The sequence below is a fragment of the Clostridium sp. HCS.1 genome (genome assembly GCF_047900555.1).
Classification (GTDB): Bacteria; Bacillota; Clostridia; order Clostridiales; family Clostridiaceae; genus Clostridium.
In genome coordinates this window covers 769,043-999,728 of sequence record NZ_CP170704.1, presented here as the reverse complement: position 1 = coordinate 999,728, position 230,686 = coordinate 769,043, and the positions used below count along the sequence as shown (strand labels likewise).

Sequence of the window (230,686 nt, the reverse complement as noted above, 5' to 3'; positions counted from 1 at the left end):
ATAAGAAATTGATGCTCCAACTATATCTACTGCTCCAGTTTCTATAAACTTAGGAAAGTTTAATGGAACTGACCCAAATATCATTGGTGCTACTCCCAAGAAAAGCATTATTACTCCAAAGGTTATAATTTGCTTTGAAACTGGAGATGTCTTTTTAGCTCTTCTAATTATTACTAAGTCAACTAATACTCCACTAAAAAATGCTGCTACCATACCTACTAAAGCTGCTGACCAAGCTGGTAGTCCCAATTTCATTGATGCAAATGTAGCAACAAAGGCATTAAACATTCCTATTGACCCTTGAGCAAAATTTGTGGTTCTAGATGTTCTAAAAATAATTATTATTCCTAAAGCCGCTAAGGCATAAACACTTCCTGTTTCTAAACTGCTAAATAGTATTTGAAAAAATGTATCCATTGATTAACACTCTCCCCATTTTATTACGTTAGCAGACCATACATATCCTATTCCTGCAGCTATCATTAAGACTACAGAACCATCCTTTACCTTTCCTGATTCTAATGCAAGTTTTAGTGAAAGTATTTGGTCTATTTGTCCCATATGACCATAATCTGATAAATAAATTGATTGTTCTTCTGTTAATCCCAATTCCTTTAACATATAATCATGCATAGATTTTTTAAAATGTAATACTGCTAAGTAATCAATATCTCCTCTCTTTAATCCTGATTTATCTAAAGATTTATCAATACACTCAAACCAATTAGGCATGGATATAGAGTTTAATCCATCCTTCATATGTTTGGCATTCATAAGTCTTAATGATTTATATCCTTCTTCAATATTATCTTTATTAAAAGGATTCATAATTCCACCTATTTCAACTCCTGCATCTCTAGCGAAATCTCCGTCTGCCTTTATATGAGATCCTAAAACCAGATTTTTATTTATATTTTTCTTTAAAATTATTGCTCCACCACCAGCAGAAAGGTTGTACATCATTGACATATTAGAATCCTTATAATCTACAAAGTCTCCATTTCTATATCCGCCAACTATCATAATTGTATTAATATCTTCATCTGCCAATAACATGTCCTTTGCCATTTTTATTGCTGATACTGTAGTACAGCATCTATTTTGTACATCTATTCCCCAAGCATTGGTAGCTCCAATTTTCCCTTGAATATACAAAGCTGATGTAGTTAGTGGATATTCCTTCCACTCTTCACCCATACATAGAATTACATCTATTTCTTCTGGTTTCAAATCAGCATCTTTTAATGCCTCTAAAGCTGCACGCACTCCCATTTCTTGAGTTCCGTCATCATCTCCAGGTATTGTCTTTTCTACTATTCCTAATTTCTTTATTACTGCTTCTTGGCTCCAAACTCCATTTGTAGCCTCTGATATTTCTTTTGCTGTCATTTTATTATTAGGAATATATAATCCTAATCCAGCCACTCCAACATTAACCATATGAACTACCTCCTAAATCCTTCAAGTATGTAAGTGTTTACTTTCATTTAGATTGTAATCCTTTTCTGTAAATAATGTCAATACAGCTTTTAGTATTTACTAAAATATTCTGAAAACGATACTTTTCATTAGAATTTTTTAACAAACTACTAAATTTATATATATAACTTTTCTAACCTATAATATTTTTTTATAAATTGAATAATTAATTATTTAATATGCACATAAAGGAATGCTTCAATTTTATCTTTATCATTGTTACATCCCTTTATTATTTCTATAAGAATTTATTTATTTCATCAAGAAGCTTGTCCATACAATCTATCATAGGTGAATGACCAGAGTTTGTAAGTATAACTATTTTTGAGTTCTTTAAGAATCTATTAGTATCCTCTGCCATACTCATAGGAACTACATAATCTCTATCACCTTGCAAAATTAATACTGGAGCTTCTATTAAATCACATCTATTGCTACCATCATTTACTCCATTGCTCTCATTACTCATATTAAAGGTAGCTAAAGCATAATCTACGTCTACTAAATTTCTTTGAGTTAACATATCTTCTAAATATTCTTCATATAAACTCTCTTTAGGTTTATTATGTGTATAAATTGCTGCATTCCATAACATTCTATAAAACTCTTTATTTTTGCTTGCTAAAGCATCTAAAACAGGTTTTACTTGTACTGGATCTTTTGCAATTTCTTCTTTTGTTTTTAATAATTCATTAGTAGGCATTCCATTCTCATCTTTCTTAGGAATAGGATATCCCTTAATTCCTACTGATTCTAATAAAATTACCTTTTCTATTTTCTCCTTAATATTTGCAGCTAATTCTAATGCTACTCCTCCACCAGTAGACCATCCTATAACTGAACATTTATCGATATTTAATTTCCATAGAAACTCTTCTATATCTTTTGCAAAATCATTTAATGAATTAATTGGATTATTGTATGTTGAACCACCAAATCCTCTCATATCCACAGCTATAATTCTATATTTATCACCTAGCCTTTCCACAAGTATGTCCCAATGTTTTGAAGATGACATATTACCATGTATAAGAAGCAATATCTTTTCTCCTACTCCTTCTTCTCTATATGCTAATGTTTCTCCATTAGATAATATAACCTTCTGTAAATTATTAAAATTACTCATATAATCCCTCCACTTGAAAGTAATCGCTTACATTATATAGTATTATATTATTATATCCAGTCAGAATATTCAATCTATTTTTATAAAAAATTAAAATATAATTTATAGTCTATTATTAATTAATAAATTAAAGAGAGACTATAATAAGCCTCTCTTTAAAAATATATAATCTATTTTTTTGTTTAATATATTATTCCAAATTCCTTTGCTTGAATATATAATTCTTCTCTAAACTTTGGATGAGCTATATTAATTAATCTTTCTACTCTTTCTGCAATGGTTGTCCCTCTAAGTTCAGCAACTCCATATTCAGTTACAACCATATCTACATCATTTCTTGATAAGCTTACAGCTGCCCCTTGCTTTAAAAATGGTACAATTTTAGAAATTTCTTCTTTTTCACCAGTTTCTTTATTTCTAACCATAGCAGTTGAATATAGAGCTATAAATGAACGTCCATTCTTAGACATTTGAGCTCCTACAGCAGTATCAGATTGTCCACCTGTGGCACTAAATTGCATTGGCCCAATTGATTCTGATGCACATTGACCTGTTAAATCTACTTCTATAGAAGTATTTATTGAAACCATATTATCATTTTGTGCAATTACATATGGATCATTTGTCCAGAATCCATCCATCATCATTACTGAAGGGTTATCGTCTAGGAAATCATAAAGTTCTCTTGTTCCTAAAGCAAAGCCTGTAACATGTTTTCCGTAATTAAAATTCTTTTTCTTTCCTGTTACAACTCCTGCCTTTATTAACTTCATTATTCCAGTAGTAAACATTTCTGTGTGAACTCCTAAATCCTTTTTATCCATTAATGAAGCTGCAACAGCATTAGGAATACCACCTATTCCAAGTTGAATACAATCTCCATCATTAATTCTTTCTGCTATTAATTTCCCTATTACTAAATCTTTTTCATTAGGTTCAACTTCTGGTAGCATTGGAGGTTGATAATCAGTTTCTATTACATAATCAACATCACTTATATGAATTTCTACATCTCCAAAGGTTCTTGGATAATTCTTATTTATTTCTAGTATTACTAAATCAGCATCTTTTAAAATTCTTTTTTCATAAATATTACTTAAAGATAAAGATAAATATCCATGCTTATCTGGAGGGGTAGCTGTTCCCATGTAAATATTAGTTTTTTTATGGAATTGTCTCTTAAAGGCTGTTAAATGTAAATGGTTTGGTATAAGTGATATATTACCATTCTTTTGTGCTTTTCTCATAGGTCCTGTATAAAACCATCCATCCATTCTAAAAGAGTCCTTATAAGCTGGATTCATAAAATATTCAGCCGGTTCTTGTGGTAAACAAGTTGTCACTGTAACATCTTTCACTCTATCTGCTATCTTATGTAAATTTCTTGAAATTTCTTTTGCTTCTGCTGCACCTAGTCCTGTAACTATTACATCTCCACTTTTAATTAAATTCAAAGCTTCCTCAACTGTAATATATTTCCCTTTAGATACATTTTCTTCTCTCATGTTAATCCTCCTCAATTTTATACGCTCTAAAGCCTTATAAACTATCATTTTTATATAATTTCTACTCTAATAATGTTTAGTAAAAATGTCATTTCTACACATAATATATACTTTCATAGTAAACCTTTCCATTTTGCTTGTCAATAGAAGTTATTAAGTTTTATTAATTTCTAAATAATATTAATTATTATTTAGAGCAATTAATATTTTAAATTTGATTTTGTTAACAATATGAAGTTTATTCATTTATTATTTCTTTTATTATTAATTTAAATTTTAACATCATCATTTTTAGCAAATTAATAATAAAAAGTGTATCTACTATTTTATTATTTTTAGAATAAATCTAAATATAATAAAATTAATAAATACACTTCAAACATATATAGAAATTACTACTATTCTAATCTTTACTTTTCAATATAATTTATAACATGTTTAATTATCATATTTATACTGCCATCACCGTTTCTTTGAATTTCAAATCTAGTTCCATCGTGGTAGGCTTCTTCATTAATATACAAATCAATATCCTTATCTATTTTTAATCTAACTCTTTTTAATTTCTTCTCAACCCATTGTTTATCTATTGCTATTTCTTCTTCGAGACCATGACTTTTTACAAAGGTAGCAAAGTCATTTTTAATTTGAGGTTCTTCTTTAAAAAGTTCATTAGATAAATCCTCTATATTAATCTTATCTTCTTCCTTTAACTTTGCTTTAACTGCTGTTCTTATTCTCTCTGCCTTATCAGCATCTTCAACAATATTGCTTCTGGTCCAATTTTCAGCAGCCTTTAAAAATGTCTTTGTCATATCTCTCTCATTATTTATAATTGAGCATCCAAGGAAATTACTTATAAAATAATTAGCTCCATATTCATCTTCATCTTTACTTTTTCTTTGTTTATCAATAACCATAAGATTATAGTCTTGATTTTCTCTAATAGGCTTTATAAATGCAGCTTTTTGTATTCTTTGACTGCTTGCTGGAAGTCCTGCTGCTTGTGGGACTATATCTATTCCTATTTTATTTTCTATAAACTCAACTTTATGAGTGAAGTTTTTTACATAATCCATCTTTAATATTCCTATCATTGGACCTTGATCAGTAACTAATGATACTATTATTAAGTCACAGGATGGAATATTAGTATTACCCTTCATTATAATAAATAACTGTCTTGCAAGCTCCTTAGATAGTGAAACCAAGTCTTTATCTATTCCATTTAAATAATCTTGAACTACTTCTTTTACTATATTTCTTTCAGGATTAAATATAGCATACTTTAATTCTTCATCCTTAAAGCATTTTTCTAAATGTCTATGTAGGAATGTATATGTATCTTCATTTAACTCAAGACTATACTCATTTAATACAGGCTCATCAGTATTTGAATCTACAATATGAATTACTGCCTCTTGTATATTAATATCACTTATATATTCCATATTTTTTGGACCATTATAAAATAGTTAATAAATTCTTTAACAGTCCAAATTCACCACCTTTACCTTTTGTTCATATTATTATGTCTAATTTATTTTAAATCTTCAATTACATCTATTACTTCTTTTAAATTATTTAATTTTCTATAAGCTAACTCTTCTATTTCCTTTTCCGGTTCCTTCATATCTGGAATTATTATAACTTTGAATTTTCCTCTACTTGCAGCAATAACACCAGCTTCTGAATCTTCAAGAACTATGCAATTTCTTGGATTTACTTCTAATTTTTTAGCAACATTTAAAAAAACTTCTGGATTAGGTTTTGATTTTTTAACTTCATCGCCACATAATACATAATCAAAATATTGTAATATATTTGCTTTTTCTAAGTGGCCTAATGCAATTTCTCTGTTTGATGATGTTGCAACTGCTTTCTTAATATTGTTATTAGTTAAATATTCTAATAATTCATCTAATCCTTGTTTTTTTTCTGCTCCATCTATTAATAAATCAAGATTAATTTTTCTTTTTTCCATCATATATTCATCTACATCTACTCTATCTCCATACTCTGAAATTAATGTATTTCTACAACTTTCATAATTAGTTCCAAGTAATTTATGAAATGTCTTTAATTCAAAATTAATATTAAATTTCTTTCCAGCTTCTATCCATGATGAATAAGATAGCTTTTCTGTATCAAATATTAGTCCATCCATATCAAATATAACTAATTCAACTTTATCCATTTTTCCTCCTATGTAACTTTTCTATTTATATATTATAATATAAATTTATAAAAAAAATAAGATTTATATCTCTTTTTGATATAAATCCTATTATATTAATTTAATTATGCATTCTTAACATCTACGTCCTTAATTACAAAGTAAGTAATAATAAATCCAGCTATATAAGAAACTAATAGACCTATAAAGTAATTAACCATACTTCCTGGTTGCATTATTGGAATAGCTACTAATCCAGATGGACCCCAAGCTGTAGCTAGTACATGTGTAAGCATTACATAAGCTCCACCAAATCCTGCTCCAAGTCCAGCAGTAATGAATGGTTTAAACATTGGAAGAGTAACTCCATATATTAATGGCTCTCCAACTCCTAAGAATCCTGCAGGTAATGCACCTGTAATAACCTTTTGTAATCTGATATTCTTAACTTTTCTAGCTATAAAGTAAATTGCTATTGCAGCACCAACTTGTCCAGCTCCAGCCATTGCAAGTACTGGGAATAATGAAACTCCACCCATAGCTTCTAATTGAACAGCATAAATTGGAATTAATCCATGATGTAATCCAAATAAAACCATTGGTAAGAATAATGCTGATAAAAGGAATCCGCTTATTACACTAACAACTGGATTTGAAGAATTAATAATTACGCTTAAAGCAGCTACTAATTTATCAGATATAAATCCAGCTAAAGGCATTATTACAAATACGAATAATATTCCTGTTATTAATAATGTTAGTAATGGAGTTAATATTAAGTCTAAAACATCTGGCACTCTCTTACGAATTGCTTTTTCAATCTTAGCAAGTATATATACGCCAAAAATTACACCTATAATACCACCTTTTCCTGTTGTTAAAATAGATTTTAGTGGAAATTCTTCATTATATAATCCCATCATAGTAGATAAAGCTACTATATTAGCACTAATTGAAATAGCTCCAACCATACCACCTAGTGCTTCTGTTGCACCAAATTGTTTTGCTGAGTTAATACCAGTATAAATAGCAAAGTATGATAAGAATCCACCACCTATTAATGCAAACATTAATTGTGTAGCTTTCCAGAATCCTTCTGCTGGTAATGTTCCTTGTCCTTGTAATGTAGAAATTAAACTTCCTAATCCATTAAATATACCAGCTGCAATAATTGCAGGTATTAAAGGAATAAATATATTAGCAATTGTATTTACTAACTTTTTAAAATTATTTTGTTTTTGATTTTCTTTTATTGCTTGTTTATTATCTTTCCAGTTTTCAGTTGCTACTCCATCACTAGGTAGTCCTAATTCTTGAACACATATATCTGTAACTTTTTTAGCCTTACCAGGTCCTAATACTACTTGCAAGTAGTTGTTAGATTCAACAACACCTAGTACACCATCAGTATTTTTTATTTCTTCAACTTTTACTAAACTATTATCCTTTATAGTAAGTCTAAGTCTAGTCATACAGTTAGCAGCCTTAACAACATTCTCTTTACCACCAACTAAATTAACAATAATCTTAGCTAATTCTAAATTTGTCATAAAATCTCCTACTTTCCTTTATTATTTTGAAATGAATTTAATTTTATTCCTATTACCCATTTCCTATTGTGAAGTATCTTTAAAACCCTTTTCACAATTCCTTGAAAATACTAATATGATAGCTATAATTTATTTATAATACACTTTTTTTCTTATTATCATATCTACTTAGCTGTAAATATAATTAATATCTGTTGTATCATTATTAACATTATTATTTAAATATTGTAAATAGTAATAATGTTATTTTTACTTTAGAATTATAATTTTTATTTTCACACCTCCTTTATTATATATTGCTCTATAAGCTATATAAATTTAGGCAATGCTCCTAAAGTGTAATTTATATAAGTGATTCCCTACCTGAAATTTATATTATTTTATATATTTATATATAATTATTTAGATATAGAAAATATATTCCCTATCTCTAGTAATAAAATAAATATATAAATGCCTTTTTCATTATAATAACATATTATTGAAATATCATTTCACTTTTTAGCTAAATTTATTACTTTTGTATTAAAGCACAAAATTTTCATTATATTTTATATATTTTATATATTTGTATTGATTTTATTTATAAATTGTTATTTGAATTTATATTTTATTATATAAATATAGTAAATATCACATAATTTTTATATATTGGCAACTAATTTCTAATTTTATTGTTTAAATTAAAGTTATTTTGAGTTATAATATTAACGATGAGTTCAACTTTTTAGTTGTAACTTTTTATACAGTTAGCTACATAGCTTAATTGTAATAAAATATATAGTATGGAGGTTTTATACCATGTTAGTTTCAGCAAAAGAAATGTTAAACAAGGCTAAAGCGGGAAAATACGCTGTAGGTCAATTCAATATCAACAACTTAGAATGGACTAAGGCAATATTATTAACTGCTCAAGAAAATAATTCACCAGTTATATTAGGAGTTTCAGAAGGAGCTGCTAAATATATGTGTGGTTTCAAGACAGTAGTTGGAATGGTAAACGGAATGATGGAAGAATTAAACATCACTGTACCAGTTGCAATTCACTTAGACCACGGTAGCTATGAAGGTGCTTTAAAAGCTATGGAAGCTGGTTTCTCATCAATAATGTTTGATGGATCTCACTATCCAATAGATGAAAATATAGCTAAAACTAAGGAAATGGTTAGATTAACTTCAGAAAAAGGATTATCTTTAGAAGCTGAAGTTGGTTCAATCGGTGGAGAAGAAGACGGAGTTGTTGGTGCTGGAGAAATCGCAGATGCAGCTGAATGTAAAGCAATTGCTGACTTAGGAGTTACTATGTTAGCTGCTGGTATTGGTAACATCCACGGAGTATATCCATCAAACTGGAAGGGTTTAAGCTTTGATGCTTTAGAAGCTATAAGCAAAGTAACTAACAATGTTCCACTAGTATTACACGGTGGTACTGGAATTCCAGAAGATATGATAAAGAAAGCTATTTCTTTAGGAGTTTCTAAAATCAATGTTAACACTGAATGTCAATTAGCATTTGCTGAAGGTACTAGAAAGTACATCGAAGCAGGAAAAGACTTACAAGGAAAAGGCTTTGACCCAAGAAAGCTTTTAGCTCCAGGATTTGAAGCTATTAAAGCTACAGTTAAAGAAAAAATGGAATTATTCGGATCAATCAATAAAGCATAATTCCATTAATATAAAGGAGTGCCACAGAAATGTGGTACTCCTTTATTTTTTAATTTAAACTAAAAGTTTTAGCTTAAACTAATATTTAAATTATTTATCCTAAAGCTACATCTAAAGCCATCATAACAATAAATCCTAAGATAAGTCCTAATGTAGTTAACTTCTTATTTTGTATTGAAGCCTCTGGCAATAGTTCTGCACCTACTACAGCTATCATTGCTCCTGCTGAAAATGATAATAAAAATGGAAGTAAACTTCTTACGGATAAAGCTGCAATAACTCCTATAACTCCTGAAATAGGCTCTACAAGTCCTGAGGCTTGCCCATAAAGAAAACTTTTTGTTCTTGATAATCCTTCACTTCTTAAGGGTAATGAAACTGCTGCTCCTTCAGGGAAGTTTTGAAGGCCTATTCCTAAAGCAAGTGTAAGAGCTGCTGCAATACTAGTTCCTGGTATTCCTGCTGCTACTCCCCCAAAAGCCACACCTACAGCTAATCCTTCTGGGATATTATGAAGAGTTACAGCTAAAACCAAAAGAATGCTTTTTCTATATTTAGCTGCTTTTGAAATATTCTCATCCTCTTTATTTAATATAACTCCATAAGAATAAGTATCCATTAACTTATCCGCAAAAATTAAAAATGCACCTCCTAAAAAAAATCCTATTGAAGGAATAACAAATCCCGAATATCCAAGTTCTTCCGAAAGTTCAATGGCTGGACTTAAAAGAGACCAAAAGCTAGCTGCAACCATTACTCCAGCACCAAAACCTAACATTGTGTTTAAAATTCTCTTATCAAATTTCTTAAAGAAAAATACTACTCCAGCTCCTAAAGCAGTTACTGACCAAGTAAATAAAGTTGCAAGTAACCCTTGAAAAATTGGGTTTAACCCTATAAACCATTCCATATTATATCCTCCTTAGTATTTATATAAAATCCTTAATTATAATTTACTAAGAAGAATATATTTTTGTTACAACTAATACTACTAATGTAAAAAATTTGCCGAATTTTAATTTAAATATTTTATAGTCCCTTGCCTTCTCCCTTAGATAATCCTCTTTCCTCTAACAATTCATAAATGGTCTTTGATGTAGTATCCTCTATTGTATATCCTAATATACTTAATATTTCTTTAAGTCTCTCTTCTGAATAAGTTTCAATTTCTAAATAAGGAAAAGGACAAAAGCTCTTATCATTAATATCTATTTCAACTAAAGAATCCTTTATTTTATAGCTTTCTCTATATTTTTTTATTGATTGCTTTAAAGATAAGCCTAAAGAAGTAAATATTTTACTTGCAGCTTCCTTATCTTCCACTATGGTTTCATTTTCCTCCATTTCCTTGAAGGTACCTTGACTTAACATTTTCTTTGTAGTCATATACACTACTTCTTTATTATTAAGTTTATCATCTGTAATTCTTATTCTTGCATATCCTTTTGCATTTAAAAGTCTATTATCTTCAAAATCATATATATTATTTATTTGATATTCTTCCTTTACCTTTTCTGCTCCAATATTATTTAAAATTCCTCTAATTTTATCAACATCTATATCAACTACTCTTGTTTCTAATTCTTTCATAATATCACTCCTTAAAATTTATATGAATTATTATAACACATATACTATTTTAATATATCTTACTAATATAATTTAGATCTCTCTATTTTTTACCTAAATACATTATTTTACTAAAAACCTAAAATTTATAAACCTTTCTTCGATATAATAATTAAGGAGTTTAATAAAGAATTTGTTTTCTTACTTAATATAAATATATTTAGGGGTAAATTTTATGAATAATAAAAAAGAAATTATAGATATAATAAATTTAAAAGCTGGTATGATAACTTCTAATGATATTGTTTTTAATGGAACTGTATTAGTTGGAAAGGGTATTAAATTAACAGAGCAGATGTTAGATAAACTTAAATCTCTTTATGCCTTTGATAAAGTTGAGGTACTTAGTAATGAAGAAGTTTCTAAAGAAGTTATTGCTATAGAAGAAGCTAAGACTACTTTAATAAATGTATCAAATAGTGTTGAATATATATTTACTAACTCTACTAATCTTAAATCATCAAATACAAATGAAATAAATGAATATGCTAAAAAGCTTCTAAGCCAAATTAAAGTAAATAATAATATAATAAAAAGTATAATTCTTAATGGTAGTGGAGAAGATTCCATTTATATGCATTCAGTAAATGTGGCTGTTTTAAGCTATTTACTCGGCAAATGGGCTAACATATCAGAAAGTAAATTACATGCTTTAATATATGCCTCTCTTCTTCATGACTTTGGTAAAACCAAAATTGATAAAAAAATAATTGATAAACCTACAAAGCTTACTAAAGCAGAATACGAAATAATAAAAACTCATCCTATTCTTGCTTATAATGATATAAAAGATATTCCCTTTATAAGTCAATCTGTTTTATATGGGGTATTAATGCATCATGAAAGATGTGATGGTAGCGGTTACCCCCTAAAGTTAACTGGTGATCAAATCCATAAATTTGCTAAGATAATAGCAATTGCAGATACCTTTGATGCCATTAATTCTAATAGAGCTTATAAGAAAAGGAAAAAACCTCTTCAATCTTTAAAAACAATAAAAGAAGAAAGCCTAACAAAATTAGATTATTCCTTATGTAATACCTTCTTAAAGGGTTTAGAAAGTTATTATATTGGCCAAAATGCCTTATTAAGCAATAATGCACAGTGTAAAATCATACAAATGAATCTTAATGACTTAGAATCACCTTTAGTATTTTCTAATAATGAATTTATAGATTTAAGTAAATCTAGAGATTTATCTATAATTGAGTTATTAAATAATTGATAAATAAAAAAGGACATAGATATTATATTCTTTGTGACCTTTTAGGCTACAAGTGACCAGAATATAATATCTATCTCCTCATATACTGAAGGAAAGAAGTTTCTTCCTTAATTCTACATTTTACATTATTCATTTTTCATTATGCGAAATCGCCTATAGTTTTTCTCTTCTTTTACTTGATTTAATAAATAAGTTCTTTAATTCCTCTTCATCTTCATTTACTATAGAACTTTTTATTTTATTTAGTTCCAATAAGAAGTTATCTATTGATTCTAATAAATTCTTCTTATTTCCAAAGAACAGTTCACTCCATAAATCTTCATTAATATTAGCAATTCTAGTTAAGTCTCTATAGCTATCTCCTATAAAACTTCCAGTGTCTCTTCCCTCTTCATCGCTATTAATTAATGCCACAGCAATAGCATGAGGTAACTGACTTGTAAATGCAATCATCTTATCATGATATTCTGGATTTATTCTCTTTATCTTTTTAAAACCCATATCATAAATAATATTTTCTAAGAGCTTTATATTTTCTTCCTTATTTCTATCCGTTACAGTTATTAAATAATTTGCGCCTTTAAAAACCTCTTTTGATGCATAATCTATTCCTTTTTTCTCCCTACCAGCCATAGGATGACCAAAAATAAAATCTATTCCTTCTGGCAATATAGCTAGTATATCATCAACAAAATGCTCCTTTATTCCTGTAGCATCAGTTATTATAGTACCTTTTTTTAAATAATTCCTATTCTCATGAATGAAGTTTTTAACTAACCTGGGGTAAAGAGAAATAATAATTAAATCAGCTTCTCCTATTATTTCCTTACTATCTACATAACCTTCTTTAATCAGCCCAAGTTCCTTAGCTTTTCTTAAAGTTTCTAAATTACTATCTATTCCATAGACATCCTCATAACCTGCTGCTTTAAGCGCCATAGCATAACTACCACCAATGACACCAAGCCCTACTATTAAAATATTCATAAATACCCCCAAACTTGAAATTTGAAAAATGAAAGAATTAATAATGAAATAATTATGGAGATAATTCAGACAAGCTGAATTATAAAACTTTTAAATTACGAAGTAATTTACTCATTCATTTTTTCATTCTTTCATTCTTTAATTACTATAGTTTCTTTCCTTCCATTTCAGCTAAAATCCTTACTTTATCCATGATTTTCTTAAAGGATTCTGGTTTTATTGATTGTTGTCCATCGCTTAATGCGCATTGTGGATTGTTGTGAACTTCTATCATAAGTCCATCTGCTCCTGCACTTATTGCTGCCTTTGCAAGTGGTTCAACAAGGTACCAGTATCCTGCTGCATGACTTGGATCTACTATTACCGGTAAATGTGATCTTCTCTTTATAACTGGTATTGCACTTAAATCTAATGTATTTCTTGTGTAGGTTTCAAAGGTTCTTATACCTCTTTCACAAAGTATTACATTATCATTTCCTGCAGCCATTATATATTCTGCTGACATAAGCCATTCTTCAATGGTTGCTGATAAACCTCTCTTTAATAATATAGTCTTATTAGTTTTACCTAATTGTTTTAATAAATCAAAGTTTTGCATATTTCTAGCACCAACTTGAATTACATCAACATCTCTTTCAAAAACATCTATATAATCAGTTGACATTATTTCCGTTACTATTGGCAATCCTGTTGCTTCCCTTGCCTTTTTAAGAAGCTCTAATCCCTCTAATTCTAGACCTTGGAAACTATATGGAGAAGTTCTTGGCTTAAATGCACCACCTCTTAAAAAATTAGCACCTGATTCCTTAACGCTTTTAGCTATTTCTATTATTTGATCCTCACTTTCAACAGAGCAAGGTCCAGCTATAACAGCTAAATTATCTCCTCCAATTAAACTACCTCTTACATCAATCACTGTATCCTCCGGTTTAAATAACCTATTAGCCTTCTTATAAGGCTCTTCAACTTTTAAAACTTTATCTACCCCAGAAAATCTTAAAAGCTTATCTGAATCTATTGCTCTAGTTTCACCAACTACGCCTATTATACAAAAGGTTTCACCTTGAGATAAGTGAATACCTAATCCTTTACTCTCTAATTCTCCCTTAACCTTCAATACTTCATCTTCACTACAATTTGGATTCATTACAATAATCATTTTTTCTATCCCTCCATACTACATTTAAATTAAGAATGAAGAATGAATAATGAATAATTATTGATATAACTCAGCATAGCTGAGTTATGAAATTTATAAATTCCCATGGAATTTAACATTCACTTTTACTTCTTCACTATTAATTTTCTTCATTTTTTTCATTCTTTCATTTTTCTAAACTCCGAAGGAGTTTATTCCTTAATTCTTCATTCTAAATTCTTCATTTTTCATTTTTAAGGCTTCCATAGCCATTACATAACCAAATTCTTTAAACCCACAAATTTGACCAATACATGCTGGTGCTATAACTGATTTATGCCTAAATTCTTCTCTTCCGTGTATATTTGATAAATGGACTTCTACTGTATTAATATTTACAGCTTTAATTGCATCTAATATAGCATAGCTATAATGAGTAAATGCTCCTGGATTTATTATTATTCCATCATACTTTTCATAATAAGCATTATGAATTTCATTAATTATTTCACCTTCAATATTGCTTTGAAATAATTTTATGTCTATGTTTCTTTTTTGTCCTTCTTCCTTAATATAATTGCAAATGTCTTTAAAATCTCTAGTTCCGTATATTCCTTTTTCTCTTATTCCAACCATATTTAAATTAGGACCGTTAATAACTAATATCTTCATATATTCCCCCCTTTACTTATTACTATTTATTGCTAGTATTATATAATCTATTACTGTTTCTATATCTTTATTATTACTAATTCTATATTGAGAATAATCCTTATATAAATTATATCTTTCTGAATATAGGTTGTAAAGTTTACTTCTGCCATCCTTTAATAATGGTCTTGAGTTAGTATCTACATCTTTTATAATATCTTCTATAGGTCTATCTATAAAAATAATAATTCCATTTTCTTTAAAATAATCTATATTTTCTTTTCTTTTAACTACTCCACCACCACTAGATATAACTATATTTTCCTTTATAATGCTTAATTCTTTGCAAGCCCTTGTTTCAAAATCCCTAAAGTAATCCTCACTTTTTTCAAATAATTCTTTAACTGTGCTTTTAGATATATCTTCGATATAGCTATCCATATCGCAAAACTTATATCCAAGTTCCTTTGAAAGTCTTTTCCCTATAGTAGTTTTCCCACATCCGGGCATTCCAATTAATAAAATTATATTCCTCTTCATACTAATCACCTAAAATCAAAGGAATTTTCTATTTATCTTATTATATATTTCTTCAATAACATATTCATTTATATCAGTATCTTGCCATATTTCTTGTGCTTTAGCTGCCTGCCCAATAAGCATGTAAAGGCCTCCAACATTTATTTTATTTAATTCTTTTCCATAAGATAAAAACTTAGTTTCCATAGGATTGTATATTAGATCCACTAAAACATCAAAATTATTAATTACTTCTTTAGATACTGGTGATTCTCCTATATTAGGGTACATTCCTACTGGTGTAGAATTAATTAAAATATCTCCTTTTAGTGATTTCAGTTCTTCATAGCTAATTAACTTTACATTTTCAAGTAAAAAGTCATCTTTTTTTGGATTTCTACTTACTATGTAAACCTCTTTTGCATTATTATCTATTAAATAATGTAATACAGCTCTTGAAGCCCCTCCATTACCTAGTATTACCACTACTTTATCATTAACTTCTATATTGTTAACCTTTAGCATATATCCAAATCCAAAATAATCCGTATTATATCCATATAATTTTCCTTCATTTAAATATATAGTATTAATTGCCCCTATTTTTTTAGCTTCATCAGATATGAAGTCAACATATTTTATTATATCCTTTTTATAAGGAATAGTTACATTACAGCCCTTTATTTTCAAAAGCTTTAAAGCTTCTATAAAGTCCTTTAGCCTATCTTTATTAACTTCAAATAACTTATATCCACCAGCTATATTTATTTGTCTTAATATTTCACTATGAATTTCTGGTGATATGCTATGAGAAAGTTTTTCTCCTAAAAGTCCATAAAACTCCATATATTACTTGCCCCCTTAAAAATATTACATATATTATATCACAAATGTTATATATTATTATCTTTTATTATTTGTGGCTTCTCAAGCTAGAAGTATTCATAATATGACATTTCTTTATTTCTATGTTAATATTAATTAAAATGTATAGCTTGAAAAATAATATATTTATTATGGAGGTAATAATGGCTAAAGATCAAAAAACTAAAGTTAATTTTAATTATGAAAATGTAGAAAAGAAAGATAAAAACTTTATGTATCAAAACCTTGAAAGAAGTAATTGCTATAATTGCAATTTTTCTGGTTCAAATTTTGACTATGTAAATTTTAGAGGTGCACATTTTAAATCCTGTAGCTTTTTAAAGTGTAGTTTTAAATTTGCAGAATTTATAGGTAGTAACTTTAAGAAAAGTAATTTTAAAAATGCTAAATTTGAAAATACTATTTTTGATTCAGTAAGATTAGATAATGTAGACTTTAAAGGTGCTAACTTTGTAAACACTATTTTTGTTGCAACTGATTTAACTAATGTTAAAAATTTAAATATAAATGATAAAGAAATAAGAATCTACCATGAAATGCCAAAGCTAGATATAAGTGAAGAACTTAAAAATGCTACTTTAAATGCCTTAAATAATAAATATGTAAAAAGTTCAAGAGTTTTAGATACCAGAGATGGAAGCATAAACCTATTAAGCATTATGATCCTTTTAGAAAATTTCAATGAAGAGGATTTAATTAAAGGATTAAACTTATTAGCTAATGAATTAGACAAAGATTTTTATACTTTAAGCTACTTAATAAAATATATTAAAACTAGTTTAGTATCTTAATCTTATATAATTAAATGAAGGTAGCAAAAGCAATTATTATATAATTAACTTAAGCTACCTTCTATCTATTAAATTTGGGATTTGCCTTCTTGCCTCCTTCCCTGTAGTTGAACGTGGTAATCCTAACTTATCTCCTCCTTTCATTTTATTGAATTTAGGATAGTTTCTCATACCTCCTTTCGTCATTCAATCTAAAGCCTTCTTTATTATAAAAATACACCTCCTCTTCCTTATAATTATTATAAATTGCAACTATAGAAGCTGCATTATAATCTGCTGCATACTTTTTAGCTTCAATCATTAGCTGATGGCCTACGCCAAGTCCCCTATACTTTTCCTCAACCATGATTTCTTTAATAGCTAAATTACTTTTGTAGCTTGTATCATTTAAAATTGTGAAATTTATATATCCTATAATTTCATCATTTAATTGAGCTACAATAATCTTAGAATTTTCATCTTCTATTATGGATTTAATGCTCGAATAATCTAAGTCCTCACTTAGCCTAACTATATCATTATAATCCTTAGAGTTCACATTCCTAACATCAAAACCAACCATAAGTATACCTCCCCTAAGTAAACCTTTTCAAGACCCCCATCTTTTATCAAAGATTCACTTTCTTCAAATTGACTATTTTCAGAAAATTCACAATATTTATTTATATTTTTATTATACACCTACTTTTTTATAATTTCCACTATTTTTATAAAAAAAAGCCGAAAAATATATAATGCTAGCTGTTCCGTCGCATACGCTCCAAGTCACACTAGCATTATATATTTTTCTTTCTAAAAGTTAATATATAAGGTAAAAAAGTAACAATCATATGATTGTTACCTTAATATCATTATATTACCAAGTACGAGATTTCATTTCTTTGAATTGTCCTACAGTAGACACATGAGAATTCAATCCACCATCTACTGTAACAACTTGTCCTGTAAAGTATTCACTTTCATCAGATGCTAAGTACAAGCAAATATTAGCAATATCTTCAGGGCTACCATAACGGTTAATCATAATGTTGTTTAAGAAGATATCTTTTAAAACTTTTGTTACATAGTCAGCATTTTCTGGTGTTACTATTAACCCTGGACGAACACAGTTACAACGAATATTTTCTTTACCATATTGTAATGCAGTTGATTTAGTCAACATATCTACACCAGCTTTAGCAGAAGCATAAGCAGTTGATCCAAGGTCTCCACCACATGAAGCCATTGAACCAATATTAATGATAGAACCTCCTTTATTTTCCTTCATATATGGTAAAACACATTTTGTTGCATAGAAAGTTCCTCGAATATCACTTTGGAAAATATTATCCCACATTTCCAATGTTAATTCATCCACACGTCCATCCTTTAAACAAACATTAGCAGCATTATTAACTAAAACATCAATCTTTCCATATTTTTCGAAAGTATATTTAAATAAAGCATCAATACTTTCAGTTTTTGTAATATCCATAAAATAATAAGATGCTTCTCCACCATCTTGAACAATACTATCAACTACAGCTTGACCTTTAGATTCACGACGTCCACAGATAACAACTTTAGCTCCTTCTTTTGCAAATAATTTAGCAATTCCAACTCCAATTCCACTAGTAGAACCTGTTACAATTGCCACTTTTCCTTTTAATCTTTCCATTATATATTCCTCCTTGTATAATCTAGTTGTAATATTTGATAGCAAACCATTTGTAATTCTAACGAACATTACACCTCTAATTAATCTTAATTTTCTTATTTATTATTCTACCTACGCCCCCTTGGGAATATGCATTTCATACTTAAAATAGTTTTTTATTTAAATTCCAAAAGGTATCTAAGAAAATTTAATATAGTTAAGTTTTCTCAGAAAAAAGTTCTTAATATTTTTATTTTGAAAAATCTCATTAGAGAATACTATAAACTTACAGATACATGCTCTACTTTTAAAAAGAAAATGATATTATCCTCCTTCCTCTAGGCAGTTTGTTTGTTAAAATATCTACTTATTTAGCGTTAATAAAGGCTTTTTAATTAGAAATAAATAACTTATTAAATAAAATCAACACCTGAATCTAATCATCTGAGTTTTCTGAATCTATTAAAAAAATATTAAAAAATATTGAATTAATAGATTCAATTCTAGTATATGAGGTATACCATCTATTGATTTAATAGTTGAAATAGGTGCTATTAATGGCTCTGTTACTCAGTCTGGTAACATGCTCTTTTTAAAAATTAATATTTTTAGAAATTTATTTAACTATTATTAGCTAGTCTTAATGGATATTTATTCCTGTAAGAATATGTTAATACAAATTGGTAAAATTATCAATAGATATAACCATTACTTTTATAAAATTTGTGAATTTTTTCTCAACTCTTATGGTTATATAATACTATTTTTCCCAAAGGCTTGATAAAGCATTTTTTTGTGGATTTTCTTTGAATTTTATATTTATAAATCATTGGAGTCTGAAATCAAGGACATGTATCTTATATAATAAAAATACTAGTTACTTAGGAGGATTTACTTATTAATGAAAATGTGAAAGAATATATAGATAAATATTCTAATGATATTAAAGAACTATATATTAAATTAAGAGCAATAATTTATGATAGTGTTAATCTAGAAATTAAAGAAAAACTATAGGCAAAATTGCCGAGCTATTATGTTGGAAATAATTTTGTGCGTTTAATTCCTTTTAAAGATCATATTAAGGTAAATAATAAAAATCCAGCAATTAATTTATGATATGCTCCCTTTATAGTAGACAGTTAAAATAATAAAACTGTTATTACTATGAAGGGAGTATTTTTTATGGGAAGAAAATCAAAAATATCAGTTGAAATTAAATTAGAAACTCTTGATGATTATATTAATGGTAATAAAACTATGTCACAAATATGCGCTGCTCTACAAATAAATCCAAGCTCAGTTGAAGATTGGTTACGTAAATACAAAACATTTGGGAAAGAAGGATTGATTACCGAATCTCATAACACAAAGTATTCATCTAAAATTAAAGTACAAGCGGTAAATGATTACCTTAACGGTAAGGGTTCTTTAAGCGATATATGTGTACTATACAAAATATCAAGTCGTAGTATTCTTAGAAGATGGATTAAGCAGTATAATGATCATAATATAGTTAAATTTAAAAAGACTAAAGGAGCTACTATTATGACAAAAGGAAGAAAAACTACTTATGAAGAAAGAGTTGATATTGTTTCATTTTGTATTGCTAACGCTAACGACTATAACTTAACTTCTAATAAATATGATGTTTCCTATCAGCAAGTTTATACTTGGATGAAGAAGTATAAAAAAGATGGATATAACGCCCTAGTCGATAGACGGGGTAGACATAAAAGAATTGAAGAGTTAAGTGAATCTGATAAAACTACTGCACATTTAAAACTTCTAAAAGCAGAAAATAAGCGTTTAAAAATGGAAAATGATTTCTTAAAAAAATTGAAGGAGATAGAAAGGAGGTAGATAAATACACTATTTCGTCAAAAAATAAGTATCTAGCAATAAAAGAGTTACATGAATTAGGATACTCAATATCAGGCTTATGTAAATGTGCGAAAATCGGACGAGCATCTTATTATAAATGGTTAAATCATTCAGAAACTTTTAGAGATAAAGAAAATAAAATTATCTTAGATGAAGTTTCTAAACTTTATTCAGAAGTAAATGGAATTTATGGCTATCGCCGTATAACGTTAAATATTAATCGAATATTAAATTCACAATATAATCATAAACGTATATATAGGCTTATGAGATCTATAAATCTTACGGCTGTTATTAGAAAGAAAAAGAAAAAATATATTAAAAGCACTCCTCAAATTACAGCTGAAAATATATTAAATAGAGAGTTTACATCAAATAAGCCAAATGAAAAATGGTTAACTGATGTTACCGAATTTAAATTAACTAATGGAAACAAGGCTTATTTAAGTGCAATACTGGATCTCGGTGATAACAGTATTATTTCTTATGTATTAGGTAAGTCTAACAATAATAAGTTAGTATTCGATACCTTAGATAAAGCTATTATTAGTAATCCGAACGCAACGCCACTATTCCATAGTGATCGAGGTTTTCAATATACAAGTAAAATCTTTAAAAATAAACTCAATGCTATTAATGCAATACAAAGTATGTCTAGAGTAGGTCGTTGTATAGACAACGGGCCGATGGAAAGCTTTTGGGGTACACTGAAGTCTGAAATGTATTACCTAAGGAAGTTTAATACCTATGAAGAACTTAATCAAGCTATTGATGAATACATGGAATTTTATAATACAAAAAGGTTGCAGAAAAAACTAAAAGGTATGGCTCCTATTGAATATAGAAGCCACACCTTAGCAGCATAATTTTTTATTATTTACCCTGTCTACTTGACAGGGGGCAGTTCATTATTACCGGATTTTTGTTATTAATTATTTGAATTTATATAGTTTCCTATTATTTTAAAGTAGCCACTATTTTTTTCTATAAGCTCTAGAGCATTTTTAACTAAGCTATCATTTAAGTTTCCTTCAAAATCTACATAAAGTAAATACTTCCAGGACTCATGTTTATTAGGTCTTGATTCTATCTTAATCATATTAATGTTATTTTCTGCGAAGTGTCTTAATAACTTGTATAATGTACCTGCCTTATCTTCTAGAGAAAATACCACACTAATTTTATTGCTAGTATCATCATATTTTAATTCTTTACCTATAATTATGAACTTAGTGTGATTATCTTTTTTATCATTGACATTATCTTTTAATATGCTTAAGCCATAAATTTTAGCTGCTCTTTTACTTCCAATAGCTGCTTTTTTCTTATCCTTTAAATCTGAAACTAACTTAGCACTTATTGCTGTATTATGATAGGGAATTAATTTAATATTATGGTATCTACTTAAAAATCCCTTACTTTGTTCAAAGCCTTGGGGATGAGAATATATTTCTTCAATATCATCTAAGTTAGCACCTTCTATTCCCATAAGATTTTGATCTATTTTTATACACTCTTCACCAACTATATAAAAATTATATTTAACTAAAAGATCATATACTTCAGTAATTGCTCCAGTATATGAATTTTCAATAGGAAGTATTGCATATTGTATTTCATTTTTTTCTAATGCATTAAAAACATCCTTAAAGCTCTCATAATTTTTAATGCTATCATAGGAATTAAAATATTTTCTTAATGCCTCTTCACTAAAGGAACCTTCAACACCTTGATAGCCTATTTTAACATTATCTTCAATTGTATTTACTTTTAAGTTATCCTTATTCTTTTCCATTAAATCTGCTTGCAAGGACCTACTAAGTTCCATAATTTTTTCAAAATAGATTCTAGTGATTTCACTATATTCTTTATTACTTAGAAGATTAATATTCTTTTCTATTACTTCCTCTTCCCTTTTAGCATTGAATATTGGAAGATTTCTTTCCTTTTTATATTCTCCTACCTTAATGGCAACATTCATTCTTTTTTCAAATAAAGCTATTAATTCTTTATCTATAGAATCAATTTCTCTTCTATAGTCTTCTAAGTTCCCCATTAGTATCTCCCCTTTATTAAATCTAGTATACCTATTGCAGCAACTGCTTCTATTACAGGTACTGCCCTTTGTACTATACAAGGGTCATGTCTTCCTTCTATTCTAAATTTAACATCCTTTTTATTATTTATATCAACAGTATTTTGCTCTTTTAATATAGATGCAGTTGGTTTTACTGCTACTTTAAATAATATAGGCATTCCATTGCTTATTCCACCTAAGATACCACCATTATTATTAGTTCTAGTTTTCACTAAATCTCCATCATAATAATACTCGTCATTTGCTTCTGAACCAAAGAGTTTAGTCATATCAAAGCCTCTTCCAAACTCTATTCCTTTTATTGCTGGTACAGAAAACATAAGATGAGCTAATGTTGATTCTATTGAATCAAAAAATGGATTACCTACCCCAGCTTTTATTCCAACTACAGCACATTCTATAGTTCCCCCTACTGAATCTCCATCATACTTTGCTTGCATAATCCTATGTTTAATCTTTTCTTCTAAGGAATCATTTATTAATGGTAATTCCTTATTTCTTAAATTTAATAACTCCATAGGAGAAATATTTGTAGGGTTAAAGCTATCATCTTCTATTTCCTTTATAGATGCTATATGAGCACCTATAACTATTCCTTTATCTTCTAAAATTTGCTTACATATAGCCCCTGCAAATACTAAAGGTGCAGTTAGTCTTCCTGAAAAATGACCACCACCTCTATAGTCATTAAAGCCTGAATATCTTTCAAAACCACTATAATCTGCATGACCAGGTCTTAAGAAATCCTTAGTTTTTGAATAATCCTTTGATCTAGTATCTCCATTTCTTATAATGGCACAAAGTGGTGTCCCAGTAGTTTTTCCTTCAAAATATCCACTTAATATTTCTGGTAAATCGGCTTCCTTTCTTGATGTAGATAATTGGTTTTTCCCTGGTGCTCTTCTTCCCATTTCAAATAGCACCTTATCCATATCAATTTCAAAGCCTGATGGAAGTCCATCTATATTAACTCCAATTGCAGCTCCATGAGACTCACCAAAAATAGATATTTTTATATCATTTCCAAAGACTCCACTCATTTATAGCCCCTCCTAACATTTTGTAATCCTCAAAAAATCTTGGGTAAGATTTTGCTACACAATCGTAGTCTGTCATAATTATAGGCTTTTTACACCTAGTTGCTGCTATTGCTAAAGTCATGGCTATTCTATGATCCTTCCAGCTCCATACTTCTACTCCGCCTTCTAGTTCTTCAACACCATATATTACTAGCCCCTCTTCTTTTTCTTCGATTCTAGCACCAAGCTTATTAAGCTCAGTTGCTACGGCCTTTAATCTGTCACATTCTTTAATTCTTAGCCTTCCAGCATTAATAATTTCTGTTTTCCCTTTTGATAATGCCGCTACTAAAGAAATTACAGGTATTATATCAGGACATTGTGACCCATCTATTATTGTAGAAACTAAATCTCCATCTACATGACAACTTAAATTATCACTAAAATTAAATTTAGCTCCCATTCTTTCTAAAATTTCTATTACCTCTTTATCTCCTTGAAGTGAGTCCTTTCTTAAATCTTGAACTTCAACTTCAGAGCCTAAGGCATCTGCACATAAATAAAATGCTCCTTGAGAATAATCTCCTTCAACTTTATAATTTCTAGAAACATAGCCCTGATTTCCTTTAATTACAAATTCTCTGTAATTATTATTCTCAATAGAAATACCAAAGTCTCTCATACAATCTAATGTTAAATCTATATAGCCCTTAGACTCTAGCTCTGTAGAAAGTATTATCTTTGAATCTTCCTTTAATAAAGGTAAAGTAAATAAAAGCCCTGTTATAAATTGAGAACTAATATTTCCTGGTAAAGTAAATTCGCCACTAACTAATTTTCCCTTAACCATTAAACTTAATCTACCATCAACTGTATTATAACTAATTCCTTGTTCCTTAAATATATCATAATAAGTATCTAATGGCCTTTTACCCAAATTGCCTCTTCCAACAAATTTAGTAATACCATCAAATAAAAGAGATACAGGAACTAAAAATCTAAGTGTAGAACCTGATTCATTACAATCTATAGTTCTAACTGAATTTCTCTTAACATCTTTATTAAAGGCCCCTGTAATAGTTAATTTATCCCCATCTTTTTCAATAACTGCCCCTAAAGATATCATTCCATCTATAGTTGCATTAATATCATCAGAGTAATCTATATTTTCTATTATAGAAACTCCACTGGCTAAAGCAGCACAAATTATAGCCCTATGAGCCATGCTTTTAGAAGGTGGAACCTTAACTAATCCCTTTAACTTACTATTATTAAGCTTTATTTCTTGCATAAAAACCCCCTTATTAAAATGTAGAATGTAGAATTATTGATGTAATTTGTTCCAAATTACTATTTTTTTATTATAATGAAAAAATTAAGGAATGAAGAAATACTTCTTCACTCTTACTTCTTACTTATAAACTATCTCTTTGTACTATTTTGCTTTCTCCAATTTTGTTTAGAAATATTAAATTTAGTTTGTTATTTATATTCTTTTTATCTAATGAAATTGTTTCTTTTATTTCATTAAGATTAATCTCTAGTTTATAAGGAAGATTATACTTAATTAATATATTCTTAATTATATCTGCTGTTCCTTTTTCTGTTTCAAAAGATGCTTCACTTATTTTTGTAATTTCATACATTCCTATAGCTACAGCTTCTCCATGAGTATATTTATTATATTTATAATATTTCTCAATGGCATGCCCTATTGTATGACCAAAGTTTAAAAGCATTCTTTCGCCAGTATCTTTTTCATCTTTTTCCACAACTTCTTTTTTTATTTTGCAACAGTTGTGAATAATATACTCAATATTGTTCATAACTTCTTCTTTATCTTTATATTTCATTAACTTATCAAAGAATTCTTTATCTTTTATGCATCCATATTTTATTACTTCTGCCATACCATCATTAAATACTCTGTCACTTAGAGATTTTAAAACCTCTGGATCTATTATGACTTTTTTAGGATGATAAAAACTACCTACAAGATTTTTACCTCTATCTAAATCTATACCTACTTTTCCACCTACACTACTATCTACTTGTGCCAATAATGTTGTAGGAACCTGTATAAATGAAATTCCTCTAAGATATGTAGATGCCACAAAACCACCTAAATCTCCAATTACTCCACCACCTAAAGTTATAATTAAATCACTTCTTGTAAGCTTAAAATTTAAAAGCTCATCATAAATCTTTGGTAAAGTAAAAAAACTCTTAGTTTCCTCTCCAGCTTCAAGAACTAGCTTCTTAGTATCATATCCAAAATCAGATAATTCCTTAAAAACCCTGTCTCCATAAAACTTATCAACATTTTTATCCGTTAATACAAATATCTTTTTACCCTTAAATACTTCAGATATTTCCTTACTTAAATTATTAAGCAAACCCTTTTGTATAATTATATCATAACTACTGTGAGATAAATCTACAGTTAACTTCATGTAAACACAGCCTCCTTTTAATGCATAATTAATAATGCATAATGCATAATTGTGGAAATAATTCAGACAAGCTGAATTATGAAATATTATAAATTCCTAAAGAATTTATTCCTTAATTATTTCATTCTTTCATTTCGATTTTGCGGATGCAAAAGAGAAACTTCATTCTTTCATTTTCCAAAACTCTATAAGAGTTTTCACCTTAATTATGCATTGTGCATTACGCATTATGCATTATTAAAGTTCTTTTCCTACTGCTGCCGCAATTGCTTTTAGTTCTTGAACTAGTGATTCATAATGGTCTGGTCTAATAGATTGTGGTCCATCGCAAAGTGCTTTTTCTGGATTGTTATGAACTTCTATTATTAATCCATCTGCTCCTACTGCTATTGCTGCTTTTGCTAGTGGAGATATCATAAATCTCTTTCCTGTAGCATGGCTAGGATCTACTATTATAGGTAAATGACTTAATTTCTTAACAGCTGGTATTGCACTTAAATCAAGGGTATTTCTTGTGTAAGTCTCAAAGGTTCTTATTCCTCTCTCACAAAGAATTACATTTTCATTTCCACCTGCCATTATATATTCTGCTGACATAAGCCATTCTTCTATTGTAGCTGATAATCCTCTTTTTAATAGTATAGGCTTTCTTGTTCTTCCTAGTTCATTTAATAAGTCAAAGTTTTGCATATTTCTTGCACCAACTTGAATAACATCAACATCTCTTTCAAATATTTCAACATCATATGGTGACATTATTTCTGTCACTATAGGTAATCCTGTTTTTTCTCTAGCTATTTTTAAAAGCTCAAGTCCATCATGCTTTAAGCCTTGGAAACTATATGGTGAAGTTCTTGGCTTAAATGCACCACCTCTTAAGAAATTTGCCCCTAATTTCTTAACTGATTCTGCTATATAAGTTAATTGCTCTTCACTTTCAACTGAACACGGTCCAGCTATCATAGCTATTTTATTTCCACCAATTTCACTATCCCCAACTTTTATTATACTATCATCTGGATGGAATAATCTATTTGCTTTTTTAAAAGGTTCTTGAACATGCATAACCTTTTCTACTATATCATTAGCTTCTATTTTTAATGGATCTATTTTACTTGTATCTCCTACAAGTCCTAATATAATTAAATCAGATCCAATTACAGGATTAACCTTTACCCCCTCTTTCTCTAATTCTTCTGTTAGCTTTTTAATTTCTAATTCATTTGTTTTTGGTTTTAAAATTATTACCATGAATAATGCCCCCTTTTATTATTAAATATTTTTTATTTTATTTGTATAAAAAAGAGAACTCCTAGGAGTTCTCTTGTAATAACCATATATTCATAAAACAAAATATATAAATTTATGTTAAAAACTCACTTTGAAAAGAATTATTTTTTTGTAAACAAAATAGCCAGCGCTAAAGAAAAAGCCCCAGAACATAAAGTAAAAAAAGTTATTAAAATTTACTATTTTGTTTATAATTCCTTTCATAAAGTCCTCCATAAATCTAAATTTCTTTACCTAATTATACCAAAGCAAAATAGATTGTCAATATAATTGTGAATATTTTCATTTTTTAATAACATATATTAGAAAAAATTAATAATTCGTGAATATGCTGATAATATTATAGTATTGGAGCTATAAGTCTAATTAATGCCTCTTTAATTCTTATATATCTTCCTCTAGTATCATACTCTTCAAGAATAACTTGTTTACTATCCTTAATATCATTTGCAAATATTTCTTCCTGTTCTTTGGTAAAATCGCTATCAAAAATTATTGCATTAATCTCAAAATTAAGTTGAAAACTTCTAATATCTAAATTTGCAGTTCCAATACTAGCAACCTTTCCATCTGCAGTAATAGTTTTAGAATGAATAAATCCCTTTTGATACTTATAAATCCTAACACCAGATTCCATAAGTTCTCCCATATTAGCACTTAATATCCATTCCATAAAGAAGTGATCTGGTTTACCTGGAACCATAATTCTTACATCTACTCCTGATAAAGCTGCTATTTTTAATGCTTCTTTAATTGGCTCGTCAGGAACTAGATATGGTGTTTGTATGTAAATTCTTTCCTTTGCATTATTAATTATTTTCATATATGCATTCTTTATAAATTCCTCTTTATGGTCAGGCCCAGAAGAAATTATTTGAATTCCTATATTTCCATACTCTTCTTGATCTATGAAATAGTCATCATAATTTTTCAGCTCACCTTCTGATGCATAATCCCAATCTAAAATAAACCTTTTATTTAATTCGTTAACTGCCTCTCCTTGAATTCTAATATGAGTGTCTCTCCAATACTCAAATTGCTTTCCTTTATTTATGTACTCATCTCCAACATTAAATCCACCAACATATCCAACTTTTCCATCTATAACAACTATTTTTCTATGATTTCTAAAATTCACACGTGTATTAATATAAGGTAGAAATCCTGGGAAAAACAAATAAAATTTAATGCCAAGGCTTCTTATATATTTTACTTTATTACCTCTTAAACTTTTAGATCCCATTCCATCTACTAAAAGTCTAACTTCAACACCTTCTTCAACCTTTTTCTTAAGTTCATTAATTATAGTTTTACCTAAACCATCCATTCTAAATATGTAATATTCTATATGTATAAACTTTTCTGCAGATCTAATATCTTTTATTAAAGCTTTGAATTTTTCTTCACCATCTATAAAAGTATCAACCTTATTTCCACAGGTATATAATACCCCAGAATTATTATAATTCATTCTAATAAGGTCCATAAATTCTTCAGCTATATTACTATTTTCTTTTTCTTTTTTAAATTTTTCTAATAATTCCTTTACCTTTCTTTCATCTGTTACTTTCTTTTCCCTAAATATTTTTTGTCTACTTAAATTTTGGCCAAATAATAAATATATTATAAATCCAATACCAGGAAGAACTAAAAGAATTATTAACCATGCCCATGTGGTATTTGGCTCTTTTCTTTCAATAAATATTAGTGAAAGTGCAAATAAAATGTTAATTAAATAGGATACAAATAATATAATAGATACATTCATTAACCTCACCTCAATTCTTCATAGAAATATTATTTTTCATTTCATTAAATTATAATCTATTTTTATAAATATTTAAACTTAGTTGCCTGTTTTAATATACATTTATTTAAGAAATCTTTTTATATAATTATTTTACACATTAAGATACTACATTGAAAAGCTAATCTATAAATGGTAAAATAAATCTATAAATATGTAGAAATATTACTTATGGGGGGGTATTGATATGTCTAAAGATGGTGGCAATGGATTATCTTTTTGGGGAATGGTAGGTGCAGTATTAGTTGCACTTATAATCTTTTCTTTTTTCTAAGAAAAAAAATTTAATAATAATATTCATTACTATTTTACTATATTTGATTAATGAAGAATTTAAAGGGCAAATACCAAATGAAGCTATTAAATGGTTTATGTCTTCTTATTTTAATGACATAATAGGCGGTATGACATTTACCGCATATACTAATATCATCTTAAGTTTTCGTAATATTGTACTGTCTAAATTATGGCAGATAGAATTATTAATGCTTTCTTGCGGAATCTTCTGGGAATTTATCACACCTTTATATCGAATAGATACCGTATCAGATATATGGGACATTTTTGCATATATGTTAGGTGGTCTATTATATTGGGTACTTATCATAAAAGATGAATATTAAGAATTCTAAATAAAGGATTATATGATTTTAGATACAAAAAAAGAAACTACAATTGAGTTTTTAAACCTAAGTAGTTTCTTTTGTTTATATATTTATGCTTTATAAATTTCTATCTTATTGGAAATATCTATCTAATAATCCTTTGAATGCTTGACCGTGTCTAGCTTCATCTTTACACATTTCATGAACTGTGTCATGAATAGCATCTAAGTTTAATTCCTTAGCTAATTTAGCTAAATCCATTTTTCCTTGGCAAGCACCATGTTCTGCATCAACTCTTGCTTGTAGGTTAGCCTTTGTATCAGCTACTACTACTTCTCCTATAAGTTCAGCGAATTTTGCAGCATGTTCTGCTTCTTCGAAAGCTATTCTCTTATATGCTTCTGCAACTTCTGGGAATCCTTCTCTATCAGCTTGTCTTGACATTGCTAAGTACATTCCTACTTCTGTACATTCTCCCATGAAGTTAGCTTGTAATCCTTCCATAATTCTTGGATCTACATCCTTTGCAACTCCAACTCTGTGTTCATCAGCCCATTTTAAATCTCCAGTTTGTTCTATGAACTTATCTGCTCCTGCTTTACATATTGGGCATTCTGCTGGTGCAGCTTCACCTTCATATACATATCCACATATTGTACAAACAAATTTTTTCATAATTAAACTCCTCCTATATTATAATTTCCACATTTAATTTATTTCTGCTTTCATCTCTCGACATAGATTATTATATAATAATTATTATTAGTTGTAAATAGTAAAATTAAATATTTTTTTATAAATTTTAATTTCTTTTACTTATTATAAATAAAAAAAGGAAATTCATTAGTTTTTTGAATTTCCTTTTATTATATTTAATTATTCTCTATTTAATTACTTAATATTTAAGGCAGTTTCCATATCTGAAATAATAGTATCTATTGCCATTATTCCACTTCCACCAACATACCAAGCTTGTGGATTTACATATATAATATGTCCATTTTCATATGCTTTAGTTGTCTTTATTAATTCATTTTCTACAGTTTCTTTAACTGATGCTTGTGCTCCAGTTATAGCTCCTCTATCTAAAACAAATAAATAATCTGGGTTCTTTTCTTTTAAGTATTCAAATGAAATATTTTGTCCATGAGTTGATGCTTCTATTTGTGTATCAGCTGGAGTAAATCCAAACTTGCTATAAACCATATCATATCTTGAACCTTCACCATAAACTGATAAAGAACCTTCATTAAACATTGTCATTAATGCTGTTGCATTGTTTTCTTTAACCTTTGCATTTACTGCTTCTAATCTCTTGTTTATGCTTTCTAATTCTTTAGTTACGCCTTCTTCATTATTAAATACTTTTCCTAATGCCTTAGCATTATTTTCAACTGAAGTAAATATATCGCTATTAGCTGTACCTAAGTATAATACTGGAGCGATTTTCTTTAAATCTTCATAAAATGATTCTTGTCTTCCTTCTATTATAATTAAATCTGGTTCAACTTCATTTATTTTTTCTAAATCAAATTCCTTTAAAGATCCTAAATCAACATATTTATCATCTTTATACTTTTCTAAATATGATGGTAAAGAAGATTTTGGTAGCGCTACTGGCTCAACACCTAATTTTGTCATTATATCTAATGAACCTAAGTCTAATACTACAACATTTTTAGGATTAACTGGTACTTCAACTTCACCCTTTTGATCTGTAACAACTACTGTTTTATTTTCTTCCTTTGCTGCTTCTTCTGTATTTGCTGTACTACATCCTACTACTCCAACTAGTAATAGCATAACCATACTCAATAGACCTAAAAATCTTTTTTTCATTTATAATTCCTCCATTTTATATAAATATTATTTTTCAACTTCTTATACTATTTAAAAATAAATACATATTTTTTGGTTGTTAACTTCTCTAATATTGAAATTCATATCATAAAGACAACTTAAATTATTTTCCGTTATCATATCTTCAGTTGTTGTATGTTTTACTAATTTTCCATCCTTTAATGCTACTATATTATCTGAATAGCAGGATGCAAAATTAATATCGTGAATTACTATAATTATTGTTTTCCCAAAATCATTAACCATTTGCCTTAGCATCCTCATCATTTCTGCTGAATGCTTCATATCTAAATTATTTAATGGCTCATCTAAAAGTATATAATCTGTATCTTGGGCTAATATCATTGCTATATATGCTCTTTGTTTTTGTCCACCAGATAATTCATCAAGATATTTATCTTGAATATCCGTAAGCTGCATATAATTTAAAGCATCCTCTACAAATTTCTCATCTTCTTTTTTTAATTTACCTTCACAATATGGGAATCTTCCAAAGGAAACTAATTCCCTTATAGTTAATCTTATATTTAAAGTATTACTTTGCTTTAATATTGAAAGCTTTTTAGATAGCTCTTTTGAATTCCATTCTTTTATTTCTTTACCATCCACAAAAACTTCTCCTGAATCAGCATCTAAAAGCCTTGATATTATAGATAATACTGTACTTTTACCTGCTCCATTTGGGCCTATAAAAGAAGTAATTTTTCCTTCTTCTATATTAAAAGATACATCATCTACAACTTTTTTACTTCCATAGCTTTTATTAATATTTTTTACTTCTATCATAGCTTACTCTCCTTTAATAATAGATTTATAAAGTAAATTCCACCAATAAAGTTAATTATTATACTTATAGTTGTTGTAAAATTAAATACTCTTTCCACTAAGAATTGTCCTCCAACTAAAGCAATAATACTTATAAGAGTTCCAACTATAAGAAGTTCTGAATGTTTATAGGTTTTTGTTATTTCATAAGTTAAGTTAACAACTATTATTCCTAAGAAGGTTATTGGACCTACTAAAGCTGTTGACAAAGAAACTAGTATTGCAACAAAAACAAGTATTTTTTTACTAAATTTATCGTAATTTACCCCTAGGTTGATAGCTTGTTCTCTTCCTAATGACATAACATCTAATTTATGAAAATCCTTATATAATATAATTGCCATTATAATTAATATAATTACTGAAACTAATAATATCTTTGTATTAACTAAACTAAAGGAAGCAAATAACTTTGCTTGAAGAGCATCAAATTCATTTGGATCTATAATTACTTGCATAAAAGATGATAAACTTCTAAATAAAATACCAACTACTGTTCCTACTAATAATAAAAAGAATATGTTGTTTTTGCTCTTTTTTAAAACAACTTTAAAAAGTATCATTGCTAAAATAACCATTAAGGTTCCTGATAATAAAAAGTTTATGGTTTTGTTTACCATAATTATTGAAGTTGATCCAAATAGAAATACTACTATGGTTTGTACTAAACCATATAAAGAATCTAAACCTATAATACTTGGTGTAATAATTCTATTGTTAGTTATAGTTTGGAATAATATTGATGCTACAGATATTGTGGCACCTGCTATTAATATTCCAAGAACCTTAGGAATTCTAATAGATAAATTAAATCTATAATTTTTAGCTGTTAATCCCCATACAACAAATAAAACTAAAAATGTTATTGCAACTATAGATAATATAATTATTTTTTTCTTATTATTTTGCATTATTTATTCCTCCTAAATATTAAATAAAGGAATATTACAGCTCCAATAACTCCAATAGTTAAATCTATAGGTATTTCATAAGGGGCAATTATTAGACGACTTATAATATCGCATCCCAATACAAAACTTGCTCCAAGAAGTGCAACTATTGGCATATTGTTCTTTAAGTTGTCCCCTTTCCATATAGAAACTATATTAGGTATTATTAGTCCTACAAAAGGAATGCTACCTACAGTAATTACAACTAATGATGAAATTATAGCTACTATTACAACTCCTAGATTAGTTACTCTCTTATAATTTAGTCCAAGGCTTACTGACATTTCTTCTCCCATACCAGCTAAGGTAAATTTATGTACATATGAAAATGCTATAATTAATAGCGGAATGCTTAAATATAGTATTTCATAATTTCCCTTTAATACCGTTGAAAAATTTCCTTGCAAAAATGCACCCATACTTTGATTTAAATTGTACTTATATGCAAAAAAATCTGTTATTGATCCTATTACATTTCCTAACATAATACCAACTAATGGTATAAAAATAACATTTTTTATTTTTATCTTCTTCAAAATAGTCATGAAAATAAATGTTCCTGCTAATGAAAATACAAAAGACAGCATCATTTTTTGAAATATATTAGCTGATGAAAATATAATTAAAGAAAATAAAACTCCTAATTTTGCTGAGTCTACAGTTGCCGCTGTACTAGGTGAAATAAATTTGTTATTACTTATTTGTTGCATAATAACACCACTTATACTCATTCCCATACCTGCAACTAATATACTTAGCAACCGAGGAAACCTACTTATCATAAGAACTTCTATATCTGAAGAACTTAAATTCAATATGTTTATATTAGACACTCCAATAAAGATGGATATTACTGATAAGATAATAGTAATAGCCAATAAAGATTTTTTAGTCATATACTCACTCCCGTTATTTGATAATCTATATCAACTGAATCTAATTATAGTTGATAAAGATTATCATTGTCAATATTTTTATATATAATTTCTTTATAAATATGTATTTATTAATTTACTCTTGTTAAAACCTCTTAAAATAGTTTTTAACTCTTAGTTCTTACTTCATCTTTTTACCAATAAATTCATTTATACAGTTAAGTATCTTATGTGGTAAAGAAAACGAAATTCCTATATTAATTTCTAGTTTAAACTTTAATGGTAGAATAAATTGGTAAAATACTCACACTTATGATAAAATGTTTATATAAAATACATAAAAATATAAAAGGGGTGTTTGTATGAATAAAACTAAATTAAAAAGAACTAGTAACTTAGCTGTAGTTTTAAGAAATAAGGGTGTTATGCTCCACTTATTTGAAGATAGTGACTATTTAATGGAAGAAAATTCTAACTTACCTCTAACTAATTATAATTCAGATTTAACTCATCTAGAAGATAGTGACTATGATATTGTTAAAATTTATAAAATAAATACAGATAAGTTATCCGTATTAAATGATTTGTACTTCTCTAGAATTGATGAAGAGGATGGCTCTTTAATATGGGAAAGAGAAGATAATTAAAAGTTAATTTTAAAGCTAAGATTATTTTATAATCTTAGCCTTTTTTTATATTTTTAATTTAGTTATATTAATTTAATCTCTATATTTTTTAACTTCTCTCTTTACTAAAACTAGAAGGTTATTTAATTCATTTATTTCTCCATCTTCAACTAACTTATTTAATGAACTTTCAAATCTATTTGCTTCTTGAGTTTTTCCAAAGGATTTTAAAGTTAAAATATTATTCATTATATTAGTAATGATATCTGATTTAATTTCAAATAATCTTTGAGCATCCTTTATTTCATCTTTAATATCTAACATAAGTTCATCCAATTCAAAGGCTGCATCTGCTGCTCTTTTCAATTTATCTCTTACTACATCTGGCAACTGCTTTTTATATTTATAATTTAAGGAGTGTTCAATTGTAGCCCAGAAATTCATTGCTAAAGTTCTTATTTGAAACTCAGCTAGTATTTCCTTTTGTCCATCTGCCATATTAACTGGGTATTTTATTACCATGTGGTAACTTCTATAACCACTTTCTTTTACGCCTCTAACATAGTCCTTTTCATAAAGGATTTGCATATCCTTTCTTCTTCTTATTATTTCAACTACATTATCTATATCATCTACAAATTGACACATTATTCTTATTCCAGCTATATCTTCAATTTCATATTGAAGTCTATCTACTGGAATTTCAAATTTATTAGCTTTCTCCAATAAACTTGAAAGTTCTTTCACTCTTCCAGTTACAAACTCAATTGGTGAGTACTCACTTCTTTTTCTATATTCTTTTCTTATACTCTTGAGCTTAACTTTTAATTCTTCAACTGCCTGCTCATAAGGCATGAAAAAACTCTTCCAATCATTTATCGCCATATTTTATCACCCTTTTCAAACTTCACCTTAATTATTATATCAAAAAACTTAATATGTGTAATCAAAATCTTATTTCTCTAAATTAATTATTTCATCTACACTTTTTACTAAATTATGCTATAATTAGATAGTATTAGTAACAAGAGGTGATAACCTATGACAACGCTATTAGAAAATACTAATGTTAAAGATTTACCTGTTGAAACCGAAAGAAATAATATACATATAAATAACTTATTTTTTAAAGATATAGTATGCCCAGTATGCGAAAAAAAATTTAAAACCTTATCTGTTAAGGTAACTGCTCCTAGAGTAAAGTCTAGAGATTCAGATCTATTTATCCGATACTTAGTTGAGAATCCTTATTTCTATGAAGTATGGATATGCCCTACCTGTGGGTACTCTTCTTTAAAAGTAGATTTTCATAATATTAGAAAATACCAAATAGAATTAGTAAAATCAAAAATTACATCTAAATGGGTTAATAGAGATTATCCAATTCCATTTAATGAAAAGGTAGCCATAGAAAGATATAAACTAGCTTTATTAAATGCTGTAGTAATTGAAGGGAAAGAAAGTACTAAAGCAATGATATGCTTAAAAATAGCTTGGATGTATAGATTATTATCAGATGAAACTAATGAAAAAGTTTATTTAAATCAAGCTTTACTTTCTTTTAACGATACATATATAAACGAAAAGCTACCTGTTTATGGATTAGATAGATTTTCTATTATGTTTCTAATAGGAGAAATAAATAGAAGAATAAATGAGGAAAAAACAGCCTTTAGATGGTTTTCAGAAGTCATTACATCTATAGGTGCACCACAAAAAATTAAAGAAATGGCTCGAGATGGAAAGGATAAAATTAGGAGGTTGTAAAATGGGGTTATTTTCTAAGAAAAAAGCTACTAAATTAGTGAAAGACAACAATGAAATCAATGATTCAATGGTAACTGAGGAGATTAAAGAAAGAGAAGATGTCGCTGAAAAATTTAGAAGAGAAATGTTTAATTTAGGGGAAAATAGTTCTAGAATATCTGGTGCTATTACTGATGTTAATAATTCATTATCATCATTAACTAATGCTTCATTAACTCAAGCTGAAGAAATAAATAATGCAAGAACTATTTTAGAAAGCTTTAATACACGTATGGAACAATTAGCTTATAATATAACTAATGTTCAAATAACAGTTCTAGATACAGATAAGGTGGCTGATGAAGGTTTAAATACTTTTACTGATTTAGATAGTTCATTAAATTCCTTACAAGAAGCTTTTAAAACTGTTAGTTCTACTGTAAATTCTCTAGTTTCAAAATTAGAATCTGTAAATACTATTACTGATTCTATTAGCCAAATTGCATCTCAAACAAACTTGCTATCTTTAAATGCAGCAATTGAAGCAGCAAGAGCTGGAGAAGCTGGAAAAGGTTTTTCTGTAGTTGCTGGAGAAGTTAGAAAGCTTGCTGAGAATTCTAAACAAGCTGTAGAAAGTATAACTAATATATTAGATGATATTAAGAGTGATATTATAAATGCATCTAAAGCTATGGAAAATGGCGGAATTGCCGTTGATAATCAACAAAAAACTTTACAAAGTACTAAAGGTAGTTTTACTAATATAAAATCTTCAATTAGTGAATCTGTTAAGGAAATTGATAGCTGTATAGAAAATCTAACTGCTGCTTCCACAGAAAAAGATAATGTTTTATCTATAATGGATAATGTTAGTACTATTTCTCAAGAGCATTCAGCCCTTTCAGAAGAAATTGCTGCTAATATGGACTTACAAACTAGAAGCCTTGAAGAATTAGATAACAATATTTCAGCTATTAATAATGAATATGTTAAATATGAACAAACTAAAATGCAAAATTAAGTAAATTACTTTCATCTTAATAAAAAGCTATTATTAAATATAAAATTAATACTTAAAAATATAGAATCAATGAATAAAGAGGTTGCCTTGGGACAACCTCTTTATTCATTATTATCTATTCTCTTTACTCTTCCCTATTATCTATTGCTTAGATAAATAGGTTTATATTTGAATCATCTGCTTGACCTAGGTAATATCCAACGCCAGCATAAGTTATTCCATCTATTAATTCTTCTTTTTTAATTCCCATTACATCCATTGACATTGTGCAGGCTACTATTTCTACTCCACTTGCAATAGCCGCTTCAATAAGCTCTTCTAAAGATTGAATATTTTTATTCTTCATGACACCTCTAATCATTTTAGCACCCATGCCACCCATATTCATTCTTGAAAGGCCTAACTTCTTGCTTCCTCTTGGCATCATCATTCCAAAGGCTTTTTCTATTATATTCTTAGGGGTTTTAACTTTTTCTGGTTTTCTAAGTACATTTAATCCCCAGAAGGTAAAGAACATTGTAACATGTTTACCCATAGTAGCTGCTCCATTTGCAATAATAAATGATGCTATAGCTTTATCTAAATCACCACTAAATACTACCATAGTTTGGCCATCTTTAACTGGTGCTAAGGTTGCTCCCTTTCCAAGATCTTTAGATATTTTATTTTGTAATTCATTTTCATTTAATAATTGATTTGAACACTTCATAAGTGTAGCTTCAATTATACCTTTATTTTTTTCTATATTTACTAATCTATTATTTGTTTTGTCTGCCCATGCTTGTATATCTCTATAGAATCCTGGATCTGAAGCTTTAACTTTTAATACTTCTCCATCAAACATAGTGTCCATTGTCATTTTAACTTGCATTAATGGTCCTGGACATGAAAGGCCTGTTGCATTTAATTCTCTAACTTTATCTAAAGCAACTTCTTGCATTACTAAATCTTCTTCTCTTTCATTAAACTCTATAGTCTTCGCTTTATAATCAAAGTTTGAATAAGTTTTGTATCCACCATTTAAGTTTCTAACATTAAATCCATGGGATGTTAATAATCTTGATGCAATATATCCTCTAAGACCAACAGCACAATATACTAATATTTCTTTATTTTTATCTAACTTATCTAAATTACTTCTTAAATCATTAAGTGGTATATTTATAGAATTCTTTATATTTCCAAGTTCCACTTCTTCCTTATCTCTAACATCTAATAATATTTGTTTATTACTATCAAAATTATTTAATTCATCTATGTTTATCAACTTAACTAAGCCTTGTCTTTGGTTTTCTGCCATAAATCCAGCCATATTTGCTGGTGATTTTGCTGATAAAAATGGTGGTGCATAAGCTAAATCTAATTCTGCTAAATCTTCCATTCTTCCACCAAACTTTATAGAAGTAGCAATTACATCTATAAATTTGTCTACGCCTTCGTATCCTAATACTTGTGCTCCTAATATTTTTCCTTCTTTATCGTAAATAACTTTAATAGTTAGTGGAATTGCATTAGGATAATATCCTGCATGGCTCATAGGATGTAAATAAACTTTATCATATTCTATTCCATATCTATTTAAGGTTCTTTCATTATTACCTGTTGAAGCAGCTGCCATATCAAATACTTTAATTATTGAAGTTCCAAGAGTTCCTTTGTAAACACTATCTAGACCTGCAATATTATCTGCAATAATTCTTCCATGCTTATTAGCTGGTCCTGCAAGGGGAATAAATGTTTCTTTCCCATTTACATAGTCTTTAACAACTACAGCATCTCCTCCTGCATATATTCCTTCTATACTAGTTTCCATATGATCATTTACTACTATATGTCCTCTTTCACCAAGTTTTATTCCAGTATCCTTTATAAATCTTGTGTCAGGCATTACCCCTATAGCTGAAATAACCATATCAACTTTAATAACTCTTTTATCATCTAAAACTACATTTATTGAATTTCCTTCTTCTGAAAAAGCTACAACTTTATTATTTAAAATAATACTTACTTCATTGTCATTTAACTCTTTTTCAATTATATTAGAAAAATCTGAATCAAAAGGTGCTAAAATGTGTGGAGCAGCTTCGATTAAAGTTACATTAATATCTTTTTCCTTTAAATTTTCTGCCATTTCAATACCTATAAATCCACCACCTATAACCACTGCTGATTTTGTAGTGTTTTGATCTACATATGATTTTATCTTATCTATATCTGAAACATTTCTAACAGTAAATATTTTATTACTATCTATTCCTGGTAAATTTGGTGATATTGGTTTTGCACCAGGTGCTAATACTAAATAATCATAGCTTTCATCGTATATACTATTTTTATTTTTTACTTTTACTGATTTATTTTGGGGATTTACTTCTATTACTTCACTATTTATTCTTACATCTATATTAAATCTATCCTTCATTTTTTCAGGTGTTTGAAGTAAAAGTGCTTCTCTATCTTGGATTACATCCCCTACATAATAAGGTAATCCACAGTTTGCAAAGGAAATATATTCTCCTCTTTCAAAGATTACTATATCTATATCTTCTCTTAACCTTCTAAGCCTAGCTGCAGCTGAAGCACCAGCAGCAACTCCTCCAACTATCAATACTTTTTGTTTCATTATTAATCCTCCTGGCATTTATTTATTTATTAATTATCATCTATCAATATATTACTATATTATAATTTATAGATATATATGTGATAAAAAATACTCCGAAAAGGAGTGTTTTTTTATTTTATTCTTTATCTAATAAGGCCTGTATTATCTTTTCAACTCTTTTATCTACAACTTCATATACTATTTCTAAGCCGTTTCTTTCACCCTTAATAATTCCTATGCTCTTAAGCTTTTGTAAGTGTTGAGAAATGGTTGATTGAGGCATTCCTAAGCAATTATGCATATTAGTCACATTACAACTTCCCTTTTCTAAAAGATTTCTCACTATACAAAGTCTTACTGGATGGGCCAAAACCTTCAAAAATTCTGCAACATCCTCATATTGCTTATAATTGTTATCCACAATACCACCCCATTAATTTATTTCCAATTTTTCTTAGATTGTTATTTTAATATCAATAATATCACTATATTCAAATTTTAAGATATTGTTACGGATTTGTCAAGCTAAATTAATAAATCCAGTTTTTTATTTTTATTTTACCTCTTCCAAGTTCTAAGACTCCTCTTTTTTCAAGTCCTTTTAAGCTTCTACTTACTACTTCTCTTGATGAGCCAATATCAGCTGCTATTTTTTCATGAGTTGTATATATAATTTTAGCACCATGATTATCTAGAAGTTTTAAATTAAAATAGTCTATAATTCTATTTTCAATACTAGTAAAAGTTACTTTTTCAAAGCCTTCTACTACATTTTCAAATTTATTATATAAATTTCTAAACATGTACTTTAAAAAACTATTATTATTTATTAAATATCTTTTAAATAAGTCCATTGGCAAAATCGCTATAACTGCATTTTCTTCAACATCTGCAAAAGAAACTTCATCTGAATCAGTTAGTGCACATAAAACTGTATTAAAGCAACTATCTCCTTTTCCTATTCTATAAAGAGTTACTTCTTTTCCATCATCACCTATTTTATATATTCTAAGTCGTCCTTCTAAAATAAATGAAAATCCTATGCAGCTAACTTTATTACTAAATACATTTTCCCCTACTTCATAATTACTTACTAAAACTCTCTTTAATATAATGTCTAAAACTTCACTATCTAAATCCATTAAAAAAGGATAGTATTTTAATAATTCATCTTTTAAATCCATTTTTCCCCCTTATAAACAAAAAAAAATAAAGCTACTATAATTGTAGCTTTACTTCTTATTTTATTCAACTTATTAAATAATTTTGATAAAATCAATTATAAATTTAACAATGAATCTATTCTAATCTTATCAAATCCAACTACTATACTACCATTGATATCTATAACTGGTACTCCCATTTGACCACTTTTATTTACCATTTCTATAGCTGCAGCTCTATTTAATCCTACGTTTACTTCTTCATAATTAACATTCTTACTTGTTAAGTAATTTTTTACCTTTGTACACCATGGACATGTGTTTGTTGTATATACTTTTATATTATTCATTTTAATTCCCCCGATTCATAAATTCTTTTTTATGATATAAGTATATTCCAACAATAATATTTTGAATGTAACAAAGTCACAAAAGATTATTTATTTAATAATTGCTCTTCTTCAAGTCTTCTTATTATTTTTTCATCTTTTTTTATTGTTTTAATTCTAAATATAAAGTAATAGAACTTAAATAATATAACTACTATTATAACTGCCTTCATAAATAGGCTATCTATCAAAATTAATGGAAACATAAGCATAAAATCTGCAAAGGCTAGAATACACACCTTTTCTTTTAGTGTCATTGCTCTTTCCTTCACAAAAGAATCTAAATGCTTCTTATATAGCTTTGTATTAATAAACCAATTATTAAATCTTTCAGATCCTCTTGCAAAACAATATGAAGCTAAAAGTAAGAATGGAGTAGTTGGTAATATAGGAAGTATAACACCTATTGCTCCTAAAATTACTGAAATAAGACCTATTGTTATATACAAATATTTTTTTATAGATTTCATTTTAAATCTCCTTTTTATTCAAAATTATTTTGCTAATTTTCTCCACATATTATTGAAATCATTTCTAGTATTAATAAGTCATATGTCTAAATAACTCTATTGGATTATATATAAGTAATCTTGGTCCAGAAAACCTCATAACCTTCTTAATTTTTTCTCTCATGTCTTTTTTATAGCAATGTATTGGACACTTTCCACAAGTTGTTTTTTCCTCTCCAAACTTGCAAAAGCTTAGTCTTTTATGAGCATACTCTAATAGTTCAGTACACTCTTCACATAACTCCTTGTCCTTATTCTTATGCTTTTTCTTACAATAAATCCTTATCATAAGTTCAATAGTTCTTTTTTCCCTATCTATTTTAGACATATAAAAACCTCCCCAGATTTTGATAATCATTATCATTAAATTTTCTAAATAAAGAGGATTTTCATCCTCCTTATCTTCTTATACTATTTTCTTATTTTCTAATTTATAAACTTTATCACATATTGCAGTTGTAGATTTTCTATGTGAAATAAGAATTATAGTTTTATCCTTACAATTTTCATTTATTGACTTTAATATTTCCCCTTCATTTAAAGCATCTAAATTACTTGTAGGTTCATCTAAAATAAGAACATCACTATCCTTTAAAAATGCTCTAGCCAGTCCAATTCTTTGCTTCTCCCCAGAAGAAAGATTTCCACCAAGTTCCCCAACTTTAGTATCATATCCCTTAGGAAGTGTTAATATAAAGTCATGAATAGATGCCTTTTTAGATGCTTCTATAACATCTTCTTCACTTGCATCCTTATTACCTATCTTTATATTATCTCTTATTGATTCATTAAATAAATAAGTTTCTTGGCTTACTAGTCTTTGTGAATTTCTTAATGATTTTGTATTTACGTCTTTAATATCTATATTGTCTAATTTAATATCCCCTGAATTAACATCCCAAAATCTCATTATTAGCTTAATAAATGTACTCTTACCTATTCCACTTTCTCCTATTAAGGCTATTTTTTCGCCTTTTTTAATATTTAAGCTTGTATTCTTAAATATTTTTTCTTTTCTTGTTGGATAAGTGAAGGTTACATCATTATAAGCTATCTCATTGCAAACTATATTATTTTTACCTACTACCTCTTCTACATGTGGAACTTCATCTATTAATTCAAATATTCTTTCTGCACAAGCAAAGGTTTGTAATAATGTATTTGAAAGATTACTTAAAGCAACTACTGGCCCAAAGGAAGATGCCACTACTACTATGGCAACTATAGCAGCTGTAAAAGTAATTTCTCCTGATAAAAATTTACTCATTCCTAATAGGACAAATGTTAAAATTGCTATCATTATTGTAATATCAGTTGTAGCTCTAATAATTCCTTCATGTTCCTTTATCTTATCTAAACTCTTATTAAGTCTAATGGAATTCTTATTGATATTATTTAATCTTTCTTCTCCATTTTTGTATAATAATACTTCTTTTAATCCTCTTAATGAATCTAAAACATAGTTATTACTTTCCCCGAAGATATTTCTATAGTTTACTCCCGCTTCTTTTGCAAAGCTTGAAGATACATAAGGGATTACGAAACCTACTACTATGAAGAAGGCTGCAGCTATAACCCCAAAGGCTGGATTAATTAAGTATAATATTATTGATATTATACTATTTGTAATAATTGCTATAGATATTGGTGCTATTGTATGAGCATAAAATACTTCTAACAGTTCAATATCTGATGTAATTAAAGCAATTAAATTTCCTTTTTCCTTACCCTCTAATTTCGCTGGTGCAAGTTTTCTTAAAACAGTAAATATCTTATCTCTTAAGATATATAAAATCTTAAAAGCTATATAATGCCCTGATAACTGTTCGCCATATCTTAAAAATCCTCTTAATACTGCCGATACAACCATTACTATTAAAGCACCTTTAAAAGTTATAAATGTTATATCATCAATATAAGTTCCTAATGCAATTGCTCCAAAGGCTGCTATTGAAATGGCAGCTAAAAAACCTAATACTCCCATAAAAATTGTAATTAACATTATAGGTGCAAGTGGCTTTAATTCCACTATTAATCTCTTCATTATTTGGAAGCCTGATCTTCTTTTCATATTAACAAACCTCCCTAATTTCTTCTAATTCATTTTGCTTATTTACCATGTTATTATAATATCCCTTAAGATTCATTAACTCATTATGAGTTCCTTCTTCTACAAGTTCTCCCTTATTCATAACATATATTTTTTTAGCTTCTTTAACATTAGCTAATCTATGAGATATTACTAATATAGTTTTATCCTTAGAAAGATCATATATTGCTTCCCAAATAGCTTCTTCACTTTCAACATCAATATTTGAAGTAGCTTCATCAAATATTATCATCTTTCTATCTGCAAGTATTGCCCTAGCTAAAGCTAATCTTTGTTTTTGTCCACCAGATAAAGCACTACCACCTTCACCAACATTAGTGTTTAGCTTATCCTTAAGTCCTTCTACAAACTCATATAATCTTGCTGTCTTTAAGGCTTTTTCTATTTCTTCTTCTGTAGCATCATTTTTTCCTACTAAAAGATTGTCTAATATACTTCCATTAAAGATATAACTATTTGTTGAAATCAATCCTATATTTTCATAAATAAGATTAGTGTCAATCTTTTCAATATCAAAAGAATTTAATAAAACCTGTCCCTTATTAACTTTATAGTTATTTAAAATTACTGAAGCTACAGTACTTTTACCTGAACCACTTTCCCCTACTATTGCTACTATTCCCTGTGGTGTAATATCCATATTAATATTCTTTAATACATTTCTATCTCCATCGTAACTAAAAGTAACATCCTTAAGTCTTACATTTATATCTTCTTTAATTTCTTTTACTTTATTATCAACATCTTTTTCTCTTTCTTCAGCATCTAAAATACCAAATATTCTATCTGAAGCTGCTATTCCATTCATTGCTATATGGAAGTAAGAACCTAGAAGCCTTAAAGGTATAAAGAATTCTGAAGATAAAAGTATTATTATAAGTAGGCTTCCTGGTAATAGCTCTCCGTTCTTAAATTGCATTAAGGCTACTATTGTTCCTGCTGCTGCTCCACCAAAAGCAACTAAATCCATGATTGTAATAGAATTTAACTGCATGCTTAGAACCTTCATAGTTATTTTTCTAAACTTCTCTGCTTCTACATTCATTTTTTCATGTCTTTCTTCGTCCATATCAAAAACTTTTAAAGTTGTAAGTCCTTGAAGATTTTCTAAAAAGCTTCCACCTAAATCTGAATAGCTCTTCCAATAATCCTTTAAGATTCTTTTAGCAATTTTCATTATTGCAATTATGGATATTGGAATAAGAGGTACACAAAGTATAAATACTAAGGCTGCCTTAAATGATATAAAGCTCATAAAAACAAACAAAGTAACTGGTACTAATAAAGAATAAAAGAATTGTGGTAAATATTTTCCGAAGTATATTTCCAATTGTTCGACACCTTCTACCATTACTTGAACTATTGAAGATGTACTTTCAACTCCACTATATCCCGTTCCTAATTTAAGTAATTTCTTATATACAAGCTCCCTTAAAGTAGTTCTCGCTTCTGATGAAGCTAAATTAGAAAACTTAGCATATAATATATTAGAAATAAATCTTGTAATTAAAAGTAATAAAATTATTATTCCTGGTTTTAAGATAGATTCCATAGTTATCTGACTTAGTCCACCTATGTAAATCTTATTAACAAATCCTCCAATCAGTATAATAGTTACAATATTACATATGATTGCTATCCAATTTGCAAGTATGGTAAGTCCTATGTATTTTTTTGATTCACTACATAAACTTATAAGCCTTTTATTAATCATCATAATTGTTTCCCCCAGCCTATTTTCTATTGATATTAATTTTCATATGATAAATGATAGTGATAGTATACATTAATTGATAATCCATTTCAATACATTAAATTAAATTAATTAAATTATTAACAAAAAATTTAACTATATATGTCTATTATTTAATTCTTATTATTTAAAATTTATATATCCATATATTAAAACTATTTTTATTCTTATATTTAACTTACCTACTCATATCTCTCAAACTATAAGTATCTGTTTTAGAAAAATGTTGTTATTCACTATATAATTGAATAAAATAATTTACTGTTGTCAAAAATTCAAAAGAAATATATCAATTTTTTATTGAAAGGACTCTACTTATGTATTTTAATGAATTACAAGAACTTGATAGTAATCCAGTAGAAGAAAAATTAAATATAGTAAATAAATACAACAGCAAATTAGCAGTTATTGACCTTTTAAAGAATCGAGAAATTTTATGTTGTCCTCATTGTAGCTGCAAAAAAATTATAAAGTTTGGTAAATATAATGGGCTTCAAAGATATAAATGTTCAAATTATAACTGTAAAAAAACTTTTTCTCCAAAAACTAAAACATTATTTAGTTATTCAAAAAAATCTGCTGATCTATGGATTAAATATTTTATTTTATTAAATAATGGAAAATCCCTTAGAGAATGCTCTGCTATTCTTAATATAAATTTAGCAACCTCTTTTTTCTGGCGTCATAAAATACTAATTACTCAAAATAAAAATTACTATAATATTTTAAAAAATTATGTAGAAGTAAGTAAAGTTATGATGTTAGAAAATTTTAAAGGTGATAGAAATGCTGAAAATTATAGAAGAGGAAAAGTTTTTATAGCTTGTGCAATGGATAGTAATAAAACTTTATTATCAAAGGTTATTAGTAGATATAGTATTTCTCTTAATTCTATAAGCAGTAACTTTTCTTATAATATTGATGAAAATGCTATTTTATCATCTTACAATGATAGATATTTTGATATATATACTAAAAGACATAACTCAAAACTTCTACCTGCTAAAGATAAAAGACTATCTCTTATTATTAAGGAATTAGAGTCAAATGATCTTTCTGATAAGAATAATGTATATAGAAAAGATATAGAAAATTTAAACTCTTCTTTGCCTAAAAATTGCTTGTTTATTCATAGTTTTTCATTAAATATAAGAAGATGGCTATTTAGATTTAGGGGAGTTGCAACTAAATATCTAGAAAATTATTTAAATTGGCACATTCTTGATTTTAGTAATAAATATAAAACTTTTACTTTAAACCAAATAAATTTATTCAAAAACTTCTTAAAAGAATCTTCATATATTAGAATAAAGGATTTTCAAACTTACAAATTAATGTTTCTTCATACAACTTAGCATAAAGATATTTCCATATATAAACATCTTTATAATCAATAAAGTTATTATATGGAAAAAATTAAGTTATCTTATACTTTTATGCCTTTAATATATTAACAACATTTTTCTAAAACACAGTCATATAGGTTTACAACATATATGTGTATAGTTATAAAGCTTTTTTATATAAATAAAAAACTCAGCTAATGCTGAGTTTTAAAAGAATTCCTAATTAAAATTAATTTATTGCTGTACTGCTTCTTTAGCCCCTTCCTTATTAAAATACTTAACTAAAAGTAATATTCCTAAGGATAGTATTGCTAAGAATATTAAAAATTGTATTGTATATGAAAGAGTCATACCACCAGTTACTAGAGTTGCTATGAACTTAAATAAGTATGCAACAACCCAAGCTAGTACAAATTGGTATATAACTGATATATACATCATCTTGCTTCCATATTCTTTCTTCATAACGCTTATTACTGCAAAGCATGGTGTATATAATGAAACAAATACTAGAAAACTTAAGGCTGTTATTGAAGTAAACATAGTTGGTAAAACTACTGCTAAATCTCCATATACTATTTCCATTGTTCCAATTATTACTTCCTTTGCTGCAAGGCCAGTAAGGATTGATACTCCCGCTTCCCAGCCACCAAAACCTAATGGCTTAAATATAGGTGATAAAAGTCCTCCGAATTTTGCTAAGAAACTAGTATTTATTTCTTCTGTAAATCCATTCATATTGAAATATGTTAAGAACCAAACTACTATTGATACTGCAAATATTAGTGTTCCTGCTCTTATTATAAATCCTTTAGATTTATCCCAAGCATTAATAATTATATTCTTAAAGCTTGGTAATTTATATTCTGGAAGTTCCAATATAAATGGTTGTTCATCTTTTTTAAATAATGTATTTTTAAATAATAATCCAACTAAAATAGCTACAACAATTCCTAATAGATAAAGTCCCATTACTACAAGTTCTTGATTGGATACGAAAAATATTGAGGCAAATAAAGCATACACTGGTAATCTAGCCCCACAAGTTACAAGTGGTGCTAATAATGCTGTCATCTTTCTATCTTTTTCACTTTCTAAAGTTCTAGTTGCCATTATTGCTGGTGCTGAACATCCAAATCCCATTATCATTGGGATAAATGCCTTACCAGATAAACCGATTCTTCTCATTATCCTATCCATAAGGAAGGCTATTCTTGACATATATCCACAATCTTCAAGGAATGATATTCCTATGAAAAGTGAAAATACTATTGGGAAGAAAACTATAACTCCTCCAACTCCAGCTACTATTCCATCAACTATTAGAGATTTAAACCATGGTGATGAATTTACAACTAAACCTTCCACAATTGGTGTAAAGGTATCTGCCACAAAAGCATCTAAAGCATCTGCTAGAGGTTGTCCGAACCAATTGAAGGTGAATTTAAATATTATAAAAAGTGCAATTAAAAATACTGGATATGCCAATATTGGGTTTAATACTACCTTATCTATTTTTTCTCCTATGTAATTTGTTTTTCCATCACCTTTAGAAGCTTCTTTTATTAAATTAGCTATATAAGAATAAGCTTCATTCTCATCATTGAAATTCATATTATAATTTGGAGCAATTTTTATTGATTTATCTATGTCTTCTACTATATTCTCTAATCCTTTTTTATTTTTAGCTGATATTGCTAAAATTGATACTCCTAGTTTTTTTCCTAGAATTTCTGTATCTATGTTAAGACCTCTTTTAGTAGCTATATCCATCATATTTAATAGTACTAAAATAGGTTTATTAAATTGCATTAATTGTGTTGTAAGATATAAGTTTCTTTCTAAGTTTGTAGCGTCTACTACATTTATTATTAAATCAACTTCTTCATTTTCTAAATATGATCTTGATACTTTTTCTTCATTTGAATATGTGTCCATTGCATAAATGCCAGGTAAATCTACAACTTTTATATCTTTATTTATAAATCCGTACTTTTTGTCTATAGTTACTCCTGGCCAATTTCCAACATATTGCTTTGATCCAGTTAATGCATTAAATACTGTGGTTTTTCCTGTATTAGGGTTACCTACTAATGCTACATTTATCATATTCCCACTCCTTAAACATTTAAATATATGTTTTTTGCATCATTTTTTCTAATAGCTAAATCAAAACCTCTAAATGATATTAATATCGGATCACCTAATGGTGCTATTAATTTGACCTTTACTTGTGTCCCCTTTACACACCCCAGTGCCTTAAGTCTTTTAGCTAATTTAGGGTCTCCTTCTATATCTCTTACAGTTCCAGTTTGACCTACCTTCATATTGAATATTGTCATACATCTTCCCCCTATATGTTCTTTCTATTTACAATTATAGTTAATTGAAATTGATTGTCAATAACTCTCGATAAATTTTTTCGTTGTTTTGTGAATTTTTTAGCAATCATAAAGGAACTGTTAAAAAAACAGTTCCTTTAATTAATATTTATATTCCAAGAATCTCACAAATTACTGATAAAACAGATGAATTTATAATCCAAAAAATAAAAATTAGGAATGTAGGTACATTATCAATATTTACATCAAATATGGTAAATATTACAGCTATAAGCACAAGCCCTAAAATAGTACTTAGAATAGCCCCAAATGTTGATATTCCTTTCTTTATTGGTGCTTTGGGGTAATTATTATTACTATCTTTAGTAATATTATTATATATTGAGTACTCAATGAAGTCGTCTTTGATGTCCTTTTTTCCATCTTTATTCCAATCATGTAGTGCCATAAAATCCCCTCCAATCCAACTTATATAAAAATTATTTATTAATTTTAGTGTAATCACCTAGTTTTTTAGTGTCAATTTTCATAAATGCAAAAAAATTAAGTTTGCACCTTATATTTAGATGCAAACTTAATTTATATTTTATTCTTACAATAATATTATAATATTCTTATTGGATCAAAATTTAAGTAATCACAGGATGTAATAATATAATTTACCCCTTCATATTCTCCATTAAATGCAGATCCTAAAGCTGGACCATGAAGATGTCCATAAATCACTTTTTCTACACCATATTCCTTAAATATTTCAGTAAAGGCTGAAGCTTCTATTTTTTCATTAATAGGAGGATAATGAATCATTACTATGAATTTTTCAAATCCTGCTTCTTTTGCCTTATCTAAAGATAATCTAAGCCTAATTATTTCTCTATTAAATATCTTTCTATCTTTTTCTGTAAATCTATCGCTACCTTCTAGTATCCATCCTCTAGATCCACAAATAGCATAATCTTCATATGTATAAAAATTATTTTGAAGAAATTTAGTATTATCATACATACTATTTAGCTTGGAAATTCCGCTCCACCAATAATCATGATTTCCCTTTGATATTATTTTTTTTCCTGGTAAATCATTTATCCAATCTAAATCTGCTTTACTATCACTAGACTTCATAGACCAAGATATATCTCCTGCTATAAGAACAGTATCTTCTTCTTTTATTTTACTAATCCAGTTTTCCTTGATCTTTTCATCATGCTTAATCCATTTCTCTCCAAATATGTCCATTGGTTTATCTGTTGTAAAAGCAAGATGAAGATCTGAAATAGCGTATAAAGCCATTTAATCTACTCACCTTTCTACTATTCTATCTAAATCTGTTACATAAGCAATTATATGTGCTACTGCTTCATAAAGGTCTGTTGGTATATTTTCTCCAATATCAACATTACAAAGCAACTCTGTCAATTCCTTATTATACACTATTGGGACATCATTTTCTTCTGCTTTTTCTATTATTTTATCTGCTATATAACCCATACCACTAGCAGTTACAATAGGTGCTACTATATTTTCTTCATATTTTAAGGCTGCGGCTTTTTTCCTTCCATTCATATACCTTTTCCTCCTGGTATAAACTTATACCCTCCTATCTATAGCAGTTCCAGAATCAGGATTGAAGAATGCTCTACATGTAGCTAGAGATACTTCCTCTTCCTTTTTAGATACATTAATATCAACTAAAAATCCCATAGATTCAATATTATAAACTAATTTATTTTTCGCCATATCTATTATTTTAACATATCTGTCTTCACATTTTAAATCAACATTTATTTTTTTATCTAAAACCTTCATATATCCATCTACTATACCTAAGTTTTTAGTATCTATAGTAATTACCATCTTTATATTAGTACTATCAATTTTCTTGCTATCTTTTCTCTTATCCTTTACTATTATTTTGCATGGATATTCTGTTTCTCTTATGTTAATTGGAACATCTGCATAATAATATTCAGAGCTTATCTTATTAAATACCTTTATTTCATTTATATTATTTTTTATTATATCTAATATTTTTTCTGGAACACTTCCTTCATTTTTTAATGCTGTAATTAAATCCTTAATTATTTCTTTGCTTGTTTCTCCTGCTTTATTAATAGAATTTTTTACAATATCCTTTGTAGATAAATTTATATCATTATTAGCTTTAGTTTCTATATTATTAATATTATCACTATTCTTTATCTTTTCAGATTCTAAAGAGGTTGATATTACATTTCCTTGCATTGGTTTTTCTTTATCAATAATTTCTTGATATTTTAAGTTTATCCCGTCTTTTAATTTTGTAAACTCTTCTTCAGTTAATGTTATACCTTTTCCCATAGTTCTTGATAATAAAGTTTCTACTTCTTCCTTAGTAAATTCTAAGGATTCTGTAATACCAAGCTCTAAATTACTACTTTTATTTATATAATCACTAAAATTATCCTGTGGAGAAGCTTCTCCTATATCTCTATATTCTAATATTACTGATTTTAAATTATCTATAAATTCCTCTGGCTTTAAAGTATTAATAAAATTAAAGCTTTTATCAAATTCACTACTAGTAAATTCTTGTCTTCTATTTATTAATATATCTTTTAAAGCAACGTTAATATAATCCTCTGTTTGCCCAGATATAGATTTCAATAAAGAAAGTAAACTTATTTTTGGATTAGAGCCTTCTGTTTTTTGATAAGCATCATTACCTATTTTATTATTAATATTATTATCTTGAGTTCTTTTGACATCTTGATTTTCAGTATTTCTTTCAATAACTATTTCTTTATTAGCAATCTTAGTATCTATATTTCCCTTTAAGGAACTATTATCTTTAGAAACATTATTTATAGTATTATTTTCTACTCCCTCTTTAACTTCTGGTAAAGATACACTAATATTATCTAATATTCTTGAAATATTATTTTCATTTTTAAATATAGCCTTATATCCACTTATATTTTCTTTATTTAAATCTATATTATTCTCAAATAACAACAAAATATCTGACTTTGATAATGATTTTAGTTCATTAAAAAATTCCATTAATGTAGTTTTTATTTTATTTCCCTCTACACTATTTTCATCTATATTATTACTTAGTAAATATTTAGATATAAATTCATTACCTTCCTTTGGATTTTCTTGTAACTTTTCTAAAAACTGAATTAATCCTTTTACTTCTTTAATATTTTCCTTTGTAAGAGGAATATTAAATTTCATCATATCCTTAAGTAAATTAATATCTTCATTACTTAAGCCTTCCTTAAGGATTATTTCATTAAATTCTCCTTGTGAAAGTTTAGCTTCCTTTCCACTTGAAGCTACAATCTTAAGCTTTAATTTACCATCTTCAAAGCCATCTACTTGGAATCTATGAAAGCCATTCCCTAAAGAATCTAAATCTCCTTCTATTTCAGCCTGAAATTCCCAACCATCTATTAATTTTATAGTAGCTTCATCACTACCTTCTTTTTTTATTATTTTTCCAGAAAACTTTTCACCAATGTCGAAGGTAAGTTTACTGGATATTTTTTTATTATTTACATTGTAGCTATTCCCTATATTAAATATCCCTGGCATATTACCACCCCGTATACCTTTCTAATTATTTATAATATCGAGTACATTCAAAGTTTTCTTGATAGAAAGGACTTTGGAAATAACTTGGAAACATCATTATTATCTTTAGAAATTTCTTCAGAGTATTATTAAATTATAGAAATAAGGGAGGATCTGAAAATGAAAAAAGGACTTATTCATAATTTATTATTTATATTTATTATTTCTACTTCATTAACACTTATATCCTGTAATAATAGTTCTAAAAAAATTACTTTAAGTGAAAATACTGAAGGAGAAATTTCTTTAGAAGAAAGTGAAATTATAAAAGCTATAACTACTGGTGAAAAACTTTTAGATGAAAATAATTTTCTAGAAAGCAAGGAATATTTTAACAAAGCCATTTCCTTAGAAAAAGAAAATAAAGACACCTATTTAAGAATAAAGGATAAATACCTTTCTATAAACAAGGCTGATGAAGCTTATACCATTATTAAAACTGCAATTTCAAATAATGTTGATATTGAAAATATGAAATTACTACTAAAGGAAATATCATCTAAATTTGAAGTTATTAAAATATTAAATTCTGTTTATCAAAATAGCAGTTATACCTTACCAAAAGAAGTAAATATAAATGTTTATGATACTTCACTATCTATTCCTGTTACTTGGAATAATGAAAATGTAGATACTAATAATATAGGTACTTTTACCTACGAAGGGTATAACGATGAATACGGAAGAAAAATAATAGTAGAATTAACTGTTATGGAAAATCTTTATGATAAGGAGGCAGGTTGTATAAAAAAAGTATATTCTTCAAATGGTAAAACCTATATAGATGTTGATTTAATTGAACTTTATATAGGATTTAAAGAAGCTGTTGCAGAAGCAATTAAAGATAATAAAGCTGCCGTTAATGAAAAAGGAGAATACTTTCTTCCAGATCCTATATATATAAGAAATAACTATACTAAATTAACAACTTACGAAGTTTCCAATAACTGTATTATACAATTATTACCTAGAGATTTCTCAAAATTAGGATATGATCCAGAATCAAGCCTTAATTTTTCTCCACCTAATCCTGTTTCATTTCATGACTTTGAAAAATTTATTACTGAAAGCAATAAAATCTTTTTAGAAGCAAATTCAGAAAATGAAGTTAAAACAATAACTGATAGAGAAACAATGTGCTGGATTGAATTAAAAAATGGTGTAGTAACTTCAATTTATAGGCAACATACACCTTAAATTATAATAATTAATAACTTTATTAAAAGGAGAGACAATAATGAAAAAAACAATTAAATTAGAACTTATATTTTTTATTTTTATTATAACAATATCACTAATCTCCTGTGTTGACTCAACAAAGAAGGTTACAGTATCAAATAATACTAAAGAGGAAATCTTAGTAGAAGAAAATATATCTAAAGAGCTTATTATTAATGGAAAAAAACTTCTTGCAGATGGAAAATATGATGAAGCTATGGCTAACTATAATAAGGCAATAGAATTAGATAAAGCAAACAAAGATCTATATTTAGAAATCAAAGATATTTTTTTAGAAGCTAATAGACTTGATGATGCTTACTTTGTCACCAAAGAAGCTATCTCTAATAATGTAGATGTTGATACTATGAAACAAATAGCAAAGGATATATCTGAAAAACTTGAAGTTATAAAAATTAATGATAAAGTTGAACAAGATTTAGAATACTACCTTCCTAAAAACGTAAATACAACTATAAATGGAAAACCTATTTCTCTACCAATAAACTGGGACAATTCTAAAGTAGACACAAGTACACCAGGAACCTTTGAATATTATGGATATAACGAAGAATATGGTAGAAAAGTTCAAGTTAATTTGACAGTAACAGAAGTTATTTATGATAAACAAATAGGATCAATTAAAGATATCTATACTATTGATGGTAAAACTTATATAGATGTTGATTTAGTTGAATGGTATTTTGGACGTGAGGAAGCTCTCGCTGAAGCTATTAAAGATAATAATGCTGGTATAAATGAAAAAGGAAAATACTTTCTTCCAAATCCTTATTATATAAGAAATAACTTTAGTAAGATAACAACCTATGAAGTGTCAAATGACTGTAGTTTCCAATTATTATATCATGACTTTGTTGAGGTTTTAGGCTTAAATCCTAATTATCCAGGTAATTCTGCTATAAATATAATGGCTTCATTTGATGACTTTAGAAATTATATTGATTTAAGAAATCCTATGGATATAGGTGATTTAAGTATTAACAATGATAAGCCAATAACTCATAGAGAAACCTTATGTTGGATTGAATTAAAAAATAATGTAGCCTATTCTATCTATAGACAATATACTCCTTAAATTTTAAATAGTAACATTAAAGAAAACATTTTCTTTAATGTTACTATAATTTATTTATTTTTTGTATGTAATTAGTAAATTTTTCTTATAATTAATATATACTAATTTGAAGGGATGATTATATGAGTAATGAAATACTTATTGTTGAAGATGATAAATCTATTAATGACATATTATTTTATGCCTTAAAATCAGAAGGATATAAACCTTATAGTAGCTTTTCTTTAAAGGAAGCAAGAGATTCTATTAATATAAATTTACCTAATTTGATTTTATTAGATTTAAATTTACCAGATGGAAATGGCTTTGATTTATGTAAGGAAATTAATTCTAAGTATTCTATTCCTATAATTATCCTTACTGCTAAAAATGATGTTGTAGATAAGGTTTTAGGCTTAGAATTAGGCGCTGACGATTATATAACTAAGCCCTTTCATATTAAGGAAGTATTAAGTAGAGTTAAGGCTGTACTTAGAAGAATAGAAAAATCCTCTTCCAATTATAATGCCGACTTTGTAGAAATAAATTCAAATATTAAAATTAACTTTAAAAACAGGACAGTTTTAAAAAATGATACTATGGTGCAACTAAAGCCTAAAGAATATGAGCTTTTAGAATTCTTTGTCCAAAATAAAAATAAGGTCTTTTCAAGAGAACAATTAATAGATAACATTTGGGAATTTTCTTATGATGGTGATATTAGAACTATAGATATTCATATTAGGCGACTTAGAAGTAAATTGGACATCCCTAATGAACCTTCTATAATAGAAACTGTCTTTTCTGTTGGATATGTTATGAGGTAAAATATGAAGATTAAGTATAAATTTACTTTAATTATAACTATCACTATGATACTTCTAGGAGTCTCTTTAAATATTGCTGTTAGAAAAATATTAAAATCAAATATGGAAACTTCAATTACAAACTCTCTAAAAGAAGTTATGAAAAGTAGTAGAGAATCAATAAAATATACTTTGTCTGTAAGGGATTATATTTTTAAGGACAAAGCCTTGCTTCAAGAAGGAAATTATCTAATTGAATATATATCTTTAAATTATGAAAGCAAACTTGAAATTTCAGATGTAAATGGTGAATTAATTGCTACAAATATAGAGGAAAAACCAGTTGAATTTACAAATAACCTGCCTGAAGTTAAAGATGGTAAAACTATAGTTAATATAAAATATGATAACAATACTCTTACTGGGATTCTTTCTTATCCAATAATAATCAACAAATCATACATTGGAATAATGAACTTAACTAAAGATTACACAAATTTACTAATTGACTATGAAAAAGCTACTAATATTTTAACTTTAATTGAAACTGCTCTAATAATCTTTATATTCGGTATTTCCTATAGACTAACTAATAAAATTGTAACCCCAATTGAAAAGTTAACTTCTGCTTCAAAAAAACTAGGTGAAGGTAATTATGATATTGATATAAATATAGAAGGAAATGACGAAATATCTATTCTTTCAAATGAGTTTATTAATATGAAATCAAAAATACAAGAACAAATCTTAGATATAGAAAACGAAAAGGACAAGGTTGAAAAACTCGCCTTAAGTAGAAAGATATTTTTTGATACTGTTACCCACGAACTAAAAACCCCACTAACTTCAATTATAGGGTATTCAGAAATGATTTTAGAAAATGTTGTCGATGATGAAGAATTTAAATTACGCGCCATAGGTAGAATTCATTCAGAAAGTGAAAGATTAAATACCTTAGTTCTAGAAATAATAAAAATTTCAAAGGGCTTATCCTCTATAAATGATATATATGAAGATGTGGAAATTTCTGAAGTAATAAATCAAACAATTTCTGACCTTTCTATAAAAGCAGAAAAATATAACCTTTCTATATCTTCAAATATAGAAAAGGCAATTTTAAATATTAAATTAAATAAAATAAAGGAAGTCTTAATTAACGTTATAGATAATGCTATAAAATACTCTGCACAGGAATCTATAATTCATATAAATTCTTATAAAAGCAATGATACTTATAATATAGAAGTTATTAATTTTAGTGAAACACCTATACAAAAAGATATTTATACCCATATATTTCAACCATTTATAAAATCAAATAATCCTAATGATGAATACAGTACAGGCCTAGGCTTATTCCTATGTAATGAAATAATAAAAGATCATAATGGAACCATAACCATAGAAAATGGACCTGAAATAAAAGTAAAAATCACATTACCAAAAAGGAGCTGCTGAATAGAGCAGTTCCTTTTTGGTAATGTAGAATTTAGAATGTAAAATGTAGAATTAATGAAGTGATTTGTTCCAAATCACAATAAATATATAATTTTTAGAAACTCCCTCGGAGTTTCCTCCTTAATTCTACATTCTTCATTTTACATTTTTCATTGTGCCATAGCACACTAATGCTATTCTACTACTATCTTATTATAGTTTTTCTTTCCTCTTTTTAATAATGCTGAGCCATCTTCTAAATCTGATTCTTCTAAAGTTCTTGTAACTTCAGTAACTTTTTCTCCATTTAAGGATAATCCACCTTGTTGAATTAATCTTCTTCCTTCAGCCTTAGATGGAACTATTTTATTTTCAGCCATTATATCTAAAAGAGTAGCTCCTAATTTTTCTTTAGAAATAGTTACAGTTGGAACATTGCTCATATCAACTCCACCTGAGAATAAGGCTTCTGCAGCAGTTTTTGCTTTCATTGCTTCTTCTTCTCCGTGGACAAGCTTAGTAACTTCAAAAGCTAATCTCTTCTTAGCTTCGTTAATTGCTGCTCCTTCAACTGCACATATATCTCTTATTTCATCCATAGGTACAAATGTTAATAACGCTAGGCACTTTTCTACATCTGCATCGTCAACATTTCTCCAGTATTGATAGAAATCAAATGGTGAAGTCTTTTCTGCATCAAGCCATAATGCTCCTCCAACAGTTTTCCCCATCTTTTGACCTTGGCTATTAGTTAAAAGTGTGCAAGTCATAGCCATAGCTTGACCTTGAGCCTTTCTTCTAACTAATTCAACACCTGCAATCATATTTGACCATTGGTCATCTCCACCTAGTTCCATTTTACAACCGTATTTTTGATTTAATACGTAGAAATCATATCCTTGCATTAACATATAGTTAAATTCTAAGAAAGAAAGTCCCTTTTCTAATCTTTGCTTGAAGCATTCTGCAGTTAACATTCTATTTACTGAGAAATGTACTCCTACTTCTCTAAGAAAATCTACATAATTTAAATTTAGTAGCCAATCTGCATTGTTTACTAAAATTGCCTTATCATCTGAAAAGTCTATAAATCTTTCCATTTGCTTCTTTATTGAATTAACATTATGTTCTATTTGCTCCTTAGTAAGCATTGTTCTCATATCAGTTTTTCCAGATGGGTCTCCTACCATTGCAGTTCCACCACCAAGAAGAGCAATTGGTCTATGTCCTGCCTTTTGCATATGAGCCATAAACATCATTGCAATAAAATGTCCAACATGTAAACTATCTGCTGTTGGATCAAATCCTATATAAAAAGTTATTTTCTCCTTTTCTAGCAATTCTCTTGTTTCATCTTCATGAGTAAATTGCTTTATGTATCCACGATCTAATAACTCGTCTAAAACATTAGCCATTCTACGTATCCTCCTCTTATTTTTACTTATTATAGTATATCTTTTTATTATAATAATATCAATTAGTGAAAGCATTTTTTAAGCTAAAAAAGAAAAGCCCTTGTTAATGCTATCGCCAAAAGCTTTTCTTTTTTTAATATTTTCCTTAGGGAAATTTCACAATTAACTATCTCATTTTATTATTTTATTATTAACTTACTTTTTATCTATAAATTTATAAATTATTTACGCTCCGTAAGGTTACGTTTAATTATTTTCTCACCTAATTAACATTAATACTTTGTATACAAAGTATCTTTATGCTACATATTCCTTAATAAAGTCTGGAAGTTCTTCTAAGCATTCGCAATTTAAGTTTATAAAAATATTCAAGTTGTACTTTTGAGAGAATTCCTTTAGCTTTTTAAACAAATTAATTGATTCAGATATATTCTTGTTAACAATATTTGATAAAGCATCAACATAAACGTTTTCAACATCATAATTTTGGGATACCACACCACAAATAAGACCATAAAAACTTTCGCAATCTAACACACCTAACTCATTAGTATCTACAAACCTAATCTTTCCCTTTAACTGTAACATTCTTCTTGCGTCATCATCGATATAAACAGAATCTCCTTTGGCCATTAATGAACGTTCATTTGCAAGCTCAATTAATTTTTTTGATTTACCTGCACCTCTTTTTGAACAAAAAATTTGAATCATTGGAATCCACTCCTTTAATAGATTTTTTATATCTTATTTTATATATATTCTTTATTAATGGTTTTATTTACACTAAAATCATTAATAAAATAAAAAGATAGAGAAACATTTTGCTCCCTATCTCTATTACCAAAAAAAATGTGAACTCATAACTTTATTCTTACCTGCATGCTTAGCTTTGTAAAGAAATTTATCTGCACAATTTATTACAGCCTCTAGAGTATCACCGTCATAGGGATAAAAGCCTAGGCCAAAACTTGCTGTTATATTCTTCTTTATTTTTCCTTCTGAAATATAATTTTTAGATAGAGCTGCTCTAATAGAGTTTATCCTAGAATATATATCATTAATATCATCAGTACAGTCTATATATAAGATTATTTCCTCTCCACCATATCTAGCTATTATATCTTTTTCTTTTAACATGCCTTTTATTAAATTCGTAGTATCTACTAAAACTTTATCACCAAATTGATGACCTAAAGTATCATTGATTTTCTTAAAATCATCAAAATCTATCATTACTATTGCATATTCTTTTACATCTTTATTATTTACTCTCTCATTTACGATTTGATAAAAAGTTTTTCTATTATATATTCCAATTAAAGCATCGCACTTAGCTGATTTTTCAATCTTTCTATATAAAATTGAATTTTCTATTGCTATAGCTATTTGACTTGCTATAGAGTTTAAGAAAATTTCATGAAATTCAGTAAAGAAATTATAATGAGTATGATCAACTACAATATAACCTATAACTTTTTCTTCCACTTTAATTGGTATTCCAATTCTTGAATGAATATAAGTCCCATTATTATCATCCCAAGTTATTGCTATCTTAGAATTTAAAATAAAAGTTTTATGGTTATTCATATATTTTATACATTCTTCACTAAGTTTTATACTTTCTTCTGTTCCATTAGTAGCCTTTATAATAAACTCTTCATTTTCATTTAGATAAATACTACATTGAGTAACTCCTATAATCCCTATTATCATATCATTAATCATAGGTATTATAGCTTTATTACTTAAATTTGAATTTATATAATTACTTATTAATATTACATTTGAAAGCATATCTAAATTTTTTTCGTATTGTACATTTATAGTGCTTAACTCTTGTATCTTATCTTCAGCGATTTTCTGATAGCTTTCGTAATCTGACTTGATTTGCTGATACTTGACTTTATAATCGTCCATACTCCCTCCCCATTTTTACGTATAGTATGAATCGAATTCAGAGAACCTATATAAATTAATCTTACTTTATTTTCCTTTTAATATCAATAGATTTTTACTTTATTTGTTAATCATATAAATTATTATGTATATTTTACAAACTATCTTTTACTATTCCAGTTCCTTCAATAATTAACTCAACATTTACTTCTAAATCTGTTATACTAATAGGATTCTCAATGGTTTCCTTTGGATAATTAATATTTAAAAGCCTTGCTATATCAAAGACATCTATTCCTTGTTCTTTATACTTTTTAAAGGAATTTTTAAGATAGGCCTCAATTTCCTTTTCCTTTGATGCTTTTATATAATCTAATAGTTCTTTATCCACTATAGCTCTTCCTTGAATTTCTGCAATGGAAGCTCTAAGCTTTAAATTCTTAATTAATTTTATTCTTGAATTATCATAAGTTAAGCTACTATTAGTAGTATTGCCCAAAATTTCTAAAGTTATAAACCCTTTTTCATCTTGTGGATTAGAAATTTCTAAAGTTCCCTTATTAACCTTATTAGTTAAAAGATTGTAACTCATAGCTTCCCTAGAATCTATTTTATCTACTAATTTTCCATCCTTTATTACAGCTCCACCACCAATTTCTATTTTCTTATCTAAAGCATCTTCTTTAATTTCAACACTTCCTATTACATAAGTGTTATTAGATTCTTTTTGATTGCTAAGATAATCATTGATATTAGCTCTCATAGCCCTTGGATTTCTAGTATTCTTATGAACTAATTCTTCAAGATAAAGTCCTAAATACTCTTCATCACTAGAGGTTATTTTTAATAAATCATCTACTTCACCAAAGTATACAAATAAATCTGGTTTTATTTGAAATTCCTGATTATTATTTATTAAATCTGTGTATTTATTTATTCCTTCTTTAGCTGCTCTTTCTGTAAATATATAGGCTCTATTTTGAGAGTAATTCAGTTCATAACTAGAGGCTAAATTAACGTCTCTTAATGCTTCTAATGTTGTTTTCCCCATTCCCTTATATATTATTCTTTTTCCCTTATCTGAACTTTCATTTGTACTTCTATATGGTTTAACACAATCTACATAAACCACTGATCTTCCAAAATCATCTGTATCAAAAATAATACTGGTGGAAAAACTCACTTTGTTTATATCTTTATAATCAAAACATCCTACTAATATTAAAGGAAGAAATGCTACTGAAAGAAATTTAATAAAAATCTTAGCCTTCATTTTTTATCTCCCCTTTTTATAAAGTCTTTTGATATTCTCCTTAATGAACCTCTTAATATTACATCCTTAAATTTATATTCACTTATACTTCCAATTGGAAATAAGAATTGATATCCTACTGAATCTAATTCTGATAATTGTATTACAAGCAGTATAGATCCTGATAAAAATCCTGGAATTCCAAAGGCAGCTGCAAAACACACTAATACTAATGCCCAAAAGGATAATGCTCCATAAAGCTTTGGTATTAAGAAATATGATAATGTGCTTAAAGCTACTACTATAATAGTAATTCTTGAAGCTATTCCTGCACTTACAGCAGCATCCCCTAATATAAGGGCTGAAACTATACTCATTGCGCCACCTATGGGCTGTGGTAATCTTAGTCCCGCTTCTTTTATAAATTGGAAGGCAAGCATCATTAAAATTACTTCTATAACGGTTGGAAATGGTACACCAGCTCTAGAAACTGCTAACCTAAACATAAATAAAGATGGTATCATTGAAAAATGATATGTTATTATTGCTACATATAATGCAGGTACCATAGTTGCAGTAAAAAAAGCTATCCATCTTAATATCCTATTAAAGTTACTATAATATTTATTAAGATAATAATCGTCTGGCATTTGGAAATTTTCCAAGAAAAAATAAGGTACTGTAATTACAAAGGGAGTTCCATCTACTATTACTCCAACTCTTCCTTCTAATAGCTTTGCACAAATTTCATCTGGCTTTTCAGTATATCCTACTGTATCAAAAAAACTATTTTTACTTTTAAGAGCATCTTCTATGTAATTAGTATCTAATATAAATCGTAAATCTAAATTATTCACTTGATTTTTTACTTTGTCTATTAAGTCCTTAGGAGCTATTCCATCTAAATAACATACAGCAATAGCTGTTTGAGACTTTTCTCCCACTACTAGAGCTTCAAATTTTAAGTCTGGATTTTTTATTCGCCTTCTTATTAATGCTACATTATTAACTATTAATTCATTAAAACCTTCTCTAGGTCCTTTAAGAACTGATTCTGTTTCAGGAGTACCAACTCCCCTTACTGGAAAGCCTTTAGCTTCTACATACATTATTTCTTTGTATTTTTCAAAAACAACTGCTGGATCCCCTGATAATACATGCATTATAGCATCATCTGCATCCTTAGCTATTCCTGCAGCATTTATATCTAAAGCATTCTCAATAACTTGCTGTAATGATATAAATTCACCACTTTTAGGCGGCAAATCTCCAAAGCCTCTAAGTGGGGATACAACATACTCACTTATCATTTCAGCATTACATAAGTCATCAATAAATACTATAGTTGCCTTGCCTAATACAGTCTTTACTGGTCTATATTTAACATCAAAGGAGTTTTTTAATTTCTCCTTTATATATTCTAAATTATTCATATACATCACCTATTTGTATTATTTGTTCTAAAGAATTTTAATATACACCAAGGGAGGAATTACTTTAAACTTTTAAATTATTTTTCATATTTATTCATATATTTAGAAGTTTTAGCTAATACTTTCTATAGGAAGATAAATATTATATTTCTTGTTCCGTCGCTTCGCTCCAAGTCACCGAAATATAATATTTATCTTCCTACAAACTAAAGGAAATAATTCCTCATTTTATTCGGAATTATAAAAAAGTGTGTTTGTTAATTTTTTAGTTTTTAATTACTATAATTGAAAGGGTTTTATTATGAACAAAATTTCTAGTAAACATTTTATATTATTTATCATTGGGGTATCTATAATTTCTATTAAGACTTATATGTCAGTATTTATAGATATAGGGGGAAGAGATACATGGCTGGCTTCCTTAATAGCTGGAATAATTTTTATCGCATTGTTACTTTTCATAGTTAATATTTATAAAAATACGGATTCTTCTGATATAAATGAGATTTTTCTTAAAGCACTTCCAAAGCCTTTAGGAGTATTCTTTCTATTTATATTTATATTAGCGTTATTTATAAATTCTATTGAATCAGCAGCTGTTGAAGCTAATGTACTTCATACAACTTTATTTATTGATACCCCAGTTTGGTATGCATTAATATTTTTTATAGTACCTTCACTATTTATTTTTAATAAAAAGGTTCGTACAATACTAATTTTTATATTAATAAATGTTTTTGTACTTATATTAAATGGAGTTGCATTTTTTATACTTTCACAAATGTATAAGGATATAAACCACTTACTACCAGTCCTTGGCAATGGATTATCTACCAAGTTCTTTACTACGATTTTGTTAATTTTAGGAAGCTTATCTTCCTTTATGATAGTAACTCCTTTTATAAAATTTATTGATAAAGGTGAGCATATTGTTAAACATAGCTTTTATTCTGGGCTAATTGTTATTGCCTTTGTAGTAATTTCTTTTGTAGGTGCAATAACTGCTTTTGGTCCATATAGAGCTGCAAATATTTTTTATCCTGAATTTGTATTAAGCCAAAGAATAGAAGTAGCTGGATTTTTAGAATTTGGAGAATTATTTTTTATAGTTCAAACAGTTATTGGATTTTTCCTGAAATATCTTTTATCTAGTTATAGCATATTATTAATATTAGAAAGAGTATTTAAAAATAAGCCGTTAATTATAGGAATTTATACTTTCCTAACTTATGTTTTATCAAATTTCTTAGGTATGAATAATTTTTACCTATATAAAATATTAAAATACATACAGGTTGTAAATTTAATAGCCTTTGTACTACTTCCTATAATAGTATTTACAGTGTATTATTTAAGATTTAATAAGAAAAAAATCCATAATAATTCATCAAGATAATATTTAAGGATTATTTAGAATATTTTAAATATTTAAAAATATTCTTTATATTTTTTGAAATATTCCTTGCAATATTTTCCCATTATGCTATAATATAGTTGAATATTTAAATGATTAGGAAAAATTCGATACATCTGTCCCCTTAAAGTTCATATATGTCCTTAAGGAAGATATTATCAATTTATACCTATGAATTTTAAGGAGGAAATTATAAATGGAAGATAAGAAAATAATATGTAAAGATTGTGGAAAGGAATTTGTTTTCACAGTTGGAGAACAAGAATTCTACAAGGAAAAAGGATTCGATAACGAACCTGTAAGATGCCCAGATTGTAGAAGAGCTAGAAAAGCACAAAACAACAGAAGATAGTTTCTGTTTTTAAGTAAAGGTTATATCAAGATTTCTTGATATAACCTTTATTGCTTTTATGTATTATTCTTTAAAATTAGGACAAAATACTCTAAAGAAGAATTATACATAGGAGAAATTAAAATGCAATTTACAAAATTATTTTTTACATTAATGGTTTTACTATCAATAATTTTTTTAATATTTAAATTTTCATTTTGGGCAATAAGTCTAATAATACTATTATCCACTATATTTCTAGTAATAGATTTTTTTCACCTTAAAGTCTAAGGTGAAATTTAAGTATATAAATACAATCATTATTTATTTTGTATTAATTCTTCTCCATTATATAGCTTCTTAATTTCTCCCTCTCTATACATCCACTCTTGGCATAAATCAAAATCTTCTTTTTTATATTCTCCATTGATTTCAAAAGTAAAGCTTCTAAAGCCTTCTGCTATTGCCTTAGGAAATCCACAGTAGCCCATAAAATAATTAACCTTTTCTTCTCCAGTAGAATTATTAAATATTTCTGCTGCTTCATTTAATGCTCTATGAAAATTTCTAACTCCTTCAGGATTCTCATTATAAAAATCTTCATCAAAGCACCACATAACTAGATTTTTATCACTATTTCTTGAATTCCAAATTACTTTTCCACCATTATTAACTACTTTAGAAACAAAGGGTTCTATTGCAACTAAAGCATCAATTTCTCCCTTATTTAAGGCTTCAATCCTCTCATTTGTATTGTTAATCCAAAGAATTTTAGGATTTCTTATAATGTCCTTCAAATCATTTTCTAAAAACAATCTAAAAAGTCCACTTCTATTAACACCAACCCTTATTCCTTCTAAACTTTTAGGTAAATCTCTGCCACCAACTAAGTTTATAGTTCTTGTTAAATTTGATGTAATAACAGCTCTTTTACCCTTTTCAAGCATATAAAAGAAGAAGGTTGTATCTCCCATCATAGCATCCGATCTACCTTCTAAAAATTCTATATTTCCATTAAATAAGAAGTCTTCATCTAAATATAAATTCATATCTATATTATATTTTTTAAATACTCCTAGTTTATCAGCTAATATTGAAGTTAAACTTAATGGGTTTTTCTTTATTAAATTCAAATTTATCCTTACCATAAATCATCCTCCTGCATACTTACAGTCATTAAATTATATTGTTCTTAAAGGTTGTAACATATTATGCGTAAGACGACTTGGATCTTGCGAGGTCGGCTTAGCATAATATGTTACAACCTGCTCTATACAATATATATTAAAAATTCTAAAGACATAATAAAGTGAAAGCTATATATAAGAAGTAATGGTCTAGGTCCCCACTCTTTCCCCATTTCCTTGTATACTTCCTTTATTTTATAATAATCCTTATACCATTTAAGGTATCCATAATAATAAAATATAAGTAACCCTGATATAAATATTATTAAGGTTATTTTTGAAGTTAAAAATAATATTATCCAAGCTAATACCATAATTATTCCTTCTGGTATTATTAGCTTTATAGAATTTCTAAAGCCTATAACATGTGGCAAGGTAACTCTTATACCCTTGTCCTTTTCATAATCAGAAGTATTATTTGTAGACATTAAAAATACTGTCATTATCATAGCTATAAGAGAATATAAAAATATTTCAATACTTACTTTACCTTGCTGTACATAAGCAGATACAAAGGAGCTTATACCCCCTGCAAATATTCCAGATACTAATTCCCCTACTGGATAAATTATATAAGGTTTTGGTCCTAGAGAATAAGTTATTGCAGCTAAGGCACTTATTATTCCTATAATTAAAATATTAATATTCTTAGTTATTAAAACTACTAAAAGCCCAGAACCTCCGCCTAAGGCTAACATAAAGATTAAGGCTATTACTGCATCTAAAAATTTTGCATCTCCCCTAACTAAACCTTCACTTCCTAGGTGTCCTGTAAAGGTATCTTCATTTTCTTCATTCTTTAAAAATGCTCTTATTTCATTTGCTATATTAGCAACTATATTTAAGCTAAAGCCAGCAATAAACATTAAAATTAAAGGTATTATCTTTATATCCTTTGCTAAATAAGCTCCAAACAATCCACCACTTAAAGCTGGAAGTCCTGTGGCAAAGCCAGTTCTAATCTCCATAACTGTATAAATACGTTTAAAAAAATTATTTTTCATTACCTAATGCTCCCTGATGTAATTCCTTGATAAATATGTTTTTGTAAAAATATAAAAAATAATATCATTGGTATTATGCTTATTACGATTCCAGCACAAATTACCTGCCACTGTGTAGATGCTGGTCCTATGAAATTAAATAAACTAGTTGAAATAGTATTTAACCCTTCACCAGGCATATATAAAAATGGCACATAAAAGTCATTGTATATTGAAATTATTTTAAGCATAATAGCAGTTGCCGTTGCAGGCTTAAGTAAAGGAAATATAACCTTTCTATATATTTGGAAATATCCTGCTCCTTCTAACATTGCTGCCTTGTCTAAGTCTCTTGGAACCTTTTCTAAAGCTTGTATATAAATATAAACCATTAAAACATCTGCACCTAAATATATAATTATTGGAGCAAGTCTAGTATTATATATACCTATAGCGTCTACTATTTTAAAGGTTGCAACTTGAGACATTTCCATAGGTACTATTGATACAAGTAAATACATAAATAAAATTACTTTTTTAAACTTAAATTCAAATCTACTTATAACAAAAGCCACCATTGAGCCTAAAATTACACTACCTATTGCTCCAAAGAATATTAATATAAAGGTATTAATAAATCCCATAAGCATTTTCCCATTTACAAAAGCCTTTATATAATTTTCAAAATAAGTAAAACTATTTGGAGGAGTAATTCCACTAGTTCTTGTAAATTCATCGTAAGTTTTAAAGGATCCAAAAATAACAGTTATTAAAGGTAAAAATACTACTATTGTCCAACCTATTAAAGCAGTATATTTTAATATTTTTGCTATTATAGACTTAATATTCATCTTCATCATTACTATATACCTTCTTTTGAATAATTGTAGCTATTATAATTACTATTGAAATTATTACTGCCATAGCAGCTGCAAGTCCTATTTTCTTTTGCTCAAAGGCTGTTTTAAGGGTTTGTAATAAAAATGTGCTAGTTCCATTAGAACCATTAGTCATTATCATAGGTATTTCAAAAACAGATATAGCACCTATAATAAGCAGAAGAAAATTTATTTTAATTATTGTGTGTATATTAGGTAATATTACATATCTAACCTTTTGGATAACAGAGGCTCCTTCTATTTCTGCAGCCTTTATATATTCCCTAGGTATAGATTGAATTGCTCCAAAATACATAATAAAGCTTCTGCCTGTAAACCTCCAAAGAGATATACTTGCTAAAGTGTAATTAACAATTCTAGGATCCCCTAACCAATAATGTACAAACTCTCCAAAACCTAAGGCTCCAAGTGCTGCATCAAAGGTTCCCCCTGGCTCAAAAAACACTCTAAACATCATTGATATAGCAACTCCGCTTATAAGAGTTGGAAAAACAAAGCTTGCTTTAAAAAACCCTTTAAATTTTACCTTTGATGATAGCATAATAGCAAAAATCATAGCTATTATTATTTGAAGTATTCCAGATAAAAAGTAATATAAACTATTTTTAAATACTTGAAAATAAGTTGGGTTTGTTAGTACCTTTATATAATTATCAAAGCCAATAAACTCTTTAGTGCTTGATATTCCATTCCAAGATGTAAAACTATATATAACTATTTCAATTATAGGTAAAAATCCAAATAAAAATAATAATAAAATAGGAAAAAAAAGAAAGAGAAAAATAATTTGTCTTTCTTTTTTTATGAAATTTACATTATTCATTTGCCTTTACTGCAGTTTCCCACTTAGATTCTAAAGAATTTACATAATCAGTATAACTTTCATTTTGATTTGGATATAAACCTATATTAATAACCTTTTGAAGTACATCAGTTAATCTTCCAACACCTACTTCATTAGCAATTGCAGCATACTTAGCATCAATTTCTGGAGTTTCTGTAGCTGATGTTAAAACTATATTATTCTTTTCAAAAATCTCTTTTTGTTCAGCATTTAAATCTTCTTTACTTGGTGACATTCCACCTAAGTCCTCTGCATATCCACTTTGAGCTGAAATAAAGAATTCTAAAAATGCCTTAGCTGTTGCTTTATTTTCACTATTTTTATTTATTCCAATTACTGATGGTGCACCAAAGGCAATACTTGTTTGACCATTAAACTTAACAGGTAATGAAGCAATGCTTATTTTACTATCATTTGAAGTAAGACCTTGAATCATCTTTGCATCTTGAGAGCCCTTCATTATCATAGCTACTTGTCCATCTGCAAGCATTTGTAATGACTTATTAAAGTCTCCTGTTATAGGATCTGGTTCAGTAAGCCCATTTGAAGATAACTCATAGAATAAATCCATTATTTCACGTATTGGTTGACCTTCTTTAAATGCAGTTCCTGCCTTTAACATTTCTGATCTATATTGTTCTCCACCATAAGAAGTTAATGTTCCTCCCCAAGTTCCTAATGTCTTATTGTAATTTGTATAGAAAGGAATAGCATCAGTATTTTCTTTTATCTTCTTGCAAGCCTCTACAAACTCTTCTGTAGAAGTTGGAATTTCTTCTACTCCAGCTTTCTTTAAAACTTCTTCATTATAAATAATTCCTAAGCTATTTAAAGCAACTGGTAATCCATATGCAATATCATTATAATCTGCTTCTGTAACATCAATATACTTTTCTTCAAGTTCAGAAACACTTCCTAAGGCTTCAAAATAATTTTCATATTCTTCAGGAGTTCCATTCATAGTAAATGGTATAAATAAAACATCACCATAATCCTTAGTATTCATTCTAGTTGATATATACTTGTCATAATCTGAAGATGATTCCCATACTATATCTTCAACATTTGGATATAGCTTTTTAAAATCTTCCTCTATTTTTGCAAATAATTCATCTGCATCTGTTCTAGATGTAACAACTTTTATTGTTCCCCCAATTTCATCAGTTTTCTTTTCTTCTTTACTTTTACATCCAACCATAAGGATTGGTAACATTAATAAGCTTGCTATTATCTTCTTTGCCTTCATTTTAATTGCTCCTTATATTTTGTTTTGTTAATATATCAAAAACATTAGCTTTACTAAAATTAAAACCAATATTAATTCTATCCCCTATTTTTATATTATTTACCTTATAATCCTTTAAAGTAACCTTAATATCATTATGTCTAAGATAATAAATTGTTTCACTTCCAAGATACTCGATTTTTTCTACAGTTCCTTGAAAATATTCTTCATTAGGATTATCTACCTTAATAGTATCTTCAGATCTTATGCCAATTATATATTTTCCTTTATTTAAATCATTGAACTCCTTAGGTTTACTAAATTTAATTGAGTCTCCTATAATTATATGATCTTCATCTATAATTACATCTATTAAATTAATTTGAGGTCTACCAATAAAAGTTGCTACAAATATATTACTAGGGTTATTATATATTTCGAAAGGACTTCCTATTTGCTGAACTTCTCCATTATTTAATATAACTATCTTATCAGCCATAGATAAGGCCTCCACTTGATCATGAGTAACATATATAGTGGTTGCATTTAATTCATTATGCAAATTTCTAATTTCATTTGAAGTAGAATTCCTAAGCTTAGCATCTAAATTAGATAAAGGTTCGTCCATTAAAAAGCACTTAGGATTCCTAACCATAGCCCTAGCTAAAGCTATTCTTTGCCTTTGTCCACCTGATAAATTCTTAGGCTTAGACTTTAAGCACTCCTGAAGCTTTAATATATTAGCGGCCCACATTACTTTTCTATGAATTTCCTTTTTATTTTCCTTCCTTATCTTCATTCCAAAAGCAATATTTTCATAAGCAGTTAAGTGTGGATACAAAGCATAGTTTTGAAAAACCATAGAAACATCCCTATTCTTAGGCTCTATATCATTAATTACTTTACCATCTACTATTATTTTCCCTTCAGTTATATCCTCAAAGCCACAGATTAAATCCAAAAGAGTTGATTTACCACTTCCACTAGGCCCAAGTATTACTACAAATTCACCCTTTTCAATTTTAAAATCTGTATTTTTAAGTGCATACTTATCAGCATTCTTATACTTCTTAGATAAATTATGGAACTCTATATAACTAATATTAATCACCTCCATATAAGTCAATAAATATAAATATTTACAATTGCTATATTAGTATATATCTATTTAGATTGATAAATCAATAACAAAGTTGGATTTTACTATGCAAAATTTAAAATGAAAAAATGAAGAAATTAAAGAATGAAATAATTGTAGAGATAATTCAGACAAGCTGAATTATGAAAATTATAAATTCTCAAGGAATTTAATCCTTAATTCTTTCATTTTCTCATGCCAATTTTGCTTCAGCAAAAAGGCTCTTCATTATTTCATTTTTGTTTTGTATTACGCATTTTGCGTAAGCAATAAGCTATTTCATTTTTTCATCTCGATTTTGCGAATGCAAAAGAGAAGCTTCATTCTTTCATTTTAAAAAACTCTGAAGGAGTTTTCACCTAAATTCTACATTTTACATTCTACATTCTTCATTATATAAGATTGCTTTGCAATCTTATAATTGACATGGTCTTTTCCCATCCCTATAATTAATATATAGTTAATGGTTACGTTATGTAGTAATTAATGTGCACAAATGAAAGGAGTGCTTTAATTGGAAAATAATATAGAGAAAAAGAAGGTTATTTTTAGTGGAATTCAACCTTCTGGTCAATTAACTTTAGGAAATTACCTAGGGGCTATTAAAAATTGGGTTAAACTACAAGATGAATTTGATTGTTATTTTTGTGTAGTTGATTTACATGCAATTACAGTTAGACAGGAACCAAAGGATTTAAGACAAAGAACTTTAGAAGTTCTTGCAATATATATTGCTGCAGGCATTGATCCTAAGAAGAATACTTTATTTATACAATCTCATGTACCAGCTCATAGTGAAGCAGCTTGGCTTTTAACTTGTAACACTTACATGGGTGAATTAGGAAGAATGACTCAATACAAAGATAAATCTCAAAAGTATGGTGATTCCATAGGGGCCGGACTATTTACTTATCCAGTTTTAATGGCAGCTGATATCCTTTTATATAATGCAGATTTAGTACCTGTTGGTCAAGATCAAAAGCAGCATTTAGAATTAGCTAGAGATATAGCAAATAGATTTAATAATGTATATAGCCCAACATTTAAGATACCTGATCCATATATTCCAAAGATAGGGGCAAAGGTTATGAGCCTTCAAGAACCTACTAAGAAGATGTCTAAGTCAGATGATAATCCAAATGCTTATATATTAATTATGGATCCACCTGAAGTAATTAGAAAAAAGGTAGCTCGTGCTGTAACTGATAGCATTGGAGTTGTTAATTATACTGATGAGCAACCAGGAGTTAAAAACCTATTAGATATATTAATTGCAATTAAGAAAACTACTGCTGAAGAGCTAGTTGAATATTATAAAGGAAAAGGATATGCTGATTTAAAGAAAGATGTAGCTGATGCTATTGTTTCTGAATTGGAGCCAATTCAAAATAAGGTTAATGAAATCCTTAAGGATAAGAAAGCTTTAGAGGAAATATATAAGCTAGGTGCTGAAAAGGCTAGCTATGTTTCAATGAAGACTCTTAGAAAAATGCAAAAGAAAATTGGATTTATTCCAAGGTAATAAAGACTCCTTTTAAAAGGAGTTCTTTATTTTTCATAAATTAATATTAAGAAAATGAGGTTAAAAGTTATGAAAGCATATAAAGTAGTATTAAATAGTCTGATTTTATTATTTATAGTTTTGTATCCACTATTACCTAGTTATGGTTCTATAAATTCCGATTTAATTTTATACTTACTATTTATTGTTCAAGTATTTGGACTACTCCTTTTTAAAAATGAAAGAAAAAATTTTATACAAACCTTATATTTATTATTTAAAGATAAAATTTTTATATCCTTAGCTTTGTTAAATCTAGTTATGTATATGTCAACTATAGTAGCCGAAGATAAAAGAATTGCCTTAATTGGAAGTATTAGATTTTCTATGTATATTTTTATTTATTATTCCATAGCTTACAAATTAAAAATTAAAGAAAAGTTTAATGCAATTATGATTTCCTTTCTAGGTGTTGCATCTCTTTCAGGAGTTATAAGTATTATTCAATTAATTAATTTAAAATTATCACATATTCAATTAAGCGATGAACATAGAATATCATCTTTTCTAGAAAACCCAAATAATTTAGGTGCTTATACAGTTTTATCAATTTTTATAGCATTACTATTATTCTTTAACGAAAATGAAAAGAAAAAGAAAATAATACTTTTATCTTCATTAATACTACTTACTATAAATATTGTCTTATCTCAATCAAGAAATGCATTATTAGCTTTATTTATAGGTGCTTTATTAATCGCAGTAATATATGATAAAAGAGCTTTAATTCTTTCTATAGTCCTTCCTATAATAATGTTTATTATTCCAGAAAGTCGTTATAGAATATTAGATATATTAAATCCTGATCAAAATAGTAGTAGGATTAAAATTTGGAAATCTGCTGAACTTATGATTAAAGACAATCCTTTATTTGGTATAGGTTATGATAATTTTGCTGTGAAATATCCTAACTATGTATATCATAATCCAGATATAGTAATCCATGGTAGCTATAAAGCAGAACATCCTCATAATATTTTTTTAAAGATGCAAAGTGAGTTAGGTATATTAGGAACAATCCTCTTTGTGTTATTTCTTTTATTCACTTTATTTACATTATATAAATATGTCAAATCTACTACTGATTTAAAAACTAAAGCTTTGTTAATTGGGATAACAATCTCATTTATTACTTTTCAATTTATGAATTTAGTAGATTGCTATTATTCTTCATTAAAAATAATAATAACTATGATAGTAATACTTTCTATATCAACTCTGGTATCTAAAAAATATTAAAAAATGGAGCTGTCACATTAGCGGGTAATAAAATCTGCTAGCGATAGCTCTTCTTCTATATTTAAAAGAGATTCTTTCAATTTCTCAGAATAAAATTATCACATATCTAAAAAAAGCATTTTAATACTCCTAAGAAAAAAGGTTTTTAAAAGCTTAATTATGAAGTTTTCTTTAGCACATAAATCTTCTGAAATTCATGTTTTGTTTCACTTGCGCAAAGGAACCTTCTACTTGAATATTTCTATTTATTCAATATGAAAAGAAAGTTTTAGCTGATAAACCTTTTGTTTTAAAGTGTAATTTTTTCGTAATATTTTTTATAGGCACAAAAAATATTTTCTCATAAATCCTAGACTTTTAAAGTCTGGGATTTATTTGTTTTCCCCCAAAAAGGAGCTGTGCACTAATTTTTAATACGACAGCTCCATTTTTTATTTATTTTTCCAATTCCTATTTGTTAAGTATTCCATAAATGGTTCTCTTAAATCATCTCTTTTTAGTGCAAATTCTACAGTTGCTTGTAAGAAACCTAGTTTATCTCCTACATCATATCTTCTCCCCTCAAAGTTGTATGCATACATAGCTTCATTTTCTATTAAAGTTTGAAGAGCATCAGTAAGCTGTATTTCTCCACCTTTACCTGGTTCTGTATTTTGTAATATATCAAATATTTGAGGAGTAATTATATATCTACCTAATATAGCAACATTACTTGGTGCCTCTTCTACTGATGGTTTTTCAACTAATTTTTTAACCTTATAAACTCTATCTTCAATATGAATTCCATCTACTATTCCATATTTATTTACATCTTCATGCTTAACAGTTTGAACGCCTAAGATTGTTGTCTTATATTCCTTATAACAATCCATTAATTGTTTAAGGCAAGGAACTTCTGAATCAACAACATCATCTCCAAGTAAAACAGCAAATGGTTCATTTCCAACAAAGGCTCTAGCACATAATATAGCATGCCCTAATCCTTTAGGCTCCTTTTGTCTTATATAATGAATATCAACCATATCTGATATATTTCTTACCATTTCTAAAAGATCATCTTTATGATTCTTCTCAAGTTCCATTTCAAGCTCTACAGATTTATCAAAATGATCCTCTATACATTTTTTATTTCTTCCTGTGATTATTAATATTTCTTCAATTCCTGAAGCAACTGCTTCTTCAATTATATATTGAATTGTAGGCTTATCAACTATAGGAAGCATTTCCTTTGGTTGAGCCTTTGTTGCTGGTAAAAATCTAGTACCAAGGCCAGCTGCTGGTATAATGGCTTTTCTGACTTTCATATCTATCCCTCACATCTATATATATATATTTTACATAATATAACATATCTATATTATCATATTAAAATAAATAGTTCAATTCACCTTTAGTAAATTGAACTATTTTATAAATTTTGAACATTTATCTATCTAATGCTTTTTATAAATTCAATAAATTTATCATGGTTTATTGCAAAATTTCCAGAAACCTTATCTCCATCATTTAAATTCTTAGTTACAACTGAGCCTAGACTTATACTAACATTATTACCTAAAATAAGTGCATTAGATATAGTTGCACCTAATCCTACCCAAGAATCATCACCTAATACTGTTCTTCCTCCAAAGGTAGATCTTGAAGCAATTAAACATCTATTACCTATTTTTACTCCATGCTCTATGTGCACCAAATTATCTAGCTTAGAGTAATCTCCTATAATGGTATTATCCCAAGTATAAAGGGCTTTATCTATACAAGAATTATATTGGATTTCAACATTATTTCCAATAATTACTCCACCACAATGATTTACATTCATTATTATTCCATCAACTCTCTTATATTCAAAGCCTTCTCCACCTAATATAACACCAGCTCTTATAATACTGTTATCTCCAATTACAGTATTTTCTCTAATTACTGCAAAATCTTCTATAATAACATTATTACCAATTACAACATTGCTTTCACTTATTGATGATAACTTGCTTATCTTACATCCTTCACCAATTATAGTATTAAAGTCTTTTCTCTTATATCCTTCTTTAGTAGATAATATATTATGTAACTTAAAATAATCCATCCTTGGGTTATCTGAAATAATAATACCATATCTACTTTTAAGCTTTTCACCTAACTCTTTAGTTGTAATTAAAGCACTTATCTTATTACTTAAACTTTTAATATATTTTTCACTTTCAATAAAGGTGAGAATTTTTTCATCACAATCTGCAACTGCAAGACCTAAACTAGTAAATTCTCCATCTTTTAATAAAGATAATCCATTTAATAAACTTACAACTTCCTTTAATAACATAAGAGGCCTCCTAAAATAATTAATAAATATATTATATCAGCTTTTCCAAATATTTTTTAATATATTATTCCATTGAAGGTTTTCTAACATTATGATAATATATTTCAGTATTATTAAATATTTAAATAAAAATTTATATATTTTTTTACTAAATTTTAAATAATCTTGTAAATTACGGAGGATAAAGAATGAATAAAAGCACAAAAGATTCTATCATAGTAGGTTTTGCTCTATTTTCAATGTTTTTTGGAGCTGGAAATCTAATTTTCCCTGCATTCTTAGGAAATACAATAGGAGATCAATACCTTTTAGGTATTATAGGATTTATCTTAACTGGAGTAGGATTACCACTTTTAGCAATAATGGCTTGTTCTAAAGGAGATGGAAGCTTTAAGTCTATTGCAAATAATGTAAGTCCAAAGTTTGCTATTATTTTTACAGCTATATTATTTATAGCAATTGGACCTATGCTTGCAATTCCTAGAACTGCTGCAACTACTTTTGAATTAACAATAAACCCATTTTTCAGTAATGTATCTCCTTTTATTGCAATGACTATATATTTCCTAATTAATTTATATTTTGTTTTAGGAAAAACTTCAATAATTGATACTATTGGAAAATACTTAACACCTTCACTAATGATACTATTATTTATTTTAATAGTTAAAGGCTTAGTTATGCCTATTGGTAATGTTGTAGAAACTAATGCAATTAATGTTTTCCCTAATTCTTTACTAGAGGGATATCAAACAATGGATGCTATAGCTGCCCTTTTATTTGCTGGAATGATAACAAGCTCTTTAAAATCTAAGGGCTATAAAGATAAGGAAATGCCTACAATGATTATGAAATCAAGTTTAGTTGCTATATTAGGACTTGCTTTTGTATATGGTGGATTAACTTACATAGGTGCGCAAACAATTGGACTAGCTTCACCTGAAATAAGTAAAACTAGTTTATTAATATTAATTTCTAAAAGTATTTTAGGAAATATGGGACCAGTTATTATAGGTATAGCAATGGGACTAGCTTGCTTAACTACTTCTATAGGCTTAATAACTTCAGGTGCAAATTTCTTTGAGAGAATATCAAAGGGTAAATTATCCTTTAAGCTTAATGCAATATTAATATCAATTGTAAGCTTAGGAATTGCTACTCTTGGTGTTGACAATATAGTGGTTTTATCAGTTCCAATTTTGAATATACTTTATCCTGTTTCAATTACTCTTATAGGAACTGCACTTTTATCTAAATATATTAACAACAATAAAGCAGTTAAAGTTGGTGTTTATACATCATTAGTATTTGGTATTTTATTTGCTATTCCTGGAATAAACTTAAACTTTATTCCTTTAGCTGAATTTGGTTTTGGTTGGTTTATTCCAACAGTACTTGCTATAGTATTTAGCTATATTATATTTACAATTACAGATAAGGAAGAGCAAGAACCAGAATTTGAGTAACAAGTAATAGAGGTTTAAGTGCAAGTTTAAATTATATATTATGTATTGACTCTTATATTCCTCTTTTAATTACTATTCTAACTTAAAATTACATATAGATAACCAAAGTGGCTGTCGCACAATGTAAAATGAATAATGAAAAATGTAAAATTAAAGAAGAAACTCCCTTAGGAGTTTCTAAAATATATATCTTTTTAGTAATTCCTTTGGAATTACATCAATAATTCTACATTTTACATTCTACATTTTTAATTTAGGAGCTGCTGCGACAGCTCCTTTAATATTATTTATATTAATGAAGATTAGAAGCTTAACATAAAGTGCTAAGGAAAACTAAGAACTCTTTAATTAATACATTTAGTCTTGTCCTTAAGTTTATTTGATGTTGTGTTATATATTACTTTCCTACTTATCTATTACTTCTTAGCTATTAATTCTTCACTTCTAATAGTATACATCCTTCTTTACTTTTTTAAAGTTTCTAAATATATAATATGTTGCTATACTTACTGCAATTATTATTATCACTTTTAAAATGGCTATCTCATAAACTCCTAAGTTATTTTTAAAATATATCTCATCTATGAGAGCACTTATATATGGTGCACTTAACACTCCACCTAAAGTCATCATAATAAATTTTGCCATTTTTTTAGGAAAGCTTAAAATTATTCCTTCATTCATATTTTCCACTAGCATTTTATTTGTTAATATTTTAGAGATAAAAATTAGTAGAATCCCAATTATTATAAAAATAATTGACATAAATATAATCTGTAAAGCTGTTACAGTATTTCCTATGCTTATACCACCTATATATTCAATTAATCCATTATAAACATATCTTAACCCTCTCCATTGGCCATAAGAATAATAGCTAAGCAGTGGATCAAAGTTAATTAATAAGAAAATTAAATATATAAAAGAAATAACTCCTGCTGCAATTAAATAATAAAGATTTGAAAAAATACTATCTAATACCGCTATAACTCCTATGATTATAGATGATAAACTAATTATTCTTATAACATCTAACAACACCATTATATAAAAATCATTTATATATATTAAAATATCTTGATACTGAATATAATTTTTAATAATTATAGATAAATACATTCCAATAAATATTAGAACTGAAATTACCATTATAATAAGCTCTCTTTTTCTAATATCTATTCTTGAAAATGGTCCTGCTAAAAAAGTACACCACTTTTTTCTTTTGAAAATACCAACTGTTATCATATATACAATTCCAATATAAGCAATTAATAGCAGTACTCCTTCAACAGAAAAAATAAATTTACTATCTGTTTGGTTGTACAAATAGCTACTTATTTGAAAACTAAAGTAATTATTACTTAATATTAAAAACAATATAAAAGTTGATATATACACCATACATAATGGAAGAAAGATATTAGCATCTCCTTGATAAAATAAATTATTATTTAAATATTTCTTCATTGCTAACCTTCCCTTCTATCCTATTTATAAACACCTCTTCTAAACTTAAATCTATTTCTTCTATAAATAAAGGGTTAAACTTCTTAACATAATCTATAAACTTCTCTTCATTATCTTCTATTACTATTGTAAATACCCTTCCAACTTGAGAAATATTAAATATTCCCGGGAAATATAAATCTTCTTCATATACAGGCATATCAAAGGCAATTTGTATCTTCTTAATATTTTTCTTTATATTATCTAAGGTATTATGATACTCAACCTTTCCCTCATTTAATATTAATACATCATCACAAACTCTTTCTAACTCTGTTAAGTTATGTGAACTAATAATAACAGATTTATTACCACTTGATACTTCCTCCATTATTATCTTCAGAACCTTTTCTTTTAATATTGGATCTAAACCTGAAGTTGGTTCATCTAAAACTAATAATTCAGCATTTAAAGAAAAAGCTATCATCAAATTTACCCTCATCTTCATACCCTTAGATAACTGTAAAAATCTTTTATTAAGAGGAATCTTAAATATCTTATTTATACTATAAAATCTTTCTTCATTAAAATCAGGATATAATCCCTTATAAAACTTAACTATTTCTCTTAATGTAATTAAATAAAAGCTACTATGTTCATCTGGCACAAAGGCTATTTTCTTCTTAACATTTGGATTATCATATATTTCTTCACCATCATAAAGTGCTATTCCTGATGTTCCTTTATAAATTCCAACAATACCTTTTATTAAAGAAGTTTTACCTACTCCACTAGGCCCTACTATACCTAATACCTTTCCCTTATCTAAAGAAAAGTTTATATTATCTAATATATTAAACTCTCCATAACTAAAAGAGTAATCTTTTAACTCCAACATTATATTTCACCCCTTATATGCCTATATTCCTTACTTAATAATGAAATTAAGTCCTTTTCTCCTAAGCCTAAGTAATTTGCTTCTAAAATAATTTTCTTAAAATCAGCAACTATATTATCTAACTTTTCCTTGGAAATACTTGCACTATAATCCCTAGCTATAAAAGTACCTTTTCCTCTTATAACTTCAACTATATTCTCTTTTTCAAGCTCAATATAAGCCTTACTAACAGTATTGGGATTTATAGTTAAAACTGTAGATAACTCCCTAACTGAAGGTAATTTATCTCCTGCTTTAAAGACTCCTTTAAGTATAAGTTCCTTAATTTCAAATATGACTTGCTCATAAATTGGAGTACTAAGCCTGGCATCTATTTTTAACATAACCTCACCTCAACTTTAGGCTACTGATAACTTACTGAATAATAATCAACTACAAATCCTTCACCTTCGTTTATAACTATTAAATATATACTTAATGGCTCTCCTTCTAAACCATCAGTATTCTTAATAGTCCCGTCTTCATTAATAGAACTTTTATCAATATGACTATTGTATACACCATAGCCATCTAATCTATATACCCTTGGATTCTCATCTCTTTTATAATTAGATATCTGCTTAAAGGAATATTCATAATTCTCCTTTAAATATGTAAGAGAATTATAATCTACTTCCTGCATTTCATAACTATATAGCACAGGTACTTGTCCTAATATAGATTTATATGACATAAAAGTTCCAGTATATAATCTGTATCTCTTAGATATACTTTCTAAGAATTCTCTTGGTAGAATTTCATAATAACCATTCTTTTCCTTTACAGTTTCATAACTATTTATATATCCTATAAAATTAACTATTGCCTCTTCAGGCTTTTTAAAGTTTTCTTTTTTTTCATATAACTTTTCCCTCTTGCCAAAGGCTGATACTATAAAAAAAGCTAAAATAACAGCACCAACAGCTAAAAATGTTGATTTCTTCATACCTATTCCTCCTGAAGAATAAAATAAAAAATACTAAGTGTACTAATATAAGTAGTACACTTAGTATTATATGGAATTAATTGTATTTATTCAATTAATATTTTCTTAATAAATATTTAGTTAATCTTAAATTTTCTTAACTTATTTCTTCATATCTGAGCTTGAAAAATTATTAAATGGGAAATTTACTGGCATTCCAGTTTTTCTTGACTTATATGCTGCTAAAATAATAGATAAAGGAACAATTGCATCTTCACCGCTTACATATGGCTTTCTATCATCATTTATAGCTTCTATAACATCTCTAAATAAAGGAGTATGTCCTTTTCCATAAACACTATCTATTTCGACTTGTAAATCCTTCTTAACAGCTTCTTCGTCTGCTCCTTCAAATCTCCAAGTCTTAAGTTCATTAACAGCAAGACCACCTATTACTACAGTTCCATCAGTTCCAAATATACTTAAAGTTTCCTCTAAGTTCTTTGGATATACTACTGCACTTCCTTCAACTATACCAATAGCTCCATTTTTAAATCTAATTACTATGGCTCCAAAGTCTTCTCCTTCAATTGGATTTCTAAAAGTATCAGCCTCTGCATATACTCTTTCAACTTCAGAACCTATCATCCATTGTAATAAGTCTATATTATGAATACATTGATTCATTAAGGTACCACCATCTAAATCCCAAGTACCTCTCCATGGAGCTTGCTTATAATAATTATCGTCTCTTCTCCATAGAATTCTAGCAGTTCCATTCATTATTCTTCCGAACTTATCAGCTTCAACTGCTTCTCTTAGCTTTTGAACTGGTTTATTAAATCTATTTTGATGTGCTACAGATAATTTAACATTATTTTCTTTTGCAACTTTAATCATTTCATTAGCATCATCAATTGACATAGCCATAGGTTTTTCAACTATTACATGTTTTCCTTTGTTCATACAATAAATTGCAATTTCAGCATGATATCCACTTTCAGTGGCAATGGTTACAACATCTATATCTTCCTTTTCAAGCATTTCCTTATAGTCTTCATAGACTCCAACCTTTATAGAAGAATCATTCATTTTTTCAACATATTCTTTAGCCTTAGCTTCCGCTAATTCTAATTTCACATCACATGTAGCCACTAAATTAGCTAAATCCTTATTTTCACATAATCCTTCTACATGTTTGTATGATATTCTTCCACAACCAATAATTGCAAAATTGAGTTTTTTCATATTAATCACCTTCAATTATTTATTTAAAACATTTTAATAATGTTTTAAATATTATTTTTATATCTAAAAATATATTGTTTTTATTTATATACTTCAAATTTAATTGAAGTTTATGTTTCATAATTGTATTAATATAGTAGTCTTCAGGATTTTCTACTGTCCCTAGTATTTCATTTTCATCGCTGTATTCTATTGAAGCGAAATCCGTTATTCCTGGCTTTACATTAAGTACTTTTCTTTCATTTTCATCATAAAGACCAACATACCTTGGGACTTCAGGTCTAGGTCCTACTAAACTCATATCACCTTTTAAAACATTAAATAACTGTGGTAATTCATCCAATTTATACTTTCTTAAAGTTCCACCAACTTTAGTTATTCTAGAATCTTTACCTACAGTAATCTGTTTTCCTAACTTTTCCGCATCTACTACCATTGTTCTATATTTAAGAATTTCAAACTCTTTTCCATACTTCCCCACTCTTTTTTGCTTAAAAAAAACAGGTCCTCTAGAATCTAGTTTAATTAATATAGAAATGATAATAAAAACTGGAGTCAATATTATACAACCTATTAAGGACGCTGTAAAATCAAATATCCTCTTAATAATTTCATTAAACATCTTAATCTTCCTTTAAAACTTATTAACTAAAAATATATAATTTAAGTCAAGCTATCAAATACATCTGCTAATTGCTTAGTTAAGTTTCTTCTATCAAACTGTGAACATTTTTTAATACTGTCAGTATTTACATCAATAGAATTTTTATATTTTTTATATTCTTTTACTATAAAATATTCTATTTTGTCTATATCATTATGATTAACAGCCAAACCAATATTATTTTCATTTATTAATTTTGCAGCAACACCATCCTCAGGCATTATTCCCAAAATTGGTCTTTCAGCTAATATGTAATCAAAAATTTTACCTGTAAAAACCCCTTTACTCTCCTCAATATCAGGCAATATAATTAAATTAATATTTGAATTAGCCATAATATTTAGTATATCTTTATGTTCTACATAAGAGTTAATATTTATATTATTAGCAACTTTTGAACTACCTATCATTGATTTTAAATCATCTGATACATATCCTGTAAATTCTACAAGTAAATCTTCACATATTTCAGGATTTTTATTTGAAATATTTTCCAAAGCTAATATTAAACTCTTTGGTGTTCTAGATGAATCCAACAGACCTGCATAGCTAATTTTAAATTTTTTATTATTACTTATTGTAATAGAATCCTTATCCCCACCATCAAATCCATTAGTAATTGTAATGAATTTTTCTTTAAATTGTGGATATCTTTTCTGATACATATTGGTAATTGGCTCTGTAACATTTATAACTACGTCTGCTAATGTAACAACCTCTAGCTCCATCTCTTTTTCTTTTTGAATTCTTTCATTGCTATATCTACTCATTATAGAATCATTACCAATCCATGGATCTCTAAAATCAGCAACCCATGGTTTGTTAGTTCTTTTCTTTATTTCCATAGCAATTAAATGATCCGTATATGGAGCAGAAGTAGAATAAATAACATCTATAGTATTTTCTTTTAATATTCTACTCTTTATGTCTTTAATTGCATGTTTATACCATCTAATTTTAGTGTCAGGAATATAATAATTAAATTCTAGATATCTAAAAACTTTATCTTTTATAGTTTCATAATCTTCATATTTAACATTAATCTTTTCTTTATTATCATCAGAATGTCCATCATTTTTAATAAATGGAGTTTTTAACTTAACAAGTAAATTATTTGCTTTCTCAACAATATCTCTTAACCAAAGCATTTCTCCTGAATTAGATCTATATACCTTTACTTCCTTAGGAATTTCTTTCAACATACCATAATCATATGCAAAATTATGACCATCTTTTACTGTAGCTACTATAGGGTTATATCCATTTATAGGTAAATATTTTACATACTTCAAACTTCTTTGTACTCCACTACCACCTATAGGTGGAAAGTGATAGGCAATAAATAATACATTTTTCTTCATATAAATACCTCGCAATTTATATAAAAATATTTTTTCTAATATTAAAACTAAATTAAATTATACTACAAATAAATGTTTATTGTCTATATAAACTAAGTATTCTATCTTTATATTAACTGTGTTAATATAATATTAGTTCAAATATATGCTAATTCAATTAGGAGGATTAAAATGAAAATCTTAACAATTATTGGTGCTAGACCTCAGTTTATTAAAGCTGCTGCCGTTTCAAATAAGCTTAGAAAAAAACATAATGAAATATTAGTACATACTGGACAGCACTATGATTCAAATATGTCTGATATATTTTTTGAGGAATTAGAAATTCCTAAACCTGATTATAATCTTGAAATTGGCTCTGGTAACCATGGATATCAAACTGGTAAAATGCTAATTTCTATTGAAGAAATTTGTCTTAAGGAAAAACCAGATATGATATTAGTATATGGAGATACTAATTCCACTTTGGCTGGTGCTTTAGTAGGAAGCAAATTATTAATACCAGTTGCCCATATTGAAGCGGGACTTAGAAGCTTTAACAAAAATATGCCTGAAGAACAAAATAGAATATTGACTGATCATATATCTAAATATTTATTTGTTCCATCAAATACTGCTGTAGATAACTTGAAAAATGAAGGTATTATTAATGGTGTATATAATACAGGTGATGTTATGTTTGATGCAATTAACCTATTCAAAGAAAAAGCAGAAACTAAATCTAATATACTTTCTGAATTAGGATTAAATTCTAAAAATTATATTTTATCAACAATTCATAGAGCCGAAAATACAAATGATGTTAATAGACTTTCAAATATAATAAAAGCATTAAATGAATCTAATGAAAATATTATTCTTCCATTACATCCAAGGACAAAGAAATTTATACAAGATTACAACCTTAAAATATCTGATAAAATTATGATTATTGAACCTGTAGGCTATTTAGATATGATAAAACTAATGAATAATGCTAAAAAAATAGTTACAGATAGTGGTGGAATTCAAAAAGAAGCCTATTTCTTAGAAATTCCTTGCATAACTATGAGAGATGAAACTGAATGGATTGAAACCGTTGAAAATGGTTGGAATATATTGGTTGGTAGCGATATTGAAAAAATTAAGGATGCTATAAATAATTTTTCTCCTAAAAATAAACCAATAATGGTCTTTGGTAGTGGAAATGCCGCTGATATAATAACTAATATAATATCAAAATAAAAACACAGCTGTATCTAAAAACATTTTTAGATACAGCCTACTTCTATTTTAATATCTTATTGTAGGAATTCATAACCATATTCATATTATCTTCCCATATAGCTCTTTCCTCAATAATTTTTTTATTAATCTTTCTTGAAGACTTTATAAGTTCTTTATCCTCAATAGTTCTTATCATAAGCTCACTTAATTCTTTAACATCAAATTTGCGTAATATAAGACCATTTACTCCATCTTCTATCCACTCTCTGTTAGCGGGCAAATCAGACACTATAGGAAAACTTCCACAAATCATGCTTTCTAAAAGAGTTACAGATGTAGAATCTGAAGTAGGTATTGATACAAATGTTAATCCATCATTCAATAAGGAAAAAAGCTGTTCTCTATTAATAAACCCTTGAAAATCAACATTCTTTTCTATTCCTAATTTTTTAATATAATTTAAAACTTCCTGTTCAGTACTTCCTGAATTAGTAATTATAAGCTTAGAATCACTATACTTTTCTAAAACTATCTTAAATGCATCTAAAATACATTCTATATTAGAATTTTCACATAATGTTCTCATACTTAAAAACACTTTATCTCTATCCTCTTTAATATTATTTATATTAATATCAGATAAACTAACTCCCATTGGTACTGTAAGTACTTTATCTTTATCAGCTTTTAAATTTATTATCTCTTTGCTCATATAATCTGAATCAGACGTTACCAAATCACATTTCTTTAAAACATACTCTGTTAGTAATCTATACGCTATATTCTTCTTCGGTGTTACTAAAATATCAGTCCCCCAAGTTGATACAACGAAAGGTATATTCCCCTTAACTAAACTTCCAATAAATCCATAACTAGTTAAATAATGTGCATTTATTAAATCAGGATTGATTTTTTTTATTATCTTTTTAATGACAAAAATTTTTTTAAGATAAGCTTTATTACCTCCCTCACTATCAATATTAATTGAATCTCCCATATAATAAAGCTTGACTCCATCAATATCAGCATGCCTAAATGATATTAGATGAACATCGTTTCCTGTATCTCTAAAAAATTCTATCCATCGTCTTGTATGTATGCTTCCCGCATCTCCTAGAAAACAAATCTTCATAATTTACACCTCTAAACAAATTCATTAATATAGTCCATGTAAAACAATATAAATAACATCATAAATGTACTAGAAAAACTATATATTTCCCCTGTAAAATTGAATGCAATCCCTGTCAGGTTACCATATATAAAGAATATAGCTACAACTATCCCTAGTGATAAGTATGTTAAACGTACTTTACCTCTTTCTTTAAAATAACCAATTAAAGCATCTATACCCATTTTTATTATTAATGCTAAAGCTAAAATCATAAAAGGAAGTCCTAATTCTGCTGAGAAGTTCATCAATAAATTATGAGCATCAATATAAGATTTACTTGTTCCAGAATATTCATTAAAGAAGTATTTAAAATTTCCTAAACCTACACCTGTATATTTATAATCATTAGTAATTTCCAATGCAGATTTCCATATAATCTGTCTTGTTCTGCTTTGAGTATCAATTATTTTAACAATTACTTCTTTTATTTTTCCAGTTCCTACATTAGCTTCATCACTAGGTTTATCAATTATTGTATGAATTTCATTAATAGTATCCTCATCTGAAACATCAGCTCTTGAAGCTACGTTAGCTGTAACCATAATTCCAACTATTAAGAATACTACACCATACTTTTTCCAATTTTTAATATTAAAAATCAAATATAAAATGAAGATTGAAAAAATAGCAATTAATGCTCCTCTTGATCTTTGAATCCCTATAGATAAACTAAACCCAATTACATAAAGTGTCCATCTATTTTTTATTCCATCTACCTTAGCCCATTTCCCTAATACTATAACAAACATTAATAATGAATATGCTAAAATAGCATTAGACCCTAAAGGTCCATATAATTTTTCAGTGCTTCCTTTAATTAATGATAGCATATAATAAATAAAATCTGGTGCAACTGATACTAATGATCCAATAATAGTTGCTTCTAATATTTTATTATAAAATTCCTTCTTATCATCAAAATATGAGGTTCTTACCACATAGAATAAAAATATAAATGGTAAAAATGATAATAATATTATCATTAAGGAAACTTGTCTGTTATAAGCAAAAAATAAATTTAAAATAATCATTACAATAATAATTAATCTTATATATTTATTTTTAATTATATTTTTATCACTATTTATTCTCTTAAACATTCCATTTTTTATAAGAAAAAATAAAATTCCTATGTAATAGATTGAATAGAATATCCATTGACTATCTAATAATCCAAGCCTTAAAAAAATATACCCCCCCAAAGGCAATAAAAATATGCTAAAAAAGGACGCTAAAATTGTATTTTCATAAGATTTACTCATATACCATATTATAAAAAGAGTAAATGGAATTCCAATTACTGCTGCTACCAAAGTTAGCTTAGCTTCTGAACCCCATAATGTATATATTGCTAATACTTCTAATAATACTCCTATAATAATATAGTAATAGTCTTTTTTTAATGTCTTCATGTGTTTGCCTTCAACTCCCTTTACAACTTTGTACTCATCTACTCATATATTTTTACAATCTTTTCTCCAGAAATTGCTAATGCATTATTTGAAATACAATAACTTATTATTTCTTCATACACATCTTTCCACTCTTTCCATATAGAAGTTTCATCTAAACTTGAATTATGCCATAAAAAGGAAAATACGCCATTAACATCTATAATTTTTTTTATTAGTTCTCTAACATATTCTATAGCACCTTCAGGACTTAATCCCATATATTGTGCTTCTGACAAAGTCCCATCCATAACTATCAATGGTATTTCCCAAATATTAATTACAGTCTTATTTAGAACATTAAAGGGTTTATACGGTGTGCAAATTCCTGCTCTAAATCCAGCAAATTTAGCATATCCTAACGTAGTATCATATTTTAAATTACACTTTTCTTGTACATTCCATGTATTAGGCACTTCAAATCTTAAATAATGTTGTCTAATTCCTACTACATCTGCATATTTACTTAATCTTATTTTTTCTGAATTTAATAAATTAAAATCATTATAGCTATTATAACTTCCATGAATACCAATTTCGCTGCAATTTTTATTTATTCTATTAAAAACCTCTCTTAATAATTTATTATCTATATTATAGTAATTATCTTTTCCTGTAACTCCACCAGACATAAAGTAGTAAGAAGCTGATATACCATATTTTTCTTCAATAGATGCTAGATAGTCGAATTTCCAAAATGGATCTTTTTCAATACTTCTCAAAGATTTGAAATAATTACTTAAAGTTTCAAATGAAGCTTTAATATTTTTTTCTCTTAATATTTTATTTCCTATAGTTCTAACAAATTTATCTCTATATTTTAATATTGAATCTATATCATGGCTTAAGAAAAATACAAAATCCTTATTACCTAGCTTATTTTCTTTTTCCATTTTTTCATCTAATTTTTTAATTAAGCTCATAACAAATTCCATTTGCTCATTTACAATTGGTCTATTTAAAAATTTGAATTTATATGCAATTGAACTTTCTAGCAAAAATCTTTCGTGATTATCTTTTTGTTGCACAATAATTTCCTCATATCTTGAAACCATAAAGAATATATCTGAAATTATATCTGCATAAACATAAAATCCATTATCTTTTTTATCAAATAATTTATCTTCATTAGAAAATATAGATATGATATCACTAATAGATTTTATTTTATAATCTAAGTTAAATAATTTTACATTATATTTTGGAGGGCATTTTAAATAATCCTTTGAAAATAAATTATTACTTTCTTTAATCCATATAAATTTATTATGCATTTTTTTTTCTAATATAGGAGAATAACATATTAATATATCATCTTCCATTACTAAATTATCATTTTTATAAAAGTCATAACTTAATCCTAAAGTAGAAAATATTAGATCAAATGTATATTTCTTTTCAATGATAAACTCATCTTTTTTTATATCTATCCAAATCATAAAATACCTCTTTTATCTTATAATTTTTTTAATCATTTTTTTCAATTTAGGTGCACCCATTATAAATGTTACTATTGATTTTTTTAAATCAAATTTAAATTCTTTAGCTATTGTAAAGTATTGTTTTTGTACTCCTCCAAAAGTGCTAAAAAATTTCTCTATATCCTTATTCATTGAGCCCTCAAAATCAAACTTTAATCCCATATTAGATGCTAGTTTTATTGCTTCCAATAATAATAATGATGTAGCATTAGAACTTTTGAAATCTGGATTTATTCCTCCTAATAAATAATACATGCTTTCTTTATCCCATACTAAATATATTGCTGCATGTATATTATTGTATTCATCTATGGCATATAAAACTTCTTTACAATTTCTATTTCCACATTCTTTATCTATTCTTTTTAATAAATTAATATCATATGGGATAGTCATATTCTTTCTTTCAAAAGTCATTGTATTAATTTTGTAAAATTCTTCGATATCTAAGTTACTCTTGACTTCAACAATTTTTTCAGCTTTTCTTATAAGATTCTTTGTAGTAGAATCTATTTCACTATATATATTATCAAAATCAGTTGTATCCTCTATTACATAGGTATATCTAGTTGTCTGAGTATATCCCTTCCAATAAAATGGTAGCCAATTAGTGAACGAATAATCAAAATTTTGAGAATAACTCTTTATGTCATTTTTCTCAATACCCTCTATTAAATTATTGATTATTTTTCTTTCAAAAGCCAACCTAGAAGTATACTTTTGATTCTTAGGATAATTTATATATATACCACTTTTTTGAGTTAATTTCCCTTCATTTATTATTAATCCATGTTTAGATTTATTATATGAATATGGTAAAGCACCTAAAATCTTTCCACCTTTATCATTCAATACAACATTCCAATTATCTTCACCTACAACAGCATCTAACCACCATGGTTGACAAAATATATTAATATTAAACTCTTCACAAAAAATTGAATACTTTTCTTTATTGTTCATATAAACTCCTTTAATACATATTAATTACTGTTTTAATCCTCTCTGAAACTAATCCATCAATATTATAAAAATTTCTCTTAATATACTCTTCATCTACAGTCCAATCTATATTGTTAAGTAAACAAAGAAGTTCTTTCTCATTTTCAGCACCTTTAGATATATTATTTTTAACAAAATTTCCTTGATCCCAATAATTGCTTAAAAGTAAGCATATAGAAGGTTTATCTAATATTGCTGATTCTAAATTTATAGTTGAATGTACACTTACAACTACATCAGACCAAATAATAGCATCATATATATCCATATCTTTAGTTATATTAATATTTTTTATATTATATTTGTTAGCCATTTCCTGGTACATTCTATAAAAAGAATCATTCGGATGTAATTTTATAATAATCTCATATTCTCTTTCATAATTAGATAAGGTACTAAATAAAAATTCTGTTGCTTCTCTTGCTAATTCCTCAATATATTGTGTAGCATATAATATCCTTAATTTATTATTACTACTTTTATCTAAATTTAATTTATTTATTTTTTTATATAGATAATCTGTTCTAACCTGTCCTACAACTAGAGTATTATTGTTATTATAAACTTTTGTTCTTTGTATTAATTTATCCTTAAATTCTTCTCCCCATACAAAAGTATTCATAGGAATATAAATTCTATCCTCCGATGGAATAAAATATGAAACTGATGCATCTGTAATTATACCATGTTGCACTGCAAAAGTAGGTATTTTTAATTTATTACCAGAATAAATAAAGCATCTTGCCCTATCTGCTTCGTCAGTACATATAATTTTATCAACTTTTAAAAACTTAATAAATTTTTCAGATGCATAAATTTCATATATATAGCTATTATATATTTCTATCAAATTACTAAATAAAAATTCATTAAAAAGATTATATAGGTTATATCCAGCTACATAAAAGTCAAGTTCTTTTAATAAATTCAATTTATTAATAATCTTATTATTATCTATTTTATTTTTATATAAAGTTTTCTTTAAAATCAAAAAGTTCTCAAAGGGCAAAAAATCCCTTCCAATTTTCGTAGATTTATCTAATACTGAATCATTATTTAAATATTGAATTCTAAAGGCCTTATTTTCTGATTTTAATGATTCTAATACATTTCCAAATTGACAGTCATAATTTATTATTTCATTGTCTATTTTTATACTATTAATATCACTTGCATGAGTCATAAATAGAACTTTTTCTTTTGTCCTATTTGTTAATTTAAATTTAAATAAATATAAAAATCCATTTATTATTCTAAAAATTCTAGCTATTATTTTCCTCTTATCTGTTTTTTTTACATAATCTTCAGTTATCTCTTCGCAATTTAAATTAAATATTTTTTCACATATATATTTATATATGGAGTCATTTGTATACACTTTTATGTTATTGCCTTCATATTTCTTAACTATATCTTCAATCAACAAAAATTTATTCAAAATATTTCTTATTCTATTACAAATAGTTCCTCGAGCAAAATTATAAATTTCTATATCGTCATAGATATACATATTTTCTATTCCTATTCCAGATATTTTTCTAGACTCTAGTTTACTAATTAACTTTTCAAACTCTTCACTAATGTTATAGTCTATATTTTTTTTATCTATAATTTTTTCTTCGCCCTTTTCAATAATATTGATTTCATTTTCATTAATTAAAATCTCTATCATAGTTTCTCCATTCTACCTAATTAATTTATAAGGAACTATATTTCTATAGTTCCTTATAATTATAAATATTTATTTATATTTATCAATTGCAACTTCATTTTTATCTACTCTATGATATGTTGACACTATTTCTTCCATCATATCTTTTATCTTATCATTCGCATTTTCTTTTAATAAATCTTCTAACATATTAAGTTTTATTTGTAATTCACCCATGCTTTCAAATGTTGGTTTACCAATATATATTTTATTATGAGTTGTATTACCTAAACCTTCTTCGCTCATTAATAGTTCTTCATAAAGCTTTTCGCCAGGTCTAAGTCCAGTAAATTTAATCTTAATATCCTTATTAGGTTCAAATCCTGATAATCTTATTAAATCACATGCTAAATCATATATTTTTACTGGTTTCCCCATATCTAGAACAAATATTTCACCGCCCTTAGCAAAAGCCCCTGCTTGAAGTACTAATTGAGCTGCTTCAGGAATTAACATAAAGTATCTTGTAATATCTTTATGAGTAACAGTCACAGGACCACCTTCAGCAATTTGTTTTTTAAATAAAGGAACTACAGATCCATTGCTACCAAGTACATTTCCAAATCTAACAGAAACAAAATCTGTTTTACTCTCTTTATTCATTGCTTGAACTATCATTTCACATAATCTTTTTGTAGCTCCCATTATATTAGTAGGATTAACAGCCTTATCTGTTGATATCATAACAAATTTTTTCACGCTATGTTTATCAGCCTCTTTTGCTAAATTTAATGTTCCGAAAACATTATTTTTTATAGCCTCTTTAGGGCTATCTTCCATTAATGGTACGTGTTTATGTGCTGCAGCATGAAAAACTACATCTATTTTATATTCATCGAATATTTCTTTTAATCTCTTTTCGTCTCTTATAGAACCTATTAAAGTCTTAACATACAAATTAGGGTATTTAGACCATAACTCATTCTGTATATCATATGCACTATTCTCATATATATCAAATATAATTAATTTACTAGGATTAAATGTTGCAATTTGTCTACACAACTCCGAACCTATTGAACCACCACCACCAGTCACTAAAACTGTTTTTCCAGTTAAGTAGTCAGAAATTCCTTCATTATCAAGGACAATTGGATCTCTTCCTAACAAATCCTCTAATTCAACATCTTTTATTTTACTAACACTTGCTTTTCCTGATATAATTTCATATATACCTGGTATTATTTTTAATTTACACTTAGTTTGTTTACAAATATCAATTAATTGAGATTTTTCTTCATACTTCAGCGAAGGGATAGCTATTATTATTAAGTCAATTCTTTTATCTTCTGCAATTCTAGGTATATCTTCTATTTTCCCTAATACCTTTATACCAGATATTCTCTTTCTTTTTTTATAAGGATTATCATCTATAAGGGCTACAGGATTTAATTTTAAATCTCTTCTTGAAAGTATTTCATTAATTATCATTGTTCCTGCTGACCCGGCACCAACTATCATTACTCTTTTTTGATCTGGTGCATACTTGTAAGGCATATATATTAACATTCTCCTATATACTCTATATAATATTCTTATTCCTAATACAAAGAACATAACTAATATTACTGCAAGAACACTAACATTTAAAGGAATAACATGCCCAATAAATCTTGTATATACTATAGATATGGCGCCAGCTAAAACGCTTCCTCCAACTCCTAATAAGAATTCATCTGTACCTGTTAAATGCCAAAGAGAGTTATACATTCTAAAAATGAAAAAGCTTATTAAATAAATTAAGCTAACTATAATGAAATCATCTTTATATATTGTGACTATTTTTCTAAATTCATCTGAATATATCATATTTATTGCTATTAAATAAGCCATATTTACTAGAAATACATCTATACACGCTAATATTAGCATTCTCCATTTTTTCATTTGGATAACCTCCATATTTTACCATTTATGTAATCAAATTCAAGTTTTCTTTCAAATTTCTTTATAATTATACTACTTATTATCTATATTGTCTATAAATCTTCCAATTTCCGATTTTATTGCTTTATCTATTTTTTTAAACGACCTTTTATTAGTTTTATATATTTATCAAAATCCTTTCTATATATAAACACTAAAATCAGGAAAATAATTAATACTATTATAGTCTTTATTAAAATTGATTTCCAAAAACTAAATCCAATTATAATAAACGAAAGCATTGATACAGCTAAAAATACACCAGAAATAAAAAATAATTTTACTATATTAAATCTTATTGGTTCAATTCTTTTAGATATTAAATAAACTAATATACATGATAATATCATTGCTATTAAACTTGCCAAAGCAGCTCCCATCATTGAAAACTTTGGTATTAAAACAATATTTAGTAATGAATTTAATATTGCTCCCGTAAAAGTTCCTATAGCAATATACTTAACCCCCTTTTTATTATAAAACAAAGGATTTACATAAAAGTAGTATATTCCATTGAATACAAAAGAAAAGCTTAATAAAGGTATTACCTTCCATCCTTCACTATAGGCATCAGCTACCATAATTTTAAATATTTCTGGTCCAAAAAGTGACATTCCCATAGCTAAAAAACAATAGATTATTGTTGTGTATTCAGATACTTTTACAATTTCCAATTCATTTTTTTCCTTGTCCTTCATTTTTTCAAAAAACCACGGAACATATGCTTGATTTACGGCAACAGTAATAACATTTATTATATTTGCAAACTGTGAACCAGTTGAATAAATAGCTGGTACTGCTAATCCTTCATAACCATTTAAAAATAGCCTATCTATCATAGATACAGCCCAGCCAGATAAAGAATGTGGCAATAATGGCAAAGAATACTTTAAAGCTTGAATCAAATAACTCTTTTTAATTTTCATTGTTATTGTGGGAATAAACTTTATTAATGTATAAATAAAGAATATTGTATCTGTTATTGCTAAAGCCAATAACACTCCTAAAGCTCCTACCCTTAAAACCACTACAAAAAATATGTTTAAAGATAGGTTAACTATAAAATAAAGTAAATTATTTAATCCATATAGTGCACTCTGTTCTTTTGCCTGTAAAGTACTTTGAAATATTGTATAAATAGGATTAAATGTAATTGATATTAAGCCTAATATAATATATGGATAAAAATTAATTCCTTTTGCTATTGGTAATAATATTACATCTTTAAAAATTATTAATATTATTGTCAATATAAAACTGTTCATAATAACAAAAGAAATACAAGTACCCCAAAACTCTTTAAGTTTTTTATTATTCTCCTTATAATCAACATAAAATCTAACCACAGCAGAATTTAATGATAGTGTATAGAAAATGGATAAAAATGCCACTAGTGGTTGAACTACATCAGTAATCCCCTTATCACTTGGAGATAATAAAGCTGTATATACAGGTAATAAAAATAGTCCTATAGCCTTTTGAAGAATTTGAACTAAACTATAAATTCCCGAGTTTTTTAATAACCTTTTTTTACTACTCATCTAACATTCTCCTATTTTCCTTCATTATCAATAAGTTCTTTCATTACTAATTCAGCTATTTTAAAATCTAATTCAGTATCTATATCTATTGAATGATATTCATCCATAATATATCCAGTTAAACTACTTGGTTGGAAAGTTTTTTCTCTTAATAAGAGTTCTGTTTCAATTAAATATATTGCTCCATTAACTCTATAAACTTTAGGCAAATCTTGTCTTCTAGTTATTTTATATCCATCCTTTATAAATGGTTTTAGTTCATCACCTTCAAATACATTTGTCCAATAAGGATTTATTTCACTTTCACATACTGATATTAAAGCTTTTTGAGAACTATTTTTTAATTTCTCAACAGCTTCATTAATATGATTAAAATTTCTTAATGGTGAAGTACATTGTAACAACATAATGTGTGATGGAATATAACCTTCACTTTCCTTAAGATAATTTATCATATGAAATACAGCATCTACTGTTGGAGATATATCTCCAGCTAGCAATTCTGGTCTTAAGCAAGGAATTTCAGCCCCATATTTCTTAGATATTTGTGCTATTTCAATATCATCAGTTGATACCACTAATCTATTAACATATTTACTCTTTTGAGCTGCTTCAATTGTATAACTAATTAAAGGTTTTCCATTTATATTTTTTAAGTTTTTTCTATGAACTCCTTTTGATCCACCTCTTGCAGGTATAATGGCTAATATATTCATATTTTTTCTCCTTAATAATTATTGTTTGTAATATTACTAATTATATCATATATATTCTATAATAAAAAAATTAAAAGAGTAACAGCAAACTGTTACTCTTTTATTAATATTTTCTTAATATTGCTTTTGAATTTGATCAGCAAGAATTTTAGCTAGCTTTAATTGATTGTTCTGATCTGCTAATTTTTTTGCTTCACTAGGATTGGATATAAATCCACATTCAACTAATACTGAAGGCATAAGAGTATTTTTAACAACATAAAATTCTTCATCTTTAGCGCCTCTATTATAATAACCTAGTTGTGTTGCTATATTATTTACCATATTTTCAGCAAGAAGCTTACTTGATTTTATCTTGCTATTAAGCCCATTTTGTATATTACTTGTTCCATCTAATGGAGTTGCACTACTATAGTATACTTCTACACCATTTGCTGATGAATTAGGATTAGAATTATGATGTATACTAACAAATAGATCAGCATTGTAACTATTTGCTAATTTAACTCTTTTTTCCAAACTTTCTCTAACAGGTATTGTTTCCCTATCACTTTCTTCTCTTGTCATTATTACTTCAAAACCTCTAGAAATCAATTCTTGTTTAAGTTTTAACGCCACTTGCATATTTAAACTAGTTTCATTATAAGTTATTCCATTATGAGTATACTCTGCTCCAGAATCTCCACCATAATTATGTCCTGCATCTATTACAATTAGTGTTTTATCAGGTTTAACTGAAATATCTTTAGAAATATAGTCATCTCTTTCAGACTTACTATTTTTATGTTTAACATGTACAACTACACTATAAGTTCCTGATGTTTTTGGAGTAAAGCTTGCTGTTCTATTAGTACCCCAATCACTTAATACTGTCCATGTTTCTGTACTTCTATCACATATCCAAATTTTATAATACGCATCATTTTGTGGTTCTGCCAAGGCATTTATTGAAATTTTATTATTAACTTTGTATGTTCCAGTAACATCTAACGATACAGCTGTTGCTTTATCTTTCTCATATGCATAAATATCTTTAGACATATAATCCTCTTGAATATTAGAATTTGAATACTTATTCTTTACATGAACTACAAAAGAATAATATCCTTTTTTTGTAGGAGTAAATGAAGCAGTATTTTTCGTACTCCAATCACTTAATACTGTCCATGTATCTGTACTTCTATCACAAACCCATAGCTTATATAAAGTACTTGATGATGGATCAGCTGTTGCTGTCATTGTTATAGGTTGTCCAATTTGGTTATTACCTGATAAGTTTAAACTCTTAACTGTTGATTTCTTATATTGAATATTTATATCAACTGATTTATAACTATCCTGATTAGTTGTACTACTATTTTTATGCTTAACATGTACTACAAATGAGTATATTCCTGCCTTTGTTGGTACAAAAGTTGCAGTATTTTTTGTACTCCAATCACTTAACACCGTCCATGTATCTGTACTTCTATCACAAACCCATAACTTATATAAAGTACTTGATGATGGATCAGCTGTTGCTGTCATCGTTACTGTACTTCCTACATATTTATCTCCTGTTACACTAACTGTCTTAGCAGTAGACTTCAATTCGCTAACTTGTACATCTATTGATTTATATGCATCTTGAGTGTTTGTTCCACTATTTTTATGTTTTACATGTACTACAAAACTATATGTTCCTGATTTCTTAGGCATAAATGTTGCAGTGTTTTTTGTACTCCAATCACTTAATACTGTCCATGTATCTGTACTTCTGTCACATACCCATAACTTATATAGTGTATCTGCTGATGGTGTTCCGCTTGCTGTCATTGTTAGTGTTTCATTTACCATCTTATTTCCTGTTACAGTTAATGATGATACTGTGGACTTTGGTGCTGTTATATTTACATCTAAAGACTTATATGCATCTTGACTGCTTGTTCCACTATTTTTATGTTTTACATGTACTACAAAACTATATGTTCCTGATTTCTTAGGCATAAATGTTGCAGTGTTTTTTGTACTCCAATCACTTAATACTGTCCATGTATCTGTACTTCTGTCACATACCCATAACTTATATAGTGTATCTGCTGATGGTGTTCCACTTGCTGTCATTGTTAGTGTTTCATTTACCATCTTATTTCCCGTTACAGTTAATGATGATACTGTGGACTTTGGTGCTGTTATATTTACATCTAAAGACTTATATGCATCTTGACTGCTTGTTCCACTATTTTTATGTTTTACATGTACTACAAAACTATATGTTCCTGATTTCTTAGGCATAAATGTTGCAGTGTTTTTTGTACTCCAATCACTTAATACTGTCCATGTATCTGTACTTCTATCACATACCCATAACTTATATAGTGTATCTGCTGATGGCGTTCCACTTGCTGTCATTGTTAGTGTTTCATTTACCATCTTATTTCCCGTTACAGTTAATGATGATACTGTGGACTTTGGTGCTGTTATATTTACATCTAAAGACTTATATGCATCTTGACTGCTTGTTCCACTATTTTTATGTTTTACATGTACTACAAAACTATATGTTCCTGGTTTCTTAGGCATAAATGTTGCAGTGTTTTTTGTACTCCAATCACTTAATACTGTCCATGTATCTGTACTTCTGTCACATACCCATAACTTATATAGTGTATCTGCTGATGGTGTTCCACTTGCTGTCATTGTTAGTGTTTCATTTACCATCTTATTTCCCGTTACAGTTAATGATGATACTGTGGATTTTGCATCTACTACATTTATATCTAAAGACTTATATGCATCTTGAGTGCTTGTTCCACTATTTTTATGTTTTACATGTACTACAAAACTATATGTTCCTGATTTCTTAGGCATAAATGTTGCAGTGTTTTTTGTACTCCAATCACTTAATACTGTCCATGTATCTGTACTTCTATCACATACCCATAACTTATATAGTGTATCTGCTGATGGATCTGCTGATGCTGTCATTGTTAATGTCTGATTCACATATTTATTACCACTAACATTTAAAGAAGTAACTTTTGAATATGGATTAGTTATTGCTAAGTCAATAACTTTTGAATCATCACTAATTTTACTGCTATCCTTATGCTTTACATAAGCATACACTTTATAATTTCCAGCTTTCTCCGGAGTAAATACAGCTGTATTTTTACTACTATAATCTTGAATAGTTGTCCATTTATTAGCTGCTACATCATATACCTTAAATTGATATAGACTACTAGATTCTGGATTAGCCTTTGCAGTTAATGTAATATTTGATTTTGCAAATTTATATCCACTAAAGCTAAATGAAGTTAAAGTTGAATTTCCAATATCAACTTTAAAATCTTTATTAATATAGTGATCTTGAGTAGTTGTTTTAGAATTTTTATGCTTTACGTGTATTACAAAACTATAGTTTCCTGACTTATCTGGATAGAAATCAGAAGTATTTTTAGTACTCCAATCACTTAATAGAGTCCATTTATCAGTATCTCTATTAGCAACCCAAATTCTATATAAAGTTTCTTCTGCTGGTATAGCATTTCCTGTTACAGTTATCTTAGAACCAGTAGATTGCTTCCCTGATATTGTAACATTATTCAATACAGAAAAATCTAGAATTTTTGATTGATTCTTAATTTCAGAAATTATATTTAAAATATTATATCCATAACCTCTTGCTGTTGCCCAACCATATCCTTCAGGGTTTTCTGGTATTCCTAGATGTTCAAGATAAATTGCAGTTCCTCTTGTAACATATTTAAATCTAGGGTCTACAACATCTTGTTTTAACGGTTCTGTTGATGCATATGCTTTTAGATGCTGAACTACCGCTCTAATTCCAATCTCAACGCTTTCAAAAGTATATCCTGGATTCCCATTGCCAGTAGCACCAATTCCTGCAAAGTTATTTTGCTCTGGCTTAACATCACCGCCAAATTTCAAATATCCTGTTTCATGCATCATTTGTGAAAATAAGATATCATGATTAATACCTTCAACTTTAGCTTCTTTAATGGCTATATCAACAAAATCTACAATGTACTTTAAATCAAGTTTAGTATTCTTACTTCTTAAGATATTTATCATTTGAACTCTATCTAAGGAGCCTGTACCCATTATTTTAGTTTTACTATTATTTACATTAATACTAATTACAGTATCTGCTGTATTGTTTTTAGAATCTATAACCCTTATTTTTATTTCATGTTTACCATTTGATACATTAGTAAAGTTATATTTAAATCCACTATTTTTTGAGTTGGGATAATCTGGGAATGCGCTTGCTACATCATCTCTTTGAATACCATAAGTTGCTGTTGCAATTTTATTATTATCAAGGAAAATCTCAACTTTGCTTATTCCATCTTTACTAATTGCGTATCCTTTTACTTGAAATGAATCTGTTAAATTATGATTCATAACAGGATTTTCAACTTTTGAAATTATTGTTGATTGAGTATCAGCAGTTGAAGATAATTCATAGCTAGATTTTTCTTCTAATTTTATTATTTCAGAAGAATCTTTATTTAGAATAGCATTATTTTCTTCCTGATTTTCTGTAATATCCAGTAAATTTGCGTTTTCCTCTCCTTTCTCTTCTTTTTCTAGTGTTTCATTAATATCATCATTTAATGATTCATTATCTACATTTATATTTTCTTCTAAATTACCTTCTTCTAACACTGTTTTATCATTATCTAATATTACAGTATTATTATCATTAATTTCTGCAAATGAAATTATATTTGGAGAAACTATGTTGAACATAAACATACAAAATACAAATATAGATATTCGTTTTAGTTTTTTCATTTATTATCCTCCCATTTTTATGGGCTAAAAATAAATAAAATAGCATTTTCTAAGTTACTACTAAATTATACCTTCTAAATTATAGTAATTCAACTTTTTTAGATAATATAATTATTAAAATAAAATAAGCGCTATAAAAAATAGCACTTATTTACTATAAATTAGCCTTTTATGATTTTACAAACCTTTTTTACTTCTTCTTCAGTTAAGGAAACTGAACTTGGAAGATTTATTCCCCTATTACTTATATCTATTGTTACTTCCATTGAACCACATTTACTTCCAACATAAGGTTTCATATCATGAACTGGCAAAAAGAAAGGTCTTGCCTGTATTTCATTTTCTTTAAGCAGCTTTAACAACTCATCTCTAGACATTCTAAAGTTATCTTCCACAAGTATTGAATATAACCAATAGCAATTATCTATATAATCCACTTGCTTAACTAAAGTAATACCTTCCACATCTTTTAAAAGTTCATTATATAAATCTGCATTTTTCCTTTTTGCTTCTAAATATTCATGTATATTTTCTAATTGTGCTAACCCCATAGCTGCTAAAATATTTGGCATTCTAAAATTATATCCAATTTCTTCATGATACATAGCACCATTTTCTGTTATTGTCTTTGTTTGATTTGATAAATATTTTGCCCTTTTACTCAATGCTTCATTATCAGTTATTAACATTCCACCAGCACCAGTTGTAATTAATTTATTACCATTAAAGCTAAAGCATCCAATATCACCTAATGTTCCTGCTAATTTACCTTTGTAAGTAGTACCTAAAGCCTCAGTTGCATCTTCTATAACATATAAATTATGCTTTTTAGCTATTTTATTTAGTTCATCCATCTCAACTGGGTATCCATAAATATGAACTGGCATTATTGCTTTAGTCTTTTCAGTAATTAACTCTTCCACTTTGTTAACATCCATTACAAAAGTTTCTCTATCAACATCTACAAATACAGGTATGGCTCCAACATATTTTATAGAATTTACTGATGATATAAATGTCATTGAAGGTACAATAACCTCATCACCTTCTCCTATTCCTAGAGTAACTAGTGCAAGTTGAAGTGCTGCGGTTCCATTCATAGTAACTACAGCTGACTTAGCATTATTATATTTTGCAAATTCCTCTTCAAATTTATCAACAAACTTCCCTACTGAAGAAACCCAGTTAGTATCTAAACACTCCTTTATGTACTTCCATTCATTTCCTCTAACTTCTGGTACACATAATGGTATCATTTTTATCCCACCTTCTATATATATAATTTAGAGACTATCTTTTTGCTTAAGATAATCTCTATATTACTTCTTTAATTAAACATTATAAATATCTGGTTTATAATATTGCATATTTTCTTTTATCCAATTAACAGTTTCAAGTAAGCCTTCATCGATTGAATAATTAGGAGTCCAGTTTGTAAGTTCTTTAATTTTAGCATTATCTGCCCATAATCTGTTAACTTCACTTTTTTCTGGCCTAATTCTTTCATCATCACATATTATTTTAACATCTTTACCTATAATGTCTATTATCTTCTTAACTGTATCTCCAATAGATATTTCATAATTTGAACCAGCATTAATTACTTCACCTATAGTTTTATCTGATTCCGCAACTTTAACAAAGGCTTCAGCAGTATCCTTTACAAAGTTAAAATCTCTAGTTGGAGTTAAACTACCAAGTTTTATTTCATTTTTACCTGCTAAAATTTGTGATATTATCGTTGGTATAACTGCTCTTGCAGATTGTCTAGGTCCATAAGTATTAAATGGTCTTAAAGTTGCAATTGGCATATTAAATGATCTATAAAAACTTTCTGCCATCTTATCTGCTCCAATTTTTGAAGCTGAATAAGGTGATTGCCCTTGCATTGGATGCTTCTCATCTATAGGCACATATAATGCTGTTCCATATGTTTCAGAAGTAGAAGTATGTATTATTTTTTGTACATCATGAGTTCTACAAGCCTCTAAAACATTTGTAGTTCCTTCAACATTAGTTCTTACATAAGCCATTGGAGATAGATAAGAATAAGGAATTGCTATTAAAGCAGCAAGATGAAATACTACTTCTTGACCCTTAATTATTCTATTCATTCCATCTAATTCTCTTATGTCTCCAGTTTCAACTCTTATACTATTTAAAACCTCTTTATCAAAAGTATCAATCCATCCCCAATTATTAAAAGAATTATATTGTACTAAAGCAGTTACATCCGCTCCTAACTTCACTAACCTTTCTGTTAAGTGACTTCCTATAAAACCTTCCGCTCCTGTTACAAGAACCTTTTTCCCTTTTAAGTTCATTTCACACACTCCTAGCTATTATTTTTTTCCTTTTCTTCTATTCTTTCCACCATTTCCTTCATTTCACTAATCTGCCCCATATCCATCCATGATTGTTCACTTATAGGATATACACCTACCGGAATTCCACTATTCATATATTCTTCTACAATATCAGGTAGATTGTAAAATTCACCTTCTGGAATATCATTTAAAACATCTGGTTCTATTACATACATTCCAGTATTTATTAGAAATGTATATACCGGCTTTTCAACTATTTCATTAATATTGCCTTTTTCATTAAGTTTGAAAACTCCATAAGGTATCTGGAAACTCTTAACAGATGATATTACAGTTATTTTGTTTCTTTTTTCTTTATGGTATTTTAAAATAGAATCATAATCCGCTTCTACTAATATATCACAATTTGATACAAAAAAAGTTTTATTAATTTTATTTTTTAATAAACTTAAACTTCCTCCAGTTCCTAATGGTTTATCTTCTTCTACATAATTAATAGAATAATTTTTGTTTAATTCATTAAAATAAGATTTTATCATATTTTTCTTATAATTTACAGTCAAATAGAACTTTTCGCTTCCATATAAGCTAAACTTATCCATGATTCTTTCAATTATAGGCGTATCTCCTATTGGTATTAGTGGCTTAGGTAATATTTTTGTATAAGGATATAATCTGCTTCCCAATCCACCAGCCATAATTACTATAGGAACATCTTTTAATGACTTATTCTTATTTTCTATAAAAACATTTTTATTTACGAACTTTACATCTATAATATTTCTATTTAAATTAATAATTGGGATTGCTGTTATAGATTTCTCTATCATTATTTCGTCAGCTGAATCTCCATCTCCCTCCATTAAATAAATTGGATTTTCATTCATAGCATTTTTAACTTCCTTATCCATACTTCCATTTTTTAAAATCCATCTTCTAATATCACCATCTGTTACAGTTCCTATTAATTCATCTTTTTCAGAAACTACAAAAAGTATACCCTTTGCAACCGTATCTAATTTCTGCATAGCTTCTCTTATATTAACTTCTTTTTTTATTTTTAAGTTATCTAAATTCACTATATCACCACATTATCTATTATATTATGTTACTCAAACGCTATATACTATTATAATTTAAAATTCTATATTATAAAAGGATTTCTTGATATCTATAGAATTATTTAATATTTTTTTAATTTCATACATAATCCTTTCAGAAGTTTTACCATTTTCATAAGGATTTTTTGTTGATTCTAAAACCATTTTAAATTCATCACTTCTAGCAATATTAATGCTTTTTATTATTTCATCTTTTATAGGCTTACAATTAATTATTGATTTAGCCTGTGTTCTTCCCTTCTGCCTATCACCAATATTAATAGTTGCCTTTTTAAATGATGGCGCCTCAATTATTCCACTAGATGAATTTCCTATCACCATATCACAATATTTCATTGCACTTAGATATCTCTTATATCCCATAGAAGTAAAGCTTATATATTTACTCTTATCCTTATCACAATAATCATCTATTACTTTATTAATTATTCTTCCATCACTATCTGAATTTGCTTTAGTAATTATAAACTTCATATCTTCTATACTGTCTAAAGCATTAAGTACTTCTTTTATTTGGCCTTCCGAAGTACTATTTTCAAGAGTTACTGGATGAAAAGTAACCAATGAAAATGAATTTCCTAAATTGAAGCCTATACTTTTTTCTAACTCTTCTTTAGACATATGGTCTATTTCCATTATATTTTCTACTCCAATAGCTCCAACATTAAATACCCTTGTAGGATCTTCCCCTAATTGAATTACTCTTTTTCTGTACTCTTCTGTACTAGTGAAATGTAAATAACTCATTTTGGTTATGCTATGTCTAAATGCTTCATCAAAAGCTCCCTCTGTAGTTTCACCACCATGTAAGTGTGCTATTGGTATTTTAGCTACAACTGCTGCACTACATACAGCAAAGATCTCAAATCTATCCCCTAAAACTATAATCATATCAGGCTTTAATCTTTCAAAAGCTTCTGAAAAGCTTATAGTAGCTAATCCCATAGACTTAGATATTCCAACAGAAGTATCTGAACTTAATAATATTTCTATTTTTTCATTGATATTATATCCATCCTCTACAATATTATTATATGTCATACCGAATTCAGGAGATAAATGCATTCCTGTAGCAATCAACTGTAACTCTAGGTCGCAATCTTTACTAATTTTATCAATTAAAGGCTTTAATAATCCATATTCTGCTCTAGTTCCTGTTACTACACAAATCTTTTTCATTATAGCTCCACCATCTCATCTATATAATAATCTCTTTGCGCCTTTTTACCAATTATATTATCCCACATCTTAGGTGATAGACCAGTTCCTGGTCTCTTTATAGTTAAGTTATCTTCAGTAAAAATATCTCCCATTTTTATATTTCTACTACAGACTATACTTTTTCTTGCAATCTTAATATTTTTCTTTTCAGATTCAGTTAAATTCTTAATACCATTTCCCAATGCAAGCTCTATATTTCTTATAGAATTTACCATATTTTTTAATTCATAAGGCTCAAGACTTGCTTTATGATCTGGTCCTTCCATATTTCTATCTAAAGTAAAATGTTTTTCTATTATTTTTGCACCTAGAGCAACAGCTGCTATAGGAACTTCTATCCCCTTTGTATGATCAGAATATCCTATTTCAACTGAAAAAGCATTCTTTATAGTATTCATAGCATTTAAGTTAACTTCTTCCATCTTAGTTGGATAATCAGTATTACAATGTAAAACTGATATATCATTGGCTCCTGAGTCTCTTAAAACTTCTAAAGCAAATTCTATATCCGATAAATTACTCATTCCAGTTGACAAAATTATCTTCTTTCCTGTCTTTCCTATACATCTTAAATATGGTACATTCTCTATTTCCCCTGAAGGCACTTTAAAAATTTCCATTCCAAGTTCATTTAACATTTTTATACTTTCCAAATCAAAGGGAGATGATAAAAACATTATACCTTTTTCTTTCGAATACTTTATTAATTCAAGATGATCTTTATAGCTAAGTTCTAAAGATTTTAACATTTCATATTGAGATAACTCTTTTCCCATATTATTTTTCTGATATTCTGCTTGCTTTGCAGATTTTGTCACCAAATTTTTTGCTTTAAAACTTTGAAACTTAACAGCATCTACTCCACAGTTTACTGCTTCATCTATAAGCCTTTTAGCAATTTCAATACTACCATTATGATTTACACCTGCTTCTGCTATTATAAAAACTTTATTCACAGTCTATCTTCCTCCCTGGATTTCCATAAACTTTGCAGTAATCCCCGATATTTTTAATTATTACACTTCCGGCTCCTATAATAGAATTCCTTCCAATTGTAATTCCTTGTATTATACTTGCTCCTGTTCCGATATGAGTATCACTTCCTATAGCTACACTTCCACTCATAGTTACCCCTGGTGCTACATGAACAAAATCTCCTATCTTACAATCATGCTCTACAATAGCTCCAGAATTAACTATAGAATTCATTCCAATAGTTGCATTAGAGTTAACAATAGCACCTTTTCCTATAAAAACTCCTTCCTCTATTGTAGAGTTCTTTGAAACAATTGCAGTTTTATCTATTATACTTGGAAATTTAAAACCTATACTCTTTAAATTTTCATAAATTTTCCTTCTAACACTAGTATCTCCTATTGAGCCTAATGATATAAAAGCATTCTTAACACCTGAAAGAAATAAACTTTCTAAAATATCATCTGATCCTATGACTTTGACTCCAATAATATCAAAATCTTTTTTAACATCAGTAATTCCAACAATATCATAAAGTTTCAGCTCTATCAATGAATCTAAAACACTTTTACAATGCCCACCAGCACCTACCAAAACAATTTTTTCCATAAAAGCACCTCTAGAATATATTAGAAACGGTTAATAACTAAATCTATTCTAGTTATTAACCGTCCCCCTTAATCTCTACTAAATAAATCTCTAGTATATACCTTATCTAAAACATCTGATATATCATCAGTTATTCTATTTGCTACTATTACATCAGAAATAGATTTAAATTCATCTAAGTTTTCAATCACTTTAGAATTATAGAATTTTTCTTCTTTTAAAGCTGGTTCATAAACTACAACCTCTATGCCCTTTGCTTTTATTCTTTTCATAACTCCTTGAATAGCAGATTGTCTAAAGTTATCAGAGTCCATTTTCATAGTTAATCTATAAATCCCAACAACCTTAGGATTTCTATTTAGAATCATTTCTGCAATGTGATCTTTTCTAGTTTTATTTGCTTCAACTATTGCAGACATTATATTTTGAGGAACATCAGCATAATTAGCCAATAGTTGTTTTGTATCCTTCGGAAGACAATATCCCCCATATCCGAAAGATGGATTATTATAGTGATTTCCTATTCTAGGGTCTAAACAAACTCCATCTATAATTTGTTTAGTATCAAGTCCTCTAATTTCTGCATAAGAATCTAATTCATTAAAGAATGCTACCCTCATTGCTAAAAATGTATTAGCAAATAGCTTTATAGATTCCGCTTCAGTTGAGTTAGTATAAAGAATAGGAACATCTTTTTTAATTGCTCCCTCTAATAATAGCTCTGCAAATAGCTTTGCCCTATCTGATTGTTCTCCAACAACTATTCTTGAAGGATATAGATTATCATATAGTGCTCTTCCTTCCCTTAAAAACTCAGGAGAGAAAATAATATTGTCAGTATCAAATTTTTCTTTTATCTTTTCTGTATATCCAACTGGAATAGTTGATTTTATAACCATGATTGCCTCAGGATTAATAGACAAAACATTAGCTATTACTGCTTCCACAGTTCTTGTATTAAAGTAATTTTTTTCAGGATCATAATTTGTAGGTGTTGATATAATAACATACTCAGCATCCCTATAAGCTAAATAATTATCTGTTGTAGCTTTTAAATTTAACTTTTTATTAATTAAATAATCTTGAATTTCGTTATCTATTATTGGTGATTTTTTATTATTTATCATATCAACTTTTTCTTGTATTATATCTAACGCAATAACTTCATTATTTTGAGCTAGTAAAACCGCATTAGAAAGTCCAACATAACCAATTCCGGCAACTGTTATCTTCATTATAAATTCCTCCTATTTAACCCTTAAAATCTTTAACACTCCCCAGTAACATATATGAAATGTGGATCTTATAATAGATAAATGTTCAATTTCCCTATAAAGTTTCCAATGATATTTTACTAATTGAATCTTATTACTAGATATAGAATTATTTCTAATTCTATATTGCATAAGTATATCTTTCATTCCATAAATATATCTTTCTTTCTTAAGCATCTGCAACCATAAAGCATCGTCATTTCTTTTCCTAATATTAGGAACTGTAAACTTTCCAAGCTTATCTACATTATACATTACTGTTGAGTTACCAACTGGACAGCTTAATAAAATACCATTATAATCTGTTTTTTCTTTAGTTTTAATTACCTTATTTAATGAATTACCTATTTCATCAATTTGTTCATAAGCAGTACAAGTAAAAGCGTAATTATTATTTTTCATAAAATCTAATTGACGTTTTAATTTATCTTCCATCCATAAATCATCACTATCTAAAAATGCTATATAATTTCCATTAGCTAATTCCATGGCTTTTGTTCTAGTAACAGCTGCCCCTGAATTCTGATCTAATATATAATACTTAATTCTAGGGTCTTTTTTTGTATATTTTTCTACAACTTCCTTTGTATTATCTGTAGAACAATCATCTACAATAATCATTTCCCAATTTTCATAACTTTGCTTAAGAACAGATTTTATAGTCTCTTCAATAAATCTACCACAATTATATGTAGGAGTAATTATTGATACTAAATCACTCATTATATAGTGACCTCACTTTCATAAAACTTATCTTCTATAACTTATATATCTTTTCTCTATTATTAACAACATTCTTAGTTGCATTTCTTGTATCGTAAACTACTTTTGATCTACTTACTATTTCTTCGTAGTCGTAAACTGTATGTCCTGTAGTTATAACTACTATGTCTGATTCGTCTATTACTTCTTTCCAGTCTACTGAGTAGTAAGTTTTACCTTTGTACTTACCTGTAGCACAGAAAGGATCGTTAACTATAACTTCTGCACCGTTTTCTTCTAGTAATTCTATTACTTTAAAGGATGGTGATTCTCTATAGTCATCTATATCATTCTTGTAAGCTAATCCCATAACTAATACTTTTGCACCGTTTAATGCCTTCTTTTGCTTGTTTAATATCTTCATGATATTTTCTAAAACAAATTGTGGCATTGAGTCATTTATCATACCTGATGTCTCAATAAGTTGTGTATGGTAATCATATTCTTTAGCCTTCCATTCTAAGTAGAAAGGATCTAGTGGTATACAGTGACCGCCTAAACCTGGGCCTGGATAAAATGGCATAAATCCATATGGCTTAGTTTTAGCTGCATCTATAACTTCCCATACATCTATTCCCATTCTGTTACAAAGAATAGCCATTTCATTTGCTAAACCTATGTTTATATTTCTAAAAGTATTTTCTAATATTTTTTCCATTTCAGCTACTGCTGGTGAAGAAACTTTGTGAATTTCTCCTTCTAATACATTTTCATATAAAGCAGCTGCGATTTCTGTACATTCTTCAGTACATCCACCTACTACTTTTGGAGTGTTTTTAGTATTGTAGTGTTTATTACCTGGATCTACTCTTTCTGGTGAGAATGCTAGGAAGAAATCTTCTCCGCATTTTAATCCATTTCTTTCTAGGATTGGTTTTAAAACTTCTTCAGTAGTTCCTGGATAAGTAGTACTTTCAAGTATTACTATCATACCTTTATGAAGGTATTTAGCAACATTTTCTGTTGATTTTACAACATAAGATAAATCTGGTTGCTTATATAAATCAAGTGGTGTTGGAACGCAAATACATACTGTATCTACTTCACTTATAAAGCTAAAATCTGTAGTAGCTTTTAAAAGTCCCTTTTTAGTTAATTCAGCTAATTCTGAATCAACAACATCACCAATGTAGTTTTCTCCATTATTAACCATTTCTACTTTTTTGTCTTGTACATCAAAACCAATAGTTTCGTATCCAGCCTTTGCCTTTTCTACTGCTAAAGGTAATCCAACATAACCTAAGCCTACTACGCCAACTTTTGCCGTTTTATTCTTAATTTTTTGTAATAATTCCTTCTTTAAAACTGACATTACTTTTCCTCCTAAACTTAATGGAATCAATTATTTTATTTTACTTATAATATATTGAACTTGTTCTTCATTTAATTCTGGATATACAGGTATAGCAAAAGTTCTATGTGATAGATATTCTGCTACTGGCATATCTCCTTCTTTATAACCTAAGTTCTTATAAACTTTTTGAAGATGTAATGGTACTGGATAATAAACACCAGTTGCAATTCCAGCTTCCTTTAATTTTTGTAGTACTTCTTCTCTATTTTCTGATTGTAATATATACATGTGGTAAACATGCTCATTATAATCTTTAGCTACTGGCGTTACTAAATCATTATTTTGTAAAGCTTCATTATAAACTTTAACTATTTCTCTTCTCTTAGCATTCCACTTATCAATTTCTTTTATTTTAACATCTAATATTGCTGCTTGAATAGCATCTAATCTAGTATTGTATCCTATTAAATAATTGTAATATTTAAGTGGATTATATACTGTATCGTTAGCACCTTCATCTGCTTTTTGAACTTCTTCTTCTATATTGTTAAGTAAGTTATAAGCCTTTTGGCCATTTTCTCCACTTCCATGTGTTCTAAGTGCTCTAGCAATAGTTGCAATTTCATCGTTATCTGTAACTATCATTCCACCATCACCAGCACAGCCTAAATTCTTAGTTGGGAAGAATGAAAAACATGCTACATCTCCAAGTGTACCTATTTTTCTTCCTTTATACTTTCCACCTATAGCTTGGCAAGCATCTTCTATAACCATTAGGTTATGCTTTTTAGCTATTTCATTTATTTCATCCATATCTGCACTTTGTCCAAATATATGTACAGGCATTATGGCTTTAGTTTTTGAAGTTATTTTTTCTTCAATTTTTGTTGTGTCTATATTAAAAGTATCTTTATTTACATCTACAAATACTGGAGTTCCTCCAACTGCTGATATTGCTTCAGCTGTTGCAAAGAAAGTGAATGGAGTCGTTATAACTTCATCTCCTTGGCCTATTCCAATAGACTTTAAAGCAAGTACTAAGGCATCTGTTCCATTACCTACTGATATAGCATGCTTTACTCCAATGTAATTTGCAAATTCCTTTTCAAAGTCTAACACTGTTTTACCCATTATGTAATTAGCTGATGATAATATTCCTAAAGTAGCTTCATTTAATTTGTCAGCTAATGATTCATATTGAGCTTTTAAATCTATTAAAGGTATATTCATAGTTATACGCTCCTTTATATTCTAAATTCTAGAAAATTAACATTAATATTTTATCACAATTCTAAATATATATAAACTTATTAATATAAATTTATATATGTTTACATTTTGAAAGTATTATTATTTTGAAATATTAATATTTATTTAATATTGCTAACCATAAAAAATATAGATTAACCTGAATAAAGTTAATCCATATTTTTACATATTACTTTTTTAAGATATTGTTTACTTCATAAACTAATTCTTCTGCTATATATTCCACATCATTTAAATTTAAAGTGCTATAAACTGGAAGAGTAATTTCATTTTCATATTGTGCATAGGCATTTGGATAGTCTTCCATCTTATATCCTAATTTTTTATATAATGTAAACATTGGTAATGGCTTATAATGTACGTTTGTAGATATTCCTTTTTCCGCTAATCTTTCAATAAGTAAATTTCTCTTTTCTTCATTAAAGCCTTTGATTCTTAATGTATATAAATGATAAGAAGTTTCTGTTCCTTCTCCATATTCAGTAATTGGTATTATAGCAAAGTCTTCTTTTTCTAATATTCTAGTATAAGTTTCAAAAATTTTCTTTCTATGTTTTAGCATACCTTCATATCTTGTTAATTGTGCTCTACCAATAGCTGCATTTATATCTGTCATATTACATTTAAATCCATCTGTAACTATATCATACTCCCATGCTCCTGCTTTCATTTTTGATAAAGCATCCTTTGATTGACCATGTAGGGAAGTGAATTTAAAGTCTTGATATAAATTTTCTCTATCTTCAAAGTTATTATTATTAAAAGTTAAAGCTCCACCTTCTGCAGTTGTAAAGTTCTTAACTGCATGAAATGAAAAGCTATGAAAATCACATTGTGCTCCTACTCTATGGCCCTTGTATTTTGCTCCAAAGGAATGAGCTGAGTCTACTAAAATAATTATATCTTCTCTATTTTTTTCTTTTAATATTTCTTTAATTCTATCATAATCACAAGGTAACCCTGCATAATCTACTGGCATTATTACCTTAGTTTTTTCTGTTATTAATTCACCCATCTTATCATAATCCATAAAGAATGAATCTTTAGCTACATCACAAAAAATAGGCTTTATACCTCTATGTATTGCTACACTTGAAGTTGCAGTATATGTGTAAGGAGTAGTTATTATTTCATCTCCTTCTTTAATATCAAGAACTTTAAGAACAAGCTCCATTGCTGCTGTTGCACTATTTAGCGCTACAGCCTTATTAGCTTCACAATATTCAGCTATTTCTTCTTCAAATTTAGCTAAAGTAGGTCCTGATGTAATCCATCCTGATTTTAATACTTCTACTACAGCGTTAATTTCTGCTTCAGATATATCTGGAGGAGAAAAAGGTATTTTTTTCATTTCTATCATCCTTTCATTCATATACTTTTATATACAATATTAAATAAAAGTCTATTTTTAAAAATATTTTATAAATTCTTTTTAATATTACCTTTAATCATTATATAACTCAATCCTATTAATTACAATTTTAATATTACATAATTATTTATTACAATTTCATTTAAAATTGTAATAAATAATATCTTTATGATAAAATTATTTAGAAAGGGAGTGTAATTATGACAAGTGCAGAAAATAATAAGAGAAAAAAGAAGAAAAAAAAGTCTATTGGTTTTAAAATATTTATAAGTTTTATATGCATACTACTTGCAATAGCAGTAATAGGTGGGGGATATGTTATAGGTCTTTTAAATAAAATGGATAATGTAGATTTAAATAAAGATAATTTAGGAATTATAGAAGATGACTTAAAAGAATATGATAATGTAAATAAAATAAAGAATATAGCTCTATTTGGATTAGATTCCACTGATGGTGAGACAGGGCGTTCAGACTCCATTATGATTGCAACTGTAGATCCTGTTCATAATAAAGTTAAGTTAACATCTATAATGAGAGATTCTTACGTTTATATTGAAGGATATGGAAATGACAAGATTAACCATGCTTATGCCTATGGTGGGCCTGAACTATCAATTAGAACAATAAATGAAAACTTTGGATTAAATATTGAAGATTTTGTATCAGTTAACTTTTCTTCATTACCTAAAATTATAGATATTCTTGGTGGAGTAGATATTGAAATTACTGAAGAAGAATTGCAATACATAAACAGTTATATAAACGATATTAATAATAAAGATGGTTCAAATTCTCCTCATATTGCTTATGCTGGACTTCAACACTTAGATGGAACTCAAGCTCTTGCTTATTCAAGAATAAGATATACAGCTGGTGGAGATTATAAGAGAACTGAAAGACAAAGAACAGTTCTTGAAGCCTTATTTAAAAAGTTAACGTCTGCATCTATTGGGTCATATAATTCATTATTGAATGAAGTTTTACCTTATGTACAAACAAACTTAAATGCAGGAGATATTCTTTCTTTAGGTACTAAAGTACTAGGAATAGGTAACAATCTAGAGCAAGATAGATTCCCAAGAGATGGATATGGTGAAGGGGCTATGATTGATGGAGTTTACTATCTAACTTTTGATATAGAAACTGCTAAGCAACAAATGAGAGATTATATATTTAATGATATAAGATAAAGATATCCCAGTAATTATTTTTATAATCTTTACTGGGATTAAATTATTCATTATATCTAATTTTATATTATTTATAATTACTAAAATTTTTTTAATATAAATATTTACCTTACCTAGTCTTCAAAATAGAAATATTATTAACTCTATACCACTAAAGAATTCAAATATTTTTCAAATTTCTCTTTTAAATCATCATTTCTTAAAGCATATTCAATATTTGCTTCCAAAAATCCTTGTTTATCTCCAACATCATATCTTCTACCTTCAAAGTTATAAGCATACATCTCTTCTTCCTCCAAAAGCTTCAATAGTGCATCAGTTAATTGAATTTCTCCACCCTTACCAGGTTTTGCTTTCTCTAAAATTCCGAATATTTTAGGAGTTACAATATATCTACCTAATATTGCAATATTGGATGGTGCATTCTCTATACTTGGCTTTTCTATTAATTCCTTAACTTTATAAATTCTATCTTCTATTTTTATTCCATCAACTATTCCATACTTTGATACATTTTCTTCATTAACTTCTTGAACACCTAATATAGAGGTTTTATATTCATTATAGCAATTAATAAGTTGACTTAAACAAGGTGTATTATTATAAACTATGTCATCAGCTAATAAAACTGCAAAAGGCTCATTGTCTACAAAACTCTCGGCATAACGAATAGCATCTCCCAATCCTCTTGGTTCCTTTTGTCTTATAAAATGTATATCTACCATATCAGAAATTTCTCTAACCATTTCAAGCATTTCTTGTTTCCCATTATTCTCTAGTTCTAATTCAAGTTCTACAGATTTATCAAAGTGATCCTCTATAGTTTTTTTATTTCTTCCTGTTACAATTAAAATTTCTTCTATACCAGATTGTACACATTCCTCAATTATATACTGAATAGTTGGCTTATCAACTATAGGTAGCATCTCTTTAGGTTGTGCCTTAGTTGCAGGTAAAAATCTAGTTCCTAAACCTGCTGCTGGTATTACTGCTTTTTTTATTATTTTTTTCATTTTTATCCTCTTAAATTAATTTTTTATCATATTTTTTATATATACTATAAAATTTTCTTTATAAATAACTTTATATAATGCAAATAAAGTTAATAAATAAAGTATTCCTCCCACTACAACTTGAACTAGAGAAGTTAATATTTTAGCTCCCATTACTACGCCAATTATTCTCACTACTATAAACATAATTATAGCTGCTGGGAAAAATATTAAGATTGACTTTATCATTTCTTTTAGATTTAAAAACTTTCTTAAAATATACATTTGAGTTACAGTAACAGTTATCTCTGCTAAAACTGTAGTTATACAAGCTCCTATACTTCCCATAAATTTCAATACTATAAGATTTAAAAGCAAATTAACAATAGCACCAGCAGTAACTGAAAAGGTAAATTCTTTTGTCTTATTTAAAGGTACTAATAATTGAGTTCCAAAAACATTGGACCAGCTTATAGCTAGAATTATTATGCAACTAATAATTATTAATGTTTCTATTCCTTCAAATTCCTTTCCAAAAAACCATGGGGATAACTCCTTAGCTACCCCTAACAATCCGAATGTAAGTGGCACTGAAATACAATTCATAAAGAAAAAAGAATTTTTAATATAATATTTAACCTTATCCATATCTCCTAATGCCACTGTATTAGCTATTTTAGGCATCATAACTGTTCCTATAGCTGTAGCAACAGTAAGAGCTATTTTAACAAGTTTTTGAGAATTATCATAATATCCTACTTGAATAGTGTCAGTAAAAACTCCTAGTAATGTTCTACTTAACAATACATAAACTTGTATTGCAATTTGTGGTATAAATAACGCTATAGAGGCTCTTAAATGTGTTGATAATTTTCCTAATTTTACATCTTTAACTCCAACCATACCTGGAACATATAACCAAAAAGTTAAATTTCCTAAAAAATTAGCTAATGCTAATATTAAAGTATATTTTATTAAATCATCTATACTTTTCACAAAGATAAATATGCTTGCGAAAGATATTAATTTTACTAATGTATTTCTTACTACAGTTTTCTTAAATTGTTCAAGTCCCATAAATAACCATGAAATATCAATTAATGATGCTAATATATTAATCCCCTGTACTAAATATAATGATCTATACAATCCTTCATTAAAAGTAAAAGCAAAAATTAAAAATAATACACTTGATATTGCCATTGTTACTATTTGAACTAAATATATAGAATAAAATGTATTTTTTAACTTTTCCTTATTATCCCTTACATAAGCTATTTGCCTATTTCCATATAAAGTCACTCCAACCATACCAAACAAAATAAAATATTGGGTATTAGCAAAAGTAAAGGCGTAGTCTCCTACACCTTTTGCTCCTAATACATTTGATACATATGGTACTGTTATTAAAGGTAAAATTAATACTAGTATTTGGTATGATAAATTATATAAGAAATTCTTTAAAACTTGCATCTTATTCTACCTTTCCAAACACTTCATCAACTACATTTAGAGCTCTTTCCACAACGTTATGCATATCATAATATTTATATTCAGCTAATCTTCCACCAAAAATTATATTAGTCTCTTTATCAGCTAATTCCTTATATTTACTATAAACCTCATTATTCTTCTTATCGTTAATTGGATAATAAGGCTCATCTCCCCTTTTCCAATCTGCAGAGTATTCTTTAGTTACAACGGTTTTTTCTTGAGTTCCATATTCAAAATGTTTATGTTCAATTATTCTAGTATATGGCACTTCATACTCTGTATAATTAACTACTGCATTTCCTTGGAAATTTTCTTCATCTAAAACTTCTGTTTCAAATCTTAAACTTCTATAATCTAAAGATCCAAATTTGTAATCATAGAATTCATCTATCATTCCTGTAAAAACAACTTTTTCTGCTATACTTTCAAAGTACTCTCTGTCTTTAAAGAAATCAGTACTTAACTTAACTTCTATTCCATCAAGCATCTTTTCTATGATTTTATTGTATCCTCCTATTGGAATACCTTGATATTTATCATTAAAATAATTATTATCGAAAGTAAGTCTAACTGGCAACCTCTTAATTATAAATGCAGGTAATTCAGTTGCCTTTGTACCCCATTGCTTTTCAGTATATCCCTTAATTAATTTTTCATATATATCTTTACCAACTAATTTTATAGCTTGTTCCTCTAAATTTTGAGGTTCATCTATATTAGCCTCTTTAACTTGCTCTTCAATCTTTGCTAAAGCTTCTTTAGGTGTTTTCACTTTCCATAATTGATAAAATGTATTCATATTAAATGGTAGATTATATAATTCGCCCTTATAATTTGCTATTGGTGAATTAGTATATCTATTAAATTCGACAAAACTATTGACATAATCCCAAACTTTCTTATTGCTTGTATGAAATATATGTGCACCATATTTATGAACGTTAATTCCTTCTATATTCTCACAATATATGTTTCCACCTAAATGATTTCTCTTATCTATAACTAAACATTTCTTTCCTCTTTTATTAGCCTCATATGCAAATATAGATCCAAATAGTCCAGATCCTACAATTAAATAATCATATTTCATATAAATTCTCCTTTTTAATTTTTCTTTAAAACTAGTTTATTCTCAAAAAATATATAATAATTTCCTATTCTTATTGTTAATCCCTTTTTAAGAGTAATATGGAACTTAAAAATAAACATATAGATTAATATAAATAATACAAAAGTAGATACAAATGCTAATCTTACTGTTTGTAAATAAAAATATGAATCTATAGGATGTAAGAATACAGAATAAATCATGTAACTAAATATAATTATATAAAAATCTAAATATTTACTTGCTGAATACTTTATTTTATTATAAAAAACATTAAAAAATAAAGCCATTATTCCTTGTAAAATTATCATTCCAACAATTCCAAAATCATATATCCATCTTCGATAAGCTGTATAAACATTACCAATCATTATACTATCATAGTATCTGAATTCTAAGTGAATTGGATACATTTGACTTAAAGGCATAATACCATAGTCATGTAAATTTTTAATTAAATAATAAAACGACTCTTTTCCCCATATGCTTGAAGCTTCAGGAGGAGATTTAATAAATAAATTTAAATTTTCTATTGAGCCACCACAATATAATGTAATATAATCAATAAGATTTTTATTGTTAATTCTTCCTACCCATGAAGCACTTAAATAAAAAATAACTAAAACTAGAATACCTATAATCCCTATGGTAATTATAGATTTCATTTTAATAGGCTTCTTCCAATTATTTTTTATATTATACAGTATTAATGTAATTGTAAATGTAGCAAAACCTAAAGATAAAATAGTTAATCTATTAGAATTGATAAATTCATGAATAATATAACCTACAACTGGAATTAAATAATACCATTTTGAAAAAATATTATATAAAATGCTATTTTCTTCATCAAATATTATATTTTTTATATACAAATACATAAAAATATACGCAAAAACAATAATTGGTTTTTGTGCGAACAACAATAAATGAGGTAATTCAGCATCTTTAGCATAAGAAGTATGTTGCTTAAATAAAGTTAAAGCTTCAGAAAGAGAATTAAACTCTCCAAATTGACTAGCGATATTTAATACATAATATAATAATAATCCTATCATTATTACGTTATAAACAGTAATAATAAAGACTTTATATTTTTCTATTTCTATATTAAAACTTCTATTCTTTCCTATAACTTCACAACTTTTACTATTCTTTTCGAAATGCTTATTTACTAATAAAGAAATAATTATAAACTCAACTGCTCCTAAAAACAGAATCAAAAATGTCTTCATTTCTAATTGTATATTCCATTTAGATACATTTAATATGGCACAAAATATACTTACACAATAAACTAAGCAAAAAATAACTGATGGTTGAATTAAATCTCTATTAAACCTCAAATATAAATAAATTAACATTAAAAAAAACAACCCAAATAAAATATATATCAAAACAATTAATCCTCCTTACATAAATAACTTTTTAACAAATTAATAATTATTAAAGTTTTCTTAAAAATTTTCTTCCTTCAATATAAATAGGCTTCATTAACAAATGATTTTTTATACCTAAATGATTAATAATAAATACTTCTAATTTTATAAATTTATTTGTATATTTACTTTTTAACTGTAATCTTAAAAGGTTTTTATCTGCTAATACTTCCAAAAAGTTAATTATTTCTTTTTTATTTTCTTTATTATATAACATAGTCAAAGAATGAATTCCTCTCATAATCATTGCACTTTTAAAATAATTAAACTCTTCCTCAAACATTGTTTCAAAATAATTTAATTTCTCTTCATTAATATTCAATACAATATTCTTAAATTGCAATAACTTTGGTGAAACTACATGCATAACTGATGTCTCTTGTTGTATATAATAATAGTTAACCGCATTCAATGTATATATTTTATTAGCACGATAAAAGAAATCTAAACAAAATAAAATATCTTCTCCTACTTTTAATTTAGTATTAAATTTAACATTTTCTTTCAAAATATCAGCTTTAAAAATTTTATCCCATACAGCTGGAGAAATATTATCAATCAAGTATTCTTTTATACATTCTTCTCTTACTAATAACCTATTACTGTAAGAGTACTTTGATTTTTGAACATTTCCATCAGGATATATTTCTAAATAATCACATATACAACAATCTAAATCATATTTTTCAATATAATTCATCATAGATGCATACATTTTTTCATTTATATAATCATCAGAATCTACAAATGTTATATACTCTCCTTGTGCAATTTCAATTCCTAAATTTCTACAAAAGCTGACCCCTTCATTTTTGTTTAAATTTATTATTTTAACATTATCATTATTTAAATATCGAGACTCTATGATATTTCTACTATTATCTGTAGATGAATCATTAATTATTAAAATCTCAAAATTCTTAAATTCAGATTTTAATATACTGTCAATACATTTTTCTATGGTAGCTTCACAATTGTATATAGGAACTATTATTGATAATGCTTTATCTTTCAAACAAATCCTCCTTCTTTAAAGTATCTTTAAGAATATAATCTCAGTTTTTTCATTTTCAAATTAAGATTCAAATAATTCTCATTAAATTTATTTTTGAAAATAAACTTAAAATTTTATATTCTTAAGTAAAAACTATTTTAGAATTTAAATATTATCAAACATAGCAAATATTCAGACGTTAAAAATACATCTAAAGATTAATATTAATTTATATATTTTTTCTTTTTACATATTCCAAATATTGTTGGTTCGATTAATGCTTTTGTAACTGATTATTATTAAACTCTAAAATTAAATTTTTTAAATACATTTCCTAAATATTTTCTAAATACTCTAAAATATTCTTAACAATCCTTTTAGTATAATATCCATCTCTTACCTTTTTCCCTAATTCCCAAGCATTTTTAGCTTTTTCACTATAATCTGAAAAATCTATATCATTAATTTCATATAAATTATTAATTACATATCCAATATTATTTTTTTTAATAAAATTAGAAATAGCCGACTTTTGCCACACGATAACTGGAAGTCCAATAGATAAATAAAAAGATAATTTATGAGGATTATTATATTTAGTATAATTTTTTAATGATATATTTTCATCAGATTCATCTAAATTACCATCCCAAACTAATCCTAAATCTCCTTCTATATGTTTATATAATTCATTAGGATCAAAAGCACCCTTATAATTTATCTTAGAATTTTTTATTTCTTTTGATTTTATTCCATAGACATTAAGATTAAATCTCATTTTTTGTTCATCTAATTGAAATAAAAATGGTGCCTTATCTAAGTTTCCAGTATAAACCAAAGAAATATTTTCTTTTAAACTTCTTCTTTGAAATACAACTTCTTTTAAATCATTTAAATAATCAAATACTTCTAAAACAAATATTTTTTCTTCTTTTACACCATGTTCTACCAAATATTTTTTCATATTTAAATTATGAGCTATAAGAATATCACATTGTTTTAAAAAAGCTAATTCTAAATTTAAGAAATTTTCATCTTGTCTTCTTAATCCATCTATATCATGTATAAAACAAATCACATGTTCAGCATTAGAAAGTAACTTATATTGATTAGTAAAAGGATGTTGAATAAAGACAATGTTATTCTTTTTAGCATACTTTTTAATAATAAACATTTTCTTTAAAAAAAACAAATATCTACTTAATAAATTCACTGAAATATTCTTTGGTGTATCCAAAGTTATAACATCAGTATTAAAATATTGAGATATTATTTTTTCTATATCAGTTTTAGCTTTAGGTCCAGCATTCCATTTATCTTTAGAGTACTGTGATAAAATAATTTTATTCATTTTCTACCTCTTCCCAAATTAATTGTATTTTTCAAAAGTTGAAGGACTTGGAAACAATTCCTCAAACAATAGTATAGTTTCTTTCTTTACTGAATTAAAATCTATATCTTCTTCTGAATCATTTAAGCAAATAACTTTATATTTTTTATTTTTTATTTTTCCAAAAAAATCACTATTATCATTTTGTAAGTTATAATAATATGTATAATTCATTGAAGTAGGAACAAAATTTCCAGACATTAAGCTCCAATATCTATAAAGCCAATGACTATAATCATTTTTCGTTCTAAATTTATTGTTCATGGTATTTTCTAAATTATGTCCTTCTAATTCCCATATTTCTTCTATTAATTTTCTATTATAAGAAATACAAGTATGAAAATTATAAACTCCAGTATATCTCTTCCATGGAAATAATAAAAGATTTCTTATGTTATTTTTTCCATATCTAAAATTAAATATTTTATTCAATTTATTATCTGCTTTATCAAAATACTTAGAAACAATCTCTAAATTATTAAGAATAGTATGTTCAATAATATTATTTTCTTTTCCTACACTTACTGCATTAAATATAAGAGAATCTAAAGGCAGATCATTTTTAAAAAAATTATCTGGGGTCACTTTGTCAATTATAAACATATCATCATTAAAATAAATGAACTTATCTGAAAGATTTTTTATACGATGCATGTATAATTCAATGACATTTGAATTAAAAGTAGGTAAATATTTTTCTGGTATAAAATCTGAATGTTTAATTAAGGTTAGCTTAGGATTATCTAAATTTAACCAAGAAGGATAATGACCACATGTAATTAAATAAATATGATTAATCCAAGGTGCATTCTCTTCAATTGAACGAAACCAATATTTTAATAATCCCCAATCTCTATATCTGATACTACTATTTGAATCATCTTTGTTTTTAGTATCATATTTAGCTTTTTCAGATAACCATTTTTCATCACTTCCGTCAACCCAAGTGATTACAATATCAATCTTATTTATCATCTTTAACTCCTTAGTTTTATAAATAAATATTTTCTTAGAAAATATTTATTATTATTTTATGACATTATAAAATATTATAAAATTTATATTTCAAAAATACTTTGTTAAAAAAAACTCGTTAACTTTTATAATTATCTCATTATTTGCATTTTACAACATAGAAAATATTGTAAAAATTCTTTACCTATTTTCTATTGAAGATTATTAAAATAATCTTAATAAATTTTAAGAATTAAACAATGTAAATTCCCTTAATTTTTTTTAAAAACTCCCCTTATATTTTTCTTTAAGAAATTTAGCTTTTAAGAAACTAATTACTTTTTTCAGCATGTTTAATTTTTCCATATGCATACATGATACTTCTTTATATTTTAATTGATTATTTTCAATCCATACATCTAGCAACAATTCACTTACCCTTCCAAACAGTCTTGCTTGAAACGCATTATATTGCTTGAAATCTATCTTTTCTTCTAATTCTGATAATATTGAAAATAACCACTCACAATAATTATCTGCCAATTCCTTTTTCATTATAAACATATTAAACATATGTGCACTTGTACGCTTCATAACTTTATCAAAGTCACCAACATATTCAGGGTATAACCTTTCAAGTATTGCCCTAGTTTCATCTAAATGCTCAGAATAATGGGTATTCCCATAGTGAGAATATAGCGTTTCAATATAATATTTTCTTTTTTTAGGAAGAATAATATCATAGTCTTTTAATATTATTTCCATCTCATCCTGTGATAATATTCTATCAAATTTATCTCTAAATAAATTTGATAGAAATCCCTTTTTAGAAAAATGACGTCTATAGTGTACTAATCCAATATAATCACATTCTAAATTTTTTACTCCCCAATATAATCCTGTTAATTCACAATAATACGGGTTCTTATTTGATATATTATCCCCTGTATTATCTCCCACATATCCAATATCACTTTTGCCTTCTTTTCCAACATGGACAGGTAAATAACATCTATCATTTGGCATTTTATAAGCCTTATGTGTCGCTACTAATATTTTTATATCCATATACTTCTCCTAAGTAATAATTTAATTTACAATAATTTTTTTAACATCATCTAAACAAATCTTATAAATAACCTTTTCTTCTACATTAAGCATTCTCCTTCTAAACTATTAGAAACTATATATTCAAATTACTTTTATATTTTTCTTTATTAATATTGATTCATAATTATAAAATTTATTAAAATATGTAATTATTAATTCTAAATAATTATTTATATTACTTTTGGCCATTAAATTAAATTCAATATTATTTAAATAGTATTGAATTTAATTATCTATATATAGTTCTTATTATTTTTCATTTTATTTTTCTTAAGCGCTATCAATAGCTACAACTTAATTATGTTGCACTAATAATATTGCATTGAATAATCTTAAGTCCCCTATTCCCTATACCACTATTTTCATTTTACCTCATTTAATAATATTAACTCTTATTAATTGCTAGTATCATATATTAAGAAGCATTTTTATCACCAAATAAAACAAAAAATGTTTTTACAATTAGTTTTAAATCTAACCAAAAACTTCTTTCATTTACATACTTAACATCTAGTTTCATCCATTCTTCAAAACCTATGCTATTTCTTCCCATAACCTGCCAATAACAAGTAAGTCCTGGTTTTACTTCTAGACGCTTTAACATCCATATATCGAATTTTTTTACTTCATTAGGTAGACTAGGCCTTGGACCAACAAGACTCATATCTCCTTTTAATACGTTTATTAATTGAGGTAACTCATCAATGCTTGTCTTTCTTATAAATTTTCCAATCTTAGTTATTCTAGGATCATCCTTAATTTTAAACATAGGCCCAGACATTTCATTTTGTCCTTCTAATTTCCCCTTTAACTCTTCAGCATTGGATACCATAGATCTAAGTTTGTACATATTAAACTCTTTTCCATTTAATCCAACTCTTTTTTGGGAAAAAATAATATTTCCTTTTGATTCTAATTTTATTAAAATTCCTACAATAATTAGTATAGGACTCAATAATATTAGTCCTAATAAAGAACCTATAATATCAATTAGCCTTTTTGATAATCTGTATAGAAATCTATTATATTTCTTCTCAACTATTGAATTAATATTAGTATTAATATTATCCATATGTATCCCCCTAATTAAATACAATGTATTCAGAATAATTTTATATTGTAAAATATGAGAATAGTCATATTTTTGCACGTATAATTATATCATATAAAACTATTAAAACAAATTATGAAAAATAATCTTCAAATTATTAATGAGATTATTTAGATTTTATTTTTTTAAATTTATTATTAAATATATACTTTCCTTTTAAAATATTAACTAAATATTTACCACTATTATACTTAAGTTTATTTATTTTTTGTCGAATTTAGAATTATTTCCACATATATTGATTTTAATATATTTTTCAAATAATCAATTGAATCTTTAGGAATTAATCAACCTACTTCAATTATATAATTTATACTTTTTTAAGTTAAAACATTTTTTAATATGCATTTAATACCATATCAGTTATTAATACATTACTATAAAAGTTTCTGTTATAAAATATAGGAAATCCTCCACAGCATCATATTATCTTACTAGATTTCTTCTATACTGATCTTTATATGTAATTATATATTTAATCATTACTTAAATTATAATACTCTAAATGTTTTACTAATGGAATAATAAATAATATTGATAAAAACTTCTTAATTTCCTTTCCCTTATTTTAGTATATATACTCCTTATTTTATTATCTTTTATATTTAATTTTGCATTCTTAAAAATAATTATAGTTTTCTTTATTTCCAAAATTATCTTATTCTGATATAATATATCAATATTTAAAATCACTATTATTACCACTGGAGGAAACCCTATGAAAAATTTTTCAAAAAATAAGAAAATCCTTTTATCCATTTTAACTATTATTATAATAATAGTAGGTTCAATATCAGCATACACATATTATCTTTCTAATAAGATAGAGAGAGTTAAAGTTGATAGAGAAGATGTTATAAATACTGGTAAAGAAGTACCTAAAGAAGTGGATGATGTTATAACAATAGCTTTGTTTGGAAGTGATTTTTCTGATATTTATGATGTCAGTGCAGCTGATGCCACTATGCTTTTAGCTATTGATACTAAAAATAATGAAATAAAACTTGGTTCACTAATGCGTGATATCTATTTAGATTTACCTAATGGTGGAAAAATGAATTTAAATTACACAATTTTGGATGGTGGTCCAAGCTCTATTTTAAAGGCTATAAATTATAATTTTAATTTGAAAGTTGATAAATTTGTACAAGTTGATTTAGAAAGACTGCCTAAAATAATAGATGCCCTAGGTGGAGTTGAAATGGAAATAACTGAAGATGAATTACAATATATTAATGTATATATTGATCATATTGATAAAAAAAATGGAACAACAACAGAACACATTTATTCTGCTGGTACACAACTGCTAAATGGTACACAAGCATCTGCTTATTGTAGAATAAGATATACAGCTGGAAGAGATTTTAAGAGAACTGAAAGACAAAGGGATGTATTAAATGCATTATTTGTTAAATTTAAAGATATAAGCTTAACTGAAGTTCCTGGAATGATAAATAATATTCTTCCTTTAGTTACTACTAATTTAAGTAATAGTGAAATAATATCAATTTCAACTAAAGCTTTAGGAATGGGTTTAAGTAATATAGAACAAGGAAGATTCCCTTCAGATAGAAATATTATTAGTGCAGGTTTCACAGATATGTACCACACTAACATAGATATAGAAGGAACAACAAAAGAATTACACCAATTTCTTTTTTCAATAGAATAAAATGAGATAAAAATATAATGTTGACTGTGACCTCGCAAACTCTAAGTCACACTAACATCATATTTTTATATCTTACTACTGAAGGAAATAATTTCTTGTGACCTCTCAGGCTCCAAGTCACCAGAATATAAAATCTACCTCCTTCATGCTGATTGTTGAAACTCCCTAAGGAGTTTCTCATTTCATTCTTTCATTTTTTCATTCATTAACTCTATATTGGTATTTCTGATTTTTGATGTCTAGCTTCATCCTTAGATACAAAGTGCAATTCAATATTTTCTAAATTATCTAATTCTGAAGTTATTACAGAAAACTCCATATATTGCTTATCTTCATTAATATTTATTTTGCAATCCAATATTCTATCATTTATTTTTGCATAAGCATACAACAAATCATTGCTTTCTATAGGAACTTTGAAATTAGTTATTTTATCTCCTGATTTCTCAAGTTTATTAAATTCTATAGATACAAAATTATCTTTAATTAAATTCTTATAATTAGTTAAATTCTTATTTACTATTTTATTCTCCATTTGATTTACTGGGAAATAATAGTTCATATGAGTATATTCTGTAGATTCAAATAAAACAATATCTGGTTTAAATATATTAATATAGTACTCATAATTTACTACATTTCTATAATTATGAACTTTAATTATTTCTGAGAAGTTATCAATTAAAAATTTTTCTTTATCATTAAAATAACTTCCCGCAAAAATTAAAATTCTAGGTCCTTCTTTATTATCATAATTTTTATAGTGATAAAAATTATGATAATTACTGTCCATCTTAATCTCATTATTAAAATCACTTATAATTTGAGAATTATCATTTATCAAATTATAAGTAACTGTTTTTTCATCTATGCTAAAATTAGAATTTGGCAAAACAGTATTGAATTTTTCTCCAATATAATATTTACTTATATCAAAGGTACCCACTCTATTATCTAGATTATTCAAGTCCTTTAGTATCTCTGAAATACCTATAATTGCACCAGTTTCATTCCAGTGCCTTGCATCATATTCCTTGTCATATAATAAAGCTTGATTTTTATATTTTAATAAATTATCTATATTATTTGTGAAATTCACATCATTGTCTTCAAGTAATCTTAAAAAATAATCTATATTTTCCGTTGAATATTCATATCCCTTTGGTAAATACTCAGAGTATATAATCTCCTTACTAGGTTCTACAGCATATAAAAATTTTATTTCTCTTTTTTCGCAGTAATTTTGGAAGTTTTTAATAAAATTAGCAAATACCTCTTGGAATCTAGGTTCAAAATCCACTCCTTGTACCTTTGAGAAAACATATCCTTCTTCACCATATTGATAACTAGGATGAATCATTTCATTAAATAATAAATCCATAGATTTATTATATGCACTCACCATACTAGTTCTTAATCCGATTCTATCATTTACAAAACTTTCTATTCCATTAGTTAAATCTCCAGAATTAAATATATCTTCTATATTCATTAGTTTTTTATTATCAATTTCAGATATTACATCTCTTTTTATATTAAAAGTTATTATTGGTACTAATATAATAAAAGTAAAAATTATTATCTTAGATATATTAATTTTCTTCATAATAATTACCTCCTTTAAAATTGGAAGTAAATAAATGGACTATAAGTAGAATTCACTACAAAAATAATTGATATAACAAATAATATTGAAATACCTATTGTAGCTAATATTTCAAAACTCTTTCTTCCATTATACTTCTTAAGTTTATTAGCAATAAAAGGCATAGATCCAAGATTGGCCATTACAATCCAGAATATTAATTTTTTATTAATAAAGTAGATATACTCAAAAGTCAATGCTGATACATTATTAAATCCAAACATAGTTTTTATAAAACCTACTGCTTGTTCCAAGTTGTCAGCTCTAAATAAAACCCATCCTAATATTACTATTAACATAGTAACAATGTACTTTATTATATTGGGAATATTAATGTAAAATTTCTTATTTCTTATAAATCTTTCAATTAAAATAAATAATCCATGCCATAATCCCCATAACACAAATGACCAATCTGCACCATGCCAAATTCCTGTAACTAAAAATACTATAAATAAGTTTAAATACACATTTCCTCTTCTATTTCCACCAAGAGGTATATAAAGATATTCTTTAAACCAAGTAGATAATGAAATATGCCATCTTCTCCAGAATTCTGTTATAGACTTTGATATATATGGGTAATTAAAATTCTCCATAAATTTAAATCCAAACATATATCCAAGTCCTATAGCCATATCAGAGTACCCTGAAAAATCATAATATATTTGGAAGGTATAACAAATCGCCCCTATCCATGCAGTTGGAGTATCAATTCCACTATAATATTGAGTAAATATATTATCTGCTATAGCTGCTAATACATCAGCTATTATAACCTTCTTAGCTAGTCCAATAACAAATCTATTTATTCCATAACTAAAATATTCAATAGATTCTTTTCTATTTCTAATTTGATCATCTACTGTCTTATATTTTACAATTGGTCCTGCAACTAATTGTGGAAAGAAGGAAATATAAAGTGCCACTGAAAAAGGATTTTTATTAACCTTCCCATCTTTTCTATAAATATCTATAATATAAGACATTCCCTGAAAAGTAAAAAATGAAATACCTATTGGTAAAACTATATACTTTAATTGGAAATCCGTATTAAATGTTAAGTTAACATTTTTTATAAAAAAGTCATAATATTTGTAATAAAAAAGTAAAGCTAAATTAAGAAAAACACCAATGCCTAAAAATACTTTTTTTAGTATTATATCATCTCTTAATTTATCTATTAATATTCCAAAAATATAATTAATTATAATAGATACTATTAGTATCTTTAAATATTCTACTCCACCCCAAGCATAGAAAAAAAGGCTTGCTAGAAGTAAAACATAGTTTCTTACTTTCTTTCCTAGTATGTAGTAAGACAACAAAACTATAGGTAAAAAAGCAAAAATAAATATTGTCGAACTAAATACCATAAATTTATCCCTCGCTAATTTCTAATTTTATCTTTTGATATTGTTTTTCATCCTGTGAAACAAAATATAAATCTAAGCTGTTTTCATTTTCTAATTCCTTTGATATTAATGAAAATTCTATATATAAGTTATCTTCATCTCTCTTAATTTTACTATCTAATATCCTATTATTGATATTTGCATAAGCATATAATAAATTATCACTTTCTATTGGGATTATAAAGTTAGTTATTTTATTTCCTGAGATTTCAATATTATGGGTATCTATAGTTACAAAATTAGCTTCTACTAAATCATTGTAACTATCTAAGCTCTTAATATATGTTTTCTCTTCCATCATTATTGTTGGATAGTGATAGCCTGTATTTGTATACTCTGTTGATTCAAATAATACTATGTCTGGATTATAAATATTAATATAGTATTCATAATCTATTACATTAGTGTAATTATGTATCTTCATAACCTCTGAAAAGTTCCCAGTTATGAATTTTTCTTTATTATTAAAATAGCTTCCAGCAAAAATTAATAGTCTTGGTGCTTCAGTATTAGTTAAATTTTTATAATGAGTAAAGTATCTAAAGTTCTCATGTCTATATATTTCATCTTCATACTCTTCAACATACTCTAAATTATATTCTTTTAAATTGTAGTTAGTAGTTTCTTCATTAATTTTAAAATTAGATGAAAGTAATGTTTCATTAATAACTTGCTCTGCTTCATATTTATTAATATCAAAGCTTCCAACTCTACTATCTAATTCATTAAGCCTATCTATTATTGCTGAAATACCAACTATAGCTCCTGTTTCATTCCAATGCCCTGCATCATACTTTTTATCATATAGCAATACATCTTCAAATAAAGGATTTTCCTTTGCTTCTAATAAAGTATCAGAATTATTTAAATAGTTAACACCTTTTTCATTTAAAAGTTTTATAAAATAGTCTCTATTTTCACTGCTAGAATTATATCCTTCTGGTAAATACTCTGGATAAATGCTTGATTTACTTGGTTCTAAAGTATATAGAAATTTTATATTTCTCTCATTACAGTACTCCTGAAAGTCCTTTATAAAGCTTGAAAAAACCTCTTGAAATCTTAAGTTAACCTTAGTTTCTGGTAGCTTCAAATATATATATCCATCTTTTCCATATTGATAAGTGGGATGAACCATATCATTAAATAGCTTATCCATAGAATATGTGTATAGATTAACCATATTTTCTCTAAAACCTATTCTATCATTTGTATAAACTCCTATATTAGTAAAAACATCATTAATATCTTTACTGTCATTTATTATATCTTTATAATTCAATAGCATTCTGTTATCTATCATAGATATTTCATTTTCTTTAAAATTCATAAATAAAATTGGAATAACTATTATTAGACAAAATAATATTATCTTAATACCATAAATAAACTTTATATTTTTTTTCAAATTTGCTACTCTTTCTAATTTATTTGTAAATAATTAAAGCAATATTAATCTCTAAATAATAAACATTTTCATTATATTATATTATACAGATATATAGAATTAATTATAATACATCAAACTATTCCTTAAGCAAGCTTACCTTATATTATGTAGTTAATACTCTATTTTTCTTAAAATAACTTTAATATATTATTAATTTGTTCTTAATATTCTTCCAAATATTGTTCCCCTAGGGAACAATATTTGGAAATTACTTTTTCTTGAATAAAAAACCCTAAATGAGTATTTTCATTTAGGGCTTAAAATCCTATATATTTATGGGTTCAATAAACTTTTCTCTTTCTATAAAATATCTTTGGAACATTTCATTTTTATCTATTACTGAATCTAATTCTTTTGCTAACTCAAATGATTTAATCATTCCTTCTTTTCCTTGCTTTCCACATATTACAAATCCACTTGCTAACTTTTCTCCTGGAATTGTAATTCCTGTACATTTGCACATATTTATAGCTTTAACTAAGGCTTTACCACCATTAGATGTAATTTCTTTTTCTGCTTTTCCTTTAAAGCTTCTTTGTATGGTTTCATCATAACCATAAAGATCTATTGGGCCTTCGTAAGTTAATATAATATCTGCTAAATCACCTTCAAATATGTTATTTATTTCTCTTATTGCTACAGTTCTTTCATATATATTATCAAAGTTATATTCTATAAATTGAAGTCTTTTATTTTTCAAGAATTTAATAGATTTATCTATTTCTTCTCTCATATCAACTCCATCAGGTAATTTAATATTATTTTCTTTTGGAATTAAAATTCTAATAACATCCTCTTTACTTTCTATTTTTTCCTCTAGCATATCCTCTGTTGCTTTCTTTAGAATAGTAAAATTCTTAGCTATTATTCCAATTCCTCCACTAAAGGATATGCTATCTGTGGATAAACTTTTCTTTCCTGTAACTAAATTAATTCCAGAGCCAATAAAGGAGTATAAATTTGTACTAAGAGCAGGGGCTAATACTGAGCCCCCACCATCTGTTCCTATACCAAAGTCATTAATTCCTTTAATTATATTTATAGCTGTTCCACTACTTGAACCTGTCATACATCTATAAGTTAATGGATTTATTAAGTCTGTATCTACACTTCTCCCCAAATGGGACATCTTATCAACAGTTAAAAATAAATATTCTGAATTTTTCCTAAACTTATCCACTATAGCCATAGGAATATCCACAGTATTCTTCACACCAAAGGTTAAAACTTCTTCATTTTTATCTATAATTTCTTCATTTAAATTGTTATTTATTGAAACTACTGATTTATATAAATTTTGCTTAGCTAGTATATTTGCTCTATAAACTTTGGTATCTTTCTTCATATATTACTCCTTATTATTAAAGATATCCTTCAAAAAGCTTGTTCCATTTTCTGGACTATTAACTTTAAAGTAATCCGCTACAGTTGCCCCTACATCCGAAAGGGTTTCTCTTACTCCAATAAAGCCTTCTTTTAAGTTTTCTCCATAAATCATTATAGGAACCATTTCTCTTGTATGCTTACTATGTCCTATAGTTGGGTCATTTCCATGGTCTGCCATAACTAATAAAATATCATCATCATGGATAGTTTCTATTAATTCTCCTATTAACCCATCTGCAATTTGCAACTTTTCTGCATATCTATCTACATTTTCAGCATGTCCTGATAAATCAGTTTCTTGTACATTACAGCAAATAAAACCCTTATCTACTTCTTTTGATATTTCTATAGTTCTTTTTAAAACTTTTTCTGTATCTACCATAGAAATACTTGTACCTTTTTCATTTATAACTACATCTGCTACCTTTCCTAATAAATAAACTGGTACATTTTCCTCAGATAAAATAGTAGAAACTTGAGTTTTAGGATTAACACCATATCCTAAATGAATACATTCATATCCAGTATTATAAACACCAGATTTAGGTGCATTTATTCCAATATAATCATTACCTTTTTCTTCTTCTGCATTTAATATATCCTCTAAAGTAATTTCTCTTCCTCCAAAGGTAATTACCCTTGGTACTCTCGCTATAGACCTTACTATATGTCCAATTTCTAATACCTTCTTAAATGGAATTATATCTAAAGCAGATGTAATATTGAAAGCTTGTCCTAAGTCGCACTCTATATTATCTGCTACAGTAAGTGCATCTTCTACAACTAAATATTTTTCCTTTTTCCCATGTTTATAATCTACTTTATATCCTGCTTCTTTTATTGCTTGATATATTTCATCTATCTTGTTCTTTATAGGTTCTCTAAAAGGTACCTTTGGCTTAGTTCCCATTATTTCTTGATGTCCAAAGAAGGTATCAGCTCCAAAGTGAGTTAATTTAGCCTTCCCATAAGTAGCCTTAGGATTTTTCTTCATTCCATTTATTTCTTTATCTATGATATTTATTAACCCTAACCTTTCTAAATTAGGTAGCTTTAAATCTCCTCTTCTTTCCAATATATGAAGACAAGTATTAGAATTAATGTCCTGTGGTCTTGTTTCTGGCACATCATCCATTGCTCCTATTCCAAAACCATCAAGCACTATAACTATAAATTTACTCATTTAAAACCCTCCTTACAATTTTAGGTCCCCAGGGGACCAATTTTTTGGAAATAAATAAAAAGAAATTTCATCAGAGTTGTAGCCTAAGCCCTCCTCTATCATCCATTTCTTTTTATACTAATTATCTATTTCTTTTTATAACCATTATTTATTTCTTTTTATAACTATTAATGCAATTGTTATTAAAAATATAGGTAAAAATTTGAAGAGACAAATATACTTTATACTCAAATTAAAAGTAAATTTTTAGAATTTATATTTATCTATAGGTAGTAAAAATAACTAAATTTTTATTATCATATTAATCACATTTTAAATAACTTTAATTAGTCTTATAATTGATATTATTTAAAGATTACGCTCTCCAACTTCATTCAAATCTCTTACTTATTACTTTTTCTATTACATATTATTTTACTATTGGCCATTATTTTTTACTTATCTCTTAAAGTTTATAAGCATTTTCCCTTGTGCATCATAAATCCCAACTATTTCTGGATTTCCGTCTTTTATCCCCTTAACCAAAGCAACATTGCTTCTTGTTACAAAAATTTGAGTTCTAAATGCCATTACTACAGTATCTGATACCTTGCATCTTTCTGATAGTTCAAAATGATAATCAATGCTTTCATCTGTTGGAGGAATAACCTTTATTATCTTTGAATTACCTAAACTATCTCCAACTAAAGCATTTTCCATATGAGATCTTCTATAGTGACCTCCCCCATAGCAATACCCTTTATCTAATAAATTGTGTGAAACTTCAGTTACATAAACCATAGCTGGAAGCTCTACACCATTATTATACTTATGATATGGTGTACTTCCTGTTAAACCATGCCCTGGTTCTCCATGAGTACCACCTTCTTTATATATCTTCTCAATTGTATTTACACAAGTTGCAGAAGGCATATTTAATTGTTCTATCTTTATATCAAATTCTCTTTCAAGAATTTCTTTGGCCTCCTTAATAGTGTCAATATTATTTGTTCTCTTAACTTCATTACTTTCAACATCATATAAGAAACATGGAAAGGATGCTACTCCAGCAATATTAAGACTCTTAAGCTTAATTAATTCTTTTCCAACTTCCTTAAGTTCTTCTAATTTAAATCCACCATATTGACCTGAATATAAATTATCCTTTTCCCCTAATACTCTAAGCATAATATTTTGCTTAAGACCAAACTTCTCACATGCCTCATTTATTTCCTTAGCCTTGTCTAAAGTATAAACTGTTATGTAATCTGGCTTAGATTTAATTATTTTTTGAACTAAAGCCTTGGGTATTTGTACTAAGTGTCCAACATGTCCAATCTTAATTCCATTATTTATCATTACCTCGGCTTCTCTAAAATCCACTACTACAGCACCTTCGTATCCAAGCTTCATAAATTCTTTAGCTATAATAGGATTTCTTCCTATTTGTTTAGTCATAAAGTAAAGCTTAATACCATACTTATCAGCTTCTTCCTTTATTTTTCTAGCATTTTCAATTATAGTATCTAAGTCTATAACATAAGTATCAGGTAAAATTTCTCCTCTTTTATGGAGATCAAACGCAGCTTCAACTAATTCTCTATTTCTTTCTACGGTTTTTTCAAGAAACACCTTTGCTCCCCCTTACTTATTTTTTATTTCCCCTATTGCAGTTCTTAAAATTCTAATTATAGTATCTGCACCACTTCTCATTGGATTAATTCTAATCATTCTCTTTTCAAGAGTTGGATCTGCTGCTCTAAAGGTTCCTGAAACTCTATACATCATTGGAACAAATTCATATATAGATTCAGATCCAATTGGGTGAGAGGCAGCTCCATATTTAGTTGTTAAATCTAAAATATCTTCAGCAATTTCTTCGTTAAATTCTACTAAAAGAACTTTAGATTGAGCATTTGCAAGGAATGCATCTTTAACTTCTGGAATTTCTCCATTTCTTAATCTACTTACTAATTCTTCATTAACTTCAGATTGAATTGCTAAAGAAACTGGGGCATATACTAAGCCTCTTAAGGCTTCCATAGCTTCATGTCCTTGTACTTGGCTTCCACCTGAATAATTTAATGAATATACTTTATCTACTAATTCCTTCTTACCTATTAAAACTCCAACACCTTCTGGTCCTAAAACTTTGAAACAAGAAAAGCTTCCAAGATCAGCTCCACATTGATTTCCTATCTTTTTAACCTTTAAAGCTGCGTAGTTATCATCAGTAACTATTTTTATATTTTCATTACAATCCTTAATTGTAGTTATTACTTCTTCTAAATCATAAGAATCATCTATTTTTTGTCTAGTATTTTGAACTAAAGCACCTTTAATTTCTGGATGATTTACTACAACCTTTTTAATATCTTCTAAATCATTAAAATTAGCAGTAACAATATTAAGTCCCATTGTTTCAATAGTAACCTTAGAAGTGGGATATATAGGTGCATCATGTACTAAAATAGTATCTCCGCTTTTCATGAAACTTATAAGCCCCCATCTTATAGCCCCTGTTCCTGCTCCTCTTACTAATATTGCAGCTTCTGCATCAAATACTTCAGCAAAAACATTTTCTACCTTCTTAGTGTATGTTGGTTTATTTAACCCCTTTACAACACCTAAATCACCTAGGGATAATACTTCTCTACCATCAAAATGTTTTGTTATAGTATCAATTATTTTAAATTGTAATTTTTTTGCTTCATCTAAACTTATCGAATGTAGTGGGTAAGTTTTCATAAATTCCTCCTATTTAAGGCCATAAATATTTTTTATATTATTAACTAACATATTTTCAATATGCTTGTTAGAAATTTCTTTTTCATATAATCTTGGTAAGAAATCATCTATTAAATAACTATAACCAAGACCTCCATTTTCTTTAAAGTGAGATTTTCTTGTAATATCCATAGACATAACTATTTGATTACTATAACCTCTATTACAAAGCTCTTTTAGCCAATTTGCTCTTTCTTCATCTGGTTGGTAATTATTCTTTCCAATTGTATCAAAGGCAATATTAACACCTGTATCTAATACTCTAAACATATATTCTAAATCACCACTTAAATCTATATGACTTAAAGTTACCTTAGATAAATCAACATTAAATTTTTTAAATATTTCAATTTGTTCAAGACCTAATTTTCCTAAAGTGGTATGAGTAATTATAGGTTTTCCTGTTTCAACATGAGCTCTTGAAGCAGCTTCAAAAACCTTTAGCTCCATATCTTCGATCTTATTTAAGCTAGTTCCAATTTCACCTATAACATCAGCTTTAGTAGATGTGCCATCAATTCCATTTACAATTTCATCAATTAGGATTTTAGCCATTTCTCTTTCATTTATTCTATAAACTTCTTCAGGTAAGAAAGGCTCCTTATAATATCCAGTAGCTTGAAGGATATTTAGCCCAGTTTCTCTAATAACTTCTGATACATAATCCGTATTTCTACCCATACCTCTATTAGTAACATCTATAATGGTAGAAACACCTTTATTCTTTAATTCTTTAAACTCTTCTATAGTTTGATCTTTATTATTTAAAAAACAATCCTTATCTTTCTTAACCCCTGATAAATCTATTGTTATATGCTCATGAGCATATATTATTTCCTTTTCCATCTCAAATCACCTCTCTTTGAATATAGAATGTAGAATGTAAAATATAGAATTGTAGCAATAATTCAGACAAGCTGAATTATGAAATTTTCTAAACTCCTATGGGGTTTAAATATTAATTTTTCATTCTTCATTATAAAGCAGTGCTGTTTAATATACAAAATTTTGTATATTATGTATTAAATTTGTTTAATTGTTAAATAAATATAGTTAAACAAATCTTTATCATATATCAATTCAATAATTAAACTCTAATTCTTTTTATGTAATAACTCAGCCGAAGCTGAGTCACTACATTAATTAATTATTTATTATTTTATAAGTTATTACCTTATTATTTACTTAATTATCTATTACTCATTAAGGATTAAGCATAGATTATTACGCTACTACAAATAATCCAACTAAGTATAATATGTTTATTAAAATTCCTACTCCAATTGCTCCAACTGGACCTACTGCCATATCTACTATTGGTTTCTTTGAAGTCTTGTTTAATACATATAAACCAATTACTGCATATAATCCAAATCCTGGTGCCATAGCTTGTGCAGCCATCATACCACCTATTAATAAAGCAACTTCTAGAACTTTACTCATAGCTGTTCTTATGTTATCTCCACACTTTCTAACTCCTGGGAACTTGTCCATTAATCTAGCTAGTCCATCTAAGAAGAAGACTTCTAAAGCCATCACTAGTGCTCCAGCTACGAATGCTAATATTGGGTTTCCAATTAAGAATCCAACCACGAATACAAATGTCATACCTGCTGGTGCATAAACCCCAGTAGAAATTGCTGTTGTAGCTACTAGTGGAATAAATCCTATACCTCTTGCAAATGCAGTCATTGCTGCTTCAGTGTTCTTTCCTTCTGCTAAAAGATTTAAACTGATTGGGTCTCCAGCTAATAAGCTAAGGCTAGTTGCTGCAGAAATTAATCCACCCATTAATGCTAATAAAGGTAAGTTCTTTTTAATTTTCTTAACTCTTTCTGAGAATATTGATACTAAGTCAACTTTTGGTGCATTTGGATCTGGTTTTTCTTGAACTGCAAATACGATCATAATTATCATACCAGCAAGTAAAGCCATACCTTCTTTATCTAAAGTTATTTTTGCTCCATTTATAGTGAATACTCCATATATAGCTGTTATTTGTCTAACTAATAGAGAAACTATTCCTGTTAAGAAACCTTTTTTAGTTCCAAATTGATATGCAACAACTAAAGCTGGGAATACAGCAAATGCTACTGTAATTGGTGTTCCTACTTGTTTTAAAGCATCTAAGAAATTAATTGGTAAAAGTGCAAATAAATCAACTACAAATTGTAATCCATAAACTATACCTATTCCATAAACAGCTCCCACTGCTCCTGAAACAATCATACCTTTCTTTCCAGCTGGACAGAAAGAACCTATAATATCTGTACCTAATAAGATACTGTGTACTAATATAATTGATGCAGCTATTGAAACTGGAATACCAAAACCAATAACTAATCCAAAACTAAGTGCAAATGATGTTGCTGCTAATGCTTTTTTATCCATTCTTCCATCTAAATACTCAGGAACGATTGGTCTTAATCCATCGTTAAATACGGCAACCCCTGTATTTGATAAAATTGCTGCTAATGCTCCTAAAAGTGCTATTACTACATATTGAAGATAATGCATGTATAATTCCTCCTAAATTTTCACATTTTTTATATTAATTAATAATTAATAAACTTTTTATACCACTTTATATAATTTATCTTTTGCAAAATATTTTTTATCTATTTTATATTAAAGGATGTATTTAAGAATTACTGGAATAACTTCTTCTGCGTGTTGAGCTGTAAATCCATATGCTTTCTTTCCAGCTTCTACTTCAGCCTTAATTTCAGCTTCTGACTTAATGATACCTGGCATTGAAACTGTTGCACAACTTCCCATTCCAAGTAATGCTATTGCCATTGCTAAAGCACCACCACCACCAGTGTTGCAAGCTCCTAGATAATAATCTGCTGTTCCAGTTTTAATGGCCATAGCTGCTTCAATATCACTTTTTATTTCTATAGTAACTTTATCACCAGCAACTTTTGCTATAATATCAGCAACTTTTTGCTTGTCTATTTGTCCACCAACAACTATTCTTTTCATTTTAATTCCTCCATATTTATTTATTTGTTTATGTATGATTAATATATTTTTATGCTTGTGCTAATAATGTGCAAACATGCATTACAATAAAATTAACTTCCTCTTTTGGAATCTCCCCTAAAAATTCCTTTAAATCCTTTACAAGAAGCATAGATTCATTGTATTTTTCTTCTAATTTAAGAGCCTCAAGTATATCTGCGTCTATATCATTTACAGTTTCATTTTTATCTATTCTTTCTAATGCTGAACATAAATGAGTTATAAACATAGAAGCATTATCTTCAACAAGTTTTATATTTTTTACATTCTTAAAATACTCTATAACCTTTATTACCTTATTATAATTGCTTTCTGATAACATTCCTGAGTTCTTTAAAATTTCTAATCTGATAGTTAGATCCATAATACCCCTCCAATATACATTATTTTGTACTTTCATATAATAAATACCTCTTAATATTGAGGCATTATTTTCTTTTCCATAACTAATTCTTGATATTCCTTAACTTCTTTTACATCTAAAATTCTTGTGAAAAGTACTGGGACAATTGAATTTTTCTTATTTGCAATAATCACAGCTTCAGTATCTTTGATATTATTCTTTTCACCATCTATTGGAATAAACTTAATTTCCTCTGCTCTCTCTTGAAGATCATCTAAATTCCAAATAGCTGCATCAATTTTATTGTCCTTAATTGAAGTTAGAAATTGACTGTAATTTAACGGAACGTATTGAACATCTAAACCTTCAAAATACTTTTTAGTCAACATAAATTGATCTATTGAAGATGTATCTATTCCAACTCTAGTCCCCTTTTTAAATTCTCCCTTAAAATCTTCTGCTACTACTATAATATGCTCGTTAACATAGCTAAAATTCCCAAAAGCTTTCACTATCTGAATATCTTTATTATTTTCCAAATAGAAATCTGCTGTTAGTCTTGAAGTTACTGCAAAATCATATCTTCCATCTTCTAATGCTTTTAATCTATGATTAGAACCTCTCATGAAAGCAAGGTTAGTATTAACTCCATTATCATTAAGACACCTGTAAATACCTGTTGCTAAACCTTCATATCTTTTTGAATAAGGTAGTGGCATTACACCTACCAAGGATTTTATACCAGTTAATTCTAAAAGCCTAATATAATCTATTTCCTTTATAAAGGTTCCAAGATGCCCTCTAGACTCTAAAGTTATAGCCTCTTCTTCTTTTAGAAACTTTATAGCAGATTGAATAGTTCCTCTAGCGGTTTCGTATATTTCAGCAAGCTCTGCAACTGTCTTTATTCTATCACCTTTATTTAAAGGTAAAAACTCTACTGCTAAAGAAGTAATTGCTATTCCAAGCTTCTGCATAAGCTTACTTTGAACATCCATTTTCTCACTCCTAAGTTAATGTACAATATTTTGTATATTTATAATAACACCTTATGAATACATTTGCAATAGTTTTTTCCCAATATTGTTCCCCTGGGGAACAATATTGGGAAATTATATGTTTATATTAGTATTATTTATAATTTTTAATATACTTATTATCCTTTGAAAAATATTAATTATTAAAAGTTAATAAATTCACTAGCAAGTAAAATTTCATTTAATGGTCCCATTATTTCAGGTTTTATATTCATAGATTGTAATTCTCCTAAAATATAAATAATACTTTTACTTTCCTTTATTTTACTAACAATATTAAAAATATCATTTTTTAAATCAAACTCAATTTCTGATTCATTTAAAAAATCAAAAATCCTTTTATTTATTTGATTAGTACTTTTATTTACATTCTCTAATTGTACAGTAATTTTACTTTTTATATTAGTTAAAGGAATATATACAATTTTTGCTGATATATCATGGTTATAACTTAATTGGATATCTTTAAGTTCATCTAATCCGCTATAAACTTTTACTACAACATCATTATTTATTCCTCTAAATACTAATTTATATCTTCTTTCTTCTGGTAAAATACTTATATTACCTGTAGGCTCATTAATTATAAATTCAGCTTTTTCTTCATAATTAAAACTATATAAGGTTTCACTCCACTCTTCTGAAATATTAACACCTTCATCTTCTTTTAACACAAACTCTCCAGACTTTCCTGAAATTATATGAATTTCTAAGAATTCAGGGTTATCAATGTTATTTCCTTCTTTTCTTCCATCAAGTGGAATAATGCTTCCTTCCTTAGCTAAAACTGGTATATTATCTATCTTTCTATAAAAATCAATTTTTCTTCCACCTACATATGTTAATCCTGTAAATAAATCCATCCAATTTCCATCTGGAAGCCATCCAGAAAACTTTGCCATACCTGTTGCTTTATTAGTAGGACTAGTAATAGGACATACTATCATTTCTGATCCAAAATAATATTCATTTGGTACTTGATATGATTCATATTTTGATGGATTATGGTAATACATAGGCTGTATCAATGGAATACCTTCTAAAGATGCTCTATAATTCATGCTATTTAAATAAGGAATCATGCGATGTCTTAAACGTAAAAAGTATTTCATTACTTTTTCTGCAATTAAGTTATATCTCCAAGGTTCTTTTCCATTAAATTCACTACTACTACTATGAAAACGCATAATTGGAGAAAACACCCCAAACTGAAGCCATCTTACTGCTAACTCATCATCTTTAACTCCATGCATATGTCCACCAATGTCATGACTCCACCATCCATATCCAATATTAGATGCATTTGCTGTAAAGTACGGTTGATATTCTAAGCTCTTCCATGAAATAATAGAATCACCTGAAAATCCTACTGGATATCTATGACTTCCTGGTCCTGAATACCTAGAAAAAATTAAACCTCGTCTAGAATTTCTTTGATTATCTAAATAATGATAATGATTTAACATCCATAATGGATCTACTCCTTCTACTCCTGAGTTATTACCCTGTTGCCAGTCAATCCACCAAAAATCAACACCTTGTTCTTCTAATGGGTGATGTACATAATTAAAATAACCATTTAAAAACTTTTGATTCCCAATTTGAAATTTAATAGGATCCTCATTACTTACATCAATGCCCATATACTCAGCAAAGGGTTTATAACAATCTTCAAAGGCCCTTACCCCATCTGCTGGATGTACATTTAAAGTAACTTTCATCCCCTTATCATGAAGCTCTTTCATAAATCTTTCTGGATTAGGAAACAAGTCTTTATTCCATGTATATCCTGTCCATCCTGTGCCATACTTTGGATCTACCTCTGTTATATGCCAATCCATATCAATAACAGACACAGTAAAAGGTATATTTTCTTTTTCAAATCTATTCATTAATTCTAGATATGATTTTTCTGTATATCTATAGTATCTACTCCACCAATTACCCAAGGCATATTTAGGTAGTAAAGGTACTTCTCCTGTTAAATGATAAAAATCTTTTAAACATTCTATGTAGTTTCTACCATATCCAAAGAAGTATATATCATCAGCTTCTGTATCTTTCCTAGAATTAACCCAACCATTTTCCTCTAAAATCAAAGAACCTTTATCATTTAATAAAGACCATCCTTCCATAGAAAGAATTCCTCTTTCTAATGGAACTTCCCCATCTGCCTCATCTAAGGTTTTAGCTGTTCCCTTTAAATCCCTTGGCTCATCACCATAATGCCATATAGAAGAATAACAAGCATAATTTCCATTAATATCTATCTTTAGCCCTTCTGCTGAAAATTCCTTTTTATTGTATTCTAATCTTAAATTACTTGTAATGATTTGCAGTCCATTTTCATTATCAATTATTCTAAAATCAGTTAAATCAAAATTTCTGTTAACCACCATTTGAGTGGCTTTATCTACAAATTCACCTTTCTTACTATATTCCATTCTAATTAAAGATGGAGTTAATACTGTAAACCTATAGTTCCTTCCTTGAATAATAGCTTCCTCTGAAACCTTTAAATTTATCATGTAAATTCCTCCTGATATAATTAGTCAGATGCAATTGACATCTGACTAATTACTTTAAATTTATAACAACTTATTACTTACCAATATAACGATTATAGGCTGAAGTTCTTATTTCAATTAACCTTTCTAATCCCATTGTATTTAATTGCTTAACATATGAATCCCATTGAGCATCAATATCTATGCTACTATCACTAACCCATAACGCTAACATTTCTTGTACATATTTATCAATGTCTGTAGTAATTGTTGCAAGCTCTTCTGATTCCTCTAAAGTATACATAACTGTAGGGTATGGAGTTCCAATATATTCTTCTGCCATTTTACTAATTTCTAATTTCAGACCATCTCCACTTTCAGAAGAAAGTGTAAGTTTATCATTAAGTGTATCAGAAGCATACTTAGGTCCAAAATCTCTAGTACTTTGTTCCCAATACCATGCATCTGCACTTGTTCCTGTTGGAGGATTTAACAATGAATAATTTCCACTTGAATCCTTTTCAATAACAGTTCCAATTGGTCCCCAGAAATTTTGAATACTTGCTTCATCTGTATAGAATTCATCTATCCAACGAGCAACTACTTCTGGATACTTGCAGAACTTAGTAATAAGTACTTCATTTCTTCCTAATGCACCTACACCATTTTCATTACCATATGCATATCTATTACCATCTGGTCCAGCTATTGGTGCAATTGCAACATATTCATCACTCCATTTTCCAAAAACAGCATCTGGTACCCATTCATAAGACATTCCCACCCTAGGAATATTCGGATCTTGATTCTTAGCAGTTAACATTGTATTATCTTGAGTAAATACTTCAGAATCAATAATTCCTTCTTTGTACATTTTTTGAGCCCATTTTAATCCTTCCTTATAGGCTTCTGAAGTTTTAGCATAATATAACTTTCCATCCTTTAGCATCATATCACTATCAATTGCATCATATCCAAATGGAGTAAAGTAATATTGGTTAAGACTACCTGATCCTGATATAGGAATTTCATCATTTGGATCTCCATTTCCATTTGCATCCTTTTCCTTAAAAGCACGAAGAACATTATTTAATTCTTCAATTGTTGTAGGTTCCTTAAGATTAAGATTATCAAGCCATTTCTTATTTATCATTAATTGGCCTGATACCTTTGGCCTAGCTGGTAGCCTTTTACCCAATGAATAAATCTTTCCATCTGGATAAGTTGTTAATTTCTTTAACTCTGGATCATTCTCAAGAATTTTTTTATAGTTTGGCATATATTTATCAATTAAGTCATCTAAAGGCATAAAATAATCAAGGTTGGAAAGGATATCTGTATCGCTCATTGTAGCACTACCGAAAATAACACTTGGTAATTCTCCACTTGCTAATAAAATAGATTTTTGTTCTCCCCAGTCATTTAGAGATTGTACTTGCCAATTAATCTTTACATTAGATTCCGTTTCTAAATCAACTAAAAATTTGTTTTTTGTAAATGTATCCCCCATATTACCCCATCTAGTTGTGAGGACATCAATTCTGATTTCTTCCTTAACAATTGGCATTCCTTTTTCATTAAAAGAATCCCCTAAGTCAACTTTTTCTACAGTTTTTGTGTCTTTTCCAGCACATCCTGCTAGTACCCCTGTTGCCATTACAGAAATAAGAATTGCACTACATAAACTTTTTATATTTTTTCTCATTTTCTCTCTCCTTTTATATAAAATTATTTTTATTAACCCTTAATTGAACCAACCATAACACCCTTGTTAAAGTGTTTTTGAACAAATGGATATACACACATAATTGGAGCTGTGGAAATAATAATAACTGCATATCTCATTAAATTTGCGTTTCTTATTGCTATTTGAGCAGCTTCACCTGTTCCCATAGCTGATTGCATTTGATTTGTAATTAATATATTTCTTAAAATCAATTGCAATGGATATAATGATTCATCTCTTAAGTAAATTAAAGCATTAAAATATGAATTCCACATTCCAACTGCTGTCCATAATCCAATTACAGCTAAAATAGCTTTTGAAAGAGGCAATACAATCTGTATAAAATATCTTATATTTGAGCATCCATCTATTTTAGCAGCTTCCCATAATTCTTCTGGTAAACTTGATTGGAAGAAAGCTTTTGCTACTATAATGTTATAAACGCTTACTGAAAAAGGAAGTACCATTACCCAAAAATTATCATAAAATCCTAATTCTTTAACAGTTAAAAAAGTTGGAATTAAACCACCACTAAAAAACATAGTGAACATATAAAACCATGTTATTATTTTTCTTCCTACTAAATCTTTTCTAGATAGAGCATATCCAACTGGAATATTAACTGCTAGTCCAATGAATGTGCCTAAAACAGTATAGATAATAGTATTTCTGTATCCTATCCATATCTGGGATGTTTTAAAAAGTTCCCTATATCCATCTAAGGTAATACTTTTAGGTAACAATAAAGTTTGTCCATTTCCTACTGCTGATGGATCACTTATTGATGCTATAATAATAAAATATAAAGGATAAGCCACAATAACAATTCCAATTATCGCTATTATTATAAGTGAAACATCAAAAACCTTATCGTTAGTAGAGCTCTTAATCTGTGCAACTGTATTCTTTTTCATTTATTTACCCCCTCCTACCAAAGACTGTTATCGCTAACTTTTTTAGAAATTTGATTTACTGTAATTAAAAGAATAACATTTATAATAGTATTAAATAATCCAACTGCTGCTGAATAGCTATATTGGTTACTTAGCAATCCTGTTTTATACACAAGAGTTGAAATAACTTCACTTGATGTTGAGTTTAAAGAGTTTTGCATTAAATATACCTTCTCAAATCCAACATTCATTATTCCTCCAACTCTCATAATCATAAGAATAACTGCTGTTGGTAAAATCATCTGTAGGTCAATATATTTTATTTTTTGCCATCTTGTTGCACCATCTACTGTTGCAGCTTCATATAAACTAGGATCAACTGCTGAAAGAGCTGCTAAATACACAATGCTATCCCATCCTGTATGTTGCCAGACATCAGACCATACATAAACATCATTAAAGGCACTTGCACTTCCCATTAAATTTGGTGCTTCAGCTCCAAAAATGTTATAAATAACTCCAATAAGTCCACTACCAGGAGATAGGAAAATTAATAATATTCCAACCATTACTACAGTAGAAATAAAATGAGGTAAATAAGTTACTGTTTGAAACACTTTTTTTAATGTCTTATTTCTCATATGATTTAATAAAAGTGCCATTATAATGGGTAAAGGAAAACTTGCAATTAAACTATATAAACTAATTGATAATGTATTAGTTATAGAGGTTTTAAATTGATAAGATTTAAAAAATTTTATAAAGTGTTGAAGTCCAACCCATTCACTTCCGAAAATACCTTCTATGGGTTTATAATCCTTAAAGGCTATGATTATCCCATACATCGGCTTATAAGAAAATAGTATAAGCAAAATAATAGAAGGTAACATTAATGCATATAGTCCTCTATTTTCCCATATGGAATTCCATGTTTTATTTCTTTTTTTATTCACTTTATTGCCTCCTAGCCTTAATTTAATTTAGTATCAATATATCTATTAATAAAGCACTTTTTTTCTTAAATTAAAATGCAAATACCTTCTTATTCTCCAAATGCATAATTTATAGCATATGCCAAAAAACCTGCACAGGTTGCAAATGCCTCACCAGTAGCACATTCACCTGTATATTCATCTACACTTTCACAAGCAATTCCATTGTCCATAATACATTTACTTAGATTCTCTTTTGCCTTTTCTTTATCTCCACACAAAAGACTATTTGCAATACTTAAAATCCATGGATGTGGTGCATGTTTGCATCCAATATCAGAAATTGGACATTCGGCAAAGGAGTATGGATAGTCTTTTCTTTTAATTATATCTACAGTATTTTTCCATATCTCATCATTCATATTGCAAAATCCATAATAAGGTAATAACAATAAACTTCCTGGTGGTTCATCATAAATATCCCAATTATCATTTTCATCAATGGACCAGGCAAATATATCTTTCCCATCCTTTTCTTTTACACAATGAGTAAAAATAGAGTTTTTTACTTTACTTGATTCTAATTTTAATTTGTTTATTTCTTTTTCTGACCATATGTCTTTATACATATGGGATATATCATTTAGTATCTTCCATACGAGAGCATTATTATAAGTTAAATATGGATATACTATCATATCATCTGTTGGCTGTAGCATTGTTTCATATAATCCAATAGTTTCATTCTTTTTCTCTTCTAGTATTTCAAGAATCCTTTTTACTCCCTTTTCTACACAACTTTCATGAAGAATTGTATTGTCTGATGTTTTTTCAAAATAGTTATATAGTGCAATAATTGGTGCACATAATTCATCTAACTCAAATCCAGGTTCAAGAACAGTTCCATCAATATAACGACTATGTATACCTACATTTCTAATTTGCTTTTCGAATACATAAATCAACATTTTTCTAGCCTGCTTAACATCAGCCATTAATATAGCAGGAAAACTCCATAACAAACTATCCCTATCCCAATAAGCTGCACTTACATAATATCTTGGACTTCTAGATGTCATTAATGTAAGATCCTCAGTGTCAATTGTTATACCTGATGCAAAGAAGTAACTAAAAAACATATTTAAATTTAATAAATAATCTAATTTTTCATTCTTTGTTGTTTTTATACGCTTTTTTAACCAATTCTTTGTTTTTTCATATTCGTAATTATATCCTTGCCTTAACATTTCCTTTGCAGATGTAGTAGCTGAAACTTCCTCAAATCCAATTCCAAACCAAAAATCTTGCTCTATTTTCCCACCAGCACTTATAATATCCTCTTTAATAATTTCATATATTATTTCATTATTTTTTTCCTTATACTCATAACTTATATCTGATTGTTCTTGTAGTTCAGTTAATATTGGAGCAAAGGCAAATAAGGAATATCCATTTCTCATATCTAATACAAAGGAATTATTCCATCCACTTTCATAAACAAACTTCTTTAAATCAATTTCTTTACTCTCATTTATTGAATGATATGCTTTGCTCCAACATCCCTTTAACCCAATCTTGATTTCTGCATTATTTGGTGTTTTATTTTGCAAAGCAAGATGATAGCAAAATCCTCTTTCATTTATTGGTGCTAATAATGTCCCTTCTACTATTAATTCATCTGTTTCCATCTTAAAACAAGGAATCCAATAATTAATATATTCCCAAGTTAGACCTTCTATTGGAACTGGTATACCATTTATACTAATAGTAGGTTCCAATAGAGATAACTCTTTATTTCCCATTATCTCCAGCATTCCCTTAGCTCCCATATGCAGAAAGCTTATTCCTTCAATTCCTCCATTACTTTCCTTAATTGTTGGAAGTGAAATAAATTCATTTCCAGTTACTCTATATTTCTCCATAAAAACCTCCCTTTTCAACCTTAACTTCTAATCCAAAAATTTTAGCTTTTTCTTTATTTTCTTCATTATCAAGGTTAGATTCATTTGACATATTTCCATACCAATAACCATTGGCTTTTATTTTTTCTCTCTGAACTTTCATTTCCTTTAAAAAAGCATCCCTATGTATATTTCCATATCCAAGTAAAAGTAAATTCTCAAACTCATCAATAGTATTTTTCATTGCTCCAGACTTTGTTTTATCACCAATTATTAAATTTTCATTAGTTACAAAAGGTAATATTGTTCCAGCTTTAATAAATACAGGGATTTCTTCTATGCTACAGGTATAATCTATCCATGAATTTCCACTGTACTCTTTTCCAGTCCATAAGTCATACCATACTCCATCTGGAATATAAATTTTTCTCCTATATTCACCTTCATTAATAAGTGGAGCTACTAATATATCTCTACCGAACATATATTGATCTTCAATATTACAACATTCTTTATCTGTATAATCATAAATTAGATGTGCCATAAGTGGTCTTGATGTTTTAACACAATATTCTGATTCCCTCCAAATGTATGGAAGTAAATTCATTCGTAAATTTGCAAATTTCCTATAAATATCTATAATAGAATCATCATTCCAAATCCTTGCTAGATTCCATGGGGTTCTATCATTATTCCATTCTTCTCTCTCAGTCATGAAAAATTGCCCATTTCTTGGTTCTGAATGGAATTGCATAATTGGAGAGAATAATGCCATTGCTGATGCTTTTAAATACAATTCTTTATTAGGAACCTTTCCAGCAAATCCACCTATATCAAAGCCCCAAAAACAAATTCCTGATAACCCTGCTGAAATTCCAGCTTTAAGTTGTGATTTTAATTCTTCAAAGGTTGACATTTGATCTCCTGCCCAATGTGCTGGAAACTTCTGTGCTCCTGCATATCCAGCTCTACTAAAGGTAATTCCTTCTATACCACTCTTATTGAAAAAATTATGGTAGGCCTCTACATACATATTGGGATACATATTATGCATTTCTTTTACACTTTTTTGGTTATCTAACACACAAGATTTATCAAATAAAAATTCTCCACCATCTGTTTTAAATCCAGCCACCCCTAATTCTGTTACCAAATATCCTCTTTTATCAAACCACCACTTTATTGTTTCAGGCTTCGAAAAATCAGGAACATAAGATCCAGCAAACCATAAATCAGGTATTATATAAGGCGTGCCATCAACATTATTTATGCATAAATTATTTCTAACAGCATATTCCCTATCATAATCAAGCTGTACACCATTATATTCAGCATCTTGCTTTATAACTGGGATTTGCCATAATATCAATTTTAATCCGTTATTATCCAAGGTCTGTACAAATTCCTTAGGGTTTGTCCACTTTCCATTATCATCAAATTCAAAATCACTATATGATACCGGTTCACCATTTTCTTTTGGAGTATATTTGGCATCGTTCCATATATAAAATGTTTTTTCATCACTCCAAGCTTCTAATACCATAACAGTTGCTGGAATTTGTAATTCTGACATTTTATCAACTTGCTCTAATGCTTCCTTTTGTGTATTCCAACCATTAGATGACATCCATGGTCCAAACATCCATAATGGTGGCATTTTTATTTTTCCAGTTTCACATGTATAATCATTTATAATCTTTTTTATATCTCCAAAATAAATATCTTCTTCTATAATTTCTAAATTACTTGCAACATCAGAATAAATTTCAATTTCTGAATAAATTCCCTTTTCTGTAATCTTATAATTATGTTGAACAGTATTTTTCTGATATAATCCAACTCCATAATTTGTGAAGAAGAATGGGCTTGGTAGATAAGAATATTCTCCCTGCTCACAAAACTTTTCTATAACATAAGATTTTGGATTCTTACCTATTTGATTTATAGAATCAAATTTTTCTCCAAATCCATATATGCCATCTGCTTTAACAGTAATTTTCTTAAGAATATTATATATCTTTCCATAATGGTCATATCTAATTGTAATGTTAGAAGGCATATGGTATAAGATATCTAGGCTTTCATTCTTAACCATCATCCCCTGATTATTTACTAAAACCTCAAATCCATCAAATTCTTTTTTATATTCAAATATCTCTAGTGCTTCTGTGAAAGAGTTAGCATCAACTAATTCCTTAAAATTTATTTTTATTTGTTTATTATTTTCTAGTTTAGCTGAAAAACAATAAATCTTATTATTATTTTCATAATGCATTTCTATTACGTTATCTTTAATTTTATATATTATAGGATCTTTAAGTACCTCTTCTTTAAGAATTGGAACTGTAAAAACTTCTGTTAACTTATTACCATAATTATCTTGAAAAAAGTATTCTATTTCTCTTGTATCTAGCTTTGGAATAATTTCAAATTCTATACTTCTCTCACTTGCCTTTAATAATTTAGCTGAACAATCTTCCTCTCCATCTTCACTATAAATTAGTTCTACACTATTATTTTCATCTAATTCTTCAATAGTGCATCTTATTATTATAGAACTAAATCGCTAAAAGCGACGGCTGGGGTTAGTGATTAAACTTAATTATATATGGAAAAAATAAGAAGTGAAGTTTCTTTCTCAAGGAAGCTTCACTTCTCACATTTTATGCACTTTTTAAGGAGTGATAAAATGTATAAAAAAATTGAAAAAATGATTAAGGATCTAGAACTTCGTGGTCGTAGCAAAGATACTATCAAAAATATGGTTTGTGCTATGAACAGATTTTCTAGATACTATAATCAAGCACCCGAAACATTGGGTGAAACAGAAATTATACAATATCTAAATTATTGCATTAATGATAGAAAATTATGCAGAGGAACTGTAAATTATATTAATAGTACTCTAAAATTCTTTTATGTCGTAACACTTGAAAGATCATGGAGTGATTTAAGAATTCCTAAACTTAGATATGATAAAACCTTACCCCAATATTTAACTAAGGAAGAGTTAAAACATTTATTGGAATCCACCACTTATTTAAAGCATAAAGTAATATTTTCAACTATGTATTCTGCCGGCTTACGCGTTAGCGAAGTTATAAACTTAAGAATCTCTGATATTATAAGTGCTGAAATGAAAATTAGAGTTAGAAATGGTAAAAGAAACAAAGAAAGATATACTTTATTATCAGAGAAAAACTTAGAGTTATTAAGGCTGTATTGGAAGAAGTTTGGATATAAAAATTACTCTCCTGATGATTACTTATTTATATCAAGACAAACAAAGAAAAAGTTAACTAGTCGTGGAGTTCAAAGTGCTATTGAAAAAGCTGTGGAAAATGCAGGGATAAGTAAAAAAGCTACTCCGCATACTTTAAGACATTCTTTCGCTACCCATCTAATGAATGATGGTGTTGATTTAGTAACTATTCAAGCATTAATGGGACATTCAAATATGAAAACAACCTCAATATATTTACATGTAAGAGATTATAAAACATTAAATATAAAGAGTCCATTAGATACATTGGAGTAGTTTCATGAATTCACTTCAACATATTATGGAATTACACGGGGAATCCTATACTAAATCAAAAAAGTTACCACCTAATATTCTAAAAGCATTATATTCTATTAAAGATTGTAGAACTGCTGCGCTTGGCGGCCATGTATATGAGTGTGATGAGTGTGGAGAAAAAAAGATTTCATATAATTCATGTAGAAACCGTCATTGTCCTAAATGTCAGGCTTATGCTAAAGAAATATGGATTTATGAAAGAAGTAAATCTTTATTGCCAACTCACTATTTTCATATTGTTTTTACTATACCAGAACAATTAAATTCTTTAACTTTATTTAATCAAAAAGAAATGTACTCTATTCTTTTTACTGCTGTTTCCGAAACTTTGCTAGAATTAGCAAAGAATAAAAAATACTTAAATGCAAATATCGGTTTTACAACTATTTTGCACACTTGGGGTCAAAACTTAATGTATCATCCACATATACACTGCATAGTTCCTGGTGGTGGATTAAGCACTGACAACAGTAAATGGATAAAATCAAAAAAGAAATTCTTTATTCCTGTGAAGGTGCTTTCAAGAAAATTTAGAGGTAAATATTTATTTTACCTAAATGAACTTTATAAAAATAATAAGCTGAAATTTCCAAGTAGTATTAAGGAATTTCAATTTAAAGAAGTCTTTAATGTATTTAAAGACAATTTATACAAAAAAGAATGGATTGTTTATAGTAAAGCACCTTTCAGTAGTGCAGAATATGTATTGCAATATTTAGGTAGATACACTCATAGAGTAGCAATATCGGATAATAGAATTATTAAAGTTGATAAAGAAAAAGTTATATTTAAGTGGAGAGATTATAGAGATAAAAATAAAGAAAAAGTAATGACCTTAAAACCAGAAGAATTTATTAGAAGATTTTCAATGCATGTATTACCTGATAGATTTATAAAAATAAGACATTATGGTATTCTAGGAAATAGAAATAAAAAACTAAAATTTAAGCGCTGCATAGAGATCTTTAGGATTAAACCAAAAGATTTTGAGAATCTATCGTCAGCGGAGCTATTTTTTAAATTAACAGGAATAAATATAGGTAAGTGTAGTAAATGTGAGAATGGAAATTTAATAAAAATAGAGAAAATCATGCCCAGAAGTACTTCCCCACCATAAATAAAAGTAAAAGTAAATAAGTACTTGATTATGGGGAGGGGGATGCTATATACTAAAATAAGATATAACCTTAATTTTCCAAATAGGAACAGCAGAATATTAAGTCAATTATATAAATTATAAATTTAAAACATGGTCGTGAATTTTTGAATCCCCATACGGGGCGGTAGCTTTTAGCGACTTCGTTCTAGTAATTGATTGCGATATTGAGATGCATATATTTAACTTTAACCAAGTTTAAACCACTTGTAAATGCTTATTTATATGCTATTTTTTTAACTCAACATCGCAATCAAGCCAACTCAAATGTTCTCCTTCTGTGGGATATACAGGCTCTCTATTAAATTCGCACTTATTATGAGGAAATAGTCCATCTGGTATATGTTTTATATTCATATTTACCTCCTATTAATTCATCATTCTGTTAACGTTAACAATGTCATTTAAAAATTTTTATCCTTATTTCTGTTAACGTTAACAATATTTTAACATTTCCTCTTTTCAAATGTCAATATATTCAAGTAATTTTTTTCCAAAATATCTTGTCTTTTTTTAGTATTGTTATATAATTTTGTTATAATTAACATAGAAAGGATACATATTATGGTTACTATGAAAGATATTGCTCAAGAAGCAGGAGTTAGTGTAATGATGGTATCTCGTGTTATAAACAAACGCTACGATTTAGTTTCTGATAAGAATATTGAAAAGATAGAAAAAATAATAAAAAAATACAATTATGTTCCTAATTCATCTGCTCAAAGTTTATCTTCTAAATCATCTAAAATCATAGCTGTTTTTATACCAGGAGAGGCCTATTCATTATCAAATCAATACAATTCAGTAATGTTAGGAAATATTATTCAAAGAGTACAATCTTATGGATACAATACTATGGTGCATTTCGTATTAGAGTATTCTGATATAATTGATAATTTAAAAGCTTGGAAGGCTTCAGGAGCAATTTTTTTTGGATCCTTTGTGGATAATATTAATAAAATAAAAGAAAATATCACTATACCTCTTATTTTTACAGATAGTTATAGCCCTACAAAAAAAGTTACTAATATAGGAATAGATGATTATAAAGGGGGAGCTCTTGCTGCTAATTATTTTATAAAACATAGTCATAAGAATCTTGCCTATGTTGGTGAGTATATAAATGATAGTCTTGTTGTACAAGAAAGATTTAAAGGATTTTCTGAAACCTTGTTATCTGCAGGAATCACCCTTCCAGGAAGTCACATTATTAATTTTACTTCCATAGAAAATACTATTAATGAATTAATATCAATCAGAAATAATCATTTGGGAATTTTTGCTTTTTCTGACATATTAGCATTAAAAATTATAAATGAATTATCTAATAAAGGCTTTTCAGTTCCAGATGATTTTTCTATTATAGGCTTTGATAATCTAGAAATATGTTCTTTTTCACAACCTGGATTAACTACAATAAAACAAGATATTGTACATAAAGCAATTATAGCAGTAGATTTGCTTTTTAAATATATTAAATCTCCTGATATGTCAGCACAAAATATAGTTTTAGATGTAGAATTAATTGAAAGAAATTCAGTAAAAAAACTGCTTTAATTAAAACAGTTTGAAATGTTATTCTCCCAAATATTGTTCCCCTGGGGAACAATATTTGGAAATTATATATTATATATTTCTTGTCCATTCATTTATATCAAATTCTTTTACTCCAGGTACATGCTCCACAAACTCTCTGTATCTTCTTCTATTTACAAAAAAGTCTAATATTACTTCAGGACTTATTAATTTACTTTCTTTATTAATTATGTAATTGTGATAACTAGACCATATATAATCTTTGGGATTATTACATATTTTAGATCTTACTGGATTTAAATGAATATACAAACTTCTATTCTTCATATTCTCACCTTTTTTTACATAAATACTATATTTTATAGTAAAGTTTTTCAATTAAATTGTATTTTATATATATTTTCATAATTTTATCCATATTAAAAACCTCCATTGTAAAGTTCTAGTTATGAAATCTACTAGAACTTTACAATGGAGGCTTTATATTTTAATAACAGCTAAAAATTTTATTTATTTATTAAACGCCTATTAAGGCATAAAAAAATATATATTACAAATGTTAAAACTATAAAAATTCCTACTGTTTCAGCAAGTCCATTATAGGTAAATGGGATTATCAACACACACAGATAGCTTACTGCTAATAAATAATTTTTCTTATTTATGAAATTTATAGTTGGCTTTATGAATATAAATAAAATTAAAAGTAATGAGGTTAGAATTCCATAATCATAAGAAAACATTAATAGTGGATTTTCAAAATTAACTACTCCAAAAATATACTGACTTACGTAATTTGAATATCCAATTCCTCTTCCAATTAAAAATCTAGGATATTTATTAAAAAATATCATTTTTCTAATTCCTGCTAGCCTACCATTAGTTACATCCCCTCCAGAAGCTGTTTCTCTAAATTTTGACCAAATGAATTCATCTACCATTGAAGTAGATAAAAATATTATCATAATGAGTGGTAAAATCAAGTAGGGGATGCTCCTTCTTTTACAGCAAGAAAATGAATAAACTATACTTAGAAAAATTACTGTAATCATAGATATTCTTCCTGAAGCTAGTACAGTTCCAGTTAAAGCTATAATGATATCAATAATAATTGATGTATCAATTTTTTCTTTAAAATACTTATAATAAATAATATTAAAGCTTATAAATATAGCATAATACCAAGCTGATGTTAGTGGATGTCCTACTATTCCACCACTTCTTCCTTCTTTAATTGACATAATTACTTGAATAATAAAGGTAATATAAATATATATATTAAAGGATTTAACTATCTTAGGAAAAATATAATCTACATCTATATCTTCATAATCAATTAATAATATTAGTAGTGGAAGTATAAATCCAACTATTGTTCTTATAAAATCAGAAATACCATATCTATTAGCTAAATATCCAATAATAATAAGTCCACTTATAGACAAAAAAATAATGAAGCTACTTTTAGTAAATTTATTTTTCTTTTGTAAAAACATTAAAGTTATTAGTGCTATTGGAATCACATGATAATTAAAAATGCTACTTCCAATTAAGTTATTTAAGTAACTCCTTATTCCTTGACTCATAATAACTATAATAAAAAATAAGATTATAATCAGATTTTCCTTAAGATATTTTTTTTGAAACATATGCCTCCCTCTATTATTTTCCTTTAAGAATTTTTTTATAAAATTTTAAATGAGAAGAAATATACCTTTCAGATGTAAAGTTTTGAATAAATCTTCTATATGCACCTCTCTTTAAAATCTTATATAATTCTGGATCATAATATATTTCACATATTCTTTTTGCGAAAGCTTTAATATCCTTTGTAGGCACTAAATATCCATTAATACCATTAACAATTTCCTCACAAGTACCAGGAATATTAGTTGCAATAACAGGTACCCTTTGAGAAAATGCTTCTATTGGAACTAACGGGAGTCCTTCAACATAAGAGCATAATAAAACTAAATCTATATATTTTAAATGTTCAATCACATTGTCTTTACTTCCTAACATAGTAACGTAGACTTCTAAGTTATTATCCTTTATATATTTTTTTAACTTTTCACTTTCCTCTCCATCTCCAATTAAAAAGAATTTAACATTTTCAATTTTTGAAATAACTTCCTTTGCTATATCTACAAAATCATAAATCCCCTTATAATCTATAATTCTACTTATATGAGCTATAGTAAAATATCCCATATTCTTAGATTCTATTAAAATTTTATCTATGTTTTTATTCTTATTATATATTTCCACAGTATTATAAATTGTTGTTATTTTTTCTTTATTTAATTTGCACTTTTTTATTAATATATCTCTTGCGGAATTACTTACAGAAATTATATTAGTATTTTTTAAAAATACTCTTGTTAATAAAAATTTATTTTCTAAACAAACATGCTGAGTATGGATTACCTTTACTTTTGTAAAAATAGCAACTATTTTTGAAATAACAGAAGTCATTCTATGATGGCTATGAATTAATTGAATATTTTCTTTATTAACTATTCTTATAAGCTTAAATATGTTCACTATTATAAAAAGTATATTAAATATATTTGCTCTCTTTATGGTATAATGCTTAATTCCCATACTTTCAAATTCTGAAAGCAGCTCTCCTCCAGAACTTGCAACAATAATCTTATTTCTATCCTTAAGCTCCTTGCAAAGCTTTAAAATGCACTTAGTATCTCCACCTAAATGTACTGAATTATTAATATATAAAATATTCAAACTTCAAATCTCCTTTATAAAATTTAATATCAACTAGTCTGCGAATTTGAAATGTTTTCTCGTACTTTATGATATATCCTAAACATAAAATCTCTTATAGGATTTTTTATTATAAGCATTAATACTCCATAACATAAGAAACATAGTCCGCAACTTAACAAAAATGAAAATATACTAGTCTTTAATACATGTGTAATAAAATTTATAGCTATAAAATTAATTACTCCAAATAATAAATAAATATAACTACCTTTAAAAAGTACTTTTATATTTAGATATTTTCTTACTAACACAATTTTTAAAATTGTAACAGTTAATTCTGTTAATACAACTGTTAATACCGCTCCAATTATTCCCACAATAGGTATTAGTATAAAATTAGAAATTAAACTTACTATACTTCCAGATAACATTGGAATAACATACTCTCTATTCTTACTAGTAGGTATTATGAATTGATTAGTAAATACTAATCCAATAGGAATTATTACAGCAATTAAACTTGCTAACATCATAAATGGAATTATTAATCTGAATTCTTCTCCAAAATATAAAGGTACAAATATTCTAGATACTGCTGCCATAGAACTTGCAGCAAAGCTAGATATTAAAATGGTAATTATTAATGATCTTTTTAAATACTTTTGTATTTTCCTTGTATCCTTTTTTTCATAAAGATTAGCTATAGTTGGCATAAGAACAGTACTTAATGAATTTATAATAGCTAGTGATATGCCCGGAATCTTTAAACTTTGAGAATAATAACCTACTTCAGTTAAGTTAGTTAAATATCCTAATATAATATGATCTGCAACAGTATAAAGTTGGATGCAAATTTGTGGTAGAAAATATACTATAGATTCCTTTAAATAAGGCTTTATATTTACTTCTGAAATATTCATTTTATTTACATATTTAAATAATGAAAACCAATAAGTGAAGCAACCTAAAAAAACAGCTAAAGAATTGATTAATATATATATATATAAGTCATCATAGCTCTTAACAAATAGAAAAATAGAAATTGCACATGCTATCCTTATTACAGTATTTCTAACTACTATTTTCTTAAAATTTTCTAATCCTCTATAAAACCAGCTAATATCTAAAAAGGCTGCAAGTACTATTGGTAATTGAAGCACAAATAGAAATTTCAAAGATTTACCTAATACTATAAAAAATATTATATATATTAAGATTGATATAGATGTAGAAATCCCTTGTAAACACCATATATTCCAAAAGGTTTTACTTCTACTATCCTTGGAGTCTCTTTTATATGCTATGTGCTTACTACCATATCTATCTATACCTAATTTCCCAAAAACAGAAAAAATAGCAGCAAATGAAGAAGTATAATCACTTTCACCTATTCCACCAGCTCCTAACACTCTAGATATATATGCAGCTGTTAAAAAGGGTACTATTAAAATCAAAACCTCATATGCAGTATTATATAAATAATTTTTAAAAATTCTTTTAGTGCTCATATTTTTTCACTTTTAAATTTTCTAATAAAATTTAATAATCTTTCTTTAAACTTCGATCTTAATATCTGGTGTGGTTTCCTCCAAGTTCCCTCATAATGATGAATTGTATAAGTGTTATCTGTAATTATTGGCTCTTGCCAAGAATGCCTTTTAGGATAAAAATATTCTTTAGGATAAATTGCAACTTGATTTAAGAAATAAGAAACATCATTATAACTTTCTTTATAGCCCTTTTCTTTTGCTATTTCTGTAATATGGATTGGTATTGCTAGCTCTGGAAGCCTGTCTTTATAATCATCATAATTTAAATCATTATAGTAATTTAAAACTTCACCTATAAACTTATCTTCTTTTTTGCAACCCCATATTCCAAAAGCAATTAAATTATCTTCTAACCCTCCAAAGGAATTATTCTTTAGTAAATCATCTAAAGATTTTAGAACTTCCATATCAGTATCTAAATAAATTCCGCCATAATTATAAAGAACCCAAAGCCTACAATAATCCGATACAAAGGCCCATTTCTTATTTTTATAAGCCTTTTTAGTAAAATCAAAGCCTTCTATATTAAAATTTTTTTCATTCCATTCTACTATTTCATAACCTTTTAAATAATGCTTCCATGAATTAATACACTTTTCAACTATTTTGGGTTTCTCTTTTCCACCAACCCAACAGTAATGTATTATTTTTGGAATATCCTCCATTAATTTTCCCTCCCTATTTCTTAAAGATATATTCTAAATAGGATTATTATATTTTTCTAAATTTATTAATTTAGCTAATTCTAAATCAACCTCTAAAGGATTATATCTATCTGTTCCATTATCAGGTGTAAAAGTTAATTCACTAAAATATAAATTTTCATCAACTCCATTAAAATCAACTCTTATATATTCAAAGCCTTCTGCTAACTTTTCTGCAAGCTCAATTAATTTTTCTAAATAAATTGGCTTCTCTATATCTCCTGAAGAGTTCTTTACCTTTCCTCTTGTATATACCCTTGTCCAATCAGTAAGGAAATAATCTTCTCTATATATTTTGAATCTACCTGTATGAACCTCTATAAGTTTTACCTTTCCAGAAAAGCAATGTAAGTCATATTCTATTAAAGATCCATTTTTACACTCTAGATATTCCTCACATATAATTTTCTTATTAATATTTCTATATTGAGGTTCTTTAGTATATTTATAGTAATCTTCCTTAAATAATTTTTTGAGACGTTTATTAGTCTTTTTTATATCTAACAAAGTCTTATCTCTACAAATTATATTTTTATCAGAACCATCGTTTAACTTTAAAACAAACTTTTCAGGCAATAAATCATAATTAATTTCACTTACATCGTCATATACCCCTATTAGTTTAGGTAAATACATCTCCCCTATTTTATTTTTTATAAATTCTCTAACCTTATATTTATCTACTAAATTATTATATCTTTCTAGATTTCCATATACCTTTATCCACTGTAACTTTTCTCCATAAAAAACAGGATTATTTAAATCTAAAAATCGTCCATAAGTCCTTAAGTTATCAATTTGCATTACTAGTTTATCAGGCAAATATACACATATCCGCCTAAAGAATCGTCTCAATATATTACCCCCTTGTAATTTATAATCATAGCACTATAATCCCCTCTAATTTAGAGTTTACTTTCCCCATATTTATATGAATATTTACTTTCAAGCTTTACTCCATTTAAAACTGTTCCTATAACATTAGCATTAACACTTTTAAGCCTTAAATAAGCTTCTTTTATTTCATTTTTCTTAGTCTTATTAATTTTAGCTACTAATATAGTTCCATCAGCTTTAACAGACAAAACTTGTGCATCACTTACAAATAGTACTGGTGGAGTATCTAAAATAACATAATCATAGTCCTTCTTTAATTCTTCTAAGAAATTACACATTTTATCTGAAGCCAAAGCTTCTACTGGATTAGGTGGCATATGACCTGAAGTTGTAATATCCAAATTTTCATTATAATTTTTAATTGCTGAAGGATCTACTTCTTCACTTACTAGTATTTCTGATAATCCAATACTATTAGATAATCTAAACCTTCTATGAATATTAGGCTTTCTAAAATCACAGTCTATTAACATAACCTTTTTATCGCCTTGAGCTAAGGTAAGTGCTAGATTTGAAGATACAAAGGTCTTCCCTTCCCCTGGATTTGCACTAGTTACTACTATAACCTTATATTTTTTATCTGGAGAAGAATATTGAATGTTAGTTTTTAAGGTTCTAAAACTTTCAGAAAGAATAGATGTAGATAATTTGTCCATTTCTAGCATTAATTTTCCTCCTATTTCTATTTATCAACTAAAGGAAGTAGTCCTATTACAGGAATATCGATTTCCTTTTCTAGTTCCTCTTTACTACCAATAGTTTTATCAAAAATCTCCATAATAAAAGCTAGAATAATTCCTAAAACAATACCTGAAAATCCTCCAATTAATATATTTATTTTCTTATTTGGACTAACTGGGTTTTCAGGCAATCTTACCTTTTGTAACACCTTAACATTTCCATTAGGAACTAATTCCTTTGATACTTTAATAAATTCACTTGTAATATTATAAATAAAGCTCCTAGCTTGATTAGGATCCATACTTCTATACTTAATTTCTAAAATTTGAGTGTCATCAATAGCAGTAACACTAAGTTTACTTGATACATCCTCTACACTTGCATCTATATTAGTCTTCTCTAAAGCACTTAATAGAATGTCAGGTGTTCTTATTATTTCTGAATAAGTCTTCATTAAATTTTGATACATTATTACATCATTTTGACTATAATTTTGTTCTTCTCCAATAGCTTCTTTTCCTATAAAGAATTTAGTAGTTGCCTCATACTTTGGCTTTATAATAAAGAAACTTAAAACTATTGATAGCAATAAAAATATAAATAAAGAAATGGCTATTATTTTCCATCTTTTTTTCAAGATTCCTATGAGCTCTTCTATACTTATCAATTGTCCATCCATTTCTCTTCCCCCTTTACATATTATTTCTGAAGGATAACATTATCCCATTAAAAATAATTTATCCTATAGAGTATATGATTCTTATTAATTTTTATTTACAATTAAGGATTAATTTCTATATAGTCTCCTACTAGTTTATTTACTTCTTCAGGCATAAAAATTAATAATCCTGCACCTGGAGTGAAGGTTAACTCTCCAAAGTAAATATTATTATCTACTGAATATAAATCCACTCGTACAAATTGAAATTTTCCACTTAACCTTCTTGCTATTTCAATCATCTCATCTATATTTTCAGGTTTTTCTATATCCTCTGTATATTTATCAAATCCATAACTCCAGTTTAATTCATTCCATTCTAAGTCATAATATTTTTGCTTGTGCTTACCATATCTATCTACATCTATTTGAATATACTTAGGTTCTCCATTGGAGCAAGTAAATTTATAATCCATTAATCCCCCTGATTTATCTTCAAGATATTCTTCACAAATAATTAAAGGCCTAATATCTTTATATTGAATTTCCCTAAATCTATAATAAAAATTTTCATTTAACCATTTTGTTAAATCCTTTTTTATTTTATTTTTATTAATATTACTTTTACTCTTGCAAATTATATTTCTCCCACAACTATGATTAGTTTTTAAAACAAATTTCTCTGGTAATGCTTCAAAATCTATTTCATCAAAATTATTATAAACACCAAGTAATGGAACTAAATATTTTTCGCCTACAACACTTGCTACATATCCTCTAACTCTATATTTATCTACATATTCACCGTATTCCTTAAAGCAATTATTTATTTTCAAATACTGCATCTTATCATAGAAGGTTGTTGGATTCTTTAGATTTGGTATTCTCTTAGTTTTTATATAACCAGTTATTAAAATATATGCCTGGTTACTAAAAAAATATTTTGATGATTCTATTATTCTATATTCCATATACCCCTCCCATTACTGATCTCTATTTATAATTTCTTCTCTTCCTATTGAATAATACTCTACTTTAGCCTTTTTAACCTCTTCTAACTTATAGCAGTTTCTGCCATCAAATATTATTGGTGTTTTCATTAATTCTATATATTTCTCTAATTTTATTAATTTTATTTCTTTCCATTCAGTAAATATAAATACCATATCAGCATATTTTAATGCTTCTTCTGGGCTAGCTGCATAACTTATTTCCATACTATTCTTTTCTTTGAATTTATTTATTCCTATTGGGTCATAAGCTACTATTTCAGCACCTTCTTCTAATAATCTCCTTATATTAGGAATAGATGGAGCTTCTCTTAAATCATCTGTTTCAGGTTTAAAAGTTAATCCAAGTACTGCTACTCTTTTCCCCTTTAAAGTTCCAAATTTTTGCTTTGCCTTTCTAAATAATTTAAATTTTTGATTTTCATTTACTTCTATGGCTGCTTTTATAGTTTTAATTTCATATCCATGGTCGTTTGCAAGCCAATGAAGAGCTTTTGTATCCTTAGGAAAGCATGATCCTCCATACCCAAGGCCAGCATTTAAAAACTTATCTCCAATTCTTTTATCATAGCTCATACCTTTGGTTACACATTCAATATCTGCTCCAACTATTTCACAAACATTTGCCATCTCATTAATAAAACTTATTTTTAAGGCTAAAAAATCATTAGAAGCATACTTTATCATTTCTGCACTTCTTCTGTTAGTGCAAACTATAGGTTTATTAAATCTTTCATATATCTCTTTTAAAATATTTTCTGAATTCTTTGATTCCACCCCAATAACTATTCTACTGGCTTCCATTGTATCTACAATGGCTGTACCTTGTGATAAAAATTCTGGATTAGATGCAACTTCAATCTTTACATCATTAACTAAGTTTTCCCTTAAAAATTCTTCAATTTTATCATTAGTACCTATTGGTACTGTAGACTTAACTACTATTACAGAATTATTTTCTACATTCTTAGCAATTTCACTACATACATTAAATACATAATCTAAGTTTGCCGAACCATCTTCTCTCTCTGGAGTTCCAACCCCAATAAAAATTACTTTTGCATTTTTATATGCACTTTTAAAATCAGTAGTGAACTCTAACCTTCCATCTTCTAAATTTTTTCTAATCATTTCATCTAATCCAGGTTCATATATTGGTGATTTTCCTTTTTTCAAAAGAATAATTTTTTCCTCATCTATATCAACACAGGTTACTATATGTCCAACTTCAGCAAAGCATACTCCTGTTACTAAGCCAACATATCCTGTTCCCGCTACTACAATTTCCATATTTACCCCCATTATTTTCTTATCTGTATTGCTAAAAAGCATTTTTATCTCCAAATAATAATAAAATTGTTTTTAAAATTAGTTTTATATCTACCCAAATGCTCATTTCATTTACATATTTAATATCAAGCTCCATCCATTCTTGAAAACCAATATTACTTCTTCCTGATACTTGCCAGTAACAGGTAAGTCCTGGTTTTACTTCTAATCGCTTTAGCATCCAAGGTTCAAATTTAGCTACTTCACTTGGAAGACTTGGTCTAGGACCTACTAAACTCATATCTCCTTTTAAAACATTTATTAATTGTGGTAATTCATCTACGCTTGTGTTTCTTATAAATCTTCCGACCTTAGTTACTCTAGGATCCTTCTTTATCTTAAACATTGGTCCAGATACTTCATTTTTATCTTCTAATTTTTTTCTAAGGTCTTCAGCATTTTCTACCATAGACCTAAATTTATAAATCTTAAATTCTTTTCTATTTAATCCAACTCTCATTTGAGAAAAAATCACTTTCCCTTTAGATTCTAACCTTATTAGAATTGCTATCACTAATAGTAATGGACTTAACAAAACAATACCTATCATTGAGCCCAATATATCTATAACTCTTTTAAAGATTGAATAACTAACATTCCCCATTATTACACCCCTACTCTTTAGTTAATTTATCTAACTTTATAATACTTAACATACCATTCAACAAATTTTTGAAGTCCTTCTTGTATTGTTGTAGTGGGCATATATCCCGTTACTTTCTTGATTTTATCTGTTGAAGCATAAGTTATTGGAACGTCCTCTGACTTTAAAGGTTCAAATTTTTTTTTAAATTCAACCTTTCTTCCCAAAGAATTACTTAAAGCCTCTTCTAATGTTGCAATAAAATCCATTAGTTTTTCCGGCTTATTATTTCCAATATTAAATATTCTATGGTAAGTATTAATTTCATCATTATTAGGAGGAAAATTAATTAGTTTCTCTATTCCCTTAACCACGTCATCTATATAAGTAAAATCCCTATATAAATCTTTATTAAAATCACCATTGTTAAATATTTTAATGGCTTCTCCTTTAAAGTATTTATCTATAAAACTAAAATATGCCATATCTGGTCTTCCCATTGGACCATAGACTGTAAAAAATCTAAGTCCTGTAGTTGGAATATTATAAAGATGACTATAAGTATGAGCCATTAGCTCATTGGATTTCTTTGTTGCTGCATAAAGAGAAACTGGATTATCCACAAAATCTGTTTCTTCAAATGGAACCTTTTTATTTGTTCCATAAACTGAACTTGAAGATGCATATATAAGGTGATCTACAGGATTATATCTACATCCTTCTAATATATTAAAAAATCCAATGATATTACTTTGAATATATACATCTGGATTTTCAATAGAATATCTAACTCCAGCTTGTGCTGCTAAATTTACCACAATATTAGGCTTGTACCTCTCAAAGACTTCTATAACCTTCTCTTTATGGCATATATCTAATCTAATAAAAATAAACTTTTCAAAAGCTCTAAGCTCCTTTAGCCTTTCATATTTAAGATTTACATCATAATAATTATTTATATTATCAATTCCAATTACTCTATAGCCTTTGTTAAGAAGCCTTTTAGCTAAATGAAATCCAATAAATCCTATTGATCCAGTAATTAAATATAATTTCTCTTTATCTGTAAGTTGACTCTCCATAAATGCCCTCCTAAAAATATCTTTATATGTTAATGTATAATAAGATATTTCAAAGCCTTATTTATTATTCCAATTTTCTTTAATAAACTCATCAATAATTTTTACTATTGACATTGGATCATTATTTTTCCAAGGTATAATATCACAAGTTCCATTATTATATTGTTTAATTGCATCTTCTAAATCTTCCATCTCATATACAGCTAAAACATATTTATTTGAAGCAAATGCTTCATTATTTTGTATTTGATGATCATTAATGTGTTCTCCATACTTTTTAAGCCGTGTTACTGCAATTACTTTTTTACCTAAATTTAAAGCCTTCATAATTGATCCAGATGCTCCATGACTTATTACTATATCTGCATTTTTTATTTTTTCTTCAAACTCTTCAGGTGATATAAAGTCCTTATATTGAAAATATTTTGGTTTATAAGTAGATGTTCCGATTTGAGCAAAAACTTCCTCTTTAATTACTCCCTCTTCACATAATTTATCTAGTTCAATAAATAGACGATTGAATTGATAATTCCTTGAACCAACACATACAAAAATCAATATAAGCACCCCCCATATATAGCTTTTTTATAAAACTTCTTTTGACTTTCCCATTGAACAATAAAAAGGTCTGAATGTTTCTCCATCATTCTACCTGCAACAGTGGGCATATTTGCTCTTCCAAATGTTTCAATAAAAATAAACTTTTTATGAAAAATAACTGCTAAAATATAAAATGGATATGCCACTATTGTTCCTGTTGTAATAATAAAATCAGGCCTTTCTCTTATCCAAATAAAAATTGCATATAAGGTGTTATATATCATTTTTAATATCATTAGCTTATCCTTTAAGTCTGTTTGTAAAAATAAATATTTAGCTTTATCAGCTTTAAACTTTGTTTTTTCTGTAACAAAAAAGCCTTCATATTTATTTACTACTGGCTGTAATTTTTGAAGTTGCTCCCAATGTCCACCAGATGATGACACTAAACATATTTTAGCTTTACTCCTTTTTTGCATTATTTCACCTCATAATTTATATATAATTCCTATAATATTATTTATTTAAAATCTTACTGTTTCATATAACATTGATTTTCCCAATATATTATATGTCCTAAATAATCTTCTGTTACTATAAAATCTTATTATTATATATTTCTAAAATCTGCTCTATATTCCTATTTTGATAATAATAATTAATTAATAAAAATTGTTATTATTAAACTTAATAGTATTATTTCTTGTTTTTTAGCAACAAAAAATGAGCCTACATACAGTAAGCTCACTAAATTTATCTTCTTATTTAGTTTAATTTAATTTTAGAACTATCCTTTTAATTTTTTCCTTTTTAAATATAAGTATAATGCTATTGGAATTATTATAATTTTAAAAGATTTAAATTCTTGAAAAATTAATTTATATTTATATTTAGCTAAAAAACCATATGACACTGCATTAGCTGCATTTTTTAGATTACTTAATATTTTTTCTTCACCTTTTATCAATTCCGTATAGTAATGAAAGGCCCCTTTTGGATTATTCGCCATTATCTTACGAATGTTATTAGTATAACCATCTCTTTGATATTCAAAAATTGTTATATTTTCTGGCAAAAAAATATATTTACCTATTTCATCAAGTAAATCGTATACTGTTTTTTCTTGTATAAAATTTTCCCCTTCATAAATAATAAATGGATACTTTTTAATTATTTCTGTCTTAAAAACTAAAGTTGTTTCTCCAGAATAATTATTCTTATAAAGCTCTTGTAAAGTCAATTGATTCAAGTTTTCAAATTGTATATTTCTCTCTTCCATTAGTCTTTTTTTATTTGTGCTTTTATAAGCTATTATTCCTATTATTTTTTTATCATCAATTCTTTTCTTACTCATAACTTTTAATATAATTTCTACTGCATTTTCTACTAAATAATCATCTGAGTCTACACATAGAAATAATGGAGTCCCACATATTTCAACCCCTTTATTATGTGCCTTCATTTTTCCACTATTCTTTTGAAAATGATATTCTATTAATATATTACCTTTTTCAATAAATGAATCTATTAATTTCTTAGTACCATCTGTTGAGCCATCATCTATTATTAGCCACTTAAATTCTTTATTTATTTGATTACATAAGCTATTGTATAACCTAGTAAGTTTATCTTTTCTATTGTATGTTGGTGTAAATATAGTTAGTAATACACTCAATAATTTTACCTCCAAATAAATTAATTTATACTAATTGTTAACATGATGTCTATCTTTAATTTCATTTAATTATTTTTCTTTTTATTGATCTACAAAAATCATATATAAAACTTAATATAGTTTTTATAGGATGAATTACAAATAATATTCTCATTTCTTCTATAGCATTCTTAGTTAATTTTCTTTCAAAATAATATTTCATTAATCTACTTGAAAATGCATATTCAACTTCTAATATATTTTTAGTTGATAATCTATCATATAATTTTCTTCCAGATCTTCTTAAAACTATTTCTCCATCCAAGGCTTTACCACTATTACTTATTTTAATTCCATCATGTATATAATACCTAGATAAAGGCTTATCAATAAAATCAATTTCATAATTAAATTCAAATAGCTTTAACATTAACATTGAATCTTGCTTTGCAGGAATATTTGAAAACATCCCTATATTTATCAATGCATCTTTTTTACATGCCCATTGACTAGTTGCAGAAATACAATCTATTATTAACAGCTCATATAGACAATTTCCTCTAAATTTATTACCAAATAATATTTTTTTATCATTTGGCATTACCATTTCACACATACCATAAACAAGTGCTAATTTATCATTATTACTTTCAGAAAAGAACTTTACCTTTTCTTCTATACAGTTATATAAATATTCATCATCATCATCTAGAAAGCATATTATTTCTCCCCTTGCTGCTAAAATCCCTTCATTTCTTGCTAATGCTCCACCTAAATTATCCTTATTTCTAATATATCTTATATTTGAATATCTACTGTATTTTTTCATTATATTTTCTGTACTTATTCTATATTCTGATTTAGGATAATTATCATCAATTACTATAATTTCTATATTCTCATAACTCTGGTTTAATACACTATTAATTGCTCTTTCAAGCATTTCATTTCTAGAGAATGTTGGAATAACTACACTAACTAATGTAGAATATTCTACTTGTTTCATTTATATTAACCTCCTTATCACTTGATTTTATAAATAAAAGAAATATATATTATCTTCCTCTAAATGGAACTCTTTCTATAAAATCTTAATTAATTATATTAATTACTATTAATATGTATTCATCTCTCACTGATTCATTTATTATTATTCATTATTTTTTAATTTTGTTCTTATAAATAAGCAAATCTATGCTTTACTGAAAATTAGAAAATAAAAAAAGTAGCATATTAGCTACTTTTTCTTATTTTAACATTCTAATTATATCTACTTTACTTATATCTTTTCTATTTAACATATCTATAAAACTTTCATTTTCAATTAGCTTCATTATTTGAGTTATAAGTTCAATATGATCTTCATTATTTGTACTTGCTATAGTTATAAATATCCTTATATTATTATGGCTACCTATTGTAATATGTTTACTAAAAGTATTAATAGTAATTCCAAAGTTTTTTACATAATTATCTGGTCTTGCATGAGGTATTGCTATTCCATCATCTACTACTATATAAGCTCCTAAATTATTTATATTCTCTATCATTGCATCTACATATTCTTCTGTTATATCATTATTTTTTAATAGAGGCATGGCACTAAGTCTTATTGCCTCTTCCCAATTATCTGCTACTAAGTTTAATTGAATATTATCTTCAAAAATATATTTACTTAGTTCAATAGTCTTATTATCATTAATTTTATTAAAATAAGATTCTAAATCACTTTTCAATTTATCTTTCTCTAAAATATTTGAACTTTTTTCTATAATTGATAATACTTCGTCTATATTAACTTCCTTATTATTATTATTTTTTAGCTTGTCTATATTTTCATTATTCTTTTGAATATTTAAGCCATCATCCTTTAGGATTTTTGAAGATAAATATTTCCCTAATTCCCTTATATCTGTATCACTTAAAATTGAAGATACCTTAATAATGGGAATATTATAATTTTCATTTATATCAACTGGTGAAATTATATAATCTATTTTTTCTTTTCCTTCTAACAAGCTACTTATATTGTGTATGGAAGTAACTCCAACTAAATTTACTTCAAAACTTCCCTTTATCTTAGCCTCTAATAATCTTCCTGTGGCAAAACCAGCTGAACAAGCTATTATTATATTTTTACTTTTTATTATTTCATCCTTTTTATTTTTTTCTATAGTTGCTTCAATATACATAACTATATATCCAATTTCATCATCACTTAATATATAGTTAAATTTATCTTTAATAAAATTAGTTGCTTCCTTTATTAATTTAAATTCATTTTTATAATTACTTATAATAGTATCTAAAATTGGGTTTTTACTTATAACATTATACTTTAATCTAAATATTAAACTTTTTAGATGATTAATAAAGCTTTCAAATAAGGCATTATCCATTCTAAAATTATTCCCAAAGGTTAATCTTAGGTTATCCATTATCTTACCAGCTATATAACAAGCATCAAAATAATCCTTTGATTCAAATAAATCCCCTTCATTTTTACTTCCAGATAGAATCTTGCTAGCAATAATATTAACTTCTTCTTTTCCTAAGGTAATATTAAACCTATCTTTAATCTTATTGGAAATTTCTAAAGCTGCTTCATATTCCTTTTTATAATTTACACTTAAGCTTTTATTTTCCTTATTAATTGGTAGATTACCAGCTCTATTTATAATTACAAATAATGCAATTACTAAATTAAAAAAGTCTTCTTCAGAAAATACTCCAAAATCTTTTTCTAAATCTCTAACTAATTCCTTTATATATCCCATATTCTTTTTATTAATATCTAGCTTTTTAATATTCCCTAAAATGCTGTTATTTTCATTATTATAAATTTTCTCTAAGGTCTCAATAATATTGTAATTACTTTTATCAATAAGTAAGCTTATCATGGCTTTTCTAATATTATTTTCATCCCCACTAATTTTAAAACCTTTATTCGAAACCTTTATTATTTGAATATTGTATTCCCTAAGCCATTCCTTAACTTTTTTAATATCATTAACTAAGGTAGTTTTACTTATTGACAATTTTTCTTGAAACTCATTATAGTTATTAACTTTATTTGAACTTAACAATTCATATAATAATATCCCAACTCTTTCTTCTGTAGAAAAAATATAGCTTTTCATATTTATATTACTTATAAGCTTTCCTACTTTTTCTTCTTCTTCCTTAGATAAGTTAAATCTCAATGGAGAGTTAGGCCTTTTATCTATTTCAGAAATATTATTTTCCCTTAGATATCTATTAATTTCATCAATGTCATATCTAATCATTCTTTTTGAAATTCCAAACTTATTGGCTAAATCTTCAACACTTAAATCTGTTCTATAATTAATTAATAAATTTAATATTTCAATATATCTTATATTCAAATTTTCCCCTCCTATCTAATTTATAATTACTAATCTATAATTACTAATCTATAATTACTAATCTATTATTTATAATTTGTATTTAAATTAATTTTATATTTAAATTAATTTTGTATTTATTATACACCTTAATGTATTTCTATGTGTTTCTCTTCAAAAATAAAGGCTAGATAAGAATATCTAGCCTAATTGGAAATTAATTGGTCCCCTGGGGACCAATTTTCTGTTTCCCAGGGGAGCTTTTATTTTACATTGCTTCTCCATCGTCATAGTTATTATTAATAACCTTTGACTTTGTCTTCATAAAGCTTGGAACTAATACTGCAATTACTAGTAAAGCTAATAATATAATTACTCCCATAGATCCTAAGAATTCATAAAGTTTTCCTATTGCTAGGCCTATAATACCAAAGTCAAAATCACCAAAGGTTGTATTTTGGAAACCTAAGTTACCAAGTACAGGAAGTAATAATGCAGGAACAAAGGTAATTAATAATCCATTTACAAAAGCTCCAATTGCAGCTCCCTTCTTACCACCTGTTGCATTTCCATATATACCTGCTGTTGCTCCACAGAAGAAATGTGGTACAAGTCCTGGTATAATTAAAACTCCACCAGCTACTCCAAGTAATAACATTCCAATAACTCCACCTATAAAGCTAGCAACAAAACCTATAACAACTGCTGTTGGTGCATATGTGAAGAATACTGCACAGTCTACTGCTGGAATTGCATCTGGTATAACCTTTGTAGCAATACCTTGGAAGGCTGGAAGTAAGTCACCTAAAATCATTCTAACACCAGCATAAACTATAGTAACACCTACAGCAAATTTCATGGCTGCCATTAAAGCAAATAACACCATATTTTGTCCACCAGATAATTCAGTAACAAATTCATTTCCTGCAGCTATAGCAGCTATTAAGTAAAATACCATCATTGTTAAAGCTGTTGAAATTGTTGTATCTCTTAAGAAACTCCATTGTTCTGGTATTTCCATCTTTTCTGTACTATCCTCTGCCTTACCTACCTTTCCACCTATCCATGCTGATGCATAATAAGCTAAGCTACCAAAGTGTCCCATAGCAACTTCATCCCCATCAGTAACCTTTAAAGTATACTTTTGTCCAACTGCTGGTAAAATTGCACTTACTAATCCTAAGAAAGCTCCACCTATTCCAATTAATGCTGCACCTTCAAAACCTGCTGTTTGTAAAACTGCTGATAATAAACATGCCATAAAGAAACTATGATGTCCTGTTAAGAATATATATTTATATTTAGTGAATCTTGCTATAGCAAGGTTTACTACATAACCAATTATTAATATAGACATTGTTTCTACACCAAGAACCCTTTGTGCAACAGAAACTATTGCCTCATTATTAGGAATAACTCCATTAATATTAAATCCCTCTTGAATCATTTCTCCTAAAGGATTTAAATTAGAAACGATAAAATCTGCACCTGCACCAAGCATTAAATAACCAAGTATAGGTTTTAAAGTTCCTGTAAAGACCTTATGAGTTGGTTTTCTTAAAGCAATTAATCCTATAAAAGCCATTAAACCCATTAATAATGCAGGTTCTTTTAAGAAATCTCTAAAAAACGCTAAAATCCCTTCCATAATACCATTCTCCTTTATAAATAATAATTTTTAAAATAATAACTAAAATAAATACTAATTTAATTCTGCACTTTTCTCTTTAAGTTTTTCTAAAATATCTTCTTTTATTTTCTTTTTGTTTATATAGCTTCTAACAATTAAAGTTTTATCCTTATTAAAGTTTGGAGCTAATTCTTTTACAGTTACAAAAAGATCGCAGCCTTTTCCAACTGCTGCACTAACATCACAAGATTCTACATCTGCCTTTATCCCCTCCTCATCACATATTTCTTGTATTTTCATAGCTAGCATTAAACTGCTTCCTATTCCATTTCCGCATACAGTTATAATTTTCATAAATAATCCCACCCTTAATTTGTTTTATTTCTTTTATAAACTTCTAAAATAACCTTTAATAAATCTTCCTTTGAATTACAACCTTCAACTTCCTTTAATATATTTTCATCATCCAAGATATAAGATAAATCTTGAAGTAACTCAATATGTGATTTATTCTCCTTAGCACAAATTGCAAATATAAGTTTAACAGGATCAAATTCACTACTTCCAAAATTTAAGCCTTTTTCTAAAGATATTACTGAAACTCCTAGTTCTATAACCCCAGAATCAGGCCTTCCATGAGGCATTGCTATTCCTGGAGCCATTACTATATATGGCCCCATTTCCTTAACTGTTTCTATCATAGCTTCTATATATTTTTCCTCAATCTTTTCATTTATTAATAGTAATTCTCCTGCTATAGTTACTGCTTCTTCCCAATTCTCAGCCTTTATATTTACATCAATGGCTTCCTCAGTTAATAATTTTTCTATCATAGTTTTACCTCTCTTAAATTAAACCCTATTCCATAATTGAAAACCCTAAACTATTTGCATCCCTAAAGAAATCATTTACTGTTTCTATAGAATACTCATTTAAGTCTTTACCTAATAAATCAATTTTCTTTAATATGCTATTTTGAACTGTAATAATATCACAGCCTATATTGTTAGCTTCAATAATACTATAAAGTTCTCTACAGCTTGCCCATAAAATCTCTACCTTAGGATACTCTCTTGAAAGTTCAATAGCTTCCTTCATTATTCCTATTGGATCAACTCCTGCATCTGCTATTCTTCCTGCAAAAATTGAAATGATAGCTTCACTATCTTTATTTAATAAACTCATAACATCCTTTACTTGTTTATAAGTAAATATTGCAGTTATATTAAGCTTAACATTTTCCTCTACTAAGGTTTTAATTATATTCTCATTAAATTCTCCCTTAGTATTTACTACTGGTATTTTTACATAAACGTTTTCACCCCAAGTAAAAAGTTCTCTTGCCTCCTTAATTATTGTTTCTTCATCATCTCCAAAAACCTCAAAGGAAATTGGCATGTCCTTTATTTCCTTTAGTATTTTCTTACCAAAGTCTCTATAGCTCTTTATTCCAGCAACCTTCATTAATGAAGGGTTTGTAGTAAATCCACTAACAATTCCTTTATTGTATTCTTCAAGCATTGATTTTAAATCAGCACCATCTGCATATATTTTTATCTTTAAATCTTTGACCATTCTTACTTCCCCCTTAGTTTTATTGTCAATATTATAATATAATAATAATATCCATTTAAGAATATCATTTTATTTCCCTTTTAAAAGGAAGTAAAAAAAATAGAAATAACTGGACCCCAGGGGAAGTAGTGAACTACTTCCCCCGGGGTCCATTTATTTCCATTAGATTTCCTTTGATTTCATTATTATAAACACTCTTTGTAATATTATAAATATACAAAGCAATGCTGCTACCACAATCTTTGTCCACCAAGAGCTTAAAGTTCCTTGAAAGATTATTATTGTTTGAATGACACCTTGTGTTAACACACCAAATAAGGTTCCTATAACATATCCAACTCCCCCTGTTAGCATGATTCCACCTATTACAGCAGATGCTATGGCATCCATTTCTAATCCTACAGTATGTTGCCCATAGCCTGATAACATATAAAAACTAAATACAACACCTGCTAAGGATGAGCAAAATCCACTAATTGTGTAAACTAAAATCTTTACTCTATCAACAGGCAATCCCATAAGTCTTGCAGATTGTTCATTTCCTCCTATTGCATATACTGCTCTACCAAACTTTGTGTATTGCAGCACATATATAGCTAAAATTAAAACTACTATTGCAATTACTACACTCCAAGAAATAAAGCTACCACCAATTTTTATTCTAGCTTGACTTATTTTAGTATAAGTTTCATTTGTAATAGTTATTGTATCTATACTTACAAGGTAACATAGACCTCTAGCTAAAAACATTCCTGCAAGTGTAGCTATAAATGGTTGAATCTTAAACTTTGTTACTAAGACACCCATAATAGTTCCAAAAATACACCCAATTATAAGCATAAATAAAATTACAACCCAAGGATTCCACCCCTTATTTTCAAGTAGATAGGCAGATAACATACATACAAAGGCAATTACTGCTCCAACAGATATATCTATTCCCCCAGTAATAAGTACAAAGGTAACCCCAATAGCTGTTATAAGCAAAAATGCATTATCTATTATCAAATTTAAAAATGTTTGTAATCTAAAAAATCCTGTATATTTAAAAGTTCCAAAAGCACATAAGGCTAAAAATAAAATTATTGTTACAAATATAGGTAAGTATTTAGTTTGTAATATTTTGTTTTTCAACAGTAGCAAGCTTTTCACTATTAACCCCCCTCTTCTTATTAAAGAAATTCCTAAAGATAACTCTAAAATTTTCAGATTGCAATAAGCAAATAACTATTACAACTAAAGCCTTTACAACTAAAGTTACTTCAGGTGGAACACCAAAAGAGTATATAGTAGTAGTTAAACTTTGAATAATCAAGGCTCCAACCATACTACAAGGGATGGAAAACTTACCACCAGACATAGGGTTTCCACCAATGGCAACAGCTAAAATTGCATCAAGCTCTATATATAATCCTAAATTATTTGCATCAGCACACTTAATATTAGAGCTTAATAATATTGCTGCTATCCCTGCACATAAACCTGAAATTGTATAAACACAAACCTTAATCCAATGAACCTTTATCCCAACATATTTACTTGCTTCAGAGTTACATCCTGAAGATTCTACAAATAATCCAAAGGCTGTTTTCTTAACAAGAAGCATTATAACTAAAAGGCAAAGAGCCACTATATAAATAGAAAATGGTAATCCAAATAGATATCCTCCTCCAAAGAAAAAATATGGCTTATAATAAATTGTAATAATTTGAGCCTTTGTTATAAGCTGAGCTATCCCTCTACCTGCAACCATTAATATCATAGTTGCTATAATTGGCTGAATTCCTATTTTCCCTATTAATACACCATTCCAAAAACCAAGAATACATGCTACTAATAATCCAACAATAATAGCTATAGGCATTGGAATTAAACTAACATATTCTTGAACACCATCTACAAAGCTCATTTCTCCACCAATTAAACTTGCAACTATAGCAGCAGTAATTGCAATTACAGATCCAACTGAAATATCTGTACCAGAGGTGGCTATTACAAGAGTTAAGCCTATAGATAAAATCATTAAAGGTGCCCCTCTATTAATAATATCAATTAAACTACCAAATAAATGTCCATCCTTCATTTCTATTTTGAAGAAGCCTGGAGTAAAAAATAAATTAAATAATAAAACTAATAATAATGCAACAAGAGGCCAAAAAATCTGCTGTTTTCTTATATCCTTTAATAAATTCATACTAATTACCTCCTGCTATAGTATTCATAATAATATTAGTTTCCAAATCCTTGTCCACAAGTTCCTTAATCTTAAGCCTATCCCTTAAAACTATTAATCTACTGCAAGTTCTTAGCATTTCATCTAACTCTGAAGAAATAAATATTACTGAAATACCCTTAGCTGCAAAATCCAATACTAACTTTTGAATTTCAGCCTTTGTTCCAATATCTATCCCCCTTGTAGGCTCATCTAAAATCAATAACTTTGGTCTTGTTAAAAGCCACCTTGCTAAAATAACCTTTTGTTGATTTCCTCCACTTAATTCATTTACAATCTTTTCTTGTGATGGTGTCTTAATATCTAAAATCTCAATATATTCCTTTGTAATTTTCTCTTGCTCTTTAAGAGGAATATATTTAATCCATCCCCTTTTAACTTGAAGAGCTAAAATAATATTTTCCCTTACAGATAAATTAGGTATTATCCCTTCCCTTTTTCTGTCCTCTGGACAATATGCAATTTCATTTTTCATTGCTGCTAATGGATTATTTATTTTACTCTTTTTATTATTTATACGAATTTCTCCTGTATCCGACTTTTCTATTCCAAATAATAAATTAACAAGTTCAGTTCTGCCAGAACCTAAAAGTCCAGCTAATCCAAGGACTTCCCCCTTATAAATTACAGTATCAAAAGGCTCTATAAGATTCTTCTTACCTAAATTCAATGCTTCTAAAAATACTTCTCTAGTACTTTCACTATTTATATTTTCAACTGGTTTAATACCAGAATTTATCTCACCATAATCTTTTCCAATCATTTTTGCCACTAATTGAACCTTTGATAATTCACTAGTTTTATACTCTCCAACTAATTTCCCATTTCTTAAAACTGTAATTTTATCTGAAACTTCATATACTTGATCTAAAAAATGAGTAATAAATATTATTCCTATACCTTGAGACTTTAAATTTCTCATTATTTCAAATAACTTTACAACTTCCTTTTCATCCAAACTAGCTGTTGGCTCATCTAAAATTAATATTTTTGCTTCAATATCAACTGCTCTTGCAATTGCAACCATCTGCTTTATAGCAATAGAATAACTATCTAAGCTCTTTGTTACATCAATATCTATATTTAATTTCTTCATAGCTAAAGTAGCTCTTTTATTCATTTCCTTCCAATTAATTTTTCCAAACTTGGTAGGCTCTCTTCCAATAAAGATATTTTCTGCCACAGATATGTTATTGCATAAGTTTACCTCTTGATATACTGTGCTAATACCAAGTACTTGAGCTTCATATGTTGATTTTGGATTTATTTTATTTCCTAAGAAAATAATTTCTCCACTATCTAGCTTTTCTACTCCTGTTAATACCTTAATTAATGTAGATTTTCCTGCTCCATTTTCCCCCATTAATGCATGAATTTCTCCACTTTCTAAAGTAAAATCCACCTTATCTAACGCCTTAACTCCTGGAAATTCTATGCTTATATCTTTCATTTTAAGTAATACATCTTTATCTTTCATTGCTACATCTCCTTTTTTTAGATTTAACATAAGCTGTTGCAAATATAATTAGATGCAACAGCTTACATTAAATTAAAGAAAATAAATATAAATTAATACTTTCTATTTGGTAAATCTTTAGCTGCTGTATCTTGTCTATATACACCTTCTTCTGATGGTATAGTCTTAGGAACTTCTTTACCTGCAACTATGTCTTCACAAACATCAAAGAATTGTGGTCCAAGCAATGGATTACATTCAACAGTAACATTTAGCTTTCCAGCTATCATAGCTTCAAAAGCACCTTTAACTGCATCAACAGAAACTATTTTTATATCTTCACCAGGTTTCTTGCCATACTCTTCAATAGCTTGTATAGCACCTATTGCCATATCATCATTATGTGCAAATAAAGCAGTAATATTTTCTCCATCAGATTTTAAGAAAGCTTCCATAACTTCTTTACCCTTAGCTCTTGTAAAATCCCCAGTTTGAGATTTAATTATTTTTATATCAGGATATTTTTCCTTTAAAGTATCTAAGAAGCCTTGTTGTCTTCCAACTGCTGCTGAAGATCCAACAGTTCCTTGAAGTTCAACAATATTGCCCTTTGAATTTATTAATTTAGCAAGCTCATCTGCTGCCTTCTTACCTTCTTCTACGAAATCAGAACCTAAATAGCAAGCATAAAGATCTTCTGGAACATCAGCTTTTCTATCAACTAATACTAATGGAATACCAGCATCTTTAACTTCTTTAAATACAGTTTCCCATCCAGATTCAACAACTGGAGATACACCTATAACATCTACTTTTTGAGCTATAAATGAACGAATTGCCTTAATTTGATTTTCTTGTTTTTGTTGTGCATCAGAGAATTTTAAATCTATTCCCCTTTTTTCAGCTTCCTCCTTAACAGAGTTTGTACAAGCAGTTCTCCACTCACTTTCAGCTCCTAATTGTGCATAACCTACAACTAATTTCTTAGTTCCCCCAGTTTCTCCCTTGCCTTCCTCTTTAACCTTATCTCCTCCGCCAGAACATCCAATAGAAAAAGCCATAGCTCCAGCAAGTACTAAAGATAACAATTTTTTAACTTTCATTTACTAATCCCCCTCACAAAACTTTTTGATTACCATTACAATTAAATTCTAATTTTATTCCCATAAAATGTATTTACAATAAACAAGTATAATTTATAAAATTCTGCACTTCTTTTCATATATAAGAAATATATAAAGAACTAAATATATAATTTTTAATATGAAAACTGCAATATAGAGAAGAATTTCTGGAATAATTTGTAGATAATATCAATATATTATTAGATAAGTGATGAAAAAAACTATAATTTATGTAGCTTATTAATTCATAATTAGTACATAAATTATAGTTTTAAAATCATGTGAATTGAATGAAGGAAGTGAAAGTGATGAGATTGACAAAGGATGTAAGGCAAAGAATCTTAGAACAAAATGAAGGCTTCACTAAAAGAACAAATTATGAGGAAAGAAATTCTAGCGAACAAAGAATATATACAATTTCAGGTGGAGAGCTACACATACGAGCTATAGGAAAGACATCTTGGGCTGATAGTAGATATGACGATGAATGGGTTGCTAGTGATGATGAAACTCATAGATTTTTATATGATCATAAATGGGAATTAAATCTTGATGGAATAGAGTAAGAAATTTTTCTTACTCCATTTTTACATATTTTATTATGGTAGTTATATTTGAGATTTTAGGTATAATTTAATATATGATTACACTCATTTACACCTAAAATTTGAATTCATTGGCTGATGCACCCTTATTAATTACTATTAAATTAATATTATTTATATGGACTTTTACCAGGTTTTTCTTCAACCCTCCATGGAAAAGTATCTTCAAAGCTATAAATATAATCCCCATCACCACTATATCCAAGGACTTCAAATTCATTGCCTTTAAAACCATCCATATACACAAGCCAAATTCTCTTGTCACCAGCTTCAATTATTTTTGCCTCTTTCATTTCAGAGCTATTACTATCTTTTACATTAACTTCCTTGATTTCATCATTTAATATTACCCCAAAATATATTGGTAATGGACTTTCCTTAATAGCAGGAAAATATTGAGCTGTTAAATCTCTTTTGTAAATTCCATCAATTGAAGAAGTTCCACTATATAGCTCCCTATATCCAAATAAGTTTTTATTAACAAAAGCTGTACTAAGATATTCTTTAGAATTATTGGTACTAATACAAAAAACAATACTTCCTTTATCAGTTATCTCTTCATGAATTATTTTAAGATTACTAGCTTCATTAATATTCAGAGCCTCTTCTATTGTTCCTTTTCTCCCCTTACTATTAATGATTATAAATATTAAAATTATTATTCCAGCTATTATTAATGTAGTAATTAATTTATTATTATTCTTCATACTACCCCCACCCTTCACTAATATAATGACTTTACCATATGCGTGTCCTTTTATTAATTGTAATTTAAAGCTCTATTTTAAAATAATACTAACCTAATCCACTGGTTTTAAGTTCCCATTTCTTATTAAGTTTATTACGAACTAAAATCCATTTCCATTGTTTATATGTTGTATTAGGATTTAGTGCCCCAGAGGAACCACCTGAAGAATCCACATCAAAATTTGATAATAAAACTATTGCTTCTTCTGCATTATATTGCTTTGCCCATCCTTCTTCTTCATTTCTAGTTATACTTTCAGCATACCATAAATCTGTTAACGTACATCCCTTAAAATCTTTTTTAAAATTTTTCTTAACAATATTCATTGCTTCTTTAATTTCTTCTTCACTATAAACTTCTGATTTCACAAGGCTTTCATTAACATTATCTATATTGCCAACCATGTAAGTATTAAGGAAATAAAATATTATCCCTATTATACATACCGAAATAGCTACCATAATAAATTTATTTTTCTTTCCCACCTTTTTCTCTCCCCTTTGTTTATATTTAATGAATGAGTATATACCTTTTCCCTTACAAGTGATATCTACTCATTAATTAACAATATTGCATAAACCTTACGTATTTGAGCAGGATAACTTTCTAATATATTTCCATCATAAAATATCCTTACTTTATCCCCAACCTTAAAGCTTGTCCTGCTATCCTTTAATTCAGCATTAATGGAAACAACTATTTTATCACTACTATTATATTCAGCCTGATCTTTATCAACAGTAACTAAAATTTCTTTATCATATACTTCTGTTACTACTGCTGTAAAATTAGGTTTCCTATAAAGCTCATCCATGGTCATTGGTTTAAACAAATAAATTAATACACCACCTAAAATAAGTATAATAGCTACAATAGAACAAAGAATTTTTCTATTCTTCACCTTTACCTCTTCCCCCTTAGCTATTTTTATTTTTCCATCTCTTTTAAACTGATTTTGATAATGGAAAGTTACAACTTTATAAGAAATTTATATAATTTAAATTATCAATAAAATAAATTCTTCCTTATAGCTAATGAATAAATTGAAAGATTATTCAATGGACATAATATAAATTTGACAAGGATTCCATTCATCCCAAAGTGTAGGAAAACATTCTAATTCCTTAAATCCAACTTTTTTATAGAAGGCACTTGTTTTATCATACTCTTCATAGCACCCTTCTTTTACTGTTTTAACTTGCATATATAAATATCCTTGTCCCTTGGCATAATCATAGCAAGCTTTAAATAAATTATACCCTATTTTATTTCTATGAAATTTCTTCAACACTCCCATAACGTAGATTTCAACAGTATAGGGACTTGTTTCTTTTAATGAAATAAATCCTCTTATTTCTTTATCTTCTATATCAGCCCAAAAAGGCATTTCTTTACTATAGTTAATATATGTCTTTGTACTTTCAGGCAAACCAAACCACTCTGGCAAATTAGATAATACCTTCTCTGCAATCTGCTCTTTTTTACACTTATCCTCAATGGCAATAACCATGCTTGTCCTCCTTTTATAATTCATATTTATCATCACTTTAAAAATAAAACTAACTGATATCATAATACAATTATTTAGTTCCGATAAATTACCTAGTATAATTTAAAATTTCTCATCTATATATAATTGTCAAATTGAAATTTAAACTAATACATTTCTTTTTGTGAGTACCACAGATAAATAGATAACATCAACATAATAATAAGACCCATTACAAGAATTAAGTTCACTTTTATTATAAACAATGACAAAAGTGTATTACTAAGACCATGCAGAATACTACAAAAGAATACACATTCAGTTCTTTTATACACTGTGGCTAAGAAAAAGCTTAAAAGAATACCTAAAAGAGTAAATAATAAAAAAGGTATATCCTGTTGTGAAGCCCCATCTATTAACCATAATGGGATATGCCATATGGACCATACTACTCCAGTAATTAATGTTGCAACTGGGAAGGGTGCTTTGTTTTCCATAATTGGTTGCATTATTCCACGCCAACCTAATTCTTCGTTTCCACCATAAATTAAAACTGCTTGAAGAAATATAAGTGGAATAAAATATAAAGGAAAAGCAGAATTAATTTCCCTAGAAGATAATCCTATTACTAAAATCTCCATAAAAGAAAAGAGCAATAAATATCTTAATGTTTTTTTCTTATATTTAAAGATAAAATTTAATACTCAAAACTATTTTCTCATAAGAAGTTCTTCTTCATAACTCTTTTTCATCACTTGTAATTGTTAGGTTTGAAAATTCAATTCTTTTAGTTAAATCTATTGGAAGATCATTAAAGGGATTTACTACTTGCTTATCTTCTACTTTATTACACCCAATTAATATGAATACTAAGCTAAATATTGTGATAGCAAAAATAAATCTTTTCATCAAAGTATCCCTCCTTAATATTTTATATAAAGCAATAATAAATATTTTAATTGCACATTTACTTATAATATATCACCATAATAAATAGAATAAATTTAATTACTAATATAATTGGATTATTTAATAATATTAATTTCTTTTTCAAGCACATCGTAAAGTTTTGTCTTATTATGTGAATCCACCTTATAAACTTTATAATTAGGTATTCTTATATACCCACTTTCCCAAATACTTTTCCAAGCCCAGATAGAAATGAAATCAATGCTCCAACTATCATAAATGAAATTATTTTTATATTTGCTTCATAAGCAGACAAAGACCATCCTGTACTATCATACTGTCCTGCAAAAAAGTTACCTAAACTGAATGAATTTATAACAATTGATAATCCACATATAAAGATAATAACCAAAATTATTATTTCAATCTGTATTTTCTCCTTTTTCATATCTCAATCCCTCCACATTTTTGACTATGTTTTAAACTGATATTTATAATAGAAAGATTCCTTTATTTTTCTAATTTTAGGTCTTTTCTCATAACCACAAATCCATCCTGTTCTGCTACTTTTACGAATCCTACTTTCTCATACAGTCTAATTGGACCGGTGCAATCCCATTCGTATCGTTCATCACGCAGGACGGCGAAACCTTCAACAGCAATACAGCCTTCAATTTTAGCCTCCTCACACACATAAGTGAGGAGTGCGGTGGCGATTCCCTTTCCACGAAATTCAGGTGCTACTTCGAAGCAGACCACAGCTTTTTCCTGCTTCTCAACAGGTGCATAAAAGCATGTGCCGGTACAGGATTCCACGGGATAATTCCATTTGTTGTTCGCATTGCACCAACCAATGGCAACCCCCTCTACGAAGGCCAGATAACCCTTCAAATCACCTGAATTAATCTGCTGCTCGGCAACTTTTCTGGCAACGTGCCCTACATCAGCCCCCTCTACTTTGTCAAACACTGCCTTCTTCTGCTCTTTGGTCATTTGATAAAGGTGGCAATAACACCTATATGGGGTATCATCTGTAAATGCCCTATTTTCAAAGAAGTCAAAATAATCGGCGCAAAGTTCTGGTGTCAGTGGTTTGATAATGATATTCATATTTACCCTCCATTCAAAGTATAAATAGCTCTACTGACCATATATTCTCAAATTCCTTTGATTTAATCACTGGTATCAGCCGTCGCTTTTAGCTATTTAGTTCTAAAAAATAATTACACACTTCCTATAAATTATTTAATCATTAATATATTAGAATTACTGATAAAATCTAAGTTATAAATTTTATCTATTTATCAAATATATTTCCAATCATATAATTACTAAAATCTAATAAAAGTTCTCTATCAAAAACTTCTTCAATTTCTGATTTATAATTTTTTAATGCTTTAGATAATAATAATCTAAACTCTTCTGGTAATTTTTCTTTTCCCCATAATCCACCTTGCTCTTTTGATAAAATTAAGCCTTCATTTTTATATGCAAGTACACGACATAGATTCAAAATAAAATAAATGCTATTACCACTAATCTCCTCTGTTGCATTACCTATATCTTCTTTAATACTATCTAAGTAATTCTCCTTAGGAACATCTCCAAATACTTCAGTTATTGGCTTTCCCCAAATAGTATATCCAACCTTTTTTATAACTGTAAAATGTGCTGCCAAATCTTTATCCATACCATTCATTGATATGCAATATTCTCTCAAATTATCTTTGCATCTATGTAAATGAGCAATTGAATAGTGTAATTCAAAAGGAGTTGGATAAATAAATTCTTTGCAAAATCTTGATAAAACAACGCTCATCTCATAGCCCTTATCAGGTACTTCCTCATTTAAACATAACAACGTCTGCACTAATGCTTCCTTTTCCTCCAAACTAGGTATATTATTTACAACTACAATAAAATCAATGTCACTTTTATTAGGATTAAAACATCCAAAAGCAATAGAGCCATGCACATATATACCAATTAAATTATTCCCTAAAATCTTATAATACTCATTAGCAATTTTAATAAGAATTTCCTTACACTCCATATTCCTTCCCCCATTCTAGCTTCAACAAAGAAGCCCTTAACCAATTAATTACGCATAATTGTGGATATAATTCAGACAAGCTGAATTATGAACATTTATAAATTCCTGTGGAATTTACTTCATCATTCTTTCATTTTAATTTTGCGAATGCAAAAGATAAGCTTCATTCTTTAATTATTTCTAAATTCCGAAGTTATTTACACCTTAATTACGCATTATCTATTATTTTTAATTTATAGATATAATATCCAATATAATATCCTAAAAAGCTTATTAAAAAGCCTGTATAAGGGCCCAAATTGAAGACAGAAAGTCCCTTATTTAAGTACATTAATCCATATATAGGAGAGTAGTACCAAATTGCTAGAGGGGCAAGGATCATCCCATCAAAATTAATAATTGAACTAAGTGCTACAAGTAAATAAGTAATAATGCTTATCCCCCAATATATTAAAATAAATTTCTTGTATGATTTTTCATTCTTCCAGCCACAATAAACGCTTAGTAAAAACCAAAGAATTAAAAATATAATGGATACTTTTAAATTTGAAATGGTTGCATCATTCCCCATAAGGTGGTTTGCAAAATTCAATATTATAGCTGGTATGGTTGTTATAATAATAAAAAAACTTAATGCATATTTCTTATTTATTTTCACTAAATCCCCCCTTTTTTTATATGTAATACATATTTTAATACCATTACTTACTACCTATAAATTAATTTAGTAATATATTAAGATTTGCCTAAGAGATTAATTAAAAGTACATTAGTCTAATCTTTTCTTATTTTTAAAAGATACAATAATCCCAATGCTCATAAGAAGCATACTTAAAGCCCAACTTATAGCAATAAGCCCAATGAACAAACTATTTTCCTCTGAAAGCATAGCAGGAGATATCGTTCTTTGATTATTTATTAATCTAATAAATAAAATTAAACATAGAGATAGCATTACTAATTGAGGTATAAACCACAATAAACCATTATTTTTCGTTTTTTTCCACAATAAACAAATGCATAAGGCAACAATAACCACCACAATAATAAAACCAAATACAAGCAAACTTTTAGTTCCTTGCTCTATTGCCATATTAACACTCCCTTCATTTTTTATTTTACAATATAATACAATTACTTATCTTGCTCCTCAACTTCTTTGAAATTATAGAGTAGCCCTATTAAAACAATTGCTAATCCAAAAATTGCATCTAAAAGCAAATTTTTAATATCACTACTCATTAGAAAATAATTTCTAATGTTTTCTGAAAAACGAATAATTATCAATCCAGATATTATTAATAAAATATCTTTATGTTTTAAAATAAATTTAACCATAGTCCTCCCATTAAATTCTCATTTTCATAGGATTTCAAATTAAAATCATAATTACTCATGATAAAATGTACTATTTTTATTCAATAACTTATAATATTTTTCTTCATTTATATTCCATCTAAATTGTAAGCCAATTACATTACCTATTAATAACCCCCAAAATATACCTGACTTAAATTCATTTCCTGTGAACATTGAATATATTTTTAAAATTATAAAGATTACTATACTATTAATTATAAAATTATATAAAACATACTTTAATTTATGTTTTTTTCTATTCTTTTCCCAATCTTTAATAAACTTTTCATCATCTGTATAAAATATTCTTGATACTTTACTTACTTCTATCTTATTAGCCTTAATTAAATACCTAAATAGGAGGATTGTAGCAAAATATACTATAATAAAAATAACCAATATTTGTATTATATCTATATTAAAATATACACTTTTTCCATTGATCACGACAACACCTCCCAAACTTTATTTATATTAAAATAGTAAAACTATCCTTCTACATCTCTTCCAATGTGAAACTATATAATACGCTTATAAAATGCTTATTTAAGTCTATACTAACATAATTTGTAAATAAATTCTATTTGTATCCTGATAAGCTTATTTTCACATAAAGAAGAATGCAAAAATGCAGCTTAATCTTTTCATTTTTTCATTATTTAATTTCAAAAACTCCGATAGGAGTTTTATCCTTAATTATGCATTGTGCATTACGCATTTTGCGCTAGCAATAAGTTTTTTCATTTTTAATAAGTTCCGACACAGGAGGAATTTACACCATAATTCTACATTTTACATTCTACATTCTTCATTTAGGAGCTCTGCTCCTAGTAGGCTCTGTTTAGCCATTCAATATCGAAGTTTTTTCCTTCAAATATTTTTTCATCTGTAATTATCATACTAGTGGTGTCCTTTCCACTTAATATATCCTTTGAAATTTTCATAATTTCTGGACCAATTAGTGGGTTACATTCTATTATGCAATTTATTTTCCCTGATTTCATAGCAAGAATTCCCTGCTTTATTGCATCTATTGAAACTATCTTTATATCTACTCCTGGTTTAAGTCCATATTCTTCAATGGCTTCTATTGCTCCAATTGCCATATCATCATTATGAGAATAAACCAAAACCTTAGAATTTCTGTACTTCTTATAGCTTTTATCAAGGAATTTTTTCATTGCCTTTTTACCACCTTCAAAGGTATAATCTCCACTAATAGATTCAACTATTTTTATATTATTAGAGGGACTTATTACTTCTTCAAAGCCTTTTCTTCTTTCTGTAGTTGGTGTAGAACCTAAGATACCTTGAATTTCAAAAACATTAGTAGTCTCCTCTAAATTTTCCATACACCACCTGGCTGCTCGTCTTCCCTCTTCTCTAAAGTCTGATCCAACAAAGGTATTATACAAGGTCTTATCTTCTATATTTATAGTTCTATCTGCCAATATTACTGGTATGTTAGCCTCCTTTGCTCTTTTTAAAACTTCCTCATAGCCTTCTTCTTTAACAGGTGAAAAAGATATTATATCTACATCCATTTCTATGAATTTATTTAATATATCAATTTGCTTTTCATAATTTAAATCTGCTTCTGAATAAATTAAATTAATTCCAAAATCACCAGCTGCATTCTTTATAGATTTTTCATTAGCTTCTCTCCATCCACCTTCATTACCAACATTACAAAAGCCTAAGGTTATTTCATCACTTTCCTTAGTTATTTCTTTTTTCAATTTATACTCATCAATATTATCCTTAGTAATTAAACTACTTCTTAATATAACCTTTTTAGGGATTCCCTTTTCCTTATTCAATATATCAACTGCATATTGAATTGCCTCTTTTCCACCTGTTGGACAAGTAAAAGTTCCATAAAAAATCCCCTTATCAACTAGGTTTAATCCTCCCATTTCCCCTGTTAATCCATCTATTCCAATAAACTTTACATCCTTTTTATAATTAGAATTCCTATAGGCCTTATATGCTCCAAGTGCCATTGCATCATTATGGGCAAAAACCAAATCAATATCATCATTACTCTCAAAAATTTCCCTCATTTTATCTTCAGCTTCATCACGATTCCAATTTACACTAATATAGTTAGATATTTTTATCTTATTACATTGATTAATCTTGTTACTAAAACCACTACTTCTTTCTATAGTTGCATTAGAATTTAAATCTCCTTTTATCTCAACTATATTTCCCCCTTGCTCCTCTAGTAAATTTAAAGCACAGTCTCCAACTTGCTTTCCTAAAGTGCTATTATCAGGTCCTATATATAAGGTATAATCATAACCTTCCACACCTCTATCTAAAACTATAACAGGTATATGGCTATAAACCTCCGAAACCTTCTTTGTAACATCTTTAGAATTAGAGGGAGAAATAATTAATAAATCAATATTATATTTCATCAGCTTATCAATATCCTCCATTTGTTTATTGGGACTACCAACAGCATCTAAATATATAACTTGAATATTATTATAATTACTAGCTTCCTTTTTTATTTCTTCATTAATTTTAATTTGCCAAGGCTCCATTAATTGAGATTGAGAAACCCCTATAACAAAGGTCTTTTCCTCTTTCCCCTCATCAACAGATACCTTATTAAAAATTAGTACCCCTATAGTAAATACAGAGAAAATTCCAAGTAGTATAATAGCAATAAAATAAACAAAGTCTTCATATTTAATTCTCATTATTAATTCTCATCCTATAATCATTTGGAGACATACCCATGTGCTTTTTAAATACACTGCTAAAATAATGTTGAGTGCTATAACCTACCAGCCTTGAAATTTCATATATCTTAATGGAAGGCTCCTTCATTAGCTCTATAGAATTTTGAATTCTAATATAAGTTAAATAATCAATAAAATTCATTCCAAGCTCCTTCTTTAATAACCTAGTTAAATAAGTTTGGCTAATTCCAAGTTTATTAGATACTTTCTCAATGGATAAGTCCTCATCTCCATAATACTTTTCTATATACTTTTCTACTTCTAAAACAATAGGTGTCTTTTTACTTTTTTCTAAAACATTACTCTTTAATTTATTGAAGGTTTCCTTAATCTTCATAGGATCATTACTTAATAAAGAACTTTCAATAATAATATCAATTTTAAATAAAGAAGTTATTTTTTCCTCTAAATCTACTAATATTTCCTTCCATAATATTATTGATTCTACATTACATAGTATTACTACCCTTGATGATGAATATGGAAAAACATATAAATTTTTAAAGTTACTCATAACTTCCTTTGAAAGATTAATAATTCCATAAGAAATTAACTCTCTCTCATTTTTATTAACCATGCCCACAAAATTCTTTTCTAGTATTTTTATAAGTGAGAGCCCCATATTGTTAGAGTAATTTATATTAAAATTCTCCATTTTTATTTTTAACTCATCACTATTTAACTTTCCACTTATCCAAGCTTTAAAAAAGTTATCCTTTAAATAAGAAATATTATTTTCAAGAATCATATTATTAAAGCTTTCCTTTTCATTTTTCTTTTTTCTTAAAATAACCTCTTCCTTTGCCTTAAAAATCAAGGCTCTAAAATTATCCCTATCTATTGGCTTTAAGATGTAATCAAAAACCTTAAGTCTTAGGGCAGCTTGTGTATAACTAAATTCATCATGTCCTGATATTATTATTACAACTGGATTACATAAAACCTTATTTAATTCCTCTATTAATTGGATTCCATTTAAGAAAGGCATGCAAATATCTAAAAGTAATATATCTGGCTTCTTTTCCTTAGCCATATTAAGAGCTTCTTCTCCATCCTCTGCTTCACCAATTAACTCAAAGCCCTCTTCTTCCCAATTTATAGTATTCTTTATTCCCCTTCTAATTCTGGGCTCATCATCAGCAATTAAAACTTTAATCAAAGATAATTCCCCTCCTACCCTTTATAATCATTATTAAATGGTAATCTTATTTCTACTTTTGTCCCTACTCCAAGCTTGCTATAATATCGCAATCCATAATTCTGCCCATAACTAAGTTTAATCCTAGTATTAACATTAGATATTCCATAACCAGAGCCACTTCCTGAATCTATATAAAAGCTATTGCTTGTCTCTAACATAGAATTTATATTTTGAAGCTTTTCCTCTGATATTCCAGCTCCATTATCTTCCACAGTAATAATTATTTCATCCACAACTTTAGTAAAGTTAATGCTTATTTCTCCTTTGCCTCTCTTTTCCTTTATTCCATGATAAATAGCATTTTCAACTATAGGCTGAGTAATAAGTTTTAAAATTAAAATATCTAATATATCCTTGTGAAAATTTATCTCATAGCTTAACTTATCTTCATATCTATATTTTTGTATAATTAAATAGCTATTAATATGTTCAATTTCATCCCTTAGTTTAATTACTTCTTTTCCCTTATTTAAACCAATTCTAAATACCTTTGTTAATGCAGAAACTAACTTAACAATATCCTTTGCATTATAATCCTCTGCCATCCAAGCTATAGTATCTAAGGTATTATATAAAAAATGAGGTTTTATTTGAGCTTGCAAAGTTTCTATTTCTGCCTTTCTTTTACTTCTCTGCTCCTCATACACCATATTAATAAGCTGCTTTATTTCACTTACCATATGATTAAAACTATGGCCTAGTTCTCCAAATTCATTGCTATACTTATGCTCTTCAAACTTTAAATCTAAATCCCCAGATTCTACCCCCTTCATTAAAGTTCTTAATTCCCTTATAGGCGTCACAATACTATTTGTAAATAAAAGTGAGAAGAATACAGCTAATAGAGATGTAATTATTGCTATTATTAAAGTAAACCTTTCCATTCCAGTTATGTCTTTAGTTATATCCTTAAAAGAAAATACCCCTATGGTTTTCCAACCAGTTACACTACTAGTAGTGTACATTATCTTAAAGGTTTCATTATTTATAGAATATATAAAACTATCCTTCTTATTATTAAACTTATTACTATTTATTCTATATATTGTTGGATTAACTGGAGAATAAACTATGTTATTGTTATTATCTAAAAGATAAAAGAATCCCTTTTCTCCAATGTTATTGTCACTTATTATATCATCAAACTTTTTCAAATTAATATCAGCCATAACAACACCTATGCTCTCATTAGTATTTTTATCTATAACAGCCTTGCTAATAGAAATTATGTCCTCTGCACTATAGCTTTTATAAGGCTTTAGATTTCTTCCAATGGGATTACTAAAAAAGTAGGACTTTTCACTTTCATTAATAGCTCCTGTGTACCATATTTCCTTCATTAAAGAATCCCTTGTTTTCTTTTCTAGCTCATTACTTATGTATTTATCATTATTATTAACAACTAGTAATCCAAAAATCTCAGAATTCACATCAGTATATACCTTTAGGTTTCTTCTTATTCTTGCCTCTAAATCATAGATTTCCTTAGAATTATCGTCTTTGGATTGCTGTAAAAAACTTATAATATCCTCTGAACTAGATATATACATAAGAATATTTTCTACTGATTTTATATGGTTATCTATATTTACTTCTATTTGTTTTATCATTTGATCAGTATGCTGATTAACCTTATTCTCAAGAATCTTAGTATAAATTAGATTTGCAAAGATTCCTAAAGTTGTTATAGGCAAAAAGGTAATAACTAAAAAGAATATTAAAAGCCTATTTCTTATCTTCCCTCTATACATATTTTACCAATTATCCTCCTAATAAAATTATACCCTTAAATCCATAAAATAGAATATAAAAACCTTCCCCAGAGGACCATTTTTTTCCTTTTAATTTCTTGCTAAGTTAAAATCATTCAAATATCTTCGTTTTTATATTCAATAAAAAGAGATTGCCTAAGCAACCTCTTTTTTAAAATATATTTATTTCATAAACTCCAAAAGGAGTTTATTCCTTAATTCTTGATTCTTCATTCTTCATTATTATTTTTCCTCTTCCCCAGGGGACCAATTTTTTCCTGTTAGATCCTTGCTATATTGATGCAATAATTGAACGCATCCAACTATATCATCTATAGATGCCACTTCATAACTATGAACATATCTTGTTGCATAACATATTCCCCCTGATGCAATGCCACCTCTTTCTGGTTGAATTGTTGATGCATCTGTAGAGCCTGCAGCATAAACCTCTAATTGATATTCTAGTCCTGAATTTATAGATGCTTTCTTTAAGCCCTCTACCACCTTTGGAGTTGCAATAATTCCAAGATAGTTTGTTTTAAGCTTGTCCATAATCTTAATAACTGGTCCCTTATCTAATTCTGTAATTATCTTTCTTTCTGGAACATCAGGTATATCATTGGCTAAAGATATATCTATAGCTATTGCTACATCTGGATGTATGTTATAAGCTGCTGTTTTTGCTCCCCTACATCCTATTTCCTCTTGGGAAGTAAATACAGCATAAATATCAGGAATATCCTCTTCATCCTTAAGAGTCTTTAATAATTCAATTAATATAAATACAGCTACTCTATCATCTAAAGCCTTTCCTGCAACACGATTATTTCCTAGGAAATAAACACCGTAATCTAAGGATACTGGGCTTCCAACTTCTACACCCATTTCTCTTGCTTCTTCCTTACTTGTTGCTCCAATTTCAATAAAGAAATCTTGGAGTTTAGGAAGTTCAGATATTCCTTCTGGACGCCCTGGATTTATATGATTTATTATTCCATCTAAATACCCTTTTTCAGTTTTTATAATAACATGTCTTCCAAATAAAGTTTGTGGGAATACCCCTCCTATTGGCTCCACCCATAAAAATCCTTTAGCATCAATTCTTTTTACAAGTAGCCCAATTTCATCTGTATGAGCAGTAATCATTAGCTTCTTTTTCCCATTTCCCTTTTTATATGCAATTAAGTTCCCCAAAACATCAGTTTCTAAAGAATCTACATAATCTTTAACTTTCTCTTTTACAATTTTAACTACATCATCTTCAAAGCCTGATATTCCATGAGCTTCACTTAAGACTTTTATATCTCTAATAAAATCTTCTCTTATCTCTTCTTTTTTATAAGTCATTCCTCTTCCCCTTACTATATTTTTTAATCAAACTATCTATTTCAACTATACTATTTTTCAACCATACTATCTTTCTTAAAGGACACTATATTTTCCACTAATAATCTTAATCTGTAAAATGGCAGGCACATAAATGATCATTTCTAACCTTTTTTAATTCTGGTTCTTCTTTAAAACAAATATCAGAAGCAATAGGACATCTTGTATTAAATCTACATCCTAATGGTGGATTTGCTGGGCTAGGTAGGTCCCCTTCTAAAATCATATTTCCCTCATTATTTAAATTCTCATCTAAAGCTATACTATTTAATTTTTTATCTAAATCTACACTAATTAAACTTACACTACTTAAATCTTCATCTAACTCCACATCTATTCTTGGAATTGCAGAAAGTAAAGCCTTAGTGTAGGGATGTTTAGGATTCCTATATAAATCCTTTTTATCAGAAATCTCTACAATTTTGCCTAGATACATTACAGCCACTCTATCTGCAATATGTTCTACAACACTTAAATCATGAGAAATGAAAATATAAGCTACTCCCTTTTCCCTTTGAAGCTTTCTTAGTAAATTAATAATTTTTGCTTGAACTGATACATCTAAAGCAGATACAGGTTCATCACATATAACTAATTTAGGATTCAAAATCATAGCTCTTGCAATTCCTATTCTCTGTCTTTGCCCACCTGAAAATTCATGAGGATATCTATTCATATACTTTTTATTTAAGCCAACCATATCCATTACTTCTTCAATTTTGGCATCTCTTTCTTTACTAGTTTTATAAAGCTTTTGAATATCTAAAGGTTCAGCAATAATATCTTTAACTGTCATCCTAGGATTTAAAGAAGCATAAGGGTCTTGAAATATAAACTTCATATTATTTCTAGCAAGTTTTAATTCCTTTTTATTTAAAGTAGTCATATCCTTTCCAGAAAATAATACCCTTCCTGAAGTTGCCTCAATAGCCCTTATTAAAGTTCTTCCTAGTGTAGACTTCCCACATCCAGACTCACCTACTATTCCAAAGGTTTCACCAGGTTTTATATTAAAGGATACTCCATCTACAGCCTTTATATTGCCCTTTACCTTTGAAAAAACCCCTTCCTTAATTGGATACCATTTTTTCAAATCCTGTACTTCAAGAATATAATCATCCATATTTTCTTGCCCCATCTATTTTACCCCCTCTTTATCCCATTCCTCTGTATACTTCCAACACCTAACCTTATGATTTTCTTTAAATTCAATTAAATCAGGTCTTTTTTCTCTACAAATATCCTTAGTATATTTACATCTTGTATTAAATAAACATCCCTTAGGTAATTCACTAAGAAGTGGAACCATTCCCTCTATAACTTCTAACTCTTCCACTTCTTCATTTAATCTTGGAATAGAATTAATAAGTCCTGTGGTATAGGGATGCAGTTGATTTCTAAATAATTCCCTAACACTTGTATATTCAACAGCTTCACCAGCATACATAACTACAACATTATCAGCCATTTGTGAAATAACTCCCATATCATGAGTTATCATAATTACTGAGGAGTTTGTCTTTTTCTTAAGAGTATTTATTAATTTTAATATTTGTGATTGAATTGTTACATCAAGAGCTGTAGTTGGCTCATCACAAATTAATAGCTCTGGATTACAAGCTAAGGCAATGGCTATCATTATCCTTTGCCTCATACCCCCAGATAACTGATGAGGGTATTCATTAACTCTCTTTTCAGCCATGGGTATCTTAACTAATTTAAGCATTTCTATTGCTTTTTCCTTAGCTTCCTTTTTAGAAATATTCTTATTATGAGTAGTTATTACTTCAATTATCTGCTTTCCAATTGTAATAACTGGATTTAAAGAAGTCATAGGTTCTTGAAATATCATAGCAATATCATTTCCCCTTACCTTACGAATTTCATCCTCCCTTAGCTTAACTAAATCCTGACCCTTAAATAAAATTTCTCCATTTGTTATCTTTCCAGGAGAAGATAAAAGCCTCATAATAGCTAATGCAGTAATACTTTTTCCACATCCGGATTCACCAACAACTCCTAAAGTTTCACCTTCATTAATAGAAATACTTAAATTATCTATTGCAGGAAGCCTTCCTTCTTCAGTAAAAAACTCAACCTTTAAATCTTTTACCTCTAATAATTTCTTATTATTAATATCCATAACATTAAACCTCCCTTAATAAATTAAGACTTCATCTTAGGATCTAGAGCATCCCTTAATCCATCACCTACAATATTAAAGGATAATACAACTATAATAATTGCTATTCCTGGAATAATACTATAGCTTGGATTAGAACGAATATAGGGCTGTGATAAACTAATCATTGAGCCCCAACTAGAGGCTGGTGCCTGAACACCAAGTCCTAAAAAGCTAAGAGCTGCTTCATTTATAATGGCACTTGGAATACCTAAAGTTATAAGTACTATCATAGTGGAAATACAATTAGGCAATAAATGCTTCATAATTACCCTAAGACCACTTCCCCCATTAATAATACAAGCTTCTATATATTCCTTCTTTTTTAGCTGCATAACTTGACCTCTAATCATCCTTGCTATATTAGCCCAAGAAAGTAAACCTAAAGCTATAAATAAATTTAATATTCCTGGTCCTAAAACAAATATTAATGCTATGGCAAATAAAATATATGGGAAGGAGGAAAATACCTGTATTAAAAATGATATTATCCTATCTACCCATCCTCCAAAGTATCCTGCCATTACTCCCATAAAAAATCCAATAACAGATGCTATACCTTGAGATATAACTCCAACACTTAAAGATATTCTTGCTCCATAAATAATTCTTGATAAAATATCTCTACCATATTCATCAGTTCCAAATAAATGTTTAGCTGATGGTTTTTGAAGCATATCTGCTAAGGATTGAGCATTAGGATCATAGGGTGCAAAAAATGGTGCAAATATAGCTACAACACTTATTGCAACTATAATAAAAAGACACAGCATAGCTTCTTTATTTTTCCTAAATATCCTAAAGCTTTTAGAATAATATCCTTTATAATTATTTTCTTTAATTTCTATATTTTCATAATCATACTTTTTACTTTTACCAAAACTTAAAATATCCATCCTATTGCTCATCTCCTAATCTTATCCTTGGATCTATATATGCATAAGATATATCAACTAAGAGATATATAATTACACAAACAGTTGCAATATAAATAATAGCCCCTTGAAGTACTGGCATATCCCTACTTAATATGCTATCTACTGTAAGTTTTCCAATGCCAGATATTGAAAATACTTTTTCAATAAGCATAGAGCCAGTTAAAACTCCACCTAACTCTGCTCCTATTAACGTTATAATAGGAAGAAGTGCATTTCTTAATGCATGTCCAATAGTAACCCTCCACTTTGAAACCCCTTTAGCCTCTGCAGTTCTTACATAATCTTGACCTATTATTTCTAACATGCTTGTTCTAGTAATTCTTGCAATAGATGCAATATACCTTGTCCCTAATGCAAAGGCTGGTAAAATAAAAGCTGATACCGACTCTCCACCAGATATAGGTAGTAAATTAAGCTTAAGTCCAAATATAATTTGAAGAATTATAGCAACCCAAAAGGAGGGAGCTGATATTCCTATAATTGATGTACTCATTAAAAATTTATCTATAAACTTACCTCTTTTAACTGATGCTATTACTCCAAAAGTAATTCCAAAAACAAGTGCAAAAGCATAGGCAGAAAGTGCAAGCTTTATAGTAAGGGTAAAAGCTCTTGATAAAGATTGAAATACTGCCTCACGAGTAAAATAAGAAACTCCTAAATCTAAATGAAGTAACTTCCCTAAATAATTAAAAAACTGTATCTGTAAAGGCTTATCAAATCCCATTTGATGTCTTACCATCTCAATAGTATTTGCATCTGCCCTATCTCCAAGTATTAATAAGACTGGATCTCCTGGAATAACATTTAAAATAATAAATGTTATAACTGTAATTGCAAAAACCACTAAAATAGCTTCTATTACTCTTTTTATAATGTACTTTCTCAAATATATTCACATCCTATATTCTATAATTAAATACTATTTTTTATTTTGTAGTTCAGTATTTATATCTACATTAAAGAAATGATAGATTAAATTTCCAATCTTCATATTTTCCACATAAGGTTTTGCTAAGAAGAATGAAGATTGATTATAAAGAGGAATTACTGCATAATCTTCTCTTGTAGCAATTGCATCTGCTTCCTTATAAAGTTTTGCTCTTTCTTCTTTATTACTAGATACTCTTGCCTTTGACATAATTTCATCGAATTTAGAATTATTATAGTTTACTGATTTTGTTCTTGAATTTGCAGAATATAAATATGCATTCATAAAGTGGTCTCCATCAGGATAAAGTCCATTCCAAGTTGCTAGATAAAGTTGTAATTCTCCATCCTTTTTCTTTTGATTAAAGGCTGCTGCATCTAAACTTTCTATTGTTAAATCAATTCCTGCCTCTTTTACTTGAGCTTGAATTGCAGTAAATACCTTAGATGCATTTCCATCTGCTGATGACACTGTTGCCTTAATTTGCACCCCATTTTTGTATCCAGCTTCATCAAGTAAAGACTTTGCTTTTTCTATACTATATTCATAGTCCTTTGCTTCTTCGTTATATCCTGGTATATTAGGATTTAAAAATGCCTTTGCAGGTGTAACTGTGCCATTTAATAAATAATTAGCTATTTCTTCTCTATTTACAGCATAAGATAAAGCTTCTCTTACCCTTGCATTTCCTAAAACTTCATCCTCATTATTAATATTTAAGAAAGTAGTGCCTAAAGGATGATATTCATTAACTTCATCTTTAAAATTATCATTTTCTGCATAATTTTTATATAATGTTGCATCTAAAGCAACTACATCAATATTTCCCTTTTCATATTCTAATAATTGAGTATTTATATCATCTATGTACTTAACTTGTATTTCATCAAGATTTGGTATTCCATCATGATAATTTTCATTTTTAACTAAGGTAACTCCAGTATCTTGATTATTTGATTCTAATTTATATGGACCAGTACCTATTAAGGTAGTTATTCCCCAATTCTCCCCAGCTTCCTTTGTAGCCTTTTCTGGGAATATTTCTGCATAGGATATGGCTAAATTACTTATAAATGGAGCATAAGGCTCTACTAAAGTAATTTCAAATTTAGTATCATCAATAACTTTAAAACCTTCTAAGCTTTCTCTAGTACCTGCTAACATTTCCTTTGCACCTACTATCATGTCATAATTATAAGTACTTAAAGCCCCAGTTGCAGGTGTAAACATTCTTTCAAAGGTAAATTTAACGTCACTACTCTTTAAGGTTTCACCATTATGGAATTTTATTCCCTCCTTTAATTCAAAGGAATATGTTAAACCATCTTCTGAAACTTTTGGCATATCATTTATTAAAATAGGAATTAAATTAAGGTCTTCATCATATCTAAGTAAGGATTCAGTTATATGGTCACTAATTACAGCTACCTTACTATTTGTATTAGTTTGCATATCCAATGAATTTTTAGGATTAGCTTCTGCAAAACGTAATATCTTCTTTTCCTTGCCCCCATTGTCTGCATTTGTAGTTCCTTCACCACAGCTTACTGCTCCAATAGCTAGTGATAATGCTAAGATTGTTGCTAATAGTTTTCTTGTGTTTTTCATTTAATTGCCCCCTTATTTTTGCTGTTAGTGTAAAGTTTTTTACACTATTTTTCTTTTAATTTCTTTATATATCAAGGTTTCGAAAGTTTTTTTGCATAAAAAAACAACGACCCCCTAATTTCATGTTAAAATTGAATCGCTAAACCACAAAATCAACACGAAAGGTTGTCGTTATTATGGATTCAATTATAACTTATTTACTTGCATATAATCAATATTTAATTAAAATTATTTATCAACTTCTTTTATTTATTTCAAAGCATATTCCACTTAAACAAATGGCCTTTGATGACTCAAATAGCCCGGAATATCAAAAATTTAAAGTAGACAAGCTGCCTAAAATTCTTAAATTCGAAAAAGTAGATTATAAATTACTTTTAGCTTATTACAAGCATAGATATAATAAAACTGTAAAACCAGTCCAAAGGCGAAACGGTAAGTCTATTCCCGAAAAAACTATATGTCCTAAATGTGGTGCCCCTCACGAATATATTTATGATAACAATGGTAGTAAAGGACAGTTTCAATGTAAAGTTTGTGGTCTTACATTTAAAGAAACTAATTATGCTACTAAGCCATTAGTATTTATCTGTCCATATTGTGGAGCTACGCTTACGGAACAAAAACAACGTAAGCACTTTAGGATACATAAATGCACTAATCCTAAATGTTCCTATTATCAAAAGAATCTTAAAAAGATTCCTAAAGATATTGATCCATCTGAAAAGTATAAATATAAGCTTCATTACATATATCGTGAGTTTACTATTAACTTTTTCAAAATGGATTTAAATCGAATATCTAAGTATGCTACAGGCTTTAGTTTTAAAAAGTTTAATCCGCATATAATGGGGCTTTGCTTAACTTATCATGTTAATTTAAAGCTTTCTACAAGACAAACTGCCAATGCACTAAAAGAAGTTCATGGAATAGATATTTCACATACAATGGTAGCTAAATACGCATTAACAGCAGCTACTGTTATTAAGCCATTTGTAGATACATTTAATTACAAACCATCTAAAATACTCTCTGCTGATGAAACCTATATTAAAGTTAAAGGTATCAAGCATTATGTTTGGTTTGTAATGGATGCTTGTAAAAAATCAATTCTTGGCTATCAAGTATCTGATACAAGATCTGTAGGCCCTTGTATTCTAGCTATGCGTATGGCTTTTTATAAGTTTAAAAACTTCCCTGGTAAAGCTCTAAAATTCATTGCTGATGGCTATACAGCCTATCCGTTAGCGAAGCAACAATTTGAACTTGAAGAAAATAAAGACTTTGATTTAATTCAAGTTATTGGGCTTACTAATGATGACGCTGTATCATCTGAACATCGTTGGATTAAACAAATAGTTGAACGTCTTAATAGAACCTTTAAATCCTCTTATCGCATAACCTGTGGTTATGGTAGCGAAGATGGAGCTCTTTATGGGGTTAGTCTTTGGGTTGCATATTATAACTTTCTAAGACCTCACCCATATAATTATTGGAAGCCATTAAACGAAATTCCTGCGCTAGATGGTATTGATAATATGCCAGCTAAATGGCAAATACTTATCTCACTTGGTCAACAAACTATTTTACATATGCAAGAATCTAAAACTTCTTGATAAATAACAAAATCGCATATCGATTAAATTTTTGCCTCCGCCATCGAAGGTCTTTTCGTCATACTTAAATTTGGTGTAAATTTTAAATTTTAAAGAATAAATTGAAATTTATTCCTCTAATTTAATTAACTCTACTTTTCATACGAAACTTTACACTATCTTTTTGCTTATTGCTTATTTTTATTATTATTTTTTATTAAACATAAAAAAACTGCCTTCAAAAAGAAAGCAGTTTAATTTAAACTCATATAAAATTACGCACTACCTTCTTATCTCTCAAAGCATTTGCTTTGTAGGAATTAACACCGTATACTAAGTACCGGTTGTCGGGTTTCATAGGGCCAGTCCCTCCACCACTCTTGATAAGAACTTTAAATTCTAATATTCACTTTTCCGAAAATTAAATTTGTATTTATAATAAACTTTATTTTCGTATTTGTCAATAATTTTTATTAATTAATAACAATCTTCTAATTTATTTCCCCTGGGGACCAATTATTTACCAATTTCTTTTCTGAATTCTTTTTTCAGCAATCTTTTCTCCTGATATTTCTGTTACAATAGTACGTTCCTTACCTGCTTCTTCTCCTGATTCCATATTATTAAAAATAACTTTATATTTTTTATTTTTATTAATTACTTGCTTTTCATCCTGCCATTTCCATCCATCAGGTAATTTAACAGAAGATAATCTATCACCTATCTTACCCTTTATTTCATTTTCACCACTAGGTAAAACTGTTAATAAAACTGTTTCTCTTTTTACTTTATATACTGGTGTTACCCATCCATTTAAAGTAGCATCTTTAGGGAATGCACTATAATGAATATTATATACACCTGGTTCTAAAGCTTGTAACCCTTCTAAATCTTCAGAATCACTAACTTTTAAAGTAACATTTGTATTTCCACCAGAATTTGAAAACATATATTCATCATCAATTGAGTAATCAACTACATAATTTTCTTTATCTACTGTAATACCTTCAAGTAAATCAGGAGTTTCCCCTTGTATCATAGTAACATTTCTAACTCCTTTAATATTCGGATTATCTGCATAATATTCATCAGCTGCAGCCTTTTGCTCTTCATTTTGAGTCCAACGAACCCAATCTATTTCAAATGTAGTATTATCTTCTGCTAAATATAATCCTGCATCACCAGCCCAGTTACCACCAGTAGCTAAGTTTAATTGAATATATTGTGGTCTATTAAGTGTAGCAGCTGCTGCTTCTGCACGTTCATCTCCAGTTAGATACATTGTATTATATACAACACCATCAACATACCATTCAATCTTATCTGGAGACCAATTGATTCCAAATACATGATAATCATCATTAAAATCTTCATCTATTGTAAGATTCCCACCTAATGCATATGGTGCATAGCTACCATCTTTATCAGGATCAGTTGCATTTCCATAATAGAAGTGAGGTGTTCCATATGCTATTTTATTACTTTGTCTTTTATCGTTAGTAGTATCTTGTTCCCCTTGAGCCAATCTTTCATCAGTTGGTGCTCCGATAATTTCCATAATATCTATTTCACCAGTACTTGGCCATCCATATCCTTGTTCTGGATTTATATCACCATCTAACATAAAATCTGAACCTAGTGTCCAGAAAGCTGGGAAAGCGCCTTTTCCCTTAGGAAGCTTAGCTTTCATTTCAATACGTCCATATAAGAATTCTTGTTTTCCATGAGTTCTAACACTTCCAGAGTTATATATAATTTGCCTTTTCACACTATGATTTCTTGGATTTTTATATTGATCTTCTTCTGCTCTTTCAGTTACTTTCAATACTAAATTCCCATCTTCTAAGAATACATTGTCTTTGCTATCTACATAATGTTGTTGTTCATTACCACGAATACTACCTAATTCATATCCCCATTTACTTTGATCTAATATATTTCCAGTGAACTCATCTGCTCAAACAACTGTAGCTTTATCCTCTTCTATAACCTTTACATTATCTATACTAATTTCTGTTTTTGTAACATCTCCATTAGCATCACTTTCTGCCCATTTTACTATTCCAACGTAAGCTTCTTTGATATCTTCTGCTGCTGTAAATGTAAATTCTTGTTTTGTCCATTCATTTAATGATTCTTTAAATTCAATTTGTTCATAAACCTTTCCTTGTTGTCCATTTTCAGTTCTTTGTTTTACAGTAAAATAAACGCCTCCTGGAGTTCTTCCTTCTTACGTCGTAACCTTAATATCAGCTGATACTCTATACTTCTTACCAGGTGTTGTAGATATTATCTGTAAGATGTAATCATCAATATTGCCTTCTTCAATAATCCCATAAGAATTATCATTTTCTTCTATCAGTTTTGCTAATCCATTCTTTTTATAGTCCCATTTTCCTTTATTAGATGCATAATTATTTTCAAATTCACCATTTGCAATTTTATTAAGTTCTTGTAATGGCTCAGTTATTGAAGGAACTTTATTTTTAGCTTTATTTTCTGCTGCAAGTGCATTATTAGATCCAACTAATAATGACACTAAGTTTGTTCCAATTAAAGCTGATGCTAGTACTACAGTAAATTTTTTAGACAGATGTCTAATAGATTTTTTATTAGATCCATTTTGATAATTTTGTTTATTATTTTTTAAAGACATAGTATTCACTCCTTATATTATATTAATTTTATTCTTGCGAACTTTTAAGATAAGATATAATAGTGTTTTCCAAAATGCATGTATATAGGTCAAAATCTACTTTACTTAATCTGTAAGTAAATTAATGTCCTTAAGTAATCTTGACCTATGCTATTAATAATGAAACTTTATTTTTATCAGTATGACCCCTATAGTAACCCTATTTACTTGAACCTTCTTACATATTCTTAGTACAGACTCTAATCCAAAATATAATAACACCTTCAGTTCTTTAGAGATTACTTACAATGTCAAATAAGCAAATTATACAAATTTTACTTACTTTTTATATATTTAATTATCTTTAATTTATATAATATTACTTTCCAGAAATACGATTATAAACTTCAATTATTTCCTTTGCTAAATCTGTAAAAGCAATTGAAGTCATTAAGTGATCTTGACCATGTACCATTAATAATGAAAGTTCAGTTCTGTCTCCTTGTGCCTCTTTAGTTAACATTTCTGTTTGAGAGTGATGCGCCTGTCTTAATGAGGCATCTGCATCTGCAATCTTAGTTTTAGCTAATTCAAAATCTCCAGCTTTTGCTGCTTGAATAGCCTCCATTGCATTACTCTTGGCATCTCCACCAAACATTATTAACTGCATAATTACATCTAAATTCATTTGTTCTTCCATAATAAACACCCCTTTTTAAGTGAACATCTATACAACTAGTTATTAATTAATTTTATAGCTTGTTCTAACACCTTCCCACCATTCATTGTTCCATAATCAACCATATTAATAATATCTAATGGAATCCCCAATGGTGTAGTTTTTCTTTCGAATTGTGATTTCATAAAACGTACTTGTGGTCCTAAAAGTAATACATCAATTTTTTTATTAATTAAATGATCCTCTGCTTCACTAGCTGATACAGCAAATATATCTGCTTCAAGACCTTTATCTTCAGCTGCTTTTTGCATTTTTGTTACTAATAGACTAGTACTCATTCCAGCTGAACATACTAACATAATTGTCTTTTTCATAATATAAATTCCTCCTTAAGACTTATTTAATAACCTTTATTCTTCCCCAGGGGAACAAATTTTTCCAATAACCATATGCATTCCCCAGGGGAACAAATTTTCCCAGTTTATCTATTAATTGATCTTGCTATCATTGAAACAGTATGACGAACACCACGAATGGCTTTACTCATAGCAAAAATATTTTCAAAAGGTGCAACTCCACCATAGCCTGCATCACCTATATGCTGAATATCTGCTCCACAAATTTTATTGCGTATTGCAATTTGTTTAATTGTGTCTTCATCAGAACTTTCTTGGCTAGTTCCAATGGCTGTTAGTACAAGTGCACCTTTACTATGTGCTGCTTTCACAACTTCCTTTAAATCCATATCATCAAAGCCTGGTACTGTTCCTACTGCTGGAACTAAAATAACATCAGCTCCTGCTTTAATAAAAGCTTCTATTGCTTTTATATCTGCAACCGGCTCATCAACTCCAGCTCCATGCATTTTTCCCGCAATAATTAATCCTGAAAAGTTTTCTTTTGCTAAGCTAATTGTCTTTTCAATTTGTGAATTTGTTACTCCAGTTCCTGGATTACCTGTGAAACAAACAAAATCCATACCAAGCTTTTCAATTTCCTTAATTGTTTCAAGATTAGCTTGTCTACCTTTGCTTATTGTTAATCGATCCTCTGACATATTTGCCTCTAAATCTACAGGTTCTAAATTTACTCCTATTGGTCGTCCTACTAAAGAGTGTAATTTATCTACAAAGTTTCCTCTTGCAGCATCTATTCCAAATATCTCTGGATTTAAAACATCTACACCATTAAGTAAAATTAAATCTGCTCCAAAAGCTCTAGCAATTTCAGAGTTTGTAATATCACCGATAAAGGATTCTCTAGGTGCCACATTCTCTGAAAGAATGGTTCTCCCTTCACTTGCTTTAATACTTTGTTTTAATTCTGCTGCGGTCATTTGCAATATCTCCGAAGCGTTTGCACTAATTAATCTTTTACCCATAATTACTCCTCCAAATTTTATCTTTTCATTTCTTTATCTTATTATTTTTTCATTTCTTTATATTAATATTTCTTTATATATTTCTTTATATATTTTTTGTATTTCTTTTTTATAAACTCCTTAATGAGTTTAATATTTTATTTTACATTTTTTATTATTAATTTTACATTGTGCAATAGCCTCTTACTATTAGTAGCATGCTATTATACTAATTCTTCAACTTCTTGTGATTCTAAAGCTAAGTTTTGCTTTTCTACTGATTTATAGAATAACCAATATATTAAAATATCAACAGCTATGCATACTACTTGAAGAACTGCTCCACTTATATGGCCTCCAGTTGTAAGGAATCCACTAATAATTGCTGGCATTGTCCATGAAACTGCAATTCCTGTTGTTTTAGCAACTAAACCTGTTGCCATAGCTGCATAGGATATTATAGCGTTAGCCATTGGTGCTAAAATAAATGGAATTAATAATGAAACATTCATAACTATTGGTAAACCAAACATTGCAGGCTCATTAATATTAAATAAACCTGGTGTTAAAGTTAAAGGTGCCATAGTTTTACTAATTTTACTTGCATTTTTCTTTCTAGCAATAATAGCAATTACTATTACTAAACCAAGTGTAGCTCCACCGCCACCCATATATACAAAGTTGTCCATAAATTGTGCTGTGATAATATTTGGTAAATGAGCTGCACTATCAGCTTGGAATATTAAACGGTTTGCATCTGAATTCATAAGCCATATTGGATTAAGAATACTATTTACAACGTTTCCACCATGAATACCAACAAACCAGAACATACTATTTAATAAAATTGCAATAATTGTTCCAAAAATATTATTTCCAATCAATCCTAATGGTACACCTAAGATTTTTCCTAATAAATCATGAATATTAGCAATACTCATCTTATCAAGTACTCCAAAAACAACTAACCATAAAGTAATAATTGCAGCTCCAGGAATTAAAGCACTAAAGCTTCTTGCAACTGCTGGTGGTACAGCATCTGGTAATTTAATTTGAATATTGTGCTTAATAAACCATTGGAATATTAAAGCAGAAATTATACCAAGAACCATAGCTACGAATAAACCTTTACTTCCCATGTAACCAACTGGAATTCCAGCACCATTTTCACCAGTTACAAAAGGTGTTACTACTATAAAAGAAGATAATGCAATAATACCTGCTGAGACACCATCAACTTTATGTTGACGTGCATAACTATAAGCAACACCAAAACTTGCAACTAATCCCATTAATCCAAAGCTACTATCAACACCCTTCCATAAATAAGAATCAACTCCTATGGTAGTTAACCAAGTAGTCTATGCCTCAATTGGAAAGCTTGCTATTACAAGGAATAAAGAGCCTATAATTATTAATGGCATACTTAATGTGATTCCATCACGTATTGCTATTAATACTTTGTTTGCACCTAATTTAGATGCAATTGGAAGCATTTTTTCTTCAAGAATTTGATTTAGATTTTTCATATTAACCTCTCCTCATTAAATAATTTTAAAAATAATCTCTATATCATTTAACTACAAAAACAAATATTCTGTGATTATTTATTATAAAACTTAAAATCTCTACTTAATTACAAGTCAGTAAAAATAGGTTTGTCACTAAATTCAAGTTCATTTATTAAGATGTTTTCAGTTTCAAATATGATAATCTCATTCTTTTCTTTAAGAAAACCAGATGGAAGATATAAATATTGTATAGGCCCCATAGACCAATACCTTCCAACATTAAAACCATTCACAAATATACAGCCCTTCCCGTATTTAGAACAGTCTATAAAAGTATCATGAATACTATCTAATTCAACAGTAAAATGATAAAACATTGGAGTTTCTACCTTATTTACAATATTTTCTTCAAATTTAATCTTAGCTACCATTTCCTCATTAAAGGATAATGGATATTGAGTCCATCCACTGTGGAAATGATTATTTATCATTACCCCACCTTTTATCCCTTTTCTTTGAGTAGGTGCATTTAGTTTATGTCCATAATTTACTCTTCCTAGATTTTCTACCAATATATCAATATTTATTATTGGGTTTTCACTGTTAAACTCAACTTCTGTACCTATTTCTTCTTTATATTGATTTGCTACAAACTTTTCATCAATATAAATACTACATCTATCAGCAGCATCAATAACTTTTAATTTCTCATTATGATTATAATTTTTGATATTAGATTTATATAACATATATCCGTAATTACAATTTAAATCTTCCATAGCCTGAGGATATACAGTATGGTTTTCCTCTGATATTTCAGAAACAATTTTCATTAAACTTACTGCCCCATCAACTTTGTACTTACCAAGATTCTTTTGTATTCTTATTCTTGGCTCTAATTGCTCTATATTAGGATAAAGTGATTTTATAACCTTTTTTAATTCATAATATTTATCTGTTGGATTACCCCATTCAGTTAATACAGCCTCATAATCATAAGAGGTAACCTGTGGTAAGTCATTATTTCCCCTTGCTGAACATCCATTCATAAATCCAAAATTTGTTCCACCTCTAAACATATAAAGATTTATACTTCCAATCTCCAGCATTTCCTTTACATCTTCTGCTAAATCAATTGCATCTCTACGAATAATCTCTTGACCCCATCTATTAAACCATCCATCCCAATATTCCATACACATAACAGGCCAATCCTTACCATTCTCTTTAAAGAAACCCTTAAGAATATCAGTATTTTCTTTTGACTTTGATCCAAAATTTCCAGCTACAAAAATATTATCTTCAATTAAAGCTCCTGAATCTAATGCCTCAAGCCATGTTCCATCTGAGGTGAAAAGGGGAACATCTACCCCATTTTCCCTCATTATTGATGCTACAATTTTTAAATATTCCTTCTCATTTCCATAAGAACCATATTCATTTTCAACTTGCATCATCAAAACTGGTCCACCATGAGTTATTTGATATTTAACTAATCTAGGTATCAATTCTTTATAATAATTTCTTAATTTGTCTATAAAGTTACTATCTGAACTTCTAAGTTTTATTCCTTTATCCTTTAAAAGCCATGCTGGAAGTCCACCAAATTCCCATTCAGCACATATATAAGGAGTTGGTCTTAAAATAACATATAACCCTATACTTTCAGCTATTTCTATAAACTTCTCTACATCATTAATTCCATGAAAATCAAAGTTTCCTTCATAAGGCTCATGGATATTCCAAGGAATATAAGTTTCTACTGTATTAAATCCTAGTGATTTTAAATTAAATAGTGTATCTTCCCATTGAGAAGGATGTATTCTAAAATAATGAATAGCTCCAGATAGAATTTTAAATTTATTATCATCTATATAAAACTCTTCTCTTATTTCAAACTTAGGCATTAAGCTCCTCCTTATCCGCCATCTTAACAAAAGGTAAATAAACTAAAATTGAAATTGCTAAATTCACTAATGATAATACAATTGCTCTCCAATCAAATCCTGTAGCGAAGAATCCATATAATACTGGTGGCATAACCCAAGTAACATTTTGAGTAACTGGTGCTACCCAGCCTAAGCTTGTTGCTAAATATGAAACTGTAGCCATTAAAGTAGGTGATAATAAAAATGGTATAAATAAAAGTGGATTCATTACTGTAGGAAGTCCAAACATAACAGGTTCTCCTATATTAAACAGAACTGGAGCTATACCTAATTTTGCAACTTCCTTATAATGACTATTTCTAGACTTCCAGAATATTACTATTAATAAACCTAAGGTTCCATACCATACAAAAGCCCCATAAGATACGCTTGTCCATAAATATGGAATTGGTTGATTATTTTGAAAAGCTTCCATATTAGCTAATAAGGTAACTCCAAATAATCCTTCCATAATTGGCGCCATAACGTTTCCACCATGAATACCAAAGAACCAGAATAATTGAGTTAAGAATGCAATAAATACAACTGCAAAGAAGCTTTGGGATAATCCTAATAATGGAGTTTGAAGAACTTTATATATCCAGTCAATTAATAATTGTCCAGTAATTTTATTAAATGCATATACAAATATACTTACAGTATATAAAGCAATAAAACCAGGAATTATTGACATAAAAGGTTTTGCAATGGCTGGTGGTACTGAATCTGGTAATTTTATAGTCCAATTTTTATTCATTAATTTACTAAAAATAATACAAGCTACAAAGCCAATAATTATTGCAGTAAAATATCCATTTGAATTAATTTGAGATCCTGGAATAATACCACTAACTGTAAAGGAGAGATTATTTCCCTCAACAGCTATATCTTTAATACCTTTAAAAAGTTCTGAAAGAGCTTGTCCATCTGCATTAGGTAATTGAATAGTTTTAGTAATAGAATTACTAATAGCTATTATAAAAGCTGAAAGAGCAACTATACCTGATGATAATGTATCTGTGTTATAGATTTTAGCTACGTTTACACCTAAAGAAAAAATAAATAATAACGATACTATAGCTAAACTTCCTCTAAATATTAAATTGTTTACATCTACGAACCAACTAAATGTTTGTGGAATTGAAGTATTTCCAAATTGTCCAGGTACATCTACTAAAAATGCATTTAATAATAATGCAATGGAACCAGTCATAACAACAGGCATAGTACCAATAAAAGAATCTCTAAGAGCTACTAATAATTTTTGATTACTTATTTTCGCAGCAATTGGTAGTAAATATTTTTCGATCATTTCCATCAACTTGTTCATGTTTTATCTCCTTTTCATTAAAACTACAAACTAAATACACATTACTTGTTATTAAACTTTATAAATTTTAAATTATTACTTCATCCTTAAGCTTAAATTATTTTTAATATATCCATTTAATCGTTTTCTTAAATTTCATGAATATCTTAATATAAATAAAAAAATTAATTATTTATCTATTTTTGAATAATTAACTTATTTAACAAATTAAGACTACATTTTACTCAAAAACCCTCCTTTTCTTATAATTTATAATTTATTTTGTACATATTTCTTTTTTTTATTCCATAATTAATAATAATTTATAATTTATTATGGTTAAAGTATAATTTATGAAAAATAATTTGTCAACAAATATATTGTATATTATTGAACTTTTTAATTATAATTTATAATCAATTCTTTTTTTAATATATTCTTACCTTAGCTATAATTCCCATATATTTATATAGTTACTAATCAATAATAATTTAAATTTTATCTTATTTGATATAATTAAATTTTTTATAATAAAATAATCTTATTTATTTTTAAATTATTATTAATGTTATATAATATTATTGTTGAAGGGAGAGTAATTATGAAACTTACAAAAAACCAGCAAAAGTTAAGATTTAAAATTTTAGATAAAATATACTCTAAGGGTCCTATTTCTAGAATTGATATTTCCAAAGAAACTGGAATTACACCTGCTACAGTTAGCGAAATTACTGGTAATATGATTCAAGAAAATATTATACATGAGCTTGGTGAAGTAGTACCTGAAGAAAGTAAATCTGGACGCAAAAAAATACTATTAGGCGTATCCCCTGAACATAGTTTTTACATAGGTACAGAGTTATCTCCAAAATATATATCCTTTTGTCTAGCTGATAATACAGGTAAAATCTTTAAGAAAAATATTATCTCATTAGATAATTCTAATTTTGAAGAAATAATAAGTGAAGATTTTTATATTAATGAATTAAAGAAATTTATAAACTCTTGTGAAGATTATAATCCAAAAGGAATTGGCATAGCCCTTCCTGGACATTTTGATGAAGTAAACAAATCAATTATAAGTAATAATTTATTTTGGAAGAATTTTAATCTTAAAGACTTATTGGATAAAATAGATCTACCAATTTGCTTTGAAAATAATGTTAAGTGTATGACACTAGCAGAAAGATTATTTACTTTTAATGGCACCGATGATAACTTTATCTTCTTCCATGTTGGTAGAGGAATGTTTTGTTCATATATGTACAATGGTGAACTCTATGCAAAAGATAATTTTCTTGTTGGAGAAATAGGACATATAATTGTACATCCTAATGGTGAACTATGTGAATGTGGAAAAAGAGGTTGTCTTCAAACCTATGGAAGTGAAGCTTGGATTATAAAAAAATCTCAAATACTATTTGATAATTCAGAAACTACATATTTAAAACAATTAGTATCTGAAAGAAATAAAATCAATATAGAAACTATATTAAAAGCTTATAAATTAGGTGACGAAGGAATTATAAAAATACTTCATTCTGCAATTAATTATCTTTCTATAACAATTAATAATTTATCTATGATGATTGATTCAAGTAAAATTATAATTCATGGGGAATTATTTAATGAAGATTTATTAAGAAACCTATTGGAAGAATTATTAAACCAAAATATTAACTTGCTTTCAAAAAATAAAAAGCAAGATATTATAATTAAAAGCTACAATAACTATAATGGTGCTTTAGCAGCTTCTGCTCTTTGTGTATCAAAGCTTTTAATTGATGGAATATAAATTGGAAAATAACTGGGCCCCAGGGGCATTATTATGCCCCTGGGGCCCAGTTATTTTCCAATTATGATATTTTCTTTTCAATATCCATTAAAAATTCCTTTATATCTTTATCTTCCTTAAAGGCACGATAAGGTAATAAAATTACTCCGTTACCCTTATATAAAATAACAAACATATTATTTATAGGAATTATCTTTGATACATCCTTGTAATTTATCTCTATATTATTACCTCTATCCTTAATAACAATATTCTTATCTCTAAATTCAGCTGTAATATTTTCAAAGGCCTTTATATTAACCCTTTCAAAAATACTTTCATTAAATTGTTTTCCTAGAATCCATTTCCAAATCCTTGGTACAGCAACAAATATCCAAAGAGTAATTAATAAAACTGATAGCAAAATATATTGCCATCTATTATATAATTTAAAGAAAATATCACTTACAATTATTAATGTTGGTATAGAAGTAGTTATCCATAGCTTTCTATTTTTACTTTCCTTAGAAAGTCCATATCTAAACCTTAAAAATTCTAAATACTCCTCTTTATTTATTGCAAACTGAAATACCCTGTTCTGAAATACACCGTCCATACTATTCACCTTTATAAACCTCTCTGCCCTTACAATATGTCCACATAACTTTAAAATCTGAATTTGTTATTACTAAGTCTGCATCTTTATTTACCTCAATAGACCCTTTATTATTATTTATACCTAACATTTTAGCTGGATTAATAGTTGCAGAATTAATTGCTGTTACTAAAGGAAGCTTAGCTTTTTTAATTAAATTATATATCCCCTCATTTATCTTTAATGATGATCCACAAAGATTACCTTCACTATTTACAAATTGACCATCATCAGTTCTTGTAATTCCTAGAGGTAATTCTCCCTTATACCCCTTTAATGGAAAAGCATCACTAACTAATATAAGCTTGTCCTTCCCCTTAAGCCTACCTAGTACTCTAACAGCTTCCCAGGAAACATGCCTACCATCTCCAATAATTTCGGCGTATAGATCATCTATATCCATAGCTGCACCTATTACCCCAACTTCTCTATGATGAAATCTAGGACAACCATTATAAGTATGAGTTATAGATACAGCTCCATGATTCATAGCATCTTTTACAGTCTTATAAGTAGAATTACTATGTCCAACACTTACCCTTATACCTTTGCTACTTGCATATTCACAAACTTTAAAACCTTCATCCTCTTCTGGTGCAATACATATAAGCTTTAAATTATTATTAGAAGCCTCAATATATCTTTTAAGAACATCTATAGAAGGCTTTACTATAAAATCCTTACACTGAGCCCCTCTAGTCTTTTCCGAAATAAAATTCCCCTCCATATATGTTCCTAAAATCTCTGCCCCCTCACTATTACTCATAGCAGTAACTATATTTTTATATGCTTTTATATTATCAGCTTCAGATTGAGTTTCAACTGCTGGTAAAAATGAAGTAACTCCTTCCTCTGGTAAATATCTTTTCCACTTAACTAATTCCTCTGATGATGATTTTGATGCACTTATTCCTCCATAACCATGACTATGTATATCAATAAAGCCTGGAAGAATATAATTTTCTCCATAATCAACATCCGGAGCTTCTTTATTATATTCTTGAATCTTAATAATTTTATCTCCTTCAATTGTTAATTGAGCTGCTACAAAATCCTCATGTAGCCATACATTTTCACTTTGTATTATCATAGATTTCACCCCAATATTAATAATGTAAAATGTAGAATGTAGAATTGAGGTGGAAACTCCTTTCGGAGTTTCATTTTTAATTATTAATTAATAAATTAATTAATAATTGCCTCAATATCTTATACTCTGCATTCTACTTTAAATCTCTACATTAATACTTTTAATAGTCTTATTTGTTAATTTGCCCTTTTAATAATTTCATTTCTTTATTTATGTTTTTGATATTCTAAATTGAAATTAACGAACCTATTAGTTATTAGGTGTGGCCTTGTTACTGCTGTTCCTATTGTTACCATATCTGCTCCTGAATCAAGAGCACTTTTTAAATCCGCAAGCTCCCATATTCTTCCTTCACAGTTAATAGGTAAATCCACTTTTTTCTTTAATTCTTCCAAAAGTTCTAGGTCTGGACCATCCTTATGATTTCCTAAAGATTCTAAAGTGTAACCTGATAAAGTTGTAGATATTATATCTACAAGTCCTGTTTCAGCTACTTTAATACCTTCATTTAAAGTAGCTAAATCAGCCATTATTGCAATTTCAGGATATCTATCTCTAATTTTATTTAGCAAATTACAAAGTTCATCAAAGCCACGACTTTCACGAATTGTGCAATCTATACCTAGTATATCTGCTCCCGCTTCTATTACTTCAGCAGCAGACTCAAAAGTTGGAGTGATAAACACATTAGTTAATGGATCTTTATCACTTATAACTTTATTTATACCAACTATAGGTAAATCCGTTATGCTTCTTATTGCTTTAATATCTTGTGGCCAACATGCTCTTATCCCATTTGCTCCTCCCACAATTGCAGATTCAGCCATTTTCTTCATATAATCCGCACCATAAAGAGGCGTGTCCTCATAAGCCTGACAAGAAATAATAATTCCATTTTGTAACTTTCTTACTGATTCCTTCATTTTAGACTCCTCTCACAATTACCCAATGTTTATAATCCTTACTTTTATAAGATAAGTATCTTAGTAAAGTAACCAACTATAGATATAATTAAGAATAATAGCATCATTTTACCAACTGACCATTTCTTATTAACCATTAGATGATAAGTTATAAATGCCATAATCAAAACTGGAAGTTTAGGGAATAAGCCTTCAAGAATTTCCCCAACATTTACTGTCATTTCACCTGAACTATAAACCAATCCAACTTTAACACTTGCATAAGATGCTGTAATAGCACCAACAGTAACTAATCCAACAATTTCTGCTGCATTTGTTACTTTGTCTTTAATACCACTTTCTAATACTGTTTGAGCTGCATTTGCACCTGCTTTAGCCCCATAAGAGAACAAGAACCAAGTAAGAGGGAACATAATTCCTAAAAATGCTATAACATAGAACAATGGTCCTATAATTTCGCCATTTTTACATAATCCCATTCCTATGGAAAGTAATATTGGTATTAATGTACCTGGAAGAAGTGAGTCTCCAATTCCAGCGAAAGGTCCCATAAGAGCTGTTTTAATAGAGTTAATAAATTCTTCATCTACATCTCCACCAGAAGCCTTTTCAGCTTCCATACCAAGAACTATACCTGGTACTATACAACCAAGATATGGTTCTGTATTAAAGAATATTGTATGTCTTTGCAACATTTCTTGTTGAGCCTTTTTGTCATTAGGATATAGCTCGTCCTTAACTTGTCCTAACATTCTAATTATTCCTGGACCTTCCATTCTTTCAAAGTTTTGAACTGAAAGATTAAAGAACATCCAATCCCAATAAGCCTTCTTTATTACTTTTTTTGATAATTTATTTTTTTCTTCAGCCATTATAAGGACACCTCCTTATTATTATTTGCTTTATATAATACATAAGCTAATAATGCTCCTAAAATAACAATTGATATCATATCTAAATTCATAACTGCTACTAAGAAGAAACCAAATACGAAGTAGATTAAATCGAATTTCTTCTTTACTATCATCTTTAATAGAAGAGTGAAACCTATTAAAGGTAGCATTGGTGCAAACATTTGAAGTATATTTGTTAACCACTCTGGCATTATGTTAATCATTTTAGTAGCAAAATCTGCTCCAAAATAATTAATAAGGAAGATTGGGAAAAATCTAATAACAAAGTTTGTAATTTGTCCAACTACAGGTATGTTTATTGCTTTATCCAGCTTTCCAGCATCTATTAATGCATCCTGCCTGTGAACAAAATATAAGTTAATAGCAACAGTTGTATATACTGCAGCTACTCCTAAAAGACTTAGTGGTACTGAAATTGCAAGAGCATATTCTGTTCCTGCTCCAGCCACTAATGCTAATGGAATTCCTATCCATGCAGCAAAGTTAACATCTGATGGCATTGATCCACCTGGAGTAACAAGTCCAATATATAAAGATTGTATTGCTGCTCCTAAAATAATACCAGTTTTAACATCACCTAAAATAAGTCCTATAACCATACCAGAAACTAAAGGTCTTCCTAGTGTATACCATCCACCTAGTCCTCCAACAAGAACAGGGGAATATATAGAACTCATCCATCCTAATAATCCAATTATTAAAGCTTGAAGTAAGGTCATTTTTATTCCTCCCTTTTTGTTTAAAATTTAATTTAAAATTTATCTTTAACTTCATCCCATTCAACGGTTTTTTGTGAAGGTACTTGTCTAAAATAAACATGGACACCTTCTTCTGTCAATTCCTTAATTGCATCCGCCTCTTGAGGAAGCAAATGGGCTGTTGGCGTAGCAGAAGTTGTTCCTCTTCTATTACTCATAGGTCCAATATTAAGTTCCAATGGAAGATTAGCAACTTCCTTTCTTAAATCCCTATAAACTATAGGGCTCTTCATAAGTAATAAAGTTCTTTCATTATTATTCATTGCCTCTGTAATTTCTTGAACTGAATCCTTTATAGTATAAACATTGCCCTTTATTTCTGGTGGCATTGCTTTTTGAAATACTGTTTTTAAAATTGAATTTTTAGCAGTAAAATCATCAACAACTAATATTCTTTCAATATCGTACTCCTTAATAATTACTGTCATACATTGTCCATGAATTAATCTATCATCACAACGAACTAGTGTTAACATATGTCTCTCCCCCTATTCAAACATTTCTCTCATTCCAACGATTTTCATATTATCTTTAGATTTTTCAAGACTTTCTTTTAAAAGCAAGTCATAATCTTCTGAAAAATCTCTTGCTACTACTAGTTCTAATAATAGCCCTAAATTTACACCTGCTATAACTTTTGTATCAAAATTTGCTAAAGCCGCTGCCGATGCATTAAATGGAGTAGCCCCATATAGGTCTACAAGAAAAACATATTTTTCTCCCTTTTCCTCGTACTCTTCAGCAATCTTTTTTAATTTATTGCTATATTCCATCATGTCATCTCCTTCAAGAAATGGCATAACATAAAGATCCTTTGGCTCATTCCCTAAAATCATTGTAACGGAATCCTTTAACCCCATAGCCAAATTAGAATGAGTACAGATAATAATTTTAAGCAAATTCTCACGTCCCTTCTTGTAACAATCTAAATTGTAAATTTATATTTTAAATTTCTGAGAATATATTTACACCTCCTTAAAAACAAAATTATTGTAAAAAGATACTTTTTTGTACTGTTTTTACAATTAATTCAATATTTATACTATTATGTACTCCTATTTTTTATAATATTCAAACTTTTTCTTTACTTTTTTTAAATATATTATAATCATTTTTTATACTGATTTTAAGCTAAGCAAATAATATAAGGAGCTTTAATAAAAAAGCTCCTTATATTATTTAATCTATTAATCTTTTATTATAATGTCTTCATCCAATCAGCTATATATGGAGAGATAACATCATAGCCCTTTCCCCCTATATGGACTTCCCCTAAATCACAATCATATAAACATTCAGATGTATCCATTTTTAAAATATCGTAACTATAAGATAAAAGCTTTCCATTTACCTCTACTTTACCCTCAAATAAATCTATATATGGGATACTCCACTTTTCACAGATTTTTTTTGCCATATTAAAATAATAACTCATATCCTTTGTTTCTCCCCCCCAATTAGAATTTGGAGTGGCATAATTTACAATATATCCAATCTTTGCTCCATAGAAGCATTTATATGTATAACAAAACAATTCCTCTAGACCCCCTGCAAAGGTACTATTATTAAATTTTCTCACATTAAATGAACTAGTAATATTCCCAATTGGTGCACTATCCATAGCATCATTTACTCCACCATGTAAGATAACATAATCATATTTATGACTTCTGCTATTAATAATTTGAGTTACAATTTGATTACTTCCTCTTATATTTGATACTGAGGCAGCATTAATACCTGCGTTTTTCCATATCATTTTATTTTCTCTTCCTATTCGTCCTGCCCATCCAGACTTTTTATAATTATCCTTAGCAGCATTTGTTATGCTATCACCAACAAATAAAGCATGTTGTCCTTTTAAAGGATTTTTTAATTCTATAGATTCATCTTCATATAACCTCATTATATAACCTCCTTTCTATGAGAAAAAAGACCAAAGCCAATTGGGCCTTGATCTTTTAGGGGATTTTATGGGTGCACATAACGTTCTACAAAAATAATATCATAAATAATCAGAATTTTCAATATTTTTATACAATTTTATATTTATTTCAAATCAAAAACCCTTAGCAAAATTAATAATAATTTAACTAAGGGCATATATTAAGTGTAGATTTATATATTATTTAAATACTAAAATTTAAATTCTGTTGTATCTTTAATAACTATTTTAGCTCCTTGCTTTTCAGATAAATCACCAGACTTAGTTCTAATAAGCTTTTTATCTATTACAGCATCCATAATATTTACTATAGCTGCATTATCAACATTTTCCTTTATATCTTTAACAGCCAATGTATGCTTATTACCAGCTTCATCCTTAAAACTCATACTTGCAGTTCTTTGAATCATTGCATGTCCTCCTTCCTACAATAGTAATTTTTAATTGCTTTACTAAGGTTACTTACTAAAATTAAGTTTCCTATAATTACCTTACTAAAGATTTCTTAATAAAATTTCTTTACTAATAACCTAAAGATAATACTATCCTCTAGTTACTACATAAGTTTGTTCCTTCTTTATAGAAGTAATGTCATACTCTAGAATTCCTCCTATAGCATCAGCTAATACAACTAAATCTTCATCTGTTGCCTTTGCTGAAATGTTCTTAAAGTTTTGTCCTTTAAAAACGTCATTTCCTTTAGAGTCAACTCCTATTTGGTAGCTTACTGCTAAAGAATTTCCAACTAATACTGAACTTGCTGCCATCTTTATCACCTCCTCATATCTTATATACGCAGGTGATTCTTAATTTTTAAAAAATTGTAAAAAAATTGGTCCCCAGGGGCGGCAATGCCACCCCTGGGGACCAGTTTTTTACAAATCATTTTCTTTTTATAGTTAAAATACCTCCAATACCTAGTAATGAAAGTCCAGCAATTAAACTAAACATTGGGTTATTTCCACCTGTTTCAGGTAGATTATTATACCCGTTTTCATTATTGCTTCCTTCTTGGCTAGTATTATTTGGAGCTTGTCCATCGCTACTTCCTATATTTTCTCCATCACTATTTCCTGGAGTTTCTCCTTCATTGTTATCTACTTCTTCTGTACCCAGTAAATTTGAATTTACTGATAAGAAGTAATCACTACAATGATCTATTTCTAGGATAGCATATCCATCTCTATCTACAAAAATATTATTACTAATCTTTTCTACTTCCTTAGTCTCAGGATTGTAATAATATAAGGTTAATTTCTTACCTATAAGTTCTTCATTATTGACCTTTACCTTTACTAAAGCTTTTCCTGGTAAATGTCCATGATGATCAAATTTTATAAATATAGCATCCTTAGTTAGACTTTCAATAGCATTTTTTGCCTCTTCTGTTGGACTATTACTTACTGATAATTTAATTGAAGCTATATTTTCATTAATTATATCCTTGCCCTTAAAGGTCCATATTGCTCCATCCCTTAACACAAAGGTTATTATTTTATCAGTTCCAGCAATAGCATTAAAAATCTCCTTATCAACTACTTTATCATTATTATTTAAAAGTAAAGTTATATTATTTTCCTCTGAAGCTTTAATTCCTTCAATAACATCATTTATATCCGTATAATCATCAATTACTCTATCTTCATTTGAAACGTGAATATGCTTATTAACATCTATTCTATTTTTATTTCCTGCATAATCAATTGCTTCTATATATTCAATATTTAAATCCTTAAAATACATATACTCTTCTGTTTTAATTACTAAAATATATTTATCACTGCTTCCATCATATTTAGAAAAGCTATAGGTAAAACTCTTTTCTCCTGAATTTATTTTAGCAGTTATTTCGTCTATACCTGATATATTATCTGTTGCATTTAAAGTAATTTGTAATTTATCCTGCAAATTAAGCTTATCTTTACTATATTCTATATTTGATATCACTGGTGCTTCCATATCAACTCGTCCATCATTGGTTAAAACATAAGCTGATACTTCTTGATTAAAATCAGCATAATTATATGCATTATCAGCTACTCTTAAATTAGATAAGGTAATTTTGCTTCCTTCCATATCTTCACTTATGTATATTTCATTAGTATATTTTTTTAGTTCTTCATTATATTGTAATAATAAAGATTTTGTATATATACCTATTTTTACATAGGCTTCAATGAACTGTATTCCAGATTCATTGTCGTATGCATCTACATATAGCTTAAGAGTATCACCAGTTTTATAATATTCCTTATCAAACTTAATGGAATTGATTACAGGCTTTATATCATCCTTATTTCCATTTCCATCAACTACACTAACATTTATTAATTCTTGTGAATAGCTGCTTTTATCAGATTTATCAATAACAGCAATATTAGTTATACCTATTGTCTTATTTATTAAATCCTCTGTTATTTCAAAGTAGCCCATATATAACTTCTTAGCTTCATCATATGAAAACTTCAGTTCATTATATTTTCCATTTATAAATACTGAACCTGACACTTGTGAAATTCCTGAAACATCATCAGTTGCATCTACTGAAACCTCTAAGGTTTCCCCTACTTGAATTTCAGTCTTATTAACATTTATTGAATTAATTACAGGTGCCACTTTATCTGTTATTCCATTTTCATCTGCTACTATAACAGATAGTTTTGGATGATATTGCATACTACTCTCATTCTCATTACGAATTTCTATTGCAAGTAAGTTAAGAGTTTTATATCTAAAGCTTTCTTCAATCTTTATTTCTGCAGTATATAACTTTAATTCTTCACTATATTTTAACTCATATTCTAAGTTATTTTGTGGAAACCATAGTTGTGCATATACTCTACTTCCTTCATGTAGATTTTCTATATTTGCAAGTAGCTCTAAGGTATCTCCAACATTCACTTCACTCTTATTGAAACGAACATTTTCTACCTTTGTTTCATCTTCCACTATAACTTCATCATTATTATCTGTTACTATAACCTCGTTACTAACATCTGCATATGTAATGATAGGACTAATACATAATTGCATTACCAAGAGCATTGATGTTAATAAAGAAATAATTGATTTTTTATTTTTCATCATAATACCTCCTAATACCATATGTTTTTTTATATAATTTTTAAAGTTATACACAATAATGTTACTTTTATTTACATCTATTATATTGTACCATATTTAACCTTAATTAGTAAAATTATAATTTTAATTTTATTTAAAATTAAATTTAAATTTATCTAATAACTATTCAATATAAGTTTTAATAAAAAAATCAAAAATTTATTAATAATTAAATTATATAAAATATTTAAGCCCCAGAAAATTTTCTGAGGCTATAAATTTAATTTATTTTTTTCTTATTTAATAATATTCCACCTGCAACCATTAAAGTTCCTATTAAAGTAACTCCTAAAGAAGATATTGGACTTCCTGTTAAAGGTAAGCCATTATTATTTTTATTTTCTTCTGGTTTTGTATTTTCTGGAGCTGTTGGATTAGCTGGTGTACTTGGAGTACCTGGATTTTCAGGATTAGTTGGTGTCTCTGGTGTACTTGGTGTTCCAGGATTTTCTGGTGTTTCTGGTGTTGTTGGATTCTCTGGTGTTGTTGGATTTTCTGGATTCTCTGGATTTTCCCCTGGGGTTTCTGGATTTTCTTCATTTGTAACAAGTCTTATATTTCCAAAGCCTGAAGTGTTAGCATAGGAAGCACCTGATGGATCACACCATGTTGCTACACTTGTTCTTTGTCCTGATTCATCAGCATTATTTACTTGAAGATCAAATCCAACTATATATCCATTCTTTGCTTCTATTTTATTTAGTGGTATAACTGCTTCAACTATATATCCCTTATCAGTTATTTTAGCTGAAGTTTTTAATCCCTCTGGCTTATAACCTGAAACAGAAACTTCATTATCAAAATTAATTCTAATTTGACTGTCATCTTCTTGGTAGCTTGAACTCTTATTATTATTTTGATCTAAGAATATTTCTACTGAATCTTGCTCCCAAGCATTTGCATTAGCTTTATTTAAAACTGAATCTGTTACATCAGCAATTACATATAAATTGTTCTTGTCCCACATAGTTCTAACCTTTGCTATTGCACCATCTTTGCCTTCCACCCATACATCTGTACTAAATTCTTTAGCATTATTCCATAATTCATCAAGGTCCCCATCTATAACTGGAGTTCCATAAATAGCGTCTTCAATTTTAGATTCATTACCTAGTTTTAAGTCCGCAAAATATTTTTTGTTAGTATCTTGAGAATTAGAATAATCATTTAGTACAACAATTGAATTTTTATCTCCAGAAGTATTATAATCACTTACTCTAAAATCAATACCAATAACCTTGTCATAAGCTAAATCAGCAGCTAAAGGAATTTTCTTATAAACTAAATATCCATTATCCTCTTTAATTGCTTCACTAGACTTAATTGTAAGATGAATATCATCTTCTAAATAGTTTCCATTATCATTATTTAAATCAATAAATAATTCAAGACTATCCTTATCATTTAAAGTACTATCATTGATATGAGCTTTAATATATAAATTATTGTTGTCCCACATTATTTGAGCTTTTCCTGTGGCACCCTTTATTCCTTCAAAGAATGTATTTATATCTATTGATCTAACTGTTGACCAAATCACATCATCCTTATCCTTTGGTGTTCCTTGTACAGCTTGTATTTTTTCTATATTAATTTCTGCATTTTTAGGATCTACTATAGAATAAAATGCAGGTTTTGCTTGATACTTTCCATTAAATAATAAAGGTTTAGAGGATTTATACCATGATGTATCATCAATAACTCCCCAAAGCACAACTGCACTTATTGACTCCTTGTGTGCTCTAAGAACATCAAATACTTGTTTATAATATCTTCCTTGTTTTAATAAAACATCTTTAGTTACAGCTTCATTTTCTGCACCCATTCTTACATCTAATTCTGTAACTTGAAGCTCTATTCCAGGTATAGATTCATACTTTTCTATAGATGCACTAATATCTGACATAGAAATATCTGAAGTTAAATGCATTTGAAGGCCTACTCCATCTATTGGTACTCCTTCTGATTTTAAAGTTTTAACTAATTCATATAATTTATTAGTCTTTGAATTATTTCTTTCTATATTATAATCATTTATAAATAATTTTAATGATGGATCAACTTCTCTAGCAGTTTCAAAGGCTACTCTTATATAATCTAATCCAGCTATTTGATACCACTTTGAATTTCTATATTCTCCATTATCATCAATAACTTCATTAACTACATCCCAGTATTTAATTGGACTACCTGAAGCTGCAGTACCATACTTATCTTTATAATGATTTAATATTGTTCTTATATGAGTTCTTTCTCTTTCTAATAAAAGCTCCTTACTTGCTAATTTGTCAGGATTATCTTTATCTTGGAAGAACCAATCTGGAATTTGGCTATGCCATACTAAAGTATGTCCTCTCATTATAAGATTATTAGCCTTTGCATAATCCACTAGCTTGTCAGCTTGTTCAAAAGTAAATACTCCTTCTTCTCTTTGTAAGCTTTCTGGCTTCATATCATTTTCTGCAGTAATTATATTATAGTGTTTATCTACAAGTTGTTCAGTAAGACTATTATTTCCAAAATCCCATGGATTCACAGCTCCACCTATTAAAAAGTCATCTTTAAAACTTTCATATAAGCTTGGAATACCTTGCTCTATTTCCATAGGTACAGCTGGTAATTCCCCTTCAATCTTAACATTATCAATATAATAAGAAGGTAAATCTGCATTTGGTGCTTCAAAATATATACTAGGTGCTTCTGATAATTCTTCTGGTATATTCATAGTTCCCTTTATTTCTGTCCATTCACCCTTTTTAGCCTTAACTTCACCAACTGTTTCATAGCCTGGCTTAAAGGTAGCCTTTATAGTTTCTTCTTCATTTTCACCTTCATTATACATAACCCAAAGGCTTACATCATAGCTTTTTCCTGGTAGCACCTTGTCTGTTAAATTATAACTAGGTGCAGCCCATGCAGCTCCTCTTTCAGAAACTTTTAAACTATGACTTCCTTCATAATAGAATTCACTAGAGCTTTCAAGGTTTACTGTTCCTTGCTTATCCCATCCAGTAATTCCATTTTCAAAAGTTCCATTAGAAACTATATTTCCCTTATCTACAGGTGTAACATCTGTAATTATTAAATCATCTATATAGAATTCTAAATCTACAGTACTTGATTCCACATAAATATCAAGTTTAGTTAGTTCTCCTGTATAATCTAAGGTATAACTTCCTCCAACTGTAGTCCATGTATCTTCATTAATATCAGCTGAAGATATATTTGAGTAAGATGAAGAGTTATCTATTCCTTTTTCCATAGATAAAATAACATTCTCTGCTTTTCCTAAAGCTTTTTGTCCAGCAACAGCCTTAACTTTTACAGAAATGTTGTAAGTTTTGCCCTTTTCTAGTATATCTTTCACACTATAGGCTGGACCATTCCAATTTTGAGTTCTTCCTGTAACTTTTAAGCTATACTCTCCATCTGCTGCTTTGGTTTCCTTAGTTACTTCAAGCTTTACATCCCCCCTAGGATTCCACTTGCCTTGTTGTCCGTCTTCAAATGAGCCATTTCCAATTAGATTTTTAGTACTTTCTGCAAATGCTTTTGTTTGCACATTTGAGAAAATACCTAAGATCATAAATAAAGCTGTAAGCATATTTAAGACCTTAAACTTTTTACTTTTCCTCATAAAATCACTCCTTTATACGTTTACAAGAAAATTATATCTTTCCTATTAACATTATCCATATATTGTAAATAAATAGATATAAATTCAGTATTTTTAATAATTTTATTGTGATTTTATGGTAGTTTTAACTAATTGTAAATTTATACCATATATTATATATTTTTTGTGACTTTTTCCAAAACTCATATAAAAATTAGTATTTTTCTTAATCCCATCCTAATAATTGTTTTTCTAACTCTTCATAGCCATATCTCCTTACATTCCACTTACTATTAACAAGATAACTAGCTCTATTAAGCACATCCTATAGCTATTAAGAATAAAGTGATTATATAGATGATTCTCTTAGGAGGTATAATGATTAACTTCTTCTCAATTACTGGTACTATAACAACCATAGAGGACTTTTGGATCAATGAATCACAGGAAAACTTGGGCTGCTATAAACTAATATCCCTTCAGGATGATAATGGGAATCCAACTAATTTTGTGGTGTCTCCCGAAACCTATATTTTGAATAATGAAATACTTCTTCCAGGTGATAGGGTAACAGGCTATTATGATGGCAATGCTCCTGTTCCACTAATTTATCCTCCACAGTACAGAGCTCTTGTTATGCACAAAACCAGCTCCTTTCCCAATATCAAGGTAAGTTATTTCAATTCTAATCTCACTAGCAGTGATAATCAGCTTAAACTCAATTTATCTTCTTCTACACTGATAGTTATTAGAAATGAACAGATATTTTCTCAGGATCTAGCTAATCACAATCTTATTGTTATTTATGGAGCAACTACAAGAAGTATACCGGCTCAGACTACACCTTTTAAAGTTATTGTACTATGTTAGCACAATAGGCGATGGAATTTTGACTATCGCCTATTATATTTTCTTTATATATATTTCTATTAATTATTATTGGTCATCCCATCCTAATAATTTCTTTTCTAGCTCATCATAATCATATTCTCGACCTTTAAAATTATCGAACTTCAATTTTTTATTACCAGAATAACTTATTTTATTTCCATAAGAGTTATTATTTTTACTTTCATCTGACTTTACTATTTTTTGATTTAAATAAACTTCAAACTTCTCTCCAAATAAGGTAAATGGAGTTAAGTATTGCTCAAAGATCGTTCCCTTCCAAGCTTTAACCTTTTTATCTATAACAGTTTTAAAATCCTCAATGGTAAATCCATCTTTTAATCTAGCCTTCACTAAATTAACAGTCTTAGTATTACTTGCCTTATACATAACACCAACCTTAGAATTTAAATAATTAATTATACTACTTACCTTATCTTTTATATTATTATATATATTAGTTAATATAGTAGATGAATTATTTAATAGATGAGTATTTGTTGAACATTTCTCTGTATAGCCCCTATGATTATTTGAGTACACCCTCTCTTCTTTTTTATAATTAGAGTCTTCAAAATCCTTCAAATAATCTATTCCTTGTATATTATTTTGAATATCCTCTTCATTATTATCTACAACCTTATTAGAATCTTCTTTGTTATCTTCTCCATTATAAAATTTATTTTCTTCATTATAGTAAAGAGTAGCTTGTCCCATAGTTGAAGTATAATCATTGGAAAAACTATCAGCAGATTCTTTACTATTAAATTTAGTGGTAAGGTAATTGGTAGATTCTCCATCATTATAATTGCTAATAGTATTATGCTGGTATATATCTTGTCCTATTCTTGAAACATTAGTAGCATCGTAATAACCAATAGCTTGTCCGCCCGTAGAATCACTGTCATTACTAGCGTTACTATCATTATTATTACTATCATTATTATTCTTAATATATAATAGCTCCCTATATTTTTCCCCTAAAGCATAATAAGAAAAGGTTCCACCTTCCTTTTTAGTATAATGAGATAACACACCTAAATCCCTTAGCTTTAACATTCTCATCATAATGGATCTCTTTCCTAAACCTAAGAAAGGTAATTCATTTTCTATATTTTGATAACTTATCCAATAGTAATTAACTCCTTCTATTACTTCATAGTTCATTCTTCCACTTTGCCTAAAATCATCAAAGAACCTAAGTATAGTAACATCCTTAACATCTAAATCTAACTCCATAATCTTTTTAACTGAATACCCTAAAAATGAAAATTGCATATTTAATAACCTCCATAATTCTTAATCTTGAATAACCTGTCATTAAATAAGTACCCAGTTTATAAGAAAATTGAGAAAAATTTTTATAAAAAATAAAAAAATATTGTAAAAGCAAAAAGAAGTTAGAATCAAACTAACTTCTTAAAAATTTTTAACCTAATGGTAAAACCTCAACTATTTCCATAAATACAGCAGTTGAAGCATCCTTTAATTGTGCTTCTTTTACTAATTCATTTATTTTATTTTCATCTGTAACAGTCTTCAATAATACTCTTGCACCTTGATTTCTTAAAGCTTTATCTTCAGCTTCAGGATTATGAGCAAATAATGTTAGAACAGCTATTTGTCTTTCTAACATATTCTTCTTAGTATTACCTTCTGTAGCTATGTTAAATACTAAAGTGTTATCATTAACTAATCCTGGAATTATAGTTGCTGCATTTGGAGTTCCATCTTCATTAGTTGTAGAAACAACAACTGCTGCTGCTTTACTTGCATTATTTTTTAAAATTTCTTTTACCTTTGCTTCATCCCATGAACTTTGTTGATAATAGAATTCTGTAGATGCTTTAGAAATAGTATCTACATTAGCTGTAACAGCTTCAGTTTCTTTCTTTTGTGAACAAGCCATCATTGATAATGCCATTGTTCCCCCTAGTAGTAATGCAATCAATTTCTTTTTCATTTTTAACCACCCCTGTAAATTTTATGTAATCCTAATCATTATACAAACTTCCTCCTCTTTTTACAACAAAATATTCATTTTATTTGTATTTTATTTAACAATTTTTTAGATGCTAAATAAATTTATAGTATAGATTTCTTGTAATGTGCAAAGGAATCCCACTTGCTAAGCAATATAATAGTAAGTTCCTTTTTTAGATACTTTTCCCTTTAATTCTAATATCATTACATTATTAATTAATTCATCTGAATTTAAATTAATTACACTAATTAAATTCTCTAAAGTCATTGGATTACTGGCTAATAAATTTAATATTTTTTTCTCTATTTTAGATGACTTGGTATACTTTATTTCTGAATCAATATTTTCTTTTTCTATATGGCATATACTCTTTATTAAAAGTTGCTTCTTACTTAAGTACACCTTTTCTCCATCTAATATAAGTTTATTACTTCCCTTACTTTCCATACTATAAATGTTATTAGGTACTACTAATATTTCTTTACTTTGCTCTTTCGCATATTTAGCTGTAATTAATGCTCCACTTTTTTCTCCTGC

209 protein-coding genes and 1 riboswitch (2 of these 210 cut by a window edge) are annotated in these 230,686 nt (G+C 27.9%); of the genes, 28 read left to right on the top strand and 181 right to left on the bottom strand.

What is annotated here, in order from left to right; genetic code table 11:
• The 7 genes from ACFYH6_RS04660 to ACFYH6_RS04630 form a co-directional block, all read right to left on the bottom strand.
• Positions 1 to 417, bottom strand: the start of a protein-coding gene (locus tag ACFYH6_RS04660; RefSeq protein WP_316344288.1) for a branched-chain amino acid ABC transporter permease. Its footprint begins 459 nt before the window's first position; only the first 417 of its 876 coding nucleotides appear in the window; it begins with the start codon at positions 415 to 417; its stop codon lies beyond the left edge, outside the window.
• A gap of 3 nt (positions 418 to 420) precedes the next feature.
• On the bottom strand, positions 421 to 1,440 hold the full coding sequence (locus ACFYH6_RS04655) for a 3-oxoacyl-ACP synthase (RefSeq protein WP_416180293.1): 1,020 nt from the start codon (positions 1,438 to 1,440) through the stop codon (positions 421 to 423).
• A gap of 277 nt (positions 1,441 to 1,717) precedes the next feature.
• A complete protein-coding gene (locus ACFYH6_RS04650) occupies positions 1,718 to 2,605 on the bottom strand; it encodes an alpha/beta hydrolase (RefSeq protein WP_316345345.1) in 888 nt (295 codons plus the stop codon).
• A gap of 182 nt (positions 2,606 to 2,787) precedes the next feature.
• Positions 2,788 to 4,110 carry an acetyl-CoA hydrolase/transferase family protein gene (locus ACFYH6_RS04645; RefSeq protein WP_316345344.1) on the bottom strand — a complete coding sequence of 441 codons (1,323 nt, stop codon included), beginning with the start codon at positions 4,108 to 4,110 and terminating at the stop codon, positions 2,788 to 2,790.
• A 410-nt stretch (positions 4,111 to 4,520) separates the two neighbouring features.
• Positions 4,521 to 5,561 carry a nucleoid-associated protein gene (locus ACFYH6_RS04640; protein ID WP_316345343.1) on the bottom strand — a complete coding sequence of 347 codons (1,041 nt, stop codon included), beginning with the start codon at positions 5,559 to 5,561 and terminating at the stop codon, positions 4,521 to 4,523.
• 89 nt (positions 5,562 to 5,650) lie between these two features.
• Positions 5,651 to 6,307 carry an HAD family phosphatase gene (locus ACFYH6_RS04635; RefSeq protein ID WP_316345342.1) on the bottom strand — a complete coding sequence of 219 codons (657 nt, stop codon included), beginning with the start codon at positions 6,305 to 6,307 and terminating at the stop codon, positions 5,651 to 5,653.
• 104 nt (positions 6,308 to 6,411) lie between these two features.
• Positions 6,412 to 7,836 carry a PTS transporter subunit EIIC gene (locus tag ACFYH6_RS04630; protein ID WP_416180292.1) on the bottom strand — a complete coding sequence of 475 codons (1,425 nt, stop codon included), beginning with the start codon at positions 7,834 to 7,836 and terminating at the stop codon, positions 6,412 to 6,414.
• Between the two features lie 801 nt (positions 7,837 to 8,637).
• Here ACFYH6_RS04630 and fba point away from each other — a divergent pair.
• Positions 8,638 to 9,501, top strand: coding sequence for a class II fructose-1,6-bisphosphate aldolase (fba, locus tag ACFYH6_RS04625; protein WP_316343768.1), 864 nt, complete (start codon positions 8,638 to 8,640; stop codon positions 9,499 to 9,501).
• A 94-nt stretch (positions 9,502 to 9,595) separates the two neighbouring features.
• Here fba and ACFYH6_RS04620 read toward each other — a convergent pair whose 3' ends face one another.
• Both ACFYH6_RS04620 and ACFYH6_RS04615 read right to left on the bottom strand, forming a co-directional pair.
• Positions 9,596 to 10,411, bottom strand: a complete 816-nt coding sequence (locus tag ACFYH6_RS04620) for a ZIP family metal transporter (RefSeq protein ID WP_416180291.1) — start codon at positions 10,409 to 10,411, stop codon at positions 9,596 to 9,598.
• Between the two features lie 119 nt (positions 10,412 to 10,530).
• On the bottom strand, positions 10,531 to 11,091 hold the full coding sequence (locus tag ACFYH6_RS04615) for a class IV adenylate cyclase (RefSeq protein WP_416180290.1): 561 nt from the start codon (positions 11,089 to 11,091) through the stop codon (positions 10,531 to 10,533).
• Positions 11,092 to 11,305: 214 nt separating this feature from the next.
• On the opposite strand from ACFYH6_RS04615, the gene ACFYH6_RS04610 reads away from it, so the two are divergent.
• The gene (locus tag ACFYH6_RS04610) at positions 11,306 to 12,355 is read left to right on the top strand and encodes an HD-GYP domain-containing protein (RefSeq protein WP_416180289.1); all 1,050 of its coding nucleotides are present in this window, start codon (positions 11,306 to 11,308) and stop codon (positions 12,353 to 12,355) included.
• 153 nt (positions 12,356 to 12,508) lie between these two features.
• On the opposite strand, the gene ACFYH6_RS04605 is transcribed toward ACFYH6_RS04610, so the two are convergent.
• The 5 genes from ACFYH6_RS04605 to aroE all read right to left on the bottom strand — a co-directional run bounded on the left by ACFYH6_RS04605 (position 12,509) and on the right by aroE (position 16,496).
• Positions 12,509 to 13,342 carry a prephenate dehydrogenase gene (locus ACFYH6_RS04605; RefSeq protein ID WP_416180288.1) on the bottom strand — a complete coding sequence of 278 codons (834 nt, stop codon included), beginning with the start codon at positions 13,340 to 13,342 and terminating at the stop codon, positions 12,509 to 12,511.
• A gap of 145 nt (positions 13,343 to 13,487) precedes the next feature.
• Entirely contained in the window at positions 13,488 to 14,501 is a 1,014-nt protein-coding gene (gene aroF / locus ACFYH6_RS04600) for a 3-deoxy-7-phosphoheptulonate synthase (protein ID WP_316343763.1), read from the bottom strand.
• 198 nt (positions 14,502 to 14,699) lie between these two features.
• Positions 14,700 to 15,152 (bottom strand): type II 3-dehydroquinate dehydratase, encoded by a 453-nt coding sequence (gene aroQ, locus ACFYH6_RS04595; RefSeq protein WP_416180287.1) that lies wholly within the window; start codon positions 15,150 to 15,152, stop codon positions 14,700 to 14,702.
• Positions 15,153 to 15,164: 12 nt separating this feature from the next.
• Positions 15,165 to 15,671 (bottom strand): shikimate kinase, encoded by a 507-nt coding sequence (locus ACFYH6_RS04590; RefSeq protein WP_416180286.1) that lies wholly within the window; start codon positions 15,669 to 15,671, stop codon positions 15,165 to 15,167.
• A gap of 15 nt (positions 15,672 to 15,686) precedes the next feature.
• Positions 15,687 to 16,496 carry a shikimate dehydrogenase gene (gene aroE / locus ACFYH6_RS04585; protein ID WP_416180285.1) on the bottom strand — a complete coding sequence of 270 codons (810 nt, stop codon included), beginning with the start codon at positions 16,494 to 16,496 and terminating at the stop codon, positions 15,687 to 15,689.
• Between the two features lie 182 nt (positions 16,497 to 16,678).
• On the opposite strand from aroE, the gene ACFYH6_RS04580 reads away from it, so the two are divergent.
• The gene (locus tag ACFYH6_RS04580; RefSeq protein ID WP_316343759.1) at positions 16,679 to 17,326 is read left to right on the top strand and encodes a pentapeptide repeat-containing protein; all 648 of its coding nucleotides are present in this window, start codon (positions 16,679 to 16,681) and stop codon (positions 17,324 to 17,326) included.
• A 154-nt stretch (positions 17,327 to 17,480) separates the two neighbouring features.
• Here the strand turns inward: ACFYH6_RS04580 and ACFYH6_RS04575 are convergent, their stop codons facing one another.
• Entirely contained in the window at positions 17,481 to 17,888 is a 408-nt protein-coding gene (locus ACFYH6_RS04575; protein WP_316343758.1) for a GNAT family N-acetyltransferase, read from the bottom strand.
• A 294-nt stretch (positions 17,889 to 18,182) separates the two neighbouring features.
• Positions 18,183 to 18,983, bottom strand: a complete 801-nt coding sequence (locus ACFYH6_RS04570; protein WP_416180284.1) for an SDR family NAD(P)-dependent oxidoreductase — start codon at positions 18,981 to 18,983, stop codon at positions 18,183 to 18,185.
• A 1,164-nt stretch (positions 18,984 to 20,147) separates the two neighbouring features.
• Here ACFYH6_RS04570 and ACFYH6_RS04565 point away from each other — a divergent pair.
• Both ACFYH6_RS04565 and ACFYH6_RS04560 read left to right on the top strand, forming a co-directional pair.
• Entirely contained in the window at positions 20,148 to 20,825 is a 678-nt protein-coding gene (locus tag ACFYH6_RS04565; protein ID WP_416246458.1) for a transposase, read from the top strand.
• Positions 20,801 to 21,712: an IS3 family transposase gene (locus ACFYH6_RS04560; RefSeq protein ID WP_416246478.1), complete on the top strand. Its 912-nt coding sequence runs from the start codon at positions 20,801 to 20,803 to the stop codon at positions 21,710 to 21,712. Before ACFYH6_RS04565 ends, ACFYH6_RS04560 begins: the two co-directional genes overlap by 25 nt.
• 62 nt (positions 21,713 to 21,774) lie before the next feature.
• On the opposite strand, the gene pheA is transcribed toward ACFYH6_RS04560, so the two are convergent.
• From pheA to ACFYH6_RS04505, 11 genes are all read right to left on the bottom strand, one after another.
• A complete protein-coding gene (pheA, locus tag ACFYH6_RS04555; protein WP_416179614.1) occupies positions 21,775 to 22,902 on the bottom strand; it encodes a prephenate dehydratase in 1,128 nt (375 codons plus the stop codon).
• Positions 22,902 to 23,984, bottom strand: a complete 1,083-nt coding sequence (gene aroC / locus ACFYH6_RS04550) for a chorismate synthase (protein WP_416179615.1) — start codon at positions 23,982 to 23,984, stop codon at positions 22,902 to 22,904. Before aroC ends, pheA begins: the two co-directional genes overlap by 1 nt.
• Positions 23,962 to 25,254 (bottom strand): 3-phosphoshikimate 1-carboxyvinyltransferase, encoded by a 1,293-nt coding sequence (gene aroA / locus ACFYH6_RS04545; protein WP_416179616.1) that lies wholly within the window; start codon positions 25,252 to 25,254, stop codon positions 23,962 to 23,964. Before aroA ends, aroC begins: the two co-directional genes overlap by 23 nt.
• A 124-nt stretch (positions 25,255 to 25,378) precedes the next feature.
• On the bottom strand, positions 25,379 to 26,416 hold the full coding sequence (gene aroB / locus ACFYH6_RS04540; RefSeq protein WP_416179617.1) for a 3-dehydroquinate synthase: 1,038 nt from the start codon (positions 26,414 to 26,416) through the stop codon (positions 25,379 to 25,381).
• Between the two features lie 237 nt (positions 26,417 to 26,653).
• Positions 26,654 to 27,667 carry a 3-deoxy-7-phosphoheptulonate synthase gene (aroF, locus tag ACFYH6_RS04535; RefSeq protein ID WP_316343752.1) on the bottom strand — a complete coding sequence of 338 codons (1,014 nt, stop codon included), beginning with the start codon at positions 27,665 to 27,667 and terminating at the stop codon, positions 26,654 to 26,656.
• 379 nt (positions 27,668 to 28,046) lie between these two features.
• Positions 28,047 to 29,474, bottom strand: a complete 1,428-nt coding sequence (cls, locus tag ACFYH6_RS04530; RefSeq protein WP_416179618.1) for a cardiolipin synthase — start codon at positions 29,472 to 29,474, stop codon at positions 28,047 to 28,049.
• Between the two features lie 776 nt (positions 29,475 to 30,250).
• The gene (locus ACFYH6_RS04525; RefSeq protein WP_416179619.1) at positions 30,251 to 30,793 is read right to left on the bottom strand and encodes an NADH peroxidase; all 543 of its coding nucleotides are present in this window, start codon (positions 30,791 to 30,793) and stop codon (positions 30,251 to 30,253) included.
• Positions 30,794 to 31,009: 216 nt separating this feature from the next.
• Positions 31,010 to 31,957, bottom strand: coding sequence for a siderophore ABC transporter substrate-binding protein (locus tag ACFYH6_RS04520; protein ID WP_416179620.1), 948 nt, complete (start codon positions 31,955 to 31,957; stop codon positions 31,010 to 31,012).
• A gap of 51 nt (positions 31,958 to 32,008) precedes the next feature.
• A complete protein-coding gene (locus ACFYH6_RS04515) occupies positions 32,009 to 32,764 on the bottom strand; it encodes an ABC transporter ATP-binding protein (RefSeq protein WP_316344232.1) in 756 nt (251 codons plus the stop codon).
• Positions 32,761 to 33,714: an iron chelate uptake ABC transporter family permease subunit gene (locus ACFYH6_RS04510; protein ID WP_416179621.1), complete on the bottom strand. Its 954-nt coding sequence runs from the start codon at positions 33,712 to 33,714 to the stop codon at positions 32,761 to 32,763. The genes ACFYH6_RS04515 and ACFYH6_RS04510 overlap by 4 nt, the downstream gene beginning before the upstream one ends.
• Positions 33,714 to 34,649, bottom strand: a complete 936-nt coding sequence (locus tag ACFYH6_RS04505; protein ID WP_316344229.1) for an ABC transporter permease — start codon at positions 34,647 to 34,649, stop codon at positions 33,714 to 33,716. Before ACFYH6_RS04505 ends, ACFYH6_RS04510 begins: the two co-directional genes overlap by 1 nt.
• Before the next feature lie 341 nt (positions 34,650 to 34,990).
• Here ACFYH6_RS04505 and ACFYH6_RS04500 point away from each other — a divergent pair, with 341 nt between their 5' ends.
• Positions 34,991 to 35,275 (top strand): hypothetical protein, encoded by a 285-nt coding sequence (locus ACFYH6_RS04500; protein WP_316344228.1) that lies wholly within the window; start codon positions 34,991 to 34,993, stop codon positions 35,273 to 35,275.
• A gap of 72 nt (positions 35,276 to 35,347) precedes the next feature.
• Here the strand turns inward: ACFYH6_RS04500 and ACFYH6_RS04495 are convergent, their stop codons facing one another.
• Positions 35,348 to 36,139 (bottom strand): GTP pyrophosphokinase, encoded by a 792-nt coding sequence (locus ACFYH6_RS04495; RefSeq protein WP_416179622.1) that lies wholly within the window; start codon positions 36,137 to 36,139, stop codon positions 35,348 to 35,350.
• A gap of 156 nt (positions 36,140 to 36,295) precedes the next feature.
• Between ACFYH6_RS04495 and ACFYH6_RS04490 the strand changes: the two genes are divergently transcribed.
• Complete coding sequence (locus ACFYH6_RS04490; RefSeq protein WP_416179623.1) at positions 36,296 to 37,021, top strand: DUF2225 domain-containing protein; 726 nt, start codon at positions 36,296 to 36,298, stop codon at positions 37,019 to 37,021.
• Between the two features lies 1 nt (position 37,022).
• Positions 37,023 to 38,021 carry a methyl-accepting chemotaxis protein gene (locus ACFYH6_RS04485; RefSeq protein ID WP_416179624.1) on the top strand — a complete coding sequence of 333 codons (999 nt, stop codon included), beginning with the start codon at positions 37,023 to 37,025 and terminating at the stop codon, positions 38,019 to 38,021.
• Positions 38,022 to 38,169: 148 nt separating this feature from the next.
• Here the strand turns inward: ACFYH6_RS04485 and ACFYH6_RS04480 are convergent, their stop codons facing one another.
• The 8 genes from ACFYH6_RS04480 to ACFYH6_RS04445 form a co-directional block, all read right to left on the bottom strand.
• On the bottom strand, positions 38,170 to 40,644 hold the full coding sequence (locus ACFYH6_RS04480) for a DsrE/DsrF/DrsH-like family protein (protein ID WP_316344224.1): 2,475 nt from the start codon (positions 40,642 to 40,644) through the stop codon (positions 38,170 to 38,172).
• A gap of 118 nt (positions 40,645 to 40,762) precedes the next feature.
• Complete coding sequence (locus ACFYH6_RS04475) at positions 40,763 to 41,047, bottom strand: metalloregulator ArsR/SmtB family transcription factor (RefSeq protein ID WP_316344223.1); 285 nt, start codon at positions 41,045 to 41,047, stop codon at positions 40,763 to 40,765.
• Between the two features lie 109 nt (positions 41,048 to 41,156).
• On the bottom strand, positions 41,157 to 41,810 hold the full coding sequence (locus ACFYH6_RS04470) for a Crp/Fnr family transcriptional regulator (protein ID WP_316344222.1): 654 nt from the start codon (positions 41,808 to 41,810) through the stop codon (positions 41,157 to 41,159).
• A gap of 95 nt (positions 41,811 to 41,905) precedes the next feature.
• Positions 41,906 to 42,139: a glutaredoxin family protein gene (locus tag ACFYH6_RS04465; RefSeq protein ID WP_316344221.1), complete on the bottom strand. Its 234-nt coding sequence runs from the start codon at positions 42,137 to 42,139 to the stop codon at positions 41,906 to 41,908.
• A gap of 86 nt (positions 42,140 to 42,225) precedes the next feature.
• Positions 42,226 to 42,648 (bottom strand): YbaN family protein, encoded by a 423-nt coding sequence (locus ACFYH6_RS04460; RefSeq protein ID WP_316344220.1) that lies wholly within the window; start codon positions 42,646 to 42,648, stop codon positions 42,226 to 42,228.
• 70 nt (positions 42,649 to 42,718) lie between these two features.
• The gene (locus ACFYH6_RS04455) at positions 42,719 to 43,015 is read right to left on the bottom strand and encodes a nitrous oxide-stimulated promoter family protein (RefSeq protein WP_416179625.1); all 297 of its coding nucleotides are present in this window, start codon (positions 43,013 to 43,015) and stop codon (positions 42,719 to 42,721) included.
• 78 nt (positions 43,016 to 43,093) lie between these two features.
• The gene (cydC, locus tag ACFYH6_RS04450) at positions 43,094 to 44,758 is read right to left on the bottom strand and encodes a thiol reductant ABC exporter subunit CydC (protein ID WP_416179626.1); all 1,665 of its coding nucleotides are present in this window, start codon (positions 44,756 to 44,758) and stop codon (positions 43,094 to 43,096) included.
• Between the two features lies 1 nt (position 44,759).
• Positions 44,760 to 46,514 (bottom strand): ABC transporter ATP-binding protein/permease, encoded by a 1,755-nt coding sequence (locus ACFYH6_RS04445; RefSeq protein ID WP_416179627.1) that lies wholly within the window; start codon positions 46,512 to 46,514, stop codon positions 44,760 to 44,762.
• Positions 46,515 to 46,867: 353 nt separating this feature from the next.
• Between ACFYH6_RS04445 and ACFYH6_RS04440 the strand changes: the two genes are divergently transcribed.
• Positions 46,868 to 47,905, top strand: coding sequence for a transposase-like zinc-binding domain-containing protein (locus ACFYH6_RS04440; protein WP_316343117.1), 1,038 nt, complete (start codon positions 46,868 to 46,870; stop codon positions 47,903 to 47,905).
• Between the two features lie 225 nt (positions 47,906 to 48,130).
• Here the strand turns inward: ACFYH6_RS04440 and feoB are convergent, their stop codons facing one another.
• The 6 genes from feoB to ACFYH6_RS04410 form a co-directional block, all read right to left on the bottom strand.
• Positions 48,131 to 50,005 (bottom strand): ferrous iron transport protein B, encoded by a 1,875-nt coding sequence (gene feoB, locus ACFYH6_RS04435; protein WP_416179628.1) that lies wholly within the window; start codon positions 50,003 to 50,005, stop codon positions 48,131 to 48,133.
• 11 nt (positions 50,006 to 50,016) lie between these two features.
• Positions 50,017 to 50,238 (bottom strand): ferrous iron transport protein A, encoded by a 222-nt coding sequence (locus tag ACFYH6_RS04430; protein WP_316343119.1) that lies wholly within the window; start codon positions 50,236 to 50,238, stop codon positions 50,017 to 50,019.
• A gap of 148 nt (positions 50,239 to 50,386) precedes the next feature.
• A complete protein-coding gene (locus ACFYH6_RS04425; RefSeq protein ID WP_416179629.1) occupies positions 50,387 to 50,686 on the bottom strand; it encodes a hypothetical protein in 300 nt (99 codons plus the stop codon).
• Positions 50,687 to 50,841: 155 nt separating this feature from the next.
• Positions 50,842 to 51,528 (bottom strand): metallophosphoesterase, encoded by a 687-nt coding sequence (locus ACFYH6_RS04420; protein WP_416179630.1) that lies wholly within the window; start codon positions 51,526 to 51,528, stop codon positions 50,842 to 50,844.
• A 9-nt stretch (positions 51,529 to 51,537) separates the two neighbouring features.
• Positions 51,538 to 51,801: an EscU/YscU/HrcU family type III secretion system export apparatus switch protein gene (locus ACFYH6_RS04415; RefSeq protein WP_316343122.1), complete on the bottom strand. Its 264-nt coding sequence runs from the start codon at positions 51,799 to 51,801 to the stop codon at positions 51,538 to 51,540.
• A 24-nt stretch (positions 51,802 to 51,825) separates the two neighbouring features.
• The gene (locus ACFYH6_RS04410; RefSeq protein WP_416179631.1) at positions 51,826 to 53,814 is read right to left on the bottom strand and encodes a hypothetical protein; all 1,989 of its coding nucleotides are present in this window, start codon (positions 53,812 to 53,814) and stop codon (positions 51,826 to 51,828) included.
• Positions 53,815 to 53,973: 159 nt separating this feature from the next.
• Between ACFYH6_RS04410 and ACFYH6_RS04405 the strand changes: the two genes are divergently transcribed.
• The 4 genes from ACFYH6_RS04405 to ACFYH6_RS04390 all read left to right on the top strand — a co-directional run bounded on the left by ACFYH6_RS04405 (position 53,974) and on the right by ACFYH6_RS04390 (position 58,410).
• Positions 53,974 to 55,050, top strand: a complete 1,077-nt coding sequence (locus ACFYH6_RS04405; protein WP_316343124.1) for an Ig-like domain-containing protein — start codon at positions 53,974 to 53,976, stop codon at positions 55,048 to 55,050.
• A gap of 40 nt (positions 55,051 to 55,090) precedes the next feature.
• The gene (locus ACFYH6_RS04400) at positions 55,091 to 56,167 is read left to right on the top strand and encodes a tetratricopeptide repeat protein (protein WP_416179632.1); all 1,077 of its coding nucleotides are present in this window, start codon (positions 55,091 to 55,093) and stop codon (positions 56,165 to 56,167) included.
• A gap of 122 nt (positions 56,168 to 56,289) precedes the next feature.
• Positions 56,290 to 56,973 (top strand): response regulator transcription factor, encoded by a 684-nt coding sequence (locus ACFYH6_RS04395; protein ID WP_416179633.1) that lies wholly within the window; start codon positions 56,290 to 56,292, stop codon positions 56,971 to 56,973.
• A gap of 3 nt (positions 56,974 to 56,976) precedes the next feature.
• The gene (locus tag ACFYH6_RS04390) at positions 56,977 to 58,410 is read left to right on the top strand and encodes an ATP-binding protein (protein ID WP_416179634.1); all 1,434 of its coding nucleotides are present in this window, start codon (positions 56,977 to 56,979) and stop codon (positions 58,408 to 58,410) included.
• A gap of 173 nt (positions 58,411 to 58,583) precedes the next feature.
• Here the strand turns inward: ACFYH6_RS04390 and tyrS are convergent, their stop codons facing one another.
• The 5 genes from tyrS to ACFYH6_RS04365 form a co-directional block, all read right to left on the bottom strand.
• Positions 58,584 to 59,804 carry a tyrosine--tRNA ligase gene (gene tyrS / locus ACFYH6_RS04385; RefSeq protein WP_316343128.1) on the bottom strand — a complete coding sequence of 407 codons (1,221 nt, stop codon included), beginning with the start codon at positions 59,802 to 59,804 and terminating at the stop codon, positions 58,584 to 58,586.
• Positions 59,805 to 60,101: 297 nt separating this feature from the next.
• A complete protein-coding gene (locus ACFYH6_RS04380) occupies positions 60,102 to 60,515 on the bottom strand; it encodes a hypothetical protein (RefSeq protein WP_316343129.1) in 414 nt (137 codons plus the stop codon).
• Between the two features lie 126 nt (positions 60,516 to 60,641).
• Entirely contained in the window at positions 60,642 to 61,721 is a 1,080-nt protein-coding gene (locus tag ACFYH6_RS04375; protein ID WP_416179635.1) for a diguanylate cyclase, read from the bottom strand.
• A 133-nt stretch (positions 61,722 to 61,854) separates the two neighbouring features.
• Complete coding sequence (locus tag ACFYH6_RS04370; protein WP_416179636.1) at positions 61,855 to 62,973, bottom strand: Ger(x)C family spore germination protein; 1,119 nt, start codon at positions 62,971 to 62,973, stop codon at positions 61,855 to 61,857.
• A complete protein-coding gene (locus ACFYH6_RS04365) occupies positions 62,970 to 64,385 on the bottom strand; it encodes a spore germination protein (RefSeq protein ID WP_416179637.1) in 1,416 nt (471 codons plus the stop codon). Before ACFYH6_RS04365 ends, ACFYH6_RS04370 begins: the two co-directional genes overlap by 4 nt.
• A gap of 301 nt (positions 64,386 to 64,686) precedes the next feature.
• Between ACFYH6_RS04365 and ACFYH6_RS04360 the strand changes: the two genes are divergently transcribed.
• Positions 64,687 to 65,781, top strand: coding sequence for a GerAB/ArcD/ProY family transporter (locus ACFYH6_RS04360; protein ID WP_416179638.1), 1,095 nt, complete (start codon positions 64,687 to 64,689; stop codon positions 65,779 to 65,781).
• 214 nt (positions 65,782 to 65,995) lie between these two features.
• Positions 65,996 to 66,151, top strand: coding sequence for a zinc-ribbon domain-containing protein (locus ACFYH6_RS04355; protein ID WP_016207738.1), 156 nt, complete (start codon positions 65,996 to 65,998; stop codon positions 66,149 to 66,151).
• Between the two features lie 299 nt (positions 66,152 to 66,450).
• On the opposite strand, the gene ACFYH6_RS04350 is transcribed toward ACFYH6_RS04355, so the two are convergent.
• The 6 genes from ACFYH6_RS04350 to ACFYH6_RS04325 all read right to left on the bottom strand — a co-directional run bounded on the left by ACFYH6_RS04350 (position 66,451) and on the right by ACFYH6_RS04325 (position 72,385).
• Positions 66,451 to 67,278: an ABC transporter substrate-binding protein gene (locus ACFYH6_RS04350; RefSeq protein ID WP_416179639.1), complete on the bottom strand. Its 828-nt coding sequence runs from the start codon at positions 67,276 to 67,278 to the stop codon at positions 66,451 to 66,453.
• A gap of 122 nt (positions 67,279 to 67,400) precedes the next feature.
• Positions 67,401 to 68,321: a prenyltransferase gene (locus tag ACFYH6_RS04345; RefSeq protein ID WP_416179640.1), complete on the bottom strand. Its 921-nt coding sequence runs from the start codon at positions 68,319 to 68,321 to the stop codon at positions 67,401 to 67,403.
• Positions 68,321 to 69,160 (bottom strand): carbohydrate ABC transporter permease, encoded by an 840-nt coding sequence (locus ACFYH6_RS04340; protein WP_416179641.1) that lies wholly within the window; start codon positions 69,158 to 69,160, stop codon positions 68,321 to 68,323. The genes ACFYH6_RS04345 and ACFYH6_RS04340 overlap by 1 nt, the downstream gene beginning before the upstream one ends.
• Positions 69,141 to 70,022, bottom strand: coding sequence for a carbohydrate ABC transporter permease (locus ACFYH6_RS04335; RefSeq protein WP_416179642.1), 882 nt, complete (start codon positions 70,020 to 70,022; stop codon positions 69,141 to 69,143). The genes ACFYH6_RS04340 and ACFYH6_RS04335 overlap by 20 nt, the downstream gene beginning before the upstream one ends.
• Positions 70,015 to 71,289 carry an ABC transporter substrate-binding protein gene (locus ACFYH6_RS04330; protein WP_416179643.1) on the bottom strand — a complete coding sequence of 425 codons (1,275 nt, stop codon included), beginning with the start codon at positions 71,287 to 71,289 and terminating at the stop codon, positions 70,015 to 70,017. The genes ACFYH6_RS04335 and ACFYH6_RS04330 overlap by 8 nt, the downstream gene beginning before the upstream one ends.
• A gap of 1 nt (position 71,290) precedes the next feature.
• Positions 71,291 to 72,385 (bottom strand): ABC transporter ATP-binding protein, encoded by a 1,095-nt coding sequence (locus ACFYH6_RS04325; protein WP_416179644.1) that lies wholly within the window; start codon positions 72,383 to 72,385, stop codon positions 71,291 to 71,293.
• A gap of 535 nt (positions 72,386 to 72,920) precedes the next feature.
• On the opposite strand from ACFYH6_RS04325, the gene trpS reads away from it, so the two are divergent.
• Positions 72,921 to 73,928: a tryptophan--tRNA ligase gene (gene trpS, locus ACFYH6_RS04320; protein WP_416179645.1), complete on the top strand. Its 1,008-nt coding sequence runs from the start codon at positions 72,921 to 72,923 to the stop codon at positions 73,926 to 73,928.
• 69 nt (positions 73,929 to 73,997) lie between these two features.
• Positions 73,998 to 75,206, top strand: a complete 1,209-nt coding sequence (locus ACFYH6_RS04315) for an O-antigen ligase family protein (protein ID WP_416179646.1) — start codon at positions 73,998 to 74,000, stop codon at positions 75,204 to 75,206.
• A 431-nt stretch (positions 75,207 to 75,637) separates the two neighbouring features.
• Here the strand turns inward: ACFYH6_RS04315 and galU (ACFYH6_RS04310) are convergent, their stop codons facing one another.
• Both galU (ACFYH6_RS04310) and ACFYH6_RS04305 read right to left on the bottom strand, forming a co-directional pair.
• Positions 75,638 to 76,510, bottom strand: coding sequence for a UTP--glucose-1-phosphate uridylyltransferase GalU (gene galU / locus ACFYH6_RS04310; RefSeq protein WP_416179647.1), 873 nt, complete (start codon positions 76,508 to 76,510; stop codon positions 75,638 to 75,640).
• A gap of 125 nt (positions 76,511 to 76,635) precedes the next feature.
• Positions 76,636 to 77,526: a UDP-3-O-(3-hydroxymyristoyl)glucosamine N-acyltransferase gene (locus ACFYH6_RS04305; protein WP_416179648.1), complete on the bottom strand. Its 891-nt coding sequence runs from the start codon at positions 77,524 to 77,526 to the stop codon at positions 76,636 to 76,638.
• Positions 77,527 to 77,714: 188 nt separating this feature from the next.
• Between ACFYH6_RS04305 and brnQ the strand changes: the two genes are divergently transcribed.
• Complete coding sequence (gene brnQ, locus ACFYH6_RS04300; protein ID WP_416179649.1) at positions 77,715 to 78,992, top strand: branched-chain amino acid transport system II carrier protein; 1,278 nt, start codon at positions 77,715 to 77,717, stop codon at positions 78,990 to 78,992.
• A 444-nt stretch (positions 78,993 to 79,436) separates the two neighbouring features.
• Here the strand turns inward: brnQ and ACFYH6_RS04295 are convergent, their stop codons facing one another.
• The 7 genes from ACFYH6_RS04295 to ACFYH6_RS04265 form a co-directional block, all read right to left on the bottom strand.
• A complete protein-coding gene (locus ACFYH6_RS04295; protein WP_416179650.1) occupies positions 79,437 to 80,459 on the bottom strand; it encodes a hypothetical protein in 1,023 nt (340 codons plus the stop codon).
• A complete protein-coding gene (locus ACFYH6_RS04290) occupies positions 80,440 to 81,336 on the bottom strand; it encodes an ABC transporter ATP-binding protein (protein ID WP_316343899.1) in 897 nt (298 codons plus the stop codon). Before ACFYH6_RS04290 ends, ACFYH6_RS04295 begins: the two co-directional genes overlap by 20 nt.
• Complete coding sequence (locus ACFYH6_RS04285; protein ID WP_416179651.1) at positions 81,336 to 81,719, bottom strand: GntR family transcriptional regulator; 384 nt, start codon at positions 81,717 to 81,719, stop codon at positions 81,336 to 81,338. Before ACFYH6_RS04285 ends, ACFYH6_RS04290 begins: the two co-directional genes overlap by 1 nt.
• A 20-nt stretch (positions 81,720 to 81,739) precedes the next feature.
• Positions 81,740 to 82,321, bottom strand: coding sequence for a hypothetical protein (locus ACFYH6_RS04280; RefSeq protein ID WP_316343897.1), 582 nt, complete (start codon positions 82,319 to 82,321; stop codon positions 81,740 to 81,742).
• 141 nt (positions 82,322 to 82,462) lie between these two features.
• Positions 82,463 to 83,548: a Gfo/Idh/MocA family protein gene (locus tag ACFYH6_RS04275; RefSeq protein ID WP_416179652.1), complete on the bottom strand. Its 1,086-nt coding sequence runs from the start codon at positions 83,546 to 83,548 to the stop codon at positions 82,463 to 82,465.
• 19 nt (positions 83,549 to 83,567) lie between these two features.
• The gene (locus ACFYH6_RS04270; RefSeq protein WP_416179702.1) at positions 83,568 to 84,176 is read right to left on the bottom strand and encodes a sugar transferase; all 609 of its coding nucleotides are present in this window, start codon (positions 84,174 to 84,176) and stop codon (positions 83,568 to 83,570) included.
• A gap of 35 nt (positions 84,177 to 84,211) precedes the next feature.
• Entirely contained in the window at positions 84,212 to 85,573 is a 1,362-nt protein-coding gene (locus tag ACFYH6_RS04265; protein ID WP_416179653.1) for a hypothetical protein, read from the bottom strand.
• Positions 85,574 to 85,744: 171 nt separating this feature from the next.
• On the opposite strand from ACFYH6_RS04265, the gene wecB reads away from it, so the two are divergent.
• The gene (gene wecB / locus ACFYH6_RS04260) at positions 85,745 to 86,797 is read left to right on the top strand and encodes a non-hydrolyzing UDP-N-acetylglucosamine 2-epimerase (RefSeq protein WP_416179654.1); all 1,053 of its coding nucleotides are present in this window, start codon (positions 85,745 to 85,747) and stop codon (positions 86,795 to 86,797) included.
• 43 nt (positions 86,798 to 86,840) lie between these two features.
• Here wecB and ACFYH6_RS04255 read toward each other — a convergent pair whose 3' ends face one another.
• The 20 genes from ACFYH6_RS04255 to ACFYH6_RS04160 all read right to left on the bottom strand — a co-directional run bounded on the left by ACFYH6_RS04255 (position 86,841) and on the right by ACFYH6_RS04160 (position 114,787).
• Positions 86,841 to 87,911 carry a glycosyltransferase family 4 protein gene (locus tag ACFYH6_RS04255; protein WP_416179655.1) on the bottom strand — a complete coding sequence of 357 codons (1,071 nt, stop codon included), beginning with the start codon at positions 87,909 to 87,911 and terminating at the stop codon, positions 86,841 to 86,843.
• An 11-nt stretch (positions 87,912 to 87,922) separates the two neighbouring features.
• Complete coding sequence (locus ACFYH6_RS04250) at positions 87,923 to 89,365, bottom strand: O-antigen ligase family protein (protein ID WP_416179656.1); 1,443 nt, start codon at positions 89,363 to 89,365, stop codon at positions 87,923 to 87,925.
• A 38-nt stretch (positions 89,366 to 89,403) separates the two neighbouring features.
• Positions 89,404 to 90,843 carry a polysaccharide deacetylase family protein gene (locus ACFYH6_RS04245; RefSeq protein WP_416179657.1) on the bottom strand — a complete coding sequence of 480 codons (1,440 nt, stop codon included), beginning with the start codon at positions 90,841 to 90,843 and terminating at the stop codon, positions 89,404 to 89,406.
• Between the two features lie 12 nt (positions 90,844 to 90,855).
• Complete coding sequence (locus ACFYH6_RS04240; RefSeq protein WP_416179658.1) at positions 90,856 to 91,848, bottom strand: GNAT family N-acetyltransferase; 993 nt, start codon at positions 91,846 to 91,848, stop codon at positions 90,856 to 90,858.
• Positions 91,849 to 91,858: 10 nt separating this feature from the next.
• On the bottom strand, positions 91,859 to 93,559 hold the full coding sequence (locus ACFYH6_RS04235) for a hypothetical protein (RefSeq protein ID WP_416179659.1): 1,701 nt from the start codon (positions 93,557 to 93,559) through the stop codon (positions 91,859 to 91,861).
• A 69-nt stretch (positions 93,560 to 93,628) separates the two neighbouring features.
• A complete protein-coding gene (locus tag ACFYH6_RS04230; protein WP_416179660.1) occupies positions 93,629 to 95,485 on the bottom strand; it encodes a polysaccharide biosynthesis protein in 1,857 nt (618 codons plus the stop codon).
• A 128-nt stretch (positions 95,486 to 95,613) separates the two neighbouring features.
• Positions 95,614 to 97,065 carry a lipopolysaccharide biosynthesis protein gene (locus tag ACFYH6_RS04225; RefSeq protein WP_416179661.1) on the bottom strand — a complete coding sequence of 484 codons (1,452 nt, stop codon included), beginning with the start codon at positions 97,063 to 97,065 and terminating at the stop codon, positions 95,614 to 95,616.
• An 11-nt stretch (positions 97,066 to 97,076) separates the two neighbouring features.
• The gene (locus ACFYH6_RS04220) at positions 97,077 to 97,781 is read right to left on the bottom strand and encodes a cytidylyltransferase domain-containing protein (protein WP_416179662.1); all 705 of its coding nucleotides are present in this window, start codon (positions 97,779 to 97,781) and stop codon (positions 97,077 to 97,079) included.
• A gap of 114 nt (positions 97,782 to 97,895) precedes the next feature.
• Positions 97,896 to 102,584, bottom strand: a complete 4,689-nt coding sequence (locus tag ACFYH6_RS04215; RefSeq protein ID WP_416179663.1) for an N-acetylmuramoyl-L-alanine amidase — start codon at positions 102,582 to 102,584, stop codon at positions 97,896 to 97,898.
• 161 nt (positions 102,585 to 102,745) lie between these two features.
• Positions 102,746 to 103,840 carry a LegC family aminotransferase gene (locus ACFYH6_RS04210; RefSeq protein ID WP_416179664.1) on the bottom strand — a complete coding sequence of 365 codons (1,095 nt, stop codon included), beginning with the start codon at positions 103,838 to 103,840 and terminating at the stop codon, positions 102,746 to 102,748.
• A 75-nt stretch (positions 103,841 to 103,915) separates the two neighbouring features.
• Positions 103,916 to 104,908, bottom strand: coding sequence for an NAD-dependent 4,6-dehydratase LegB (locus ACFYH6_RS04205; RefSeq protein ID WP_416179665.1), 993 nt, complete (start codon positions 104,906 to 104,908; stop codon positions 103,916 to 103,918).
• Positions 104,909 to 104,919: 11 nt separating this feature from the next.
• Positions 104,920 to 105,990, bottom strand: a complete 1,071-nt coding sequence (locus ACFYH6_RS04200) for a nucleotidyltransferase family protein (RefSeq protein ID WP_416179666.1) — start codon at positions 105,988 to 105,990, stop codon at positions 104,920 to 104,922.
• Between the two features lie 57 nt (positions 105,991 to 106,047).
• Complete coding sequence (neuC, locus tag ACFYH6_RS04195; protein ID WP_416179667.1) at positions 106,048 to 107,211, bottom strand: UDP-N-acetylglucosamine 2-epimerase; 1,164 nt, start codon at positions 107,209 to 107,211, stop codon at positions 106,048 to 106,050.
• Positions 107,211 to 108,209 carry an N-acetylneuraminate synthase gene (gene neuB, locus ACFYH6_RS04190; RefSeq protein ID WP_416179668.1) on the bottom strand — a complete coding sequence of 333 codons (999 nt, stop codon included), beginning with the start codon at positions 108,207 to 108,209 and terminating at the stop codon, positions 107,211 to 107,213. The genes neuC and neuB overlap by 1 nt, the downstream gene beginning before the upstream one ends.
• The gene (locus ACFYH6_RS04185) at positions 108,202 to 108,837 is read right to left on the bottom strand and encodes an acetyltransferase (protein ID WP_416179669.1); all 636 of its coding nucleotides are present in this window, start codon (positions 108,835 to 108,837) and stop codon (positions 108,202 to 108,204) included. The genes neuB and ACFYH6_RS04185 overlap by 8 nt, the downstream gene beginning before the upstream one ends.
• A gap of 68 nt (positions 108,838 to 108,905) precedes the next feature.
• Positions 108,906 to 110,072 (bottom strand): nucleotide sugar dehydrogenase, encoded by a 1,167-nt coding sequence (locus tag ACFYH6_RS04180; protein WP_416179670.1) that lies wholly within the window; start codon positions 110,070 to 110,072, stop codon positions 108,906 to 108,908.
• Between the two features lie 12 nt (positions 110,073 to 110,084).
• Positions 110,085 to 110,834: a glycosyltransferase family 2 protein gene (locus ACFYH6_RS04175; protein ID WP_416179671.1), complete on the bottom strand. Its 750-nt coding sequence runs from the start codon at positions 110,832 to 110,834 to the stop codon at positions 110,085 to 110,087.
• Positions 110,835 to 110,868: 34 nt separating this feature from the next.
• On the bottom strand, positions 110,869 to 112,185 hold the full coding sequence (locus ACFYH6_RS04170) for a nucleotide sugar dehydrogenase (RefSeq protein WP_316343265.1): 1,317 nt from the start codon (positions 112,183 to 112,185) through the stop codon (positions 110,869 to 110,871).
• Between the two features lie 30 nt (positions 112,186 to 112,215).
• A complete protein-coding gene (locus tag ACFYH6_RS04165) occupies positions 112,216 to 113,397 on the bottom strand; it encodes a DegT/DnrJ/EryC1/StrS family aminotransferase (protein WP_316343264.1) in 1,182 nt (393 codons plus the stop codon).
• Between the two features lie 208 nt (positions 113,398 to 113,605).
• The gene (locus tag ACFYH6_RS04160) at positions 113,606 to 114,787 is read right to left on the bottom strand and encodes a DegT/DnrJ/EryC1/StrS family aminotransferase (protein ID WP_416179672.1); all 1,182 of its coding nucleotides are present in this window, start codon (positions 114,785 to 114,787) and stop codon (positions 113,606 to 113,608) included.
• Positions 114,788 to 115,008: 221 nt separating this feature from the next.
• Between ACFYH6_RS04160 and ACFYH6_RS04155 the strand changes: the two genes are divergently transcribed.
• Positions 115,009 to 116,001 carry an LCP family protein gene (locus ACFYH6_RS04155; RefSeq protein WP_416179673.1) on the top strand — a complete coding sequence of 331 codons (993 nt, stop codon included), beginning with the start codon at positions 115,009 to 115,011 and terminating at the stop codon, positions 115,999 to 116,001.
• Between the two features lie 143 nt (positions 116,002 to 116,144).
• Here ACFYH6_RS04155 and galU (ACFYH6_RS04150) read toward each other — a convergent pair whose 3' ends face one another.
• From galU (ACFYH6_RS04150) to ACFYH6_RS04110, 9 genes are all read right to left on the bottom strand, one after another.
• Positions 116,145 to 117,014, bottom strand: a complete 870-nt coding sequence (gene galU, locus ACFYH6_RS04150) for a UTP--glucose-1-phosphate uridylyltransferase GalU (RefSeq protein ID WP_416179674.1) — start codon at positions 117,012 to 117,014, stop codon at positions 116,145 to 116,147.
• 15 nt (positions 117,015 to 117,029) lie between these two features.
• Positions 117,030 to 118,466: an oligosaccharide flippase family protein gene (locus ACFYH6_RS04145; protein WP_416179675.1), complete on the bottom strand. Its 1,437-nt coding sequence runs from the start codon at positions 118,464 to 118,466 to the stop codon at positions 117,030 to 117,032.
• Between the two features lies 1 nt (position 118,467).
• A complete protein-coding gene (gene glf / locus ACFYH6_RS04140) occupies positions 118,468 to 119,577 on the bottom strand; it encodes a UDP-galactopyranose mutase (protein WP_416179676.1) in 1,110 nt (369 codons plus the stop codon).
• A gap of 14 nt (positions 119,578 to 119,591) precedes the next feature.
• Positions 119,592 to 120,992: an O-antigen polymerase gene (locus tag ACFYH6_RS04135; RefSeq protein WP_416179677.1), complete on the bottom strand. Its 1,401-nt coding sequence runs from the start codon at positions 120,990 to 120,992 to the stop codon at positions 119,592 to 119,594.
• Positions 120,993 to 121,041: 49 nt separating this feature from the next.
• Positions 121,042 to 122,049 (bottom strand): glycosyltransferase family 2 protein, encoded by a 1,008-nt coding sequence (locus tag ACFYH6_RS04130; RefSeq protein WP_416179678.1) that lies wholly within the window; start codon positions 122,047 to 122,049, stop codon positions 121,042 to 121,044.
• 313 nt (positions 122,050 to 122,362) lie between these two features.
• Positions 122,363 to 123,379, bottom strand: coding sequence for a hypothetical protein (locus tag ACFYH6_RS04125; RefSeq protein WP_416179679.1), 1,017 nt, complete (start codon positions 123,377 to 123,379; stop codon positions 122,363 to 122,365).
• Positions 123,380 to 123,397: 18 nt separating this feature from the next.
• The gene (locus tag ACFYH6_RS04120; protein ID WP_416179680.1) at positions 123,398 to 124,393 is read right to left on the bottom strand and encodes a Stealth CR1 domain-containing protein; all 996 of its coding nucleotides are present in this window, start codon (positions 124,391 to 124,393) and stop codon (positions 123,398 to 123,400) included.
• Between the two features lie 261 nt (positions 124,394 to 124,654).
• Positions 124,655 to 125,440, bottom strand: coding sequence for a DUF4422 domain-containing protein (locus tag ACFYH6_RS04115; RefSeq protein ID WP_416179681.1), 786 nt, complete (start codon positions 125,438 to 125,440; stop codon positions 124,655 to 124,657).
• Positions 125,441 to 125,897: 457 nt separating this feature from the next.
• Positions 125,898 to 126,554: a sugar transferase gene (locus ACFYH6_RS04110; protein WP_416179682.1), complete on the bottom strand. Its 657-nt coding sequence runs from the start codon at positions 126,552 to 126,554 to the stop codon at positions 125,898 to 125,900.
• Between the two features lie 757 nt (positions 126,555 to 127,311).
• On the opposite strand from ACFYH6_RS04110, the gene ACFYH6_RS04105 reads away from it, so the two are divergent.
• Positions 127,312 to 128,268 (top strand): LCP family protein, encoded by a 957-nt coding sequence (locus ACFYH6_RS04105; protein ID WP_416179683.1) that lies wholly within the window; start codon positions 127,312 to 127,314, stop codon positions 128,266 to 128,268.
• A 211-nt stretch (positions 128,269 to 128,479) separates the two neighbouring features.
• On the opposite strand, the gene ACFYH6_RS04100 is transcribed toward ACFYH6_RS04105, so the two are convergent.
• From ACFYH6_RS04100 to ACFYH6_RS04015, 18 genes are all read right to left on the bottom strand, one after another.
• Complete coding sequence (locus ACFYH6_RS04100; RefSeq protein ID WP_416179684.1) at positions 128,480 to 129,874, bottom strand: alginate O-acetyltransferase; 1,395 nt, start codon at positions 129,872 to 129,874, stop codon at positions 128,480 to 128,482.
• 14 nt (positions 129,875 to 129,888) lie between these two features.
• Complete coding sequence (locus ACFYH6_RS04095) at positions 129,889 to 131,289, bottom strand: MBOAT family O-acyltransferase (RefSeq protein WP_416179685.1); 1,401 nt, start codon at positions 131,287 to 131,289, stop codon at positions 129,889 to 129,891.
• Positions 131,290 to 131,293: 4 nt separating this feature from the next.
• Positions 131,294 to 132,736, bottom strand: a complete 1,443-nt coding sequence (locus tag ACFYH6_RS04090) for an alginate O-acetyltransferase AlgX-related protein (RefSeq protein ID WP_416179686.1) — start codon at positions 132,734 to 132,736, stop codon at positions 131,294 to 131,296.
• Positions 132,737 to 133,043: 307 nt separating this feature from the next.
• Positions 133,044 to 134,123 carry an amidase gene (locus ACFYH6_RS04085; RefSeq protein WP_416179687.1) on the bottom strand — a complete coding sequence of 360 codons (1,080 nt, stop codon included), beginning with the start codon at positions 134,121 to 134,123 and terminating at the stop codon, positions 133,044 to 133,046.
• A 3-nt stretch (positions 134,124 to 134,126) separates the two neighbouring features.
• Positions 134,127 to 135,347 (bottom strand): phosphopentomutase, encoded by a 1,221-nt coding sequence (locus ACFYH6_RS04080; RefSeq protein ID WP_416179688.1) that lies wholly within the window; start codon positions 135,345 to 135,347, stop codon positions 134,127 to 134,129.
• Positions 135,348 to 135,785: 438 nt separating this feature from the next.
• The gene (locus ACFYH6_RS04075) at positions 135,786 to 136,958 is read right to left on the bottom strand and encodes a YhfX family PLP-dependent enzyme (protein WP_416179689.1); all 1,173 of its coding nucleotides are present in this window, start codon (positions 136,956 to 136,958) and stop codon (positions 135,786 to 135,788) included.
• Positions 136,959 to 136,970: 12 nt separating this feature from the next.
• Positions 136,971 to 138,074 carry an aminotransferase class V-fold PLP-dependent enzyme gene (locus tag ACFYH6_RS04070; protein WP_416179690.1) on the bottom strand — a complete coding sequence of 368 codons (1,104 nt, stop codon included), beginning with the start codon at positions 138,072 to 138,074 and terminating at the stop codon, positions 136,971 to 136,973.
• 9 nt (positions 138,075 to 138,083) lie between these two features.
• Entirely contained in the window at positions 138,084 to 138,959 is an 876-nt protein-coding gene (locus ACFYH6_RS04065; protein WP_416179691.1) for a phosphotriesterase, read from the bottom strand.
• A 378-nt stretch (positions 138,960 to 139,337) separates the two neighbouring features.
• On the bottom strand, positions 139,338 to 140,630 hold the full coding sequence (locus ACFYH6_RS04060) for a YhfT family protein (protein ID WP_416179692.1): 1,293 nt from the start codon (positions 140,628 to 140,630) through the stop codon (positions 139,338 to 139,340).
• Between the two features lie 111 nt (positions 140,631 to 140,741).
• Positions 140,742 to 141,098, bottom strand: a complete 357-nt coding sequence (locus tag ACFYH6_RS04055; protein WP_416179693.1) for a DUF2620 domain-containing protein — start codon at positions 141,096 to 141,098, stop codon at positions 140,742 to 140,744.
• A gap of 49 nt (positions 141,099 to 141,147) precedes the next feature.
• Positions 141,148 to 141,501 (bottom strand): PRD domain-containing protein, encoded by a 354-nt coding sequence (locus ACFYH6_RS04050; protein WP_416179694.1) that lies wholly within the window; start codon positions 141,499 to 141,501, stop codon positions 141,148 to 141,150.
• 50 nt (positions 141,502 to 141,551) lie between these two features.
• A complete protein-coding gene (gene yhfZ, locus ACFYH6_RS04045) occupies positions 141,552 to 142,478 on the bottom strand; it encodes a GntR family transcriptional regulator YhfZ (protein WP_416179695.1) in 927 nt (308 codons plus the stop codon).
• Positions 142,479 to 142,660: 182 nt separating this feature from the next.
• Positions 142,661 to 145,045 (bottom strand): TIM-barrel domain-containing protein, encoded by a 2,385-nt coding sequence (locus ACFYH6_RS04040; RefSeq protein ID WP_416179696.1) that lies wholly within the window; start codon positions 145,043 to 145,045, stop codon positions 142,661 to 142,663.
• 73 nt (positions 145,046 to 145,118) lie between these two features.
• The gene (locus tag ACFYH6_RS04035; RefSeq protein ID WP_416179697.1) at positions 145,119 to 146,729 is read right to left on the bottom strand and encodes an extracellular solute-binding protein; all 1,611 of its coding nucleotides are present in this window, start codon (positions 146,727 to 146,729) and stop codon (positions 145,119 to 145,121) included.
• A 32-nt stretch (positions 146,730 to 146,761) separates the two neighbouring features.
• Positions 146,762 to 147,664, bottom strand: coding sequence for a carbohydrate ABC transporter permease (locus ACFYH6_RS04030; RefSeq protein WP_416179698.1), 903 nt, complete (start codon positions 147,662 to 147,664; stop codon positions 146,762 to 146,764).
• A 14-nt stretch (positions 147,665 to 147,678) separates the two neighbouring features.
• Positions 147,679 to 148,596, bottom strand: a complete 918-nt coding sequence (locus ACFYH6_RS04025) for an ABC transporter permease (protein WP_416179699.1) — start codon at positions 148,594 to 148,596, stop codon at positions 147,679 to 147,681.
• Positions 148,597 to 148,685: 89 nt separating this feature from the next.
• Positions 148,686 to 150,497 carry a glycoside hydrolase family 125 protein gene (locus tag ACFYH6_RS04020; RefSeq protein ID WP_416179700.1) on the bottom strand — a complete coding sequence of 604 codons (1,812 nt, stop codon included), beginning with the start codon at positions 150,495 to 150,497 and terminating at the stop codon, positions 148,686 to 148,688.
• Complete coding sequence (locus tag ACFYH6_RS04015; protein ID WP_416179701.1) at positions 150,484 to 152,751, bottom strand: TIM-barrel domain-containing protein; 2,268 nt, start codon at positions 152,749 to 152,751, stop codon at positions 150,484 to 150,486. The genes ACFYH6_RS04020 and ACFYH6_RS04015 overlap by 14 nt, the downstream gene beginning before the upstream one ends.
• A gap of 414 nt (positions 152,752 to 153,165) precedes the next feature.
• On the opposite strand from ACFYH6_RS04015, the gene ACFYH6_RS04010 reads away from it, so the two are divergent.
• Positions 153,166 to 154,014 carry a tyrosine-type recombinase/integrase gene (locus ACFYH6_RS04010; RefSeq protein ID WP_416180557.1) on the top strand — a complete coding sequence of 283 codons (849 nt, stop codon included), beginning with the start codon at positions 153,166 to 153,168 and terminating at the stop codon, positions 154,012 to 154,014.
• A gap of 4 nt (positions 154,015 to 154,018) precedes the next feature.
• Positions 154,019 to 155,173 carry an IS91 family transposase gene (locus ACFYH6_RS04005; RefSeq protein WP_416180556.1) on the top strand — a complete coding sequence of 385 codons (1,155 nt, stop codon included), beginning with the start codon at positions 154,019 to 154,021 and terminating at the stop codon, positions 155,171 to 155,173.
• Positions 155,174 to 155,440: 267 nt separating this feature from the next.
• Here ACFYH6_RS04005 and ACFYH6_RS04000 read toward each other — a convergent pair whose 3' ends face one another.
• Positions 155,441 to 155,569 carry a hypothetical protein gene (locus tag ACFYH6_RS04000; protein WP_416180374.1) on the bottom strand — a complete coding sequence of 43 codons (129 nt, stop codon included), beginning with the start codon at positions 155,567 to 155,569 and terminating at the stop codon, positions 155,441 to 155,443.
• A 207-nt stretch (positions 155,570 to 155,776) separates the two neighbouring features.
• Between ACFYH6_RS04000 and ACFYH6_RS03995 the strand changes: the two genes are divergently transcribed.
• A complete protein-coding gene (locus ACFYH6_RS03995) occupies positions 155,777 to 156,769 on the top strand; it encodes a LacI family DNA-binding transcriptional regulator (RefSeq protein ID WP_416180375.1) in 993 nt (330 codons plus the stop codon).
• 69 nt (positions 156,770 to 156,838) lie between these two features.
• Here the strand turns inward: ACFYH6_RS03995 and ACFYH6_RS03990 are convergent, their stop codons facing one another.
• The 25 genes from ACFYH6_RS03990 to ACFYH6_RS03870 form a co-directional block, all read right to left on the bottom strand.
• A complete protein-coding gene (locus ACFYH6_RS03990) occupies positions 156,839 to 157,075 on the bottom strand; it encodes a hypothetical protein (protein WP_416180376.1) in 237 nt (78 codons plus the stop codon).
• A 179-nt stretch (positions 157,076 to 157,254) separates the two neighbouring features.
• The gene (locus ACFYH6_RS03985; RefSeq protein WP_416180377.1) at positions 157,255 to 158,397 is read right to left on the bottom strand and encodes a hypothetical protein; all 1,143 of its coding nucleotides are present in this window, start codon (positions 158,395 to 158,397) and stop codon (positions 157,255 to 157,257) included.
• Between the two features lie 13 nt (positions 158,398 to 158,410).
• Positions 158,411 to 159,493 carry a glycosyltransferase gene (locus tag ACFYH6_RS03980; RefSeq protein WP_416180378.1) on the bottom strand — a complete coding sequence of 361 codons (1,083 nt, stop codon included), beginning with the start codon at positions 159,491 to 159,493 and terminating at the stop codon, positions 158,411 to 158,413.
• A 29-nt stretch (positions 159,494 to 159,522) separates the two neighbouring features.
• Entirely contained in the window at positions 159,523 to 160,983 is a 1,461-nt protein-coding gene (locus tag ACFYH6_RS03975; protein WP_416180379.1) for an oligosaccharide flippase family protein, read from the bottom strand.
• A complete protein-coding gene (locus ACFYH6_RS03970) occupies positions 160,980 to 161,690 on the bottom strand; it encodes a glycosyltransferase family 32 protein (RefSeq protein ID WP_416180380.1) in 711 nt (236 codons plus the stop codon). The genes ACFYH6_RS03975 and ACFYH6_RS03970 overlap by 4 nt, the downstream gene beginning before the upstream one ends.
• 33 nt (positions 161,691 to 161,723) lie before the next feature.
• Positions 161,724 to 162,551, bottom strand: coding sequence for an ATP-grasp fold amidoligase family protein (locus ACFYH6_RS03965; RefSeq protein WP_416180381.1), 828 nt, complete (start codon positions 162,549 to 162,551; stop codon positions 161,724 to 161,726).
• Between the two features lie 83 nt (positions 162,552 to 162,634).
• Positions 162,635 to 163,291, bottom strand: coding sequence for a CpsD/CapB family tyrosine-protein kinase (locus ACFYH6_RS03960; RefSeq protein WP_416180382.1), 657 nt, complete (start codon positions 163,289 to 163,291; stop codon positions 162,635 to 162,637).
• A 17-nt stretch (positions 163,292 to 163,308) separates the two neighbouring features.
• Entirely contained in the window at positions 163,309 to 163,986 is a 678-nt protein-coding gene (locus tag ACFYH6_RS03955) for a YveK family protein (RefSeq protein WP_416180383.1), read from the bottom strand.
• Between the two features lie 101 nt (positions 163,987 to 164,087).
• Complete coding sequence (locus ACFYH6_RS03950; protein ID WP_416180384.1) at positions 164,088 to 164,936, bottom strand: ATP-grasp fold amidoligase family protein; 849 nt, start codon at positions 164,934 to 164,936, stop codon at positions 164,088 to 164,090.
• 12 nt (positions 164,937 to 164,948) lie between these two features.
• The gene (locus tag ACFYH6_RS03945) at positions 164,949 to 166,265 is read right to left on the bottom strand and encodes a UDP-glucose dehydrogenase family protein (protein WP_416180421.1); all 1,317 of its coding nucleotides are present in this window, start codon (positions 166,263 to 166,265) and stop codon (positions 164,949 to 164,951) included.
• 31 nt (positions 166,266 to 166,296) lie between these two features.
• Positions 166,297 to 166,908, bottom strand: a complete 612-nt coding sequence (locus ACFYH6_RS03940; protein WP_416180385.1) for a sugar transferase — start codon at positions 166,906 to 166,908, stop codon at positions 166,297 to 166,299.
• A 26-nt stretch (positions 166,909 to 166,934) separates the two neighbouring features.
• Positions 166,935 to 167,969, bottom strand: a complete 1,035-nt coding sequence (locus ACFYH6_RS03935; protein ID WP_416180386.1) for a GDP-mannose 4,6-dehydratase — start codon at positions 167,967 to 167,969, stop codon at positions 166,935 to 166,937.
• A 57-nt stretch (positions 167,970 to 168,026) separates the two neighbouring features.
• Entirely contained in the window at positions 168,027 to 168,527 is a 501-nt protein-coding gene (gene pssE, locus ACFYH6_RS03930; RefSeq protein ID WP_416180387.1) for a PssE/Cps14G family polysaccharide biosynthesis glycosyltransferase, read from the bottom strand.
• Complete coding sequence (gene pssD / locus ACFYH6_RS03925; protein WP_416180388.1) at positions 168,524 to 168,988, bottom strand: PssD/Cps14F family polysaccharide biosynthesis glycosyltransferase; 465 nt, start codon at positions 168,986 to 168,988, stop codon at positions 168,524 to 168,526. The genes pssE and pssD overlap by 4 nt, the downstream gene beginning before the upstream one ends.
• A 308-nt stretch (positions 168,989 to 169,296) precedes the next feature.
• Positions 169,297 to 170,184, bottom strand: coding sequence for a glycosyltransferase family A protein (locus ACFYH6_RS03920; RefSeq protein ID WP_416180389.1), 888 nt, complete (start codon positions 170,182 to 170,184; stop codon positions 169,297 to 169,299).
• Positions 170,185 to 170,245: 61 nt separating this feature from the next.
• Positions 170,246 to 171,169, bottom strand: a complete 924-nt coding sequence (locus tag ACFYH6_RS03915) for a glycosyltransferase family 2 protein (protein WP_416180390.1) — start codon at positions 171,167 to 171,169, stop codon at positions 170,246 to 170,248.
• A gap of 241 nt (positions 171,170 to 171,410) precedes the next feature.
• The gene (locus ACFYH6_RS03910; RefSeq protein ID WP_416180391.1) at positions 171,411 to 173,549 is read right to left on the bottom strand and encodes a BglG family transcription antiterminator; all 2,139 of its coding nucleotides are present in this window, start codon (positions 173,547 to 173,549) and stop codon (positions 171,411 to 171,413) included.
• Between the two features lie 247 nt (positions 173,550 to 173,796).
• Positions 173,797 to 175,176, bottom strand: coding sequence for a PTS ascorbate transporter subunit IIC (locus tag ACFYH6_RS03905; protein ID WP_416180392.1), 1,380 nt, complete (start codon positions 175,174 to 175,176; stop codon positions 173,797 to 173,799).
• A 54-nt stretch (positions 175,177 to 175,230) separates the two neighbouring features.
• Positions 175,231 to 175,512 (bottom strand): PTS sugar transporter subunit IIB, encoded by a 282-nt coding sequence (locus ACFYH6_RS03900; RefSeq protein ID WP_416180393.1) that lies wholly within the window; start codon positions 175,510 to 175,512, stop codon positions 175,231 to 175,233.
• Between the two features lie 14 nt (positions 175,513 to 175,526).
• The gene (locus ACFYH6_RS03895) at positions 175,527 to 175,991 is read right to left on the bottom strand and encodes a PTS sugar transporter subunit IIA (RefSeq protein ID WP_416180394.1); all 465 of its coding nucleotides are present in this window, start codon (positions 175,989 to 175,991) and stop codon (positions 175,527 to 175,529) included.
• Between the two features lie 25 nt (positions 175,992 to 176,016).
• Positions 176,017 to 176,733 (bottom strand): transaldolase, encoded by a 717-nt coding sequence (locus tag ACFYH6_RS03890; protein ID WP_416180395.1) that lies wholly within the window; start codon positions 176,731 to 176,733, stop codon positions 176,017 to 176,019.
• Between the two features lie 162 nt (positions 176,734 to 176,895).
• Complete coding sequence (yjfF, locus tag ACFYH6_RS03885; RefSeq protein ID WP_416180422.1) at positions 176,896 to 177,867, bottom strand: galactofuranose ABC transporter, permease protein YjfF; 972 nt, start codon at positions 177,865 to 177,867, stop codon at positions 176,896 to 176,898.
• Positions 177,842 to 178,927, bottom strand: coding sequence for an ABC transporter permease (locus tag ACFYH6_RS03880; protein WP_416180396.1), 1,086 nt, complete (start codon positions 178,925 to 178,927; stop codon positions 177,842 to 177,844). Before ACFYH6_RS03880 ends, yjfF begins: the two co-directional genes overlap by 26 nt.
• Before the next feature lies 1 nt (position 178,928).
• Positions 178,929 to 180,443, bottom strand: coding sequence for a sugar ABC transporter ATP-binding protein (locus ACFYH6_RS03875; protein ID WP_416180397.1), 1,515 nt, complete (start codon positions 180,441 to 180,443; stop codon positions 178,929 to 178,931).
• Between the two features lie 92 nt (positions 180,444 to 180,535).
• On the bottom strand, positions 180,536 to 181,525 hold the full coding sequence (locus ACFYH6_RS03870) for an ABC transporter substrate-binding protein (protein ID WP_316343166.1): 990 nt from the start codon (positions 181,523 to 181,525) through the stop codon (positions 180,536 to 180,538).
• Positions 181,526 to 181,854: 329 nt separating this feature from the next.
• Between ACFYH6_RS03870 and ACFYH6_RS03865 the strand changes: the two genes are divergently transcribed.
• Entirely contained in the window at positions 181,855 to 182,112 is a 258-nt protein-coding gene (locus tag ACFYH6_RS03865) for a hypothetical protein (protein ID WP_416180398.1), read from the top strand.
• A gap of 149 nt (positions 182,113 to 182,261) precedes the next feature.
• Here ACFYH6_RS03865 and ACFYH6_RS03860 read toward each other — a convergent pair whose 3' ends face one another.
• The 22 genes from ACFYH6_RS03860 to ACFYH6_RS03755 form a co-directional block, all read right to left on the bottom strand.
• The gene (locus tag ACFYH6_RS03860) at positions 182,262 to 182,858 is read right to left on the bottom strand and encodes a hypothetical protein (protein ID WP_416180399.1); all 597 of its coding nucleotides are present in this window, start codon (positions 182,856 to 182,858) and stop codon (positions 182,262 to 182,264) included.
• An 88-nt stretch (positions 182,859 to 182,946) separates the two neighbouring features.
• Positions 182,947 to 183,384 (bottom strand): hypothetical protein, encoded by a 438-nt coding sequence (locus ACFYH6_RS03855; RefSeq protein ID WP_416180400.1) that lies wholly within the window; start codon positions 183,382 to 183,384, stop codon positions 182,947 to 182,949.
• A 65-nt stretch (positions 183,385 to 183,449) separates the two neighbouring features.
• Entirely contained in the window at positions 183,450 to 183,800 is a 351-nt protein-coding gene (locus ACFYH6_RS03850) for a DUF3221 domain-containing protein (protein WP_416180401.1), read from the bottom strand.
• 150 nt (positions 183,801 to 183,950) lie between these two features.
• The gene (locus ACFYH6_RS03845) at positions 183,951 to 184,409 is read right to left on the bottom strand and encodes a GNAT family N-acetyltransferase (protein ID WP_416180402.1); all 459 of its coding nucleotides are present in this window, start codon (positions 184,407 to 184,409) and stop codon (positions 183,951 to 183,953) included.
• Positions 184,410 to 184,555: 146 nt separating this feature from the next.
• Entirely contained in the window at positions 184,556 to 185,029 is a 474-nt protein-coding gene (locus tag ACFYH6_RS03840; protein ID WP_416180403.1) for a lysostaphin resistance A-like protein, read from the bottom strand.
• Between the two features lie 94 nt (positions 185,030 to 185,123).
• On the bottom strand, positions 185,124 to 185,297 hold the full coding sequence (locus ACFYH6_RS03835) for a hypothetical protein (protein ID WP_416180404.1): 174 nt from the start codon (positions 185,295 to 185,297) through the stop codon (positions 185,124 to 185,126).
• Between the two features lie 208 nt (positions 185,298 to 185,505).
• A complete protein-coding gene (locus ACFYH6_RS03830; RefSeq protein WP_416180405.1) occupies positions 185,506 to 185,745 on the bottom strand; it encodes a hypothetical protein in 240 nt (79 codons plus the stop codon).
• Between the two features lie 62 nt (positions 185,746 to 185,807).
• Entirely contained in the window at positions 185,808 to 186,407 is a 600-nt protein-coding gene (locus ACFYH6_RS03825) for a GNAT family N-acetyltransferase (protein ID WP_416180406.1), read from the bottom strand.
• Positions 186,408 to 186,594: 187 nt separating this feature from the next.
• Complete coding sequence (locus ACFYH6_RS03820) at positions 186,595 to 187,350, bottom strand: aminoglycoside adenylyltransferase domain-containing protein (RefSeq protein ID WP_416180407.1); 756 nt, start codon at positions 187,348 to 187,350, stop codon at positions 186,595 to 186,597.
• A gap of 208 nt (positions 187,351 to 187,558) precedes the next feature.
• Positions 187,559 to 188,008, bottom strand: coding sequence for a hypothetical protein (locus ACFYH6_RS03815; protein WP_416180408.1), 450 nt, complete (start codon positions 188,006 to 188,008; stop codon positions 187,559 to 187,561).
• A 111-nt stretch (positions 188,009 to 188,119) separates the two neighbouring features.
• The gene (locus ACFYH6_RS03810) at positions 188,120 to 188,443 is read right to left on the bottom strand and encodes a hypothetical protein (RefSeq protein WP_416180409.1); all 324 of its coding nucleotides are present in this window, start codon (positions 188,441 to 188,443) and stop codon (positions 188,120 to 188,122) included.
• 41 nt (positions 188,444 to 188,484) lie between these two features.
• Positions 188,485 to 188,688, bottom strand: a complete 204-nt coding sequence (locus ACFYH6_RS03805) for a hypothetical protein (protein ID WP_416180410.1) — start codon at positions 188,686 to 188,688, stop codon at positions 188,485 to 188,487.
• Positions 188,689 to 188,739: 51 nt separating this feature from the next.
• On the bottom strand, positions 188,740 to 189,156 hold the full coding sequence (locus ACFYH6_RS03800) for a hypothetical protein (RefSeq protein WP_416180411.1): 417 nt from the start codon (positions 189,154 to 189,156) through the stop codon (positions 188,740 to 188,742).
• 380 nt (positions 189,157 to 189,536) lie between these two features.
• Positions 189,537 to 191,420, bottom strand: coding sequence for a substrate-binding domain-containing protein (locus ACFYH6_RS03795; protein ID WP_416180412.1), 1,884 nt, complete (start codon positions 191,418 to 191,420; stop codon positions 189,537 to 189,539).
• Positions 191,410 to 192,621 carry a response regulator transcription factor gene (locus ACFYH6_RS03790; RefSeq protein WP_416180413.1) on the bottom strand — a complete coding sequence of 404 codons (1,212 nt, stop codon included), beginning with the start codon at positions 192,619 to 192,621 and terminating at the stop codon, positions 191,410 to 191,412. Before ACFYH6_RS03790 ends, ACFYH6_RS03795 begins: the two co-directional genes overlap by 11 nt.
• Before the next feature lie 14 nt (positions 192,622 to 192,635).
• Positions 192,636 to 194,414, bottom strand: coding sequence for a cache domain-containing protein (locus ACFYH6_RS03785; RefSeq protein ID WP_416180414.1), 1,779 nt, complete (start codon positions 194,412 to 194,414; stop codon positions 192,636 to 192,638).
• A gap of 243 nt (positions 194,415 to 194,657) precedes the next feature.
• Complete coding sequence (locus ACFYH6_RS03780; protein ID WP_416180415.1) at positions 194,658 to 195,764, bottom strand: M42 family metallopeptidase; 1,107 nt, start codon at positions 195,762 to 195,764, stop codon at positions 194,658 to 194,660.
• A 106-nt stretch (positions 195,765 to 195,870) separates the two neighbouring features.
• Positions 195,871 to 196,941, bottom strand: coding sequence for an ABC transporter ATP-binding protein (locus ACFYH6_RS03775; protein ID WP_416180416.1), 1,071 nt, complete (start codon positions 196,939 to 196,941; stop codon positions 195,871 to 195,873).
• On the bottom strand, positions 196,942 to 197,946 hold the full coding sequence (locus ACFYH6_RS03770; RefSeq protein WP_416180417.1) for an ABC transporter ATP-binding protein: 1,005 nt from the start codon (positions 197,944 to 197,946) through the stop codon (positions 196,942 to 196,944).
• Between the two features lie 23 nt (positions 197,947 to 197,969).
• Entirely contained in the window at positions 197,970 to 198,881 is a 912-nt protein-coding gene (locus ACFYH6_RS03765; RefSeq protein ID WP_416180418.1) for an ABC transporter permease, read from the bottom strand.
• Between the two features lies 1 nt (position 198,882).
• Positions 198,883 to 199,812 carry an ABC transporter permease gene (locus ACFYH6_RS03760; RefSeq protein ID WP_416180419.1) on the bottom strand — a complete coding sequence of 310 codons (930 nt, stop codon included), beginning with the start codon at positions 199,810 to 199,812 and terminating at the stop codon, positions 198,883 to 198,885.
• A gap of 33 nt (positions 199,813 to 199,845) precedes the next feature.
• Positions 199,846 to 201,462, bottom strand: a complete 1,617-nt coding sequence (locus tag ACFYH6_RS03755; RefSeq protein WP_416180420.1) for an ABC transporter substrate-binding protein — start codon at positions 201,460 to 201,462, stop codon at positions 199,846 to 199,848.
• Between the two features lie 176 nt (positions 201,463 to 201,638).
• Here ACFYH6_RS03755 and ACFYH6_RS03750 point away from each other — a divergent pair, with 176 nt between their 5' ends.
• Entirely contained in the window at positions 201,639 to 203,078 is a 1,440-nt protein-coding gene (locus tag ACFYH6_RS03750) for a DDE-type integrase/transposase/recombinase (protein WP_416180558.1), read from the top strand.
• 266 nt (positions 203,079 to 203,344) lie between these two features.
• A riboswitch (SAM riboswitch) is annotated at positions 203,345 to 203,447 on the bottom strand.
• Between the two features lie 130 nt (positions 203,448 to 203,577).
• Here the strand turns inward: ACFYH6_RS03750 and ACFYH6_RS03745 are convergent.
• The 9 genes from ACFYH6_RS03745 to ACFYH6_RS03705 form a co-directional block, all read right to left on the bottom strand.
• A complete protein-coding gene (locus tag ACFYH6_RS03745) occupies positions 203,578 to 204,954 on the bottom strand; it encodes a glycoside hydrolase family 16 protein (protein ID WP_416246477.1) in 1,377 nt (458 codons plus the stop codon).
• A gap of 333 nt (positions 204,955 to 205,287) precedes the next feature.
• On the bottom strand, positions 205,288 to 205,713 hold the full coding sequence (locus ACFYH6_RS03740; protein ID WP_416179035.1) for a hypothetical protein: 426 nt from the start codon (positions 205,711 to 205,713) through the stop codon (positions 205,288 to 205,290).
• 358 nt (positions 205,714 to 206,071) lie between these two features.
• Positions 206,072 to 206,392, bottom strand: coding sequence for a PTS lactose/cellobiose transporter subunit IIA (locus ACFYH6_RS03735; RefSeq protein ID WP_416179036.1), 321 nt, complete (start codon positions 206,390 to 206,392; stop codon positions 206,072 to 206,074).
• A 35-nt stretch (positions 206,393 to 206,427) separates the two neighbouring features.
• The gene (locus tag ACFYH6_RS03730) at positions 206,428 to 206,745 is read right to left on the bottom strand and encodes a PTS sugar transporter subunit IIB (protein ID WP_416179037.1); all 318 of its coding nucleotides are present in this window, start codon (positions 206,743 to 206,745) and stop codon (positions 206,428 to 206,430) included.
• A 107-nt stretch (positions 206,746 to 206,852) separates the two neighbouring features.
• Positions 206,853 to 207,752: a haloacid dehalogenase-like hydrolase gene (locus ACFYH6_RS03725; protein WP_316343184.1), complete on the bottom strand. Its 900-nt coding sequence runs from the start codon at positions 207,750 to 207,752 to the stop codon at positions 206,853 to 206,855.
• A 203-nt stretch (positions 207,753 to 207,955) separates the two neighbouring features.
• Positions 207,956 to 209,074, bottom strand: coding sequence for a PTS sugar transporter subunit IIC (locus ACFYH6_RS03720; RefSeq protein ID WP_416179234.1), 1,119 nt, complete (start codon positions 209,072 to 209,074; stop codon positions 207,956 to 207,958).
• A gap of 18 nt (positions 209,075 to 209,092) precedes the next feature.
• Positions 209,093 to 209,260, bottom strand: a complete 168-nt coding sequence (locus tag ACFYH6_RS03715; RefSeq protein ID WP_416179038.1) for a hypothetical protein — start codon at positions 209,258 to 209,260, stop codon at positions 209,093 to 209,095.
• 107 nt (positions 209,261 to 209,367) lie between these two features.
• A complete protein-coding gene (locus tag ACFYH6_RS03710) occupies positions 209,368 to 211,149 on the bottom strand; it encodes a glycoside hydrolase family 35 protein (RefSeq protein WP_416179039.1) in 1,782 nt (593 codons plus the stop codon).
• Complete coding sequence (locus tag ACFYH6_RS03705; RefSeq protein ID WP_316343187.1) at positions 211,142 to 212,500, bottom strand: PTS sugar transporter subunit IIC; 1,359 nt, start codon at positions 212,498 to 212,500, stop codon at positions 211,142 to 211,144. Before ACFYH6_RS03705 ends, ACFYH6_RS03710 begins: the two co-directional genes overlap by 8 nt.
• Before the next feature lie 580 nt (positions 212,501 to 213,080).
• Between ACFYH6_RS03705 and ACFYH6_RS03700 the strand changes: the two genes are divergently transcribed.
• A complete protein-coding gene (locus tag ACFYH6_RS03700) occupies positions 213,081 to 214,274 on the top strand; it encodes an ROK family transcriptional regulator (RefSeq protein ID WP_416179040.1) in 1,194 nt (397 codons plus the stop codon).
• A 61-nt stretch (positions 214,275 to 214,335) separates the two neighbouring features.
• Here the strand turns inward: ACFYH6_RS03700 and ACFYH6_RS03695 are convergent, their stop codons facing one another.
• The 12 genes from ACFYH6_RS03695 to ACFYH6_RS03640 all read right to left on the bottom strand — a co-directional run bounded on the left by ACFYH6_RS03695 (position 214,336) and on the right by ACFYH6_RS03640 (position 227,298).
• The gene (locus ACFYH6_RS03695; protein WP_416179041.1) at positions 214,336 to 214,869 is read right to left on the bottom strand and encodes a YcxB family protein; all 534 of its coding nucleotides are present in this window, start codon (positions 214,867 to 214,869) and stop codon (positions 214,336 to 214,338) included.
• Between the two features lies 1 nt (position 214,870).
• Entirely contained in the window at positions 214,871 to 215,998 is a 1,128-nt protein-coding gene (nagA, locus tag ACFYH6_RS03690) for an N-acetylglucosamine-6-phosphate deacetylase (protein ID WP_416179042.1), read from the bottom strand.
• Positions 215,999 to 216,204: 206 nt separating this feature from the next.
• Positions 216,205 to 216,921: an N-acetylmannosamine-6-phosphate 2-epimerase gene (locus ACFYH6_RS03685; RefSeq protein ID WP_416179043.1), complete on the bottom strand. Its 717-nt coding sequence runs from the start codon at positions 216,919 to 216,921 to the stop codon at positions 216,205 to 216,207.
• Between the two features lie 44 nt (positions 216,922 to 216,965).
• A complete protein-coding gene (locus tag ACFYH6_RS03680; protein ID WP_416179044.1) occupies positions 216,966 to 217,793 on the bottom strand; it encodes a PTS system mannose/fructose/sorbose family transporter subunit IID in 828 nt (275 codons plus the stop codon).
• Entirely contained in the window at positions 217,793 to 218,554 is a 762-nt protein-coding gene (locus ACFYH6_RS03675) for a PTS mannose/fructose/sorbose/N-acetylgalactosamine transporter subunit IIC (protein WP_416179045.1), read from the bottom strand. Before ACFYH6_RS03675 ends, ACFYH6_RS03680 begins: the two co-directional genes overlap by 1 nt.
• Before the next feature lie 32 nt (positions 218,555 to 218,586).
• Entirely contained in the window at positions 218,587 to 219,069 is a 483-nt protein-coding gene (locus tag ACFYH6_RS03670) for a PTS system mannose/fructose/N-acetylgalactosamine-transporter subunit IIB (protein ID WP_416179046.1), read from the bottom strand.
• Positions 219,070 to 219,081: 12 nt separating this feature from the next.
• A complete protein-coding gene (locus ACFYH6_RS03665) occupies positions 219,082 to 219,492 on the bottom strand; it encodes a PTS sugar transporter subunit IIA (RefSeq protein ID WP_416179047.1) in 411 nt (136 codons plus the stop codon).
• 299 nt (positions 219,493 to 219,791) lie between these two features.
• A complete protein-coding gene (locus tag ACFYH6_RS03660) occupies positions 219,792 to 220,499 on the bottom strand; it encodes an SGNH/GDSL hydrolase family protein (protein WP_416179048.1) in 708 nt (235 codons plus the stop codon).
• 230 nt (positions 220,500 to 220,729) lie between these two features.
• On the bottom strand, positions 220,730 to 220,948 hold the full coding sequence (locus tag ACFYH6_RS03655; protein ID WP_416179049.1) for a DUF2922 domain-containing protein: 219 nt from the start codon (positions 220,946 to 220,948) through the stop codon (positions 220,730 to 220,732).
• A 132-nt stretch (positions 220,949 to 221,080) separates the two neighbouring features.
• Complete coding sequence (locus ACFYH6_RS03650; RefSeq protein ID WP_416179050.1) at positions 221,081 to 221,305, bottom strand: DUF1659 domain-containing protein; 225 nt, start codon at positions 221,303 to 221,305, stop codon at positions 221,081 to 221,083.
• A gap of 115 nt (positions 221,306 to 221,420) precedes the next feature.
• On the bottom strand, positions 221,421 to 223,622 hold the full coding sequence (locus ACFYH6_RS03645) for an LPXTG cell wall anchor domain-containing protein (protein ID WP_416179051.1): 2,202 nt from the start codon (positions 223,620 to 223,622) through the stop codon (positions 221,421 to 221,423).
• 259 nt (positions 223,623 to 223,881) lie between these two features.
• Complete coding sequence (locus ACFYH6_RS03640; RefSeq protein ID WP_416179052.1) at positions 223,882 to 227,298, bottom strand: endo-1,4-beta-xylanase; 3,417 nt, start codon at positions 227,296 to 227,298, stop codon at positions 223,882 to 223,884.
• Between the two features lie 357 nt (positions 227,299 to 227,655).
• On the opposite strand from ACFYH6_RS03640, the gene ACFYH6_RS03635 reads away from it, so the two are divergent.
• Entirely contained in the window at positions 227,656 to 228,147 is a 492-nt protein-coding gene (locus ACFYH6_RS03635) for a hypothetical protein (RefSeq protein ID WP_416179053.1), read from the top strand.
• A 66-nt stretch (positions 228,148 to 228,213) separates the two neighbouring features.
• Here ACFYH6_RS03635 and ACFYH6_RS03630 read toward each other — a convergent pair whose 3' ends face one another.
• The 3 genes from ACFYH6_RS03630 to dprA form a co-directional block, all read right to left on the bottom strand.
• On the bottom strand, positions 228,214 to 229,443 hold the full coding sequence (locus tag ACFYH6_RS03630) for a conserved phage C-terminal domain-containing protein (RefSeq protein ID WP_416179054.1): 1,230 nt from the start codon (positions 229,441 to 229,443) through the stop codon (positions 228,214 to 228,216).
• 151 nt (positions 229,444 to 229,594) lie between these two features.
• Entirely contained in the window at positions 229,595 to 230,128 is a 534-nt protein-coding gene (locus ACFYH6_RS03625) for a pyridoxamine 5'-phosphate oxidase family protein (protein ID WP_416179055.1), read from the bottom strand.
• Positions 230,129 to 230,293: 165 nt separating this feature from the next.
• Positions 230,294 to 230,686: the 3' portion of a DNA-processing protein DprA gene (dprA, locus tag ACFYH6_RS03620; protein ID WP_416179056.1), read on the bottom strand. 690 nt of this gene lie beyond the right edge of the window; only the last 393 of its 1,083 coding nucleotides appear in the window; its start codon lies off the right edge, out of view; the stop codon is at positions 230,294 to 230,296.

Excerpts from the sequence above, each read along its gene's own strand:
- ACFYH6_RS04655 (WP_416180293.1), bottom strand. The coding sequence starts at position 1,440 with ATGGTTAATGTTGGAGTGGCTGGATTAGGATTATATATTCCTAATAAT.
- ACFYH6_RS04650 (WP_316345345.1), bottom strand. The coding sequence starts at position 2,605 with ATGAGTAATTTTAATAATTTACAGAAGGTTATATTATCTAATGGAGAA.
- ACFYH6_RS04645 (WP_316345344.1), bottom strand. The coding sequence starts at position 4,110 with ATGAGAGAAGAAAATGTATCTAAAGGGAAATATATTACAGTTGAGGAA.
- ACFYH6_RS04640 (WP_316345343.1), bottom strand. The coding sequence starts at position 5,561 with ATGGAATATATAAGTGATATTAATATACAAGAGGCAGTAATTCATATT.
- ACFYH6_RS04635 (WP_316345342.1), bottom strand. The coding sequence starts at position 6,307 with ATGGATAAAGTTGAATTAGTTATATTTGATATGGATGGACTAATATTT.
- ACFYH6_RS04630 (WP_416180292.1), bottom strand. The coding sequence starts at position 7,836 with ATGACAAATTTAGAATTAGCTAAGATTATTGTTAATTTAGTTGGTGGT.
- fba (WP_316343768.1), top strand. The coding sequence starts at position 8,638 with ATGTTAGTTTCAGCAAAAGAAATGTTAAACAAGGCTAAAGCGGGAAAA.
- ACFYH6_RS04620 (WP_416180291.1), bottom strand. The coding sequence starts at position 10,411 with ATGGAATGGTTTATAGGGTTAAACCCAATTTTTCAAGGGTTACTTGCA.
- ACFYH6_RS04615 (WP_416180290.1), bottom strand. The coding sequence starts at position 11,091 with ATGAAAGAATTAGAAACAAGAGTAGTTGATATAGATGTTGATAAAATT.
- ACFYH6_RS04610 (WP_416180289.1), top strand. The coding sequence starts at position 11,306 with ATGAATAATAAAAAAGAAATTATAGATATAATAAATTTAAAAGCTGGT.
- ACFYH6_RS04605 (WP_416180288.1), bottom strand. The coding sequence starts at position 13,342 with ATGAATATTTTAATAGTAGGGCTTGGTGTCATTGGTGGTAGTTATGCT.
- aroF (WP_316343763.1), bottom strand. The coding sequence starts at position 14,501 with ATGATTATTGTAATGAATCCAAATTGTAGTGAAGATGAAGTATTGAAG.
- aroQ (WP_416180287.1), bottom strand. The coding sequence starts at position 15,152 with ATGAAGATATTAGTTATTAACGGTCCTAATTTAAATATGGTTGGAATA.
- ACFYH6_RS04590 (WP_416180286.1), bottom strand. The coding sequence starts at position 15,671 with ATGAAGAGGAATATAATTTTATTAATTGGAATGCCCGGATGTGGGAAA.
- aroE (WP_416180285.1), bottom strand. The coding sequence starts at position 16,496 with ATGGAGTTTTATGGACTTTTAGGAGAAAAACTTTCTCATAGCATATCA.
- ACFYH6_RS04580 (WP_316343759.1), top strand. The coding sequence starts at position 16,679 with ATGGCTAAAGATCAAAAAACTAAAGTTAATTTTAATTATGAAAATGTA.
- ACFYH6_RS04575 (WP_316343758.1), bottom strand. The coding sequence starts at position 17,888 with ATGGTTGGTTTTGATGTTAGGAATGTGAACTCTAAGGATTATAATGAT.
- ACFYH6_RS04570 (WP_416180284.1), bottom strand. The coding sequence starts at position 18,983 with ATGGAAAGATTAAAAGGAAAAGTGGCAATTGTAACAGGTTCTACTAGT.
- ACFYH6_RS04565 (WP_416246458.1), top strand. The coding sequence starts at position 20,148 with ATGGGAAGAAAATCAAAAATATCAGTTGAAATTAAATTAGAAACTCTT.
- pheA (WP_416179614.1), bottom strand. The coding sequence starts at position 22,902 with ATGGGGAACTTAGAAGACTATAGAAGAGAAATTGATTCTATAGATAAA.
- aroC (WP_416179615.1), bottom strand. The coding sequence starts at position 23,984 with ATGAGTGGAGTCTTTGGAAATGATATAAAAATATCTATTTTTGGTGAG.
- aroA (WP_416179616.1), bottom strand. The coding sequence starts at position 25,254 with ATGCAAGAAATAAAGCTTAATAATAGTAAGTTAAAGGGATTAGTTAAG.
- aroB (WP_416179617.1), bottom strand. The coding sequence starts at position 26,416 with ATGAAGTTAACTGTAGATTTATCTCACAGTAGTTATGATATAATTATA.
- aroF (WP_316343752.1), bottom strand. The coding sequence starts at position 27,667 with ATGGTAATAATTTTAAAACCAAAAACAAATGAATTAGAAATTAAAAAG.
- cls (WP_416179618.1), bottom strand. The coding sequence starts at position 29,474 with ATGAATGTATCTATTATATTATTTGTATCCTATTTAATTAACATTTTA.
- ACFYH6_RS04525 (WP_416179619.1), bottom strand. The coding sequence starts at position 30,793 with ATGAAAAAATTTGTTTGTACAATATGTGGATATGTATATGAAGGTGAA.
- ACFYH6_RS04520 (WP_416179620.1), bottom strand. The coding sequence starts at position 31,957 with ATGAAAAAAAGATTTTTAGGTCTATTGAGTATGGTTATGCTATTACTA.
- ACFYH6_RS04515 (WP_316344232.1), bottom strand. The coding sequence starts at position 32,764 with ATGATAGAAGTAAAAAATATTAATAAAAGCTATGGAAGTAAAAAAGTT.
- ACFYH6_RS04510 (WP_416179621.1), bottom strand. The coding sequence starts at position 33,714 with ATGCAAAATAATAAGAAAAAAATAATTATATTATCTATAGTTGCAATA.
- ACFYH6_RS04505 (WP_316344229.1), bottom strand. The coding sequence starts at position 34,649 with ATGACTAAAAAATCTTTATTGGCTATTACTATTATCTTATCAGTAATA.
- ACFYH6_RS04500 (WP_316344228.1), top strand. The coding sequence starts at position 34,991 with ATGAATAAAACTAAATTAAAAAGAACTAGTAACTTAGCTGTAGTTTTA.
- ACFYH6_RS04495 (WP_416179622.1), bottom strand. The coding sequence starts at position 36,139 with ATGGCGATAAATGATTGGAAGAGTTTTTTCATGCCTTATGAGCAGGCA.
- ACFYH6_RS04490 (WP_416179623.1), top strand. The coding sequence starts at position 36,296 with ATGACAACGCTATTAGAAAATACTAATGTTAAAGATTTACCTGTTGAA.
- ACFYH6_RS04485 (WP_416179624.1), top strand. The coding sequence starts at position 37,023 with ATGGGGTTATTTTCTAAGAAAAAAGCTACTAAATTAGTGAAAGACAAC.
- ACFYH6_RS04480 (WP_316344224.1), bottom strand. The coding sequence starts at position 40,644 with ATGAAACAAAAAGTATTGATAGTTGGAGGAGTTGCTGCTGGTGCTTCA.
- ACFYH6_RS04470 (WP_316344222.1), bottom strand. The coding sequence starts at position 41,810 with ATGGATTTAAAAGATGAATTATTAAAATACTATCCTTTTTTAATGGAT.
- ACFYH6_RS04465 (WP_316344221.1), bottom strand. The coding sequence starts at position 42,139 with ATGAATAATATAAAAGTATATACAACAAACACATGTCCATGGTGTACA.
- ACFYH6_RS04460 (WP_316344220.1), bottom strand. The coding sequence starts at position 42,648 with ATGAAATCTATAAAAAAATATTTGTATATAACAATAGGTCTTATTTCA.
- ACFYH6_RS04455 (WP_416179625.1), bottom strand. The coding sequence starts at position 43,015 with ATGTCTAAAATAGATAGGGAAAAAAGAACTATTGAACTTATGATAAGG.
- cydC (WP_416179626.1), bottom strand. The coding sequence starts at position 44,758 with ATGAAAAGAAGATCAGGCTTCCAAATAATGAAGAGATTAATAGTGGAA.
- ACFYH6_RS04445 (WP_416179627.1), bottom strand. The coding sequence starts at position 46,514 with ATGATGATTAATAAAAGGCTTATAAGTTTATGTAGTGAATCAAAAAAA.
- ACFYH6_RS04440 (WP_316343117.1), top strand. The coding sequence starts at position 46,868 with ATGTATTTTAATGAATTACAAGAACTTGATAGTAATCCAGTAGAAGAA.
- feoB (WP_416179628.1), bottom strand. The coding sequence starts at position 50,005 with ATGATAAATGTAGCATTAGTAGGTAACCCTAATACAGGAAAAACCACA.
- ACFYH6_RS04430 (WP_316343119.1), bottom strand. The coding sequence starts at position 50,238 with ATGACAATATTCAATATGAAGGTAGGTCAAACTGGAACTGTAAGAGAT.
- ACFYH6_RS04425 (WP_416179629.1), bottom strand. The coding sequence starts at position 50,686 with ATGGCACTACATGATTGGAATAAAGATGGAAAAAAGGACATCAAAGAC.
- ACFYH6_RS04420 (WP_416179630.1), bottom strand. The coding sequence starts at position 51,528 with ATGGCTTTATACGCTATTTCAGATCTTCATCTTGCTTTTACAACAGAT.
- ACFYH6_RS04415 (WP_316343122.1), bottom strand. The coding sequence starts at position 51,801 with ATGAATGGAAGGAAAAAAGCCGCAGCCTTAAAATATGAAGAAAATATA.
- ACFYH6_RS04410 (WP_416179631.1), bottom strand. The coding sequence starts at position 53,814 with ATGCCAGGGATATTTAATATAGGGAATAGCTACAATGTAAATAATAAA.
- ACFYH6_RS04405 (WP_316343124.1), top strand. The coding sequence starts at position 53,974 with ATGAAAAAAGGACTTATTCATAATTTATTATTTATATTTATTATTTCT.
- ACFYH6_RS04400 (WP_416179632.1), top strand. The coding sequence starts at position 55,091 with ATGAAAAAAACAATTAAATTAGAACTTATATTTTTTATTTTTATTATA.
- ACFYH6_RS04395 (WP_416179633.1), top strand. The coding sequence starts at position 56,290 with ATGAGTAATGAAATACTTATTGTTGAAGATGATAAATCTATTAATGAC.
- ACFYH6_RS04390 (WP_416179634.1), top strand. The coding sequence starts at position 56,977 with ATGAAGATTAAGTATAAATTTACTTTAATTATAACTATCACTATGATA.
- tyrS (WP_316343128.1), bottom strand. The coding sequence starts at position 59,804 with ATGGCTAATGTTTTAGACGAGTTATTAGATCGTGGATACATAAAGCAA.
- ACFYH6_RS04380 (WP_316343129.1), bottom strand. The coding sequence starts at position 60,515 with ATGATTCAAATTTTTTGTTCAAAAAGAGGTGCAGGTAAATCAAAAAAA.
- ACFYH6_RS04375 (WP_416179635.1), bottom strand. The coding sequence starts at position 61,721 with ATGGACGATTATAAAGTCAAGTATCAGCAAATCAAGTCAGATTACGAA.
- ACFYH6_RS04370 (WP_416179636.1), bottom strand. The coding sequence starts at position 62,973 with ATGAAGGCTAAGATTTTTATTAAATTTCTTTCAGTAGCATTTCTTCCT.
- ACFYH6_RS04365 (WP_416179637.1), bottom strand. The coding sequence starts at position 64,385 with ATGAATAATTTAGAATATATAAAGGAGAAATTAAAAAACTCCTTTGAT.
- ACFYH6_RS04360 (WP_416179638.1), top strand. The coding sequence starts at position 64,687 with ATGAACAAAATTTCTAGTAAACATTTTATATTATTTATCATTGGGGTA.
- ACFYH6_RS04355 (WP_016207738.1), top strand. The coding sequence starts at position 65,996 with ATGGAAGATAAGAAAATAATATGTAAAGATTGTGGAAAGGAATTTGTT.
- ACFYH6_RS04350 (WP_416179639.1), bottom strand. The coding sequence starts at position 67,278 with ATGGTAAGGATAAATTTGAATTTAATAAAGAAAAACCCATTAAGTTTA.
- ACFYH6_RS04345 (WP_416179640.1), bottom strand. The coding sequence starts at position 68,321 with ATGAAAAATAATTTTTTTAAACGTATTTATACAGTTATGGAGATTAGA.
- ACFYH6_RS04340 (WP_416179641.1), bottom strand. The coding sequence starts at position 69,160 with ATGATGAAGATGAATATTAAGTCTATAATAGCAAAAATATTAAAATAT.
- ACFYH6_RS04335 (WP_416179642.1), bottom strand. The coding sequence starts at position 70,022 with ATGAATAATGTAAATTTCATAAAAAAAGAAAGACAAATTATTTTTCTC.
- ACFYH6_RS04330 (WP_416179643.1), bottom strand. The coding sequence starts at position 71,289 with ATGAAGGCAAAGAAGATAATAGCAAGCTTATTAATGTTACCAATCCTT.
- ACFYH6_RS04325 (WP_416179644.1), bottom strand. The coding sequence starts at position 72,385 with ATGGAGGTGATTAATATTAGTTATATAGAGTTCCATAATTTATCTAAG.
- ACFYH6_RS04315 (WP_416179646.1), top strand. The coding sequence starts at position 73,998 with ATGAAAGCATATAAAGTAGTATTAAATAGTCTGATTTTATTATTTATA.
- galU (WP_416179647.1), bottom strand. The coding sequence starts at position 76,510 with ATGAAAGTCAGAAAAGCCATTATACCAGCAGCTGGCCTTGGTACTAGA.
- ACFYH6_RS04305 (WP_416179648.1), bottom strand. The coding sequence starts at position 77,526 with ATGTTATTAAAGGAAGTTGTAAGTTTATTAAATGGATTATCTTTATTA.
- brnQ (WP_416179649.1), top strand. The coding sequence starts at position 77,715 with ATGAATAAAAGCACAAAAGATTCTATCATAGTAGGTTTTGCTCTATTT.
- ACFYH6_RS04295 (WP_416179650.1), bottom strand. The coding sequence starts at position 80,459 with ATGAAGAAATATTTAAATAATAATTTATTTTATCAAGGAGATGCTAAT.
- ACFYH6_RS04290 (WP_316343899.1), bottom strand. The coding sequence starts at position 81,336 with ATGTTGGAGTTAAAAGATTACTCTTTTAGTTATGGAGAGTTTAATATA.
- ACFYH6_RS04285 (WP_416179651.1), bottom strand. The coding sequence starts at position 81,719 with ATGTTAAAAATAGATGCCAGGCTTAGTACTCCAATTTATGAGCAAGTC.
- ACFYH6_RS04280 (WP_316343897.1), bottom strand. The coding sequence starts at position 82,321 with ATGAAGAAATCAACATTTTTAGCTGTTGGTGCTGTTATTTTAGCTTTT.
- ACFYH6_RS04275 (WP_416179652.1), bottom strand. The coding sequence starts at position 83,548 with ATGAAAAAACTCAATTTTGCAATTATTGGTTGTGGAAGAATATCATAC.
- ACFYH6_RS04265 (WP_416179653.1), bottom strand. The coding sequence starts at position 85,573 with ATGAAGAAAAATGTATTATTTATTGCCTATCACTTTCCACCTATAGGT.
- wecB (WP_416179654.1), top strand. The coding sequence starts at position 85,745 with ATGAAAATCTTAACAATTATTGGTGCTAGACCTCAGTTTATTAAAGCT.
- ACFYH6_RS04255 (WP_416179655.1), bottom strand. The coding sequence starts at position 87,911 with ATGAAGATTTGTTTTCTAGGAGATGCGGGAAGCATACATACAAGACGA.
- ACFYH6_RS04250 (WP_416179656.1), bottom strand. The coding sequence starts at position 89,365 with ATGAAGACATTAAAAAAAGACTATTACTATATTATTATAGGAGTATTA.
- ACFYH6_RS04245 (WP_416179657.1), bottom strand. The coding sequence starts at position 90,843 with ATGATTTGGATAGATATAAAAAAAGATGAGTTTATCATTGAAAAGAAA.
- ACFYH6_RS04240 (WP_416179658.1), bottom strand. The coding sequence starts at position 91,848 with ATGAACAATAAAGAAAAGTATTCAATTTTTTGTGAAGAGTTTAATATT.
- ACFYH6_RS04235 (WP_416179659.1), bottom strand. The coding sequence starts at position 93,559 with ATGATAGAGATTTTAATTAATGAAAATGAAATCAATATTATTGAAAAG.
- ACFYH6_RS04230 (WP_416179660.1), bottom strand. The coding sequence starts at position 95,485 with ATGAAAAAATGGAGAATGCTAATATTAGCGTGTATAGATGTATTTCTA.
- ACFYH6_RS04225 (WP_416179661.1), bottom strand. The coding sequence starts at position 97,065 with ATGAGTAGTAAAAAAAGGTTATTAAAAAACTCGGGAATTTATAGTTTA.
- ACFYH6_RS04220 (WP_416179662.1), bottom strand. The coding sequence starts at position 97,781 with ATGAATATATTAGCCATTATACCTGCAAGAGGTGGATCAAAAGGAGTT.
- ACFYH6_RS04215 (WP_416179663.1), bottom strand. The coding sequence starts at position 102,584 with ATGAAAAAACTAAAACGAATATCTATATTTGTATTTTGTATGTTTATG.
- ACFYH6_RS04210 (WP_416179664.1), bottom strand. The coding sequence starts at position 103,840 with ATGATACCATTATGTGTACCAGAAGTTAGAGGAAATGAATGGAAGTAC.
- ACFYH6_RS04205 (WP_416179665.1), bottom strand. The coding sequence starts at position 104,908 with ATGAACTTAAAAGGGAAAAAGGTTCTTGTAACAGGAGCGGAAGGTTTT.
- neuC (WP_416179667.1), bottom strand. The coding sequence starts at position 107,211 with ATGAAAAAGATTTGTGTAGTAACAGGAACTAGAGCAGAATATGGATTA.
- ACFYH6_RS04185 (WP_416179669.1), bottom strand. The coding sequence starts at position 108,837 with ATGGAAAAAATTGTTTTGGTAGGTGCTGGTGGGCATTGTAAAAGTGTT.
- ACFYH6_RS04180 (WP_416179670.1), bottom strand. The coding sequence starts at position 110,072 with ATGAAGATAACAGTTGCCGGAATTGGTTATGTTGGACTTTCTAATGCG.
- ACFYH6_RS04175 (WP_416179671.1), bottom strand. The coding sequence starts at position 110,834 with ATGAGTGATTTAGTATCAATAATTACTCCTACATATAATTGTGGTAGA.
- ACFYH6_RS04170 (WP_316343265.1), bottom strand. The coding sequence starts at position 112,185 with ATGTCAGTTTTAAAGAAGGAATTATTACAAAAAATTAAGAATAAAACG.
- ACFYH6_RS04165 (WP_316343264.1), bottom strand. The coding sequence starts at position 113,397 with ATGAATATACCTTTAATAGATTTAAAAGCTCAATATGAATCATTAGCT.
- ACFYH6_RS04160 (WP_416179672.1), bottom strand. The coding sequence starts at position 114,787 with ATGAAAAAAATACCTTTTTCTCCTCCAGATATATCTGAAGCAGAAATT.
- ACFYH6_RS04155 (WP_416179673.1), top strand. The coding sequence starts at position 115,009 with ATGACAAGTGCAGAAAATAATAAGAGAAAAAAGAAGAAAAAAAAGTCT.
- galU (WP_416179674.1), bottom strand. The coding sequence starts at position 117,014 with ATGAAAAAAATAATAAAAAAAGCAGTAATACCAGCAGCAGGTTTAGGA.
- ACFYH6_RS04145 (WP_416179675.1), bottom strand. The coding sequence starts at position 118,466 with ATGCAAGTTTTAAAGAATTTCTTATATAATTTATCATACCAAATACTA.
- glf (WP_416179676.1), bottom strand. The coding sequence starts at position 119,577 with ATGAAATATGATTATTTAATTGTAGGATCTGGACTATTTGGATCTATA.
- ACFYH6_RS04125 (WP_416179679.1), bottom strand. The coding sequence starts at position 123,379 with ATGAATAAAATTATTTTATCACAGTACTCTAAAGATAAATGGAATGCT.
- ACFYH6_RS04120 (WP_416179680.1), bottom strand. The coding sequence starts at position 124,393 with ATGATAAATAAGATTGATATTGTAATCACTTGGGTTGACGGAAGTGAT.
- ACFYH6_RS04115 (WP_416179681.1), bottom strand. The coding sequence starts at position 125,440 with ATGGATATAAAAATATTAGTAGCGACACATAAGGCTTATAAAATGCCA.
- ACFYH6_RS04110 (WP_416179682.1), bottom strand. The coding sequence starts at position 126,554 with ATGGATAATATTAATACTAATATTAATTCAATAGTTGAGAAGAAATAT.
- ACFYH6_RS04105 (WP_416179683.1), top strand. The coding sequence starts at position 127,312 with ATGAAAAATTTTTCAAAAAATAAGAAAATCCTTTTATCCATTTTAACT.
- ACFYH6_RS04100 (WP_416179684.1), bottom strand. The coding sequence starts at position 129,874 with ATGAAGAAAATTAATATATCTAAGATAATAATTTTTACTTTTATTATA.
- ACFYH6_RS04095 (WP_416179685.1), bottom strand. The coding sequence starts at position 131,289 with ATGGTATTTAGTTCGACAATATTTATTTTTGCTTTTTTACCTATAGTT.
- ACFYH6_RS04085 (WP_416179687.1), bottom strand. The coding sequence starts at position 134,123 with ATGAAGAAAGATACCAAAGTTTATAGAGCAAATATACTAGCTAAGCAA.
- ACFYH6_RS04080 (WP_416179688.1), bottom strand. The coding sequence starts at position 135,347 with ATGAGTAAATTTATAGTTATAGTGCTTGATGGTTTTGGAATAGGAGCA.
- ACFYH6_RS04070 (WP_416179690.1), bottom strand. The coding sequence starts at position 138,074 with ATGAAAACTTACCCACTACATTCGATAAGTTTAGATGAAGCAAAAAAA.
- ACFYH6_RS04065 (WP_416179691.1), bottom strand. The coding sequence starts at position 138,959 with ATGGAAAAGGAAATAATATATGCTCATGAGCATATAACAATAGATTTA.
- ACFYH6_RS04060 (WP_416179692.1), bottom strand. The coding sequence starts at position 140,630 with ATGCATTATCTTCAATATGTAGTAATAGCACTTTTAGGAGCATTAGCA.
- ACFYH6_RS04055 (WP_416179693.1), bottom strand. The coding sequence starts at position 141,098 with ATGAAAAGAATAGTTGTTGGTGGACAAATAGACAAGCAAAAAGTTGCT.
- ACFYH6_RS04050 (WP_416179694.1), bottom strand. The coding sequence starts at position 141,501 with ATGGATCTAACTATCAGATTAGAAATTTTAAAGAACTCAGGAATGTTA.
- yhfZ (WP_416179695.1), bottom strand. The coding sequence starts at position 142,478 with ATGGATGTTCAAAGTAAGCTTATGCAGAAGCTTGGAATAGCAATTACT.
- ACFYH6_RS04040 (WP_416179696.1), bottom strand. The coding sequence starts at position 145,045 with ATGATAAATTTAAAGGTTTCAGAGGAAGCTATTATTCAAGGAAGGAAC.
- ACFYH6_RS04035 (WP_416179697.1), bottom strand. The coding sequence starts at position 146,729 with ATGAGAAAAAATATAAAAAGTTTATGTAGTGCAATTCTTATTTCTGTA.
- ACFYH6_RS04030 (WP_416179698.1), bottom strand. The coding sequence starts at position 147,664 with ATGAAAAAGAATACAGTTGCACAGATTAAGAGCTCTACTAACGATAAG.
- ACFYH6_RS04020 (WP_416179700.1), bottom strand. The coding sequence starts at position 150,497 with ATGGAGAAATATAGAGTAACTGGAAATGAATTTATTTCACTTCCAACA.
- ACFYH6_RS04015 (WP_416179701.1), bottom strand. The coding sequence starts at position 152,751 with ATGCATTATGAAAATAATAATAAGATTTATTGTTTTTCAGCTAAACTA.
- ACFYH6_RS04010 (WP_416180557.1), top strand. The coding sequence starts at position 153,166 with ATGTATAAAAAAATTGAAAAAATGATTAAGGATCTAGAACTTCGTGGT.
- ACFYH6_RS04005 (WP_416180556.1), top strand. The coding sequence starts at position 154,019 with ATGAATTCACTTCAACATATTATGGAATTACACGGGGAATCCTATACT.
- ACFYH6_RS04000 (WP_416180374.1), bottom strand. The coding sequence starts at position 155,569 with ATGAATATAAAACATATACCAGATGGACTATTTCCTCATAATAAGTGC.
- ACFYH6_RS03995 (WP_416180375.1), top strand. The coding sequence starts at position 155,777 with ATGGTTACTATGAAAGATATTGCTCAAGAAGCAGGAGTTAGTGTAATG.
- ACFYH6_RS03990 (WP_416180376.1), bottom strand. The coding sequence starts at position 157,075 with ATGAAGAATAGAAGTTTGTATATTCATTTAAATCCAGTAAGATCTAAA.
- ACFYH6_RS03985 (WP_416180377.1), bottom strand. The coding sequence starts at position 158,397 with ATGTTTCAAAAAAAATATCTTAAGGAAAATCTGATTATAATCTTATTT.
- ACFYH6_RS03975 (WP_416180379.1), bottom strand. The coding sequence starts at position 160,983 with ATGAGCACTAAAAGAATTTTTAAAAATTATTTATATAATACTGCATAT.
- ACFYH6_RS03970 (WP_416180380.1), bottom strand. The coding sequence starts at position 161,690 with ATGGAGGATATTCCAAAAATAATACATTACTGTTGGGTTGGTGGAAAA.
- ACFYH6_RS03960 (WP_416180382.1), bottom strand. The coding sequence starts at position 163,291 with ATGCTAGAAATGGACAAATTATCTACATCTATTCTTTCTGAAAGTTTT.
- ACFYH6_RS03955 (WP_416180383.1), bottom strand. The coding sequence starts at position 163,986 with ATGGATGGACAATTGATAAGTATAGAAGAGCTCATAGGAATCTTGAAA.
- ACFYH6_RS03950 (WP_416180384.1), bottom strand. The coding sequence starts at position 164,936 with ATGGAATATAGAATAATAGAATCATCAAAATATTTTTTTAGTAACCAG.
- ACFYH6_RS03945 (WP_416180421.1), bottom strand. The coding sequence starts at position 166,265 with ATGGAAATTGTAGTAGCGGGAACAGGATATGTTGGCTTAGTAACAGGA.
- ACFYH6_RS03940 (WP_416180385.1), bottom strand. The coding sequence starts at position 166,908 with ATGGGGAATGTTAGTTATTCAATCTTTAAAAGAGTTATAGATATATTG.
- ACFYH6_RS03935 (WP_416180386.1), bottom strand. The coding sequence starts at position 167,969 with ATGGAGAGTCAACTTACAGATAAAGAGAAATTATATTTAATTACTGGA.
- pssD (WP_416180388.1), bottom strand. The coding sequence starts at position 168,988 with ATGCAAAAAAGGAGTAAAGCTAAAATATGTTTAGTGTCATCATCTGGT.
- ACFYH6_RS03915 (WP_416180390.1), bottom strand. The coding sequence starts at position 171,169 with ATGAAACAAGTAGAATATTCTACATTAGTTAGTGTAGTTATTCCAACA.
- ACFYH6_RS03905 (WP_416180392.1), bottom strand. The coding sequence starts at position 175,176 with ATGGAAGGGATTTTAGCGTTTTTTAGAGATTTCTTAAAAGAACCTGCA.
- ACFYH6_RS03900 (WP_416180393.1), bottom strand. The coding sequence starts at position 175,512 with ATGAAAATTATAACTGTATGCGGAAATGGAATAGGAAGCAGTTTAATG.
- ACFYH6_RS03895 (WP_416180394.1), bottom strand. The coding sequence starts at position 175,991 with ATGATAGAAAAATTATTAACTGAGGAAGCCATTGATGTAAATATAAAG.
- ACFYH6_RS03890 (WP_416180395.1), bottom strand. The coding sequence starts at position 176,733 with ATGGTCAAAGATTTAAAGATAAAAATATATGCAGATGGTGCTGATTTA.
- ACFYH6_RS03880 (WP_416180396.1), bottom strand. The coding sequence starts at position 178,927 with ATGAATTTATTAAAGGATATAAGAAAACAGCAGATTTTTTGGCCTCTT.
- ACFYH6_RS03875 (WP_416180397.1), bottom strand. The coding sequence starts at position 180,443 with ATGAAAGATAAAGATGTATTACTTAAAATGAAAGATATAAGCATAGAA.
- ACFYH6_RS03870 (WP_316343166.1), bottom strand. The coding sequence starts at position 181,525 with ATGAAAGTTAAAAAATTGTTATCTTTAGTACTTGCTGGAGCTATGGCT.
- ACFYH6_RS03865 (WP_416180398.1), top strand. The coding sequence starts at position 181,855 with ATGAGATTGACAAAGGATGTAAGGCAAAGAATCTTAGAACAAAATGAA.
- ACFYH6_RS03860 (WP_416180399.1), bottom strand. The coding sequence starts at position 182,858 with ATGAAGAATAATAATAAATTAATTACTACATTAATAATAGCTGGAATA.
- ACFYH6_RS03845 (WP_416180402.1), bottom strand. The coding sequence starts at position 184,409 with ATGGTTATTGCCATTGAGGATAAGTGTAAAAAAGAGCAGATTGCAGAG.
- ACFYH6_RS03840 (WP_416180403.1), bottom strand. The coding sequence starts at position 185,029 with ATGGAGATTTTAGTAATAGGATTATCTTCTAGGGAAATTAATTCTGCT.
- ACFYH6_RS03835 (WP_416180404.1), bottom strand. The coding sequence starts at position 185,297 with ATGAAAAGATTTATTTTTGCTATCACAATATTTAGCTTAGTATTCATA.
- ACFYH6_RS03830 (WP_416180405.1), bottom strand. The coding sequence starts at position 185,745 with ATGAAAAAGGAGAAAATACAGATTGAAATAATAATTTTGGTTATTATC.
- ACFYH6_RS03825 (WP_416180406.1), bottom strand. The coding sequence starts at position 186,407 with ATGAATATCATTATCAAACCACTGACACCAGAACTTTGCGCCGATTAT.
- ACFYH6_RS03820 (WP_416180407.1), bottom strand. The coding sequence starts at position 187,350 with ATGGAGTGTAAGGAAATTCTTATTAAAATTGCTAATGAGTATTATAAG.
- ACFYH6_RS03810 (WP_416180409.1), bottom strand. The coding sequence starts at position 188,443 with ATGGCAATAGAGCAAGGAACTAAAAGTTTGCTTGTATTTGGTTTTATT.
- ACFYH6_RS03805 (WP_416180410.1), bottom strand. The coding sequence starts at position 188,688 with ATGGTTAAATTTATTTTAAAACATAAAGATATTTTATTAATAATATCT.
- ACFYH6_RS03795 (WP_416180412.1), bottom strand. The coding sequence starts at position 191,420 with ATGAGAATTAAATATGAAGACTTTGTTTATTTTATTGCTATTATACTA.
- ACFYH6_RS03785 (WP_416180414.1), bottom strand. The coding sequence starts at position 194,414 with ATGTATAGAGGGAAGATAAGAAATAGGCTTTTAATATTCTTTTTAGTT.
- ACFYH6_RS03780 (WP_416180415.1), bottom strand. The coding sequence starts at position 195,764 with ATGACTTATAAAAAAGAAGAGATAAGAGAAGATTTTATTAGAGATATA.
- ACFYH6_RS03775 (WP_416180416.1), bottom strand. The coding sequence starts at position 196,941 with ATGGGGCAAGAAAATATGGATGATTATATTCTTGAAGTACAGGATTTG.
- ACFYH6_RS03770 (WP_416180417.1), bottom strand. The coding sequence starts at position 197,946 with ATGGATATTAATAATAAGAAATTATTAGAGGTAAAAGATTTAAAGGTT.
- ACFYH6_RS03765 (WP_416180418.1), bottom strand. The coding sequence starts at position 198,881 with ATGGATATTTTAAGTTTTGGTAAAAGTAAAAAGTATGATTATGAAAAT.
- ACFYH6_RS03755 (WP_416180420.1), bottom strand. The coding sequence starts at position 201,462 with ATGAAAAACACAAGAAAACTATTAGCAACAATCTTAGCATTATCACTA.
- ACFYH6_RS03750 (WP_416180558.1), top strand. The coding sequence starts at position 201,639 with ATGGATTCAATTATAACTTATTTACTTGCATATAATCAATATTTAATT.
- ACFYH6_RS03740 (WP_416179035.1), bottom strand. The coding sequence starts at position 205,713 with ATGTCTTTAAAAAATAATAAACAAAATTATCAAAATGGATCTAATAAA.
- ACFYH6_RS03735 (WP_416179036.1), bottom strand. The coding sequence starts at position 206,392 with ATGGAAGAACAAATGAATTTAGATGTAATTATGCAGTTAATAATGTTT.
- ACFYH6_RS03730 (WP_416179037.1), bottom strand. The coding sequence starts at position 206,745 with ATGAAAAAGACAATTATGTTAGTATGTTCAGCTGGAATGAGTACTAGT.
- ACFYH6_RS03725 (WP_316343184.1), bottom strand. The coding sequence starts at position 207,752 with ATGGGTAAAAGATTAATTAGTGCAAACGCTTCGGAGATATTGCAAATG.
- ACFYH6_RS03715 (WP_416179038.1), bottom strand. The coding sequence starts at position 209,260 with ATGAAAAATCTAAATCAAATTCTTGAAGAAAAAATGCTTCCAATTGCA.
- ACFYH6_RS03710 (WP_416179039.1), bottom strand. The coding sequence starts at position 211,149 with ATGCCTAAGTTTGAAATAAGAGAAGAGTTTTATATAGATGATAATAAA.
- ACFYH6_RS03705 (WP_316343187.1), bottom strand. The coding sequence starts at position 212,500 with ATGAACAAGTTGATGGAAATGATCGAAAAATATTTACTACCAATTGCT.
- ACFYH6_RS03700 (WP_416179040.1), top strand. The coding sequence starts at position 213,081 with ATGAAACTTACAAAAAACCAGCAAAAGTTAAGATTTAAAATTTTAGAT.
- ACFYH6_RS03695 (WP_416179041.1), bottom strand. The coding sequence starts at position 214,869 with ATGGACGGTGTATTTCAGAACAGGGTATTTCAGTTTGCAATAAATAAA.
- nagA (WP_416179042.1), bottom strand. The coding sequence starts at position 215,998 with ATGATAATACAAAGTGAAAATGTATGGCTACATGAGGATTTTGTAGCA.
- ACFYH6_RS03685 (WP_416179043.1), bottom strand. The coding sequence starts at position 216,921 with ATGAAGGAATCAGTAAGAAAGTTACAAAATGGAATTATTATTTCTTGT.
- ACFYH6_RS03680 (WP_416179044.1), bottom strand. The coding sequence starts at position 217,793 with ATGGCTGAAGAAAAAAATAAATTATCAAAAAAAGTAATAAAGAAGGCT.
- ACFYH6_RS03675 (WP_416179045.1), bottom strand. The coding sequence starts at position 218,554 with ATGACCTTACTTCAAGCTTTAATAATTGGATTATTAGGATGGATGAGT.
- ACFYH6_RS03670 (WP_416179046.1), bottom strand. The coding sequence starts at position 219,069 with ATGTTAACACTAGTTCGTTGTGATGATAGATTAATTCATGGACAATGT.
- ACFYH6_RS03660 (WP_416179048.1), bottom strand. The coding sequence starts at position 220,499 with ATGAGGTTATATGAAGATGAATCTATAGAATTAAAAAATCCTTTAAAA.
- ACFYH6_RS03655 (WP_416179049.1), bottom strand. The coding sequence starts at position 220,948 with ATGATTCAAAGAACTGCAAGTATGAGTTTTAAGGATGAAGCTGGTAAT.
- ACFYH6_RS03650 (WP_416179050.1), bottom strand. The coding sequence starts at position 221,305 with ATGGCAGCAAGTTCAGTATTAGTTGGAAATTCTTTAGCAGTAAGCTAC.
- ACFYH6_RS03645 (WP_416179051.1), bottom strand. The coding sequence starts at position 223,622 with ATGAAAAATAAAAAATCAATTATTTCTTTATTAACATCAATGCTCTTG.
- ACFYH6_RS03640 (WP_416179052.1), bottom strand. The coding sequence starts at position 227,298 with ATGAGGAAAAGTAAAAAGTTTAAGGTCTTAAATATGCTTACAGCTTTA.
- ACFYH6_RS03635 (WP_416179053.1), top strand. The coding sequence starts at position 227,656 with ATGATTAACTTCTTCTCAATTACTGGTACTATAACAACCATAGAGGAC.
- ACFYH6_RS03630 (WP_416179054.1), bottom strand. The coding sequence starts at position 229,443 with ATGCAATTTTCATTTTTAGGGTATTCAGTTAAAAAGATTATGGAGTTA.
- ACFYH6_RS03625 (WP_416179055.1), bottom strand. The coding sequence starts at position 230,128 with ATGAAAAAGAAATTGATTGCATTACTACTAGGGGGAACAATGGCATTA.